189 protein-coding genes, 3 tRNA genes and 1 pseudogene are annotated in these 189,630 nt (G+C 68.8%); 126 read left to right on the top strand and 67 right to left on the bottom strand.

The window, feature by feature from the left end; genetic code table 11:
* Window positions 1-57: 57 nt before the first annotated feature.
* Together AWC03_RS11640 and AWC03_RS28315 are read left to right on the top strand one after the other, a co-directional pair.
* Window positions 58-285, top strand: a pseudogene (locus AWC03_RS11640) (transposase); the annotation flags it as partial.
* A gap of 182 nt (window positions 286-467) precedes the next feature.
* Window positions 468-863 carry a transposase gene (locus AWC03_RS28315; protein ID WP_420845666.1) on the top strand — a complete coding sequence of 132 codons (396 nt, stop codon included), beginning with the start codon at window positions 468-470 and terminating at the stop codon, window positions 861-863.
* Here AWC03_RS28315 and AWC03_RS11630 read toward each other — a convergent pair whose 3' ends face one another.
* The 8 genes from AWC03_RS11630 to AWC03_RS11595 form a co-directional block, all read right to left on the bottom strand.
* Entirely contained in the window at window positions 864-1,853 is a 990-nt protein-coding gene (locus tag AWC03_RS11630; protein ID WP_042909774.1) for a tyrosine-type recombinase/integrase, read from the bottom strand.
* Window positions 1,850-2,020, bottom strand: coding sequence for a hypothetical protein (locus AWC03_RS11625; RefSeq protein WP_249025862.1), 171 nt, complete (start codon window positions 2,018-2,020; stop codon window positions 1,850-1,852). The genes AWC03_RS11630 and AWC03_RS11625 overlap by 4 nt, the downstream gene beginning before the upstream one ends.
* Window positions 2,021-2,171: 151 nt before the next feature.
* A complete protein-coding gene (locus tag AWC03_RS11620) occupies window positions 2,172-3,215 on the bottom strand; it encodes a tyrosine-type recombinase/integrase (RefSeq protein ID WP_085240603.1) in 1,044 nt (347 codons plus the stop codon).
* Complete coding sequence (locus tag AWC03_RS11615; protein WP_158089965.1) at window positions 3,212-4,168, bottom strand: tyrosine-type recombinase/integrase; 957 nt, start codon at window positions 4,166-4,168, stop codon at window positions 3,212-3,214. The genes AWC03_RS11620 and AWC03_RS11615 overlap by 4 nt, the downstream gene beginning before the upstream one ends.
* Window positions 4,161-5,429 carry a site-specific integrase gene (locus AWC03_RS11610; RefSeq protein WP_085240601.1) on the bottom strand — a complete coding sequence of 423 codons (1,269 nt, stop codon included), beginning with the start codon at window positions 5,427-5,429 and terminating at the stop codon, window positions 4,161-4,163. The genes AWC03_RS11615 and AWC03_RS11610 overlap by 8 nt, the downstream gene beginning before the upstream one ends.
* Window positions 5,430-5,577: 148 nt before the next feature.
* Window positions 5,578-6,360 carry a tyrosine-type recombinase/integrase gene (locus tag AWC03_RS11605; protein WP_085240600.1) on the bottom strand — a complete coding sequence of 261 codons (783 nt, stop codon included), beginning with the start codon at window positions 6,358-6,360 and terminating at the stop codon, window positions 5,578-5,580.
* A 263-nt stretch (window positions 6,361-6,623) separates the two neighbouring features.
* Window positions 6,624-7,346, bottom strand: a complete 723-nt coding sequence (locus tag AWC03_RS11600; RefSeq protein WP_042791982.1) for a creatininase family protein — start codon at window positions 7,344-7,346, stop codon at window positions 6,624-6,626.
* Window positions 7,343-8,545, bottom strand: a complete 1,203-nt coding sequence (locus tag AWC03_RS11595; RefSeq protein ID WP_085240630.1) for a hypothetical protein — start codon at window positions 8,543-8,545, stop codon at window positions 7,343-7,345. Before AWC03_RS11595 ends, AWC03_RS11600 begins: the two co-directional genes overlap by 4 nt.
* A gap of 164 nt (window positions 8,546-8,709) precedes the next feature.
* On the opposite strand from AWC03_RS11595, the gene AWC03_RS11590 reads away from it, so the two are divergent.
* The 4 genes from AWC03_RS11590 to AWC03_RS27450 all read left to right on the top strand — a co-directional run bounded on the left by AWC03_RS11590 (window position 8,710) and on the right by AWC03_RS27450 (window position 12,351).
* On the top strand, window positions 8,710-9,045 hold the full coding sequence (locus AWC03_RS11590; RefSeq protein ID WP_024637274.1) for an SCO3933 family regulatory protein: 336 nt from the start codon (window positions 8,710-8,712) through the stop codon (window positions 9,043-9,045).
* Between the two features lie 101 nt (window positions 9,046-9,146).
* Window positions 9,147-10,547 (top strand): FtsK/SpoIIIE domain-containing protein, encoded by a 1,401-nt coding sequence (locus tag AWC03_RS11585; protein ID WP_042909775.1) that lies wholly within the window; start codon window positions 9,147-9,149, stop codon window positions 10,545-10,547.
* 80 nt (window positions 10,548-10,627) lie between these two features.
* Window positions 10,628-12,178 (top strand): replication initiator, encoded by a 1,551-nt coding sequence (locus AWC03_RS11580; RefSeq protein WP_232069101.1) that lies wholly within the window; start codon window positions 10,628-10,630, stop codon window positions 12,176-12,178.
* Window positions 12,178-12,351: a hypothetical protein gene (locus AWC03_RS27450; RefSeq protein ID WP_165576417.1), complete on the top strand. Its 174-nt coding sequence runs from the start codon at window positions 12,178-12,180 to the stop codon at window positions 12,349-12,351. The genes AWC03_RS11580 and AWC03_RS27450 overlap by 1 nt, the downstream gene beginning before the upstream one ends.
* Window positions 12,352-12,568: 217 nt before the next feature.
* Here the strand turns inward: AWC03_RS27450 and AWC03_RS11575 are convergent, their stop codons facing one another.
* The 5 genes from AWC03_RS11575 to AWC03_RS11555 all read right to left on the bottom strand — a co-directional run bounded on the left by AWC03_RS11575 (window position 12,569) and on the right by AWC03_RS11555 (window position 18,422).
* A complete protein-coding gene (locus tag AWC03_RS11575) occupies window positions 12,569-14,008 on the bottom strand; it encodes a recombinase family protein (RefSeq protein ID WP_024637089.1) in 1,440 nt (479 codons plus the stop codon).
* Between the two features lie 544 nt (window positions 14,009-14,552).
* Window positions 14,553-15,236, bottom strand: coding sequence for a class I SAM-dependent methyltransferase (locus AWC03_RS11570; protein ID WP_085240629.1), 684 nt, complete (start codon window positions 15,234-15,236; stop codon window positions 14,553-14,555).
* A 133-nt stretch (window positions 15,237-15,369) separates the two neighbouring features.
* The gene (locus tag AWC03_RS11565) at window positions 15,370-16,296 is read right to left on the bottom strand and encodes a cytochrome P450 (RefSeq protein WP_158089964.1); all 927 of its coding nucleotides are present in this window, start codon (window positions 16,294-16,296) and stop codon (window positions 15,370-15,372) included.
* 293 nt (window positions 16,297-16,589) lie between these two features.
* Window positions 16,590-17,516, bottom strand: coding sequence for a DMT family transporter (locus AWC03_RS11560; RefSeq protein ID WP_085240598.1), 927 nt, complete (start codon window positions 17,514-17,516; stop codon window positions 16,590-16,592).
* Window positions 17,517-17,534: 18 nt separating this feature from the next.
* Window positions 17,535-18,422: an oxidoreductase gene (locus AWC03_RS11555; protein ID WP_085240597.1), complete on the bottom strand. Its 888-nt coding sequence runs from the start codon at window positions 18,420-18,422 to the stop codon at window positions 17,535-17,537.
* 92 nt (window positions 18,423-18,514) lie between these two features.
* On the opposite strand from AWC03_RS11555, the gene AWC03_RS11550 reads away from it, so the two are divergent.
* The 5 genes from AWC03_RS11550 (at window position 18,515) to AWC03_RS11530 (ending at window position 26,160) form a co-directional block, all read left to right on the top strand.
* Window positions 18,515-19,501 (top strand): diacylglycerol kinase family protein, encoded by a 987-nt coding sequence (locus tag AWC03_RS11550; protein ID WP_085240596.1) that lies wholly within the window; start codon window positions 18,515-18,517, stop codon window positions 19,499-19,501.
* Window positions 19,502-19,956: 455 nt separating this feature from the next.
* Window positions 19,957-23,196, top strand: a complete 3,240-nt coding sequence (locus AWC03_RS11545; RefSeq protein WP_085240595.1) for a thioester reductase domain-containing protein — start codon at window positions 19,957-19,959, stop codon at window positions 23,194-23,196.
* 43 nt (window positions 23,197-23,239) lie between these two features.
* On the top strand, window positions 23,240-24,148 hold the full coding sequence (locus AWC03_RS11540) for a metal-dependent hydrolase (RefSeq protein ID WP_085240594.1): 909 nt from the start codon (window positions 23,240-23,242) through the stop codon (window positions 24,146-24,148).
* A gap of 4 nt (window positions 24,149-24,152) precedes the next feature.
* On the top strand, window positions 24,153-25,073 hold the full coding sequence (locus tag AWC03_RS11535; protein ID WP_420845665.1) for an alpha/beta fold hydrolase: 921 nt from the start codon (window positions 24,153-24,155) through the stop codon (window positions 25,071-25,073).
* A gap of 4 nt (window positions 25,074-25,077) precedes the next feature.
* The gene (locus tag AWC03_RS11530) at window positions 25,078-26,160 is read left to right on the top strand and encodes a PDR/VanB family oxidoreductase (RefSeq protein WP_085240593.1); all 1,083 of its coding nucleotides are present in this window, start codon (window positions 25,078-25,080) and stop codon (window positions 26,158-26,160) included.
* A 440-nt stretch (window positions 26,161-26,600) separates the two neighbouring features.
* Here the strand turns inward: AWC03_RS11530 and AWC03_RS11525 are convergent, their stop codons facing one another.
* Window positions 26,601-27,626, bottom strand: coding sequence for a cation diffusion facilitator family transporter (locus AWC03_RS11525; RefSeq protein ID WP_085240592.1), 1,026 nt, complete (start codon window positions 27,624-27,626; stop codon window positions 26,601-26,603).
* Between the two features lie 187 nt (window positions 27,627-27,813).
* On the opposite strand from AWC03_RS11525, the gene AWC03_RS26905 reads away from it, so the two are divergent.
* Together AWC03_RS26905 and AWC03_RS11515 are read left to right on the top strand one after the other, a co-directional pair.
* Window positions 27,814-28,101 (top strand): hypothetical protein, encoded by a 288-nt coding sequence (locus AWC03_RS26905; RefSeq protein ID WP_142278372.1) that lies wholly within the window; start codon window positions 27,814-27,816, stop codon window positions 28,099-28,101.
* Window positions 28,102-28,456: 355 nt separating this feature from the next.
* Window positions 28,457-28,678, top strand: a complete 222-nt coding sequence (locus tag AWC03_RS11515; RefSeq protein ID WP_085240590.1) for a hypothetical protein — start codon at window positions 28,457-28,459, stop codon at window positions 28,676-28,678.
* A gap of 82 nt (window positions 28,679-28,760) precedes the next feature.
* Here the strand turns inward: AWC03_RS11515 and AWC03_RS26900 are convergent, their stop codons facing one another.
* The 3 genes from AWC03_RS26900 to AWC03_RS11510 all read right to left on the bottom strand — a co-directional run bounded on the left by AWC03_RS26900 (window position 28,761) and on the right by AWC03_RS11510 (window position 30,237).
* Window positions 28,761-29,006: a hypothetical protein gene (locus AWC03_RS26900; protein ID WP_141659179.1), complete on the bottom strand. Its 246-nt coding sequence runs from the start codon at window positions 29,004-29,006 to the stop codon at window positions 28,761-28,763.
* 76 nt (window positions 29,007-29,082) lie between these two features.
* Window positions 29,083-29,265 carry a hypothetical protein gene (locus AWC03_RS26895; protein ID WP_249025861.1) on the bottom strand — a complete coding sequence of 61 codons (183 nt, stop codon included), beginning with the start codon at window positions 29,263-29,265 and terminating at the stop codon, window positions 29,083-29,085.
* 228 nt (window positions 29,266-29,493) lie between these two features.
* Entirely contained in the window at window positions 29,494-30,237 is a 744-nt protein-coding gene (locus AWC03_RS11510) for a hypothetical protein (protein WP_158089963.1), read from the bottom strand.
* 203 nt (window positions 30,238-30,440) lie between these two features.
* On the opposite strand from AWC03_RS11510, the gene AWC03_RS27615 reads away from it, so the two are divergent.
* Window positions 30,441-31,355: a ferritin family protein gene (locus AWC03_RS27615; RefSeq protein WP_211279225.1), complete on the top strand. Its 915-nt coding sequence runs from the start codon at window positions 30,441-30,443 to the stop codon at window positions 31,353-31,355.
* Window positions 31,356-31,490: 135 nt separating this feature from the next.
* Here AWC03_RS27615 and AWC03_RS11500 read toward each other — a convergent pair whose 3' ends face one another.
* The 4 genes from AWC03_RS11500 to AWC03_RS11485 all read right to left on the bottom strand — a co-directional run bounded on the left by AWC03_RS11500 (window position 31,491) and on the right by AWC03_RS11485 (window position 36,498).
* Window positions 31,491-32,840 carry a hypothetical protein gene (locus AWC03_RS11500; protein WP_085240588.1) on the bottom strand — a complete coding sequence of 450 codons (1,350 nt, stop codon included), beginning with the start codon at window positions 32,838-32,840 and terminating at the stop codon, window positions 31,491-31,493.
* A 183-nt stretch (window positions 32,841-33,023) separates the two neighbouring features.
* The gene (locus AWC03_RS11495; RefSeq protein ID WP_085240626.1) at window positions 33,024-34,262 is read right to left on the bottom strand and encodes a cytochrome P450; all 1,239 of its coding nucleotides are present in this window, start codon (window positions 34,260-34,262) and stop codon (window positions 33,024-33,026) included.
* 159 nt (window positions 34,263-34,421) lie between these two features.
* Window positions 34,422-35,612 carry an MFS transporter gene (locus tag AWC03_RS11490; protein ID WP_085240587.1) on the bottom strand — a complete coding sequence of 397 codons (1,191 nt, stop codon included), beginning with the start codon at window positions 35,610-35,612 and terminating at the stop codon, window positions 34,422-34,424.
* On the bottom strand, window positions 35,599-36,498 hold the full coding sequence (locus AWC03_RS11485) for an NYN domain-containing protein (protein ID WP_085240586.1): 900 nt from the start codon (window positions 36,496-36,498) through the stop codon (window positions 35,599-35,601). Before AWC03_RS11485 ends, AWC03_RS11490 begins: the two co-directional genes overlap by 14 nt.
* 110 nt (window positions 36,499-36,608) lie before the next feature.
* Here AWC03_RS11485 and AWC03_RS11480 point away from each other — a divergent pair, with 110 nt between their 5' ends.
* Together AWC03_RS11480 and AWC03_RS11475 are read left to right on the top strand one after the other, a co-directional pair.
* The gene (locus AWC03_RS11480) at window positions 36,609-37,487 is read left to right on the top strand and encodes an alpha/beta fold hydrolase (RefSeq protein WP_085240585.1); all 879 of its coding nucleotides are present in this window, start codon (window positions 36,609-36,611) and stop codon (window positions 37,485-37,487) included.
* A gap of 48 nt (window positions 37,488-37,535) precedes the next feature.
* A complete protein-coding gene (locus tag AWC03_RS11475; RefSeq protein WP_085240584.1) occupies window positions 37,536-38,906 on the top strand; it encodes a cytochrome P450 in 1,371 nt (456 codons plus the stop codon).
* Here AWC03_RS11475 and AWC03_RS11470 read toward each other — a convergent pair.
* Window positions 38,903-40,156, bottom strand: a complete 1,254-nt coding sequence (locus AWC03_RS11470; protein WP_085240583.1) for a cytochrome P450 — start codon at window positions 40,154-40,156, stop codon at window positions 38,903-38,905. The two genes, AWC03_RS11475 and AWC03_RS11470, sit on opposite strands and share 4 nt — an antisense overlap.
* A 147-nt stretch (window positions 40,157-40,303) precedes the next feature.
* Window positions 40,304-42,547: an FUSC family protein gene (locus AWC03_RS11465; RefSeq protein ID WP_085240625.1), complete on the bottom strand. Its 2,244-nt coding sequence runs from the start codon at window positions 42,545-42,547 to the stop codon at window positions 40,304-40,306.
* Window positions 42,548-42,661: 114 nt separating this feature from the next.
* On the opposite strand from AWC03_RS11465, the gene galT reads away from it, so the two are divergent.
* The 5 genes from galT to AWC03_RS11440 are packed head-to-tail and all read left to right on the top strand — an operon-like array spanning window position 42,662 to window position 46,683.
* Window positions 42,662-43,741, top strand: a complete 1,080-nt coding sequence (gene galT, locus AWC03_RS11460; protein ID WP_085240582.1) for a galactose-1-phosphate uridylyltransferase — start codon at window positions 42,662-42,664, stop codon at window positions 43,739-43,741.
* Window positions 43,738-44,829, top strand: a complete 1,092-nt coding sequence (locus AWC03_RS11455) for a galactokinase (RefSeq protein ID WP_085240581.1) — start codon at window positions 43,738-43,740, stop codon at window positions 44,827-44,829. The genes galT and AWC03_RS11455 overlap by 4 nt, the downstream gene beginning before the upstream one ends.
* Window positions 44,826-45,617 (top strand): Mut7-C RNAse domain-containing protein, encoded by a 792-nt coding sequence (locus tag AWC03_RS11450; protein WP_085240580.1) that lies wholly within the window; start codon window positions 44,826-44,828, stop codon window positions 45,615-45,617. The genes AWC03_RS11455 and AWC03_RS11450 overlap by 4 nt, the downstream gene beginning before the upstream one ends.
* Window positions 45,618-45,652: 35 nt before the next feature.
* The gene (locus AWC03_RS11445; protein WP_085240579.1) at window positions 45,653-46,018 is read left to right on the top strand and encodes a hypothetical protein; all 366 of its coding nucleotides are present in this window, start codon (window positions 45,653-45,655) and stop codon (window positions 46,016-46,018) included.
* Complete coding sequence (locus AWC03_RS11440) at window positions 46,003-46,683, top strand: PAS and ANTAR domain-containing protein (RefSeq protein ID WP_085240578.1); 681 nt, start codon at window positions 46,003-46,005, stop codon at window positions 46,681-46,683. Before AWC03_RS11445 ends, AWC03_RS11440 begins: the two co-directional genes overlap by 16 nt.
* Window positions 46,684-46,688: 5 nt before the next feature.
* Here AWC03_RS11440 and AWC03_RS11435 read toward each other — a convergent pair whose 3' ends face one another.
* Together AWC03_RS11435 and lpqN are read right to left on the bottom strand one after the other, a co-directional pair.
* Window positions 46,689-47,174, bottom strand: coding sequence for a hypothetical protein (locus AWC03_RS11435; RefSeq protein ID WP_085240577.1), 486 nt, complete (start codon window positions 47,172-47,174; stop codon window positions 46,689-46,691).
* Window positions 47,175-47,240: 66 nt separating this feature from the next.
* Window positions 47,241-47,915, bottom strand: coding sequence for an envelope biogenesis lipoprotein LpqN (lpqN, locus tag AWC03_RS11430; protein ID WP_085240576.1), 675 nt, complete (start codon window positions 47,913-47,915; stop codon window positions 47,241-47,243).
* Between the two features lie 189 nt (window positions 47,916-48,104).
* Between lpqN and AWC03_RS11425 the strand changes: the two genes are divergently transcribed.
* Entirely contained in the window at window positions 48,105-50,735 is a 2,631-nt protein-coding gene (locus AWC03_RS11425; protein WP_085240575.1) for a GH92 family glycosyl hydrolase, read from the top strand.
* 14 nt (window positions 50,736-50,749) lie between these two features.
* Here the strand turns inward: AWC03_RS11425 and AWC03_RS11420 are convergent, their stop codons facing one another.
* Window positions 50,750-53,128 carry a lysylphosphatidylglycerol synthase transmembrane domain-containing protein gene (locus tag AWC03_RS11420; protein ID WP_085240574.1) on the bottom strand — a complete coding sequence of 793 codons (2,379 nt, stop codon included), beginning with the start codon at window positions 53,126-53,128 and terminating at the stop codon, window positions 50,750-50,752.
* Window positions 53,129-53,286: 158 nt separating this feature from the next.
* On the opposite strand from AWC03_RS11420, the gene AWC03_RS11415 reads away from it, so the two are divergent.
* Window positions 53,287-54,234, top strand: coding sequence for a class I SAM-dependent methyltransferase (locus AWC03_RS11415; RefSeq protein WP_085240573.1), 948 nt, complete (start codon window positions 53,287-53,289; stop codon window positions 54,232-54,234).
* On the opposite strand, the gene AWC03_RS11410 is transcribed toward AWC03_RS11415, so the two are convergent.
* Genes AWC03_RS11410 through recC form a run of 4 tightly spaced genes read right to left on the bottom strand, consistent with a single transcriptional unit; the run spans window position 54,231 to window position 63,314 of the window.
* Window positions 54,231-54,944, bottom strand: a complete 714-nt coding sequence (locus AWC03_RS11410) for a TVP38/TMEM64 family protein (protein WP_085240624.1) — start codon at window positions 54,942-54,944, stop codon at window positions 54,231-54,233. The two genes, AWC03_RS11415 and AWC03_RS11410, sit on opposite strands and share 4 nt — an antisense overlap.
* A 38-nt stretch (window positions 54,945-54,982) precedes the next feature.
* On the bottom strand, window positions 54,983-56,743 hold the full coding sequence (gene recD / locus AWC03_RS11405; RefSeq protein WP_085240572.1) for an exodeoxyribonuclease V subunit alpha: 1,761 nt from the start codon (window positions 56,741-56,743) through the stop codon (window positions 54,983-54,985).
* Window positions 56,740-60,033 carry a UvrD-helicase domain-containing protein gene (locus AWC03_RS11400; RefSeq protein ID WP_085240571.1) on the bottom strand — a complete coding sequence of 1,098 codons (3,294 nt, stop codon included), beginning with the start codon at window positions 60,031-60,033 and terminating at the stop codon, window positions 56,740-56,742. Before AWC03_RS11400 ends, recD begins: the two co-directional genes overlap by 4 nt.
* Window positions 60,033-63,314 (bottom strand): exodeoxyribonuclease V subunit gamma, encoded by a 3,282-nt coding sequence (gene recC / locus AWC03_RS11395; RefSeq protein WP_085240570.1) that lies wholly within the window; start codon window positions 63,312-63,314, stop codon window positions 60,033-60,035. Before recC ends, AWC03_RS11400 begins: the two co-directional genes overlap by 1 nt.
* 84 nt (window positions 63,315-63,398) lie before the next feature.
* On the opposite strand from recC, the gene AWC03_RS11390 reads away from it, so the two are divergent.
* Window positions 63,399-64,232: a lysophospholipid acyltransferase family protein gene (locus tag AWC03_RS11390; RefSeq protein WP_085240569.1), complete on the top strand. Its 834-nt coding sequence runs from the start codon at window positions 63,399-63,401 to the stop codon at window positions 64,230-64,232.
* On the top strand, window positions 64,232-64,666 hold the full coding sequence (locus AWC03_RS11385) for an SRPBCC family protein (RefSeq protein WP_085240568.1): 435 nt from the start codon (window positions 64,232-64,234) through the stop codon (window positions 64,664-64,666). Before AWC03_RS11390 ends, AWC03_RS11385 begins: the two co-directional genes overlap by 1 nt.
* A gap of 18 nt (window positions 64,667-64,684) precedes the next feature.
* Here AWC03_RS11385 and AWC03_RS11380 read toward each other — a convergent pair whose 3' ends face one another.
* Window positions 64,685-65,551 (bottom strand): cyclopropane mycolic acid synthase family methyltransferase, encoded by an 867-nt coding sequence (locus AWC03_RS11380; RefSeq protein ID WP_085240567.1) that lies wholly within the window; start codon window positions 65,549-65,551, stop codon window positions 64,685-64,687.
* A gap of 189 nt (window positions 65,552-65,740) precedes the next feature.
* Between AWC03_RS11380 and AWC03_RS11375 the strand changes: the two genes are divergently transcribed.
* The 3 genes from AWC03_RS11375 to AWC03_RS11365 all read left to right on the top strand — a co-directional run bounded on the left by AWC03_RS11375 (window position 65,741) and on the right by AWC03_RS11365 (window position 67,793).
* Window positions 65,741-66,256 (top strand): nitroreductase family protein, encoded by a 516-nt coding sequence (locus AWC03_RS11375; RefSeq protein WP_085240566.1) that lies wholly within the window; start codon window positions 65,741-65,743, stop codon window positions 66,254-66,256.
* Window positions 66,257-66,322: 66 nt separating this feature from the next.
* The gene (gene cynS, locus AWC03_RS11370; RefSeq protein WP_085240565.1) at window positions 66,323-66,778 is read left to right on the top strand and encodes a cyanase; all 456 of its coding nucleotides are present in this window, start codon (window positions 66,323-66,325) and stop codon (window positions 66,776-66,778) included.
* A 1-nt stretch (window position 66,779) separates the two neighbouring features.
* Complete coding sequence (locus AWC03_RS11365) at window positions 66,780-67,793, top strand: patatin-like phospholipase family protein (protein WP_085240564.1); 1,014 nt, start codon at window positions 66,780-66,782, stop codon at window positions 67,791-67,793.
* Window positions 67,794-68,064: 271 nt separating this feature from the next.
* Here AWC03_RS11365 and AWC03_RS11360 read toward each other — a convergent pair whose 3' ends face one another.
* The 3 genes from AWC03_RS11360 to AWC03_RS11350 all read right to left on the bottom strand — a co-directional run bounded on the left by AWC03_RS11360 (window position 68,065) and on the right by AWC03_RS11350 (window position 70,390).
* Window positions 68,065-68,760 (bottom strand): crotonase/enoyl-CoA hydratase family protein, encoded by a 696-nt coding sequence (locus AWC03_RS11360; protein WP_085240563.1) that lies wholly within the window; start codon window positions 68,758-68,760, stop codon window positions 68,065-68,067.
* The gene (locus tag AWC03_RS11355) at window positions 68,757-69,614 is read right to left on the bottom strand and encodes a hypothetical protein (RefSeq protein WP_085240562.1); all 858 of its coding nucleotides are present in this window, start codon (window positions 69,612-69,614) and stop codon (window positions 68,757-68,759) included. The genes AWC03_RS11360 and AWC03_RS11355 overlap by 4 nt, the downstream gene beginning before the upstream one ends.
* Window positions 69,615-69,676: 62 nt before the next feature.
* Window positions 69,677-70,390: an MBL fold metallo-hydrolase gene (locus AWC03_RS11350; protein ID WP_085240561.1), complete on the bottom strand. Its 714-nt coding sequence runs from the start codon at window positions 70,388-70,390 to the stop codon at window positions 69,677-69,679.
* A gap of 99 nt (window positions 70,391-70,489) precedes the next feature.
* Between AWC03_RS11350 and AWC03_RS11345 the strand changes: the two genes are divergently transcribed.
* The 12 genes from AWC03_RS11345 (at window position 70,490) to rplA (ending at window position 75,435) form a co-directional block, all read left to right on the top strand.
* On the top strand, window positions 70,490-70,699 hold the full coding sequence (locus tag AWC03_RS11345) for a type II toxin-antitoxin system VapB family antitoxin (RefSeq protein WP_085240560.1): 210 nt from the start codon (window positions 70,490-70,492) through the stop codon (window positions 70,697-70,699).
* Between the two features lie 75 nt (window positions 70,700-70,774).
* Window positions 70,775-70,847, top strand: a tRNA-Thr gene (locus AWC03_RS11340).
* A 52-nt stretch (window positions 70,848-70,899) separates the two neighbouring features.
* A tRNA-Met gene (locus tag AWC03_RS11335) sits at window positions 70,900-70,973 on the top strand.
* A gap of 46 nt (window positions 70,974-71,019) precedes the next feature.
* Window positions 71,020-71,187: a 50S ribosomal protein L33 gene (gene rpmG / locus AWC03_RS11330; protein WP_007167776.1), complete on the top strand. Its 168-nt coding sequence runs from the start codon at window positions 71,020-71,022 to the stop codon at window positions 71,185-71,187.
* Window positions 71,188-71,234: 47 nt separating this feature from the next.
* Complete coding sequence (gene hadA, locus AWC03_RS11325; protein WP_085240559.1) at window positions 71,235-71,714, top strand: (3R)-hydroxyacyl-ACP dehydratase subunit HadA; 480 nt, start codon at window positions 71,235-71,237, stop codon at window positions 71,712-71,714.
* Entirely contained in the window at window positions 71,701-72,129 is a 429-nt protein-coding gene (gene hadB, locus AWC03_RS11320; protein ID WP_067211706.1) for a (3R)-hydroxyacyl-ACP dehydratase subunit HadB, read from the top strand. Before hadA ends, hadB begins: the two co-directional genes overlap by 14 nt.
* A 14-nt stretch (window positions 72,130-72,143) precedes the next feature.
* Window positions 72,144-72,644, top strand: a complete 501-nt coding sequence (hadC, locus tag AWC03_RS11315) for a (3R)-hydroxyacyl-ACP dehydratase subunit HadC (RefSeq protein ID WP_085240558.1) — start codon at window positions 72,144-72,146, stop codon at window positions 72,642-72,644.
* Window positions 72,645-72,793: 149 nt separating this feature from the next.
* Window positions 72,794-72,866: transfer RNA gene (locus AWC03_RS11310), tRNA-Trp, on the top strand.
* Between the two features lie 93 nt (window positions 72,867-72,959).
* The gene (secE, locus tag AWC03_RS11305) at window positions 72,960-73,406 is read left to right on the top strand and encodes a preprotein translocase subunit SecE (protein ID WP_085240623.1); all 447 of its coding nucleotides are present in this window, start codon (window positions 72,960-72,962) and stop codon (window positions 73,404-73,406) included.
* A gap of 26 nt (window positions 73,407-73,432) precedes the next feature.
* Complete coding sequence (gene nusG / locus AWC03_RS11300; protein ID WP_085240557.1) at window positions 73,433-74,185, top strand: transcription termination/antitermination protein NusG; 753 nt, start codon at window positions 73,433-73,435, stop codon at window positions 74,183-74,185.
* Window positions 74,186-74,228: 43 nt separating this feature from the next.
* The gene (rplK, locus tag AWC03_RS11295) at window positions 74,229-74,657 is read left to right on the top strand and encodes a 50S ribosomal protein L11 (RefSeq protein WP_066952006.1); all 429 of its coding nucleotides are present in this window, start codon (window positions 74,229-74,231) and stop codon (window positions 74,655-74,657) included.
* Between the two features lie 70 nt (window positions 74,658-74,727).
* Window positions 74,728-75,435, top strand: a complete 708-nt coding sequence (gene rplA / locus AWC03_RS11290; protein ID WP_007167783.1) for a 50S ribosomal protein L1 — start codon at window positions 74,728-74,730, stop codon at window positions 75,433-75,435.
* Between the two features lie 12 nt (window positions 75,436-75,447).
* On the opposite strand, the gene AWC03_RS11285 is transcribed toward rplA, so the two are convergent.
* From AWC03_RS11285 to AWC03_RS11250, 8 genes are all read right to left on the bottom strand, one after another.
* Window positions 75,448-76,665 (bottom strand): RNA polymerase sigma factor, encoded by a 1,218-nt coding sequence (locus tag AWC03_RS11285; protein WP_085240556.1) that lies wholly within the window; start codon window positions 76,663-76,665, stop codon window positions 75,448-75,450.
* A 10-nt stretch (window positions 76,666-76,675) separates the two neighbouring features.
* The gene (locus AWC03_RS11280) at window positions 76,676-77,374 is read right to left on the bottom strand and encodes a YciI family protein (protein ID WP_085240622.1); all 699 of its coding nucleotides are present in this window, start codon (window positions 77,372-77,374) and stop codon (window positions 76,676-76,678) included.
* Between the two features lie 100 nt (window positions 77,375-77,474).
* Window positions 77,475-78,371 carry a hydroxymycolate synthase MmaA4 gene (gene mmaA4 / locus AWC03_RS11275; RefSeq protein WP_085240621.1) on the bottom strand — a complete coding sequence of 299 codons (897 nt, stop codon included), beginning with the start codon at window positions 78,369-78,371 and terminating at the stop codon, window positions 77,475-77,477.
* An 81-nt stretch (window positions 78,372-78,452) separates the two neighbouring features.
* On the bottom strand, window positions 78,453-79,334 hold the full coding sequence (locus tag AWC03_RS11270) for a cyclopropane mycolic acid synthase family methyltransferase (RefSeq protein WP_085240555.1): 882 nt from the start codon (window positions 79,332-79,334) through the stop codon (window positions 78,453-78,455).
* A 150-nt stretch (window positions 79,335-79,484) separates the two neighbouring features.
* A complete protein-coding gene (locus tag AWC03_RS11265) occupies window positions 79,485-80,345 on the bottom strand; it encodes a cyclopropane mycolic acid synthase family methyltransferase (RefSeq protein WP_085240554.1) in 861 nt (286 codons plus the stop codon).
* A gap of 85 nt (window positions 80,346-80,430) precedes the next feature.
* Window positions 80,431-81,336, bottom strand: coding sequence for an alpha/beta fold hydrolase (locus AWC03_RS11260; protein ID WP_085240553.1), 906 nt, complete (start codon window positions 81,334-81,336; stop codon window positions 80,431-80,433).
* The gene (locus AWC03_RS11255; protein ID WP_211279224.1) at window positions 81,336-82,682 is read right to left on the bottom strand and encodes an ABC1 kinase family protein; all 1,347 of its coding nucleotides are present in this window, start codon (window positions 82,680-82,682) and stop codon (window positions 81,336-81,338) included. Before AWC03_RS11255 ends, AWC03_RS11260 begins: the two co-directional genes overlap by 1 nt.
* A gap of 40 nt (window positions 82,683-82,722) precedes the next feature.
* A complete protein-coding gene (locus AWC03_RS11250; protein ID WP_085240619.1) occupies window positions 82,723-83,307 on the bottom strand; it encodes a DinB family protein in 585 nt (194 codons plus the stop codon).
* A gap of 59 nt (window positions 83,308-83,366) precedes the next feature.
* Here AWC03_RS11250 and AWC03_RS11245 point away from each other — a divergent pair, with 59 nt between their 5' ends.
* The 5 genes from AWC03_RS11245 (at window position 83,367) to rplL (ending at window position 90,380) form a co-directional block, all read left to right on the top strand.
* Window positions 83,367-87,548, top strand: a complete 4,182-nt coding sequence (locus tag AWC03_RS11245) for a glycoside hydrolase family 38 N-terminal domain-containing protein (RefSeq protein ID WP_085240552.1) — start codon at window positions 83,367-83,369, stop codon at window positions 87,546-87,548.
* Window positions 87,545-88,156, top strand: coding sequence for a DUF7158 domain-containing protein (locus AWC03_RS11240; RefSeq protein WP_085240551.1), 612 nt, complete (start codon window positions 87,545-87,547; stop codon window positions 88,154-88,156). Before AWC03_RS11245 ends, AWC03_RS11240 begins: the two co-directional genes overlap by 4 nt.
* A 5-nt stretch (window positions 88,157-88,161) precedes the next feature.
* Window positions 88,162-89,067 (top strand): ROK family protein, encoded by a 906-nt coding sequence (locus tag AWC03_RS11235; RefSeq protein ID WP_085240550.1) that lies wholly within the window; start codon window positions 88,162-88,164, stop codon window positions 89,065-89,067.
* Between the two features lie 260 nt (window positions 89,068-89,327).
* A complete protein-coding gene (gene rplJ, locus AWC03_RS11225) occupies window positions 89,328-89,951 on the top strand; it encodes a 50S ribosomal protein L10 (protein ID WP_085240548.1) in 624 nt (207 codons plus the stop codon).
* 36 nt (window positions 89,952-89,987) lie between these two features.
* A complete protein-coding gene (gene rplL / locus AWC03_RS11220; protein ID WP_083073979.1) occupies window positions 89,988-90,380 on the top strand; it encodes a 50S ribosomal protein L7/L12 in 393 nt (130 codons plus the stop codon).
* Window positions 90,381-90,433: 53 nt separating this feature from the next.
* Here the strand turns inward: rplL and AWC03_RS11215 are convergent, their stop codons facing one another.
* Window positions 90,434-91,144 (bottom strand): TetR/AcrR family transcriptional regulator, encoded by a 711-nt coding sequence (locus tag AWC03_RS11215; protein ID WP_420845664.1) that lies wholly within the window; start codon window positions 91,142-91,144, stop codon window positions 90,434-90,436.
* Window positions 91,145-91,206: 62 nt separating this feature from the next.
* Between AWC03_RS11215 and AWC03_RS11210 the strand changes: the two genes are divergently transcribed.
* From AWC03_RS11210 to AWC03_RS11165, 10 genes are all read left to right on the top strand, one after another.
* Complete coding sequence (locus tag AWC03_RS11210) at window positions 91,207-92,703, top strand: carotenoid oxygenase family protein (RefSeq protein ID WP_085240547.1); 1,497 nt, start codon at window positions 91,207-91,209, stop codon at window positions 92,701-92,703.
* Between the two features lie 169 nt (window positions 92,704-92,872).
* On the top strand, window positions 92,873-93,883 hold the full coding sequence (locus AWC03_RS11205; RefSeq protein ID WP_068061608.1) for an ABC transporter ATP-binding protein: 1,011 nt from the start codon (window positions 92,873-92,875) through the stop codon (window positions 93,881-93,883).
* A 392-nt stretch (window positions 93,884-94,275) separates the two neighbouring features.
* Window positions 94,276-97,797, top strand: coding sequence for a DNA-directed RNA polymerase subunit beta (gene rpoB, locus AWC03_RS11200; RefSeq protein WP_090421541.1), 3,522 nt, complete (start codon window positions 94,276-94,278; stop codon window positions 97,795-97,797).
* A 40-nt stretch (window positions 97,798-97,837) separates the two neighbouring features.
* A complete protein-coding gene (locus AWC03_RS11195) occupies window positions 97,838-101,788 on the top strand; it encodes a DNA-directed RNA polymerase subunit beta' (RefSeq protein WP_085240545.1) in 3,951 nt (1,316 codons plus the stop codon).
* Between the two features lie 124 nt (window positions 101,789-101,912).
* Window positions 101,913-102,668, top strand: a complete 756-nt coding sequence (locus AWC03_RS11190; protein ID WP_085240544.1) for a deoxyribonuclease IV — start codon at window positions 101,913-101,915, stop codon at window positions 102,666-102,668.
* A 9-nt stretch (window positions 102,669-102,677) separates the two neighbouring features.
* Window positions 102,678-103,508, top strand: a complete 831-nt coding sequence (locus AWC03_RS11185) for an extracellular catalytic domain type 1 short-chain-length polyhydroxyalkanoate depolymerase (RefSeq protein WP_085240543.1) — start codon at window positions 102,678-102,680, stop codon at window positions 103,506-103,508.
* 53 nt (window positions 103,509-103,561) lie between these two features.
* Window positions 103,562-105,190 carry an acyl-CoA dehydrogenase family protein gene (locus AWC03_RS11180; RefSeq protein ID WP_085240542.1) on the top strand — a complete coding sequence of 543 codons (1,629 nt, stop codon included), beginning with the start codon at window positions 103,562-103,564 and terminating at the stop codon, window positions 105,188-105,190.
* Window positions 105,187-106,125: a crotonase/enoyl-CoA hydratase family protein gene (locus AWC03_RS11175; RefSeq protein WP_085240541.1), complete on the top strand. Its 939-nt coding sequence runs from the start codon at window positions 105,187-105,189 to the stop codon at window positions 106,123-106,125. The genes AWC03_RS11180 and AWC03_RS11175 overlap by 4 nt, the downstream gene beginning before the upstream one ends.
* Before the next feature lie 2 nt (window positions 106,126-106,127).
* Window positions 106,128-106,847: a PaaX family transcriptional regulator C-terminal domain-containing protein gene (locus AWC03_RS11170; RefSeq protein ID WP_085240540.1), complete on the top strand. Its 720-nt coding sequence runs from the start codon at window positions 106,128-106,130 to the stop codon at window positions 106,845-106,847.
* Window positions 106,844-107,611, top strand: coding sequence for a crotonase/enoyl-CoA hydratase family protein (locus AWC03_RS11165; RefSeq protein ID WP_085240539.1), 768 nt, complete (start codon window positions 106,844-106,846; stop codon window positions 107,609-107,611). The genes AWC03_RS11170 and AWC03_RS11165 overlap by 4 nt, the downstream gene beginning before the upstream one ends.
* Before the next feature lie 20 nt (window positions 107,612-107,631).
* Here AWC03_RS11165 and AWC03_RS11160 read toward each other — a convergent pair whose 3' ends face one another.
* The 3 genes from AWC03_RS11160 to AWC03_RS11150 form a co-directional block, all read right to left on the bottom strand.
* The gene (locus AWC03_RS11160; protein ID WP_085240538.1) at window positions 107,632-108,366 is read right to left on the bottom strand and encodes a DUF732 domain-containing protein; all 735 of its coding nucleotides are present in this window, start codon (window positions 108,364-108,366) and stop codon (window positions 107,632-107,634) included.
* 88 nt (window positions 108,367-108,454) lie between these two features.
* Window positions 108,455-108,940, bottom strand: a complete 486-nt coding sequence (locus AWC03_RS11155) for a DUF3060 domain-containing protein (RefSeq protein WP_420845663.1) — start codon at window positions 108,938-108,940, stop codon at window positions 108,455-108,457.
* 63 nt (window positions 108,941-109,003) lie between these two features.
* Window positions 109,004-109,372: a DUF3060 domain-containing protein gene (locus AWC03_RS11150; protein ID WP_085240537.1), complete on the bottom strand. Its 369-nt coding sequence runs from the start codon at window positions 109,370-109,372 to the stop codon at window positions 109,004-109,006.
* Window positions 109,373-109,509: 137 nt separating this feature from the next.
* Between AWC03_RS11150 and AWC03_RS11145 the strand changes: the two genes are divergently transcribed.
* From AWC03_RS11145 to AWC03_RS11105, 9 genes are all read left to right on the top strand, one after another.
* Window positions 109,510-110,154, top strand: coding sequence for a TetR/AcrR family transcriptional regulator (locus AWC03_RS11145; RefSeq protein ID WP_085240536.1), 645 nt, complete (start codon window positions 109,510-109,512; stop codon window positions 110,152-110,154).
* 301 nt (window positions 110,155-110,455) lie between these two features.
* Window positions 110,456-110,830: a 30S ribosomal protein S12 gene (gene rpsL / locus AWC03_RS11140; protein ID WP_007767794.1), complete on the top strand. Its 375-nt coding sequence runs from the start codon at window positions 110,456-110,458 to the stop codon at window positions 110,828-110,830.
* Entirely contained in the window at window positions 110,830-111,300 is a 471-nt protein-coding gene (gene rpsG / locus AWC03_RS11135) for a 30S ribosomal protein S7 (protein WP_007167813.1), read from the top strand. The genes rpsL and rpsG overlap by 1 nt, the downstream gene beginning before the upstream one ends.
* Window positions 111,301-111,384: 84 nt before the next feature.
* Window positions 111,385-113,490: an elongation factor G gene (fusA, locus tag AWC03_RS11130; RefSeq protein WP_085240535.1), complete on the top strand. Its 2,106-nt coding sequence runs from the start codon at window positions 111,385-111,387 to the stop codon at window positions 113,488-113,490.
* A gap of 110 nt (window positions 113,491-113,600) precedes the next feature.
* Window positions 113,601-114,791, top strand: coding sequence for an elongation factor Tu (tuf, locus tag AWC03_RS11125; protein ID WP_067921884.1), 1,191 nt, complete (start codon window positions 113,601-113,603; stop codon window positions 114,789-114,791).
* 132 nt (window positions 114,792-114,923) lie between these two features.
* Window positions 114,924-115,676: a PE family protein gene (locus AWC03_RS11120; RefSeq protein ID WP_085240534.1), complete on the top strand. Its 753-nt coding sequence runs from the start codon at window positions 114,924-114,926 to the stop codon at window positions 115,674-115,676.
* 88 nt (window positions 115,677-115,764) lie between these two features.
* Window positions 115,765-116,595, top strand: a complete 831-nt coding sequence (locus AWC03_RS11115; RefSeq protein WP_085240533.1) for an SHOCT domain-containing protein — start codon at window positions 115,765-115,767, stop codon at window positions 116,593-116,595.
* 49 nt (window positions 116,596-116,644) lie between these two features.
* Window positions 116,645-117,463: a mycofactocin-coupled SDR family oxidoreductase gene (locus AWC03_RS11110; RefSeq protein WP_085240532.1), complete on the top strand. Its 819-nt coding sequence runs from the start codon at window positions 116,645-116,647 to the stop codon at window positions 117,461-117,463.
* Window positions 117,464-117,488: 25 nt separating this feature from the next.
* Window positions 117,489-118,667, top strand: a complete 1,179-nt coding sequence (locus AWC03_RS11105; RefSeq protein ID WP_085240531.1) for an NAD(P)/FAD-dependent oxidoreductase — start codon at window positions 117,489-117,491, stop codon at window positions 118,665-118,667.
* A 46-nt stretch (window positions 118,668-118,713) separates the two neighbouring features.
* Here AWC03_RS11105 and AWC03_RS11100 read toward each other — a convergent pair whose 3' ends face one another.
* Together AWC03_RS11100 and mftR are read right to left on the bottom strand one after the other, a co-directional pair.
* Window positions 118,714-119,760 (bottom strand): DUF2332 domain-containing protein, encoded by a 1,047-nt coding sequence (locus AWC03_RS11100; RefSeq protein ID WP_085240530.1) that lies wholly within the window; start codon window positions 119,758-119,760, stop codon window positions 118,714-118,716.
* Window positions 119,757-120,353, bottom strand: coding sequence for a mycofactocin system transcriptional regulator (gene mftR, locus AWC03_RS11095; RefSeq protein WP_085240529.1), 597 nt, complete (start codon window positions 120,351-120,353; stop codon window positions 119,757-119,759). Before mftR ends, AWC03_RS11100 begins: the two co-directional genes overlap by 4 nt.
* Window positions 120,354-120,452: 99 nt before the next feature.
* On the opposite strand from mftR, the gene mftA reads away from it, so the two are divergent.
* From mftA to mftG, 7 genes are all read left to right on the top strand, one after another.
* Entirely contained in the window at window positions 120,453-120,542 is a 90-nt protein-coding gene (mftA, locus tag AWC03_RS11090) for a mycofactocin precursor MftA (RefSeq protein ID WP_040621348.1), read from the top strand.
* Window positions 120,527-120,820, top strand: coding sequence for a mycofactocin biosynthesis chaperone MftB (gene mftB, locus AWC03_RS11085; RefSeq protein WP_085240528.1), 294 nt, complete (start codon window positions 120,527-120,529; stop codon window positions 120,818-120,820). Before mftA ends, mftB begins: the two co-directional genes overlap by 16 nt.
* On the top strand, window positions 120,817-122,013 hold the full coding sequence (gene mftC, locus AWC03_RS11080) for a mycofactocin radical SAM maturase (RefSeq protein WP_085240527.1): 1,197 nt from the start codon (window positions 120,817-120,819) through the stop codon (window positions 122,011-122,013). Before mftB ends, mftC begins: the two co-directional genes overlap by 4 nt.
* 2 nt (window positions 122,014-122,015) lie before the next feature.
* Entirely contained in the window at window positions 122,016-123,203 is a 1,188-nt protein-coding gene (gene mftD, locus AWC03_RS11075) for a pre-mycofactocin synthase MftD (RefSeq protein WP_085240526.1), read from the top strand.
* Between the two features lie 164 nt (window positions 123,204-123,367).
* Window positions 123,368-124,099 carry a mycofactocin biosynthesis peptidyl-dipeptidase MftE gene (gene mftE / locus AWC03_RS11070; RefSeq protein WP_085240525.1) on the top strand — a complete coding sequence of 244 codons (732 nt, stop codon included), beginning with the start codon at window positions 123,368-123,370 and terminating at the stop codon, window positions 124,097-124,099.
* 22 nt (window positions 124,100-124,121) lie between these two features.
* Window positions 124,122-125,534 (top strand): mycofactocin biosynthesis glycosyltransferase MftF, encoded by a 1,413-nt coding sequence (gene mftF, locus AWC03_RS11065; protein ID WP_085240616.1) that lies wholly within the window; start codon window positions 124,122-124,124, stop codon window positions 125,532-125,534.
* Between the two features lie 22 nt (window positions 125,535-125,556).
* Window positions 125,557-126,993: a mycofactocin dehydrogenase MftG gene (mftG, locus tag AWC03_RS11060; RefSeq protein WP_085240524.1), complete on the top strand. Its 1,437-nt coding sequence runs from the start codon at window positions 125,557-125,559 to the stop codon at window positions 126,991-126,993.
* Window positions 126,994-127,235: 242 nt separating this feature from the next.
* Here mftG and AWC03_RS11055 read toward each other — a convergent pair whose 3' ends face one another.
* Together AWC03_RS11055 and AWC03_RS11050 are read right to left on the bottom strand one after the other, a co-directional pair.
* Window positions 127,236-127,652: a hypothetical protein gene (locus AWC03_RS11055; protein ID WP_142278371.1), complete on the bottom strand. Its 417-nt coding sequence runs from the start codon at window positions 127,650-127,652 to the stop codon at window positions 127,236-127,238.
* 12 nt (window positions 127,653-127,664) lie between these two features.
* Window positions 127,665-129,260: an MFS transporter gene (locus tag AWC03_RS11050; RefSeq protein ID WP_085240522.1), complete on the bottom strand. Its 1,596-nt coding sequence runs from the start codon at window positions 129,258-129,260 to the stop codon at window positions 127,665-127,667.
* Between the two features lie 145 nt (window positions 129,261-129,405).
* Between AWC03_RS11050 and AWC03_RS11045 the strand changes: the two genes are divergently transcribed.
* The 15 genes from AWC03_RS11045 to AWC03_RS10975 all read left to right on the top strand — a co-directional run bounded on the left by AWC03_RS11045 (window position 129,406) and on the right by AWC03_RS10975 (window position 139,948).
* A complete protein-coding gene (locus AWC03_RS11045; RefSeq protein ID WP_085240521.1) occupies window positions 129,406-130,014 on the top strand; it encodes a TetR/AcrR family transcriptional regulator in 609 nt (202 codons plus the stop codon).
* A 357-nt stretch (window positions 130,015-130,371) separates the two neighbouring features.
* Complete coding sequence (gene rpsJ / locus AWC03_RS11040; protein WP_003873519.1) at window positions 130,372-130,677, top strand: 30S ribosomal protein S10; 306 nt, start codon at window positions 130,372-130,374, stop codon at window positions 130,675-130,677.
* A 15-nt stretch (window positions 130,678-130,692) separates the two neighbouring features.
* Window positions 130,693-131,346: a 50S ribosomal protein L3 gene (gene rplC / locus AWC03_RS11035; RefSeq protein WP_055401884.1), complete on the top strand. Its 654-nt coding sequence runs from the start codon at window positions 130,693-130,695 to the stop codon at window positions 131,344-131,346.
* Window positions 131,346-132,011 (top strand): 50S ribosomal protein L4, encoded by a 666-nt coding sequence (rplD, locus tag AWC03_RS11030; protein ID WP_085240520.1) that lies wholly within the window; start codon window positions 131,346-131,348, stop codon window positions 132,009-132,011. The genes rplC and rplD overlap by 1 nt, the downstream gene beginning before the upstream one ends.
* Window positions 132,012-132,314 (top strand): 50S ribosomal protein L23, encoded by a 303-nt coding sequence (gene rplW, locus AWC03_RS11025; protein WP_067924225.1) that lies wholly within the window; start codon window positions 132,012-132,014, stop codon window positions 132,312-132,314.
* A gap of 28 nt (window positions 132,315-132,342) precedes the next feature.
* Window positions 132,343-133,185, top strand: a complete 843-nt coding sequence (gene rplB / locus AWC03_RS11020; protein WP_085240519.1) for a 50S ribosomal protein L2 — start codon at window positions 132,343-132,345, stop codon at window positions 133,183-133,185.
* A gap of 29 nt (window positions 133,186-133,214) precedes the next feature.
* Window positions 133,215-133,496: a 30S ribosomal protein S19 gene (gene rpsS, locus AWC03_RS11015; protein ID WP_085077188.1), complete on the top strand. Its 282-nt coding sequence runs from the start codon at window positions 133,215-133,217 to the stop codon at window positions 133,494-133,496.
* Window positions 133,493-134,020, top strand: a complete 528-nt coding sequence (gene rplV, locus AWC03_RS11010; protein WP_085240518.1) for a 50S ribosomal protein L22 — start codon at window positions 133,493-133,495, stop codon at window positions 134,018-134,020. Before rpsS ends, rplV begins: the two co-directional genes overlap by 4 nt.
* Window positions 134,020-134,859, top strand: coding sequence for a 30S ribosomal protein S3 (gene rpsC, locus AWC03_RS11005; protein ID WP_067924222.1), 840 nt, complete (start codon window positions 134,020-134,022; stop codon window positions 134,857-134,859). Before rplV ends, rpsC begins: the two co-directional genes overlap by 1 nt.
* A gap of 3 nt (window positions 134,860-134,862) precedes the next feature.
* The gene (gene rplP / locus AWC03_RS11000; protein ID WP_007167840.1) at window positions 134,863-135,279 is read left to right on the top strand and encodes a 50S ribosomal protein L16; all 417 of its coding nucleotides are present in this window, start codon (window positions 134,863-134,865) and stop codon (window positions 135,277-135,279) included.
* Window positions 135,279-135,512 carry a 50S ribosomal protein L29 gene (gene rpmC / locus AWC03_RS10995; RefSeq protein WP_067274850.1) on the top strand — a complete coding sequence of 78 codons (234 nt, stop codon included), beginning with the start codon at window positions 135,279-135,281 and terminating at the stop codon, window positions 135,510-135,512. The genes rplP and rpmC overlap by 1 nt, the downstream gene beginning before the upstream one ends.
* A complete protein-coding gene (gene rpsQ, locus AWC03_RS10990) occupies window positions 135,512-135,844 on the top strand; it encodes a 30S ribosomal protein S17 (protein WP_085240517.1) in 333 nt (110 codons plus the stop codon). The genes rpmC and rpsQ overlap by 1 nt, the downstream gene beginning before the upstream one ends.
* Window positions 135,845-135,960: 116 nt before the next feature.
* Window positions 135,961-138,321, top strand: a complete 2,361-nt coding sequence (locus tag AWC03_RS10985; protein ID WP_085240516.1) for an arylsulfatase — start codon at window positions 135,961-135,963, stop codon at window positions 138,319-138,321.
* Between the two features lie 207 nt (window positions 138,322-138,528).
* Entirely contained in the window at window positions 138,529-138,969 is a 441-nt protein-coding gene (locus tag AWC03_RS10980) for a hypothetical protein (protein WP_249025860.1), read from the top strand.
* 43 nt (window positions 138,970-139,012) lie between these two features.
* Window positions 139,013-139,948, top strand: coding sequence for a DUF4436 domain-containing protein (locus tag AWC03_RS10975; RefSeq protein WP_085240515.1), 936 nt, complete (start codon window positions 139,013-139,015; stop codon window positions 139,946-139,948).
* Between the two features lie 10 nt (window positions 139,949-139,958).
* On the opposite strand, the gene pstS is transcribed toward AWC03_RS10975, so the two are convergent.
* Entirely contained in the window at window positions 139,959-141,086 is a 1,128-nt protein-coding gene (pstS, locus tag AWC03_RS10970; protein WP_244275180.1) for a phosphate ABC transporter substrate-binding protein PstS, read from the bottom strand.
* A gap of 341 nt (window positions 141,087-141,427) precedes the next feature.
* On the opposite strand from pstS, the gene AWC03_RS10965 reads away from it, so the two are divergent.
* From AWC03_RS10965 to rplO, 15 genes are all read left to right on the top strand, one after another.
* Entirely contained in the window at window positions 141,428-142,318 is an 891-nt protein-coding gene (locus tag AWC03_RS10965) for a formylglycine-generating enzyme family protein (protein WP_085240613.1), read from the top strand.
* A 226-nt stretch (window positions 142,319-142,544) separates the two neighbouring features.
* Window positions 142,545-143,525, top strand: a complete 981-nt coding sequence (locus tag AWC03_RS10960) for a DUF4436 domain-containing protein (RefSeq protein WP_085240514.1) — start codon at window positions 142,545-142,547, stop codon at window positions 143,523-143,525.
* A 40-nt stretch (window positions 143,526-143,565) separates the two neighbouring features.
* Entirely contained in the window at window positions 143,566-145,071 is a 1,506-nt protein-coding gene (locus tag AWC03_RS10955; RefSeq protein WP_085240513.1) for an HNH endonuclease signature motif containing protein, read from the top strand.
* 69 nt (window positions 145,072-145,140) lie between these two features.
* The gene (locus tag AWC03_RS26880; RefSeq protein WP_141659264.1) at window positions 145,141-145,527 is read left to right on the top strand and encodes a hypothetical protein; all 387 of its coding nucleotides are present in this window, start codon (window positions 145,141-145,143) and stop codon (window positions 145,525-145,527) included.
* Window positions 145,528-145,573: 46 nt separating this feature from the next.
* Window positions 145,574-146,110 (top strand): DinB family protein, encoded by a 537-nt coding sequence (locus AWC03_RS10950; protein WP_085240512.1) that lies wholly within the window; start codon window positions 145,574-145,576, stop codon window positions 146,108-146,110.
* Between the two features lie 200 nt (window positions 146,111-146,310).
* The gene (gene rplN, locus AWC03_RS10945) at window positions 146,311-146,679 is read left to right on the top strand and encodes a 50S ribosomal protein L14 (protein WP_003403649.1); all 369 of its coding nucleotides are present in this window, start codon (window positions 146,311-146,313) and stop codon (window positions 146,677-146,679) included.
* Window positions 146,680-146,997, top strand: coding sequence for a 50S ribosomal protein L24 (gene rplX / locus AWC03_RS10940; RefSeq protein ID WP_085240511.1), 318 nt, complete (start codon window positions 146,680-146,682; stop codon window positions 146,995-146,997).
* A 1-nt stretch (window position 146,998) separates the two neighbouring features.
* On the top strand, window positions 146,999-147,562 hold the full coding sequence (gene rplE, locus AWC03_RS10935) for a 50S ribosomal protein L5 (RefSeq protein WP_065441097.1): 564 nt from the start codon (window positions 146,999-147,001) through the stop codon (window positions 147,560-147,562).
* A 4-nt stretch (window positions 147,563-147,566) separates the two neighbouring features.
* A complete protein-coding gene (locus tag AWC03_RS10930; protein ID WP_003873499.1) occupies window positions 147,567-147,752 on the top strand; it encodes a type Z 30S ribosomal protein S14 in 186 nt (61 codons plus the stop codon).
* Window positions 147,753-147,819: 67 nt separating this feature from the next.
* A complete protein-coding gene (rpsH, locus tag AWC03_RS10925; RefSeq protein ID WP_055401845.1) occupies window positions 147,820-148,218 on the top strand; it encodes a 30S ribosomal protein S8 in 399 nt (132 codons plus the stop codon).
* 10 nt (window positions 148,219-148,228) lie between these two features.
* Window positions 148,229-148,768 (top strand): 50S ribosomal protein L6, encoded by a 540-nt coding sequence (gene rplF, locus AWC03_RS10920; RefSeq protein WP_083174725.1) that lies wholly within the window; start codon window positions 148,229-148,231, stop codon window positions 148,766-148,768.
* A 41-nt stretch (window positions 148,769-148,809) separates the two neighbouring features.
* Window positions 148,810-149,178: a 50S ribosomal protein L18 gene (gene rplR, locus AWC03_RS10915; protein WP_085240612.1), complete on the top strand. Its 369-nt coding sequence runs from the start codon at window positions 148,810-148,812 to the stop codon at window positions 149,176-149,178.
* Window positions 149,179-149,216: 38 nt separating this feature from the next.
* On the top strand, window positions 149,217-149,891 hold the full coding sequence (rpsE, locus tag AWC03_RS10910) for a 30S ribosomal protein S5 (RefSeq protein ID WP_085240510.1): 675 nt from the start codon (window positions 149,217-149,219) through the stop codon (window positions 149,889-149,891).
* Window positions 149,888-150,070 carry a 50S ribosomal protein L30 gene (rpmD, locus tag AWC03_RS10905; protein WP_068051429.1) on the top strand — a complete coding sequence of 61 codons (183 nt, stop codon included), beginning with the start codon at window positions 149,888-149,890 and terminating at the stop codon, window positions 150,068-150,070. Before rpsE ends, rpmD begins: the two co-directional genes overlap by 4 nt.
* On the top strand, window positions 150,067-150,507 hold the full coding sequence (rplO, locus tag AWC03_RS10900; protein WP_085240509.1) for a 50S ribosomal protein L15: 441 nt from the start codon (window positions 150,067-150,069) through the stop codon (window positions 150,505-150,507). The genes rpmD and rplO overlap by 4 nt, the downstream gene beginning before the upstream one ends.
* Here rplO and AWC03_RS10895 read toward each other — a convergent pair whose 3' ends face one another.
* Window positions 150,508-151,434: an LLM class flavin-dependent oxidoreductase gene (locus tag AWC03_RS10895; RefSeq protein ID WP_085240508.1), complete on the bottom strand. Its 927-nt coding sequence runs from the start codon at window positions 151,432-151,434 to the stop codon at window positions 150,508-150,510.
* Between the two features lie 39 nt (window positions 151,435-151,473).
* Between AWC03_RS10895 and sppA the strand changes: the two genes are divergently transcribed.
* On the top strand, window positions 151,474-153,246 hold the full coding sequence (gene sppA / locus AWC03_RS10890) for a signal peptide peptidase SppA (protein WP_085240507.1): 1,773 nt from the start codon (window positions 151,474-151,476) through the stop codon (window positions 153,244-153,246).
* Window positions 153,247-153,250: 4 nt separating this feature from the next.
* Here the strand turns inward: sppA and AWC03_RS10885 are convergent, their stop codons facing one another.
* The 4 genes from AWC03_RS10885 to AWC03_RS10865 form a co-directional block, all read right to left on the bottom strand.
* Window positions 153,251-154,165 (bottom strand): class I SAM-dependent methyltransferase, encoded by a 915-nt coding sequence (locus AWC03_RS10885; RefSeq protein WP_085240506.1) that lies wholly within the window; start codon window positions 154,163-154,165, stop codon window positions 153,251-153,253.
* 22 nt (window positions 154,166-154,187) lie between these two features.
* Window positions 154,188-155,102, bottom strand: coding sequence for a class I SAM-dependent methyltransferase (locus AWC03_RS10880; RefSeq protein WP_085240505.1), 915 nt, complete (start codon window positions 155,100-155,102; stop codon window positions 154,188-154,190).
* Between the two features lie 10 nt (window positions 155,103-155,112).
* Window positions 155,113-156,066 (bottom strand): class I SAM-dependent methyltransferase, encoded by a 954-nt coding sequence (locus AWC03_RS10875; RefSeq protein ID WP_085240504.1) that lies wholly within the window; start codon window positions 156,064-156,066, stop codon window positions 155,113-155,115.
* A gap of 120 nt (window positions 156,067-156,186) precedes the next feature.
* Window positions 156,187-156,834: a class I SAM-dependent methyltransferase gene (locus AWC03_RS10865; RefSeq protein WP_420845662.1), complete on the bottom strand. Its 648-nt coding sequence runs from the start codon at window positions 156,832-156,834 to the stop codon at window positions 156,187-156,189.
* Between the two features lie 74 nt (window positions 156,835-156,908).
* On the opposite strand from AWC03_RS10865, the gene AWC03_RS10860 reads away from it, so the two are divergent.
* On the top strand, window positions 156,909-157,760 hold the full coding sequence (locus AWC03_RS10860; protein WP_085240502.1) for a helix-turn-helix transcriptional regulator: 852 nt from the start codon (window positions 156,909-156,911) through the stop codon (window positions 157,758-157,760).
* Here AWC03_RS10860 and AWC03_RS10855 read toward each other — a convergent pair.
* Window positions 157,711-158,385, bottom strand: a complete 675-nt coding sequence (locus tag AWC03_RS10855; RefSeq protein WP_085240501.1) for a TetR/AcrR family transcriptional regulator — start codon at window positions 158,383-158,385, stop codon at window positions 157,711-157,713. The two genes, AWC03_RS10860 and AWC03_RS10855, sit on opposite strands and share 50 nt — an antisense overlap.
* A 72-nt stretch (window positions 158,386-158,457) precedes the next feature.
* Between AWC03_RS10855 and AWC03_RS10850 the strand changes: the two genes are divergently transcribed.
* Window positions 158,458-159,312, top strand: coding sequence for an SDR family NAD(P)-dependent oxidoreductase (locus AWC03_RS10850; RefSeq protein ID WP_085240500.1), 855 nt, complete (start codon window positions 158,458-158,460; stop codon window positions 159,310-159,312).
* A 3-nt stretch (window positions 159,313-159,315) separates the two neighbouring features.
* Here AWC03_RS10850 and AWC03_RS10845 read toward each other — a convergent pair whose 3' ends face one another.
* From AWC03_RS10845 to AWC03_RS10835, 3 genes are read right to left on the bottom strand one after another with little or no spacing between them, the layout of a single operon-like run.
* Window positions 159,316-160,233: an MBL fold metallo-hydrolase gene (locus tag AWC03_RS10845; protein WP_085240499.1), complete on the bottom strand. Its 918-nt coding sequence runs from the start codon at window positions 160,231-160,233 to the stop codon at window positions 159,316-159,318.
* Window positions 160,233-160,886: an L-fuculose-phosphate aldolase gene (locus AWC03_RS10840; RefSeq protein WP_085240498.1), complete on the bottom strand. Its 654-nt coding sequence runs from the start codon at window positions 160,884-160,886 to the stop codon at window positions 160,233-160,235. Before AWC03_RS10840 ends, AWC03_RS10845 begins: the two co-directional genes overlap by 1 nt.
* Window positions 160,883-161,863 carry an NAD(P)-dependent oxidoreductase gene (locus AWC03_RS10835; RefSeq protein WP_085240610.1) on the bottom strand — a complete coding sequence of 327 codons (981 nt, stop codon included), beginning with the start codon at window positions 161,861-161,863 and terminating at the stop codon, window positions 160,883-160,885. Before AWC03_RS10835 ends, AWC03_RS10840 begins: the two co-directional genes overlap by 4 nt.
* A gap of 30 nt (window positions 161,864-161,893) precedes the next feature.
* On the opposite strand from AWC03_RS10835, the gene AWC03_RS10830 reads away from it, so the two are divergent.
* Together AWC03_RS10830 and AWC03_RS10825 are read left to right on the top strand one after the other, a co-directional pair.
* The gene (locus tag AWC03_RS10830; protein WP_085240611.1) at window positions 161,894-163,252 is read left to right on the top strand and encodes a xylulokinase; all 1,359 of its coding nucleotides are present in this window, start codon (window positions 161,894-161,896) and stop codon (window positions 163,250-163,252) included.
* Window positions 163,253-163,261: 9 nt separating this feature from the next.
* Window positions 163,262-163,945: a GNAT family N-acetyltransferase gene (locus AWC03_RS10825; protein ID WP_085240497.1), complete on the top strand. Its 684-nt coding sequence runs from the start codon at window positions 163,262-163,264 to the stop codon at window positions 163,943-163,945.
* A 12-nt stretch (window positions 163,946-163,957) separates the two neighbouring features.
* Here AWC03_RS10825 and AWC03_RS10820 read toward each other — a convergent pair whose 3' ends face one another.
* A complete protein-coding gene (locus AWC03_RS10820) occupies window positions 163,958-164,863 on the bottom strand; it encodes a class I SAM-dependent methyltransferase (RefSeq protein ID WP_085240496.1) in 906 nt (301 codons plus the stop codon).
* Between the two features lie 221 nt (window positions 164,864-165,084).
* Here AWC03_RS10820 and secY point away from each other — a divergent pair, with 221 nt between their 5' ends.
* From secY to AWC03_RS10775, 8 genes are all read left to right on the top strand, one after another.
* Entirely contained in the window at window positions 165,085-166,410 is a 1,326-nt protein-coding gene (secY, locus tag AWC03_RS10815; protein ID WP_073879353.1) for a preprotein translocase subunit SecY, read from the top strand.
* On the top strand, window positions 166,407-166,952 hold the full coding sequence (locus AWC03_RS10810) for an adenylate kinase (RefSeq protein ID WP_085240495.1): 546 nt from the start codon (window positions 166,407-166,409) through the stop codon (window positions 166,950-166,952). Before secY ends, AWC03_RS10810 begins: the two co-directional genes overlap by 4 nt.
* Before the next feature lie 2 nt (window positions 166,953-166,954).
* The gene (gene map, locus AWC03_RS10805; RefSeq protein WP_085240494.1) at window positions 166,955-167,755 is read left to right on the top strand and encodes a type I methionyl aminopeptidase; all 801 of its coding nucleotides are present in this window, start codon (window positions 166,955-166,957) and stop codon (window positions 167,753-167,755) included.
* 158 nt (window positions 167,756-167,913) lie between these two features.
* Window positions 167,914-168,459: a sigma-70 family RNA polymerase sigma factor gene (locus tag AWC03_RS10795; RefSeq protein ID WP_085240492.1), complete on the top strand. Its 546-nt coding sequence runs from the start codon at window positions 167,914-167,916 to the stop codon at window positions 168,457-168,459.
* A 40-nt stretch (window positions 168,460-168,499) separates the two neighbouring features.
* The gene (locus tag AWC03_RS10790; RefSeq protein ID WP_090423383.1) at window positions 168,500-169,219 is read left to right on the top strand and encodes an anti-sigma factor family protein; all 720 of its coding nucleotides are present in this window, start codon (window positions 168,500-168,502) and stop codon (window positions 169,217-169,219) included.
* Between the two features lie 9 nt (window positions 169,220-169,228).
* Window positions 169,229-170,431 carry an FAD-dependent oxidoreductase gene (locus tag AWC03_RS10785; RefSeq protein ID WP_085240490.1) on the top strand — a complete coding sequence of 401 codons (1,203 nt, stop codon included), beginning with the start codon at window positions 169,229-169,231 and terminating at the stop codon, window positions 170,429-170,431.
* A 23-nt stretch (window positions 170,432-170,454) separates the two neighbouring features.
* Window positions 170,455-171,030: a DUF4389 domain-containing protein gene (locus tag AWC03_RS10780; protein ID WP_085240608.1), complete on the top strand. Its 576-nt coding sequence runs from the start codon at window positions 170,455-170,457 to the stop codon at window positions 171,028-171,030.
* On the top strand, window positions 171,017-171,643 hold the full coding sequence (locus AWC03_RS10775) for a class I SAM-dependent methyltransferase (protein WP_085240606.1): 627 nt from the start codon (window positions 171,017-171,019) through the stop codon (window positions 171,641-171,643). The genes AWC03_RS10780 and AWC03_RS10775 overlap by 14 nt, the downstream gene beginning before the upstream one ends.
* On the opposite strand, the gene AWC03_RS10770 is transcribed toward AWC03_RS10775, so the two are convergent.
* Entirely contained in the window at window positions 171,630-174,032 is a 2,403-nt protein-coding gene (locus tag AWC03_RS10770; protein WP_249025863.1) for an ABC transporter permease, read from the bottom strand. The genes AWC03_RS10775 and AWC03_RS10770 overlap by 14 nt on opposite strands.
* Window positions 174,033-174,121: 89 nt before the next feature.
* Window positions 174,122-174,817: an ABC transporter ATP-binding protein gene (locus tag AWC03_RS10765; RefSeq protein ID WP_085240488.1), complete on the bottom strand. Its 696-nt coding sequence runs from the start codon at window positions 174,815-174,817 to the stop codon at window positions 174,122-174,124.
* A gap of 79 nt (window positions 174,818-174,896) precedes the next feature.
* On the opposite strand from AWC03_RS10765, the gene AWC03_RS10760 reads away from it, so the two are divergent.
* Genes AWC03_RS10760 through AWC03_RS10740 form a run of 5 tightly spaced genes read left to right on the top strand, consistent with a single transcriptional unit; the run spans window position 174,897 to window position 179,838 of the window.
* On the top strand, window positions 174,897-176,642 hold the full coding sequence (locus AWC03_RS10760) for a thiamine pyrophosphate-binding protein (RefSeq protein ID WP_085240609.1): 1,746 nt from the start codon (window positions 174,897-174,899) through the stop codon (window positions 176,640-176,642).
* Window positions 176,623-177,270 carry an SRPBCC family protein gene (locus AWC03_RS10755; protein ID WP_085240487.1) on the top strand — a complete coding sequence of 216 codons (648 nt, stop codon included), beginning with the start codon at window positions 176,623-176,625 and terminating at the stop codon, window positions 177,268-177,270. Before AWC03_RS10760 ends, AWC03_RS10755 begins: the two co-directional genes overlap by 20 nt.
* 4 nt (window positions 177,271-177,274) lie before the next feature.
* Window positions 177,275-178,294, top strand: a complete 1,020-nt coding sequence (locus AWC03_RS10750; protein ID WP_085240486.1) for a 3-oxoacyl-ACP synthase III family protein — start codon at window positions 177,275-177,277, stop codon at window positions 178,292-178,294.
* The gene (locus AWC03_RS10745) at window positions 178,294-179,319 is read left to right on the top strand and encodes a pyridoxal phosphate-dependent aminotransferase (RefSeq protein WP_085240607.1); all 1,026 of its coding nucleotides are present in this window, start codon (window positions 178,294-178,296) and stop codon (window positions 179,317-179,319) included. The genes AWC03_RS10750 and AWC03_RS10745 overlap by 1 nt, the downstream gene beginning before the upstream one ends.
* A gap of 6 nt (window positions 179,320-179,325) precedes the next feature.
* Window positions 179,326-179,838 carry a MarR family winged helix-turn-helix transcriptional regulator gene (locus AWC03_RS10740; RefSeq protein ID WP_085240485.1) on the top strand — a complete coding sequence of 171 codons (513 nt, stop codon included), beginning with the start codon at window positions 179,326-179,328 and terminating at the stop codon, window positions 179,836-179,838.
* A 92-nt stretch (window positions 179,839-179,930) separates the two neighbouring features.
* Here AWC03_RS10740 and mmsB read toward each other — a convergent pair whose 3' ends face one another.
* The 4 genes from mmsB to AWC03_RS10720 form a co-directional block, all read right to left on the bottom strand.
* Window positions 179,931-180,806 (bottom strand): 3-hydroxyisobutyrate dehydrogenase, encoded by an 876-nt coding sequence (mmsB, locus tag AWC03_RS10735; RefSeq protein ID WP_085240605.1) that lies wholly within the window; start codon window positions 180,804-180,806, stop codon window positions 179,931-179,933.
* A gap of 10 nt (window positions 180,807-180,816) precedes the next feature.
* A complete protein-coding gene (locus tag AWC03_RS10730; protein WP_085240484.1) occupies window positions 180,817-181,977 on the bottom strand; it encodes an acyl-CoA dehydrogenase family protein in 1,161 nt (386 codons plus the stop codon).
* A 5-nt stretch (window positions 181,978-181,982) separates the two neighbouring features.
* The gene (locus AWC03_RS10725) at window positions 181,983-183,503 is read right to left on the bottom strand and encodes a CoA-acylating methylmalonate-semialdehyde dehydrogenase (RefSeq protein WP_085240483.1); all 1,521 of its coding nucleotides are present in this window, start codon (window positions 183,501-183,503) and stop codon (window positions 181,983-181,985) included.
* 85 nt (window positions 183,504-183,588) lie between these two features.
* On the bottom strand, window positions 183,589-184,467 hold the full coding sequence (locus tag AWC03_RS10720) for an SDR family oxidoreductase (RefSeq protein WP_085240604.1): 879 nt from the start codon (window positions 184,465-184,467) through the stop codon (window positions 183,589-183,591).
* An 85-nt stretch (window positions 184,468-184,552) separates the two neighbouring features.
* On the opposite strand from AWC03_RS10720, the gene AWC03_RS10715 reads away from it, so the two are divergent.
* The 7 genes from AWC03_RS10715 to AWC03_RS10685 are packed head-to-tail and all read left to right on the top strand — an operon-like array spanning window position 184,553 to window position 189,573.
* Complete coding sequence (locus tag AWC03_RS10715; RefSeq protein WP_085240482.1) at window positions 184,553-185,125, top strand: TetR/AcrR family transcriptional regulator; 573 nt, start codon at window positions 184,553-184,555, stop codon at window positions 185,123-185,125.
* A 20-nt stretch (window positions 185,126-185,145) separates the two neighbouring features.
* Window positions 185,146-186,573, top strand: a complete 1,428-nt coding sequence (locus tag AWC03_RS10710) for an NAD(P)-binding protein (RefSeq protein ID WP_085240481.1) — start codon at window positions 185,146-185,148, stop codon at window positions 186,571-186,573.
* Window positions 186,574-186,618: 45 nt separating this feature from the next.
* The gene (locus AWC03_RS10705; RefSeq protein ID WP_085240480.1) at window positions 186,619-187,167 is read left to right on the top strand and encodes an RNA polymerase sigma factor; all 549 of its coding nucleotides are present in this window, start codon (window positions 186,619-186,621) and stop codon (window positions 187,165-187,167) included.
* Window positions 187,164-187,865, top strand: coding sequence for a Rieske (2Fe-2S) protein (locus AWC03_RS10700; protein ID WP_085240479.1), 702 nt, complete (start codon window positions 187,164-187,166; stop codon window positions 187,863-187,865). Before AWC03_RS10705 ends, AWC03_RS10700 begins: the two co-directional genes overlap by 4 nt.
* A gap of 30 nt (window positions 187,866-187,895) precedes the next feature.
* Entirely contained in the window at window positions 187,896-188,288 is a 393-nt protein-coding gene (locus AWC03_RS10695) for a cupredoxin domain-containing protein (protein ID WP_085240478.1), read from the top strand.
* A complete protein-coding gene (locus AWC03_RS10690) occupies window positions 188,285-189,208 on the top strand; it encodes a metallophosphoesterase family protein (RefSeq protein ID WP_085240477.1) in 924 nt (307 codons plus the stop codon). The genes AWC03_RS10695 and AWC03_RS10690 overlap by 4 nt, the downstream gene beginning before the upstream one ends.
* Window positions 189,205-189,573, top strand: a complete 369-nt coding sequence (locus AWC03_RS10685; protein ID WP_085240476.1) for a hypothetical protein — start codon at window positions 189,205-189,207, stop codon at window positions 189,571-189,573. Before AWC03_RS10690 ends, AWC03_RS10685 begins: the two co-directional genes overlap by 4 nt.
* Window positions 189,574-189,630 lie beyond the last annotated feature (57 nt).

The following is a 189,630-nucleotide window of genomic DNA, read 5'->3' as shown; positions in this document are numbered from 1 at the left end:
TATGCCTAGTACGTCTGACCAGGCAAGACAGAACCACGTGGGCCTCCACCCCATTTCATACCGGGTACCAACGCCATGGAGTCGATCAACGCCCGCTACCGGCGCGCGATTCGCGCCCGCGGGCATTTCCCTACCGACCAAGCTGCCCTGAAATGCCTGTATCTCGTTACCCGATCACTAGATCCGACCGGGCGAGGTAGGGCACGATGGGCAATGAGGTGGAAGCCCGCACTCAACGCGTTCGCAATCACCTTCAACGGCCGGATCACCCCGACCGGCAACTAACAAATGCCAAGGTCGGATCCACCGTTAATCAGACAGCCCCGCAAACGGTCGGAGGGGTGCCTGCGGCCACGAAGGACGAGTCGAAAGCCGCCTGTGAAGCTCAGTTTTAGTCGTTGAGCCGGTAGACGGCGTGGGCGATGTAGGTGGTTTTGACGGCGCCGCCGGGGGTTGTTTCGATTTTCATGAGTGCGTGGATGCGGACGCGGTCGCCGACGGCCAGGCCCCGGGAGTTCCGTGAGGGGGCTGTTCGGATCGTGCGGGAGACGGGTAAGTCGATCGCCGCGGTGGCGCGGGACCTTGGGGTCCATGAGGGCACTCTGGGCAATTGGGTTGCCCGGGACCGTGAGGCCCGCGAGGGCCGCGGGGAGTTGACCCGCGACGACGTTGAGGAGCTCAAACGCCTGCGCAGCGAGAACGCTGAGCTGCGGATGGAGCGTGATGTCCTCAAGCGATCAGTGGTCCTGTGGGTGTTATCCCGACATCGGGATAACACCCACTATGCCGAGCACCGGATTATGCCGAGGACGCCGCTGAATCGTCTGCGCGGTAAGGGATCTGTGTCCATGCACTCGGCATAATCAAAGCGCCTCGAGGAACGCGAGCAGGGTGTCGGGGGGTCGGTATCGGCCCGGGGTCGCATGGACGGGGGTGGTGCGAGCGAGGGCGCGTTCTTTCAGGCGGAGATCTGCGTGCAGATAGATCTGGACCGTGTCTGTTTTCTCGTGGCCGAGCCAGAGCGCGATCACTGATGTGTCCACGCCTGCGCGCAATAGGGTCATGGCCGTCGAGTGGCGCAGGACGTGCGGGGTGATCGTTTTGGCATCGATGGAGGGGCAGCGCTGCCGCGCCGTGATCGCGTGGTTGGTGACGAGCAGCGCGACCGCGTCACGACTGAGCGGTCGACCGCGGCTGGTCGGGAACAACGGATCCTCGGGTCGGCCTCGTCGTTCGGCCAGCCAGCCCCGCAGCACCGCGACCGTCTCGGCAGTGAGCGGCGTGCAGCGCTGTTTACGTCCCTTGCCGACACAGCGCACGTGGGCCCCCGCTCCGAGATGGACGTCTCCGCAGCACAGCCCGGTCAACTCGGAGACCCGCAGCCCGGTCTGGACCGCGACCAGCAGCAGCGCGTGGTCGCGACGGCCTATCCACCGGCTGGTGTCCGGAGCGGCGAGTAGCGCGTCGATTTCCTGGTCGTTGAGGAAGGACACGACAGCACGGTTGCAGCGTTTGGGTGGGATGGCCAGCACCCGAGCGATGAGCGCGGCGTGCTCGGGGTGTTGCAGTGCGGCGAATCGGAATAGCGAGTGGATCGCGGCCAGGCGGGTGTTGCGGCTGCGCACGCTGTTGGCGCGCTGGTATTCGAGGTGGTCGAGGAACGCGCCGATCAGCGGGGCGTCGAGGTCCTCGATCTGCATTCGGGCCGGCGGTGTGCCGGTGCGCTCCGCGACGAAACCGAGCAGCAGCCGCAGTGTGTCGCGGTAGGAGGCGACGGTGTGTGGGCTGGCGTTCTTCTGCCGGGCGAGGCGTTCGGTGAAGAAGGCCTGCAGGGTCGGGGCGAGCGCGGTCATGAGGTCGCTCCGGCGTGGCGCTGCATCCGGTCGGCGGCGAGGGCGAGCAGTTCTGGCGCGGCCGAGAGGTACCAGTAGGTGTGCCGTGGGTCGGTGTGGCCGAGGTAGGTAGACAGCAGCGGCAGCCGTGCCTGCACGTCGGCATCATCGCGATACCAGTCGAGCAAAGTGTTTACCGCGAAGGTGTGTCTGTTATGGGGAATTCCCCATAACAGACATTATGCGGACGGCCGGGTTATGTGCCCTGCCATGGTGATTCGGCTGGTGGGGACGGTACCGGTGGTGGTTTCGTCTACATAATCCTGGCGGCTGTCGGAGTCAGCGTCCCAGTGTGTCGAGCCAGCCGATAAGGGAGGTGTCCGAGGTCCAGTCCGGCAATGCGTCGGGGGTGAGTGGCTCGTAGGCGTTTTCGATCGCTTTGCGTTTGGTTTCGGCGTCTGCGCGAGCGTAGATCTCGGTGGTGGATACGTCGGCGTGGCCGAGCAGGTCGCGGATGTAGATCAGGTTGACGCCGGCCTGGATCAGGTGCATCGCTTTGCTGCGCCGCAGGGTGTGTGGTGTGACCGGCAGTCCGAGGGCCCAGCTGGGATCGCGTTTGCGCACGGCTCGCACGTGGCGGGTCAGGAGCTTGGCGACGCCGGACCGAGTCATCCTGGAGTGGTTGGGTCCGTGGAACAGTGGGTCGGTGTCGGCGCCGAGGCCGGGGTGCGGGTCGCGGTGCTCGAGGTAGTCGGTGACGAGCCGGGCGGTGGGGCCCATCAGGGGCAGGTAGCGGATCTTGGATCCCTTGCCGCGGATCGTCACTGTCATCGAGTCGGAGCCGCGGATGTCGGCGACGTTGAGGTCGCAGAGCTCTTGGACGCGGGCGGCGGTGTCGTAGGCCAATGCGAGTAGAACGGTGTCCCGGATAGCGCGTGCACTGGCTGTGCCGGGCTGGGCGAGCAGTATCTTGATCTCGTCGCCGGTCAGGTGCCCCAGGTTGGGGGCCGGGGTGTTTTTGTGCCGGATCGCCAGGACTTGGGTGAGCTGGTCGAGGCGGTCGGGTTGTTCGATGGCGGTGTAGCGGCAAAACGACTTGATCACCGCGAGACGCTGGTTGCGGGTGGTTGTCGAGCAGCCCCGTTCGGCCTGCAGCCAGTTCAGGAACCGCAGGACCCGTGGCCGGTCGATGTCGGCCAGGCGCAGTTTCTCGGGCGGGATGTGTTCTGCGTCTTTGAACCAGGTCAGCAGCAGCTTCATCGCGTCCCGGTAGGAGGCCACGGTCGCCGGCGAGGCGGCGCGTTCGCCGGCCAGGTGATCGGTGAAGAACTTCGCCAGCCAGCGCCCGGCCAAATCCGGGGGCGGGGCAGGCCGCGGGCTCACGGCTGCTCCTCGGGTGGGGCGGGGATGACGTAGCCGAACCGGAGTTGGGCTTTGGCCATCACGTCGGGGTAGGCGTCGGCGGTCAACCTCAGGTAGTACTGGGTGCCGCGAAGGTCGGCGTGGCCCATGTAGCAGGCCAGGTAGGGCAGCATCACGGTCAGGTCCGCGTTATCTGCGGCCCAGCGCCGCAGGTTGGTCACGGCGAAGCCATGGCGCAGCGAGTGCGGGTGCGGTCCGCCGGTGAAGTGGGCGATGCCGGCGTCGGCCAGGTAGCTGCGGAACCGCACGTATATCGTCGCCTGGTTGATCGGCCTGCCCGCGGCCCTGCTGTAGAACACGTAGTCGCTGTGCTCGGGGGCTGGATGAGCAGCCGCGGTGTAGCCCTGCAAGGCAGCGGTGAGCCGACCGGTGATCGGAATCCTCCGGCCCGCACCGTTTTTCGTGTCGCGGATGTGTAGCGTCGCGGCGCTTGTGTCCACGTCCGACAACCGCAGGTGGAGCGCCTCGGAAACCCTCAGGCCGGCGCCGTACAACATCCGGAACAGGACCGGGTCGACCAGCGCCTTGTTCGAGTAGGCCGACATGGGCTGGGTGTCGATCGCGGCGAACAAGCGGCGCACCTCGTCGTCGGTGAGCACATACGGCGGCTGGTGGCGCACACGGACCCGAGTTGTCGCGGCTGGGATGTAGGCGTGCCAGCCGACGCCTTGGGCGTGCTCAACCAGTTGGCGCAGCGCCAACTGGTTGCGTCGGATCGTGGAGGACCGCAGGTGAGGGCCATAGAGGAACCCCTCGACCGCTTCTTTGGTGATCGACCCATCCGGGTAGCCCTCCCGCCGGCAGTGCTCGGTGAACTGGCGCAGCACCCGTTCCTGGATGTTGAACCGGTACCCGCCGGCGTGGCGAACAGCGACCAGATCGGCGACCAGGTCCGGCAGCGTCGTGTCAGGCACCGCGCTCACCCGCCCCGGCCCGTTCGAGGACGTCCTCGACGTCCAATGCGCAACACCGCAGCCGTTCGACGTCGAACCGAAGGTAGTAGGACTGGGTCGTATCACTTGAGGCGTGTCCCAATACCGCCGAGATCACCGGCATCGGCGCGCCGTTGCCGATCATGGCCACTGCCAGCGCGCCACGCAGGGAGTGCATCCCGCAGACCTGTCCGGGTGAGAACGCGATCCCGGCGCGGGCGGCGTGTCGCGAGAGCCGGGAGGCGACCGATGAGGCGGACCCGAACGTGTCGAACGGGTGGCGGTGTTTGACGAACACCTTCGGGCAGGCGGTGTCGGGGCGGCCGCCCCGGATGTAGTCGATGATCGCCCAGCCGACGTCGGCCAGCAGCGGCAGCCTCAACGGTCGGCCCGTCTTATGCTGAACGATCGTGATCTGCTTGGCCCGCCAGTCCAGGTCCCTCAACTCCATGTGACGCAGATCCGAAATCCGAAGCCCCAGCCGAGCGGTCGCCAGGATCATCGCGTAGTCACGTTTACCGGTGGCCGAGGCGCGGTCAATCACGGCCAGCACCCGCCGGATCTCGTCTGCGGTCCACAGATACGGCTCGGACTCGTGGCGGACATGCCGGTGCGGCGGCAGCCGATCCGCCAGACCCTGCGGTGTTTTGCCCGCAGCGGCCGAAAAGACCAAAAAGTCCGCCAGACACGACCTCATGGACGCAATCGTCTTGCGCCGCAAGCCACGTTGATGCACCAGGAAGCCCGACACGTCACGCACACCCAGCACCGCCAGGTTGTCGGCGCCCACCTCGTGCAGGTAGCCCAAGAACCGGCTGACCGCCTTGTCCTTGGCGATCAAAGTTGCCTCGGCATTACCGCGCCGATGACACGAAGCGAGGTAGTCATCCCTGAGCGCACGGAACTTCACCGGACAGCCGTCCGCGGGCGCAACGGCCGACCGATCAACCTCGACCGTCCGACCGGCCAGCGCCTCGGCCATCAACAGCACCGGCCGGCGGACCGCCGAGACATCCCTATCCCTGACCGACTGCCGCAACGACCCCAACCTGACCCCGGTCTGGTTGGTGATGAAGTCGATACACACCTGCTCGCTGGCCGTGTCCAGGCCGCGCCCGGCCAAAAAGACCGCGAACCGATCCAGTACGACCTGGTGGCGTCGGACGGTGCCCTCAGCCCTGCCAACCTCGCGCAACACCGCCAACACAGCGCCGACGGCGGCCCTGACATCTGCGTCTCCCATGAGAATCACCTCTGCATCCGGTAGTGCAATGAACAAAAAAGCGATTCTTCGCCGATACCGGCTGCGGCCGACGCCGCCGAAGGCCGGTCCACGGCGCCCTACCGGCCGGCTCGACACACTGGGACGCTGACTCCGACAGCCGCCAGGATTATGTAGACGAAACCACCACCGGTACCGTCCCCACCAGCCGAATCACCATGGCAGGGCACATAACCCGGCCGTCCGCATAATGCCGGGCGTCGTGAATGCGCGGGCGACATGCCGGGCAGTGTTGCCCGATCCCGTTCTCGCGCAACAGCGTTCGGAACGTCTGTGACACCGTGGTGGCCGCCAGTCGGGCACCGGTGGTGGACACCAACAACGCGCCCGTGCGCGGATGCGGACACAGCCGGTCCCGGCGCGCTGCGTAGGCGGTGAGCGCGGCCGTGGTGGAGGGGTGCAACGGCAGTTGTCGGGGCTTGTGGAATTTCGCCTCACGTATCGTCAACACGCCGGTGGCCGGGTCGAAATCGCCGCGGTCCAGACTCAGCGCCTCCCCGCGCCGCAGCCCCGTGGCGAACACCAGCCCGATGAATGTCTGCATCGTCGCGGCGGCCAGCGGTGAGCGCAGCCGCCCGGCCCCGGCCATCAAGGCGGCGACATCGGCGTCGGAATACAGATACGGCGTGGCGCGCCTGGTGCGGGTCGGCAGCACATCGACCGGCGGCACCTCGACGGCCGGATCGAAGGCCTGCACCCAGCGGGCGAAACAGCGCACCACGCTCAGCCGTTGCGCGTGCCAGGTTGAGGAGCTACCCGGCGGCATTGTGGCCCACTGCACCGCCAGCTCTGTCGTGATCGTGTCGGTATCGGCCGCATCGGCGAAGTCGACGAACTGCTCGAGCAGCAGCCCCGCGCCGGCGAGCTTGATAGCAGTAAAGAAAGTCCTCACGTGCGAGGTCAGGGCATGTGTCCCACGGTGGCCGGCGGTCTGGCCCGGCTCTGGTCGCCGCGCGAGAGGCGCAAACGCCGTTGGCCTGGCGGTGGCAGGCGCGAACACGGCCGGTGTTCTCACTGAGTGGTGGGCGCTGGTCTGGTGCTCGGCGGCGGACGCAGGGCGCAGTGGAGCGACCGGCGCGGACGGGAGCGCCAGCGGACGGAAGCGAAGGGAGCGCAGCGAAGCCCGGAAGGTAGCCGCCGAGCTGTCGCTTGTGCTCAACGTGTGGTGAGGAGTTCGATCAGGGTGTCGGCGTTGCGGCCGAGGTGGTCGAGGGCACTGCTGCCCTTGGCGGCGGTGGCCTGGGATGGTGAGCCGATGACGCCGGTGGGCGTGTAGGCGTGGATGCCGAGGCTGGTGAGGTAGCGGCGGTCGTTGGCTGTGTGGTCGCTGGTCTGCCAGCCGTCGCGCAGGTAGTCGGGATGGGTGGCGAGCAGGATGGAGGTCTCTAGTTCGCCGGCGTGCATGTCGTCGTGGTTGCTGCTGTGGATTCCTGCGGCGGTGCGGGCTTCGGTCCAGTCTTCGCGGCTGGGGTAGAGCCCAACCTTGACGGGGTTGTTGGGGTGGTTGGCTTGTTGGACGACGTTGGTGAGTACGGCGTTGCCGCCGTGGCCGTTGACGACGATCAGCCCGGCGATGTTCTGCTGTGCCAGCGATTCGATGATGTCAGCGACGATCGCGGCCAAGGTGGTGGCGCTGATGCTGATGGTGCCGGGGTAGGCGGCGTGTTCGTGGGAGCAGCTGAACGCGACCGGTGGTAGCTGAAATACGTTGTGGTGCTGATTGATTGCGGATGCGATGGCAGTGGCGATGAGGGTGTCGGTGCCCAGCGGAAGGTAGGGGCCGTGTTGTTCGAATGAGCCGACCGGCAGCACCGCGACCGTGTGGGTGGCCGCGGGGTCGGTGGTGGTGGTGGTGTCGGGGATGATTCGACGGCTCACGGGGTGACTCCTTGGGTGGCGTTTTTGATGCGGCCGGCGAGCTGTTGCAGGATCGGGTCTTTGTTTCGCCGTCGACGGTCTCGCACGATTGTGCCTGCCCTGGCCAGATGAATCCTGGCTCGCTGCGAGGGCGCGGCCAGGTAGCCCGGGATCGCTGCGGCGGTCAGTGCCAGTGCTTGCTGGTATTCGCCGGTGGCGATGTAGGCGTGCAGGAGTCGCATATCGGCCACGGTCTGATCGCGGTGCTGCTGTGATGTCCAGGCGTGATGGTGCCCGGCGAGCAGGGTTAGGGCTTTATCCGGGTCACCGATGCGCAGGTAGCCGGAGGCGATCTCGCTGGCGACGTAGGCGCCGTGGGCATAGATCGCATGATCATGCGGGTGGGGTTGCAGGTCACCGAGTTCGAGGGCTGCGGCGGCGTAGCGATGAAATCCCCGCTCATTGTGATTGGCCAGCTCGGCAAGGGCCTGTTGGCGGGCGATGCTGGCGGCCAGGCGACCCACGTCGTGGCCGTCGATGAGGTCGGCGGCATCGGTGGCCAAGGCGGTGGCCAGGTCGGGGTTGGTGCGGGTGAGAATGTTGGATTGGCGCATCAAGATCATGGCGTTGAATGGCGGGCCGGCCGTACGTAGGTGCAGGGCTGCGGTGTGGGTGAGCTTCTCCGCGGCGGCGTGATCTCCGAGGTCTTGGGCGATCCACCCGGCAACTTCGGCGATAGCCCCAGCGGCGCGCCGCATCTCTGCCTTGACCTGCGAGGGTGCGTGGGCAATCAGGGATTCGATGGTGACCAGATCGGATTCCACCAGGGGGCGGGCGTGTTGGGGGCCGAAGGTGTGCTCAGCTTGGATGTGGGCATGTTGCTGGGCCTCGATGACGGCGAGTACGTCACGGTCGACGGGTAGTTGTATCAGCAGCGGGTGCGGCAGCTCGGTGGCGATCGGCACGCTGAACATTTCGTCGGGTTCGACGCCGAACACCGCGGCCAGGTCTTCACGCCACAGCGGGCCGAGCATTCCGGTCCGCTCGATCTGGGCGATTTTTTGCCGCAGGGATTCCCGCGCGGGCAGGTCGGGGTCGCCGCGTAGCTTGCGCACGTTTTCGACCTCGATCGCCAACTCACGCAAGCTGTAGCCGTAGCGTTTGCGGGCTTGGCTGAGCCGCTGCGCATTGAGTGCCCGGATCGGGTCGACTGCGGCCATGGCTTCGATCATGCCGCATACATCAGCGCAGGTCAGCTACGTGTGCGCGTGTGCGGTCATCACCAGTATCACTGCCTGTCACTTCCGGGCGCATCCGGGATGGCGCTGTCCTTGAGTCGCGGCCGAACAGACCGCGCCAACACCGCAAGGAAGGACAGCAATCCATGAAGTTACGTATCGACACCACCGGGGTGACGTTCCTCTGTACTCGGATTCCCGAGCAGCGCACGAATTTCGACACCGGTGCACCGCGCGTGGACAAGGCCACCGGGCAGGCGTTGTGGCAGGTGCAGCTGATCGCCCTGGACGCCACCGGCGGTGAAGTGCTGGCGGTCACCGTGGTCGGGGAACCGAAAGTCGTTGTCGGCCAGCCGGTGTCTGTGACGGGTCTGGTGGCGTTGCCGTGGTCGCAAGACGGCCGCTCGGGCATCGCGTACCGCGCCGAAGCCATCACCGCCACCGACCTCGCCACCGTCAAGACGGGCCAGCAGGCCCGGTAACCGCAGGCCGGCCCGGCAGCCCCGCGACAGCGTGCGCCTATGGGCTGCCGGGCCGACGCTCCCGCCCCTTCTTTCCCCGTCGTAAGTGAAGGCAGACCGTCATGTCGAATAGTCCAAACCGTAAGAACCACAACAACAATCCATCACCCGATGATGACTGGATCGGCGAGCTGATCGTCGGACTACTCAAAGCCGCCGGGTATCTGCTGTGGTGGGCAATCCTGTTTCCCTCCCTGAGCATTCCCACCGTCGTCGCCATCTGGGTCGGTTTCAGTCACGGCGCCCGAGCCGGCGTTTTGACCGCCGTTGTGGAGGCCGTGGCATACCTCGGCTGGTGGGTGTGCCAGCCGGCCTCATTCACCCGGTGGGTCAGCGCTCCGCTGCGGCAGCGTTTCTGGGCGTGGTGGCGTTATCACCGCAACTGGGAATCGGTCTGCGCCCTGCACGGCCTGACCGCCAAACTGGGTGAACGCACGTTGGTGCCTGCCCTGCAATCGGTGCGGATCGGCCATCACGCCGACGTGCTGATCGTCAAGGTGGTGACCGGCCAGTCGATTGCCGACTGGCAGAAACGCGCCCTCGCACTGGCGGCGACCTGGGACGCGCAGCGGTTGACGATCCGCGCCACCACGCCGGGCCAGCTGCGGATCATCATCGGCCGCGGGGATGTGCTCGGCCAGCCGATCGCGGTGCCCATGCCAACCCCGGGTTCGGCGGTCGATCTGGGCGCGGTGCGGGTCGGGGTCACCGAATCGCGGCGCTGGTGGCACCTACCGGTGTTGGGCCAGCACATCCTGGCCGCCGGTGCCACCGGAGCCGGCAAAGGCTCGGTGTTGTGGTCGCTGATCGCCGGGCTGGCACCCCACGTTAAAACGGGGCGGGTGCGGTTGTGGGTGATCGACCCCAAAGGCGGCATGGAACTCGGTGCTGGCGCGCCGCTGTTCGCCCGGTTCTGCTACCACACCGGTCAGCCCACCGTGGAACTGCTGCGCGAGCTGGTGAAGCTGATGCAGACCCGCGCCACCCGGCTGCGCGGGCACACCCGCCTGCACACCCCCGCCCTCGCTGAGCCGTTGATCGTGCTGATCATTGATGAGATCGCCGCGCTGACCGCCTATGTCACCGACCGCAAACTCCGCGCCGAGACAGAACAACTCCTCGGCCTGCTGTTATCCCAAGGGCGTGCGGTCGGGATATCGGTGGTAGCCGCGGTGCAAGACCCGGCCAAAGACACCCTGCCGGTACGGCAGTTGTTCACCGTGCGGATCGGGCTGCGGATGACCGAGGCTACCCAAACCGCCATGGTCTTGGGCCAAGGAGCCCGCGATGCCGGCGCCGAATGCGACCTGATCGCTGATACCACCCCCGGCATCGGGTACGTGATGATCGATGGCACCGCCGACCCGATACGGGTCCGGGCCTTTCACGTCACCGATCGCGATATCACCTTGTTGGCCCGCACCTTTCGGGCACCGCGTTCAGGCGAACAGGGAAATCGGTGAAGACCGTAACGACGCAGAGCCCGGTGATCGTGCTGCCGGGCCTGCCGGCCACCATCGATGCCGATGCGGTGGTCACCCAGATGTGCCGGCGCGCCTCCTCACCCGGTTTCGGGTCGTGGTGGCGGCGAGTGGAATCGGTCGGTTACTGCGCCCACCCGATCCAGCTGCTCGGTGTCGACACCGCCGGGCGTCAGCACACGGTGTGGACGCGCTGCAACAACCGCCGTCACGCGGTGTGCCCGTCATGCTCAGACCTCTACGCCCGCGACACCTGGCAACTCGTGCACGCCGGAGCCGCCGGCGGCCACCACGACATACCCGTCGAGGTCGCCAACCGTCCGCAAGTGTTCACCACCTTGACCGCCCCCAGCTACGGGGCCGTGCACAACGCCACCGGAACTCCGTGTCACGCCATACCCAACAGGTCGGCGGGCCGCTGCCGGCACGGAAACTGCCTGCGCTGCACCATAATCCACAGTGTCGATGACCCTCTGGTGGGCCAACCATTGTGCGCGGACTGCTACGACTATCTGGGACATATCTTGTTCACCTGGCATCTGCCCGAGCTGTGGCGGCGGTTCACCATCGCACTACGGCGCGCCGTGGCGACGCACCTGAAAACAGTTGGCGTCAAGCCCGGCTCGGTGCGGGTCAGCTTCGTCAAAGTCGTTGAATTGCAAGCCCGCGCCATACCCCACATCCATGCCCTGATCCGCCTCGACCCGCCACCCGCCACCAACGACACCACGAAATCAGGTGACCACGATCGTCACGGCCCCGCCGCCCCGCGGGGTGGCAGGTTGTCTCGTCCGGTAGCCGAGCAGCATCCCGGCTGGTCGTCAGCGATCACCGCCGCCGAGCTGGCCGCCTTGATCCAACACGCTGCCAGTCGCGTCAGTATCGACGTGCCCGCCGGCGACGACGATTACGCCAACCCGGGCGGGGTGCGCACGGTGCGGTTCGGCACCCAAATTGATACCCAACCATTGACACCCGAACCAATAACCGCAAGCGATTCCGAAGTCGACGACACCGCAGTCGCTTCGGCCTCGCGGTTGTCGCCGCGCAGGGTTGCGGCATATCTGGCGAAATACGTCACCAAATCCCTGCACGACTTCGGCATCACCGCGCGCCGGCTGTCCGCAGAAGCGATCGGCGAACTCGACGTTACTGAACATGTGCGGGCCATCCTGTCCACCATCGCCGGACTCGCCGAACACCCAGCGTCCGCGGGTCCGTCGTTGGCGGGGATTGGGCGCTGGCTGCACACCCTGGGCTACCGCGGCCACATCACTACCAAATCGCGGCGCTATTCGACCACCATGGGTGCCCTGCGCGCCGCCCGCGCCACCTGGACCCGTAACCAGATAGCCAAACATTCAGGGCGACAGGACGATACGCAATCCGCCCATTTCGCTGACGACGTGACGGCGAGCACCGGCAGGCAGCAGCAACCGATCGACACCGATGAGATGCTGTGGGAGTTCGACCGCGCCGGACACGCCAGCGCCGGTGACCGCGTCCTGGTCATCTCCGCAGCCCTGCGCCACATCAGCGCCCGCATCACCGGTATCACCGAATCCCGGACTGTCTCCACCCGCATCTCGCCGCCACCACGCGGGGCAGGGTGATGGCCACGACGCCCGCGGGCGGCGCCGCCAACAACCACGATGCCGGCGCGGTCCCGCTGCACGAGCGCCCGGAGTTCATAGCCTGGCTGACCGCCTCATGTGAACGCCAAGCCCTATCCGTCACCGTCACCGACCCCACCACCCTGGCTGCCATCGCAACCCTCCTGCGCTGAGCACGCAAAGGCACCGTACCGTCACCGGCCAACCGGATAGACGACGAAAGTTATTTCAACACAACCCTTCCCGGCGATAAGAGCATTCCTGGTGTCTGGGCTGGTGGGCCGTCCAGGCTCGAAGCTGGCTTCGACCGCGTGCGGCTTTGGCCTTGACGGCCCACCAGCCCAGACACACACTCGGCACTCGCCAGGGAGCATCCGCGACGCCGAAAACCTAGATGCGCCAATGGGGTTGCACGCGGTTAATGTCGAGACTGCGGGAACCGGGGGTGCCCGGTGCGATCACCGCGTGATCCAGGATCGATTTGACGATGCTCCGCTGGCGTTCCACGTCGAGGTCCGGCCATTGGCCGCGCAACGCCCCGCCGGTGCCCGCCAACTCATAAACCTCACTGGTATCGGTGGCCTCAGCGATGTCACGCCTGGCCTGCTGGATGCGGCTGGTGATCGGGTCGCGGGCCGCGATCCACTCCCGCGCGCTGATCGCGCCGTCGGCATACAAACCGGCCAGCTCATCGAGGCGCGTTTGATCGGCCTCCACGGCCGCCGCCAACGCAGCCACATCATGATTAGGGCTGGCTTTGCCGGCCAACACCTTCGCCAGATCCCGAGAATCCAGGCGGGTCAACACCGCATCAGTCAACAAAGCCTCAACCGGTTCGGCGACCACCGTCAGCCGACCACAGCCGCCATGATCGGGTCCTTTCAGACAAACATAGCGGCGCACCCGATGATCGGGATTACTGTGCCGGGCTTGCGAATACAGCCGATTACCGCAACGCCCACACCGCAGCATCCCTGACAACACATATGTGCGCGCCGCCCGCGTCTTGGTCACCGACCGCGCCGCGATACGCGCCAAGATCCGGTCCCGCTCCGCCGGCGTAATGATCGCCGGCCATTTCGCAGGCCCGATCACCTCACCACGATGCTCCCGCAGCCCGGCGATACGGCCCGAGCACAGGATCTGGCGCACCGCCGAGGTCTGCCACGACTTGGCCACCGCCGGGGAAACGCCGGAGTCGTTGAGCCACACCGTCAACGACAACAACGACTGGCCCGCCAAGTAGCGGTCCACCATCTCACGCACCACCGCCGCCTCCGACGTCCGCAGCGTGATCTTGTCGTCCTCGTAGCCGAACGGGCGCACCGAGCCGTGCGGTAGTCCCTGTTCGGCGTTCTGCAACATCTTGCGGCGAATACGTGCGGACTTGCGCCCGGACTCCTTGGCGGCGAACGCGGCGAAAATCCGGGCCATGAACAACCCGTCATCGTTACCCAGGTCAATATCGGCGGTCACGGTAGCCACGTCTCGCACACCCACCGACTCACACAAAGCGACAAACTCTTCCAACTCCACCGGTCGGCGATGCAACCGGTCCAAGTTGTAGACGATCACCGCATCCCGCGCCCCTGATGCCAGATCGGCCAGCATCCGCGCATACTGCCGACGCGGCTTGCCCGAGAACGCCGACACATCGTTATCGACATACTCATCGCCAACCGGCCAACCGCGGTCAGCAGACAGCTTGCGGCAATCCTCCAACTGCCGCGCCACCCCCAACCCGGTGCCCTCCACATCAGCCGAGATACGCGCGTAAATCGCCGCCGACCGCACCCCAGCCCGCTGACCAGCGGATTTCATCTTCGCCATGGGGGTATATTAGCAGCATCTAACCTTCGCCAGGACCGCCTGCCCTTCGAGTGTCACCTTCAGGTCGCAGACCTTCAGGACTGGTTCGCCATCATCCGACATCGGCGCGACCAAGGCAGGGCCTGGCGAAAAGGTCTGGCGCACATCCAGGCGAGCGGCCGCGCGGCAAGGACTGCGGAGCCGAGATCGTGTTCACGAAGCGCAGGGCCGGACTTACTTCTCCTGTGCCATTTGTTTCATCTGCTTGTCGCAGCAGATCTCCGCATGCTCCATCTCGGGCGAGCATGGGCATGGCTTTTCGTAAACCAGCACCGCTCCACACTGGTCGCACTCGTATCGTTCTCCGACGCTTCGCGGCATGCGACCCCCTTTGGTGTCGACTTTCGTCCTGTCGGGTTCGGCGGGTCGTCGTTGCGGCGAGGGCAAAACCCGCCACGTGGGCAGCTTACGCCTGCGCAGTGTCTTCGCACTGGGTTCTCGCTCATGCACCGCGCCACGAGTTCATGGCGATTGTCGTGGAGGCAAACACCCCTGTTCTCGGTCTTCACCGTAGATCGGTGCGGGGCCCAGGAGGCGTGTCGATGGTGAGGACCTGCACGGCGCCCAGCCAGGGTGCGGCGTGCCCGAGCAGTGTGGCCAACGGCTCGAGGTGGTGCAGGAACTTGGGGTGCGCCGCGGTGAACAGCCGGCCGCGCACCCGCGCCGCGCCGTGGCGGCGGCCTAGGCGCCGCAGCTGGCGGCGGGTCAGGTAGGTGGCCGTCGAGAAGGGGGGTCGGTGGGTGGGCCGGTCAAGCAGGCCCCACAGGCTGGTGGGGTTGAGGGCAAGGGCGATGATGCGGCTGCCGGGGCCGGTGATGCGTGCCAGTTCGGCCAGCACGGCGGCCGCATCGGCGAATTCCAGTGTGGCGATGGTGATTGCGGCGTCAGCGATGGCGTCCGGCAGCGGCAGTCGGCGTGCATCGGCGCGCACGAGTCGACCAGGGGCGCGGCCGGCAGCGACCGTGAACATCCCCGCCGATAGGTCGACCCCCAGCACGCGTGAACCTTCAGCAGCCAGGTGGGCGACGAGTCGGCCCGTGCCGCATCCGACTTCGATCGCGATCTGGTCCCGGCATCGGGGGAGGGCATCGTCGACCGCGGCCAATTCCACCGCCCACGCGTGGGCTCCCCAGGGCGTGTCGAACCACGTGTCATAAGCCCGCGCCTGAACTGCCGTCAGCTCCTGCATCGCGGGGTGGACTCCTCCGTTGTTGCCGCTTGAGACCACACGCCATCAGCGAGTGTGCACGATCTGTCAATCCGTCGCGAAAGCTTCACAGGTTCGAATCCTGTACCTGCCACCACAAGCTCGCGGCTGCCAGTCACCAGGTGACCGGAACGGCCGCGACACCGCCGTCGATGCGGTCGGTGATGATCTCGAGATCCTCGACGTCGACGGCCAGGCGTATGTCCGGGAACCGCTGGAACAGCGACCTGACCATCATCCGCAGCTCGATGCGCGCGAGGTTCTGCCCGATGCAGTAATGCGGCCCATGACCGAAGGCGATATGGCTGTTGGGCGTTCGGTCGGGGTTGAACACGTCGGGGTCGTCGAACACGGACGGGTCACGGTTGGCCGCGCCTTCGGAGACGATCACCAGATCCCCGTGGCCGACGGTCACACCGCCGATCTCGACGTCCTCGAGCGCGTACCGCGGCCGGCCCGTGTGGTGGGGCGAGGTCATCCGCAGGATTTCCTCGACGGTCTTGTCCAACCGTGCGGCGACGTCGGCCAAAAGCCAATCGCGCCGGCTCGGCTCAGTCAACAAGTAGAGCACGGCGAAATCCATTCGGGCCACGACGGTCTCATGACCTGGAGAGACCAGACCCATCGCGAAGTAATTCAGGTCGGAATCGGAGAACTGATGGGGATCGGCGTCCTGAGCGGCCAACAGATACGAGAAGATGTCTTCGCCCCGGGCGTGCCGCTTGAGCGCGAGCAAGCGTGCCACGCATTGCCTGAGTTCGGCGATCGCGGCCATCTTGTCGGCCGGATCGGCGGTGCTGCCCAGGCGGCAAGACAGACCGATCACGTAGTCGCGGTCGGCATCGGGTACCCCGAGCAGGGCGCAGATCACCTGGCCCGGCAGTCGGAATCCCACCAGGTCATGAAAGTTCACGGTGTGGTCGGGGTTTCGGTCGTGCGCGGCGGCCATCTCGTCGAAGCAGCCGTCGATCAACTCCTGGATCTGGCCACTCAAGAGCTTGAGCCGCTTCGGCGCAAACCACGGCAACATCAGCTTGCGCAATCTGGCTATTTGACCTTCGTAGTTCGTGATCGTTCTCGCCATTTCGCGTTCGAAGGCGTTGTCTCCCAAGAACTCTGGATCCAGAGGGGCATGAACACCGAATCGCGTCGCGTCGGCGAATATCTCCCGGGCCTCGTGGTAGGCAGTCACCAGCCACGCCGGCTGACCCGTCGGCGTCAAAACCCTGGTGAGCGGCGCGTCGCGGCGAAGCGCATGGTATTGCGGCGCGAGGGCCAAGACGTTAGGGCGCGGCAACGGCAGTTGGACTGCGGGGCAGTCGGTACCGGCCATCGCTACCGGCTCAAGCGTTGCGGAGACGCTTTCGGTTCGTCGGCGAATCTGGCGTCGCGTCCCGCGCCCGCCGACACCGTCGCGGCCTCGCCGCGGGCGAGGCCCACCGTCGCGACGATCACCAACACCGTCGCCACCGCCAGCACCACCCAGTCGAAGCCGTGGGTGTCCAGCGTCTCGCCCAGCACGGTGATCCCGAGCACCGCGCCCACGATGGGCTTGGCGGCGATGATCGTCGGCAACGACGCGGTCAGCGCGCCGGCGCGGTAGGCCGATTGGTGGAAGATCATGCCGGCCACCCCGCAGAACACCCAGCCGTACAGTTCGGGTCTGGTCCACAGCTGTTCGGGGTTGTGTTCGAGGATGTCGACGACGCCCTTCATCAGCACCGCGAACGCGGCCAGCAACGAGCCGGCAACCGCCGCGAGCAATACGGCCGCCACCGGGCGGTCCGACCAGATCCGGGCGCCCAACAGTCCCAACAACAGCGGCGGGGCCATCACCAGGGCCACCACCAGCCAGGTCTGCGCCGGCGCGCGCTCCTGATCGCCCAGCGGCTGGCCGACCGCGATGACGACCGCCAACGCCACGGTCAGCAGCACCGCCCACGTCCACTCGCCGCGGGTGACCGGATGGCGGCTCATCCGCGCGTAGAGCGGCAGGGCAAACAGCAGCGCGGTCACCTGCAGCGACATCACCAACAGCACCGAGCCCTTGTCGAGGGCCGCGGCCAGCAGGCAGTAGCTGGCGATGTCTCCGAGACCACCCATCCACCAACGGGTATCGCGCAACAGCATGCCGAACAGCGCCAGATGCCCGACGGGTTTGTCGGTGACCTCCTGCGCGGAGCGCTGGCGCACCACGTTGCCGATCGCCGACGCCAGCGCGGCGCACAAGGCCAGAATCGCCGCCAGATCAGCCCTTGACATGCCACCAATCTAGTCGGGCTACGGAAAACCGCCCGCCGAGAGCGGGAACGCGGTGGCGGTGAGCTGCTCGGAAAGCTCCCACAGCGCCGCGGCGGTGCCCGCCCGCTTGGCGGGCCAGTTGCGCCAGGTCGGTTGCGTGCGGCCGTACAGACCGAAGCGCGGGCCGACGAAGGTGTCGCCCGGCAGGTCCTGCGACGCCGCGTACAGCGTCTGCCGTGCCCCGAAGTCGGCGTCGGTGGACACGATGCGGTCGACGGCCAGGACCGCCGCGTCGCCCCATTTGCGGCCGGAGTTGCCCTGCAGGTTGGTGTGCGACCAGCCGGGATGGGCGGCCAGCGCGCGCAGGGGAGAACCGGCGGCCTCCAGTCGCCGCTGCAGCTCGCTGGTGAACAGCAGGTTGGCCAGCTTGGACTGGCTGTAGGCCAGCCACGCCGAGTACGGGCGGGATCGCCAGTTCAGGTCGCGCAGGCTGATGTAGCCGAAGTGGTGCATCAGCGACGACACCGTCACCACCCGGTCGGTGAGCTTGGGCAGCAGCAGGTTGGTCAACGCGAAGTGCCCGAGGTGGTTGGTGCCGATCTGGCCCTCGAAGCCGTCGGCGGTCACCGCGTGCTTGGTGGCCATGATGCCGGCGTTGTTGACCAGCACGTCGACCGTGCCCAGCTCGTCGGCGAAGCGCCGCACCGAGCCCAGGTCCTGCAGGTCGAGCTGGCGCACCTCGACGTCGCCGGTCATCCGCTCCGCGGCGGCCTTGCCCTTCTCGGTGTTGCGCACCGCCAACACGACGCGGGCACCCACCCGGGCGAGCTGGCGGGCGGTGACCTCCCCCAGGCCGGCGTTGGCCCCGGTGATCACCACGGTGCGTCCGGCGAACGAAGGCAGCTGCGCTGCGGTCCAACCAGGCATGCAGCCCACCCTAACCAGGTGATCCCGCCCATCCGAACGCCGCAGGTATCGTGCGTGGGATGGCCGACGGAACCTCACCTGGACGCCGGCGGATGTATCTGGGGGTCATCGTCAACCCGCTCGCGCGGCGGAACCGACGCGGGCGGGGCGACCGCGTCGCCGAGTTGCGCCGCATCGTCGGGCCGTGGGGCGAGGTCCACGAGACCGCGTCGATCGAGGAGCTCGGCAAGACGCTGGACCGGATCCATCCGCGGGTCACCCACCTCGTGGGTGACGGCGGTGACGGCGCGCTGCACTGGTTGATCAACGAGATCGAGCGCTGCGAGAGCGACCCGGCACGCTGGCCCGCCTTCGTGCCCACCAACGGGGGCAGCGTCAACGCCGTCGCCCGCAAGGCGCGGGTGCGTGGGCGGCCCGACGCCGTCATCCGCGAGTTGGCCGCCGCCGCGGCGGCCGACCGGCCGCCACCCGAGATACGCCTGGACACCTTGCGACTCGACGGCGAAACCGCGGACGGCGCCGCGTTCCACCGCCTGTGCTTCGGGCTGGCGGCCGGGGGTGTCGGTAATCGGTTCTACGACATGTATTACGGCAAGCCCGACCACGGCCGCGGCGAAGTCGCGAAGGTGATCGGCCGCTCGTTCCGCGACTACCTCGCCACCAAGGTCGGCCGCTCGCAGGCCTCCAACTACGCGTCCGTGCTGTTCGCCCCGACGCGCGCGCGCGTCGTCATCGACGGCGAGGAGGTGCCGACGAGGACGCACCGCCTGCTGCATGCCGGCGCCATCGACCTGCGGATCGGCGGGCCGTTTCGGCTTTTCCCGAAGGCCGAAAGCCCCGGTGCCCTGCACTTCCAGGCCGGCGAGGTCAGACCGTCGAGGATCGTCACGCAGCTTCCCGCGGCGCTCACCAACGGCACGGTCCACGGCCGTCGCGTACGCGACGTCAACGGCCGCGAGATGGTCATCGAAGCCGAAGGCGAGCCGCTGTCGCCGATCATCGACGGCGAACGATACGTCGGCATCACCAGACTGGTGGCCCGCGCCGGCCCGCTCATCCGCGTCGCCCGGACCGGCTGACTCCGTATCTCAGTAGATCAGCACCCACCGCCGGGCTGTGCCGTGGCGGACATCACTTTCACGCCGGAATCAGAGGCGCCGATTACGCACCCGCTGGGGCCCGCGAATGTCGTTTGCGGTGGCAATACGAAATGAACCCAAATTCCGCGTCGTTAGCGAAAAGGCAATTCAGGATAGGAGCAATTACGTACATCAGTATTCCCGCGAATGCGGAGGATGCTCCCCGTAAATGACCTGGTAGCACGGTTACCGTACATACTGAAACGCGTACTCACGACGTTGTCTGGCGGAATTCCTACGGCGTAGCCCAGGCTATCCTGTGAGATCAATGTGGACCGCCAAGAATGCGCCAACTTGCTTTGCCGAGCGTCCTTTAGCGGCGCTACATTGGCATTATCCATTGGTACGCAAGCCCTTATCGCTCATAATGAACCCGGAAGGGGGTGGCTCCTGCGATGGAGACGCTCATTGATCACCTGCACATGCGGGAAGCGCTGACCCCGGACAAGACCCTCTTCCGGTTCGTCGACGCCGACGGTCGCGAGCAGGAGCACTACACGTACCAGAGCTTCGCCGAGCGGACGCGCGAGCTGGCCGCCTACCTGTCGGCGGAGGCCGGGTTGCGCCCGGGGGATCGTGCGCTGCTGGTCTACCCGCCCGGCCTGGAGATGATCGCGGCGTTCTATGCGTGCGCCCGCCTCGGGGTGATCGCCGTGCCCGTCAGTCCCCCGCTGCCGATGTCGTTCGAGTCGGGGTTGGCCAAACTGGCCTTCATCGCGCGCGATTGCCAGGCCAAGGCGGTGCTGTCGACCAAGCAGTTCGAGTACGACTACCGCCTGCTGCTCAACCACCTCGACGGCGGGTCGCCGTGGCAGGACGCGCAACGCCCGCCGGAACTGCCCTGGTTCGGCACCGACGGTACGCAGGACTTCGGTGGCACGCCCGTGCCCGACACGCCCGGACCGGTGCTCTTCCTGCAGTACACGTCCGGCTCCACCAGCGACCCCAAGGGCGTGGTGGTCACCCACGCCAACGTCATCGCCAACGCGTCGGCCTTTGGCGGCGGCGAGGTGCTGGTCAGCTGGCTGCCCCAGCACCACGACATGGGCCTGATCTCCGCCTACCTGTTCATCCTGCTGGTCGGCGGGACCACGCACGCGATGTCGCCGCTGGACTTCCTCAAACGCCCGTCGGCGTGGCTGCGCCTGATCAGCGACGTGCGCGCCACCCACACGCCGGTGCCCAACTTCGCCCTCGAGTTGTGCCTGCGCGAGGACAAGCTGCCCACGTCCGAGCTCGCCGGGATCGACCTCAGCAGCCTGGAGAGCATCGTCGTCGGCGCGGAACCGCTGCGCGCCAGCACCTTCGCGCGCTTCCGGCAGCGCTTCGCCCCCTATGGCCTGGAGCCCAACGCCCTCACCGGCGCCTACGGCATGGCGGAGAACACGCTGATCGTCTCGCTTCGCGGACGACAGACGCTGGCCCTGAACAAGCGCGCGCTGGAGAGGAACCACGCGCGGGTCGAGAAGGCCCAGCCCGAGAACAGCAACCAGGCCCCGGTGGTGAGCTGCGGCAAGCCGATCGAGGGCAACGTGGTCCGCATCGTCGACCCGGAGTCCCGGCAGGCGCTCGGCGAGGGGCGGGTCGGCGAGGTCTGGCTGGACGGGCCCTCCAAGGGGGTTGGCTACTGGAACCGCCCCGAGCTGACGGCGGAGGTCTTCGCCGCCCGCATCCCCGGCGACGACGCGCACACCTATCTGCGCACCGGCGACCTCGGCTTCCTGTACGAGGGCGAGCTGTTCGTCTGCGGCCGCAGCAAGGACCTCATCATCGTGCGCGGCGTCAACTGCTACCCCTCGGACATCGAGGGCATCGTGGAGCGGTCGGCCCCGCAGGTCCGCGGCGGCTGCGTCGCCGCCTTCGCGGTGGAGCACGACGACCAGGAAGTGCTGACCGTGGTGGCCGAGGTCCGCGACGCGCAGACGCTGCCGGACGGCAAGGCGCTGGCGCGGGCCATCCGCCGGCACGGCCACATCGACCCGCACACCATCGTGTTCGTGCCTTCGCACAGCATCCCGAAGACCACCTCGGGGAAGATCAGGCGCGCGTCCACGCGCCAGCTCTGGCTGGACGGCGAGCTGCCTGTGCTGGCCACCTACACCCACCAGCCCCACGACGCGACGCACGACGACAGTGCGGGCCCGCTGGATCGGTTCCGCAACCTGATCGAGAGCTACGACCTCACCGGCGATGAGGACTGCTCCTTCGCGGACCTCGGCATCGACTCGTTGGCGCTGGCCGAGCTCCGCGCGGACCTGCAGGCCCTGCTGGAAGAGCACGGCGCCGGGGAGTTGGCCGAGGACGTCAACACGCGCCTGCTGCAGCGGCTGACGGTGGCCGAGTTCTTCCGGCTGATCCGGCAGTTCGGCGAGGGATCCGGGCAGCCGGTGGAGGCGCTGCGTCAGGCGCTGGACCAGATTTCGGCCGAGTACGAGGCCTACGAGGTCGCCCGGATGCGGGCCGACGCCCAGCTTCCCCTGCCGGCGCTGCCGCCCGCGCGGCCGGGTGCTGTCAGCGACATCCTGTTGACGGGGGCGACGGGATTCCTGGGGCCGTTCCTGATCGCCAGCCTGCTCGGCCGGACCTCCTACACCGTGCACGCGCTGGTGCGCGCGACCGACTCCGGGCACGGGCTCGACCGGATCGTCGCGTCGCTGCGCAAGGCCCGGCTGTGGTCTCCGGCGCTGGAAGCGCAGGCCCGGGAGCGGGTGCGGGTGGTCTGCGGCGACCTCGCCGAGCCGCAGCTGGGCCTGGGCGAGGCCGGGTTCCGGCGGCTGGCCGACAGCGTCGACGCCGTCGTCCACAACGGCGCCCTCGTCAACTACGTGCGCACCTACGACGCCCTGCGACCCGCCAACGTGGCCGGGACGCACGAGCTGCTGCGGCTGGCCATGACGGGGCACCGCAAGACCTTCCACCTGGTGTCCAGCACCTTCATCTACGGGTGGAGCGTCAAGCCGGTGGTCGGGGAGTCCGACGCGAACCTGGAGATGAACGCCCTGGACTTCGGCTATTCGCAGACCAAGTGGGTCGCCGAGCAGCTGGCGTTCGCCGCCCAGCGGCAAGGGCTGGACGTGCGCATCTTCCGGCCCTCGCTGATCTCGCCGACCGGCGCGGGTTTCGGCAGCCAGGACGACATCCTGGTGCGCACCGTGGCGTTCATGATCGAGCACGGCGTCGCCGCCGACGCGCTCAACCAGCTCAGCCTGCTGCCCGCGGACCTGATCGCCGACCACATCGTCGCGCTGATGGACCTGCCGGCCGACGCGGGAACCGTGTTCAACATGACCGCCGACGACTACTACAACCTGACCGACATCACCCGGATCCTGAGCGAGCGCTACGGCTACCGCTTCGACTACCACGACATCGGATCGTTCGCCGCCGAGATGAACCGTCGCTGCACGCCGCGGGACCCGATCTACCCGCTGGTCGACTTCCTGACCCGCTCGGCGGACAAGATCGCGGCGATGCGGGACAAGCGCTACGGCAACACCCAGTACCAGCGTGCGCGCGCGCTGGCCGACGTCCGCCTGCGTGAACCCGCGCTGACCCAGACGGTCGACAACCTCGTCCGGTTCTTGCGTAGCGAGCGCCTGATCACCGAGGCTGAAGACCAGGCACGCAGCGCCTAGCCACCGCAGCGGGTCGCCGCGCGAACCACCTAGGGGGTCCACCATGTTCACCGTCGATGAGAAGGCCACGGGTCCGCATCACGCGTCGCTCGACCACGAGCGCATCGTCCTGCAGGCGCGTGACGTCGACTTCGACTGGGCGGCGCTGCCGTTCTACTACGTGCCGGGCGAGCCCTTCACCACCCACTTCTGCAACGTGCTGCACCTGCTGCTGCCCGCCGGCGAGGAGTTCATCGTCGACGCGTTCAAGAACACGCTGCCGCTGATCAAAGACGATCAGCTGCGGCTGGACGTGCAGGGTTTCATCAGCCAGGAGGCCATGCATTCCCAGGCGCATTCGGGGGTGCTGGACCACTTCGCGGCCAAGGGCGTAGACGTCACGCCGTTCACCGACCAGATGGCGTGGCTGTTCTCCCAACTGATCGGCGACCGGCCCGGTTGGGGTCGGCGGCGGCGGCAGAGCTGGCTGCTCGAGCGGGTGTCGATGGTGGCGGCCCTCGAGCACTACACCGCCATCCTGGGCGAATGGATCCTGGACACCCCGCAACACGACGCCTTCGGCACCGACCCGGTGATGCTGGACCTGCTGCGCTGGCACGGCGCGGAAGAGGTCGAACACAAGGCGGTCGCCTTCGACACCATGAAGCACCTGGGCGCCGGGTATTGGCGCCAGGTGCGCACTCAGCTGCTGGTGACGCCGGCGCTGCTGTGGTTGTTCGTCCGCGGCGTGCGGTTCATGTACTCGGTCGACCCGCACCTGCCGCCGGGTACCAAGCCACGCTGGCGCGACTACTTCGGCGCGGCACGCCGGGGCCTGGTGCCCGGACCGTTCCAGTTCCTGCGGGTCATCGGCGCCTACTACCTGCCGAGTTTCCATCCGTCCAAGCTGGGCGGGGTGGGTCGCGCGGTCGACTACCTGGCCCGATCGCCCGCGGCGCGCGCGGCGCACTGAGGGCATGCGAGAGATGACTCGATCCAGCACCGTGATCGCCTCCGACGGTGTGTCGCTGGCCGTCCACGCCCACTCGGAGATAGATGCGGGGCGCCCGACGATCTTGGCGATCCACGGCTACCCGGACAACCACCACGTGTGGGACGCGGTCGCAGACGAACTCGGCGGGCGGTTCAACGTCGTGGCCTACGATGTGCGCGGGGCCGGTGAGTCGTCGAAGCCGCGGCGGCGCTCGGGATACCGCCTGCCGCAACTGGTTTCCGACATCGGCGCGGTGATCGACAGCCTCGGGGCGGGCACGGTGCACCTGGTGGCCCACGACTGGGGTTCCATCCAGGCCTGGGCCGCGGTCACCGACGACGCGGTCATGCGCAAGGTCGCCTCGTTCACGTCGATCTCCGGCCCGCACCTGAACTATGCGGGCAGGTTCCTGCGATCCGCGCGCGCACCGCGTGGGGTGGTCGACGTCCTCAAGCAGGCTTTGGCGTCGTCCTACATCTGGTTCTTCCTGTGCCCGGGGGTGCCGGAGCTGGCGATCTGGTCCCGCGCGACGGTGGCGGTCTTCGCGGGGGTCGAACTGATCGGACGCCCGCGCGGCACGGGCCGGGGGCGCGCGGCGACCACCCGGTCGATCCGCGACTACGTCAACGGTCTCAACCTCTACCGCGCCAACATGCCGGCGCCGTTTCTGGCTCCGCCGAAGCAGCTGCCGCAGACGGCCGTCCCGGTGCAGGTGCTGGTGGCGCGGAAGGACTATTTCGTCTCACCGCCCCTGCAGCGGTTCACCGGGGCGATACCGCCGCACGGCAGGGTCGTCGAAATCGAAGGGGGACACTGGGTGGTGTCCTCCCACCCCGACGTGATTGCCAAGCTGACGTGCGAGTGGGTCAGCCAGGTCACCGGCACCGACATCCGACAGGCATAGGAAATTGGCTGTGGCACAAGCGATTTGGAGTAGCAGGCCCGCCGACCTCTACGGTCGGCGCAGGCGCGATCGCCTCTACACGGCGTTGTGGGGGGTGGGCACGCTGTTCGGCGGGTTGGCGTCGGCGTCGCGGTGGACTCCCTCGAAGGTGGTGCCGGTGCGGCGGACCAACACCGCGGTGGTCACCAAGCGTGAACTCCTCACGCCCGACGTGGTCGCGCTGACCCTCGCCGACGCCCGGGGCGGGTTGCTGCCGTCGTGGACCCCCGGCGCGCACATCGACGTCCGGTTGGCGTCGGGCCGCCGCCGCCAGTACTCCCTGTGCGGACCGCCCGGGCGGCGCACCGACTACCGCATCGCGGTGCGCCGGATCGCCGACGGGGGCGGCGGTTCGATCGAAATGCACGACACCTTCGCCGTCGGCGACACCGTCGAGTTCGACGGTCCGCGCAACGCCTTCTATCTCGTCACCGACGAGCGCGAGGTGTTGTTCGTGGTCGGCGGCATCGGCTTGACGCCGATCCTGCCCATGATCCGGCTCGCCCAGCAACGCGGAATCGATTGGCGGGCCGTGTATTGCGGCCGCAGCAGGGAGTTCATGCCGCTGCTCGACGAGTTGCTGGCGGTCGCGCCCGACCGGGTCACCGTGTGGGCCGACGACGAGCGCGGCCGCATGCCCACCGTAGAGGAACTGCTGGCCGACGCCGGGCCGGCGACAGCCGTGTACGTGTGCGGGCCGACCGCGATGCTCGAAGCGGTGCGCAGGGCGCGCGATGAACACGCCGACGCGCCGCTGCACTACGAACGTTTCGGGCCGCCGCCCGTCGTCGGCGGAGCCCCCTTCGAGCTCGAACTCGCCAGGTCGGGGCGCGTGCTCGCCGTCCCGGCGAACCGGTCGGCGCTCGCCGTCATGCTCGACGCCGATCCGGCGGCGGCATACTCGTGCCAGCAAGGTTTCTGTGGCACTTGCAAGGTGAAAGTGCTTGCGGGGCAGGTGGATCGCCACGGCCGTGCCCTGGAGGGCGACGGCGAAATGCTGGTCTGCGTCTCCCGGGCCAAAGGCGAACGCCTGGTAATCGACGCCTGATAACGCCGAGTAGGGGCACACAGGTATCCCGGAGTAGCGCACCAGTCGCGGGCTGCCGCGCCTGGGCCGGCAACCGCCCGAGGCGAGACCGCGACGTCAGTCGTTATCGGGCGCTTCGTTGCCCAGGAAGTGGAAACTCTGGTCCAAGTGCACTTCCACCCGAGTGCCGTCGCCTTTCGTGGCGAGCACGCCGTAATAGGCGGCGCCTTCGTTGGTCTCCTTTTCGACCTTCCCGGCACCCCTTTCGTCGTGGTCGTCGTGGTGTCAGCGACGCTATCGCCGGCACATGAAGCCACGATGAAACTATTGGAATTTCTCTTGCCGGCCGCGCGATCGCGTAGGTGGCTCCAAGCTGGCAGAGGTCTCGCGTAGACGAAAGGTCAAGCAGCGCCCAGCAAATGGGACGTATCGACCGTCAGGCGCGATAGAGCCCGTACCGATTACGGGTGCGCATCGCCCCGGTGTGCGGGGTAAGCGTGCACGAGAGCGCTGTTCAGTCTGGGAACGTCGTGAGCGAGCTGGTGCTCGGCGTCGTGGGCGATGCGGTGGGCGTCTTCGAGACTGACGTTGGGGTCGATGTCCAGCTCTGCATCCGCGTGCAGGCGGTGCCCGATCCAACGCATCCGGATACTGCGTACGCTGCGGACGCCCGGTCTGGCAGCCAGAGATGCTTCGGCGGTGTCGATGAGATCTGGCTCCACCGCATCCATGAGCCGGTGGAAGATGTCGCGCACCGCGGTTCGCAGCACGGCCAGGATCGCCACGGTGATGACAAGGCCGACGATCGGGTCGGCTAGCGGGTAACCGAGGGCAACGCCGCCGGCCCCGAAAAGCACGGCGAGCGAGGTGAATCCGTCGGTGCGTGCGTGCAAGCCATCGGCGACCAGGGCGGCCGAGCCGATCTGGCGACCGGTCCGGATCCGGTACACGGCGACGAGTTCGTTGCCGAGGAAGCCGATCAAGCCGGCGGCGGCGACCCAGCCGATATGGCCGATGGCAATGGGATGGATAAGCCGTCGGATGGCTTCGTAGCCGGCGATGATCGCGGACAAGGTGATCATGCCGATGACGAACAAGCCGGCGAGGTCTTCGGCGCGGCCGTAGCCGTAGGTGTAGCGCCTCGTCGCCGCGCGCCTGCCCAACGCGAATGCGATCCACAGCGGCACCGCGGTCAGGGCATCGGAGAAGTTGTGGATCGTGTCGGCGGCCAGCGCGATCGATCCGGAGATGACCGCTATCACCACCTGCACCATCGCGGTCGCACCCAGCGCGATCAGGCTGATCTTGACCGCCCGGATGCCTACGGCGCTGGTTTCCAGTGCGGAGTCGAGGCTGTCGGCTGCGTCGTGGCTGTGCGGGGCGAAAAGCTGCGTCACGAAGCCGCGGATTCCTTTGGGATGTTCGTGGTCGTGGTCGTGGTCGTGGCCGTGTTCGTGGTGATGCTGGTCGGTGCTTTCGCTGGTCATCGCTGCCCTGCCCGTCGTGTTCGGTGGCGGTCGGTGGTCAACACCGGATTTGCCAACAGGTCGGCCAATTCGTTGACCGAGAGCTCACCGTCGGCCAGGCATGCGCAACGCCACGGCCACCAGGCTGTCGCCGATAGGGCGTGTCCGCTTACCTGCATCCATAAATAGATACTAGATAATAGGCCGGGTGGTGCCAAGCGGGCTCGTCCGTCCGGTCGAAGCCTCGCGGCGCTACGCGGACGCGCCACGCAATCTGACGGTGACCTCGGCGCCGCCGCCCGAATGGTTTTGGGCGGTAACGGTTCCGCGGTTGCGTCGGGTCAGGGCGTCGACACTTTCCGCGCTCAATGGCGTGGAGTCACCGGCCTACTCCATCATGGCCCCGGTGATCTCCTGGTCATGGGCGGCGCTGGCCACGCCGATGGCGATCTTTGTTCCGATCGTCATCGATGCATCCCTTCTCGTCCTACCCTGATCGTCGAAGTGAAGCTGGCGCCGGCACATGAAGCCGGGATTAATGTGATCGAATTCGTTTGCGTGGCGACGCGATCAATAGTGAAGCAAGTCGCGATGCAACCGAGAGACACTGTGCACCAGACTATTACCCTTACTTCGTCAAACACATGGCCGTCGAGCCTGATGATCTGTCGCCGAGGGACGCGGCCCGCAGCGAGACCTTGAGCGGAAAGAAGGGTGAGGCGCTGGCTGTCATCCAGCCCGACCGCCCACGGCCGAGGTACACCTCGATGAGGATTTCCCGGCATTTGGCACCTTGCCGGCCGGTCAAGACAAGGACGATGATCGTGACTGACGGCTGAGGAGGGTCGATCATGATGCTCAACAGGTTCGCCGCCTGGACCGGGTGGCTGTCCGCACTCCTTGCTTTCGTGGCACTGCCGATGGCCTTGTTCGCGGCCGGCACCGGCCACGCCGGCTGGGCGATGGTGGCGGTCGCCGCGTTGCTGTCCTGCGTCGGCGTAGGGGCCGGCGTGGTCGGGGCGGTCGTGCACTACGACCACCGACATCACAGAAGCACTCCCCACCTCTTCTAGCGACTCGACCCGCCTGCGCCCGAGTGCGCTCGGGCGCCAATAGGCCACGCGTGGCGCGGCGCGCCAACGGCCCGGCGGGGGCCTAGCAGTTGATATGGGGAATGCAACCCTGGTCGCCGCCGGGACCGGTGAAGTCACGGGTGGGCTCACTGGTTGCGGGGGCTCCCTGACCGGCTGTGGCCGGCGGTGCCGGCGTTACGGTAGACGTCGGGGTGGCCATCGGTGTGGTTGTGTCGCCGAGCAATTCGCCGACGCCGAAGCCCGCCGCCAAAGTCAGCACCGTCGCACCGCAGAACAGCACGATGCCCGTCCTCGCTCGAGATGTCATCACAGCCTCCGTTCTCGGTTGTGCGCAACGCCGAATGTGGCGCGCCTAACCCACAGGGCTTGAGTCGTCTGCATCGCTAGCCGCCTTCACGGGCATGCAGTCGAGAAAGGCCATCGTCGATTCCCCGGGCGATTTGACCGCGGACATCAGAACTGACACCGGGCGGCGACTGGCAATGACAGCTCAGGTTGCTGAACGGGTTGGGGTCGCTGCCGGCCACTGGCGCGAACTCCACGCCGGCGCCGAGGAGGATCGCCATACTGACAATGAGTCTCGTAATCACTTGGAAACGACTCATTTACGGGCTGCGGCCGGCGGCGCGATCGGCTTCACCACCACGGGTGCAACCGGTGGATTTGCAGCAGCACGATCTCGCTGCTTCCATGCGTATAACGGTACCCCCGTAGGGTACAGAGAGCAAGCGGTTTGGCGGATGATTTGCGGGCGCGCGCGCCGATCGGGTACCGGCCGGGAATCGGCAGGCCGGTTAGTGGCTTCCGGTGCCGGTGGAACGGGTCTCGCGGTTGCGGCTCTCGCCCAGGGTCCGCACGGCGCCCGCGGCGAGCGGCTTCTGCCGCGCACCGTGAAGCTCCGCGGTGAGGTCGTGCTCGAACGCCGGAACCGCCAACCCGCGCCTGCGCAACGCTCGGCCCAGCGCGGCGATGAACAGGCCCTCGCCCTCGCGGCGGCACCCGAGCACGGCACGCTCGTTCATGACGTCGCGAGTGAGGGCGGCGGCAGGACAGGCCGCGACCACCTCCAGCGAGGCCCGCATATCCAGCGTCGTGGTCACCCCACACGACGGCGAGGCGCCGATACCGACGATGCCGGCGACCGCGATCCCGGACCGCTGGTAGTCGGCAACCTCGCGGGCGACCTGCCGCGCCAACCGCCTGTAGACCAGGCGGGTCCAGAACACGAACCCGCGTAGCAACAGACCGCGCAGCGGGTACAGCAATCCCCCCTTGGAGTGGTACAGGGGCAGGCTGTGCGGCTTGAGCACCCCACCCCAGGCCAGCCGCTCCGGGCAGGGCAGCTGGTGGATTCCGTAACCCGCGCCGATCAGCTCCTCGACCGCCTCCGGCACCGCCCCCGGCCGGGTGGCACCGCCGGCGTAACGCGTGTTCTCGTTGAGCAGGCAGTGCGACACCAGCACGACCCGCCGACCGCGCTCGTCGCGCAGTTGGTCGAGCAGGAGTTGCGCCCGCGACCGCGCCGAGCTAGCGCGCATGATCGACACGGTACCTCGGCTCAATCGACGCGGGAGCCGCTTTCGGCGCCGGCCCGCATCCAAGCGGTCACCATCACCGATTGCGGGACTTCCGCCTCTAGGGCCGGCCTGCCGCACACCGTTACCGTCTGTCCAATGGCAAGACGATCGGCACATCAACTGCGGGGTTAACCATGTCTCAGTCCAAGTGGTCGTTGGTTGTGGTGTGCGCGGCCGCGCTGCTGGTGGCGGCATGCTCGAGCCATCCGGCGCCGACGGCAGCACCGTCCACCTCCGCGCGAGCCGATTCCACCCGATCGAATGCGTTGTCAGCCATGCACGGTGAGGCGTTAGCCCATGCAAAGTATCTTGCGTACGCCGCCCAGGCGAAGCAGGCAGGGCGGGCCCGGGCCGCGCAGGACTTCACCGACGCCGCCCAAACCGAGCACATGGATCACTTTGCGCGCGAGGCTGATCTGGTCGGCCTGGGCAGCGACATCGCGGCCAACCTGGGCGACGCGATCAACGGCGAGAGCAACGAGGCCACCACCATGTACCCGGGTTTCGCCGAGCAGGCCACCGCCGACAATGACCCGGCCGCGGCGGCCGCCTTCAGCGAACTCGGCACCGACGAGGCAGCTCACCTCAAGGACTTTCAGGCCGCACTCAACGCGGTAAACAGCCCGGGCAGTGGCGCGTCGGTACCCGCCGGCCCAACGCCGCCACCGGTGGCTATCGTGGCCGGGCCCCCACGGTCGTCCGGCGTCACGCTGGCGAACCTGCGCACGGCGATGCAGGGCGAGGCGTTCGCGTACGCCAAGTACATGCGTTACGCCGATCAGGCGCGAAGAGCCGGAAACCCTGCTGTGGCGCAGCTGTTCACCAACACCGCCGACGTCGAATTGAATGAGCATTTCGCGATGCTGGCCACCCTGGCGGGGCTGGTGGCCACCGACACCAACGCCAACCTGCAAGACGCGATCAACGGTGAGCAGCACGAGGCGGATGTCATGTATCCTGACTACGCCCGTCAGGCCGATCAGGCGGGAAATGCTCAGGCCGCCAACCTGTTCCGGGAGATCGCCGGCGACGAGAAGAGTCACCAGCAGAAATTCCAAGCCGCGCTGACTGCGTCGTGACGATGAAAAGCGTTGAACCGCAACGCTACCCGGTAGGGCACTTCGACGTGTACAGGGGAACGCCGTTTCCGGGGATCGGCGCGGTGGAGACCCAGTCTCTGCGCCCGCCACTTGATAGGGGATCCCGGAGGGGTCTCAGGTCCACGGGCCGGGGAAGCGGCCGTCCTGGTCTTGCACCATCACGATGTCCTTGCAATCGCCGCCCAGGGCCGCGGCATTCTCGCCGCGGCACACCAGGGTCCAGCCCGATATCCGCGCGAAGGGCCGGACGGACCAGGTGGTCGCGATCGGATCGGTGGCGGGCAACGCCAGCACGGTGAACGTGTTGCCGACGTTGGTGATGTAGAGGTGGTCTTCGAAGAACGCCATCTTGGCAATGGACATCCGCTTGGCCTCGTCTCGGCTCTTCAGCAGATCCCATTGCTGGCTGCGCAGGTTCCATACCCCGAAGCCGAACGGGGAGTTGTCCGAATCGTGGCCATCGACAAACAATTTCCCGTCGGACAGCGTCGCGGACAGCCCGCCACCGGGAATGCGGTCGGAGTCACCGATCTTGATTACGGACTTCGCGTTCAGGTCGTAGAACATCGTCGACAGCACCGGGGGGTTAGAGGAATCCCAGTGGGTGATCTGCACGAGTTTGTCCGGGCCGTCGGATAACTCGGCGTCCACACTCCGGATGTCGTTGTCCTGGTAGATCGGTTCTCCGCTGGGCCGGCGCAGCTCCGCGCCCGATGTCTTGGCGGGATCGGTATTGCGCTGGAACGCGAGGACGTCCTGCCAGACGCGTCCGGCCTGCGGGTCATTCCACGGCATCGACAAATCGGCGCCGGAAAGGAGCACCGTCCGGGGAGGTGACGCGGGGGTGTGCCCGTCGGTGAAGGCGTTGATCCACGCCGCGCCCGATGCGGTCGAGGCCAGGCCCCAGTCCTTGGCGGCGGTCATCTTCAGGTCCGGCGCCGGCGGTTGCAGCTCCTTCGTCGCCAGCGGCTGGGCCGCCTTGAAGTCGAAGGTGTATGCCGTGGTCTTGGTGGCTTCGGGTTGTTGCGCCGGCCCTGGTTTGACGGTCGTGACGAGGTAGACGACTTTCATGTCGTCCGCCGTGCCCGTCAGCGCGCAGATGGCGCCGGTGAGGTTCTCGCCGGCGGCCACCGCCGGGACGGCCGGCGCGACGTATTGCCCGGTCTTCGGGTCAAAGATTTTGGGGCGGATCTCCTCGAGTGCGGATTTGCTGACCGAGAGTTTCTCCGGGCAACCGAAGTACGCCGTTCCGCCGTAGCTTTTCCAATCCTTCTCCAACGGGCCGGTGATCTGGGCCGGAGCGGGGGCCGGGCTAGTGGCCTTCTTTGCCGCCGACGTCGAGGTCGTCGGCGCCGCCGCGGGCGGGGACGCCGTTGCCGAGCAGGACGCCACGGCCAGGCAGATGACCGACGCGACGAGGGCGCGCCCGAATGTGGGCGCGCTTTGCCCCGGAACTGCCCGCATCGAAACCCCCGTTAAGTTCGTGTAACCAACGAGCGTAAGGCGGGCCCGCGTCGGCCGCGACTTGTGTCAGGCGGTCTTCGTCACACCGGGCGCGCCGGGTCCCGGCGCCACTGGCGGCGAGCAGACGCAAAATCGCGCTGCTATGGGCTAGAGAATGCGATTATGTGTCTGCTCGCGAGGTGGTTACCGGTCGAACTCGATGGGCAGGCTCTTCGGGCCGCTCAGGCTCACCATCGGTTTCCACGGAACCGGCCCGGCGGTGCGCGGGTTGAGCAGGCGGGCGGCGATGACGTTCAGGGCCTCGGCGATCTCGCGCCGGGCCAGGTTGGCCCCCAGGCAGTAGTGCACACCGCCGCCGAAGGTCAAGATGGGCGGCGCCCCGGCACGCGTGATGTCGACCCGGTCCGGGTCCTCGTAGACCGCCGGGTCGCGGTTGGCCGCGGCGGTGTTCACCAGCACCATCGTGCCGGCGGGAAATAGATAGCCGTCCAGCTCGGCGTCCTCGGCCACCAGCCGAAGGGTCCCGCACGCGATCGGCGAGTGGCGCATGGTCTCCTCGACGGCGCGCATCGCCAGTTCGGGCTGGGCCTGGAGCAGGCCCCACTGCTCGGGGTGCTCGCAGAGGACGTGCACCGACGCGGCCACCTGGTTCCGCGTGGTGTCCGTCCCCGCCAGGAGCAGGCCGCCCGCGAGCATCCGCAACTCGGCGCTGTTGAGGCGGTCGCCCGGGAAAGTCGGGTCCTCGGCGCGAATCAGGTCGGAGAGCAGGTCGTCGGTGAGGCTGTGCCGCCGCCGGGCGACCATCTCATCGACGTAGTCGTCGAGCTGCCCCCAGGCCCGCATGACGACGGGCTCGACCTGCCGGAGGTCCACATTGAAGCTGAACGCCTTGAAGACGTCGTCGGCCCACAACGAGAACTGTTGCCAATCCTCGCGTGGTGCGCCGAGCAACGCGCAGATGATCGGGACCGGGTAAGGGCGGGCGAGGTCGGTGACGACGTCACAGCTGCCCGCGTCGATGACGCCATCGACCAGCTCGTTCATCACCGCGGCCATGGTGTCGTGCAGCCGCAGCGTCGCACGGGGCGTGAACGCCTTGGCGGTCAGGCTGCGCAGCCGGTGGTGTGCGTCGCCTTCCAGGCACAACAGGCTGTTGACCACCTTGTCCCACAGCGGACCCGACGTGACGCCCTGGACGAGCAGGTTGATGCCGGGCGGGATCTGGAAGCGCGGATCGCGCAGCACGGCGCGGACGAGGTGGTAGGAGAGGACTTCGGGTCCGTGCGGCCCGAGGGCGACGGGCGCGCGTCGTTGCGCCTCCTGGAGCCGGGGGTAGACCTCGGCCGGGGCTTCCTCGGGGCCGTACGTCAGCGCCGGCAGATCGGCATCGAAAACGCTTGTGGGAGCGGTACCGACGGTCATGACGGTCTCCTCGACGTTGCCCGAACCGGCGCGGGACAACTTTCACACAATGTATGGCCGGGCCGGGGAGCTGTCAACGACGTTGCTGGGCGGCCGCGGCCATTCGCGGGGACAACGCCATACAGAAGGGAACCGATGTGTGGCCACGCGTTGCGGCGGCTATTCGAGCCGGCGGCGGACCAGCCGGCCGCCGATCAGCACGACCGCGAACACGCCGCCGGTGATTCCCGAAATGAGCAGTGGCAGTTGGCCGTTCGGACCCCACAGCAGGCCCGCCCACAAGCCCGCCACCAGGACGCCCAGCCCGATGGCGCCCTGGAACATGCCCTGCGCGCTGGCCTGATGCGGCTGATCGACCAGGCCCGAGATCCAGGCCTTGCCGACGCCGTCGGTGCACCCGGTGAACAATCCGTAGGCGCCGATCAGCAGCCAGGCCGTCACGATGTCGGTGGTCAGCCCCAGCCCGATGTAGCCCACCGCGAAGAAGGTCAGGCCCAGGCCGAACAACGCCGGCCTGCCGATGCGGTCGGCCAGCGATCCGGCCGGGTAGCTGGCCAGGGCATAGACCGCGTTGTATCCGATGTATGCGAGGATCACCTCCACCACCGAGAAGCCGATCTCGTTGAGCCGCAACAGCAACAGGGCATCGGGGAAATTCACCACACTGAAGACCACGAGCAGCGCGGTCACCCGCCAGTACGGTCGCGGCAGCGAGCGCACACCGGCCCACATGGACGGCCGCTGCGCTCGCGGCGCGCCACGGCCCCGCTCGCGCACCAGGCAGACGAGCGCCACGCTGAGCACCGCGGGCACGATGGCGACATACAGCAGCGGCGCGATGCGGTGGTCCAGCAGCTCGTAGCCCACCAACCCGAGCAGCGGACCGGCGACGGCACCGAGGGTGTCCATCGCGCGGTGGAAGCCGAAAACCCGGCCGCGCAGCGCGTCGTCCACGTCGTCGACCAGCAGCGCATCGCGTGGTGCGCCGCGCACGCCCTTGCCCAGCCGATCGACGACGCGACCCGCCAGCACACCCGGCCACGCCGAGGCCACCGCGATGATCACCTTCCCGAGCGCCGCCATGCCGTACCCGGCGGCGATCAACGGGCGTCGCGCAAACCGATCGCTGAGCGGGCCCGAGGCGAGTTTGGTCACCGACGCCGCACCCTCGGCCACACCCTCGACGGCTCCCACCACCGACGGCGGAGCTCCCAGCACCGCCGTCAGGTAGATCGGCAACAGCGGATACAACAGCTCGCTGGCGGCGTCCTGCAGGAACGACACCGCGGAGAGCACCCGAACGTTGCGGGTGAGCCAGTGGGGCTCCGAGAGGATTTCACGCTGGCGCACGAAGCCGGACCATACGCGTCGTCGACGTCTCGTCCAACTCCACCACGTCGGAGCGCGAACGCAGGAAGTCGCTGAATGACCGGAAGCCCAAAGACCTTTCGCTGAACGACGGATCCATCCGCTTCATCTGTGCCTTCACCGCGGAGTTGTGCAGCCAGTCGGCGTCGTCCTTGTCCAGGCCGATCTGCAGCGCGCGCGTCAGCAGCGCCGTGGCGCCGGCCTGTGGATCGGGTGGTTCCGGTTCCCCGGACTGAGCCTCCTTGGCGCGGCCGGCCCGGCGCTTGGGTGACTTCGCCCCGGCAGCGGCGTCGTCGGCCGCGGGCTCCGGTTCGAGCGCCGGTACCCCGGGCAGCGAGTCGTAGATGACGAACTCGTCGCAGGCCGCGGCCAGCGCCCGGCTCGACGCGCCGGCCACCCCGATGCCCACCACGTACCGGCCCAGCCGCTTGCAGCGCTGGGCCAGCGGGATGTAGTCGGAGTCGCCGGCCACGATCACCACATGGGTGAGGTCGGGCAGCCGGAACATGTCTTCGACGGCGTCGACGGCCAGCCGAATGTCGGCGCCGTTCTTGCCGTAGGCCGCGGCGGGAAACAGCTGCACCAGGTCGACCGCGCGGGCCACCAGCTGCCCCCGGTATCCGGCGTTGATGTCCGCCGACCAGTCCGCATAGGCACGGGTGAGCACCAGGGTCCCGAACGACGACGCGAAGTCGAGGATCGCCCCGACGTCGACGGTGGCGCGGTCCAGCCGCTCGGCATACTGCTCGAGACCCTTGGCCTTGTCCCGCTGGAACGAGCTGCGGCCATGGACCTGGTCGTATCGCGAGATCACGATGTTGTCGAAGTCGAGGTAGACGGCCACGCGGGCCGCGACCGGTTCCGTCATGGACTAGATCATCGCTGAGGTGTCCGGCACTGTGGGGGCCGGAAGCGTTTTCCGTCACGATTTGCCCCGTGCGGGTCCCTAAACAGCGCCAGAGCGGGTACACCGGGGCCATGAGTGAGTTGAAGTTCCTCGAGCTGCACGGCGATCGGGTCGCCTACCGCGACGAGGGTGACGGTGAGGTGCTCCTGCTCATCCACGGCATGGCGGGCAGTTCGGAGACGTGGCGATCGGTGATACCGCCGCTGTCGAAGAAATTCCGGGTCATCGCCCCGGACCTGCTGGGCCACGGCGAATCGGCGAAACCCCGCACGGACTATTCGCTGGGCGCGTTCGCGGTGTGGCTGCGCGACCTGCTCGACGAACTCGGCGTCAGCCAGGCCACCCTGGTCGGTCAGTCGCTCGGCGGCGGGGTCGCGATGCAGTTCGTCTACCAGCACCCCGACTACGCCAAGCGGCTGATCCTGATCAGCAGCGGCGGCCTGGGCCCCGACGTCGGTTGGGTGCTGCGGCTGCTCTCGGCGCCCGGGGCCGAGTTGGTGCTGCCGATCATCGCGCCGAAGCCCGTGCTGTCCGTCGGCAACCGGCTCCGGTCCTGGTTGCGCAGCGCCGGCATCCAGTCGCCGCGCGGCGCCGAGATCTGGAGCGCCTACTCGTCGCTGTCGGATGGCGAGACGCGCCAGTCGTTTCTCCGGACGCTGCGCTCGGTGGTCGACTACCGCGGGCAGGCGGTCAGCGCGCTCAGCAGGCTGCGGCTGCGTGAGGACCTCCCCGTCATGGCGATCTGGGGGGAGCGCGACGGCATCATTCCCGTCGATCACGCGTACGCCGCCCACGAGGCGCGTACCGACGCCCGGCTGGAAATCCTGCCCGACGTCGGCCACTTCGCACAGGTCGAGGCGCCCAACCAGGTGGTGGAGCTGATCGAGGACTTCATCGCGAGCGGCGACCGCCACGAAACGGGGAGCGCGCAGGGCGCGCCTGTGACCTGAGGCGCCGAAAATCGGCTTCGCCGCACCGCGGGTCGTAAAATTGCGGCAATGCCCAAGACCGCGGGTGTGGTGCTTCCGCCGGGGCCACGACTGCCCCGCGCGGTACAGGCCGCCTTGATGCTGCACCGTGGGTCGCATTTCGTCGATGCCTGCCGGCGTCGCTACGGAAACGTGTTCACGCTGCGCATCGCGGGCATGGGGACGCTGGTGTACCTGGCCGACCCGGCCGACATCAAGACGGTGTTCGCCGGCGACCCCCACGTCTTCCACGCCGGCGAAGCGAACTCGATTCTGAGCGGGCTGCTCGGCGACACCTCTCTTCTGGTGATCGATGAAGACGTCCATCGAGACCGCCGCCGGCTGATGCTGCCGCCGTTCCATCGCGACGCCGTCGCACGCCAAGCCGGGGTGATGGCCGAGATCGCGGCGGCGAACATCGCGGGGTGGCCGGTGGGCAGGAGCTTCGCCGCCGCGCCCAAGATGTCGGAGATCACGCTCGAGGTGATCCTGCGGACGGTCATCGGCGCCACCGACCCGGCCCGGCTCGCGTCACTGCGGGCGATCATGCCCCGGCTGCTCAGCGTGGGCCCGTGGGCGACGCTGGCGCTGGCGAAGCCGGAACTGCAGCGCCACCTCCCGTGGCGTGGGCTGCGCCGGCGCATGGCCGGGGCCGACCGCCTGCTCTACGCGGAGATCGCCGAGCGCCGCGCGGACCCGGACCTGGCCGCCCGCACCGACGTGCTGGCCATGCTGGTCCGCGCCGACGACGCCGGGCGCACGATGTCCGACCAGGAGCTGCGGGATCAGCTGATGACGCTGCTGGTGGCCGGGCACGACACCACGGCGAACGGGTTGTCCTGGGCGCTCGAGCGGTTGACCCGCCACCCGGCCGTGTTGGCCAAGGCGGTGGCCGCCGCCGAGGCCAGCGCCGCGGGTGATCCGGCCGGCGACGAGTATCTCGACGCGCTGGTGAAGGAGACCCTGCGGATTCGTCCGGTGGTCTTCGACGTGGGGCGGGTGCTCACCCAACCGGCCGACGTGGCCGGGTACCAGCTGCCGGCCGGGGTGATGGTGGCGCCCGGAATCGGCTTGGTGCACACCAGTGCCTCCCTGTACCCGGATCCCCACCGTTTCGATCCGGACCGGATGCTGGGCGCCACGCTGAGCCCCACGACCTGGTTCCCGTTCGGGGGCGGCAACCGCCGCTGTCTGGGCGCCGGCTTCGCCCTGGTCGAGATGCGCGTGGTGTTGCGCGAGATCCTGCGCCGCGCCGAGCTGGACACCACCGCCGCGGCCGGCGAACGACAGCAGCTGAAGTTCGTTGTGCTGGTGCCGCATCGCGGCGCCCGCATTCGGCTGCGGGCGCTCAGAGACGTTCCCGCGCCGGCGGCCGCGGACACCCGGGCGCCGGCCGGCTAGTGGGGAGCGGGCGTTCGCGCGCCCCGGTAATCGACCTGCCAGTGCTTGATGCCGTTGATGAACGACGACCGCAGCCGCTGCGGATCCGCCAGCGGGGTCAGGTCGGGCACGTGATCGGCGAGCGCGTTGAACATCAGGTCGATCGTCATGCGCGCCAGGTTCGCGCCGATGCAGTAGTGCGCCCCGGTCCCGCCGAAACCGACGTGCGGGTTCGGGCTGCGCAACACGTCGAAGGCATCCGGGTCGTCGAAGACCTCTTCGTCGAAGTTCGCCGAGCGGTAGAACAGCACCACGCGCTGCCCCTTGCCGATCCGGGCCCCGCCGAGCTCGGTGTCCTCGCACGCGGTGCGCTGAAACGCCGTGATCGGTGTCGCCCAACGGATTATCTCGTCGGCCGCGGTCTTGGGGCGGTGCGCCTTGAACAACTCCCACTGCGCCGGGTGATCGGTGAAGGCCATCATTCCCTGCGTGATGGAGTTGCGGGTGGTCTCGTTTCCGGCGACGGCCAGCGTGACGACGAACATGCCGAACTCCGCCTCCGACAGGTGCTGGCCCTCGGCGTCGGCCCGGATCAGCGTGGTGACGATGTCGTCCCCGGGCTCGTCACGCTTGCGAGCCGCTAATTGCATTGCATACCACATCAATTCGCCCGCGGAGGTGAGCGCGTCGTTGCCGGCGAACTCCGGGTCGTCGCTGCCGATCATGTTGTTGGTCCAGTCGAACAGCTTGTCGTAGTCCTCCTGGGGAACTCCCAACAGCCCCGAGATGGCCTGCAGCGGTAGCTCGCAGGCGACCTGGCGGACGAAGTCGCCGGAACCGGCCGCCGCGGCGTCGGTCGCGATGCGCCGAGCCCGCTCGGCGAGTTCGGCGCGCAACCGATCGACCGCGCGGGGTGTGAAGGCCCGTGAGACGATCTTGCGCAGCCGGCTGTGCTCGGGATCGTCCATCATGATCATCGACGCCCGGCCCGCCTCGATCTGACCGGCGGCCAGTTCTTCTCGGTAGCGCGGCACGATCGACTTGGCCGCCGAGGAGAAGACATCGCTGCGCAGCGAGACATCGCGGACGTCGCGGTGCTTGGTCACCACCCAGTAGCCGCCGTCGCCGAACCCACCCGCACCGGGCGCCTGCTCGTTCCACCAGATCGGTTCCGTGGCGCGCAGTTCGGCGAACTCCTGCACCGGCAGCCGGTGGGCGTAGATGTCGGGGTCGGTGAAATCAAAGCCCGGCGGGAGGTTCGGAGTGGCCATCGGAGTTCTCCTGCAGACGTGCCCATCGGGATCGGTAGCAAAGCCCGCGCGCCCTACTGCCAGCACCCTAAAGCCGGGCCTCGAAGAAAAGAAGCCTCCATGAGAATCACCGGATGGCGACGGCCCGGTCCCCCCGGACCGGCCCCGCTATTTCCCCGCGTGCCTGCCCGGCCTCTGAAGTCCGTCAGTGTGGAATTCGGCGGCGGCGGTTTCGCGGCCGCCGAGGTTGGTGGCCGCGGTGACCACCGCCCGCTCGATCTGGCGCAGCGCGTGCACCGCGGTGAGGAGTCGCCGGGTGTCCGGCGGCGGTTGATGCGCCGATCCGTCGCGCTGGCGCGCCAGGGTTTCGGCGGTATCGAGGTCGTCGGCCGCCGAGATCACGGTCGGCCCGCGGCCGGTGCCGATGGCGGCGGACAGCGCGTCGATGTTGCGCCGTGTCTGCGCGGCGGCCGCGGAAAAGGCCTGAGCCAGTTCAACGGGTTGCGAGCCCACCCGGTCCTGGTATTGCTCGCTGCTGCGCGCCAGGCTGCGGCCGTACCGGTCGCACGCGGCGAAGATCCGCAGCGCACGGCGAATGCTGCGCCGCCCGGCCAGGCCGGCCACGCCCGCCAGCAGCGGCTTGGCGGTGACCCGGAACTGCTGCAGGTCCCGGTCCACCTGGCGCGCCTGCTCGGACGGGCTCACGCTCTCGCCTGCGCCGAACATGGCCGCGGTGGACACGTCGATCAGCACCGACAGGCCGGCCAGAAAGGTGCGGGTGTCGTCGCGGATCGCGGCTCTGGTGTGCGTCGGCAGCACCACGATGGCCACGGTGGCCCCGATGACCGCGCCGATCGCCGTCTCCTCGATCCGCAACATCAGTACGCCGAAAGAGAATTGGCCAAGCAGGCCATACAACAACGCCAGCATCGTGGTGATCCAGAACGTCATCAGGCTGTAGGTGACCGTCATGAAATAGAAGGCGCAGAACAGGCATACGAAGATCCCGGCGAGCGCGGCGGTCTTGTCGCCGGCCAGCAGCGTGGCCACCAGCACGCCGCACGGCACGCCGAGCAGGGTGCCGAGCAGGCGCTGCCAGCCCTTGGTCAAGGTCTCGCCCCACGAGTTGGTGCCGGCGAAGATGACGAACGCGGCGATCACCGCCCAATACCAGCGGGCCGGCGACACCAGCTCGCCGGCGACGATGGCCAGCGACGCGGCGACGCTGACCTGGACGGCCTGCCGGGTGGTCGGTCGCAGGCCCGCCGGCTGCGCTTCTTCGGTCGGCTCGTCGGCGAGCGCGCCGCCGGACGCGGGCGGCCGCTCGCTGTCCGCGCTCGCCAGGGGGCCACGGGTGGCGGCCCGGTCGACGATGGCCCGCACGTCCGACGTCGCCGTGGCGGCGTTGACTATCGCCAGGGCGAGGCGGCGTACGGCGGCCTCACCGGGGTCGTCGTCCGCGGAGACCGCCGGGCGGCACTGCTCGTCCAACAGCCGCTGCGCTTGGTCGGCGGCCCGCCGCAGGCCGTCGGGCTCGGGGAGGCGGATGGCCCGCCCCAACGTGGAGAGCGCGTCGACGAGCGCGGCCCGCGTGCGGGCGGGTATGGCGCCCGGGTTCTCCGACGCCAGCGCGGCGGCCCGCCGGCCGGCCGTGGCCACCCACTCGATGGCCAGCTCGGCGTCCAGCAGCCACGGGGCCAGCTGTTCGGCGGTGACGCCCGGCCACAGCGTGGCGGGGTCGGCCTTGTCCTCGATCTGGCTCTGCACCATCAGGGCGGTCTCGTTGAGCCGCAAGGTGCGCGCCCGCATCCGACGCCGGCGTCGTTCGTCGAGCCGGCCGGTATGCACCGCTTCGGCCGTCGTGTCGACGACGATCGCCATCCTCGCCCGCAACGCCCGGACGGTCGCCCGCAGCACCCGCTCCGGCCGATCGGGCATGACGTAGGTGGTCATCACGAACGTGCACACCGTGCCCACCGCGACCGCCCCGATCATCCACGGCAGCTCCGAGATCCGCGCCCGCAGATACAACGTGAAGAAGTAGGACATGAAGGCGACCATGCCCAGCGCTCGGCCGCGGGCCCCGAAGCGGCGGATGTAGGCCGCGGCGAACACCACCACCACGAACACCGCGTCGCTGACCACCCGATGGGACGCGAGCACCGCGGCCGCGGTGATGGCCACGGCGGCGGGCACCGGCAGCAGCGCCATCGTGATCCGCTGCTGGCGCGGGTCCGGCTCGTTGACGGAGCGCGACGCGACCATCGTGATGACGACGCCCAGCAGGGCGACGGTCAGGGGTTGCCCCGTCGCCCGGGTCAGGACATAAAGGGCCAGCAGCGAACAGCCGAGCGCGGCCGTCGTCCGCGTCGCCATTCGCAGCCGAAGCAGACCGGGATCGGAGCCGATCACCCAGTTGCTGGCTCGTTCGTAGAGAACGATTATCGCCGTGCCCCCCTTCTCGCCCGCCGGACCCATCATGGTTACCCGAACGGCGCCGCGGCGGCCAAGCTAGTCTTCGACATCGTGACAGCGCCGACGCGGGCGAAGCTGGCTGATGGCCGTGACCTGCTGTTCTTCGCGCTGCCCGGCCACCGCCCGGCGCCGGTCGAAGATCGCCGGCCGCTGCCGGCGCGCGCCGGGCAGCACACCGAGCTGCGGTTCGACCAGACAACGGGGCAGTGGGTGATCGTCGCCGCCCTGCGCCAAGACCGCACCTATAAGCCGCCGGCCGGCCAGTGCCCGCTGTGCCCGGGCCCGACCGGGCTGACCAGCGAGGTGCCCGCCCGCGACTACGACGTCGTCGTGTTCGAGAACCGGTTCCCCAGCCTGTCGGGCACCGGGCCGGCGCTCGCCGCCCCCGGCGACGGGTTCGTGTCCGCCCCGGGACAGGGCCGCTGCGAGGTCATCTGTTTTTCCAGCGACCACACCGGCTCCTTCGCGGGACTGGAGCCCGCCCACGCCCGGCTGGTCATCGAGGCGTGGCGGCACCGCACCGCCGAGCTCATGGCCACACCGGGCATCGAGCAGGTGTTCTGTTTCGAGAACCGCGGCGAAGAGATCGGGGTGACGCTGACCCACCCGCACGGTCAGATCTACGGCTATCCCTACCTGACGCCGCGGACCGCCGTGATGCTGGATCGGGCCCGCCGGCACCGAAAACGCCACGGCACCAACCTCTTCGGTGACCTCCTGGCCGCCGAACTCGCCGACGGCGGCCGAATCCTGGTGCGCGACGACCTGTTCACCGCCTTCGTACCGTTCGCCGCGCGCTGGCCGGTCGAGGTGCACATCTACCCGAACAGGTCCGTGCGCAACATCACCGAACTCGACGGGGAAGAACTGGACGCGTTCGCACGCGTCTACCTCGACGTGCTGGGGCGGTTCGACCGGATGTATTCCGCACCGCTGCCCTATATTTCGGCGTTGCACCAGTACGCCGACACCGACTCCCAGGCCGACGGCTACTTCCACGTCGAGTTGATGTCGATCCGGCGCAGCGCCACCAAGCTGAAGTACCTGGCGGGGTCCGAATCCGGGATGGACGCGTTCATCAGCGATGTGACGCCCGAAAGCGTGGCCGAGCGACTGCGCCAGCTCGGATGACGGTCCACTATGGCGCGCCCGGCCGGATCAACCTGATCGGCGAGCACACCGACTACAACCTGGGTTTCGCGCTGCCCATCGCGCTGCCGCAGCGCACGGTGGTGGCGTTCACGCCCGACCGCGGCGACGCGATCACCGTGGCCAGCGACCGCGCGGACGGGACGGTGCGCATTCCGCTGGACACCGCTCCCGGCGGGGTGGCCGGCTGGGCCGCCTACGTGGCCGGGGTGATCTGGGCGCTGCGGCAGGCCGGGCACCCGGTGCCCGGCGGCGCGATGCGGATCACCAGCGAGGTGCCGATCGGGTCGGGCCTGTCGTCGTCGGCGGCGCTGGAGTGCGCGGCGCTGGGCGCGATCGCGGCGGCCGCCGGCGCGCGGATCGACGCCAAAGAGCAGGCGCGCCTGGCCCAGCGCGCCGAGAACGACTACGTCGGCGCCCCGACGGGTCTGCTCGACCAGCTGGCCGCGCTGTTCGGCCGTCCGGCGACGGCGCTGCTGATCGACTTTCGCGATCTCACGGTCGCGCCGGTGGCCTTCGACCCCGACGCCGCCGGGGTGGCGCTGCTGCTGATCGACTCCCGCGCCCGCCACAGTCACCTCGGCGGCGACTACGCCGCGCGCCGCGCGTCATGCGAGCGGGCGGCCGCGGACCTCGGGGCGTCTTCGCTGCGCGAACTGCAGGACCGTGGGCCCGCCGTGCTGGCCGAGGTGCGCGACCCGGTCGACGGCCGCCGTGCCCGGCATGTGCTCACCGAAAATCAGAGGGTCATCGATTGTGTTGGGGCCCTAAGTGTTTCGGACTTCGCCGAAGCGGGGCGGATCTTCACCGCCTCGCATGCGTCCATGCGCGACGATTTCGAGATCACCACCGACCACATCGACCTGATCGCCGACACCGCGGTGCGCGCGGGCGCCCTGGGCGCGCGGATGACGGGGGGTGGATTCGGGGGCTGCGTGATCGCGCTGGTGCCGGAGGGCCGCACCGCCGCGGTGGACGAGGCGGTGCGACGCGCGGTGGGTGCCGCCGGCTTCGGCCAACCGCTCATCACCCGAACCCGCGCCGCCGCCGGCGCGGGACCGGGCGCGTGAACGAGCCGACCGGCTACGTCGAAGTTCGGGTGTATGCCGAACTCAACGACTTTTTGGCGGCCGAGTCGCGAGGGACGACGGTGCGCCGCCCGTTCCGGCCACACCAGACCGTCAAAGACGTCCTGGAGGCGATGGGCATACCGCACACCGAGGTCGACCTCATCCTCGTCAACGGATCCCCGAGGGACTTCGCGTACCGCCCGAGTGTCGGCGACCGCATCGCCGCCTACCCGACTTTCGAGTCGCTCGACGTGGGGGAGACCGCCCGGCTGCGCCCGGTTCCGTTGCGCGATCCGCGGTTCGTCGTCGACGTCAACCTCGGCCGGCTGGCGTGGCTGCTGCGCCTGCTCGGGTTGGACGTGTGGTGGTCGAATGACGCCGCCGACGAGACGCTGGCCGACGTCAGCGCCGCGCAGCACCGAATCCTGCTGACCCGCGATCGCGGCCTGCTGAAGCGCCGCGCCATCACGCATGCCCTGTTCATCCGCTCCGACGATCCCGAGGAGCAGGCGCTCGATGTGCTGCGCCGGCTGGACCTGGGACAGCGGCTCGCGCCGCTCACCCGCTGCGTGCGCTGCAACGGCATGCTGGCCCCGGTGCGCAAGGACGAGGTGATCGACCAGTTGGAGCCGCTGACGCGGGAGCATTACGACGAGTTCGCCCGGTGCGCGGATTGCGGGCGGATTTACTGGCCCGGGTCGCATTACACGAAATTGATCCGGCTCGTACAAACGCTGCGCGACCGGCTCGGGTCACCGCCCGGCGCCCCGCGATTCCCCGCGGACTAGCCGTGACCAACGGCGATAGCTGTAACGTAACGGATATGCGGCGGATGACCTGTGCGGTGTGCGGGTCGGGGTTCTCGGGCCGGTCCGACGCCGTCTACTGCTCGTCGGCCTGTCGGCAGAGGGCTCATCGCGCCCGGTCGGCGCGGCGCACGGCCGCGTTGCGGGACTCCCTACGGCGCAGCGCCGGGACGGCCCGGGACACGCCCTCCGACGTCGCCAGGTCGCTGCAGCGTTCGGTGGCCGATGCCGTGCAACGCGCGCGACAGCAGGTCGACCGATCGCGCGAACTGTGCCGCGCGTCGGAGCTGCGGCTGCGGGAAAGCGACGCCATCCGGCGGGCGTCGCTCGAGCGCGGGTCGTCGAGGTCCTATCCGGAGCGTGCGTCGTGGCCTGGGATCTAGACGGCCAGACGGCGGCGGTCGAGCGGGCCCTCTCGGGAGGTATTCCGCAGCGGGCGGGTTGGTTCCGCTTCTACTTCGAGGACCAGCGGTGGGAATGGTCCGACCAGGTGCATCGCATGCACGGCTACGAGCCGGGAACGGTGACGCCGACGACCGAGCTGGTGCTGTCCCACAAGCACCCCGGCGATCGGGACCGGGTGGCCCGGGGCATCGACGACATGATCACGCGTCGCCGCGCGTTCAGCACCAGGCACCGCATCGTCGACACCCGCGGCAACACCCATGACGTCGTCGTGGTGGGCGATCAATTCTGCGACGACAACGGTGAGGTCATCGGCACCCACGGTTTCTACGTCGACGTCACGTCGACGTCGAGCCGTAAGCGGGAGGAGTCCATCAGCGCGCAGGTGGCCGAGATCGCCGAACGTCGGGGCGCCATCGAGCGCACCAAAGGGATGCTGATGCTGGTCTACGGCGTGGACGAGACGGCTGCGTTCGACCTGCTCAAGTCGTTGTCCCAGGTGCGCAACATGAAGTTGGGCGTGCTCGCAGAGCAGATCGCGAACGACTTCCCGAAGGTGGGCCAGGAGGCCATCGCCTCGCGCTCACGATTCGACCAGAGCCTGCTCGCCGCCCACCTGCGCGCGGGCGACCCCACCGGGTAGCGCCGCTAGCCGGCCGGCGCCAGGCGCACCGCGCCCAAGTGCATCCGGTCGACCGCCTCGGCGAACTCCTCGCGCGTCGGTATGCGTCGGTCGCGGAACTTCAGTCCGATCATCCGTTGGGCACGCTGGACGCCGTAGGACTCGGCGCAGCGCAGGAAGAGATCGGACACGGTGGCGCGGTCACGGATCAGCTCGCCGCGCATCGCGATGGTCTTGCCGTCGTAGACGACCTCAACGGGCGCGCCGCCGCGGAAGTTCTGCTTCCAGGGAGCGCCCGTCAGCGCGTACAGCTGACCGTCAATCACGTGGGCGCTGACCGGAAGTGAGAACGGCCGGCCCGTCTTGCGCCCGGTGAAGCTCAGCACCATCAGTTGCTTGCGGGCGGGGCCGGCGAGCGGGCTGCGCAGCAAGAACCCCATCATCGGGTTGATCAAGCGCAGCAGCACCGACGGCGGGTGCCCGGCGTCTATCGCATACGGCTGCTCTGCCATGCGCTCACCGTAAAGCCATTCGGCACCACCGCGCAGCGATCCGCGCGGCGGCGTCGCGCTCCTCGCTCAGGGGGTGATGGTGGTTTGGTGGTCGATGATCTTCGTGACGTCCATCAACGGTCCCCGGTCGGCCTCCGGTCCGTCGGCGTTGAGCTGAAGCACATACACCGCGCCCTGGCTGGGGATCACCACCGTCTTCTGCGCGATCATTCGAGTCTTGCCGTCCCGCTGGTAGGTGCCGCCGATCTGCCACGCCTGGAAGCCGCCGAGCGTCGACGCTCTGCCGTCACCGTTGCCGTCGTATCCGGGCAGATTCTGCACCTCGCCCGGGGCGTACTGGATGATCTTGGCCGGGTCCACGTCACCGCTGAGCCTGGAGAACAGCGCCGAGACGGTGGGCGGGTCGGCCGGGTCGCTGGGCTGGGTCGAAACGATGCCGCCATACGACGTGCCGGCCTTCTGGTCGAGCCGCCAGCCCGGCGGCACCGGCAGGTCGACGCTCGGCCCGGGATCACCGTGATGGACCGGCGTCTCGGTGATGTGGTTGTCCTTGACGTAGTCGGCGATCGTGTATTTGGCCTTCGCGGCCGGTGCCGCGCCGGTGCCCGACGACGTCGCGGACGTCGAGGCGGGGGTGGTCGTCGAGGCCGACGTCTGATTGCCGGATTTTTGGTCGTGGCCGCACCCGAGGAGCACCAAACTGAGCGCCACGGAAACGGTTGCTAGCGTCAAATGTTTCATGATCCAATCTCCCGAAAATTGGGGCCGTTACCTGCGTCGGCCACGCCGAAATGACGGTAACCGAAATGGCGCGCAGGTTTGCCGGTATCTTTTGACTTTCCGGCCCGGCCGCGGTGGGGCCGGAAATCGTTATCCGATTCGTTCGAAAAAACAGCCATCCAATACACCCTCGTCCAGTAAGAGACAGGTATGCGGTCACGCAGGGCCCTCGTCGCGATCCTGGCGGCGTCGGTCGTCTTCATCGCGTTCGTCGCCGCGGCGCCGCCCATCGCCTACGACGGCGACCCCGGATTCGTGACCGACCCGGTCGACCACGTCGCCACGCTGATCGGCACCGGAACCGGTGGCCAGACCGTGGGGGAGATCAACAACTTCCCCGGCGCCACCGTGCCGTTCGGCATGGTGCAGTACTCGCCGGACACCGTCGGCAATTACGCGGGCTACAACTACGGGAATTCCCGCTCCACCGGCTTCAGCATGACCCACGCCTCCGTCGGCTGCGCCGCGTTCGGTGACATCTCGATGCTGCCGACCACCAACGGAATTGGCGCACAGCCCTGGCAAGCCTGGGAGCGGATCGCCCACGACGACACCGAGCGGGGCGTGCCCGGCTACTACACGGTGCGATTCCCGGGGACCCGGGTGAAGGCCGAACTGACCGCCACCACCCGCACGGGCGTCGGCCGGTTCAGCTACCCGCGCAACGGCCGCCCCGCGCTGTTGCACGTGCGCTCCGGGGCGTCGCTGGCGGGCAACTCTCGCGCGAGCATCCAGATCGGCGAGGACCACACCACGATCACCGGCTGGGCCACCAGCGGCGGGTTCTGCGGCAAGAACAACACCTACACCGTCTATTTCGCGATGAAGTTCAGCCAGCCGTTCACCTCCTACGGGACATGGGACGGCACCGCGGTGTATCCCGGTGCCCGCGGCGCGAATTCGCCATTCAGCGGCGGATACGTCGAGTTCCCGGCCGGAGCCGTGCTCGAGGTGCGGACCGCGATCTCCTATGTCGGTATCGAGGGGGCGCGGGCGAACCTGGCGGCCGAGGGCGCGGCGAGCTTCAACGACGTGCGCGACGCCGCCTCGAAGTCGTGGAACGCCACGCTGTCGCGCATCTCGGTCGCCGGCCGCAACGCCCACGACCTGGAAACCTTCTACACCGCCCTGTATCGGTCGTTGTTGCACCCCAACACCTTCAACGACGCGGACGGGCGCTACATCGGGTTCGACGGCGCCGTGCACACCGTGGCCGCGGGGCACACCCAGTACGCCAACTTCTCCGACTGGGACACCTACCGATGTCTGGCGCCTTTGCAGGCGCTCCTTTTTCCCGACCGGGCGAGCGATATGGCCCAGTCGCTGGTGAACGACGCCGAGCAGAGCGGAGCGCTGCCGCGTTGGGCGCTGGCCAACGCCGCGACCGCGGAGATGAGCGGCGACAACGTGGTACCGCTCATCGTGAACCTCCATGCCTTCGGCGCCGAGGATTTCGACACCCGGACGGCCCTGCGCTACATGGTGAACGCGGCGACGAAAGGCGGTGTCGGACTGGGCGGTTACGTCGAACGGCCGGGGATCGAGACGTACCTGGAATTCGGCTACGCGCCGTTCTCCTTCGAGTTCCGCACCGACGGCTGGATCGCCGCCGCGTCGATCACGCTCGAATGGTCGGTCGACGACTTCGCCATCTCCCGGTTCGCCGATTCGCTCGGCGACACCGCGACCGCTGCCGAATTCCAGGGCCGGTCGCAGTACTGGCAGAACCTGTTCAACCCGAGCACCGGGTACATCTCGCCCCGCAACTGGACCAGCTTTTTCCGCGCCGGCCCCGCATTCGTGGTCTCGCCCTCGGATTTCGGCCAGGTCGGGTTCGACGAGGGCAATGCCGCGCAGTACGTCTGGTGGGTGCCGCACAACGTGGCCGGCCTGGTGACCGCGCTGGGCGGGCGCGATGCGGTCGCCGGACGGCTCGACGGCTTCACCCGGAAGCTCAACGTGGGTCCCAACGAGCCCTACCTGTGGGCCGGTAACGAACCCGGTTTCGGGGTGCCATGGCTGTACAACTACATCGGTCAACCGTGGCAGACGCAGCGCACGGTCGATCGGGTGCGCGGGCTGTTCGGCCCGACGGCCGACGGGGAACCGGGCAACGACGATCTGGGCGCGATGGCCAGCTGGTACGTCTGGGCGGCCCTGGGACTGTATCCGAGTACTCCCGGAACGCCGATCCTCACCGTGGCCGCACCGCTGTTCGACCGGATCGTGATCGCGCTTCCCGGCGGCAAGACGATCCGGATCTCGGCGCCCGGCGCGTCCGGGCCGCGTCACCTCAACTACGTCAGCGGGCTGAGCGTCGACGGGCAGCCCACCGATCACACGTGGCTGCCGGAGTCGTTCGTCCGCACCGGCGGGGAACTGAGCTTCACGCTCGCCGCCTATCCGGACCGGAGTTGGGGCACAAGCGAATCCTCCGCCCCGCCCTCGTTCGGCGCCGGCAGTTCGGCGGTGACGGTCAACGTCCCCAGCCCCATCGTCACCATCGCCCCGGGCAGCACGGGCACGGTCAGGCTCGACGCCCAGCGGATGATCGGTGATGCCGGCGATTACACGGTCACCGGCACCGCCTCGGACGGCGGCATCACCGTGACGCCCTCGACCGGCCAGTTCTCCCCCGACGGATCGGCGAGCATCGACGTCCCCATCACGGTGGCGCGATCGGTGTCCGACGAGTACTACCTGGCGTTCTTGACCTCTACCGTCGGCCAAAGCGCCCGCACGTCAACCGTTCTCGTGGTGGTGCAATCCCCGTCCGAGTGATCCCGTGGCGGACCTCAGATCATCTCGTTCCTGGTCAGCCACCGCATCACCGGCCAGCCGGCGAACACGGGCAGCCAGCAGGTGAGCACCCGGTACAACAGCACCGACGGCAGGCCGGTCGCCGGCGGCACGCCGAAGGCGGCCAGCCCACCGATCAACGCCGCTTCGACGGCGCCGACGCCCCCGGGGGTCGGCGCGGCGGAGGCCAGCGTCCCGCCGACCATCGTGACCACGGTGACGGTGACGAACGAAGCGCCGCCACCGAACGCCTCGACGCTGGTCCACAGCGCCAGGGCGGCACCCAGAGTCGTTCCGGCGCAACCGAGTACGATCAGCCCCAGTCGCTGGGGCTCTCGGGCCACCTCGACGAGGTCGGTTGCCACCTCCTTGAGTTTGGGGCGCACGTCCGTCGCCAGCCAGCGGCGCAGCTTGGGCACGAATAAGAAGGTGCCGACAATCCCGAGGGCCACACCCGCGATCAGGTACAGGACCGTGGCGGTGGGGACGAAGTGCGAGAGGTTCATCGACGCGCCCGCAACCGTGCTGAACAGGATCAGCAACACCAGGTGCATGATCACTTGCACCGATTGCTGCAGGGCCACCGCCGTGGTGGCCCGCATGGCGGACAGCCCGCCGCCCTTTTGCAGGTACCTCGTGCTGAGCGCCAACCCGCCGACCCCGGCAGGCGTCGTCGTGGCGGCGAAGGTGTTGGCCACCTGCGCGACCGACAGCCTCCAGAAGCTGACCGTCTCGTCCGCGGACGCCCACAGCGCGGCGGCCGCCCCGACGTAGGTCAGCGCCGACACCGCCAGGCCCAGCAGTGCCCACCACCAGTTTGCGCTCCGCAGCTGGGACACGAACGTGGGCGCGGTGCTGATGAAGGGATACGCGACGTAGACGAGCGCACCGAACAGCACCAGCTGAATGAGCTGGCTGCGGGTGAACCGGGTGATGGTCTCGGTTTTGATCTGGTCGGCGCCGGTCTGACGCTTCACCTCCGCGCGGGCGGCGGAGATGGCCGTGCCCGCATCCGGTACCGACTTCCGAATGGCCCGGGGCACGGCCACTTTCGTCAGGCGGCGCGACGCGGTCAGGATGGTGTCCCGGTCGAACGCGTCGATCGCGGCGGCCACCGCCGATTTCGGGTCGTACAGGGCGGCGGTGGTCACCAGCAGCTGGGCGATATCGGATTGCAGCTGGGCTTCGGTGGCGCCGTATTCGGCGCTGTGGAAGCCGCCGAAGAGCACGGCGTCGTCGTCGACGGTGATCTCGTTGCCGCGCAGGTCCCCGTGCGCGATCTGCTGGTCGTTGAGGGTCCGCAGCGCCTGCCACACCCGGTCAACCGGCGTGGACTGCGCGCACCGGGTCAGGGGCACGCCGTGAGGTGGTTGGTGCGAATAGAGAATCCAGCCCCGGTCGAGGGTGGCGACGGCGATCGTCGAGGTGTTGGCCAGACGCACCTCCCCGATTGCGATCGTCATCAGCGCGCGGTGCTCGACGGCGCGGCGCATGGAGGTCACCAGAGGCGCGGTCTCGGCATCGCGCAGCCGCAGCTTGATCCACAGCTGGCGCAGCGTGCCACCGCTGCGTTGGTGCGGCCCGTACAACTCGACGAACGCCGAGCGCTCGGGCCGCCCGCAGGCCGCCGAAAGGACCAGCGGGCCCCGCCCGGCCGGCCGCACCACGGTGAGCCGCGAGACGACGAATCCACGCCTGGCCATCGCGCGCACGGCGGACTCCAGGGGCACCTCCAGCGCCGGGGTGCCGACCACGAGCACCACCAGCGAGCCGACCAGCCAGCCGACCGCCAGCCCCAGCAGCGCGCGGGCGGGCACGATCGCACTGACCACGAGGTGGATCGGCACGAAGGCCAGCAGCAGCGCCCACCACCAATGCCGCCAGCGCGCGGGCAGCCACGGACCGGAGACGGTCAGCACCGCCGCCAGCATGCCGATCCAGCGTGGATCGTCGAGGAACTGGCCCAACACGGTCTGCAGGCGTTCGGAGAGGTCGAAGTGCCAGCGGGGAGCCGAAAACCCGTTGCCGCCCACCGAGAGCGGCAGCGCCGCCAGCAGTGCGGCGGCCGCGTAGGCCCCGAGCAGTTTCCATTGCCGGCCGACGATCAGGCCGATCAGGATCATGAACGGCAGGGCCAGGATCGCCACCCCGTACGCGAGGTACACCAGATCGGACTGGCGGGGGGAGAGCACCCCGACGATCTGCGAGATCGACTTCTCCAGCGCCTCCCACTGCGGCCGGGTGATCAGCGAACTCGTGATCACCACCGCGAGGAAGGTCACGCTCGCCGCCAGCCGCAGGATATCGTTGGTGCGCCGGGTCAGCGGCTGCAGCAAGCTGCCGGAAACGCTCACCTCGCGCCCGTCGACTCGCATGTGGTAATGATCCTTCGGATCCGTTCGGCGCCGCTGCTCGACCCGCTCGCCGGCTCGCCGACAACTTAACGCCGATGCCCGCCGCGCGACAGTTCGTACCCACCCGGCGCGCGCGTAGGGTCGGTTAGGTAGGCGAGCTAGCGAACGGAGGGCGTGCCGTGGGCAGAACCGACAACGACAGCTGGGAGATCACCGAGAGCGTCGGGGCGACCGCGCTGGGCGTGGCGTCGGCGCGCGGCGCGGAAACGCGAAGCGAGAATCCGTTGATCCGCGATCCGTTCGCGCAGGTCTTCCTGGACGCCGCCGGTGACGGGGTGTGGAACTGGCACTCGGCGCCGCAGCTGCCGGACGAACTCGTCGAGGCCGAACCGGAGTTGCCGCTGCAGATGCGGGCGATGGTCGGCTACATGGCCTGCCGCACGGCCTTTTTCGACGAATTCTTCCTCGCCGCGACGGGCGCGGGCATTCGGCAGGCGGTGATCTTGGCGGCGGGTCTGGACGCGCGCGCGTGGCGGTTGCCCTGGCCGGACGGCACGACGGTCTACGAGCTGGACCAGCCCCGGGTGCTGGACTTCAAGTTGTCGACGCTGGCCCAGCACGGGGCGCAGCCGGCGTGCCACCGCGTCGCCGTTCCCGTGGACCTGCGCCACGATTGGCCGGCGGCGTTGCGGCAGGCCGGTTTTGACCCTTCGCTGCCCAGCGTGTGGTCGGCGGAGGGGCTGATGCCGTATCTGCCCGCCGCCGCCCAGGAGTTGCTGTTCGACCGCGTGCACCAGCTCACCGCGCCCGGCAGCCGGGTCGCGGTGGAGGCGCTGGGACCGAAGTTTCTCGACCCGGAGTTCCGCGCGAAGCGCCGTGAGCGGATGGACCGGGTGCGCGCGCTGATGGCGCGGGTGGACCCCGACCGGGAGGTGCCCAGGACCGACGAGCTGTGGTACTTCGAGGAGCGCGAGGACGTCGGCGAGTGGTTCCGCCGCCACGGCTGGGACGTGACGGTGACCCCGTCCGCCGAGCTGATGGCCGGCTACGACCGAGCGGCGCCCAAGGAGGTCGAGGACGCCGTGCCGGGAAACCTGTTCGTGGCCGCGCAGCGGCCGGACAACTAGCGGCCCTCGGCTTCCGAAGGCGCACGACGGCCGTGCGTGCGCCACTTCCGGTACCCGCGCCGCGCGGCGACCGCACCGACGACGGCGGTCAGGCACCACACCGCGATGGCCGAATACGCCAGCCAGGACGACCGATTCGCGATCGACGCCCCCAGCGCGGTGTAGGCGAACGCCCGCGGCACCGAACCGATGAAGGAGCCAATAGCCATCTGCCACAACGGGACTCCGAACGCCCCGAACGCGTAGGAGGCCAGCGCATCCGACAGGCCCGGGACGAAGCGCTGCCCGACAACCGCCCACAGTCCGCGGCGTTCGATCACCGCGTCGATGCGGTCGGCGCGCGCCGGCCCCAACAGCGCCCGCGCGCTGTTCCGCCCGGCCCGACGGCCAACGAGGCTGGCCACGATGGCGGTGCCGACCGTCGCGCCCAGCGTCACGGCGATGCCCAGGACCGGGCCGAACAACAGCCCGCTGCCCGCGGCCAGTATCGAGCCCGGCACGAACACCGCGCCCAGCGCGGCCGACACCACGACGTAGGTCACGGGCGCGGCGGAACCGGTCGCCGAGACGGTGCGCCGCACGTCCTCGACGTCGATGACGTGTGCGACGGCGACCAGGAAGAACATTGCGAGCAGGAAAGCGGCGAACACCGCCAGCCGCAGGATGTGGGGCCGGCGGGATGGCGTGATCGCGCCGTCGTCGTCAGTCATGTCGACCACGATTCTTCCGCACCGGCATGACGGCGGCGTCAGTCCAGCCCGGCGCCGGACTTGAGGCGTTGTCGCAGGCCGCTCGCGCGCACCGCGCGGCGGCCGATGGCGGCCCGTATCGCGCTCTCCGAACCGGCCACGCGCACCTTGGTTTTGGCGCGTGTCACCGCCGTGTAGAACAGCTCACGGGTCAGCAGGTGAGAGTCTTGCGGCGGGAGCAGCACGGTGACCTCGTCGGCCTGGCTGCCCTGGCTCTTGTGGATGGTCATCGCGTACATGGTCTCGACGTCGGAGAGCCGGCTGGTCGCGAACTCCAGCCGCCCGGCGGCACCGGCGATGACCGCCCGCAGCCCCTCCTGGCGGGTGACGACCACACCCGTATCGCCGTTGTACACCCGCAGCCCGTAGTCGTTGGCGGTCACCAGCAGCGGCCGGCCCGCGTACCACTGGGACCACACCGGCAGGCCGCTGTCCTCGGTCAGCCATCGATGGACCTGGCGGTTCCAGTGCTCCACCCCGGAGGGTCCGTGGCGGTGCGCGCACAGCAGCCGGTGCCCGTCGAGCGCCTGCAACGCCGCCGCCTCGGCACCCAACACGGCGGCCTCCCGCACGCGGAGGGCGTGCGGCACCAGGATCGCGCGCAGCCGATCCGTCGGGTCCTCGTCGTCCACCCAGTCGATGTGATCGCCGCCGGCCCGCAATACCGCGATCGCCCGGTCGGCGTCACCGCTGCGGATCGCGTCGGCAAGCGCACCGATCGACTCGCCGAACCGGTGCGAGGAGAGCAGCGCGGCGACGCGGCTGTCGTCGCGGGCGGACAGGCCGTCGACCAGGTCCGCCAGCACCGCTCCGGCCTCCACCGACGCCAGTTGATCGGGATCGCCGACCAGGATCAGTCGTGCGTCCGCGCGCACCGCCTCGAGCAGCCGCGCCATCATCGTCAGCGACACCATCGATGTCTCGTCGACGACGATGACGTCGTGCGGCAACCGGTTGGCCCGGTGGTGACGAAACCGCACCGACGTGTCGGGCCGGCTGCCGAGCAGCCGGTGCAATGTCACCGCCTCCAGCCCGGCCAGGCGCCGGCGGTCGGGGGGCTCGAGCCGGGCGAGCTCCGCCGCCACCGCTTCGGTCAGCCGCGCGGCCGCCTTGCCGGTCGGCGCGGCCATCGCGATCCGCAGCCCCGGCCTGCCCGACCGGTCCGCCTGTTCGGTCAACAGCGCGAGCAGCCGGGCGACGGTCGTCGTCTTCCCGGTGCCCGGACCACCGGTGAGCACCGTAACCGCTTGCGACAGCACGATCTGGGCCGCCGCCCGCTGTTCCTCGTAGCCGGCCGGGAAGAGTCGATCGAGGATGCCCGCTTCGACGGACGCCCCGGGCGCCGACAGCGCCAGCAGGTCGACGCAGACCTGGGTCTCCTCGCGCCAGTACCGGTCGAGGTACAGCAGGCGATCCTGGTACAGCCGCAGCACCGGGGGGTCGGCGCTCAGGCGGCTCGAACGCACCGACGTCAGCCACGACACCGGCTCCGGCCACGGCAACTCCGGTGCGTCGGCGTCGGCGGCGACGGTCGCCAGGTCGACGCACACCGCCCCGCCCCGCAGCGCACGAACCAGCAGCGCGAGCGCCAGCGCCACCGCGTCGTCCGACTCGCCGGCCAGCGCCGTGATCCGTTGGGCCGCATGCACATCCGCGGCATCCAGCACGCCGGCGCGGTTGAATTCGCCGAGCGGGCCGCCGGCGGCCAGCGCGACTCGGTGATCGTATCGATCCTGGGGGATTTCCTCGACGGTGCTCATGCGGCGCGCGGCCCGTCATCGAGCAGATCGGACAGCGCGACCGCCAGCTCGGCCGGCGGGCCCCAGCTGAACACCCCGCAGGGCTGGCCGTCCGGCGCGGGTGTGGCGGCGCCGCACATGCCACGCACGAACAGGTACAGCACTCCGCCCAGGTGCCGCCCGGGGTCGTAACCGGACTGGCGCCACCGCAGGAAGCGGTGGAGCACAACCAGATACAACAGCGCCTGCAGCGGATAGTCGGAGTGCAACATCGCCTCGGTCAGCGATCCGAAACTGTAGTCGGCCGCGGTGTCACCCAGCAGATTGGTCTTGTAGTCGACAACGAGGTAGCGCTGCCCCGGCAACCGCAGCACGGCGTCGATCGACCCGGACAGGTAACCGCGCAGCGGCTGGCGGCCCAGCCCGTCGGACCTCAACCGGTCGGCGTAACCGGCCAGGGGATCGTCCGGGGGAAGGTATCGGCCCAACAGATCGCCGATGTCGGAGAGCCGGATGTCGGTCACTTCCCCACGGATGTCGCCGCCCGCCAGGGGGATCTCGAAGGCCAACTCGCGCAGTCGATCCGGGAGCGCGATCTGCCGCAAGGTGACACCGGGAGCCAAGGGCCCCAGCACCGTGTCGTGCATCGGCACCAGCGCCGAGGCCAGCACCGCGGGATCGGCGTCGACCGGCCACCATGCCGAATGCGTCCGGATCTGCGCTTCCAGCTCGGCCGCCAGGTCCGGGGCGAGCGGGTCGGCGCTCTCCAGCACGGCGTGCACCAACGACCCGAACGTCGCACCCGCCGGCAGGTCGGCCATCGGGGAGGGGACGTCCGCGCCGACGGCCGACGGGATCGCCGCCGGGGTCACCTCGACCTCGTCGTCGCGAGCGCCGGCCTCCGGTTCGCTACCGAAGGCGGGCTGATCGACGTCGCGGATCAGCGCCGAGTACGACGTGCGCCGCCAGGTGGTATCGATGACACGGTGAAAGTGCCTCACCGCCAGGTTGTTCGGCGGCGCCGTCCCGGCGGGCACGGGCACGGCGGCGACGGCGGCCTCCTCGATCACCGGGCCGCCCGCGGCCTCCCAGGCGCCGAAGCAGGCCCGCGCTTGCTCGTCGGAGATCGTCTTCGGATCGCAGCGGTCGGGCACCACGGCCTCGCCGAGGCGCCGGCCCCGCATCAGCCGCGACAACCCGCCGTTGGGTTCGTCCCAGGACGGCGCCCACCAGGCCACCACCTGCGACTGTGCCCGGGTCAGCGCGACATAGGTCAGCCGGATGTCGTTGCGCGCCGCCTCGGCCCGGCTGAACCGCTCGGTCTCGGCCAGGTCCGGACTCTGCGGGCCGCCGATGTGCAGGCAGCGGACACCGGCGTCGTCGTGAAACATCGGGATGTCGTCGATGAAGACGTGCCGGTTGAACGCGAACGGCAGGTACACGATCGGGAACTGCAGGCCCTTGGCCCCCCACACGGTCATGACCTGTACCGCGGCGGAGTCGCTGTCGATGCGGCGATTGCGTTCCGGGGCACCCCCGGACGAGCTGCTGCGCTCGGCGCATTGCCGGCGGAGCCAATCGCGCAGGGCCGGCAGGGCCAGCCGCTCCCGGTGCGAAACGTCGTGCAGCAGTTGGGCGATGTGGGCGAGGTCGGTCATCGTGCGCTCGCCGCCCTGCTCCGCGAGCACGCGCCGGCCCATCCCGGCCAACTGCGCCGCCTCGAACACCGCCGCCGGCCCGCGCTCGCGCAGCTGGCCGGACCAGTCCCGCAAGGTGGCGGCCACCTCGTCGGTGAGCTTGTCGCCCCCGGCGGCCAACGCGTCGGCCAGCCTGCCGAAGAACACCGTCGCCGCGGCGGCCCGCACCATCCCGCTGCGGTGGGTCTGATCGAACGCGTTGAGCAGGCACAGCCAATCCTCGGCGGCCTGGGACAGGAACACATCCGCGTCGCCGGTGTAGACGGCGGGAATCCCGGCCTGGATCAGGGCGCTCTGGCACGCCCGGGCATCCTCACCCTTCTCCACGATCACCGCCACGTGACCCGGCTCGACCGGGACACCGTCGAACGTGGCGCCGGCGGCCCGCAGGGCGCCGATGTCGGCGGCCAGGTCGGCGGTGATGAAGCGGCGAAGCTCCGACATCGGAATGGTTCTCGACTGGTCGACACCGAACAGGGACCGGTTGACCAGCCGCAGTCGAAACGGCGCGTTGCGCGGCGCGCCGGCCAGCCGGTGCCCGACGAGGCGGGTTTCCACCGCGCCCACGACGATGCCCGGATCACCCAGCGCCGCCCCGCGCAGCACGGTCTGGAGACGCTCGACCAGCGCGGTGTCGCTGCGCCAATTGACGTCCAGCGTGCGCCGCTCGCCGGCCGTGCGGGCGGCCTCGAGGTAGGTGTAGATGTCGCCGCCGCGGAAGCCGTAGATGGCCTGCTTGGGATCGCCGATGAGCACCACGGTGGAGTGACCGCCGAACGCGCGCCCGATGACCTCCCATTGAATGGGATCGGTGTCCTGGAACTCGTCGACCATGACGATCGGCCAGCGGGCCCGCATCCGGTTGGCGGCATCGGAATCCTGCGCACGCAGCGCGGTGGCGAGCCTGCGCAGCAGGTCGTCGTAACCTAGGACGGCGAGCCGGTGCTTGCGCAGCTCCAGCTCGTCGAGCACATCGTTGGCGAAGCGAAGCCGCACCGCGGCAACGGAATCCGCGTCGGGCCGTTGCGGCCGCAGTTCGGCGCACGGGTCGCGGACCACCGCGCGGGCCAGCGCCAGCGCGTCGGGGTGACTGAGCGCGGCGTCGTCGCGCTCCGATGCGAACCGGGCGAGGTAGAGGTCGTCGACGATCTGGGTGAGCAGGTCCTCGAGGCTTTCGACCAGCGTCACCCCGGCGTCGGTGTCACCGGCGACGCCGAGGGATTTGAGCACCATGCTGCAGAACTCGTGGGTGGTGGCGATGGTGGCGGCGTCGAATCCCGCCAGCGCGTCCCGAAGCCTGCGGCAGCGCTGGTCGCGGTCGGCGGCGCTGCCGCGCATCAGGTGGGCCACCAGCTCGTTCGGGGCGTCGGCCGCCGGATCGCACAGCGCGGCAACGGTTTGCGAGACCTGCGAGCGGACCCGTTCGCGCAGCTCACGGCTGGCGGCGCGACTGAACGTGATCAGCAGCATCTCGTCGAGGGTGGCCAGGCCCTCGGCGAGGTAGCGGGTGACCAGACCGGCCAGCGCGAACGTCTTTCCGGTGCCGGCGCTGGCCTCGAGCACCGTAGTGCGTCCGGGCCCGGGCAGCGGGCCGAGCAGGTCGAACCGATCCATCAACGCACCTCCGAGCGCAGCAGCGGCAACCACAGCCGCGCCGCCAGCGCGCCGAGGCGGGAGTCCTCCCCGGCGAACTCCTCGCCGAGATGCGGCGCGCCGAGCAAGACGCTGAGCGGCGCCCGTTTGCCCCAGACCTTTTCGTGCGCGGGCTCGGCGTCCTCGCCGTGGAAGTTGTTCTGTGACTGCCAGCGCCAGCCGGCCGCCCGCACCGGGTCCCTGCCGCCGTGGCGGGCGTCGGCCCAGGCGAACGACGTTCGTACCGGCAGCGGCAGCGGCTCTCGGCGGCCCGCGTCGTACAGGCGCACCAGGTCGCGGATCGTCGCACCGGGATCCGCCGGCGGTCCCAGCAGCCGCTGTTCGATGCGGTGATCGGTTCTGGCGCGGCCGATGCACAGGGCCGTCCAGCCGCGGCCCGGCATGGCGGTGCTCAAGGCCAGCAGCGGAATCCACGACTCCATCAGGTGTTTGCCACCCAGCTTGGAATAGGTGACCGACACCGTGCGCTCGGCGAAGACGGGTGTCACGGTGCCGGTGAGCCGCCGCCCGGCGCTGAGGTCCACGTCGACGTCGTAGGCGTCGGCGTCGGCCTGGCGGTGCCGCAACGCCGTGCGCGCCAAATCGGCGGCCTGGTCGCGGATCTCCACGGCCTTGCGCATCCCCAGGCGGCCGGGCGGCAGCGTGCCCCGTCGCCACTCTGCGTTGGCGGCGGTGTCCGGGTGCATACCCCGCAGCATGTCGCGCAGCATGCGATCGCCGACGGTCCACTCCGCCAAACTGTCGATCTGGACCGGCATCTCGTCGTCGAGGTCCTCGACTTCCCAGGGCAGCGCGTAGTCCAGCGCGCGGAAGAAGCCCTTCACCGGGTCCCGGAAGAAGGTGAGCAGATCGGCCAGGGCGACGTCGTCGCGCGGTGGCTCGGGCAGCGGGTCGGCGAAGAACGGGCGGCCGGCGTGCCGGTCGCCGGCGGCGGCCTCGGCGGCCACCAGAGCGGTGGGGTCGAAGGTGAACGGCCGGCCTCCGACGAGCTCGCCCGGGGTGACGTTGCGAATATCGAACGGCTGCAACGGATGATGCACGACGACGCGCTCGCGCACGCGCTCGGTCGTCGTCTGGTCCAGCGCGTCGAGCAGCTCGGAAAGCGGCACCGCCGGTGGCCGCGGATGGCCGGTGTGCTCGTCGTTGCCGGTGTAGGTGATCACCAGGGTCTCGGTGGCCGCGCATACCGCGTCCAGCAGCAACTGTCTGTCCTCCGAACGGATGTCGCGCTCGCCGGTCATCGGTGCCCGTGCCAGCGCGTCGTCGCCGTCGGGCCGGTTGAAGCGGGGGAAGACGCCGTCGTCAAGTCCGACCAGGCACACCACCCGGTGGGGAACGGAACGCATGGGTACCATGGTGCAGACGGTCAACGTGCCGGTGCGGAAGTTCGCGCGCGTCGGCCGCCCGGCCAGGCGACCGGCCAGCAGCGCTCGCACGTCGGGCAGGCGCATCATGGTCGAGTCGCGGGAGCCGGCCTGCTCCAACACTTTTGCGAACTCATGGCGCAGCTGCCCGGTTTGCCACGCGTCGCCGGCGCCCACCCGGGTGAGGGCGGCGACCCCGCCGGTGAGCGCGTCGATCCACTCGGTCAGGGGCCGCGGTCCGGCCAGCGACTCGACCGCGCCCTGCAACCGGGAGACGTATTCGGCCAATCGCCCGGCCAATTCGACCTTGTTGCTGCCCACGTCGTCGAGCGGCAGCGCGGTGTTCAGCCAGGCCCGCGAGTCGTCGGACATCGCGACGCCGGTGAGGATGCGGTCGAGCCCGAAACGCCAGGTGTTGTGCAGGATGTGGTCCAGGCCGTAGGGCGCCCGCTGTTCCTTGTCGAAGCCCCACCGGACGCCCGATTCCCGCACCCACGCCGTCATCGAGTCGAGGTTGTCGTCGGTGAACCCGAAGCGGGCCCGCACCGGCGGGGCCTGCGCCAGGTTCAGCACCTCGGTGGCCGTGGCGCGGCCCCCCGCGATGCCCAGTAACTGCCCGGCCACCGCGAGCAGCGGGTTGGTCTGGGCGGGGGACCGGTCGGCCAGGCGCACCCGCAGCCGGTGCGCGGGGTGGCCTTCTCCGGCCAGGTCGCCCAGCCCGAAGGCGGCGACGATCAACGGGGCGTACGTCTCGATGTCGGGGCACATCACGACGATGTCGCGGGGCTCCAGCGTCGGGTCGTCTTCGAGCAGCCCGAGCAGCACCTCGCGCAGCACGCCGACCTGCCGGCCCGCGCCGTGGCAGCTGTGCACCTGCACCGAGCGGTCGGTGGGCGACGGTGTGCGGCCCGCCGGCCGGACCGCGTTGGCGGCGATGTCGGACTGCAGCCAGCCCAGCAGGGTGTCGGATGCTGTTGTGGCGCAGATGAACTCATCCGTCGCCGGTTGGGCCGGCAGGGTGCGTTGCAGTTCGCGGACGTCGCGGGCGAGGGTCTCCAGCAGCGGGTGGTGGGCCGCGCGCCTGCTGTCGTCGTCGCGACGCCGCACCACGCCATGAACACCGGTCAACCCGCGCCACAACCGGTCGCTGGGGTGCGGCAGCCACAGGTGCAGGTCGTGGTGGTCCGACACCGCCTCGAGGAGTTCCACATCGGTCCGCGACAGCCGGGTGTGGCCGAACAGCGACAACCGCGCGGGCAGGTCGGCCGGGCCTTCCCGCAACCGGGCGATCGTGTGCCGATGGCGGATGTGTGGGGGATCGGCCCGGACGAGGGCGGCCACCGCGCGCCACAGTTCCGGCTGCCAGGCCAGGTCGGGGTCGAGGTCGCCCGGTGCACCGCCCAGCCAGTCGGCCAGCAACTGCGGACGCTGGCTTGCGTACGAGGCGAACAATCCGGCCAGCCGCCGCGCCACCGAATAGCGCCTGGCGCGGCGCAGTTCCGCCTCGGGCCCCGTGTCGAAGTGGCCCAAATGCGTTGCCAGCGTTCGGCACCAGGGCTCGTCCAGGGCGCCGTCGATCGCCTCCAGCAGCGGCCAGGCGAGGGCGTCCGGCGACCACGGATCGGCGTCGGCGGCGCCGGTGATCTCGGCGATCAGCGAGCCGGGACTGCGAAACGCCACCCCCGCGCACACGCCGTCGCCGCCCCGGGAACGGCCGAGCACGTGCGACAGCCGTTGACTGAGCCAACGTTCCACGCCGCGCGCGGGAACCAGCACCAACTCTTGGGCGAACGGGTCGGTTTGCGGATTGGCCAGCAGGGCCCCGAGAGCGTCGGCAAGGACATCGGTGCGTTCGGCACGGTGGAGATGAAGCGCCATTGCGGTGCAACGATAGACCCCCGCACCGACATCGGGCGACGAAAGCCCCTCCACCGGAGGGCTCCGCTGTGCCAGGCTGACACCATGGCGACAGTCGCGGATGCCATCGGGTGGGTGGGCAGGCAGATCGCCGACCGGGTGCCCAAGGCGGACCTCGACCAGCGCGACCCCGACTTCATCCGGGACCAGTTACCGGCCACCTGGCTGGTGGCCTCGCTCTATTTCCGGGCCGACGTCCGCGGACTCGACCGCATCCCCCCGCACGGGCCGGTGCTGCTGGTCGGCAACCACAGCGGCGGCAACGTCCCGCCCGACACCTTCGTGTTCACCCTGGCGTTCTGCTCCTACTTCGGTGTGGAGCGCCCGTTCTACCAACTGGCGCACAACCTGGTCACCCTGTACCCGCCGCTGCGCTGGCTGCGCAAGTTCGGCACCGTGGCGGCCAGCCCCGAAAACGCCCGGCTCGCTTTGGAATCCGGCGCCGCGGTACTGGTCTACCCGGGCGGCGACTACGAGGTCTTCCGCCCGTCCTGGCAGCGGCACGTCGTCGATTTCGGTGGCCGCCAAGGGTTCGTGCGGCTCGCGCGCGAGACCGGCGTGCCGATCGTCCCGGTGGCCAGCGTCGGCGGGCAGGAGACCGCGCTCTTCCTCGGCCGCGCGCAGTGGCTGGCCAAACTGCTGCTGCTCGACAAGGTGCTCCGGCTCAAGAGCGTGCCCATCTCGCTGGCGCCGCCGTGGGGGCTCAACGTCGGCGACCTGCTGGGGCACATCCCGCTGCCCGCCAAGATCGTCATCGAGGTGCAGGAGCCGATCACCGTGGGCGACGACGACCAGGCGGTGTACGACCAGGTGATCGCCAGCCTGCAGGCCGGCGTGGACCGGCTTGCCGCGCAACGCCGATTCCCGGTGATCGGCTGATGCGCGTCGAACGCCGGATCGTCGTCGACGCCGACCGCGACACCGTGTGGACGGTGCTCAGCGACCCGGATCGCTACCCGTCGTTTCTCCCGCACCTGGAGCGCTGGGAGACGCTGACGGAAGGTCCGGTGCGGGTGGGCGCCCGCTACACGGTGCTGTGGAAGATCGGCTCGATCCCGGTCGGCGGCGTCGCCGAGGTCGTGGAGTTCGATTCCGCGCGGGACCTGGCCTGGATCAACATCACCGGCGTGACGCAGCGCGGGCGGTTCCGCCTGCGCGACGCCGGGCCCGGCCGAACCCGCGTGACGTTCCGGCTCGCCTACAGCTCCGAGGGCGGCCTGCTGGGCCTGATCGCGGACCGGGTGGCGGCCTTCTGGGTCGGCCGCTCACTCGACGAGAGCCTGAAAAACCTGCGCCGCCTTGTCGAGTCGTAGGGCCGGTGAGCCCCGTCCCTACTTGGCCAGCGTGAACTGGTTGATGTCGATGTAGCCGTCCCGGAATGCGTCGGCGCACCCGGTCAGATACCTCATGTACCGCTGGTAGACCTCTTCGGACTGGATCGCCACGGCCTCGCTGTGGTGCGCCTCGAGCGCCGCGGCCCACAGGTCGAGCGTGCGGGCGTAGTGCAGCTGCAGCGACTGCCTGCGGGCCAGGTTGAATCCCATCTTCGACGCGTGGAACTCCACCATCTCGATCGGCGGCAACTGACCACCCGGGAAGATCTCGCGGGCGATGAAGTCGTTGAAGCCGGCCTGCTTCTCGGTCATCGGCAGGCCGCGGGCGGCGATCTGCTCCGGGGTCAGCATGGTGATGGTGTGCAGCAGCATCACCCCGTCGTCGGGCAGGACCCGGTAGGCCATCTGGAAGAAATCGTCGTAGCGGTCGTACCCGAAGTGCTCGAACGCGCCGATGGAGACGATCCGGTCGACGGGCTCGTCGAATTGCTCCCAGCCCTGCAGCAGCACCCGCCGGCTGTGCGGGGTGGTCATCGCGTCGAACATCTTCTGCACGTGCGCGGCCTGGTGCTCGGACAACGTCAGCCCGACGACGTCCACGTCGTACTTCTCCAGCGCGCGGCGCATCGTGCCGCCCCACCCGCAGCCGACGTCCAACAGCGTCATCCCGGGCCGCAGGCCCAGCTTTCCCAGCGCCAGGTCCATCTTGCGCAGCTGCGCCTCTTCGAGCGGGATGTCGCGCATACGGTCGAAGTACGCGCAGCTGTACGTCATGGTGGGGTCGAGGAACAGCCGGAAGAAGTCGTCGGACAGGTCGTAGTGCGCCTGGACGTCCTCGAAGTGCGGCGTCAGGTTCTCTGCCATGCCGGCTACGCGCCTTTCTGAATCGGGGCCATTCAGCTGGACACGGAAGGGGGACGCAGCTGGTTCACCACGGCTTCCCGAATGGGCCGGAATCAAACTTTCAGCGCGCATATCCGGGGAATTCCGCCGACGTTACCCCCGTTTACCCGGAGTCGGCTGGGGAATGAGCTGGAGCTGAGGAGGGCACGCATGGAGGCTTGGGACGCGATCCGCGCCCGGCGCAACGTCCGGCAGTACAAGCCGGACCCGGTTTCCGAAGACGACCTGAACCGCATCGCCGAGGCCGGGTGGCGGGCGCCGTCGGCGAAGAACCGGCAGCCGTGGGACTTCGTGATCGTCACCGACAGGGCTCAGCTGCACGAGCTGTCGACCGTCTGGCAGGGCGCCGGGCACATCGCCGGCGCCGCCGCGGCGATCGCGATCGTCGTGCCCGTGCCGCCCGACGAACGCCGGGTGGTCACCGACAACTACGACGTCGGGCAGGCCACGATGGCGATGATGATCGCGGCCACCGACCTGGGGATAGGGACCGGGCATTCGTCCGTGGGCGACCAGCAGAAGGCGCGGGCCATCCTCGGCGTTCCCGAGGACCGGCTGGTGGCCTTCCTGCTCGGCGTCGGCTATCCCGCAGACCGTCCGCTCGCCCCGATCCGCACCCCGAATCGGCGCCCCTTCTCCGAGGTCGTCCACCACGCCCGGTGGTGACGACCCCCGCGGCGCCTCAAGGTTCCGGCGCGGCGCGGCCGACCCCGTCCGTGCAGACTTGGGGCCATGAACAGACATGAGATCACCGAGCAGATCGTCCTGGCCCGACTGAGGCTTGGCCTGACGTGGCAGCAGCTGGCCGACGCCATCGACCGGCCGGTGCTGTGGACCACCTCGGCACTGCTCGGCCAGCACCCCATTCCCGCGGACCTGTCCCGCATCCTCGTCGAGAAGCTGGGCCTGGACGAATCCGTGGTGCCCGTGCTGGCGGCGGCCCCCATGCGTGGCGGGCTGCCCACCGCGGTGCCGACCGATCCCACCATCTATCGCTTCTACGAGGCCCTGCAGGTCTACGGCGGCGCCATCAAGGAGCTGATCCACGAACAGTTCGGCGACGGCATCATGAGCGCGATCAACTTCAGTGTCGACCTCCAGAAGAAACCACACCCGTCGGGCGATCGCGTCGTGGTGACTCTGGATGGCAAATTCCTTCCCTATCAATGGGTTTCGGCGAACGACTGAGATGGCGGCCGAGAAGAAGCCGGTAGACCTGGTCCTTTCCGGCGGCGGCGTGAAGTTCATCGGCCTGGTCGGCGCCGTCGGCGGGCTGATGGATGCCGGCTACTCGGCGTATCGGGTGTCGGGCGTTTCGGCGGGGTCGGTGGTCGCGGTGATCTCGGCGGCCGCGTCCAAGGGCGATCAACTGACCAGCGGTCAGGTCAAGGAGCTCGCGCTGTCGGTGCCGTTGCGCAAATGGCGCGACGCGGGGCCGTTGCCCGTCGTCGGCTCCGCGTGGGGGCTGGTGCACGACACCGCCATGTACCGCGGCGACTTCGCCCACGACTGGATTCGCAGCGAGCTGAAGAACCTGGGGGTGGTCACGTTCGGTGATCTGGCCATGGACGACGACGAGCTCCCACCGGAACGGCGCTACCGGGTGGCGGTCACCGTCGCCGACGTCACCGCGGCGCAGCTGGTACGACTGCCCTGGGACTATCGCCGGCTCTATGGGCTCGATCCCGACGAGCAGCCCGTTGCCGACGCGGTCCGGGCCTCGATGGCGATCCCGTTCTTCTACCCTCCGGTCGCGCTGACCAACACCATGGGGCTCAGCTCCTGCCTGGTCGACGGGGGCGTCCTGTCGAACTTCCCGATCGACTCGCTGGACCGCACCGACGGCAAGCCGCCGCGCTGGCCCACGTTCGGCATCACGGTGATGCCCAAGCTCGCCGAGGGCATCGACCAGGTGTTCCCCGCCCTGCGCCCGCTGCGCTTCCTCAAACAATCCGCCCTGCTGCAAAGCCTCTTCACCACCATGATGGTCGGCCACGACCAGGCCCAGCTGAGCCTGCCGTGGGTGAAGTGCCGCACCATCGGCGTCGCCTCCACCGACGTGAGCGTGCTCGACTTCGGCATCTCCCGTGGCCGCCTGGAAGAGCTCTACGACAGGGGGTATGCGGCGGCGCAGGATTTCTTGTCGACCTGGGATTGGCCGGCGTATCGGGAGCGGTTCCGCCGCGTCGACGTAGTGAAGTGACGCCTCGTCGCACACGTGTCACACTGGCCGCGAGGAGGCGAAGGGAACGCGGTGGCGGCGGGCAGCGGCCACCGCGTTCGCCGTTCAGGTCATCAACACCTGCGGTGACAGCTCGTTGAGCATCGCGTTGGCCCAGCGCATTTGGCGCAACGTCTCGGGATGGCAGCGCGACGCCAGGCCCAGCAGTTCGGCGTCCTTGGCGGCCTGCGCGCCCTGGCCGGCGTACCCGGCGGCCGGGGTCCAAAACGTCCTGGGCAGCGCGGCGGGGGCGCTACAGCCCGAACTCGGCCTCGATGCCGTCGATCCCGGCCCGAATGGCCTTCAGGGCATCGGCCCGGGCGCGCAATTTGGTTGCGGCGTGGGCGTGTTGGTGCAGACCGGCGAATTCGCGCGCGGCCTCCTCGGCGCGGCTGACCACCATCTCCGGCAGCACGATCTCGTCGACGAAGCCGGCGGCCAACGCGGTCTCGCCGAAGAACGTCTTCGCGAGCCCGGCGGCCTGCTGGTAGGCCGACTGGGTCAGGCGCAGCTTCATGATCTCCAGGGCCGCGCAGGGGATGACCATGCCGATCGCCACCTCGTTGGCCTGAATGTTGTAGGCGTGCGCGGCCACCCGGTGGTCGCCGGACGACAGCAGAAACGCCCCCATGGCGATGGCGTGGCCGGTGCAGGCCATCACGACCGGCTTGGGATGAGACAGCAGCCGGTAAGCCAGCTCGAAGCCGCCCCGCAGCATGTCGATCGCCGGCTGCGCCTGGCCCGAGGTGAGGATCTTCAGGTCGAATCCGCCGCTGAACACCCGCTCGTTGCCGGTGATCACCAACGCCCCGGCGTTGTCGGCGTCGGCGCGGTCGATCGCCTCGCCGAGGGCCTGCTGCATCGTCGGCCCCAGGGCGTTGACCTTGCCGTCGTCCATCTTGATGACGGCGACGGAATCCTTGAGGGTGTAGTGGACCGGGCCGGTCATTGGTTGCTGACTCCTTGCCGTCCCGCGGGTCCGCTGTGGTGTTTGCCCAGGTCGTCTTCGGCCTCACCCCAGCGCAGGCTGACGTCGGTGGGCTCGTCGAGCTGGCGGGTGCGCCACCTGTCCTGCGTCTCGCGCACGGCGGTGTTGATCCGTTCGATCTCGCTGCGGAACACCTCGGGGCGGGTTTCCTTGCTCGCGTAGTGGAAGTAGGTCAGCAGCCCGCGCAGCAACTCCAGCTTCTGCTTCTCCCGCTTCGCCAGGTCATGGGTGGTCATCAACTCGATGCGCTGGACGGGCGGCAGGGAGTCCCAGTCCAGCACCACCTGGGTCTCCAGCGGCACGCGGTCGCGCTCCCAGAACCGCCGCTCGTGCGCGTGCTGCGGCCGGTCGTAGTAGGTGATGGTGCCGGTGAAGCGGGACTCGATCCCGCTGCCGATCTCGGCGCGATCGAGCGCCGAGTCCCACACCATGCGCCATTCCTGGCCGGGAGCCAGCACGGGCAACTCGCGGGGGAGGCGCAGCTCGGCGACGTCGGCGTACCCGTCGGTGGCGTTTTCGTATTCGGCCACCGTCGGCGGATTCATGAACGAGAACGTGATGTCGTAGGCCGCCGTCTGGCCGAAGTTCCTGACCACCAGCTCGATCACGTGCCAGTCGGCGGGATGCGGTTCCATGAACATCGCGACCTGCGGCCGGGTCTGTTCTGCCACCAGCCGCCGGTTGCGGGTGATCTGCCCGTTGGTGAAGATCAGGGTCACGACGGCAAGCGCGATCGCCGCCCACGCCGCCCACGCGATCCAGGTGCCGGACCCGGTGTGCGTGATTCCGTTCCAGCCGTCCTGGAACCACCCCATGGAATCCACCCTCCGCTTATATCACAGCCCGGTCGCCGATTCGGCGTGGTCGAGGGATCGCCTCAGCCGCCCATCAGCATGCGCCACTGGGCGAGGTCGGTGGCCCGGTATACGTAGTTGGAGCGTTTGACTTCCGACAGCGACGCGCTCGGCTGCACCGAATACCAGTGCCCGGGAAAAACGGTCGGGTCGCCGGGCAGCGTCGCCAGTTGCCGCAGGCTGCGGTACATCTCGTCGGAGTCCCCGCCGGGAAAATCGGTCCGGCCGCAGCCCTCCAGGAACAACGTGTCACCGGCCACCAGGCGGCCGTCGAGCAGGAAGCATTGGCTGCCCGGGGTGTGGCCGGGGGTGTGAAGCAACTCGATCTCGATATCGCCGATGCTGACCTTGTCGTGGTTCTCATGGGCGGTCAGGTCGCCCATGCTGATGCCGGTGACTCGCGAAACCCATTGCGCCTCATGGGTATTGACGTGTACCGGCACGGCTTTCCGCTCCAGTAGCTCGGCCAGGCCCTGCAGGGAGAAGCCCATCATCGATCCGCCCACATGGTCGGGATGGTGATGGGTGACCAGCACCCCGGACAGCTGCATGCCGTCGGCCTCGAGCGTGTCGAGCAGGTCGCCCGCCGCGTACGCCGGGTCGACCACCACGCAGTCGCCCGTCTGGCGGTCCCCGATCAGGTAGGCGAAGTTGCGCATCTGGGTCGCGAACATGTCGCCGGCGGCGAAGTCGCGGCCGGCGAGCAGTTGACGAAAGTAGAGCCGTTCGTCTGACACGTGACCAGCCTAGGGCGTGCCCGTCCGGGCCCGGCAGCGCCGCCGCAAAACCGCCTGCGAGCAACGATTGACGTTGTATTCAGTGGGTATGGTTGCCGCATGATCCGGAAGGTCGAAATCGAGATCGACGTCGATCTGATTGACGAGGCGATACGCCGCTTCCATCTCGCCGATGCCCGCGAGGCCGTCAACCTCGCGTTGCGCACCCTGCTCACCGAAGCCGAGGCCGACGAACCCGCCGAGGAGTACGACGAGTTCAGCGACCTCAGCGCGTGGCAGCCCCACCGAGGCGGCGACAGCGGCCCCTGAGGCCGTGGTTTGGTCCGGCTGCGAGCCAGGTTGTACCCTCTTTTAGGCCCGCGGCACTGCCGATTCGGGTGAACGGCCCCCTTAGCTCAGTCGGTAGAGCGTTTCCATGGTAAGGAAAAGGTCAACGGTTCGATTCCGTTAGGGGGCTCGGCGGACGCCGAGCAGGCGTGGCGGCCCCGACCCCGATGGGGGCGGGCAGAGGCGATGTAGCTCAGTCGGTTAGAGCGAACGACTCATAATCGTTAGGTCGCCGGTTCGAGTCCGGCCATCGCTACAACACAACACAGTGCACACCTTGAGAGATTTGAGAGAGAACCGTCATGGCTTCCAGTACCGACGTGCGGCCGAAGATCACTTTGGCATGCGAGGTGTGCAAGCACCGTAACTACATCACCAAGAAAAACCGCCGGAACGACCCGGACCGCATGGAGCTGAAGAAGTTCTGCCCGAACTGCGGCAAGCACCAGGCGCACCGAGAGACACGCTAGCCGCGCCCGGCGACCGTCTTCTCAGACCGACTAGGTAGATTTCAGCCGTGCCGTTATCCGAAAGCATCGTCGGGATGCACTACCGCTATCCCGACCATTACGTCGTGGAGCGCGAGAAGATCCGCGAGCATGCTGTCGCCGTGCAGAACGACGACGCCGCGTTCATGGAGGAGAAGGCGGCGGCAGAGCTCGGCTACGGCGGACTGCTCGCGCCGCTGACGTTCATCTGCGTGTTCGGTTACAAGGCGCAGACCGCGTTCTTCGAACACGCGAATGTTGCCGTCAAGGACGCGCAGATCGTTCAGGTCGACCAGGTGCTGATATTCAGCGCGCCGATCGTGGCCGGCGACAAGCTGTACTGCGACGTCTACGTGGATTCGGTGCGGGTGTCGCACGGCACCCAGATCATCGTGACCAAGAACGTCATCACCAACGAGGCCGGTGACGTCGTGCAGGAGACCTACACGACCCTGGCGGGCCGTGCCGGTGATGATGGAGAAGAGGGATTTTCTAATGCCACTGCGTGAGTTCAGCTCCGTGAAGGTGGGTGACCAGCTCCCCGAGCGGACCTACCCGCTGACCCGTCAGGATCTGGTTAACTACGCGGGCGTCTCGGGCGACCTGAACCCGATTCACTGGGACGACGAAATGGCCAAGGTCGTCGGGCTGGACACCGCGATCGCGCACGGCATGCTCACCATGGGCATCGGCGGCGGCTATGTCACCGCGTGGATCGGTGACCCCGGCGCGGTCACCGAGTACAACGTGCGGTTCACCGCAGTGGTGCCGGTGCCCAACGACGGCAAGGGCGCCGAGCTCGTCTTCAACGGCCGGGTGAAGTCGGTCGACCCGGAGACCAAGTCCGTGACCATCGCGTTGACGGCAACCACCGGCGGCAAGAAGATCTTCGGCAGGGCGATCGCGTCCGCAACGCTCGCGTAGGGCGGGCCTGGTTAATGGCTCTCAAGACCGACATCCGCGGGATGATCTGGCGCTACCCGGACTACTTCGTCGTGGGGCGGGAACAACTCCGCCAGTTCGCGCAATCCGTGAAGGACCGCCACCCGGCCCACTACGACGAAGACGCGGCCGCCGAACTCGGCCACGACGCGATCCTGGCGCCGCTGACCTTCGCGACCATCTTCGCCAAGCTGGTCCAACTCGATTTCTTCCGGCACGTCGACATCGGCATGGAGACCCTGGTGATCGTCCAGGTCGACCAGCGGTTCGTGTTCGCCAAGCCGATCAAGGCCGGCGACAAGCTGTGGGCCCGGATGGACATCTTGTCGGTGGACGAGCGGTTCGGGGCCGACATCGTCGTCACCAAGAACATCTGCACCAATGATCAGGGTGAGCTGGTCTTGGAGGCCTACACCACGCTGATGAGCCAGTACGCCGACCAGTCGGAGAACCTGCGCTGGGACTCGGAATCCGGCCAGGTCGTCCGGACGGCGTAATCGGATTTCCTGGGTTTGAGGGGAATCGAGTACACTCGGACGTCGGGGTTTTCCCAGCATCAGCGCGCTTTCCGTGAGTCGAAAGAACGGGGAGCGCGCGTGTCATGTAAGCCCCGGTAGGTAAGCGCAGGTTGGCCTGCCAACCGCGAAGGGGCGTAGCTCAACTGGCAGAGCAGCGGTCTCCAAAACCGCAGGTTGCAGGTTCAAGTCCTGTCGCCCCTGCTGAACACGAAGCCGTGCCATGGTGGACACTGGAATGGTGGCCATCACACCCGGGACGGCCCGCGGGATACTAGCAAAACTAAGGAGCATGTGGTGAGCGACGAAGGCGATGCTGCCAACGACGCCACAAGCGACGTCGCTGACAGGGAGGACGACCGCGCGAGTGGCGGCCGGACCGCTGTGGTGACGCGGCCGCAGCGCCCCACAGGCAAACGATCCCGCCAGCGAGCGGCCGAGGCCGGCGAGGACGTCGACGTAGAGTCGGTGGACGAGGCCGAGGCCGCCAAGGAGGACAAGGGCGCCAAGGCCAAGAAGGCCAAAAAGCCGAAGAAGCCCGGGGACCGGTCGGCCAATCCGTTCGTCTTCGTCTACAACTACCTCAAGCAGGTGGTTGCGGAGATGCGGAAGGTCATCTGGCCCAACCGCAAGCAGATGCTCACCTACACCACGGTGGTGCTGGCGTTCCTGGCCTTCATGGTGGCGCTGGTCGGCCTCGCGGATTTCGGCCTCACCAAGCTTGTGCTGCTGGTGTTCGGCTGAGCGACAGATAGAGAGGACTGAGAACCGTGACTACCTTCGACGGTGACACGTCCGCGGGTGAAGCGGTCGACGTAGAAGAGCGCGCCGAGGGCGCCGAGGTCGCCGAAGCCCCGGAAACCGCGGCGGCCGAGGCTCCCGAGGAGTCGGCCGAGGACGTCGACCCGGCGGCCGCGCTCAAGGCGGAGCTGCGCAGCAAGCCCGGCGACTGGTATGTCATCCACTCCTACGCCGGATACGAGAACAAGGTCAAAGCCAACCTCGAGACCCGCGTGCAGAACCTGGATGTCGGCGACTACATCTTCCAGGTCGAGGTGCCCACCGAAGAGGTCACCGAGATCAAGAACGGCCAGCGCAAGCAGGTCAATCGCAAGGTGCTGCCCGGCTACATCCTGGTTCGCATGGACCTGACCGACGACTCGTGGGCCGCGGTGCGCAACACGCCCGGCGTCACCGGGTTCGTCGGCGCGACGTCGCGGCCGTCGGCGCTCACGCTCGACGACGTGGTCAAGTTCCTGTTGCCGCGGGGCGCCACCAAGAAGGCCGCCAAGGGCGCGGCCACCACGGCGGCCACCGCCGAGGCCGGCGGGCTGGAGCGCCCGGCCGTCGAGGTCGACTACGAGGTCGGTGAATCGGTGACCGTCATGGACGGGCCGTTCGCCACGTTGCCGGCGACCATCAGCGAGGTCAACGGCGAACAGCAGAAGCTCAAGGTGCTGGTGTCGATCTTCGGCCGCGAGACGCCGGTGGAGTTGACGTTCAGCCAGGTCTCCAAGATTTAGCTCGGGCAGCTACGCCCAGTTCAGGAAGGAACACCAACATCTCATGGCCCCGAAGAAGAAAGTCGTTGGGCTGATCAAGCTGCAGATCGTGGCGGGGCAGGCCAACCCTGCGCCGCCGGTCGGACCCGCGCTCGGCCAGCACGGCGTCAACATCATGGAGTTCTGCAAGGCCTACAACGCGGCCACGGAGAACCAGCGCGGTCAGGTCATCCCGGTGGAGATCACGGTCTACGAGGACCGCAGCTTCACTTTCGCGCTCAAGACGCCGCCCGCGGCCAAGCTGCTGCTCAAGGCCGCCGGCGTGGGCAAGGGTTCGGCCGAGCCGCACAAGACCAAGGTCGCCAAGGTGACCTGGGACCAGGTTCGGGAGATCGCCGAGACGAAGAAGACCGATCTCAACGCCAACGACATCGACGCGGCCGCCAAGATCATCGCCGGCACCGCCCGGTCGATGGGGATCACCGTCGAATAGTTCGACCCCGTGGGAGGGCCAGCTTCGGCCCGCTGCTTAACCACGACCCAACACCCGATTGGATGAATCAATGAGCAAGAACAGCAAGGCATATCGCGCCGCCGCCGAGAAGGTGGACCGCAACAACCTGTACAGCCCCCTGGAGGCGGCCAAGCTCGCCAAGGAGACCGCGTCGGCCAAGCAGGACGCGACGGTCGAGGTGGCGATCCGGCTCGGTGTCGACCCGCGCAAGGCGGACCAGATGGTCCGCGGCACGGTCAACCTGCCGCACGGCACCGGCAAGACCGCCCGCGTCGCGGTGTTCGCGGTCGGCGACAAGGCCGAGCAGGCGCAGGCCGCCGGCGCCGACATCGTCGGCAGCGACGACCTGATCGAAAAGATCCAGGGCGGCTTTCTGGACTTCGACGCCGCGATCGCCACGCCCGACCAGATGGCCAAGGTCGGCCGCATCGCCCGCGTGCTCGGTCCGCGCGGCCTGATGCCCAACCCGAAGACGGGCACCGTCACCCCCGACGTCGCCAAGGCCGTGGCCGACATCAAGGGCGGCAAGATCAACTTCCGCATCGACAAGCAGGCCAACCTGCACTTCGTCATCGGCAAGGCGTCCTTCGACGAGAAGGCGCTCGCGGAGAACTACGGCGCGGCGCTCGACGAGGTGTTGCGGCTCAAGCCGTCCGCCTCCAAGGGCCGGTACCTGAAGAAGATCACCGTGTCGACCACCACGGGCCCGGGCATCCCGGTGGACCCGTCGGTCACCCGCAACTTCGCGGAGGCCTAGGCAGTCGGCGGGCTACCCGCCGCACTCCGTGATGCGACGCCGCAGGAACTCGCGTCCCGGCTCGGAACCGTTGGCGTCCAGCGCTTCTCGGTACCAGGTGACGGCGTCGGTCGGCCTACCGGCGCGCCGAAGCAGGTCGGCGCGTACCGTCGCGACCAGATTCGAGCGGCCCAACCGCGGGTCGTGCGCCACCTCGTCCAGGGCGGCGAGGCCGGCGTCGGGACCGTCGCGGAAACCGACCGCCAGGGCGCGGTTGGCGCGCACGACCGGCGAGTCGGTCAGCCGCAGCAGCCGGTCGTAGGCCGCACAGATGGTGACCCAGTCGGTCTCTTCCCAGGACGGCGCCGTCGCGTGCAACGCGGCGATCACCGCCTGCGGCAGGTAGGGGCCCGTCGAGCCCTCGGCCCGGCGGAGCCGATCCAGGCCGCGGGCGATGCGGCCGCGGTCCCACCGGCCGCGGTCCTGCTCCTCGAGCGGCACCAGCGCCCCGGCGTCGTCGACCCGGGTGGCCCGCCGCGAATCGTGCAGCAGCATCAGGGCGGCCAGCGCGTGGGCCTCGGGCGCCTGCGGCATCAGCGCGCACAGCTCACCGGCCAGCCGGATCCCTTCGTCGCACAGTTCGTCGCGGATCGCCGACGGGCCGGCGGTGGACCAATACCCCTCGGTGAATACCGAATAGACGCAGGCCAGCACGTGCGGGGTGCGTTCGGGCAGCAGCTCGGCGGGCGGCACCCGCAGCGGGATGTTGGCGTGCCGAACCTTGTTCTTGGCGCGCGTGATTCGCTGGCCGACCGCCGCGTCGGTCTGCAGCAGCGCGCGGGCGATCTCGGTGACGGTCAAGCCGGACACCAGCCGCAGGGTGAGCGCCAGTTGCGATTGACGGTCCAGGGCGGGATGCGCGCAGGTGAACATCATCCGCAGCTCGTCGTCGCGAACCGGAGACGGGTCGGTGTGGTCGGTGCGCGCCCGGATTTCGTCGATCACGGCCGCCATTTCCTTTCCGGGACGGACGGATTCGCGGCGCAGGCGATCGCGCGCGCGGTTGCGGGCGACGGTCACCAGCCAGCCGCCGGGATTGTCCGGGGCGCCGTCGCGGCTCCAGCTGCGCAGCGCCTCGGCGCAGGCCTCCTGGACGGCGTCCTCGGCGATGGTCAGGTCGCCGGACCACCGCGCGAGCGCGGCGACGGCGGGCCCCCACTCCCGCCGGAAGACGCCATCCAGGTCGGACATCGCGGGCGCTTTAGAGCCCCGAGACCCCGGCCAGCTGTCGCAGCTGCACGGTGGACGCGGGGATCATCGACGCCAGCTTGACGGCCTCGTCGCGGTCGGCGCCGGCAAGGAAGTAGATCCCGGTGGCGATCTCGGCGCCTTCCACGTACGGGCCGTCGGTGATCAGGACCTCGCCGTCGCGCACCCGCACCGTCGTGGCGGTGGAGCGGTCGTGCAACGCGGCCCCGCCGATGATGTGGTCGCCCGCAGCCGCGTGCAGATCGGCGTGACGCGCCGCCACGGCCTCCCATTCCGGGCTTCCGGGTGTGTGCGCCGATGCCGGGGGCTCGAGCAGCAGCGCCAGCCAGTCGTTGCCGGTGAGCTTGCGGGACGGTTCGATGGAGTGGACCACCGGCCAGATCTCGACGGCGCCGAACTGCGCGGCCGGGATGTCGCGAGCGAGCGCCAGCGCCTCGTCGAGGTTGTCGGCCTCCAGCACGTAGTAGCCGCCCGCCACCTCGGCGCCTTCGGCGAAGGGGCCGTCGGTGACCACCGGCGCGTCGGGCCCCCCGGTGATGCGCACCGCGGTTGCCGCCGGCCGCAGCGCGTCGCCGGTGCGGATGGCCGGGCCGGCCTTTGTGTGGAAGTTCTGGTATGCGGTCATCGCGGCCGCCCGCTCGTCGGGAGTCATATCGCGCTCGCCGTTCACCAACAGTGCCAGGTATTGCATGGTCGTCGTCACCTCCGGTTTTGAGCGAAGCCCTGCGCTCCACTCTCTACCTATGTGACGAACGGCGCATCGCCGATCCGACACAGCCCGCCTAGAAAACCTAGGCGGCCGCTCCCGGCTTGAGGTAGGTCACCAGGCTGACGTCGAGCATTTCTTCGGTGAAGTAGTGCTCGCAGCCGCGCAGGTACTTGATGTAGCGGTTGTAGACCTCTGCGGAGGTGACCTCGATGGCCTTGTCCTTATTGGCCTCCAGGTTGTCGCCCCAGATGCGCAGCGTCTTGATGTAGTGCGGACGAAGCGAAATCGGTTCGGGCACAATGAAACCGGCCTTCTCGCCGTGGTCGACCATCATCTGCGTCGACGGCAGGCGGCCGCCCGGGAAGATCTCGGTGACGATGAACTTGATGAACCGGGCCGTATCGAAGGTCAGCTTCTTGCCGCGGGCCGCCAGTTCGTAGGGGTGGTAGCTCACGCTGCTCTGGACGGTCATCCGGCCGTCGGCGGGCATGATGTCGTAGCACCGCTTGAAGAAGTCGTCGTAGTTCTCGTGCCCGAAGTGCTCGAAGGCCTCGATCGACACGATCCGGTCGACCGGTTCGCTGAAGTCCTCCCAGTTCTGCAGGCGCACCTCACGCGAACGGTCGCTGTCGATCGAGGCCAGCAGCTCCTCGCAGCGGGCGTGCTGGTTCTTGGACAGCGTCAGGCCGATCACGTTGACGTCGAACCGCTCGACGGCGCGCTTCATCGTGGTGCCCCAGCCGCAGCCGATGTCCAGCAGCGTCATGCCGGGCTTGAGGTCCAGCTTGTCCAGGTTCAGGTCGACCTTGGCGTATTGCGCCTCTTCCAGCGTCATGTCGTCACGCTCGAAGTAGGCGCAGCTGTAGGTCCGGGTCGGATCCTGGAACAGGGCGAAAAAGTCGTCGGAGACGTCGTAGTGCGCCTGAATGTCCTCGGGAGCCGTCCGCGTCTTCGTCGGGCTAGCCGGTTGATCAGCCATTTTCGTCTGGTTCTCCTGGATGAAGTTCACTGCGCAATCCAGCGGACTTACTTCGGGTGTGACGGGCAACGATACCCAACTCTACTTTTCCAGCGTGAATTGGTTGCAGTCGACATAGCCCATGCGGAACACCTTTGCGCAGCCGGTCAGGTACTTCATGTAGCGCTCGTAGACCGCTTCGGGCTGAATGGCGACGGCCTCGTCCCTGTGGGCCTTCAGCGCCTCGGACCACAAGTCCAGGGTCTTGGCGAAGTCCGACTGCAGGGACTGGATGCGGGTCACCCTGAACCCGACTTTCGTCGCGTGCTCCTCGACCGTCTCGATCATCGGCAGCCGGCCGCCCGGGAAGATGTCGGTGACGATGAACCTCATGAATTTCGCCATCTCCATCGTCAACGGGATGCCGCGCTCCATCACCTGCTTGACGTGCAGCCCGGTGATCGAGTGCAGCAGCATCACGCCGTCGTCGGGCAGGGCTTCGTAGGTGAACTTGAAGAAGTCGTCGTAGCGGTGAAAACCGAAGTGCTCCAACGCTTCGATGACGAGGATCCGGTCCACCGGTTCGTCGAACTCGGCCCAGTCGCGCAGCAGCACCCGCCGTGACCGCTCGCTGTCCATCGCGTCGAGCACCTGCTGGCAATAGGCGTGTTGATTCCTGGACAGAGTCAGGCCGACGACGTTGACGTCGTAGCGCTCGACGGCGCGCTTCAGCCCCGAACCCCAGCCGCAGCCGACGTCGAGCAGGGTCATCCCCGGCTGGAGCCCGAGCTTGTCCAGGGTCAGGTCGAGCTTGGCGAGCTGCGCTTCGTGCAAGGTCATGCCCTCGCGGGGGAAATACGCGCAGCTGTAGGTGCGGGTCGGATCCACAAAGAGCGCGAAGAATTCGTTCGAGAGGTCGTAGTGCGCCTGTACGTCGTCGAAATTGGACCGCGTACGAACAGCGTTGGCCGGGTTGTCAGACATATACCCTCCCCAGGACGTCCACCATATGGGTGCCCATCCGTGGGGGAGGCTACTCCCCTGGGATCGAAAACGGCGCATTTGCGCGCGAGTGGGAGTTTTTGCGGGTCGGCTTTTTCTCCATGCGCCGACCGCGACGCGAGGCGCCAGGTGTTATTTGGTCAGCGTGTACTGCGCCACGTTGGAGATGCCCTTGCGGAACAGGTCCGCGCAGCCGGTCAGATAGCGCGTGAAGCGGTCGTAGACCTCTTGGGACTGGATGGCGATGGCGCGTTCGCGATTGGCCTCCAGATTGGCCGCCCACATGTCGAGGGTCCGTGCGTAATGCGGCTGAAGATATTGGATCTGCTCGACCGAGAAACCGCTGGTTTGCGCGTTGTTGACGATATCGGGCTCACCGCACATCTGCCCGCCGGGAAAGATCTCCTTGCCGAGGAAGTGGAAGAAACGCAGATCTGACATCGTGATCTGGACGCCGCGCTGCTTCCACTCCGACTGCGGATACGTGAAGATGCTGTGCATCAGCATCCGGCTGTCGTCGGGGAGGGTCTTGTAGGCCCAGTCCCAGAACGCCGGCCAACGCTCCTTCTTGAAGGCGTCGAAGGCCTCGAAGCTCATGATTCGATCGACGTGCTCGTCGAACTCTTCCCAACCCTGCAGCCGGGCCTCTGCCCGCCGTGTTGTCGGGATCGCGGCCAGCCGGGCTTTGGTGCGCGCGTAGTGGTTGCGGCTGAGCGTGATGCCGATGACACTCACGTCGTATTTCTCCAGCGCCCGGACCACGGCCCCGCCCCAGCCGCACCCGACATCCAGCACCGTCATTCCCGGCTCGAGGTTCAGCTTGTCCAGCGCCAGATCGAGCTTGGCGATCTGGGCCTCTTCCAACGTCATCTCGTCGTTGTCGAAGTAGGCGCAGGTGTAAACCATGTTGGGGTCGAGGAATAGCGCGAAGAAGTCGTCTGAAATGTCGTAGGTCGCCTGCGACTCTTCGTAATACGGCTTCAACTTGGTCATTGGTACCCCACCTCCTTCGACAACCGTACAACCCCGCGAGATGAGCTGAGATCGCAGGGGAAGCGTTTCTTTCGAGTGTTTTTGCTCAGGTCGCTTGGGCGAAGTTGCTCGTCAGCACACCGATCACGTGGTCCCACAACTGCTGTGGCAGATCATGTCCCATCCCGTCGAATAACACCAATCGAGCGCCGTCGATGGCCCTGGCCACCGCGCGGCCGCCGAAGGGCCGCATCAGCTTGTCCGCCCGGCCGTGGATCACCACGGTGGGCGCGACCGTGCGGCGGTTGTACCGGCGCAGGCTCCCGCTGCCCAGCACCGCGCCGAAATGCCTCGCGACGCCTTGCGGGTAGTAGTTGCGGTCGTAGCCCTCGGCGGCCTCGGCCCGCGCCTGCTCTTCCGGCACCCGGTAGCGCGGGCTGCCGATGATGTTGCCGACGCGCACCGCGTTGTCGAGGATCACCTCGCGCGGCGAACCCGGCGGCGGGCCCTTCAGGAGCGCCAGCAACGCGCGCGGGGCCGGCGGCGGCAGAAAGGCCGAATTGTTGCTGGAGAAGATGACCGCGAGCGTCTTCGTCCGCTCGTGGAACCGTCCGGCGAAAATCTGGGCGATCATGCCGCCCATGGACGCGCCGACGATGTGCGCGTCTGCGATGCCGAGGTGATCGAGTACGGCCGCGGCGTCGTCGGCCATGTCCTCGAGCGTGTACGCCGCCCGGCTGGGCAGGCCCAGCCAGGAGCGCGCCAGCCGGGCCAGCAGCGGCTGCCCCGAGCTGCGGTGCCGGGTCTTGCTCGACAGGCCGACGTCGCGGTTGTCGTAGCGGATGACGCGCAGCCCGTGGCCGACCAACTGCTCGCAGAACGCCGTGCGCCACAGCAGCAACTGGGCGCCCAGCCCCATGATGAGCAGCACGGGTGGGTCGTCGATGTCGCCCATGTCCTCGTAGTACAGCTTGAGGTCGCCGGATATGGCGTTGCCGGTGCGGACCTGCATCAGACCTCGATGTCGGAGGAGTGCTCGCGGCTGACCTCGACCATGAAGTTGGCGAAGTAGCCGGTCAGTTGCGGGTCGGACATCATCTGCCACTTGGGGGCGAGCAGTTTCATGTACCGCTCGACGTAGAGGAACTGCTTGCCGATCAGCACCAGCTCGCGGGGCAGCTTGACGTCGTACGCGTCGGCCAGGGCCGACAGCTGCCGCCCGATGTCGGCATAGGACATGTCGCCGAGCGTCTGCATGGTCAGCGGGGTGGCGAAGCGCTCCAGGTCCTTGGCGGCCTGGGCCTCGGGCTTCATGGTGCCGACGGCGCCCATCAGCACCACGATCTTGCCCGCCGCGGCGTGGTCCTTCTTGACCAGCAGCGCGTACACCAGCTCGCGCAGCAGCCAGCGGGTACGCGGATCGATGCGGCCCATGATGCCGAAGTCGAAGAACACGATGCGGCCCTGATCGTCGACGTAGAGGTTGCCGGCGTGCAGGTCGCCGTGGAACAGCCCGTGCCGCAGCCCGCCCTCGAACAGGCTGAACAGCAGCGCCTTGACCAGCTCGGTGCCGTCGAACCCGGCCTTGCGGATGGCGGCGACGTCGTCGATGCGGATGCCGTGCACCCGCTCCATCGTCAGCACCCGGTCGCTGGTGAAGTCCCAGAACACCTGCGGCACCCGGATGTTGCGGCCCAGCGGGGAGGCGTGCAGGTGCGACACCCACGCCTCCATCGACTGCGCCTCGAGCCGGAAGTTCAGCTCCTCGGCCAGGTTGTCGGAGAAGTCGGCGACCACGTCTTGCGCCGAGAGCCGGCGGCCCAGCTTGGCCAGTTCGACGGCCTGGGCGAAGCGCTTGAGGATCTGCAGGTCGGCGGCGACCCGGCGGCGGATGCCCGGGCGCTGAATCTTGACGACCACCTCTTCGCCGGTGTGCAGCGTCGCGTAGTGCACCTGGGCGATGGACGCCGACGCGAACGGCTCCTCTTCCCACTTGGCGAACAGCTCGGCGGGGTCGCCGCCGAGCTCCTCGACGAACAGCTTGTGCACCTCGTCGGTGTCCGCGGGCGGAACCCGGTCGAGCAGGCCGCGGAACTCGCGGGACAGGGATTCGCCGAACGCCCCGGGGCTCGAGGCGATGATCTGGCCGAATTTCACGTACGTCGGACCGAGGTCGGCGAAGGTCTGCGGGAGCTGCTTGATCACCTTCTGCTGCAACGGGCCCCTGCCCGGCAGCTTGGTGACGACGCGGGCGGCGGTGCGGGTGACCTGCCAACCGGTGACGACCACCCGGGCCGCTTCGACCGGCAGCGGCACCCGGTCCAGCCTGGCCACCTCTCGATGCTTGGTGGAACTCATCCCAGCAGTCTGCCAAATCGGCGCAGTCAGGCCCAATTCTCTAGCCGGGCCGCTCCCCGCCGTTCCAGGGCTGCACCCAGCCCTGGATCGCCCAGCCCTCGAGGGCCGCGATCAGCTCGTACATGGTGGCGCCGTCGATGGTTTCGCGGATGATGTCGGCGTGCCCGGCGTGCCGGGCCAACTCGTTGATCACGTGCAGGATCACCCAGCGCACCGACCAGGCCTCCTGATCCTTGGGAAACCAGGGGATGTCCTGTGGCACCGGCACCGCGGCGTCGAGGTCCGCGGTCTCGACCAGCCGCAGCGACGTCGCGTTCTGTTCCCCGAACGCCCGCAGCAGCCCGTCCAGCGTCTCGTCGGGCCGCATCACGTGCTGGTCGGCGAACTCCCTGGTGATCTGCTCGAACGGGCGGGGGTCCTTCGGCGGGGCGCCCGGCGCGGCGGCGACCCGCGCCATCCAGCTGCGCTGCATCCCGGTGGCGTGCTTGATGAGCCCGCCGATCGACAGCGCACTGACCGAAGGGCTGGACCGGGCCTGCTCGTCGGTGAGGCCGTGGCTGACGGCGAAGTAGGCGCTCTGATGAAACCGCAGGAATTCGCGCAGGGCACTGCGTTCGTCGGCCACGGGCCGGGCGAGAGCGGGCATTCTCGGATATTAGGTCCCCCGGGTCGTAAGGTGCGGGGATGCAGCTGGTTTCGGCGGACTCGACTCAGCTTTTCGTCGGGCCGCCGGACGCGCCTTCGCAGGTCGTCCGCGTCGTGATCTCCGGAGCGGCCGGGCCGACGCCGGTCCGCGTCGAAGGGGACGGCTTGCGCGGGGAGGGGGTCGCCGCGGTCGGCGACGAGGTCGTCGAGGTTCCCGTCCGGGTGGACCGCCCGGTCGTCGGGCAGCGGCGCGCGGCGCGGGTGCTGGCCGCCGGCGCCGCCGAGCCGTTCGAGTTCGTCGTGGCCGAGCCCGGCTGGACCATGTTCATGGTCAGCCACTTCCACTACGACCCGGTCTGGTGGAACACCCAGGGCGCCTACACCAGCGAGTGGACCGAGGACCCGCCGGGGCGCGCCCGCCAGGCCAACGGCTTCGAGCTGGTGCACGCCCACCTGGAGATGGCCCGCCGCGAGCCCGAGTACAAGTTCGTGCTGGCCGAGGTCGACTACCTCAAGCCCTACTGGGACACCCGCCCCGAGGACCGCGCCGACCTGCGCCGGTTCATCGCGCAGGGCCGCGTCGAGGTGATGGGCGGCACGTACAACGAACCCAACACCAACCTCACCAGCCCGGAAACAACGATCCGGAACCTGGTGCACGGCATGGGCTTTCAGCGTGAAGTCCTGGGCGCCGACCCGGCCACCGCCTGGCAGCTGGACGTCTTCGGCCACGACCCGCAGTTCCCCGGGCTGGCCGCGGACGCCGGGCTGACCTCGAGCTCGTGGGCCCGCGGCCCGCACCACCAGTGGGGCCCGGCGCTGGGCGACGGGGACGTCGAGCGGATGCAATTCAGCAGCGAGTTCGAGTGGATCGCGCCGTCGGGCCGCGGCCTGCTCACCCACTACATGCCCGCGCACTACTCGGCGGGCTGGTGGATGGACTCGTCGACCTCGCTGGCCGAGGCCGAGGACGCCACGCTGGCGCTCTTCGATCAGCTCAAGAAGGTCGCGCTGACGCGCAACGTGCTGCTGCCCGTCGGCACCGACTACACGCCGCCGAACAAGTGGGTCACCGCCATCCACCGCGACTGGGCCGCGCGCTACACCTGGCCGCGCTTCGTGTGTGCGCTGCCGCGGGAGTTCTTCGCGGCCGTGCGCGCCGAACTGGCCGGGCACGGCCGCGCGCCGTCGCCGCAGACCCGCGACATGAACCCGATCTACACGGGCAAGGACGTGTCGTACATCGACACCAAACAGGCCAACCGGGCCGCGGAGAACGCGGTGCTTCAGGCCGAGCGGTTCGCCGTGTTCGCCGGGTTGCTGGCCGGCGCCGAGTACCCGCAGGCGGCGCTGGCCAAGGCGTGGGTGCAGCTGGCGTACGGGGCGCACCACGACGGGATCACCGGCTCCGAATCCGACCAGGTCTACCTCGACCTGCTGACCGGCTGGCGCGACGCGTGGGAGCTGGGTCGCGCGACCCGCGACGCCTCGCTGACGCTGCTGTCCGACGCGGTCGGCGGCGACGTCGTGGTGTGGAACCCGCTGGCCCAGCGGCGCACCGACATCGTCACCGCGCGGCTCGACCCGCCGCCGGCCGCGGGCGTCAGGGTGCTGGACGCGGACGGTGCCGAGGTGCCCGCGCACGTCGAGCACGGCGGCCGGTCGGTCACCTGGCTGGCGCGCGACGTGCCGTCGATGGGTTGGCGGGCCTACCGGCTGGTCCCCGCCGCCGAATCGGCCGGCTGGGAACCGCTGCCCGGTTCGGCGATCGCCAACGAGCACTACCGCGTCACCGTCGACCCGGCGCGTGGCGGGGGAGTCGTGTCCCTGCTGCGGGACGGCCGCGAGCTGATCGCCCCCGGCCGGGTGGGCAACGAGCTAGCGGTCTACGAGGAATACGCGGCGCACCCGACGCAGTCCGAGGGCCCGTGGCACCTGCTGCCCAAGGGGCCGGTGGTGTGCTCGTCGGACTTCCCGGCCCGGGCGCGCGCCTACCACGGCCCGCTCGGGCAGCGGATCGTCGTCAGCGGGCGGGTCGGCGCGCTGCTGCGCTACACCCAAACCCTGACCCTGTGGCGCGGGGTGCCGAGGGTGGACTGCCGCACCACGATCGACGAATTCACCGGGGCGGACCGCCTGGTGCGGCTGCGGTGGCCGTGCCCGGTGCCGGGCGCGATGCCGGTCAGCGAGGTGGGTGACGCCGTCGTCGGCCGGGGCTTCGCGCTGCTGCACCCGCCCGGTGGGGCGCCCGAGTCGGTGGACACCGCGCAGCACCCCTGGACGCTGGACAACCCGGCCTACGGCTGGTTCGGCCTGTCGTCGGCCGCCCGGGTGCGGGTGGGCCCGCCGCACAGCCAAGCCGTGCGGGCGATCTCGGTGGCCGAGGTGGTGGCGCCGGACGAGGCGGTGTCGGCGCCGCTGGCCCGAGGCCTGATGGTCGCGCTGGTCCGCGCCGGGGTGACGGCCACCTGCAGCGGGGCGGACAAGCCGCGCTACGGCCACCTCGAGGTCGATTCCAACCTGCCCGACGCGCGCATCGCGCTGGGCGGGCCGGGCCGCAACGCCTTCACCCGGGACGTGCTGGCGCACGCCGATCCGGTGTATGCCGAGGAGCTGGACCGCCAGTTGGCGGCGACGGGCCAGGCCCGGGTCTGGGTGCCGGCCGCCACGCCGCTGGCCGCGGTGTGGGTGCCCGGTGCGGACCTGCGCGCGGTACGGGCTTTGCCGGTGCTGCTGATCGCCGGCCGCGACGACGAAAGCCTGGCCGCCGCGATCGCGTCGGTGGCCGAGGATCTGGGCGACGCCGAGGTGATCGTGACCCAGCGGCCGCCGGCGGGCGGCGACGACTACCAGGACCGCACCGTCGCGTTGCTCAACCGGGGGGTGCCCAGCTTCGCCGTCGACACCGAGGGCACCCTGCACACCGCGCTGCTGCGGTCCTGTACCGGTTGGCCGTCGGGTGTCTGGATCGACGAACCGCGCCGCACCGCACCGGACGGCTCGAATTTCCAGCTCCAGCACTGGACCCACGCCTTCGACTACGCGCTGGTCGCGGATGCGGGGGACTGGCGGCGCGCCGACATCTGCGCCCGCAGCGCGCAGTTCTCCCACCCGCTGCGCGCGTGTGTCTCCGGGCGGGCGGCCGGCACGCTGCCCCCGTCGGGGTCGCTGTTGCGCGTCGAGCCCGCCGACCGGGTGCAGCTGGCCGCCCTCAAGGCGGCCGGCAACCCGCTGACGGCCGGCAGCGCCCGGCCGGTCGACCCGCGCGAGGTGGCGCTGCGCCTGGTGGAGACGACGGGGGCGGGGGCCGGCGTGGTGATCGGCTCGGACGTCGCCCGGGTCGGCGGCTTCCGTGACGCCGACCTCCTCGAGGCGCCACGGGACGGCCACCGCCCGCTCGACCTGCACGGCTACCAGGTGGCCACGGTGCTGGCGCGGCTCGAGGCGCCCGGCGCGGCGACGGTGTCCGGCGCGGCGGCCCCGCACGCCGAAGCCGCCCAGCCGCTCTACGCGCGCTACTGGCTGCACAACCGCGGGCCCGCGCCGCTCGGCGGGCTGCCGGCCATCGCCCATCTGCACCCCGCGCACGCGAGCGCCGAACCGGGCGGCGAGGTGACCGTGCGGCTCACCGCGGCCAGCGACTGCAGCGATGCCACCCTGACCGCAACGGTCACCCTGCTCTGCCCCGAGGGCTGGTCGGCCAAGCCCGACGAGCTGCCCGTCACCCTGCGCGGCGGTGATTACCGCGAGGCCGACGTGGCGGTGGCGGTGCCCGCCGCCGCCGGCCCCGGCCGGTACCCGGTCCGCGCTCAGCTTCGCCTCGCCGGGGACGGGATCCCGGCGGCGTGGCGCCAGGTCGTCGAGGACGTGTGCGTCATCGAGGTCGGCTCGCCCGCCGGCCCGGAGCTGCTCTCTTTGCTCGAAGGCCCGGCCGACGTCGAGGTGAGCGCCGGCGACACGGCGGCGCTGACCGTCCGGGTCGGCAGCCACGCCGGGGCGGACCTGGCGCTGGAGGCGCACCTGATCAGCCCGTGGGGTACGTGGGAATGGCTGGGTCCCGCAGCGGTGGGCGCGGTGCTGCCGGCCGGGGGCGCCGCGGACCTCGGCTTCGACGTGCGCCCGCTGGCCTGGCTGGAACCCGGCCAGTGGTGGGCCCTGATCCGGGTCGGCTGCGCCGGCCGGCTGCTGTACACCCCGGCCGTGCGGGTGACCGTGACATGAGCGTGGTCGCGACGGTTGCCGGGGTTCCGGTCGGTGTCGACGAGGTCGACGCGGCCGAGGCGCGGCTGCGCGGCGGACCCGGCGCGGCCGCGTTGCCGGCCGGCGGCACCGGGGAGGGCCGCCAGCTGCGGCGCTGGCTGACCCAGCTGATCGTCACCGAGCGGGTGGTCGCGGCCGAGGCCGACGCGCGTGGCCTGACGGGGCGGGGCGCGCCGGGCGAGGCAGAGCTGCTGCCCGACGTTACGGCCCGGCTGGAGCTCGGCAGCGTGGCCGCGGCGGTGCTGGCCGACCCGCGCGCGCGGGCGCTGTTCGCCGACGTCACCGCCGCGGTGAGGGTCACCGACGAGGAGGTGGCCGCCTACCACGCCCGCAACCCGCTCCGATTCGCCGCGCGGCGCCGCGACCGGCACGGCTGGCACGCCCCGGCGCCGGCGGGGCCGCCGCTGGAGGACGTGCGGTGCGCGATCGCGGGCCATCTGCGGGGCGCCGCGCGCCGACGCGCCTTCCGGGTGTGGCTGGACGCGCGGCGCGCCGAGTTGGTGCGCCTCGCCCCGGGCTACGAGCATCCCGGCGACCCCCGCCAACCCGACAACGTCCACCGGCACTGATCGCGATGCTCACCCTCTGCCTGGACATCGGCGGCACCAAGATCGCCGCCGGCCTCGCCGACCCCGACGGCGTGCTGGTGCACACCGTCATCCGGCCCACGCCGAGCGGCGCCGCGGCCGAGCAGGTCTGGGGCGCGGTCGACGCGACGATCGCCGACGCGCTGCACGCGGCCGACGGCGCGGTCACCGCGGTCGGCATCGGCTCGGCCGGGCCCATCGACCTGCGCGAGGGAACCGCCAGCCCCATCAACATCAAAGGCTGGCGGGGCTTCCCGCTGCGCGACCGGGTGGCGGCCGCGGTTCCCGGCGTGCCCGTTCGGCTCGGCGGCGACGGCCTGTGCATGGCACTGGGGGAGCACTGGCGCGGCGCGGGCCGCGGCGCGGACTTCCTGCTCGGCATGGTGGTGTCCACCGGCGTGGGCGGCGGGCTGGTGCTCGGCGGTGTCCCCTACACCGGCCGCACCGGCAACGCGGGTCACGTCGGGCACGTGGTGGTGGAGGACGGCGGCCCGCCCTGCACCTGCGGCGGCCGCGGCTGCGTCGAGGCCATCGCGTCCGGGCCGTCGATGGTGCGCTGGGCGCGGGCCAACGGTTGGTCCGCGCCGCCCGGCGCCGGAGCCCGGGACCTGGCTGCCGCCGCGGCGGGCGGGGATCCGCTGGCGGAGCGGGCATTCCGCCGGGGGACCACCGCGCTCGCGGCCATGATCGCCTCGGTCGGCGCGGTCTGCGACCTCGATCTCGTCGTCATCGGGGGCGGCGTGGCTAACTCCGGTCGCCTGCTCTTCGAACCGCTGCGGGAGAAGCTGGCCGAATACGCCAGGCTGGACTTTCTGGCCGGCCTGCGGGTGGTGCCCGCCGAACTCGGCGACTCCGCCGGGCTGGTCGGCGCCGCCCGGCTCGCCACCCTGTAACTGACCGCGTTTTGGTCGACAGGGCCGGGCCGGGCTATCCTGGTGGCCGATCCACCGAAGACCGTCGGTCACCGAGAAATCGGTCGAAGGTCCGGGAGCATCCCGGCGGCCCACGCAGGAGGACGAGGCAGCAGCGCCGGCATGTGCCGGCGTCTTTTCACGCCCCGGCCGCATCCTGCGCCGGGGCGTACTTCGTTTTCAGGCGTGCCTTTGGTGATCGCAGACGACACGTCGCATGGCTTTCACTTCAGGAGGTACGCATGGCCAGGGCTGACAAAGCCACCGCCGTTGCAGACATCGCCGAGCAGTTCAGGGAGGCGACCGCGACCCTGATCACCGAGTACCGCGGTCTGACCGTGGCCAACCTGGCCGAGCTGCGCCGGTCGCTCAGCGGATCGGCCACCTACTCGGTGGCCAAGAACACGCTGATCAAGCGGGCGGCGTCCGAGGCGGGCGTGGAAGGTCTCGACGAGCTGTTCGCCGGGCCCACCGCGATCGCGTTCGTCACCGGGGAACCGGTGGACGCCGCCAAGGCCATCAAGACCTTCGCCAAGGACAACAAGGCGCTGGTCATCAAGGGCGGCTACATGGACGGCCGCGCGCTGACGGTCGCCGAGGTGGAGCGCATCGCCGACCTGGAGTCGCGCGAGGTGCTGCTGGCCAAGCTGGCCGGCGCGATGAAGGGCAACCTCGCCAAGGCGGCCGGCCTGTTCAACGCCCCCGCCTCGCAGGTCGCCCGCCTCGCGGCCGCGCTGCAGGAGAAGAAGGCCGCCGAAGCGCCTGCGGCACCCGCCGCGGAGGCGGCGCCCGCCGCCGAGCCGGCCCCAGAACCAGCTTCGGAGACACCCACCGAGGCCCCGGAAACCCCGGCCGAAGCCGAATAACCCCCAACCGCCGAAATTAGGAAGGACCCACACACCATGGCGAAAATGTCCACCGACGACCTGCTCGACGCCTTCAAGGAAATGACCCTCTTGGAGCTCTCCGACTTCGTCAAGAAGTTCGAGGAGACCTTCGAGGTCACCGCGGCCGCTCCGGTCGCCGTCGCCGCGGCCGGCCCGGCCGCCGGTGGCGCGCCCGCCGAGGCCGCCGAGGAGCAGTCCGAGTTCGACGTCATCCTCGAGGCCGCCGGCGACAAGAAGATCGGCGTGATCAAGGTCGTCCGCGAGATCGTCTCCGGCCTGGGCCTCAAGGAGGCCAAGGACCTGGTCGACGGCGCGCCCAAGCCGCTGCTGGAGAAGGTCGCCAAGGAGGCCGCCGAGGAGGCCAAGGCCAAGCTGGAGGCCGCCGGCGCCACCGTCACCGTCAAGTAGCACCACACGCAAACCCCCGGGACCGCGCCGCGGCCCCGGGGGTTTGCGCGTGTTCAGCCCGCCAGCATCGCCGACCGCACGGATTGCGCCACCCGCTCGGGCGAATCGCCAAGCGCCACCAGCAGATTCGAATTCATCGAGGCGAGTAGCGGCAGCACCGCGGCCCCGTCGTGGCCGTAGTAGCCGGCCAGCTCCAGCATCACGAACCCGTGGGTCAACGCCCAGAACTGCGCGGCGGTGGCCACCACGGCCGCGTCGTCGTCCGCCGAGCCGGCGCTGATCCGGCCCGCCAGCATGCACCGATGCACACCGCGCACCACGTGCGCGAAGCTGGGAATGTGCTGGTCGATCTCGGCGACCGTCAGGGTCAGCACGTTGCCGGTCGGCGCGTTGATGCCGTGCGCGCTGGTGCTGCCGAACATCAGCCGGTACATGTGCGGGTGCTTGATGGCGTAGCGGCGGTAGGCCGCGCCGGTAGCGAACAGGTCGGCGACGGGGTCGGCGGTCTGCGGCACGGTCAGCGCGGCGTCGAACTGCCGCAACCCTTCCGCGGCCACCTCGGCGATCAGGCCCCGCATCCCGCCGAAATGGGTGTACACCGCCATCGTCGAGGTTCCGGCGGCGCCGGCCACCTTGCGGGTCTGCAGCGCATCGGGGCCGTGCTCGTGCAGCAGGCCGACCGCGGCGGACAGCATCTCTTCGCGGACACTGCGCTGTTCGGCCGGCGTCGTGCGCGGCGTCGTTTCCGAAGTCATCGTTGCCATCTTCCCATCCACGGCGTACGGTCCCTATAACAACGTCATATCAATGTTATAGGAGCTCAGACATGACGTCCGTGCAAACCGCCGAAACCGGCAACCCCTATTTGGAGGGCCTGCTGGCGCCGGTGGGCGCCGAGGTGACCGCGACCGAACTGCGCGTCACCGGGCACATCCCGGAGCACCTCGACGGGCGCTATCTGCGCAACGGGCCCAACCCGGCCGAAGAGGTCGACCCGGCCACGTACCACTGGTTCAGCGGCGACGGCATGGTGCACGGCGTGGCGCTGCGCGACGGCCGGGCCCGGTGGTACCGCAACCGCTGGGTGCGCAGCCTGTCGGTGTGCGGCGCCCTGGGCGAGCCGCCACCGGGGCGGCTCGATCCGCGGGCGGGCATGCTCTCGCTGGGCGCCAACACCAACGTGCTGACCCACGCCGGGCGCACGCTGGCGCTCGTCGAGGGCGGGGTGGCCAATTACGAGCTGACCGACGAGCTGGACACCGTCGGGACGTGTGACTTCGACGGCACGCTGGCCGGCGGCTACACCGCTCATCCGCACCGCGACCCGCGCACCGGCGAATTGCACGCCGTCTCTTACTCATTCGCCCGCGGGCGGACCGTGCAGTACTCGGTGATCGACACCCGGGGGCGCGCCCGCCGCACGGTCGACATCGAGGTGTCGGGGTCGCCGATGATGCACGACTTCTCGCTGACCGAGAAATACGTCGTCATCTACGACCTGCCGGTGACTTTCGACCCGGGGCAGGTGCTGCCGGTGACCATGCCCCGCTGGCTGTCGATGCCGGCCCGGCTGGTGATGCAGTCGCTGATCGGACGCGTCAGGGTACCGAGCCCGGTCAACGCGATGATGAACCGGAACCCGAAGCACTCCGACCGGATGCCGTACGCCTGGAACCCGGGCTACCCGGCGCGGATCGGCGTCATGCCCCGCGAGACCGGCGATAACGCCGCCGGAAACGCCCCGGTCCGCTGGTTCGACATCGAGCCCTGCTACGTGTACCACCCGCTCAACGCCTACTCCGAGATGCGGGACGGAGGCGAGGTCTTGGTGCTCGACGTGGTGCGCTATTCGCGGATGTTCGAGCGCGACCGGCGCGGGCCCGGCGAGACGCCGCCGACGCTGGACCGGTGGACCATCAACCTGTCGACCGGCGCGGTGGGCGCCGAATGCCGCGACGATCAGCCGCAGGAATTTCCGCGGATCAACGAGGAGTTGCTGGGCGGGCCGCACCGGTTCGGCTACACCGTCGGGGCGTACTTCTCCGGCGGCGCCTCCGCGCTCTACAAGCACGACTACGCGACCGGCGGCCGCGCGGTCGCGCCGCTGGACCCCGACCTTTTGCTCGGTGAGATGTCCTTCGTGCCCAACCCCGGCTCCCGCTCCGAGGACGACGGGGTCCTGATGGGCTACGGCTATCACCGCGGCCGTGACGAAGGCCGGCTGGTGTTGCTGGACGCCGCGACGCTCGAGTCGGTGGCCACCGTGCACCTGCCGCAGCGGGTGCCGATGGGTTTCCATGGGAACTGGGCGCCCACTGGCTAACGCGCGTTGAATAGAACACCCCCCGCCGGGGGCGGCGGGATCTCGGGTCAGCCAATTTTTGCCAGCTGTCCCATGCAACCCTGATGCCGCGCAGCAAGCGTGCGCTACAGTGACTCATGCCACATAAAAGGGCAGGTGGCGGGCTTGAGCGTCGACGGAAGGATCTCCCATGGGTGTCGCGATTGAAGTGAACGGCCTCACGAAGTCCTTCGGGTCATCCAGGATTTGGGAAGACGTGACGCTAGAGATCCCCGCCGGCGAGGTCAGCGTCCTGCTGGGGCCGTCGGGTACCGGCAAATCGGTGTTCCTGAAGTCCTTGATCGGCCTGCTGCGGCCGGAGCGCGGCTCGGTCGTCATCGACGGCACCGACATCCTGCAGTGCTCGGCCAAGGAGCTCTACGAGATCCGCACGCTGTTCGGCGTGATGTTCCAGGACGGCGCGCTGTTCGGCTCGATGAACCTCTTCGACAACGCCGCCTTCCCGCTGCGCGAGCACACCAAGAAGAAGGAAGGCGAGATCCGTGACATCGTCATGGAGAAGCTGACCATGGTGGGTCTGGGCGGCGACGAGAAGAAGTTCCCCGGCGAGATCTCCGGCGGTATGCGCAAGCGCGCCAGCCTGGCCCGTGCCCTGGTGATGGACCCGCAGATCATCCTCTGCGACGAGCCCGACTCCGGTCTGGACCCCGTTCGCACCGCCTACCTGAGCCAGCTGATCCTCGACATCAACGCCCAGATCGACGCCACCGTCCTGATCGTCACGCACAACATCAACATCGCCCGCACCGTCCCGGACAACATGGGCATGCTCTTCCGCCGCAAGCTCGTCATGTTCGGCCCGCGCGAGGTGCTGCTGACCAGTGACGAGCCGGTCGTGCGGCAGTTCCTCAACGGCCGCCGCATCGGCCCGATCGGCATGTCGGAGGAAAAGGACGAGTCGACCATGGCCGAAGAGCAGGCCGCCCTCGAAGCCGGGCAGCACGCCGGTGGTGTGGAGGAGATCGAGGGGGTGCCGCCGCAGATCGTCGCCTCGCCGGGCATGCCGGAGCGCAAGGCCGTCGCCCGGCGCCAGGCGCGAGTGCGCGAGATCCTGCACACCCTGCCGCAGAAGGCGCAGGCCGCGATCCTCGACGACATGGAGGGAACCCACAAGTACCGGCCGCACGAGGTCGGCGACTAGGAGGCCGGCCCGCGAGTTTCGCGATAACTTCGCGTAACTCGGCGGCCCGCCCTCTTGACGACGGGCCGTAAACGGGTCAGTCTGTTGGGCAGCATGTATCCAGTGGAAAGTCGAGATGCCAGCCAGCGCCGATGTCCCTGGATTGCCTGTGCTGGGCAGTTGAGGAATGCGCGGTCCTACGCTATTGTTGGACGTTGCGCTGGCTACCTCCTGCCCACCTCACCCGCCACTTGACACTGTGGTCTAAGCCTGAGCCCCCTCTAGCGGCTTAGTTCTTTAGTTGTGCGCGTGAGATTCGGACAGATCGTTCGCCGGCCTAACCGACACAATTCGCGGCGAACAGACCGGGTTCCGGTTTTCGTGAGTCGCACGAGGTGCTGGAAGGATGCATCTTGGCTGATTCTCGCCAGAGCAAAACGGATCGCCCACAGAGTTCCTCTAATGGAAGTTCCTTAAACGGCTCCGTGCCCGGGGCGCCCAACCGAGTGTCCTTTGCCAAGCTCCGCGAACCGCTCGAGGTTCCCGGCCTGCTCGACGTGCAGATCGATTCCTTCGATTGGTTGATCGGCTCGCCGCGGTGGCGTGCGGCCGCCGCCGAGCGTGGCGAGCCCCAACCGGTCGGCGGCCTCGAAGAGGTGCTCTATGAGCTCTCGCCGATCGAGGACTTCTCCGGCTCGATGTCGCTGTCGTTCTCCGACCCGCGCTTCGACGAGGTCAAGGCGCCGGTCGAGGAGTGCAAAGACAAGGACATGACGTACGCGGCCCCGCTGTTCGTCACGGCCGAGTTCATCAACAACAACACCGGCGAGATCAAGAGCCAGACGGTGTTCATGGGTGACTTCCCGATGATGACGGAGAAGGGCACCTTCATCATCAACGGCACCGAGCGTGTGGTCGTCAGCCAGCTGGTGCGCTCGCCCGGCGTGTACTTCGACGAGACCATCGACAAGTCCACCGAGAAGCTGCTGCACAGCGTCAAGGTGATCCCCAGCCGCGGTGCGTGGCTGGAGTTCGACGTCGACAAGCGCGACACCGTCGGCGTGCGCATCGACCGCAAGCGCCGCCAGCCGGTCACCGTCCTGCTCAAGGCGCTCGGCTGGACCAACGAGCAGATCCACGAGCGGTTCGGCTTCTCCGAGATCATGATGGGGACGCTGGAAAAGGACAACACCGCCGGCACCGACGAGGCGCTGCTGGACATCTACCGCAAGCTGCGGCCGGGCGAACCGCCGACCAAGGAGTCCGCGCAGACGCTGTTGGAGAACCTGTTCTTCAAGGAGAAGCGCTACGACCTGGCCCGCGTCGGCCGCTACAAGGTCAACAAGAAGCTGGGCCTGCACGCGGGCGAGCCGATCACGTCGTCGACCCTGACCGAGGAAGACGTCGTCGCGACCATCGAGTACCTGGTGCGCCTGCACCACGCCCGTACGGATGGCCAGCCCGCTGTGATGACTGTCCCCGGCGGCATCGAGGTGCCGGTGGAGACCGACGACATCGACCACTTCGGCAACCGCCGGCTGCGCACCGTGGGCGAATTGATCCAGAACCAGATCCGGGTCGGCATGTCCCGGATGGAGCGGGTCGTCCGCGAGCGGATGACCACCCAGGACGTCGAGGCCATCACGCCGCAGACGCTGATCAACATCCGCCCGGTGGTCGCCGCGATCAAGGAGTTCTTCGGCACCAGCCAGCTGTCGCAGTTCATGGACCAGAACAACCCGCTGTCGGGGCTGACCCACAAGCGCCGCCTGTCGGCGCTGGGCCCCGGTGGTCTGTCCCGTGAGCGGGCCGGGCTGGAGGTCCGCGACGTCCACCCGTCGCACTACGGCCGGATGTGCCCGATCGAGACCCCCGAGGGTCCCAACATCGGTCTGATCGGCTCGCTGTCGGTGTACGCCCGGGTCAACCCGTTCGGCTTCATCGAGACGCCCTACCGCAAGGTGGTGGATGGCGTCGTCACCGACGAGATCCACTACCTGACCGCCGACGAGGAGGACCGCCACGTCGTGGCGCAGGCCAACTCGCCGATCGACTCCAGCGGCCGGTTCGTCGAGCCGCGCGTCCTGGTCCGCCGCAAGGCGGGCGAGGTCGAGTACGTGCCGTCGTCCGAGGTGGACTACATGGACGTCTCGCCGCGCCAGATGGTGTCGGTGGCGACCGCGATGATCCCGTTCCTCGAGCACGACGACGCCAACCGTGCCCTGATGGGCGCCAACATGCAGCGCCAGGCGGTTCCGCTGGTCCGCAGCGAGGCGCCGCTGGTGGGCACCGGGATGGAGCTGCGCGCGGCGATCGACGCCGGCGACGTGGTCGTCGCCGACAAGGCCGGCGTGATCGAGGAGGTGTCCGCCGACTACGTCACCGTGATGGCCGACGACGGCACCCGGCAGACCTACCGGATGCGCAAGTTCGAGCGTTCCAACCACGGCACCTGTGCCAACCAGTCGCCGATCGTGGACGCCGGCGACCGGGTCGAGGCCGGCCAGGTGATCGCCGACGGGCCGTGCACCGAGAACGGTGAGATGGCGCTCGGCAAGAACCTGCTCGTGGCGATCATGCCGTGGGAGGGCCACAACTACGAGGACGCGATCATCCTCTCCAACCGCCTGGTTGAGGAGGACGTGCTCACCTCGATCCACATCGAGGAGCACGAGATCGACGCCCGCGACACCAAGCTGGGCGCCGAGGAGATCACCCGGGACATCCCGAACGTCTCCGACGAGGTGCTCGCCGACCTCGACGAGCGCGGCATCGTCCGCATCGGCGCCGAGGTTCGCGACGGCGACATCCTGGTCGGCAAGGTCACCCCGAAGGGTGAGACCGAGCTGACCCCGGAGGAGCGGCTGCTGCGGGCGATCTTCGGTGAGAAGGCCCGCGAGGTCCGCGACACCTCGCTGAAGGTGCCGCACGGCGAGTCCGGCAAGGTCATCGGCATCCGGGTGTTCTCCCGCGAGGACGACGACGAGCTGCCGGCCGGGGTCAACGAGCTGGTCCGCGTGTACGTGGCCCAGAAGCGGAAGATCTCCGACGGCGACAAGCTCGCCGGCCGGCACGGCAACAAGGGCGTGATCGGCAAGATCCTGCCGCAGGAGGACATGCCGTTCCTGCCGGACGGGACCCCGGTGGACATCATCCTGAACACCCACGGTGTGCCCCGACGGATGAACATCGGCCAGATCCTGGAGACCCACCTCGGTTGGGTGGCCAAGTCCGGCTGGAACATCGAGGGTTCACCCGAATGGGCGGCCAACCTCCCCGAGGGTCTGCTGCACGCGCAGCCGAACCAGATCGTGTCGACGCCGGTGTTCGACGGCGCGAAGGAGGAGGAGCTGCAGGGCATGCTGTCGTGCACGCTGCCCAACCGCGACGGCGAGGTCATGGTCGACGGCGACGGCAAGGCGGTGCTCTTCGACGGCCGCAGCGGTGAGCCGTTCCCGTACCCGGTGACGGTCGGCTACATGTACATCATGAAGCTGCACCACCTGGTGGACGACAAGATCCACGCCCGCTCCACCGGCCCGTACTCGATGATCACCCAGCAGCCGCTGGGTGGTAAGGCGCAGTTCGGTGGCCAGCGGTTCGGTGAGATGGAGTGCTGGGCCATGCAGGCCTACGGCGCCGCGTACACGCTGCAGGAGCTGTTGACCATCAAGTCCGACGACACGGTCGGCCGGGTCAAGGTGTACGAGGCGATCGTCAAGGGCGAGAACATCCCGGAGCCGGGCATCCCCGAGTCGTTCAAGGTGCTGCTCAAGGAGCTGCAGTCGCTGTGCCTGAACGTCGAGGTGCTCTCCAGCGACGGCGCGGCGATCGAGCTGCGCGAAGGCGAGGACGAGGACCTGGAGCGGGCCGCGGCCAACCTGGGAATCAACTTGTCCCGCAACGAATCCGCCTCCGTTGAGGATCTTGCTTAATTCAGTTAGTCACTAATCCCGCAAGGGGAAAGGAAGTTACGTGTTAGACGTCAACTTCTTCGATGAACTCCGTATCGGCCTGGCCACCGCGGAGGACATCAGGCAATGGTCGTACGGCGAGGTCAAGAAGCCGGAGACGATCAACTACCGCACGCTCAAGCCGGAGAAGGACGGCCTGTTCTGCGAGAAGATCTTCGGACCGACTCGCGACTGGGAGTGCTACTGCGGCAAGTACAAGCGCGTCCGCTTCAAGGGCATCATCTGTGAGCGCTGCGGCGTCGAGGTGACCCGCGCCAAGGTGCGCCGCGAGCGGATGGGCCACATCGAGCTCGCCGCACCGGTCACCCACATCTGGTACTTCAAGGGTGTGCCGAGCCGGCTCGGTTACCTGCTCGACCTCGCCCCGAAGGATCTCGAGAAGATCATCTACTTCGCGGCGTACGTGATCACGTCGGTCGACGACGAGATGCGGCACAACGAGCTGTCCACGCTCGAGGCCGAAATGATGGTGGAGCGCAAGGCCGTCGAGGACCAGCGCGACGCCGACCTGGAGGCCCGCGCGCAGAAGCTGGAGGCCGACCTGGCCGAGCTGGAGGCCGAGGGAGCCAAGGCCGACGCCCGCCGCAAGGTTCGCGACGGCGGCGAGCGGGAGATGCGTCAGCTCCGCGACCGCGCCCAGCGCGAGCTGGACCGGCTGGAGGACATCTGGAGCACCTTCACCAAGCTGGCCCCCAAGCAGCTGATCGTCGACGAGAACCTCTACCGCGAGCTCGTCGACCGTTACGGCGAGTACTTCACCGGCGCCATGGGCGCGGAGTCGATCCAGAAGCTCATCGAGAACTTCGACATCGACGCCGAGGCCGAGCAGCTGCGTGACGTCATCCGAAACGGCAAGGGGCAGAAGAAGCTTCGCGCGCTGAAGCGGCTGAAGGTGGTCGCCGCCTTCCAGCAGTCGGGCAACTCGCCGATGGGCATGGTGCTCGACGCCGTCCCGGTGATCCCGCCGGAGTTGCGCCCGATGGTGCAGCTGGACGGTGGCCGGTTCGCCACCAGCGACCTGAACGACCTGTACCGCCGGGTGATCAACCGCAACAACCGGCTCAAGAGGCTGATCGATCTCGGCGCGCCGGAGATCATCGTCAACAACGAGAAGCGGATGCTGCAGGAGTCCGTCGACGCGCTGTTCGACAACGGCCGCCGCGGCCGCCCGGTGACCGGGCCGGGCAACCGTCCGCTGAAGTCGCTGTCGGATCTGCTCAAGGGCAAGCAGGGCCGGTTCCGGCAGAACCTGCTCGGTAAGCGCGTCGACTACTCGGGCCGTTCGGTCATCGTGGTCGGCCCGCAGCTCAAGCTGCACCAGTGCGGCCTGCCCAAGCTGATGGCGCTCGAGCTGTTCAAGCCCTTCGTGATGAAGCGGCTCGTCGACCTCAACCACGCGCAGAACATCAAGAGCGCCAAGCGCATGGTGGAACGGCAGCGCCCCCAGGTGTGGGACGTCCTCGAAGAGGTCATCGCCGAGCACCCGGTGCTGCTGAACCGTGCACCCACCCTGCACCGGCTGGGCATCCAGGCCTTCGAGCCGATGCTGGTGGAGGGCAAGGCGATTCAGCTGCACCCGTTGGTGTGTGAGGCGTTCAACGCCGACTTCGACGGTGACCAGATGGCCGTGCACCTGCCGCTGTCCGCCGAGGCGCAGGCCGAGGCGCGCATCCTGATGTTGTCCTCGAACAACATCCTGTCGCCGGCCTCGGGTCGCCCGCTGGCCATGCCGCGACTGGACATGGTGACCGGGTTGTACTTCCTGACCACCGAGGTCGCCGGCGACAAGGGCGAGTACGCACCCGCCGCTAAGGACCAGCCGGAGGTCGGCGTGTACTCCTCGCCGGCCGAGGCGATCATGGCCGCCGACCGCGGCGTGCTGTCGGTGCGGGCCAAGATCAAGGTGCGGCTGACGCAGCTGCGTCCGCCCGCCGAGATCGAGGCCGAGCTGTTCGGTGCCAACGGCTGGCAGCCCGGCGACGCCTGGATGGCCGACACCACCCTGGGCCGGGTGCTGTTCAACGAGCTGCTGCCGCACGGCTACCCGTTCGTGAACAAGCAGATGCACAAGAAGGTGCAGGCCGCCATCATCAACGACCTGGCCGAGCGCTACCCGATGATCGTGGTCGCGCAGACCGTCGACAAGCTCAAGGACGCCGGTTTCTACTGGGCCACCCGCAGCGGTGTCACCGTGTCGATGGCCGACGTGCTGGTTCCCCCGCGCAAGAAGGAGATCCTCGACCACTACGAGGAGCGGGCGGAGAAGGTCGAAAAGCAGTTCCAGCGCGGTGCTTTGAACCATGACGAGCGCAACGAGGCCCTGGTCGAGATCTGGAAGGAAGCCACCGACGAGGTCGGTCAGGCGCTCCGCGAGCACTACCCCGCCGACAACCCGATCATCACGATCGTCGACTCGGGCGCCACGGGTAACTTCACCCAGACCCGGACCCTGGCCGGCATGAAGGGCCTGGTGACCAACCCCAAGGGCGAGTTCATCCCGCGTCCGGTCAAGTCGTCGTTCCGCGAGGGCCTGACCGTGCTGGAGTACTTCATCAACACCCACGGCGCTCGAAAGGGCCTGGCGGACACCGCGTTGCGTACCGCCGACTCCGGGTACCTGACCCGTCGTCTGGTGGACGTGAGCCAGGACGTCATCGTCCGCGAGCACGACTGCGAGACGGAGCGGGGCATCATCGTCGAGCTGGCCGAGCGTCAGCCCGACGGCACCCTGATCCGCGACCCGTACATCGAAACCTCGGCGTACGCGCGGACTTTGGGCGCCGACGCGGTGGACGAGGCCGGTAACGTCGTCGTCGCGCGTGGCGAGGATCTGGGTGACCCGGAGATCGACGCGCTGCTGGCGGCGGGCATCACCCAGGTCAAGGTGCGCTCGGTGCTGACCTGCACCACGGGCACCGGCGTGTGCGCCACCTGCTACGGGCGGTCCATGGCGACCGGAAAGCTGGTCGACATCGGCGAGGCCGTCGGTATCGTCGCGGCCCAGTCCATCGGTGAGCCCGGCACGCAGCTGACCATGCGTACCTTCCACCAGGGTGGTGTCGGTGAGGACATCACCGGCGGTCTGCCCCGGGTGCAGGAGCTGTTCGAGGCCCGGGTGCCCCGCGGCAAGGCGCCGATCGCCGACGTCACCGGGCGGGTGCAGCTGGAGGAGGGTGAGCGCTTCTACAAGATCACCATCGTTCCCGACGACGGGAGCGAGGAGGTCGTGTACGACAAGCTCTCCAAGCGCCAGCGGCTGCGGGTGTTCAAGCACGAGGACGGCTCCGAGCGGGTGCTGTCCGACGGCGACCACGTCGAGGTGGGCCAGCAGCTGATGGAAGGCTCGGCCGACCCGCACGAGGTGCTGCGCGTGCAGGGCCCCCGCGAGGTGCAGATCCACCTGGTCCGCGAGGTCCAGGAGGTCTACCGCGCCCAGGGTGTGTCGATCCACGACAAGCACATCGAGGTGATCGTTCGCCAGATGCTGCGCCGCGTCACCATCATCGACTCGGGCGCGACGGAGTTCCTGCCCGGATCGCTGATCGACCGCGCGGAGTTCGAGGCGGAGAACCGTCGGGTGGTGGCCGAGGGTGGCGAGCCCGCCGCCGGCCGCCCGGTGTTGATGGGTATCACGAAGGCGTCGCTGGCCACCGACTCGTGGCTGTCCGCGGCGTCGTTCCAGGAGACCACGCGAGTGCTGACCGATGCGGCCATCAACTGCCGCAGCGACAAGCTCAACGGTCTGAAGGAGAACGTGATCATCGGAAAGCTGATCCCGGCCGGTACCGGGATCAACCGGTACCGCAACATCCAGGTGCAGCCGACCGAGGAGGCCCGGGCCGCCGCGTACACGATCCCGTCCTACGAGGATCAGTACTACAGCCCGGACTTCGGCCAGGCGACCGGTGCCGCGGTTCCGCTGGACGACTACGGCTACAGCGACTACCGCTAGTCACTCAGGGAAAAAGCCCCCGCCCCGTGCGGGGGCTTTTTCTATGCCGAGCAGACGCAAAGTCGCACGCCGCGGGCTCCCGCAGTGCGATTCTGCGTCTGCTCGCCGCACTAGACTGGGCCGCGTGCTGATCGGTTCACATGTCCGCAATGACGACCCGCTGGCCGCCGCGGAGGCGGACGGCGCCGACGTGGTGCAGTTCTTCCTCAGCAACCCGCAGAGCTGGAAGAAACCGAAGCCCCGGGAGGACGCCGAGGCGCTCAAGGCGTCCGCCGTGCCGCTGTACGTCCATGCCCCGTACCTCATCAACGTGGCATCGGCGAACAACCGGATCCGCATCCCGTCGCGCAAGATCCTGCAGGACACCTGCGACGCCGCGTCGGAGATCGACGCGACGGCGGTGATCGTGCACGGCGGCCACGCCGACGACGACGACATGGAGGCCGGTTTCGAGCGGTGGGTCAAAGCGCTCGACTACCTGGAAACCGACATGCAGGTGTACCTGGAGAACACCGCGGGCGGCGACCACGCGATGGCCCGCCACTTCGACACGATCGGCAGGCTCTGGGACCACATCGGCGACAAGGGGATTGGGTTCTGCCTGGACACCTGCCATGCGTGGGCGGCCGGTGAGCAACTGATCGACGCGGTGGACCGGATCAAGGCGCTGACCGGGCGCATCGACCTGGTGCACTGCAACGACTCGCGGGACGCGGCGGGCTCGGGCGCCGACCGGCACGCCAACTTCGGCACCGGCCAGATCGACCCCGAGTTGCTGGCCGCGGTCGTCAAGGCGGCCGACGCTCCGGTCATCTGCGAGACCGCCGACGAGGGCCGCAAGGACGACATCGCGTTCCTGCGGGAAAAGACCAGCGGCTGAGCCACGGTCGTGCCCGGTCGGCTCGCCACCCTCGTCGGGGTCGTCCTACTGGTCGCGGGCTGTTCGCCGACGCCGCCCTCGGGCTTCGTGACCGGCACCAGTTTGCACCATCTGCGGGCGGGCGGGCACGGCCGCAGCTACCGGCTCTACAAGCCCGCGGGAACACCGAACGCGGCTCCGCTGGTCGTCGTCCTGCACGGCTATTCCGGTAGCGCGAGGCAGGTCGAAAGGGATTACGGCTGGGACCAATTGGCCGATTCGGCCAGATTCGTCGTCGCCTACCCCGACGGACTCGACGGCGCCTGGAACGTCGACGGGGAGTCGTGCTGCGGCCGGCCGGGACGGGAAGGCGTCGACGACATCGCCTTCATCGCCGCGGCGGTGGCCGACATCGCCAAGAACGTCGGCTCCGATCCCGCCCGGGTCTACGTCGCCGGCATGAGCAACGGCGGCATCATGTCCTACACGCTGGCGTGCGCCACCGACATCTTCGCCGCGATCGGCCCGGTGGCCGGCACCCAGCTCAACGGATGCCCGAACCCGCGCCCGGTATCGATCATGCACATCCACGGCACGGCGGACCGGCTGGTGCCCTACAACGGCGGGCAGGGTTTCAGCGTCATCAACGGGCCCCCGGTGCCGAGCGTGAACGCGTTCTGGCGCAACGTCGACCGGTGTACGAGCCCGGCCAGCGCGATCGATGGCCCGATCACCACGTCGACGGCGGAATGCGCCGGCAACCGCGGCGTCACGCTCATCACGATCGACCGGGGCGGCCACGAGTGGCCGGCGTTCGCCAGCCGGGCGCTGTGGGGCTTCTTTCGAGCCCATACCCGCTGACGGACGGGCATTACACCTCTTGTGCAACTGTCGGGAAAATGTAACATGAGGGGATGTCGGATACGCATGTCGTCACCAACCAGGTTCCCCCGCTGGAAAACTACAACCCCGCGACGTCCGCGGTGCTCATGGAGGCCCTGATCCGCGAGGGCGGGGAATGGGGCTCAGAAGAGGTGAACGAGGTGGGGGCGATCGCCGCGGGCCACGAGGCGCAGCGCTGGGGCGAGCTCGCCGACCGCAACCGTCCGATCCTGCACACCCACGACAGGTACGGTCACCGGGTCGACGAGGTCGAGTACGACCCGGCCTACCACGAGCTGATGCGCACGGCGATCGCCGCCGGCATCCACGCCGCGCCGTGGGCCGACGACCGCCCGGGCGCGCATGTGGTGCGTGCCGCGAAGATGTCGGTCTGGAACGTCGAGCCCGGCCACACCTGCCCGATCTCGATGACCTACGCCGTCGTCCCCGCGCTGCGCTATCACCCCGAACTCGCGGCGGTCTACGAGCCGCTGCTCACCAGCCGTGAATACGACCCCGAACTCAAGCTCGCCACCACCAAGCGCGGCATCACCGCCGGCATGTCGATGACCGAGAAGCAGGGCGGGTCCGACGTGCGCGCCGGCACCACGCAGGCGACCCCCAACAGCGACGGCAGCTACCGCCTGACCGGGCACAAGTGGTTCACCTCGGCGCCGATGTGCGACATCTTCCTGGTCCTCGCGCAGGCCCCGGGCGGGCTGTCCTGCTTCCTGCTGCCGCGGATACTGCCCGACGGCACCCGCAACCGCATGTTCCTGCAGCGGCTCAAGGACAAGCTCGGCAACCACGCCAACGCGTCGAGCGAGGTCGAATACGACGGCGCCACCGCGTGGTTGGTGGGCGAGGAGGGCCGCGGAGTGCCCACCATCATCGAGATGGTCAACCTCACCCGGCTGGACTGCACCCTGGGCAGCGCGACCAGCATGCGCACCGGACTGACCCGGGCCATCCACCACGCCCAGCACCGAAAGGCGTTCGGCGCCTACCTGATCGATCAGCCGTTGATGCGCAACGTGCTGGCCGACCTGGCCGTGGAGGCCGAGGCCGCCACCATCGTGGCAATGCGGATGGCCGGCGCCACCGACAAGGCGTTGCGGGGCGACGACCGGGAGGCGCTGCTGCGCCGCATCGGTCTGGCGGCCAGCAAGTACTGGGTGTGCAAGCGCGCCACCCCGCACGCCGCCGAGGCGCTGGAATGCCTGGGCGGAAACGGCTACGTCGAGGACTCGGGCATGCCGCGGCTGTTCCGTGAGGCGCCGCTGATGGGCATCTGGGAGGGCTCGGGCAACGTCAGCGCGCTGGACACGTTGCGCGCCATGGCCACCCGGCCCGAATGCGTCGAGGTGCTGTTCGACGAGCTGGCCGAAAGCGCCGGCGCCGACCCGCGACTGGGCGCGCACGTCGAACGGCTGCGGCGCGACCTGACCGACCTGGACACCATCGCGCACCGGGCCCGCAAGGTCGCCGAGGACATCTGTCTGGCGCTGCAGGGATCGCTGCTGGTGCGCCACGGCCACCCCGCCGTCGCCGAGGCCTTCCTGACCACCCGGCTCGACGGGCAGTGGGGCGGCGCCTACGGCACCATGCCCGTCGGGCTGGACCTGGCCCCGATCCTCGAGCGCGCCCTGGTCAAGGGATGACGCACGCGATCAGGCCGGTCGACTTCGACAACCTCAAGACGATGACCTACGAGGTCACCGATCGGGTTGCCCGGATCACCTTCAACCGGCCGGAGAAGGGCAACGCGATCGTCGCGGACACCCCGCTGGAGCTCTCGGCCCTGGTGGAGCGCGCCGACCTCGACCCGAAAGTGCACGTCATCCTGGTCTCGGGCCGCGGGGAGGGGTTCTGCGCGGGGTTCGACCTGTCCGCCTATGCCGACCGCACCGGGTCGGCCGGCGGGACCGGCGCCTATCGGGACACGGTGCTGGACGGAAAAACCCAGGCGGTCAACCACTTACCGAATCAGCCGTGGGATCCGATGATCGACTACCAGATGATGAGCCGGTTCGTGCGCGGCTTCTCCAGCCTGATGCACGCCGACAAACCGACGGTGGTCAAGATCCACGGCTACTGCGTGGCCGGCGGCACCGACATCGCGCTGCACGCCGACCAGGTGATCGCCGCCGCCGATGCCAAGATCGGCTACCCGCCTGCGCGGGTGTGGGGCGTCCCGGCGGCGGGGTTGTGGGCGCACCGGCTCGGCGACCAGCGCGCCAAGCGCCTGCTGTTCACCGGCGATTGCATCACCGGCGCGCAGGCCGCCGAATGGGGCCTGGCGGTCGAGGCGCCGGACCCGGCCGACCTCGACGAGCGCACCGAGCGGCTCGTGCAACGCATCGCCGCGGTGCCCGTCAACCAGCTGATCATGGTCAAGCTGGCACTGAATTCGGCTCTGCTGCAACAGGGTGTGGCCACCAGCAGGATGGTCAGCACCGTGTTCGACGGGGTCGCGCGGCACACCCCGGAGGGCCACGCCTTCGTCGCCGACGCCACCGAGCACGGCTTCCGCGACGCGGTGCGGCATCGCGACGAGCCCTTCGGCGACTACGGCCGCCGGGCGTCACAGGTATAGCCATGCCCACCATGACGGCCCGGTCGGTGGTGCTCAGCGTGCTGCTGGGGGCCCACCCGGCGTGTGCCAGCGCGAGTGAATTAATAAGGCTTACTTCCGATTTCGGGATCAAGGAGACCACCCTGCGGGTGGCGCTGACCCGCATGGTCGGCGCCGGCGACCTGATCCGCTCCGCGGACGGCTACCGGCTCTCGGACCGGCTGCTGGCCCGCCAGCGGCGGCAGGACGACGCCATCGACCCGCGGCTGCGAACGTGGCGCGGGGACTGGGTCACGCTGATCGTGACCAGCGTGGGCGGCGACGCGCGCACCCGGGCCGCACTGCGGACCGCTCTGCACGCCAAGCGCTTCGGTGAGCTGCGCGAAGGCGTCTGGATGCGGCCGGACAACCTGGAGTTCGACCTGGACCCCGAGATCGATGCCCGGGTCCGGGTCCTGCGGGCCCGCGACGACGACCCGGCCGGGCTGGCCGCCCAGCTGTGGGACCTGCCCGCTTGGGCGCGCGCCGGCCGGGAGTTGCTCGACGCGATGGCCGCCGCGCGCGACATTCCGGGACGTTTCGTGGTGGCGGCGGCCACGGTGCGACACCTGCTCACCGACCCGGTGCTGCCCGACGAACTGCTGCCGGGCGACTGGCCCGGCGCCCGGCTGCGTGCGGCCTACCACGACTTCGCCACCGAGCTGCTCGAGCGGCGGGAACCACTATTTGCGGAGGCACAATGAGCGATCCGGTGCGTATCGAGCGCAATGGCCCGGTGACGACCGTCATCTTGAACCGGCCGGCGGCGCGCAACGCGGTCAACGGCCCCACCGCCGCCGCGCTGTACGCGGCATTCGACGAATTCGACCGTGACGAGACGGCATCCGTCGCGGTGTTGTGGGGGGACGGTGGAACCTTTTGCGCCGGAGCCGATTTGAAGGCCTTCGGTACACCCGACGCGAACGCCGTGCACCGGACCGGCCCCGGGCCGATGGGCCCCACCCGAATGGTGTTGTCCAAACCCGTGATCGCCGCGGTGAGCGGCTACGCCGTCGCAGGAGGCCTGGAGCTGGCCATCTGGTGTGACCTGCGGGTGGCCGAGGAGGACGCCGTGTTCGGGGTGTTCTGCCGGCGGTGGGGGGTGCCGCTGATCGACGGCGGCACCGTGCGGCTGCCGCGGCTGATCGGGCACAGCCGCGCGATGGACATGATTCTCACCGGCCGCGGTGTCAGGGCCGATGAGGCGCTCGCGATGGGGCTGGCCAACCGCGTCGTGCCCACCGGTCAGGCGCGACAGGCGGCCGAGGAGCTGGCGGCGCAGCTGGCCGCGCTGCCGCAGCAGTGCCTGCGATCGGACCGGCTTTCGGCGTTAAATCAATGGGGCGCAACGGAATCCGAGGCGATCGACTTCGAGTTCGCCAGCATCTCCCGCGTCGCCGCCGAGGCGAACGAGGGGGCCGGACGGTTCGCCGCGGGCGCCGGCCGGCACGGCGCGCCCGCGGGCTAGCCAACCCCTGGGCGCAGGGCCTACGGCGCGAGCCGCACCCTGCCGGGCGGCATGGGTGGTGACTCCGGACCGGCGCCACCACCGCCGGGAGGGCCCCCCGGCTGGGGGTTACCGGGCTCCTGTTGCGGTCCCGATGGCGGCGGCTGCGCCGGCAGCGGTCGTTGCGGCGGAGACGGGGTCGTGACCGGCCGGGGTGGCGTCATGATCTGGGCCGTCGGCGGCGGCGGGGGAGGAAGCTGCGGTGGGTCGGGCTCGCCGGTTTCCCCCGTGGGGAACGGTCCCCGCACCAAGCTGATCGCCCGAAAGGCGGCGGAGTGCGTGTCCACGGTGCTCCGCTGCGACGGTGCGCTCGAGCCGGGCACGGGATTGGCCATGGATTGCAGGGCAGCGATCTTGGGTTGATTGTTCGGGCAGTAGGCCTCGACCGAGGCGGAGATGAATCGGGCGACGGTGCGCATGACGCGGTCCGGAGGGTACGGGCCGCTGGCCGCGTTGGCGTTGAACGCCCGTCGCTTCATGTCGTCGACCACGCCGTCGGCCGTCATCCCGCCATCGAGTTGGCGACAAATCCTATGGGCCGTGGCGATGAGGCTCGGCACGTTCTCGAGGGCGGGGATGCCCTTTTGATCGAGCAGGGCCACGAACTGGTCGTCGGGGTTGGGGTCGGCCGCCGCCGCGGGAAGCATGACGGCGCCGGTCAGTACCACAAAGGCCGTCACCAGCGCGCCGGCGCGGTTGGTGGTACTGGGGAACATGGCTGGATCCGTTCTGCTGGCACGATCATATGCCCCGGCCATCCCCGCAGCATCTCGGCGAAAACCGATGCCGGCGAACGACTACCGGTCAGCCGCCCTTGGTGATGGTGTTGCCCGAACCGAGGTTGTCGACCTTGGGCTCACCGTCCTTGTAGGTGATGGTGTTGTTGAGCCCCACCACGGTGATGCGGGTGTCGACCTTGTCCAGGGTGATCTTGTTGTTGGTGCCGCCGACGGTCACGGTCGCGCAGTCTCCGGTGACGGTCAGGGTGTTCTCCGAGCCGCCCACGTTCAGCGACTTGCCGCTGGCGCAGTCGAGCGTCGTGGTGGTGCCCATCGAGCCGTAGTTGAGTGTGTTGCCGATCTCCACCGACGCGGTGGTGCTCGCCCCGCCCGACTCTGTCGTCGGCGCCGCCCCGGCGCTCGTCGTCGCGGTAGTGCTCTTCGTCGTCGTGGTCGATCCCGCGGGCGGATTGGCCGTCGAACTGCAGCCGGCCACCGTGACGGCGGCGACGGCCGAGGCCACGGCGAGTGCGATCAGCCCCGCGGGGCGGTCAAAGATGTGGGCGGACAATGTTCCTCGATTCCCCTCGATTTGAATGGCCTGTTCGCCTGGATGGCGGTGCGGGGGTCCGGCTCAGCCGGGCACCTGCTGGAGCCGGTTGGTCATGCCGAGCTCGCGGCCGCGGTCCCAGATGAACGGCGTGCCGCTGTGGTAGAACACCGTCTGGTCGTAGCCGTAGACGGTGATGTCGTGCGAGACCGAGTCGGCGACGACGGTGTTGGACGATCCCATCACCGTCACCGCGTAGCAGTTGCCCAGCGCCGTCACGTTGTTACGGGTGCCGTTGACCAGCAGGGTGGCGTCGTTGCAGTCCAGCGTCTGCTCGATGCCCTCCCCGATCACGTGGGTGTCGCCATTCTTGGCGTGCGCGGCGGGGGCGGGAATGGCGGCGACGGTGATGATGCAGGTTGCCAACGACCCGGCGGCGGTTGTCCAGTTCACTGCGGGCCCCCTTTGTGACGGGTGGATCTGCTCGATGAGATTACGTCCATCCGGCCATGGCTGAAACAGTTTCGTGCCCGGCGTCAACTAGAGTCATTAGTTAAGCACCCCGATGAACGCAAGCGAAGGGCCCCGCCATGGCAGCTCAGCCGGAAACGCCCGCGGCGGCCGGGCGCCCGCGCGCGGGGAGAACGGGCTCGCGCCCAGCCAAGCTGAGCCGCGACGGCATCATCGACGGCGCGCTCACCTTCCTGGACCGCGAGGGCTGGGATGCCCTCACCATCAACGCGCTGGCGACCCAACTCGGCACCAAGGGTCCGTCGCTGTACAACCACGTGGACAGCCTGGAGGATCTGCGCCGCGCCGTGCGGATCCGCGTCATCGACGACATCATCACGATGCTGAACAGGGTCGGCGAGGGTCGTGCCCGCGACGACGCGGTGCTGGTCATGGCGGGCGCGTACCGCAGCTACGCCCACCACCATCCCGGCCGGTACTCGGCGTTCACCCGGATGCCGCTGGGCGGTGACGACCCCGAGTACACGGCCGCGACGCGGGGAGCGGCCGCGCCGGTGATCTCGGTGCTGTCCTCCTATGGTCTCGACGGCGAGGAGGCCTTCCACGCGTCGCTGGAGTTCTGGTCCGCGCTGCACGGCTTCGTGCTGCTGGAGATGACCGGTGTCATGGACGACATCGACACCGACGCGCTGTTCTCGGACATGGTGCTGCGCCTGGCGGCCGGCCTCGAGCGGCGCGTCGCGCACAACGGCGCCAGGTCCTAACCCGATGGTGGCGACCCGCTTCGCCCGGCTGCGCCGCGCTCGCGATCGCCACGAGCCGCCGCTTTGACCTGCGAGACCGGCGCCGGGTATTGTGGAGGCTCGTGCCTGGCGGCTTACGGCGCCTAACCGTAAGGAAGTGGATGCCGGGCGAATTCGCATGTCTACGACGCATCGGATCTTCTTCGGGTGCGCAGCGCGTGCGACACACCCGGCCGCGGGGTAGTGCGGCGGGGCATAACTGCAGTACGAAGACTTGAGAACAGCCGACAGACACCGAACACGAACACAGAAAGCGTCCTAGATGCCAACGATTCAGCAGCTGGTCCGCAAGGGTCGCCGCGACAAGGTCGCCAAGGTCAAGACCGCGGCCCTGAAGGGCAGCCCGCAGCGCCGTGGCGTATGCACCCGCGTGTACACCACCACCCCGAAGAAGCCGAACTCGGCGCTTCGGAAGGTCGCGCGCGTGAAGCTGACCAGCCAGGTCGAGGTCACCGCCTACATCCCGGGCGAGGGCCACAACCTGCAGGAGCACTCGATGGTGTTGGTCCGCGGTGGCCGAGTCAAGGACCTGCCCGGTGTGCGGTACAAGATCATTCGCGGTTCGCTGGACACCCAGGGCGTCAAGAACCGCAAGCAGGCTCGCAGCCGTTACGGCGCAAAGAAGGAGAAGAGCTGATGCCGCGCAAGGGGCCCGCGCCGAAGCGTCCGTTGGTCAACGACCCCGTATACGGGTCGCAGCTGGTCACCCAGCTGGTGAACAAAGTTCTCCTGCAAGGGAAGAAATCGCTGGCCGAGCGCATTGTTTATGGAGCGCTCGAGAATGCCCGGGACAAGACCGGCACCGATCCCGTGATCACGCTCAAGCGTGCCCTCGACAACGTCAAGCCCGCGCTGGAGGTGCGCAGTCGCCGCGTCGGCGGTGCGACCTACCAGGTGCCGGTCGAGGTCCGTCCGGACCGGTCCACCACGCTGGCCCTGCGCTGGCTGGTCAGCTTCTCGCGGCAGCGCCGGGAGAAGACGATGGTCGAGCGGCTGGCGAACGAGATCCTGGACGCCAGCAACGGCCTGGGAGCCTCCGTCAAGCGGCGTGAGGACACCCACAAGATGGCCGAGGCCAACCGCGCGTTCGCGCACTATCGCTGGTAGAGGCGGCGCCGGGCGCCAAATTGGCATAGTGGCCGGACGCAACCAAGACAGCAACCAAGCAATCGAAAGAGTGGGAAGACTTCTGTGGCACAGAAGGACGTGCTGACCGACCTGACCAAGGTCCGCAACATCGGCATCATGGCGCACATCGACGCCGGCAAGACGACGACGACCGAGCGCATCCTCTACTACACCGGTATCAGCTACAAGATCGGTGAGGTCCACGACGGCGCCGCCACCATGGACTGGATGGAGCAGGAGCAGGAGCGGGGGATCACCATCACCTCCGCGGCCACCACCTGCTTCTGGAATGACAACCAGATCAACATCATCGACACCCCCGGGCACGTCGATTTCACCGTCGAGGTGGAGCGCAGCCTGCGCGTGCTCGACGGCGCCGTCGCCGTCTTCGACGGCAAGGAGGGCGTCGAGCCGCAGTCCGAGCAGGTGTGGCGCCAGGCCGACAAGTACGACGTCCCGCGGATCTGCTTCGTCAACAAGATGGACAAGATCGGCGCCGACTTCTACTTCTCGGTGAAGACCATGGAGGAGCGGCTGGGCGCCAACGTCATCCCGATCCAGCTGCCCGTCGGCTCCGAAGGTGACTTCGAGGGCGTCGTCGACCTGGTCGAGATGAAGGCCAAGGTGTGGAGCGCGGAGGCCAAGCTCGGCGAGAAGTACGACGTCGTCGACATCCCCGCCGACCTGCAGGAGAAGGCCGACGAGTACCGCACCAAGCTGCTCGAGGCCGTCGCCGAGACCGACGAGGCGCTGCTGGAGAAGTACCTCGGCGGCGAGGAGCTCACCGTCGAGGAGATCAAGGGCGCGATCCGCAAGCTGACCATCAGCTCGGAGGCCTACCCGGTGCTGTGCGGCAGCGCCTTCAAGAACAAGGGCGTGCAGCCGATGCTGGACGCGGTCATCGACTACCTGCCCTCGCCGTTGGACGTGCCGCCCGCCGAAGGCCACGTGCCCGGCAAGGAAGACGAGCTGATCACGCGCAAGCCGTCCACCGACGAGCCGTTCTCGGCGCTGGCGTTCAAGGTCGCCACCCACCCGTTCTTCGGCAAGCTGACCTACGTCCGGGTGTACTCGGGCAAGGTCGACTCCGGCAGCCAGGTCATCAACTCCACGAAGGGCAAGAAGGAGCGGCTGGGCAAGCTGTTCCAGATGCACTCCAACAAGGAGAACCCGGTGGAGACGGCTTCGGCCGGCCACATCTACGCGGTGATCGGGCTGAAGGACACCACCACCGGCGACACCCTGAGTGACCCGAACCAGCAGATCGTGCTCGAGTCCATGACGTTCCCCGACCCGGTCATCGAGGTCGCGATCGAGCCCAAGACCAAGAGCGACCAGGAGAAGCTGTCGCTGTCGATCCAGAAGCTCGCCGAGGAGGACCCGACGTTCAAGGTGCACCTGGACCAGGAGACCGGCCAGACCGTGATCGGCGGGATGGGCGAGCTGCACCTGGACATCCTGGTGGACCGCATGCGCCGCGAGTTCAAGGTCGAGGCCAACGTCGGTAAGCCGCAGGTGGCCTACAAGGAGACCATCAAGCGGGCCGCGAACAACGTCGAGTTCACCCACAAGAAGCAGACGGGCGGCTCGGGCCAGTTCGCGAAGGTGATCATCAACCTCGAGCCGTTCACCGGCGAGGACGGTGCCACCTACGAGTTCGAGAACAAGGTCACCGGTGGCCGCATCCCACGGGAGTACATCCCGTCGGTGGACGCGGGCGCGCAGGACGCGATGCAGTACGGCGTGCTGGCCGGCTACCCGCTGGTGAACCTCAAGGTCACGCTGCTCGACGGCGCCTTCCACGAGGTCGACTCGTCGGAGATGGCGTTCAAGATCGCCGGTTCGCAGGTGCTGAAAAAGGCTGCCGCGCAAGCACAGCCGGTGATCCTGGAACCGATCATGGCCGTCGAGGTCACCACGCCCGAGGATTACATGGGCGACGTGATCGGGGACCTGAACTCCCGCCGTGGCCAGATCCAGGCCATGGAGGAGCGGAGCGGTGCACGCGTCGTCAGGGCGCACGTGCCGCTGTCGGAGATGTTCGGCTACGTGGGCGACCTGAGGTCCAAGACCCAAGGCCGGGCGAACTACTCCATGGTGTTCGACTCGTACGCCGAAGTGCCGGCGAACGTGTCGAAGGAGATCATCGCGAAGGCGACGGGTCAGTAAACATCTGCTCGGAGTAATCTTGCCGGGTCATTGCAAAGCCTTGGGCGCGGCACAACTGAAAACACCAACACTGCTTTAACAAGCACCAACAAGTCCAGGAGGACAACGAAGTGGCGAAGGCGAAGTTCGAGCGGACGAAGCCGCACGTCAACATTGGGACCATCGGTCACGTTGACCACGGCAAGACGACGCTGACCGCGGCTATCACCAAGGTTCTGCACGACAAGTACCCGGACCTGAACGAGTCCCGTGCGTTCGACCAGATCGACAACGCGCCCGAGGAGCGTCAGCGCGGTATCACCATCAACATCTCCCACGTGGAGTACCAGACCGACAAGCGGCACTACGCCCACGTCGACGCCCCCGGCCACGCCGACTACATCAAGAACATGATCACCGGCGCCGCCCAGATGGACGGCGCGATCCTGGTGGTCGCCGCGACCGACGGCCCGATGCCGCAGACCCGCGAGCACGTGCTGCTGGCGCGTCAGGTCGGCGTGCCCTACATCCTGGTGGCGCTGAACAAGGCCGACATGGTCGACGACGAGGAGCTGCTGGAGCTCGTCGAGATGGAGGTCCGCGAGCTGCTGGCCGCCCAGGAGTTCGACGAGGACGCCCCGGTGGTTCGGGTGTCGGCGCTCAAGGCGCTCGAGGGTGACGCCAAGTGGGTCGAGTCCGTCGAGCAGCTGATGGACGCGGTCGACGAGTCGATCCCGGACCCGGTCCGCGAGACCGAGAAGCCGTTCCTGATGCCGGTGGAGGACGTGTTCACCATCACCGGTCGTGGCACGGTCGTCACCGGTCGTGTGGAGCGCGGCGTGATCAACGTGAACGAGGAAGTCGAGATCGTCGGCATCCGGCCGACCAGCACCAAGACCACGGTCACCGGTGTGGAGATGTTCCGCAAGCTGCTCGACCAGGGGCAGGCCGGTGACAACGTCGGTCTGCTGCTGCGCGGTATCAAGCGCGAGGACGTCGAGCGCGGTCAGGTTGTCACGAAGCCCGGCACCACCACGCCGCACACCGAGTTCGAGGGCTCGGTCTACATCCTGTCCAAGGATGAGGGCGGCCGGCACACGCCGTTCTTCAACAACTACCGTCCGCAGTTCTACTTCCGCACCACCGACGTGACCGGTGTGGTGACGTTGCCGGAGGGCACCGAGATGGTGATGCCCGGCGACAACACCAACATCTCGGTGAAGCTGATCCAGCCCGTCGCGATGGACGAGGGTCTGCGGTTCGCGATCCGCGAGGGTGGCCGCACCGTCGGCGCCGGCCGGGTCGTCAAGATCATCAAGTAGTTCCTCAGCGCAAAAGCCCGGATTGCCGATCACGGCAATCCGGGCTTTATGCGTTTTACCGGGCCGAACGCGGGCGGCTCCGCTACGATTCCTCAATAAGGAGTCGGGGCGGAAGATGGCCGGGAGGTTCGGATGTCCTTCGTATTCGCGACGCCTGAGTATGTCGCCGCCGCGGCGTCGGATCTAGCCAGGATCGGCTGGACGATCACGTCGGCGAACTCAATGGCGATGGGCCCCACGTCGACCGTGTTGGCCCCGGGTGCCGACGAGGTGTCGGCGAGCATTGCCGCGCTCTTCGGCGCGCACTCGCAGGTGTACCAGGCGCTCAGCGCGCAGGCGACAGCGTTTCACAACCAGTTCGTGCAGCTGATGAACGGCGGCGCGGCCCAATATCTGGCCACCGAGGCCGCCAACACCACGCCGTTGCAGGCCGCGGGGGCGCCCGCGTCGATGGCGGCGCAGCTGCCGGCGGCGACGGCCGCGGGCGGCGCGGCGCCGGGCGTACCGGCGGGGCCCCTGATGTCCGCCGTCGCGCCGGCGTCGGCGGCGGCGAGCGCCCCGGCACCGGCCGGCCCGGCGGTGGCCGCGGCCGGCACGGGACCGGCCGCGCTGGCCCCCGCCACCACGCCTGCGACGACGGTCCAGGCGGTGACGCCCGCCTACGCCCCGGCCGCCTCGCAACCGGTGGCTTCGACTCCGGCGACGGCCGGCCCGCTGGCGTCGGCGCCGGCTCAGGTCGAGACGCCGCAAGCCGCCGCGGCCCCGGCGATGCCGGTGTCGACCGGCACGCCGGTGAAGATGGTGTCGGCTCATTCGCCCGCCCCGGGCACTCCGGCGGGGCCGTCCGGTCGCCCGGCGCCGACGCTGATACCCAGGGTGGACTGACCCCGGATCGCTTGCGCGTATGCCGCTCGCGGTGAGACCGCGACAGCTAACCTGACACGCAAATTCCGGCCAGTGTAAGGAGGCCCTCGTGTTGGCGCGCTACCTGAAGGCACAGTTGGTGGTTTTGCTGTGCGGCGGCCTGGTCGGGCCGATCTTCTTGATCGTCTACTTCACCCTCGGGCTCGGCAGCCTGTTGCAGTGGATGTTCTATGTCGGTCTGCTCGTCACCGTGGCCGACGTGCTGATCGCGCTCGCGTTGGCCAACTACGGCGCGAAGTCCTCGGCCAAGACCGCGGCGCTCGAACAGAGCGGGGTGCTGGCGCTCGCCCAGATCACCGGGGTCACCGAGACCGGGACGTGGATCAACAACCAGCAGGTGGTCAAGGTTCACCTGCACATCGCCGGGCCCGGGTTTCTGCCGTTCGACAGCGAAGACCGGGTGATCGCGAGCGTGACCCGGCTCGGCAACCTCAACGCCCGCAAGCTGGTGGTGCTGGTCAATCCCACCACCAACGAATACCGGATCGACTGGGAGCGAAGCGCTTTGGTCAACGGCTTGGTGCCCGCCCAGTTCACCGTGGCCGAAGACAACCGGACCTACGACCTGAGCGGACAGGCCGGCCCGCTGATGGAGATCCTGCAGATCCTCAAGGCCAACAACGTCCCCCTGGACCGCATGGTGGACATTCGGTCGAATCCGGTGCTGCGCCAGCAGATTCAGGCGGTGGTGCGCCGGGCGGCCGAACAACAGGCCCCGGCCGCCCAGCCGGCCGCTGCCGGCGGCCCCGCACCGGTGGCCACGCCCCCGCAACCATCGATCGCGCAACGGCTGCAGGAACTCGAGACGCTGCGCGCCAGCGGCGCGGTGACCGACCAGGAGTACAGCAGCCGGCGGGCCCAGATCATCTCGGAAATCTGATCGGCGGCCAAGTTAGAACAGGTTTCAGTTTCGCTGCTAGCCTGACTGCGTGACTGGATCACTGCAGGGGCGCGTCGCGTTCATCACCGGCGCCGCCCGCGCCCAGGGCCGTTCGCACGCGGTGCGGCTGGCCCGGGAGGGTGCCGACATCATCGCGCTCGACATCTGTGCGCCGGCCTCGAAGTGCCTGACCTACACGCCGGCCACGCCGGAGGACCTCGCCGAGACCGTCCGCCTGGTGGAGGCGGAGGGCCGCAAGGTGTTGGCGCGCGAAGTGGACATCCGGGACGACGCCGCGCTGCGCCAGCTCGTGGCCGACGGCGTCGAACAATTCGGCCGGCTCGACATCGTGGTGGCCAACGCCGGAGTCCTGAGCTGGGGCCGGGTTTGGGAACTCACCGATGAGCAGTGGGACACGGTGATCGGGGTCAACCTGACCGGCACCTGGCGCACGCTGCGCGCCAGCGTGCCCGCGATGATCGACGCCGGCAACGGGGGCTCGATCGTCGTGGTCAGCTCGTCGGCGGGACTGAAAGCCACCCCCGGTAACGGGCATTACTCGGCCAGCAAGCACGGCCTCACCGCGCTGACCAACACGCTGGCCATCGAGCTCGGCGAATACAACATCCGGGTCAACTCCATCCATCCGTACTCGGTCGACACCCCGATGATCGAGCCGGAGGCGATGATGGAGATATTTGCCCGCCACCCCGGCTTCGTGCACAGCTTTCCCCCGATGCCGTTGCAACCCAACGGCTTCATGACACCGGACGAGGTGGCCGATGTCGTGGCGTGGCTAGCTGGGGACGGCTCCGGCACGATCACCGGCACACAGGTGCCCGTGGACAAGGGCGCCCTGAAGTACTGATCGGCGATCGTGGTATGAACTCCACGTGACCGCTAGCAAAGGAATCGTGATCGTCGGTGGCGGCCTGGCCGCCACCCGGACCGCCGAGCAACTTCGCCGGTCGGGGTACGCGGGCCGCGTCACGATCGTCAGCGACGAGGTGCACCTGCCGTACGACCGCCCCCCGCTGTCAAAAGAGGTGCTGCGCAAAGAGGTCGACGACGTGGCCCTCAAACCCCGGGAGTGGTACGACGAGAACGACATCACCCTGCGGCTGGGCGCCGCAGCCACCGGCCTGGACACCGCGGCGCAGACGGTGACGTTGGCCGACGGGTCCGTGATCGGCTACGACGAACTGGTCATCGCCACCGGCCTGGTGCCGCGCCGCATCCCGACGCTGCCGGATCTGGAGGGCATCCGGGTGCTGCGCACGTTCGACGAGAGCCTGGCGCTGCGCGAGCACGCGTCCGCCGCGCAGCGCGCCGTGGTCATCGGCGCCGGCTTCATCGGCTGCGAGGTGGCGGCCAGCCTGCGCAGCCTCGGGGTGGACGTCGTGTTGGTCGAGCCCCAGCCGACGCCCCTGGCGTCGGTGCTCGGCGAGCGGATCGGTGAGCTGGTCGCGCGGCTGCACCGCGAGGAAGGTGTCGACGTCCGCCTCGGCGTCGGGGTGGCCGACGTGCGCGGCGACGGGCGGGTGGACACCGTGGTGCTGTCCGACGGCACCGAGCTGGCGGCCGACCTGGTGGTGATCGGCATCGGGTCGCACCCGGCGACCGGCTGGCTCGAGGGCAGCGGTGTCGACGTGGACAACGGCGTGCTCTGCGACCAGGCCGGACGGACCAGCGTGCCCAACGTGTGGGCGCTCGGTGACGTCGCCTCCTGGCGCGATGCGACCGGACATCAAGCACGCGTGGAACATTGGAGCAACGTCGCCGACCAGACCCGCGTCGTGGTGCCCGCGATGCTGGGGCAGGACGTGTCGTCGGCCGCGGTCGTCGTCCCCTACTTCTGGAGCGACCAGTACGACGTGAAGATCCAGTGCCTCGGGGAGCCGGAAGCCACCGACACCGTCCACCTCGTCGAGGACGACGGCCGCAAGTTCCTGGCGTACTACGAGCGCGACGGGGTGCTGGTCGGCGTCGTCGGCGGCGGAATGCCCGGCAAGGTCATGAAGGTCCGCGGCAAGATCGCCACCGGCGCACCCATCTCGGACGTGCTGGGCTGACTTCGGCGCGAGCCGTTGGGCGACAGCCGCTTTCGTTCGCGCCCGCCTACCGCCAGTGCACCGGCGGGCCGTGCGGATGGCATTCGCCGAGAACCTGGAGTTCGCCCCCCGGCCACCGGCGCGCGCGCACCAGGAACCGGATAGGTGCGTCGGGGCCGCCGCGCGCCGGCTCCAGCGTGAGGTGCACGAACGGCGATCGCTCGTCCGCCTGTCCGCCCACGGCGCGGACCCGGGCGCGCACCGTCTCGCGCTCCTCCCGCGACAGGTACTGCCAGGTGATCGAGTGCCACAGCACCGTCAGCGCGCCCTCGGCCGGGCTCAGCTCGGCGACCGCGTCGGCCGCGGTGTGGCGCGCCAGCCGCGCGGGCACCCGCCGGGCGATGTCGACGGCGCCGCGCAGGCGTTCGAGCCGGGCCGTCTGGTCGGGCCAGACGTAGCTCAACAGGGTGAGCTCCCCGTCGGCCCCCGTGACGTCGACGGGTGCGATGTCGTAGCCGCGACGCTCGACGATGCGCAGCGCGCCGTCGGGCGGCAGCGCGCCGCGCCACGCGTCGGAGATGGTCACCGGCGAATCGCTCGGCCCCCACTGTCCGCCGGCGAATAGGTAACGGTAGCGGTCCGCGCGCAGGTTCAGTCCCGCGCTCGTCCCGATCTCGAAAAGCCTTATCGGCAGCGCGGATTCACTGTTGATGCGCAACAGGGCGCCGACCAGTGCGGCGGACCGCCCGACCTCGTTGGTCTGGGGCGGTTGCCGCAACGCCGCCCGCAGCGTTTCGGCGTGCCCGGCCGCGACGTCCACGATCTCGGGCCACGCGCGTGCGGCGTCCCAGCTGCCGCCGGTGCTGGGATACCACCGGCGCAGCTGCGCCGCCCGCCCGTCGAGCACCAACCGGTGCAGGCCGCCGAGCAGCCGCAGCGGCACCGCGAGGCGCGATGGGTCGTCCTCGTGCCCGGACAGGATGGTCGCGAAGACACCGCCGGCGGCGACGTCGCGGGCCACCAGCTCGAAGAGCTCGCCGTACATCGGTGAGCCGGAGCCCGCGCAGAACCGCCCCTGCGCGCGCAGGGTGTGCAGCAGGTGGTCGCCGGTCACGGATCCAACCCGTGCAGCCCGGTGCCCACCACGTCGAACGCCTGGCCCAGCGCGGTCGGCAGCGGGACGGACTCGTCGCCGAGCCAGTGCTCGTAGGCCGAGAGCGCCACCCCGAGCATGGTCCAGGCGACGGTCCGCGGCAGCAGGTCGGTCGTCTTGCAATCCGACCGGCGGGCGACGAAACCGGCGATCACCTCGCGCCAGCCGGCGTACATGGTCATCGAGTAGGCCTGCAGTTCGGCGGTCTGCAGGATGACCCGCATCCGCTGCCGGTGCCGGGCGGTCTCGGATTCGTCAAAGGTGTTGAACGCCAAGAGCGCATCGCGCAGCGCCTGACCCAGCGGCACCCGCGGGTCGACGTCGTCGAGCAGGTCGCGCAGGTGCGCGAGGTGGGTGTCGAAGTCGCCCCAGGGGATGGCGTTCTTGGACGCGTAGTAGCGAAACAGCGTCCGCCTCGAGATGCCGGCGGCGTGTGCGACGTCGTCGACGCTGACCTCGGCGAACCCGCGGGCGCTGAACAGCTCGATCGCAACGTCGGTGATGTCGTGCGGCGTGGTCGAGCGGCGACGGCCCACCCGCGGCTGCGGCCCCATGAGACCCCGCCCTTCCATTTCGGCACTCGATGCCATATTCTGACGAAGCTTGTGACCCAAGTCCCATCGTTGTCAAGACCCGGCGAAAGGCAAAGACCCATGGACCACGAAACCGAGACCGAGACCCAGCTCGTCGCCGAGACCCTGGTCGAAGAGGTGTCGATCGACGGCATGTGCGGGGTCTACTGAGCCGCGTGTTCGACCCCGACCGCGGCTGGCGGTTGCACCCGCAGGTGGCGGTTCGACCCGAACCGTTCGGGGCGCTGCTCTACCACTTCGGCACCCGCAAGCTGTCGTTTCTGAAGAACCGCACCATCCTCACCGTGGTGCGGTCCCTGGCCGACCATCCCGATGTGCACTCGGCCTGCCGCGCGGCGGGGGTGGACGACGGGGGTGAGGCGCCGTACTTGCACGCGCTGGGCGTGTTGGCCGATTCGTTGATGTTGGTTCCACAGGAGGCCCCATGACCGCCGGACTGGCCAGAGTGCCGCGGCTCATCGAGCAGTTCGAGAGCGGGCTGGATGCGCCCATCTGCCTGACGTGGGAGCTGACCTACGCCTGCAATCTGGCGTGCGTGCACTGCCTTTCGTCGTCGGGCAAGCGGGATCCGCGGGAGCTGTCCACCCGGCAATGCATGGACATCATCGACGAGCTGGAACGCATGCAGGTGTTCTACGTCAACATCGGCGGTGGCGAGCCCACCGTGCGGCCGGACTTCTGGGAGCTGGTCGACTACGCCACCGCGCACCACGTCGGGGTGAAGTTCTCCACCAACGGGGTCCGCATCACCGAAGAGGTTGCCGCCCGGCTGGCCGCCAGCGACTACGTCGACGTCCAGATCTCGCTCGACGGCGCCACCGCGGAGGTCAACGACGCGGTCCGCGGTCCCGGCTCCTTCGACATGGCGGTGCGGGCGCTGCAGAACCTGGCTGACGCGGGCTTCGCGGACGCGAAGATCTCCGTCGTCGTCACCCGGCACAACGTCGACCAACTCGACGAATTCGCCGCGCTGGCAGACCGTTACGGCGCCACCCTGCGGATCACCCGGCTGCGTCCGTCGGGGCGCGGCGCCGACGTCTGGGAGGACCTGCACCCCACCGCCGCCCAGCAGGTGCAGCTCTACGACTGGCTGGTGGCCAAGGGCGAGCGGGTGCTCACCGGCGACTCCTTCTTCCACCTGTCGCCGCTGGGTTCCTCCGGTGCGTTGGCCGGCCTGAACATGTGCGGTGCCGGGCGGGTGGTGTGTTTGATCGACCCGGTGGGTGACGTCTACGCCTGCCCGTTCGCCATCCACGACCGCTTCCTGGCCGGAAACGTCCTGGCCGACGGTGGATTCGACAACGTCTGGAAGAACGCACCGCTGTTCCGGGAGTTGCGCGAACCGCAGTCCGCGGGCGCCTGCGGCAGCTGCGGACACTACGACGCCTGCCGGGGCGGCTGCATGGCCGCCAAGTTCTTCACCGGCCTGCCGATGGACGGCCCGGATCCCGAATGCGTCCAGGGGCACAGCGCCTCGGCGCTGGCCCGGAGCCGTGAGACGCCGCGCCCCCGCGCCGACCATTCCCACGGGCGCCGGGTTCGCCAGCCGGTGCCCCTGACGCTGTCGGTGCGACCACCGGACACACCCCCCGCCCGCCTCTGCAACGAAAGCCCGATCTAGCCATGGCCGAATGGTTTGAGACCGTCGCCATCGCGCAGCAACGCGCGAAACGGCGGCTCCCGAAGTCCGTGTATTCAGCGCTGGTTGCGGGCAGCGAAAAGGGCATCACCGTCTCCAACAACGTCGAGGCGTTCAGTGAACTCGGATTCGCGCCCCACGTGGTCGGCGCGCCGGAAAAGCGTGACCAGTCGACCACCGTTATGGGACAAGACATCTCGTTGCCGGTGCTGATCTCGCCCACCGGCGTGCAGGCGGTCGACCCCGACGGCGAGGTGGCCGTCGCCCGGGCCGCGGCGGCGCGCGGGACGGCGATGGGGCTGTCCTCGTTCGCGAGCAAACCGATCGAGGAAGTCATCGCCGCCAACCCCAAGGTCTTCTTCCAGGTCTACTGGCTGGGCGGGCGTGACGCGATCGCCGAGCGCGTGGAGCGGGCGCGGCAAGCCGGTGCCGTCGGCCTGATCGTCACCACCGACTGGTCGTTCTCCCACGGCCGCGACTGGGGTAGCCCCAAGATCCCCGAGGAGATGAACCTGCGGACCATCCTGCGGCAGTCGCCGGAGGCCGTCTTCAAGCCCCGCTGGCTGTGGAAGTACGGCAAGACGCTGCGCCCGCCGGACCTGCGCGTGCCCAACCAGGCGCGCCGCGGCGAACCGGGTCCGCCCTTCTTCGCGGCCTACGGGGAGTGGATGGGCACACCGCCCCCGACGTGGGAGGACATCGCCTGGCTCCGCGAACTGTGGGGCGGGCCGTTCATGCTCAAGGGCGTGATGCGCGTCGATGACGCGAAAAGGGCCGTGGATGCCGGAGTTTCGGCGATCTCGGTGTCGAACCACGGCGGCAACAACCTCGACGGCACGCCGGCGTCGATCCGCGCCCTGCCCGCGGTGGCCGCGGCGGTGGGCGATCAGGTCGAGGTGCTGCTCGACGGCGGCATCCGCCGCGGCAGTGACGTCGTCAAGGCGGTGGCGCTCGGGGCGCGCGCGGTGATGATCGGCCGCGCGTACCTGTGGGGCCTGGCCGCGGCCGGGCAGGCGGGCGTGGAGAACGTGCTCGACATCCTGCGCGGGGGCGTCGACTCGGCGCTGATGGGTCTGGGACTCGGCAGCGTCCACGACCTCGGCCCCGACGACATCCTGGTCCCACCCGGCTTCACCCGGGCCCTCGGCGTCCCGGCCGCCGGCGACGCCTAGGCGCCAATTACCGATATCCCGGGCAGATTTTTCGGGAAGGGTTGGCCGCGCCCATATCGTGGTACAAGCGTGGTGTCCGTGACGGACGAGCACTAATTTCGAGCACCGCATGAACCAGCCAGGAAAAAAATCATTTTCAACGGACAACAATTGGTGCACGCCAGGTGAATTCGTCCTACCATCACCGAGTGCCCGTACTCGGCGAATTGGCAATGGCGACGTCAAGCCAGCTATCGGGCACCTCGCCGTCGGTATTGGTCCCCGTGGGGTCGACGGAACAGCACGGTCCGCACCTGCCGTTGGATACCGACACCCGGATCGCAACCGCGGTCGCCCGGGGGGCCCGGACGCGCCTCGCCCGCGACTGGCTGGTGGCGCCGGCCATCGCCTACGGCGCAAGCGGCGAGCACCAAAGCTTCGCCGGGACGATCTCCATCGGCACCGAAGCCCTGACGATGCTGCTGGTGGAGTACGGCCGGTCGGCCGCGGGCTGGGCCGAGCGCCTGGTCTTCGTCAACGGCCATGGTGGCAACGTCGCCGCGCTGAGCGCCGCGGTGGCCCGGCTGCGTTCCGAGGGCCGCGATGCCGGCTGGTGCCCCTGCCTGGCCGGCGGTGGCGACGCCCACGCCGGGCATACCGAAACGTCGCTGTTGCTGCACATCTCGCCCGGTGACGTGCTGACCGATCGGTGGCGCACCGGCAACCGGGCGCCGCTGTCCGAACTGCTTCCGTCGATGCGCCGCGGGGGAGTGGCCGCGGTCAGCCCGGTGGGGGTGCTCGGCGACCCGACCACCGCGACCGCTGCCGACGGCGAGCGCATCCTCGCCGAGATGGTCGACGGCTGTGTCCGCCGGGTGGACCGGTGGTCACCGGGGCGCGACGGGATGCTGGCATGACGGCGCCGGCGGGGCGGCGGACATGACCGCGGCCCGGCTGCCCGACGGCTTCGCCGTCCAGGTCGATCGCCGCGTGCGGGTGCTCGGCGACGGGTCGGCGCTGCTCGGCGGCTCGCCGACCCGGCTGCTCAAGCTCGCGCCGGCCGCCCAGGACATGCTGTGCGACGGCCGGCTCAAGGTCCGCGACGACGTCAGCGCGCAGCTGGCTCGCACCCTGCTGGACGCCACGGTGGCGCATCCGCGGCCGGCGGGGGGACCGTCGCACCGTGACGTGACCGTGGTTATCCCGGTGCGGAACAACCTTTCCGGGGTGCGCCGCCTGGTGAGCTCGCTGCGCGGCCTGCGGGTCATCGTGGTCGATGACGGCTCGTTCCCGCCCATCGAGCCGGACGATTTCGTCGGCGCTCACTGCGACGTCGAGGTGTTGCGACACCCGCGCAACCGGGGCCCGGCCGCCGCCCGCAACACCGGGCTGGCCGCCTGCACCACCGACTACGTCGCTTTCCTCGATTCCGACGTCGCGCCCCGGCGCGGCTGGCTGGAGGCTTTGCTCGGTCACTTCTGCGACCCGACGGTCGCGCTCGCCGCGCCGCGCATCGTCGGTTTGTCGCACAGTGAGAATGTGGTGGCGCGTTACGAGGCGGTGCACTCCTCCCTCGATCTCGGCGAGCGTGAAGCCCCGGTGCTGCCCCACAGCACGGTGTCCTACGTGCCCAGCGCGGCCATCATCTGTCGCTGTTCCGCCCTGCGCGCTGTCGGCGGGTTCGACGAGACGCTGCAGTCCGGCGAGGACGTCGACCTGTGTTGGCGGCTCATCGAAGCCGGTGCCCGGCTGCGCTACGAGCCCATCGCGCTGGTCGCCCACGACCACCGCACCGAACTGCGGGACTGGCTGGCGCGCAAGGCGTTCTACGGTGGTTCGGCGGCCCCGCTCTCGGTCCGCCATCCGGACAAGACGGCACCGGTGGTGATCTCCGGCTGGGCGCTGATGACCTGGATCCTGATGGCGTTCGGGACCACCCTGTCGCAGCTGGCCTCCGTCGCCTTCGCCGTCCTGACGGGCCGCCGGATCGCGAGGGCGATGCGCGGCGCCGACACGTCTGTCACCGACGTGGCCGTGATCGCCGGCCGCGGGCTGTGGTCGGCGGCGCTGCAGCTGGCGTCGGCCCTGTGCCGCCACTATTGGCCGCTGGCATTGTTCGCCGCCACGGTGTCGCGGCATTTCCGGCATGTCCTACTGGTCGCGGCGATCATGGACGGCGTCGTGGACTGGCTGCGCCGCCGCGACGCCATCGGGGACGATGCCGAACCGATCGGCCCGCTGACGTATCTGTTGCTCAAGCGTGTCGACGACCTGGCGTACGGTCTCGGGTTGTGGTGGGGTGTGCTGCGGGAGCGCAACCTGCGCGCGCTGAAACCGCAGATTCGGAACTAGCCGCCACCTTGACCCGCCCTTGATGAAGGCCGCCCCGCACAGCGACGTGCTGATCGTCGGTGCCGGCAGTGCTGGATCGGTTGTTGCCGAACGCCTTTCCGTCGATCCCGGCCGTCTGGTGACCGTCCTCGAGGCGGGCCCCGCCCTCGACGATCCAGGGCTGCTCGCCCAGACCGCCAACGGACTCCAGCTGCCGATAGGGGTCAGCAGCCCGCTGGTGCGGCGCTATCAGGCCAGCCTGACCGACCGGCCGGTGCGTCGGCATCCGCTCGTGCGGGGGGCGACGGTCGGCGGTTCGGGCGCGGTCAATGGCGGATACTTCTGTCGCGGATTGCCGCGCGACTTCGATCGCCTCGCCCTGCCGGGCTGGGCCTGGTCCGACGTCCTCGCCAGCTTCCGCGCCATCGAGACCGACCTCGATTTCGCGGGCCCGGCCCATGGCGACCGCGGCCCCATCAGGGTGCGTCGCACCCGCGAAATGACCGGCACCACCGAGCGTTTCATCGACGCCGCGCAGCGCGCCGGATTCGACTGGATCGACGATCTCAACGATGGCGGCCCCGAACCGGTTTCGGGGATGGGTGCCGTTCCACTCAACATCGTCGACGGCGTGCGTACCGGATCTGGCGCAGGATTCCTGATCCCGGCCCTGGGCCGGCCCAACCTGACGGTGCACGCGCGGACACGCGCGGCGCGGTTGCGTTTCGCCGGCACCGCCGCGGTCGGTGTCGACGCGATCGGCCCGAGCGGCCAAATGACCCTGACCGCCGACCGGATCGTGTTGTGCGCCGGCGCCATTCAGACCGCACAGCTGCTCATGGTTTCCGGCATCGGGTCGGAGGACGGGTTGCGGGCCGTCGACGTACCCACGGTGGCGCCGCTGCCGGTCGGCGCCGCGTTCAGCGATCATCCCGAATGGGTGTTGCCCACCGAGTGGACGGTGGCCCCCCGCCGGCCGGTGCTCGAGGTCGTGCTCAGCACCGCCGACGATCTCGAGATCCGGCCCTACACCGGAGGATTCGTCGCGATGACGGGGGACGGGACTGCCGGGCATGCCGACTGGCCGCACATCGGGGTGGCGCTCATGCAGCCGCGGGCGCGCGGGCGCATCACGGTGGTGTCGGCGGATCCCGACGTCCCGCCCCTGATCGAGCACCGCTACGACAGCGAGCCCGAAGACGTCGCGGCGCTAGAGCGGGGAACCGAGCTTGCCCGCGAACTCGTCGGTGGCGCAACGCGTGTCGGTGCCCCCGTATGGTCCACGTCGCAACACCTGTGTGGCACCGCACCGATGGGCGCCGACACCGATCCGCGGGCCGTCGTCGATCATCGCTGCCGGGTGCGCGGCATCGACAACCTGTGGGTGATCGACGGGTCGGTCCTGCCCGCCATCACCAGCAGGGGGCCGCACGCCACGATCGTGATGCTCGGGCATCGGGCCGCCGAGTTCGTGCGGTGAGGGGGCGCGCGTGTGGAGGCGGGCCCCACGCGTGATGCGTAAGGCCCGCCCCGACGAGCGGCGAACGTCATGCGGTCCACGCAGATGGCCACGACAAGTGGCGGTGCGTGCGCAGGTATGCGTCGCGCGGACAATGCGTCGCAATATTCGTGGACGGCACGGCCGCCGGCTCGCTTTTCACATGCCGTTACTTATCCCTTGGTGAGTCACCTCCTTCGCTCCCCCTCCGAATACGTTGGCAGTCAAGCTCGCAGCGGAGGTGACCGCTGCCGCGCCAATACCACAGAGACCGGCCATCGGGCCTGGTGCCCGCGGGTGCGCGTCGAGAGCCCGGCGCCCGCCGGCTCGGTGGACACCACAGTGCCCGTGCGGCGCGGGCACCGCCGCGCCGCGGGAAGTTCACCGACGGGCTGCTCGGCCGGGCCGCCCAGTCGGCTCAGGCGAATCCACTCGGCCTCCACGATCGCCGCCGCCTCGCGCAGCGCTGGGCAGACCGGCTCGACACCGTTCGTCACGCCTATCAACACCACATCGCACCTCGCCTCGCAGAGATGACCTGTATCTGTCGATATATATTTCTGATACCAGAAGCGGCGGACGTTTTCAAGCACTCGCGGCAGCGACACAACACGGCTGAAGCCGCTGTCGGACAACGGCATTGGGTACCTCGCTCAGTGACGGCGCCGGGACACCATCCGGCGCACCGGCCGCAGCTGCCGCCCGTCGCGGCCCGGTGCCCACAACCCGATCAGCACCGCGGCCACCGCGACGATCACGGCCATCGCGATCGTGGACGCGTGCAGGGCCGCCAGGAACGCGGTCTTGCTGACGTCCGCCAGCTGGCGGCCCTGGGGCCCCAGCCTGCCCGCCACCTCGACGGCTTTGGCCAGTGAATCGGTGGCCGGCCCGCGGACGGGCGCCGGGAAGCCCGCCAGCTTCGGGGCGAGTTCGTCCGAATAGCGGCCGGCCAGAATGGAACCGGCCACCGCGATCCCCAGCGCGCCGCCCATCTCCCGGGACGTGTCGTTCACCGCGGACGCGACGCCCTGCTTCTCGTCGGGAACCGCTCCCATGATCGCCGACGTCGTCGGCGCCGTGCAGATTCCGATGCCCGTCGCCAACACCAGAGTCGGCCAGGCGAATTGGAGGTAGGACGAATGCAGGTCCAGCCGGTACATGCAGGCGAACCCGACCGCCATCAGCAGCGTGCCGACGAACAACACCAGCCGCAGACCCAGCTTGGGCACGTACCAGAACGACAGCGCCGAGAAGATGCCCAACGGCACCATGAACGGTCCGAAGGAGATCGCCGTCGCCAGGGCCGAGTAGCCCATGATCTGTTGCACGTATTGCATGCCGATGTAGAAGAACCCGAACGTCGCGCCGAACAGGATGACGATCGCGGCGACGCCGGTGGCGAAATTCGCGTCCGAGAACAACCGCACGTCCAGCAGCGGTTGCCCGTCGCGCCGGGTGAGCCGGAACTCGACGACACCGAACGCGGCGGCGAGCACCGCACCGGCGGCGAGCCCGCCCCAGACCAACGGGTCGCTCCATCCGCGCGTCGGGGCTTCGAGGATCGCCGCCACGGCGACCGCCACGGCGGCGCCGATCAATACCGCGCCCAGCGAATCGATGCGCGGGGCGTCGCCGTCGCGTGACGATGCGACCGTGCACGCCAACGCGAAGATCACCAGCCCGGCGGCACCCAGGGACCAGAAGATCGCGTGCCAGTCCCAGAAGCGAAGGAGCAGGCCGGAACCGAGCATGCCGAGCACCCCGCCGGATCCGGCCGTGCCGGCCCAGATCCCGACCGCCTTGGTGCGGTCGTCCTTCGGATGGGCCACGGTCAGCAGCGACAACGTCGCCGGCATCACGAAGGCGGCGCCGACCCCGGCGACCGCGCGGCCGGCGATGATCTGCGCCGGGCTGTTCAGCATCGCCGGTGACACCGAGCCGAGGGAGAAGACCAGCAGGCCGATCAGCAGGGCGCCGCGCCTGCCGTAACGGTCGCCGATCGCGCCCGCGGGCAGCAGCAGGCAGGCCAGGGCCACGGTGTATCCGTCGACGATCCAGTTCAGCTGCGACTGGGTGGCCGAGGTGGCCACCGCGAGGTCTCCCAGCGCGGTGTTCAGTGCCGTCATCGACGCGACGACCAGCGCGACGCCCATGCAGGCGACGGCCAGGGTCCAGTTCCGCGCTCGGGGGCTTCCGCCGATGCTGACCGCATCAGTACGCTGGTCGGGCCGGACCAGGGTGTCGACCATGGGGCGCCTCCTCACGGTGGCGTCGGGAGAGTTTTGAGACCAACAGTCTTGTAGATAGACCGATAGTCTTGTTCCCAAACGTGGGAGGTGGGTCACAATTACCGGCGGTACTACCGATCCGCGCCCAGCGCGCTCGCGGGCCCGATTGCTCGAGGCGGCCGCGGCGCTGCTGCGCTCCGGGGGGCCCAGCGCGGTGACCGTCGACGCGGTCACCCGTACCGCCAACGTGGCGAGGGCCACGCTGTACCGCCACTTCCCGAGCGGAAACGATCTGCTCGCAGCGGCTTTCAACAGCCTGATTCCGCCGTCGCCCACGCCGCCGGCCGAGGGGTCGGTGCGGGATCGCCTGGTGGCGGTGGTGCTGGCGCAGGCCGAGTCGGTGGCCCAGGCGCCGGCCCTGATGGCGGCCATGTCGTGGCTGTCGATGGGCCGGGATCTGCAGGAGTTGCCGGAGCCCCGCGACAGCGATTCCGCGGACAGCCCGGCGATCACCACGCTGCGCGAGCGGATCGCCCAGCAGTACGCGGCGCCGTTCGACGCCATCTTCGACAGCCCGGAGGCCGCCGAGCTGGGTGAGGTGGATCGGTCCCGTGCCATCGCGCTGCTCATCGGGCCCCTGGTGCTCGGGCGCCTGTCGACCCTTCCGGACTTCGACTACCGCGAGTGCGCGCTCGCGGCTGTCGACGGTTTCCTCTATGTCCAGCGCGCACTCAATCGGGCCGACGCGGCGAGCGTCGAATCGGCGGGCGTCTGAAGCCCCAAAAGGGCAGGTTGGTGGCCCTCGGCCCAGATTTGGCCAAACACCCGATCTAGGGCATACTGTTCAGGTTGCCTTGGGCCAGGTTTGCGCCTGGTCGGGCATACGACCAGCGCCCAAAACGGGCGCGTCCGGTCCCAACCTTGGATTGCGACTTTTTCGGCCTTGAAAGAGGCGCGCCCAGGTTGCGTGAGGGTGACACACCCGACCGCGGGGGCCGGTGGACCACGACAGGTAAACAGCGGCGCAGTATCCGGCGCGACGCTCGGTCGGCCCCATGGGGCGGACCGGCCCGCGCGCGGGGGCACCAGTCCGGAACACGGATTTTGTAAGTGGAGTGAGGGTAGGAGAAGCGTGGCGGGACAGAAGATCCGCATCAGGCTCAAGGCCTACGACCATGAGGCCATCGACGCATCGGCGCGCAAAATCGTCGAGACCGTCGTCCGCACGGGTGCCAGTGTCGTAGGTCCGGTGCCGCTGCCGACTGAGAAGAACGTGTATTGCGTCATCCGCTCCCCGCATAAGTACAAGGACTCGCGGGAGCACTTCGAGATGCGTACTCACAAGCGGTTGATCGACATCCTCGACCCGACGCCGAAGACCGTCGACGCGCTGATGCGCATCGACCTTCCGGCCAGTGTCGACGTCAACATCCAATAGGGGCTTGGTGAACTCATGGCAAGAAAAGGCATTCTGGGTACCAAGCTGGGCATGACGCAGGTGTTCGACGAGAACAACCGGGTCGTCCCGGTGACGGTGGTCAAGGCGGGCCCCAACGTGGTCACCCGCATCCGCACACCAGAGCGTGACGGCTACAGCGCCGTTCAGTTGGCCTACGGCGAGATCAGCCCTCGCAAGGTCAACAAGCCGGTGACCGGTCAGTACAGCGCCGCGGGCGTGAACCCGCGCCGCCACCTCGCCGAGTTGCGGCTGGACGACGAGGCCGCCGCCAGCGAATACGAGGTCGGCCAGGAGCTGACGGCGGAGATCTTCGCCGACGGCGCCTATGTCGACGTGACCGGAACCTCCAAGGGCAAGGGCTTCGCCGGCACCATGAAGCGTCACGGCTTCCGCGGCCAGGGCGCCAGTCACGGTGCGCAGGCGGTGCACCGCCGGCCGGGTTCCATCGGTGGTTGCGCCACGCCCGCCCGGGTCTTCAAGGGCACCCGGATGGCGGGCCGGATGGGTAACGACCGGGTGACCGTCCAGAACCTGGTGGTGCACAAGGTCGATACCGAGAACGGCGTCCTGCTGATCAAGGGTGCGGTCCCCGGCCGCACCGGTGGGCTCGTGGTGGTCCGCAGCGCGATCAAACGAGGTGAGAAGTAATGGCGCTCAAGATTGACGTGAAGACGCCGGACGGCAAGGTCGAGGGCTCCGTGGAACTGCCGGCCGAATTGTTCGACGCCCCGGCCAATATCGCGCTGATGCACCAGGTGGTCACCGCGCAGCGCGCGGCGGCGCGCCAGGGCACGCACTCGACGAAGACTCGCGGCGAGGTCAGCGGCGGTGGGCGGAAGCCTTACCGGCAGAAGGGAACCGGTCGCGCCCGTCAGGGTTCGACGCGTGCCCCGCAGTTCACCGGCGGCGGTGTCGTGCACGGCCCCAAGCCGCGCGACTACTCCCAGCGCACCCCGAAGAAGATGATCGCCGCGGCATTGCGCGGGGCGTTGTCGGACCGGGCGCGCAACGGCCGCATCCACGCGGTCACCGAGCTGGTGTCGGGTCAGACCCCGTCGACCAAGAACGCCAAGGCGTTTCTGGACACGCTGACCGACCGCAAGAACGTGCTGATCGTGATCGGCCGCAGCGACGAGGCCGGCGCCAAGAGCGTGCGCAACCTGCCCGGTGTGCACATCCTGACGCCCGGCCAACTCAACACCTACGACGTGCTGCGTTCCGACGACGTGGTGTTCAGCGTCGAGGCGCTCAACGCCTACATCGATTCCCAGGCTGGAGCCGGCACCGCTAGCACTGAGGAGGTAACGGCGTAGATGGCGACCATCACCGACCCCCGCGACATCATCCTGGCCCCGGTCATCTCGGAGAAGTCCTACGGGCTGCTGGATGAGAACGTGTACACCTTCGTGGTGCACCCCGACTCGAACAAGACGCAGATCAAGATCGCCATCGAGAAGATCTTCGCCGTCAAGGTCGCGTCGGTGAACACCGCGAACCGGCAGGGCAAGCGCAAGCGCACCAGGACCGGATACGGCAAGCGCAAGAGCACCAAACGGGCCATCGTCACGCTGGCGCCGGGTAGCAAGCCGATCGATCTGTTCGGGGCCCCGGCCTAGCCCGCGAAAGAGAAAGACCTGATTAGACATGGCAATTCGTAAGTACAAGCCGACGAGCCCGGGCCGCCGCGGCTCCAGCGTGTCCGACTTCGCCGAGGTCACCCGGACGGAGCCGGAGAAGTCGTTGGTGCGCCCGCTGCACGGCCATGGCGGCCGTAACGCGCACGGCCGCATCACCACCCGGCACAAGGGTGGCGGCCACAAGCGCGCCTACCGGGTGATCGACTTCCGTCGCAACGACAAGGACGGGGTCAACGCCAAGGTCGCGCACATCGAATACGACCCCAACCGGACCGCCAACATCGCGCTGCTGCACTACCTCGACGGCGAGAAGCGATACATCATCGCGCCGCAAGGTCTTTCGCAGGGCGACGTGGTGGAGTCGGGCGCGAACGCCGACATCAAGCCGGGCAACAACCTGCCGCTGCGCAACATCCCGGCCGGTACGGTGATCCACGCCGTGGAGCTGCGGCCGGGCGGTGGCGCCAAGCTGGCGCGGTCCGCCGGCTCGAGCATCCAGCTGCTCGGCAAGGAGGGCACCTACGCGTCGCTGCGCATGCCCAGCGGTGAGATCCGCCGCGTCGACGTGCGCTGCCGCGCCACGGTCGGCGAGGTGGGCAACGCCGAGCAGGCGAACATCAACTGGGGCAAGGCCGGCCGGATGCGGTGGAAGGGCAAGCGCCCTTCGGTCCGTGGTGTGGTGATGAACCCGGTGGACCACCCGCACGGTGGTGGTGAGGGTAAGACCTCCGGCGGTCGGCACCCGGTGAGCCCGTGGGGCAAGCCGGAGGGCCGCACCCGCCACCCGAACAAGGCCAGCAACAAACTCATCGTCCGGCGCCGGCGCACCGGCAAGAAGCACGGTCGCTGAGGAAGTTCCGGGACTAGGAGTACAAGCACATGCCACGCAGCCTGAAGAAGGGCCCGTTCGTCGACGACCACCTGCTCAAGAAGGTGGACGCGCAGAACGAGAAGAACAGCAAGCAGGTCATCAAGACCTGGTCGCGGCGTTCGACGATCATCCCGGACTTCATCGGCCACACCTTTGCCGTCCACGACGGACGCAAGCACGTCCCGGTGTTCGTCACCGAGGCGATGGTCGGTCACAAGCTTGGTGAGTTCGCGCCGACGCGCACCTTCAAGGGACACATCAAGGACGACCGGAAGGCGAAACGGCGATGACCACAACCGAATTCCCGTCCGCGGTCGCCAAGGCGCGGTTCGTGCGGGTGTCGCCGACCAAGGCGCGCCGGGTGATCGACCTGGTGCGCGGCCGGTCGGTGGCCGACGCGCTGGACATCCTGCGCTGGGCGCCGCAGGCCGCCAGCGAGCCGGTGGCCAAGGTGATCGCCAGCGCCGCGGCGAACGCGCAGAACAACAACGGGCTGGATCCCTCCACGCTGGTGGTCGCCACCGTCTACGCCGACGAGGGCCCGACCGCCAAGCGCATCCGCCCCCGCGCGCAGGGTCGCGCGTTCCGGATCCGCAAGCGCACCAGCCACATCACGGTCGTGCTGGAGAGCCGGCCCGCCAAGGACCAGCGTTCGGCGAAGTCGACGCGGGCCCGCCGCGCCGAGGCCAGCAAGGCCGCGGCGAAGGCCCCCGCGAAGAAGGCCGCATCCAAGGCGCCTGCCAAGAAGGCGCCCGCCAAGAAGGCACCCGCCAAAACGTCTGAGGCTTCTGACGCGAAGGGAGGCTCAGACTAGTGGGCCAGAAGATCAATCCGCACGGGTTCCGGCTGGGCATCACCACGGACTGGAAGTCGCGCTGGTACGCCGACAAGCAGTACGCGGACTACGTCAAGGAAGACGTCGCGATCCGGCGGCTGCTGTCCACCGGGCTCGAGCGCGCCGGCATCGCCGACGTGGAGATCGAGCGCACCCGCGACCGGGTGCGGGTGGACATCCATACCGCGCGTCCGGGCATCGTCATCGGCCGTCGCGGCACCGAGGCCGACCGCATCCGTGCGGACCTGGAAAAGCTGACCGGCAAGCAGGTTCAGCTCAACATCCTTGAGGTCCGTAACCCCGAGTCCCAGGCGCAGTTGGTGGCCCAGGGTGTGGCCGAGCAGCTGAGCAACCGCGTGGCGTTCCGCCGCGCCATGCGCAAGGCGATCCAGTCGGCGATGCGCCAGCCCAACGTCAAGGGTATCCGGGTGCAGTGCTCGGGCCGTCTCGGCGGCGCGGAGATGAGCCGCTCGGAGTTCTACCGCGAGGGCCGGGTGCCCCTGCACACGCTGCGCGCCGACATCGATTACGGCCTGTACGAGGCGAAGACCACCTTCGGCCGGATCGGCGTGAAGGTGTGGATCTACAAGGGCGACATCGTCGGTGGCAAGCGCGAATTGGCCGCCGCCGCCCCGGCGGGCGCCGACCGTCCGCGCCGCGAGCGCCCGTCGGGCACGCGGCCCCGGCGCAGCGGTGCCTCGGGCACGACGGCGACCAGCACCGAGGCCGGCCGCGCCGCCGCGGGCGCCGAAGAAAGCACTGCAACCGCCGCGGCGGAGACGCCGCCAGCTGCAGAACCGCAGAGCACGGAGAGCTGAATCATGTTGATTCCCCGCAGGGTTAAACACCGTAAGCAGCACCACCCCCGCCAGCGCGGCATCGCCAGCGGCGGCACGGCGGTGAACTTCGGTGACTACGGCATCCAGGCCCTGGAGCACGCCTATGTCACCAACCGGCAGATCGAGTCCGCGCGTATCGCCATCAACCGCCACATCAAGCGTGGCGGCAAGGTCTGGATCAACGTCTTCCCGGACCGCCCGCTGACCAAGAAGCCCGCCGAGACCCGGATGGGTTCCGGTAAGGGTTCACCCGAATGGTGGGTGGTCAACGTCAAGCCGGGCCGCGTGCTGTTCGAGCTGAGCTACCCCAACGAGCAGGTGGCCCGGGCCGCACTCACCCGTGCAATCCACAAGTTGCCGATCAAGGCACGCATCGTGACCCGAGAGGATCAGTTCTGATGGCAGTGGGAATTTCGCCTGGCGAACTGCGTGAGCTCACCGACGAGGAGCTGACCGAGCGTCTGCGCGAATCCAAGGAAGAGCTGTTCAACCTGCGTTTCCAGATGGCGACCGGGCAGCTCAGCAACAACCGCCGGCTCCGCACGGTCCGGCAGGAGATCGCGCGCGTCTACACGGTGCTGCGCGAACGGGAACTGGGCCTGGCTTCCGGGCCTGACGGTAAGGAATCGTGATGGCAGAAGCGAAGAAGGCGGCCGCGCAGGACGCCGGCTCGAAAGAGAAGGGCGCCAAGCACACTCCGGCCAATCCGAAGGTGCGTGGACGGCGCAAGACGCGCATCGGTTATGTCGTGAGTGACAAGATGCAGAAGACCATCGTGGTCGAGCTGGAAGACCGCGTGCGCCACCCGTTGTACGGCAAGATCATCCGTACCACCAAGAAGGTCAAGGCGCACGACGAGAACAGCACCGCGGGCATCGGCGACCGCGTCTCGCTGATGGAGACACGTCCGACGTCGGCGACCAAGCGGTGGCGGCTTGTCGAAGTTTTGGAGAAGGCCAAGTAGCCTCGAAGTGGCAGGAAGCGCCCGAGACCCGAAGGTCTCGGGCGCTTCGTTTTGCGCGAGCGTAACGCCACCGCGAAAAGAGGTCGGAAATTTCGCGGCCGCGCTACGCTCGGCGAATGTCGACTGACTCCCGAGGCTTTCAAGGCAAGATCGAACTGGATATCCGCGACTCCGAGCCGGACTGGGGCCCCTACGCCGCGCCGACCGCGCCGGAGAATTCGCCGAACATCCTGTACCTGGTCTGGGACGACACCGGCATTGCGACGTGGGACTGTTTCGGCGGGCTGGTCGAGATGCCCGCGATGACCCGCGTTGCGGAGCGCGGCGTTCGGCTGTCGCAATTCCACACCACCGCGCTGTGCTCACCGACCCGGGCGTCGTTGTTGACCGGCCGCAACGCCACCACGGTCGGCATGGCCACCATCGAGGAATTCACCGACGCCTTCCCCAACGCCAACGGTCGGATCCCGTTCGACACGGCGCTGCTCTCCGAAGTGCTCGCCGAGCGCGGCTACAACACGTACTGCGTCGGTAAGTGGCACCTGACACCGCTCGAGGAGTCCAATCTCGCGTCGACCAAACGGCATTGGCCGGTGTCGCGCGGCTTCGAGCGGTTCTACGGTTTCCTCGGTGGCGAGACCGACCAGTGGTATCCCGACCTGGTGTACGACAACCACCCGGTCAACCCCCCGGGCACACCCGAAGACGGCTATCACCTCTCGAAGGACATCGCCGACAAGACCATCGAGTTCATCCGTGACGCCAAGGTGATCGCCCCCGACAAGCCGTGGTTCAGCTACGTGTGCCCCGGCGCAGGCCACGCGCCGCACCACGTCTTCAAAGAATGGGCCGACCGCTACGCCGGCGAGTTCGACATGGGCTACGAGGCCTACCGCGAGGTCGTGCTGGAAAGACAGAAGTCGATGGGCATCGTGCCGCCCGACACCGAACTGTCGCCGGTCAACCCGTACGCGGACGTCACGGGGCCGCAGGGCGAGCCCTGGCCCCTGCAGGACACGGTGCGGCCGTGGGACTCGCTGGGCGATGACGAGAAGAAGCTGTTCTCCCGCATGGCCGAGGTGTTCGCCGGCTTCCTGAGCTACACCGACGCCCAAATCGGCCGGATCCTCGACTATTTGGAGGAATCCAATCAGCTGGACAACACCATCATCGTGGTGATCTCCGACAACGGCGCCAGCGGGGAGGGCGGCCCGAACGGGTCGGTGAACGAGGGCAAGTTCTTCAACGGCTACATCGACACCGTCGAAGAGAGCATGAAGCTCTTCGACCAGCTCGGCGGCCCGGAGACCTACAACCATTACCCCATCGGCTGGGCGATGGCCTTCAACACCCCGTACAAGCTGTACAAGCGGTACGCGTCGCACGAGGGCGGCATCGCCGACACGGCGATCATCTCCTGGCCCAATGGGATTGCGGCCCATGGAGAGATCCGCGACACCTACGTCAACGTCTGCGACATCACCCCCACGGTCTACGACCTGCTGGGCATGACGCCGCCCGAAACCGTCCGGGGCATCACACAAAAGCCCCTCGACGGTGTGAGTTTCAAAGCCGCCCTTGCCGATCCGGCCGCCGACACCGGGAAGCAGACCCAGTTCTACTCGATGCTCGGCACCCGCGGGATCTGGCATCAGGGCTGGTTCGCCAACACCATCCATGCGGCCACACCGGCCGGGTGGTCGCATTTCGACACCGACCGCTGGGAGCTGTTCCACATCGAGGCCGACCGCAGCCAGTGCCACGACCTGGCCGCCCAACGCCCGGACAAGCTCGAGGAACTCAAGGCGCTGTGGTTCTCCGAAGCCGCCAAATACAACGGGCTACCGCTTTCGGACCTGAACATCATGGAGACGATGATGCGGTTCCGCCCGTACCTCGTCGGTGAACGGTCAAGCTATGTCTACTATCCCGACTGCGCGGACGTCAGCATCGGCGCGGGCGCCGAAATCCGGGGGCGGTCCTTCTCGGTGCTGGCCGAGGTGAGCGTGGACACCACCGGCGCGGAGGGGGTGCTCTTCAAGCAGGGCGGCGCGCACGGCGGGCACGTGCTGTTCATCCAGGACGGACGCCTGCACTACGTCTACAACTTCCTGGGCGAGCGCCGGCAGGCCGTGTCGTCGTCGGTCGCGGTGCCGCTGGGTAGGCATCTGCTCGGCGTGAGTTATTCGCGGACCGGAACCGTGCCGGACAGCCACACGCCGCTCGGCGACGTCACGTTGTTCATCGACGACGACGTGGTCGGCACCCTCGCCGACGTGCAGACGCATCCCGGGACGTTCGGGATCGCCGGGGCCGGCATCACGGTTGGGCGCAACGGCGGCTCGGCGGTGTGCAGCCGCTACAAGGCGCCGTTCTCGTTCACCGGCGGCACCATCACGCAAGTCACCGTCGACCTGTCCGGGCGGCCCTATGTGGACGTGGAAGCCGAAATTGCGCTCGCGTTTTCGCGCGACTGAAGTCCTGACGCTGTGCTTGCTGGCCCTCCCGGCGGTGGGATGCGAGAAGACCACCGGCGGCACCGCGATCGGTCACACCGCCCCGTCGACGACCTCGACCACGCGCCTGTCCGACCCGGCCGAGCCGGTCCCGGCGTCGAAACGACTCTGCCCGATCACATTCCGCCCAATGCCCTGGTGTGCTTCCCGCCGCCGAATAGCGGCTCCATGACCAAGGCCTCGGTGGCCGACCCGGTGGCGCCGGTGCTCACAGTTCCTCTGCCGGACGGCTGGAGTTCCGCCCCGGGAACCGGTGACGTGGCGTTGACGGCGACCGGGCCGGACGGCATGTCGGTGCGGGTGACCATCGCGCGCACCGACCTCGACCCGGGCGGGGCTTTCCTGCGTTATGCCAGCGACTTGCGCACGGCCAACCCGAACGTCAAGGTCACCGTCACGGCCGCCCAGTTCTGCGGCTACAGCAGCCAGCTGCTCAACGGCACCGGTGGCGGGACCGGAGCAAACGAATTCGCCGACCGCATCACCCACATCTGGACCAACACCCAGGCGTATCTGGTCGCCGTCCATCTGCAGGGGCCCGGCAAAGCCCCGGGTTTCGAGGCGGCGAAATCCACGGTAATGCAGGACTTCGCCGTCACTGTCCCCTGAAAATTGTCATTGTCACTGCTAGCATCTGGCCCGTGATGCCTCAATGACCGCCGGGACCCCGGCTCCCCCCGCGCCGCCGGCGCCGGCCGCCCCCCGGGGTCGGCAAATCGCGATCAGTTTCGGCATTGTCGTGGCCGTCATCGTCATCTATGTGCTGTCGCTGATCGCCGTGCACCTGCTGGCAAAGTCGTCGCCCGCGTTGCCCCCGGTGGATTTCAGCAAGCTCGAGGCCGAGGACAGCGTCGTGCAGGTCCACCTCGAGAAGCTGGATACCGTCGCGAACCGTCTGACGGTGAACGTGCTTGTCTACCCGAAGGACTCGCTGTACGACAAGAACTTCGGTGTGCTGACGACCGACGCGGCCGTGCGCTTGTACCCGGAGAACGATCTGGGGGACTTGCAGTACCCGGTGGGCAAGGCGCCCGCTCAAGTCAGCACCGGCCTCGTCGCCCACGGCGATCCCGGTAACTGGCCGTTCGACTCGTACCGGACCGAAGTCCTTGCGGCCGACGTGTTCACCGGTTCGGGCCAGAACCGCGACAAGGCCGCCGCGCGGGTGGAGGTGACCGGAAAGCTGGACGGCTGGGACGCCACCGTGACGCGCGTCCACGATCCGGAAGACCCAAACCCGGACGTCCAGGACAACGTGATCGTCACCCTGCAGCGGTCCAAAGGGCAGTTGATCTTCGACGTCGGCATCTGTCTGGTCCTCATCGCATTGCCGGTGCTGGCGTTGTGGGTGGCCATTCCGATGGCGCTGGGGCGGACCACGTTCCTGCCGCCGTTCGGAACGTGGTTCGCGGCGATGCTGTTCGCCGTCGTTCCGTTGCGCAACTTCCTCCCGGGTTCTCCGCCACCGGGTTCGTGGATCGACCAGGCCATCGTGCTGTGGGTGTTGATCGGACTGGTCACCGCGATGTCGCTGTTCATCGTCGCCTGGTGGCGGTTCCGGGAGAAAAAGGCGCCGAAGAAGGCCTAGCGGCCGGCGGCTACTCCGAACTCGATGTGTCGCCGGGGCCGATCGCGTCGACGGCGCTCGAGACCCGTGCCCGGAAGTCCACCGATAGCGGGATGTAGCCGATCTTCGCGAGGTCGACCTGGCCGGGACCGATCGCCGCCTGCAGGAACGCCCTGACCGCCTTGGCCACGTCGGCGCTGGGATAGGTCGAACAGACGATCTCATACGTGGCCAACACGATCGGGTAGACGTCGGGTTGGGCCGGGTTATAGAACGCCGAGAGGTCGAGCACGAGGTTGTTGCCCTCGCCGATGACTTTGGCGCCGGAAATGGTCTTGCCGACCGCGTCGGCGCCGATCCGCACCGGCCGCAACGACCTGCGGCTGGCCGGCGTCTTGATCTCCGCGGCGAAAAGCCCTTCCTTCAGCGCGAACGACAGCTCGTTGTAGCTGATCGCGCCCTCGGTGGTTCTGACCAGCGCGGCGGTGCCGGCGTTGCCCGCGGCACCGTTTCCCACGCCGCCGTTGAACGCCTTGCCCGTGCCCTTGTTCCACGCCCCTCCGGACACGGCCTGCAGATAGGACTGGAAGTTGTCGGTGGTGCCCGAGGCGTCACTGCGGTAGATGACGTGGATGTCCTCGGCCGGCATGGAGGCGTTGAGCGCGGTGAGGGCCGGATCGTCCCAGCGCGTGATGGTTCCGTTGAAGATCTTGGCCAGCGTGGGCCCGTCAAGCACCAAGGAATCGGTCGCGGCGAGGTTGTAGGTGATGGCCAGCGGGCCGAACACCACGGGCAGGTTCCAGGCGTCGGCACCACCGCATCGCTGTTTCGCCACGGCGTATTGGTCGGGCGTCAGCGGTATGTCGGATCCGGCGAAATCGGTTTTGCCGGCCAGGAAATCGGCGACTCCCGCACCGGACCCGTTGGCCGTGTAGTTGAGGTTCTGCCCGGGGCAGGCCTTGGTGTAGGCGGCGATGAACCGGTTCATCGCGTTGGCTTGTGCGGTCGATCCGCTGGCTGACAAGTTCTGGTCACCGCCGCAGTTGACCTTCGCCCCAGCGGTATACGGCAGAGTGGCGGGAGCGTTGCTGCATGCCTGAAGCGCCAGAGCGCCCGCGGCCAGCATGCTCACGGTGGCAGCCAATCGATTGCGCTTCACTTCGATGATTTCCTTGCGGCAACAGATCCGGGGGGTGTGTCGGCGGCGACGACGATGGCGCCCGGCGCCGGCGGCGAGCGCGGGGTCGGGAGCGTCGCCCCTTTCGGCACATGTCGAGACTTACCGTCATCGAACCGGCAGGCAAACCAAATTCAGGTGAACTGGTTGGCTCGGCCGGGCGAACGGCGGGCGTCACACGGCCGTTATCGCCTGGGGCGGAGGGCGGTTCATGTCGCCCTGCGTCGACGTGTCCGGTTGTGCGGTTGTCTGACAGTTATCCGCGCATGCGCGCGTTCCTCCCGTTGTCACCCGGCAGTCCGCGGTGGCCCTACGCTGAGGTGGTGCTTACCGAGCTGGTCGAGCTGCCCGGCGGGTCATTCCGCATGGGCTCGACGAGCTTCTATCCCGAAGAGGTACCCGTCCACACCGTCACCGTGGGCCCGTTTGCGATGGAGCGGCACCCCGTGACCAACGCGCAGTTCGCCGAATTCGTCGCGGCCACGGGCTATCTGACGGTCGCCGAGCAACCGATCGACGCCGCGCTCTACCCCGGCGCCGATCCCAGCGATCTGTGTCCGGGGGCCATGGTATTTCGCCCGACGCCGGGCCCGGTGGACCTGCGTGACTGGCGCCAATGGTGGCACTGGGTGCCGGGGGCCAGCTGGCGCCACCCGTTCGGGCCGGACAGCGACATCACGGGCCGCCCCGATCATCCAGTGGTACAGGTGGCCTATCCGGACGCCGCGGCCTACGCCCGCTGGGCGGCCCGCCGCCTGCCCAGTGAAGCCGAATGGGAGTATGCGGCGCGCGCCGGAAGCATAACGACCTACCCCTGGGGTGACGAGGCCAGGCTCGATGGCCGGCTGATGGCCAACACCTGGCAGGGCGACTTTCCCTATCGCAACGAAGGTGCGCTCGGCTGGGTGGGGACTTCTCCGGTGGGGACCTTTCTGCCCAACGGGTTCGGCCTGTTCGACATGATCGGCAACGTGTGGGAGTGGACCGCCACCGAGTTCTCCGCGCACCACCGGCTCGATCAGTCGCCGAAGGCCTGTTGCGCCCCAACGGGACCCCCGAATCCTTCGGTCAACCAAGTGCTCAAAGGCGGTTCGCACCTGTGCGCGGCGGAGTATTGCCACCGCTACCGCCCGGCGGCCCGGTCGCCGCAGTCGCAGGACTCGGCGACCTCCCACATCGGGTTCCGCTGCGTGGCGGACCCGGAGTCCCGCTAGCAAACGGTTCGCTGGGTCGCCGTCCGGCGCCGGTGCGAGCCGTCGTCCAGTGGGTGAACCGAGGATGTCCAGCGGGTGACGGAACCGCCAGGTGCAGGCGGACATGGGAATTCACCGCGCGACCAGGATGGCCGTTCGCTAGCATCCCACCACGTGGTGCCCCGACACAGTGGACCTCGACGGCCATACCCGCACGGCTCCAGCAAGCAGTTGCGGCGGTCGACCGATGACGTCTGAGGCGCCGGCGCAACCACCTGTCGGCGCGCCGGCCGCGGCGCCAGCGGCGCCGAAGAAGAAGAAGAAATCGGCGGCCAAGGTCAAGCCGCCGAAGTTGAAGAAGTCGCAGATCGAGATCGGTGTGGCCATCCTGGTAACCGTCGTGATCACCTACGCGCTCTCGCTGCTCGGCGTCCATGCGTTGCAGCGGGAATCGGATCCGCTCCCTCCGTTGGATCTCAGCCAGGGCGGGGGCGACGCCACCATCGTGCAGCTGCGCGTCGAGGAGCTGAAACCCGTCGCCAATCGCCTGACCGTGAACGTGCTCGTTTATCCGGGGGTTGCGCAGTACGACCCACGATTCGACGTGCTGGGCAACGACGTCGCCGTGCGGCTGTATCCGACGAGCGACCTCGGGGACCTGGCCTACCCCAAGGGGAAGGCGCCGGCGCAACTCACCACCACCATCGAGGCGCATGGCAATCCGCGGAACTGGCCATTCGACAAGTACAAGACCGAGCCGATCGCGGCCGACGCGTTCGTGGGGTCCGGTGACAATCGCAAGAAGGTACCGGCCATCGTCGAGGTAACCGGATCGTTGGACGGTTGGAACATCAATGTCGAGCGCGTCCGCGACCCGAGCGGACTTCGGACTTCGCGGTCCATGGACACCGGCAACGTGGTCATCACCCTGGAGAGGGCCGACGGGCCGCTTGTCTTCGACCTGGTCATCTGCCTTGTCCTGATGGCGCTGCCGACCTTGGCGCTGTTGGTGGCCATTCCGATGGCGATGGGCAGGCGGAAGTTCGTGCCGCCGTTCGGCACGTGGTACGCCGCGATGCTGTTCGCCGTCGTACCGCTGCGCAACATCCTTCCCGGCAGTCCACCGCCCGGTTCATGGATCGACCAGGCCCTGGTGCAGTGGGTGCTGCTAGCGCTGGTGACGGCGATGAGCCTGTACATCTTCTCGTGGGTGCGCCAGGGAGACTAGCCGACGAGTTTGGTCGTAGGCTGGTGGCATGATCGAATGTATGTTCGATCCCGGGGTGTCGGCGGCGGTGATCGCCGAGCTCGATGAGCTCTTCGAGCGGCGGTGTCCGTCGAAGACGGTGGAGTCTTCGGCGCTGCTGGAGCGGGTCTCGCGTTTTGCGCGGCTGGAGAATCGGGCGGCGGCCGCGCAGTTGGCGGCGATTGGGGAGTTGTTCGCCTATCGGTTGTCCCGGTGTGGGGAGACCGAGGACTGGGCGGTGGATACCGAGGCGGCGGTGGCCGCGGAGGTGGCTGCGCAGTTGGGGATCGGCCAAGGGTTGGCGGCCGGCCGGGTGCGCTATGCCCGGGCGCTGCGGGAGCGGTTGCCGCGGGTGGCTGAGGTGTTCGCTGCCGGGGATATCGATGTTCGGATGGCGCAGACGCTGGTGTATCGCACCGATTTGCTCACCGACCCCGCGGTGCTGGCGGTGGTGGATGGGCAGTTGGCGGCTGTGGTGGGGCGCTGGCCGTCGCTGACCCCGGCGCGGGTGGCCGCGCGGGTGGACAAGATCGTGGCGGCCGCCGATGCCGATGCGGTGCGGCGGCGTCGGGAGCGCGCGGCGGGCCGCGAGGTGTGGATCGCCGACATGGGCGAGGGCCTTGCCCGCCTCGAGGGTGTGCTGTTCAGCCCGGACGCCCACGCGTTGGAGGCACGGCTGAACGCGTTGGCGGCCACGGTGTGTGCGCATGATCCGCGCAGCCACACCCAGCGCCGCGCCGACGCGCTGGGGGCGCTGGCCGCCGGCGCCGATCGGCTGGGCTGCCGCTGCGGGCGCACCGACTGCACCGCCGGTACCCGCGCGCCGGTGGGCCCGGTGGTGATCCATGTGCTCGCCGAACAGGGCGCCCTCGACGGGCGCGACGGGGCCGCCCCGGGCTGCGAGCTGGGTGCCGACGGGCTGATCCCACCCGAGCTGATCGCCGAGTTGGCCGCCTCGGCCAAGCTGGTGCCGCTGATCCACCCCGCGGACGCCGCACCGGAGCAGGGCTATGTGCCCTCGAAAGCGTTGGCCGATTTCGTGCGGTGCCGGGATCTGACGTGTCGGGCGCCGGGCTGTGACCAGCCCGCGTCGGGCTGCGACATCGACCACACCGTCGCCTACAGCTCCGGCGGGGTCACGCACGCGTCGAACCTCAAATGCCTGTGCCGGCTACATCATTTGCTCAAGACCTTCTGGGGCTGGCGCGACGAACAACTGCCCGACGGCAGTGTGATCTGGCGGCTACACACCGGGCACAGCTACGTCACCACACCGGGCAGCGCCCTGCTGTTCCCCAGCCTGTGCGCACCCACCGCGGCGCTGCCCGCCGCCCCAGCCGACCCAGCCGCGCAGGACTACTGCGCCGAACGCACCGCCATGATGCCCCGACGCCGCCGCACCCGCGCCCAAGACCGCGCCACCCGCATCGCCACCGAACGCCACCACAACCGCCAAACCCGCCAAGCCGCCCAAATCACGCAAACCGGGCCCGCACCGCCAGGCGAGAACGATCCGCCACCGTTCTAACTCGTGGCCGTCAGGCCGATGAAAGCGCCCGATTTAATCAGCGCTTCAAGCCCTACGGCGATAGGATGCATGGGTTCAATATCGGAGAACATGATCGTGAGATGCATCGCTAAAGGTATTGCTTTACTCACCGTTTGCGTTCCGATCGTCGGCCCGCCGGGATTCGCGTTCGCCGATACTGTTGCCCCAAACCACCTGTCTTCGGTGGAGAGCTGGCCGGACAACGCTTGCGGCGGCTTTTTCTCCTGGCATGTGATCAACGCCTCGAAGGATTTTCCGATCCGCGCGACCGTAGCGGTTCAACGCACTAAAGGTGGAGAGCAGTTCAACGATCGCTATGTCTACAATCTCGCACCTAGCGAGTCGAGCTTTGTCTCGTGCAGAAGGATAACCGCCACCGACGGCCCTGCTTTTTATGACGTAATCGCCTGGCTGGTGGGTGCGGAAAAGGCCTAGGAAACCACCACCGACGAAGGCCCCTTCTGGGTGGGAAAATCGCTCCATGCCCGCTCCACTGCCCCCGTTGGCCGGCGAAGACTACGTCTGCGCCGCCTGTGGGGTGAGCTACCCGGATACCCGGGTCGACGACGCGGTCGGCGCCATCGCCGTTCTGCCCGGTGCCGTCCGGGAGGCGGTCTCCGCGATCCCGCCTGAGGTGCGACGGGTGAGGCCCAGTCCCGAGGCGTGGTCGGTCGCCGAGTATCTCTGTCACGTGCGCGACGTCTACGTCAGCTTCACGATCCGGCTCTACCGCGTCCGCGCGGAGCACCAGCCCGCCTTCGAGCCGATGTTCAACGATCTGCGGGCCCGCCGCTTCCGGTACAACGATTGCGACATCGATGCCACGCTCGATGAGCTGGCGGCCGCCGTGGCGGGCTTCCGCGACGAAGTCGCGCGCATCAAAGATCACGGCTGGGACCGCACGGCAACCCGGTTGCCGGGTGAGGAGCGCACCGCCCGCTGGCTCGTGCGGCAGGCCATGCACGAGGGCGTGCACCACCTCGGCGATATCCGAAGAATCGGGGAAACCGCTCGCTAAACCCGCCGCGATGCCGCCTGGGCCGTGAATTTGGCTCTGAGCTGGTCGTCCCCTAGACTCTAGGGGTTGCCTTGGGCAGACCTCGGCCGGTGCGAATCGGCCCCGCGTGCCCTTCGGTGACAAAGACCGCGCATGTCAGGTTATTCGGTGGGCTGTGGCTTGCCTCCTGCCGTGCACACGTAACCAGGTCAGGAGATCGAGTGATTCAGCAGGAATCGCGGCTGAAGGTCGCCGACAACACCGGCGCCAAGGAGATCTTGTGCATCCGGGTGCTCGGTGGTTCGTCGCGACGCTACGCCGGCATCGGTGATGTCATCGTCGCCACCGTCAAGGACGCCATCCCCGGCGGCAACGTCAAGCGTGGGGATGTCGTCAAGGCCGTCGTGGTGCGCACGGTCAAGGAGCGCCGCCGCCCGGACGGCAGCTACATCAAGTTCGACGAGAACGCCGCGGTGATCATCAAGCCCGACAACGACCCGCGCGGCACCCGCATCTTCGGCCCCGTCGGCCGCGAGCTGCGTGAGAAGCGGTTCATGAAGATCATCTCGCTTGCCCCGGAGGTGTTGTAGATGAAGGTCCGCAAAGGCGACACCGTCCTGGTCATCGCCGGCAAGGACAAGGGTGCCAAGGGCAAGGTGCTGCAGGCCTACCCCGAGCGTGACCGGGTGCTGGTCGAGGGCGTCAACCGGATCAAGAAGCACACCGCGATCTCGAGCAACCAGCGCGGAGCCCAGTCCGGCGGCATCGTCACCCAGGAAGCCCCGATCCACGTCTCGAACGTGATGGTCGTGGACTCGGACGGCAAGCCCGCCCGCGTCGGCTACCGGGTCGACGAGGAGACCGGCAAGCGGGTCCGCATCTCCAAGCGCAACGGCAAGGACATCTAGCATGACCACAACTGAGAAGGTGCAGCCGCGTCTGAAAGAGCGCTACCGCAACGAGATTCGTGATTCGCTGCAGCAGCAGTTCGGCTACGGGAACGTCATGCAGATCCCGACGGTGACCAAGGTCGTCGTCAACATGGGCGTCGGCGATGCGGCTCGGGACGCGAAGCTGATCAACGGCGCGGTCAACGATCTGGCGCTGATCACCGGGCAACGGCCGGAGATCCGCCGGGCGCGCAAGTCCATCGCCCAGTTCAAGCTGCGCGAGGGCATGCCGATCGGCGCCCGGGTCACCCTGCGCGGGGACCGGATGTGGGAGTTCCTGGACCGCCTCACCTCGATCGCGCTGCCGCGTATCCGCGACTTCCGCGGCCTGTCGCCCAAGCAGTTCGACGGTGTCGGCAACTACACCTTCGGGCTGGCCGAGCAGTCGGTGTTCCACGAGATCGACGTGGACAAGATCGACCGGGTCCGCGGCATGGACATCAACGTCGTCACCTCGGCGACGACCGACGACGAAGGACGAGCGCTGTTGCGGGCCCTCGGCTTTCCCTTCAAGGAGAACTGAGCAGATGGCGAAGAAGGCACTGGTCAACAAGGCCGCACGTAAGCCGAAGTTCGCGGTGCGCGGTTACACGCGCTGCAACAAGTGCGGTCGCCCGCGCGCGGTCTTCCGCAAATTCGGGCTGTGCAGGATCTGTCTGCGCGAGATGGCGCACGCGGGCGAGCTGCCCGGCGTGCAAAAGAGCAGTTGGTAACGAGCCCCAAACAGTTGCGCGGTAGGCCCGGGACGGGAACCGCCGCGAGGAAGGTGACACGCCTGTCATGACTATGACGGACCCGATCGCAGACTTTTTGACACGTCTGCGCAACGCCAATTCGGCGTATCACGACGAGGTGACGTTGCCGCACTCGAAGATCAAGGCGAACATCGCCCAGATCCTCAAGGCCGAGGGCTACATCACCGACTACCGGACGGAAGACGCCCGGGTCGGCAAGTCGCTGGTCGTCCAGCTCAAGTACGGCCCCAGCCGGGAGCGCAGCATCGCCGGATTGCGGCGAGTGTCCAAGCCCGGTCTTCGGGTGTATGCGAAATCCACCAACCTGCCGCGCGTGCTCGGCGGCCTGGGTGTGGCGATCATCTCGACCTCCTCGGGCCTGTTGACCGACCGCCAGGCAGCCAGACAGGGCGTGGGCGGCGAAGTCCTCGCATACGTGTGGTGAGGGAATAGACATGTCGCGTATTGGTAAGCAGCCGGTTCCGGTTCCCTCCGGAGTCGACGTAACGATCGAGGGCCAGAACGTCTCGGTGAAGGGCCCCAAGGGCAGCCTCAACCTGACGGTGGCCGAACCGATCACGGTGGCGCGCAACGAGGACGGCGCGATCGTGGTCGCCCGCCCGAACGACGAGCGGCGCAACCGCTCGCTGCACGGGCTGTCGCGCACCTTGGTCTCCAACCTGGTCACCGGCGTGACCGAGGGTTACACCACCAAGATGGAGATCTTCGGGGTCGGTTACCGCGTGCAGCTCAAGGGCGCCAACCTGGAGTTCGCGCTGGGATACAGCCACCCGGTGGTCATCGAGGCGCCCGAGGGCATCACGTTCGCGGTCCAGTCCCCGACGAAGTTCTCGATCTCCGGGATCGACAAGCAGAAGGTCGGCCAGATCTCGGCGAACATCCGCCGCCTGCGCCGTCCCGACCCGTACAAGGGCAAGGGCGTGCGCTACGAGGGCGAGCAGATCCGCCGCAAGGTCGGAAAGACAGGTAAGTAGTCATGGCGCAAAAACAAGCTGACAACGCCGCGCGAAAGCCGGTGGGGAACAGCGTATCCGCGACTCGCCGGGTCTCCCGGCTGCGTCGGCACGCACGGCTGCGCAAGAAGATCGAGGGCACCCCGGAGCGTCCACGCCTGGTCGTCAACCGGTCCTCGCGGCACATCCACGTGCAGCTGGTCAACGACCAGAACGGCACCACGGTGGCCGCCGCGTCGTCCATCGAGGATGACGTGCGCGGCCTGCAGGGGGACAAGAAGGCCCGCAGCGTGCGGGTGGGCCAGTTGATCGCCGAGCGTGCCAAGGCCGCCGGTATCGACACCGCGGTGTTCGACCGCGGCGGCTACACCTACGGCGGACGGATCGCGGCGCTGGCCGATGCCGCACGCGAGAACGGATTGAGTTTCTAGATGATCGAGACCTCGAACAAGACTGGAAGGACCGCATAATGGCGGAACAGTCGGCCGGCGGACAAGGCGCCCCAGACAGCCGCGACTCGCGCGGTGACCGCGACAGCCGCGGTCGGCGCGACAGTGACCGCGGTCGTGGCCGCGACCGCGACGGCGACAAGAGCAACTACCTCGAGCGGGTCGTCGCCATCAACCGTGTCTCCAAGGTGGTCAAGGGTGGTCGGCGCTTCAGCTTCACCGCGTTGGTCATCGTCGGCGACGGCAACGGCATGGTGGGCGTCGGCTACGGCAAGGCCAAGGAAGTTCCGGCCGCCATCGCCAAGGGCGTGGAAGAGGCGCGCAAGGGCTTCTTCCGCGTGCCGCTGATCGGCGGCACCATCACGCATCCGGTGCAGGGTGAAGCGGCCGCCGGTGTGGTGCTGCTCCGTCCGGCCAGCCCCGGTACCGGTGTCATCGCCGGCGGCGCGGCGCGTGCGGTGCTGGAATGCGCCGGGGTGCGCGACATCCTGGCCAAGTCATTGGGCAGCGACAACGCGATCAACGTGGTGCACGCCACCGTCACCGCGCTCAAGCTGCTGCAGCGTCCCGAGGAGGTGGCGGCCCGGCGCGGGCTGCCCATCGAGGACGTCGCCCCCGCCGGAATGCTGAAGGCGCGGCGGGAAAGTGAAGCGCTGGCCGCCAGTGCCGCGCGAGAGGGAACGGCACCGCAATGAGCCAACTGAAGATCACCCAGGTGCGCAGCACCATCGGGGCCCGCTGGAAGCAGCGGGAGACCCTGCGCACCCTGGGCCTGCGACGGATCCGCCACTCGGTGGTCCGTGAGGACAACCCACAGACCCGCGGCCTGATCGCGGTGGTCAACCACCTCGTGGTCGTAGAGGAGGCCAAGTGACCATCAAGCTGCACGACCTGAAGCCGGCCCCGGGGTCGAAGACCGCCCGGACCCGCGTCGGTCGCGGTGAGGGCTCGAAGGGCAAGACCGCCGGCCGCGGTACCAAGGGCACCAAGGCCCGCAAGAACGTGCCGGCCACCTTCGAGGGTGGGCAGATGCCGATCCACATGCGGCTGCCCAAGCTCAAGGGATTCCGCAACCGGTTCCGCACCGAGTACGAGATCGTCAACGTCGGCGACATCAATCGGCTGTTCCCGCAGGGCGGCTCCGTCGGCGTCGACGACCTGGTGGCCAAGGGCGCTGTTCGCAAGAACGCGTTGGTCAAGGTTCTCGGCGACGGCAAGCTGGCCGTCAAGGTCGACCTGACCGCGCACAAGTTCAGCGGCAGCGCCCGCGAGAAGATCACCGCCGCGGGCGGCTCGGCCACCGAGCTGTGATCAACCCAGCCGCGGAATCACTTCCGCGGCAAGGCGTTCCATCTGCTCGCGGTTCTCGGGTACGTCGACGCCGACGGGATTGAGCAGCAGGTACTGCGCGCCCGCGTCGATCACCTCCTGCAGTCCGCGTGCGACGTCGTCGGGCGTGCCGGACACCGGAACGTCTTCGACGCCCGGCATCCTGCCGTAGATCCGGCGCAGCCCGGCGAGCACCCGCTCGCGGGCCCGGGCCGCGTCGTCGTCGACCATCAGGTAGACCCGTTTGCCGATGGTGAAATGCGCCGCGTCCTTTCGCTGTTCGTCGAGTTCGCGGCGCACCACGGTGACCGCTCCGGCGAAGGCCTCGGTGGTCGAGGAGCCGGCGCCCAGGAACGAGTCGCCGTGGCGCACGGCCCGGGCCAGGGCCTCGGGGGCAAGGCCACCGAACCAGATGGGCGGATGGGGCCGCTGCACCGGTTTGGGTTGGATGGGCAGGTCGTCGACGTCGCGGAACCGGCCGTGGAAGGTGATCCGCGGTTCGTCGGACCAGGCGGCCTTCATCAATTCCAGTCCCTCGGTGAAATACGAGATGTACGTGGACTTTTCGACGCCGAACGCGGTGAACCTGCGGAAGCCGCCGCCGGTCCCGACGCCGACGTCCAGCCGGCCGTGGCTGAGCCGGTCGACGGCGGTGACGGACGAGGCCAACTGCAGCGGGTCGTGCAGTGACGTCACCAGGACGGCCACCCCGAGCCGCAGGCGCTCGGTGCAGGCCGCGCAGTAGGCCAGCAGCTCCAGGGGGGCCAGCAGCGGCGCCTCCCCGATGATCTGTTCGAGCACCCAGCCGCCCTCGAAGCCGAGCTCCTCGGCGCGAACGAGATAGTCGCGCAACCCTTCGGCGTCGAACCGGTCGTAGTCGAGTTGGGGGATGGCGATGGAGAACCTCACCCCACCACCGTACGGGGGCGGTGTCGGTACGCTGCAGACATGTTCGCCTTCCTGCCCTCGATTCCCGGGGTCGACGACGTCCGCGCGCTGGCCGAACGGGTCGACACCGCCCGCCACCGCGGCGTCCCCAACGGCTGTGTGCTCGAGCTCGACCTGCGTTCGGCGCCGCCGGAGGCGACCGGCTTCGACCCGTTGGCGATCTTCACCGGCGGGAAACCGATGGCGCTGCGCGACGCGGTCGCCGCCATCCACCGGGCGGCCGAGGACCAGCGGGTCGCCGGGCTGATCGCCCGGGTGCAACTGGCGGCGTCCGCGCCGGCCGCGGTGCAGGAACTGCGCGAGGCCGTCGCGGCGTTCAGCGCCGCCAAGCCGTCGCTGGCGTGGGCCGAGACCTACCCGGGCACGCTGTCCTACTACCTGGCCTCGGCGTTCGGCGAGGTCTGGATGCAGCCGTCGGGCAGCGTCGGGTTGATCGGCTTCGCCAGCAACGCCACCTTCCTGCGCGACGCGTTCGACAAGGCCGGCATCGAACCGCAATTCGTCGCCCGCGGCCAATACAAGTCCTGGGCAAACCGTTTCACCGAGAACGGCTTCACCGCCGCCCACCGCGAGGCGGTCACCCGGATGCTGGAAAGCCTGCAGGAGCAGGCCTGGCGGGCGATTGCCGACTCGCGCAAGCTCGACCCCGCGACGCTCGACGCGCTGGCCGACCGCGCCCCGCTGTTGCGCGACGACGCCGCGGCCGCCGGCCTGCTCGACCGGATCGGATTCCGCGACGAGGCATACGCCCGGATAGCGGAAATGGTTGGCGTGAAAGACGTTTCCGATGACACCGACCCGCCGCGGCTGTACTTGTCGCGTTATGCCGGTGCCGCCCGCCCCCGGCTGGCCGCACCCAAGCCACCGGTTCCCGGCCGGCGGCCCAAGCCGACGCTGGCGGTCGTCACCCTCGACGGCATGATCGTCGACGGACGCGGTGGTCCGGGGTTCCTGCCGTTCGGCGCCACCACCGCCGGCGGCGACACCATTGGGGCGGCGCTGCGGGAGGCCGCCGCCGACGAGTCGGTGTCCGCGATCGTGTTGCGCGTCAACAGCCCCGGCGGCACGATCACCGCGTCGGAAAGCATCTGGCGCGAGGTGACCAGGGCGCGTAAGCGGGGCAAGCCGGTGGTGGCCTCCATGGGTGCGGTCGCCGCTTCCGGCGGTTACTACGTCTCGATGGGGGCCGACGTGATCGTCGCCAACCCGGCGACCGTCACCGGGTCCATCGGGGTGATCACCGGCAAGCTGGTGATCCGGGACCTGCTGGAGCGGCTGGGGGTCGGGTCGGACACCGTGCGCACCAACGCCAACGCCGACGCGTGGTCGATCGACGCGCCCTTCACCCCGGAGCAGCAGGCCCACCGGGAAGCCGAGGCGGACCTGTTCTACACGGACTTCGTGCGGCGGGTCGCCGAGGCGCGCAACCTGACCGCCGATGCCGTCGATCGCGTTGCCCAGGGCCGCATCTGGACCGGAGCCGACGCCCTCGAGCACGGGCTGGTCGACGAACTCGGCGGTTTCCGCGCCGCGGTGCGCCGGGCCAAGGTGCTGGCCGGGCTGGACGAGGACGGCGAAGTCCGCGTCGTCAGCTACCCGGGGTCCTCGCTGCGGGACATGGTGCGGCCCCGGGCCTCGTCGCAACCGGCCGCCGCGTCGTTGCCGGACGCGCTGGCCGCCCTGCTCGGGCGCGCGGCCGCCGGCATCCTGGACAACGTCGAACAGTCCCTGGGCGGCGCCGCCGTGTTATGGGCGGGACAGTCGCGGTTTTGACGAACTAGCCGGTGAGCCCGCCGCTGATGAAGATGATCTCGCCGAGCGGGTCGTCGTTTTCCGGGGCGGGCGCGTCGATGCCCTGGCGCGCAAACAGTTCCGTGCGGGTCGTGCCTTCGACGTCCCAGTGCTTGGACCGCAGGTAGTCCACGACATGGTTGCGTTCACCGGCGTAGACCAGCGACGCCATGTCGATGTCCACGCCGTGCTCGCGGAAGGAACCCGACATCTCCCGCACCTTGTCGGCGTCGAAATCGACGATGCCGGGCACGAATTCGGTGGCGATCGCGCTGCCGGGGGCGCTGAGCGCGGTGATGTTGTCGAACAGCCGGTCCTGGGCCTCCGGCGGCAGGTAGATCAGCAGACCCTCGGCCAGCCACGCGGTCGGCGCCGTCGTGTCGAACCCGGCCGCGGTCAGCGCGGCGGGCCAGTCGGCGCGCAGATCGATCGGCACGGTGCGCCGCGTCGCCGTCGGTTCGGCGCCGATGCCGGTCAACGTGGCGGTCTTGAACTCGATCACCCGGGGCTGGTCGATCTCGTAGACTACCGTGCCGTCCGGCCACGGCAACCGGTAGGCCCGGGAGTCCAGCCCCGAGGCGAGGATCACCACCTGCCGGATCCCGCCCTCCGTCGCCTTGACGAAGTAGTCGTCGAAGTACTTGGTGCGCACGGCCATTCCGTCGACCATCGCCTGCATGCGGACCGTCGAGACGTTCTCGATCGCGGCGAGGTCGAGCTCGCCGTCCATCATCTTGGTGAAGAAGTCCACCCCCACCGCGCGCACCAGCGGTTCGGCGAACGGGTCGTGGATCAGGCCGCGGGGATCCCTCGTCGCCATGGCGCGTCCGGCGGCCACCATGGTCGCCGTCGCGCCCACACTGGACGCCAGATCCCACTCGTCGTCGTGAGCGCGTGACATAGCCGAAACCCTAGTCAATCCGCTACGCCAGTGTCGCGGCGACGTAGCTCAACTCGCCGAAGGTGGCCGCCATCTCGTCCTCGGGGAATTCGAACCCGTTCCGGGCGTACAACTCCCGGGCCGGGTGCGCGGTCACCCGCCAGCCGTGCTCGGTCAGGTAGTCGGCGACGACGTTGCGTTCCCCGCGGTAGAACAGGTCGGCCGCGTTGACGTTGAAGCCGAAGCGCTGCCATCGTTCGCTGATGCGCTGCAACCGCTCGTCGGAGAACGCATTGGGGTCCGGCACATGCTCGGTGGCCAGCCGACTGCCCGGCGCGCTGAGCCCGGTGATGTTGTCGAACAGCCGGTCCTGGGCCTCGGGCGGCAGGTAGGGCAGCAGCCCTTCCGCGCTCCACGCGGTCGGCTGTGTCACGTCGAACCCGCCTTCGCGCAACGCGGCCGGCCAGTCGTCGCGCAGATCGATGGCAATCGCGCGGCGCTCGGCAGTGGGGGTGGCGCCGAGCCCGGCCAGCGTGTCGGTCTTGAACGCGATGACCTGCGGCTGATCGATCTCGTAGACGACGGTGCCCGCCGGCCACGGCAGCCGGTAGGCGCGGGTGTCCAGGCCGGAGGCCAGGATCACCGCCTGCCGCACACCGTCTTTGGCGGCGCCGGTGAAGAAGTCGTCGAAAAACCGGGTACGAACCGTGATCTGCGCGGCCCGGGCCTTGCGGTTGAACAGCGGGTCGTCCTCGAAATCGACCTGCCCGTCCACGATGCGGATGAAGGGCTCCAGGCCAACGGCGCGGACCAGCGGCTCGGCCAGCGGGTCGTCGAGGAGCGCGTCGGGCCCCTGCGAGGCCACCGCGCGGGACGCCGCCACCATGGTGGCCGTCGCTCCCACGCTGTGCCCGGGTCCCCAGCTGTCGCCTTCCGTGCGTCCCGATTCCACAGTCATGCAATGGCTCCTATTTTTTCTTGTCCAAAGTGCCGCTGACGTAGAGCATTTCACCCATGCGCATGTCATCATCCCCGAGCGGGGGAAGCCCGTTGGCCGAGAACAACTCCCGGATGGTGACGCCGTTCAGCGCCCAGCCCCGGTCGCGCAGGTAGGGGGCCGCCTCGTTGCGGTCCCCGAAGTAGACCAGCCCCGCCATGTCGAGGTCGAAGCCGTGCGCACGCCAGCGTTCGGAGATTTGCTGCATGCGTTCCTTCATCTTGTCCTCGTCACCGGGCTCGGGGTTGGGCGCGCTTTCCACGGCCAACCGACTGCCCGGCGCGCTGAGTTCGGTGATGGTGTCCAGCAGGCGGTCCTGCGCTTCCGGGGGCAGATAGCCGAGCAGGCCCTCGGCGCTCCAGGCGGCCGGCTGGGCCGGGTCGAAGCCGGCTGCCCGCAACGCGGCGGGCCAGTCGTCACGCAGGTCGACGGCCACCACGCGCCGGTCGGCGGTCGGCGTGGCGCCCAACTCGGCCAGGGTGCGCGACTTGAAGTCGATGACCTGCGGCTGGTCGACCTCGTACACGACCGTCCCGGCGGGCCACGCCAGCCGGTAGGCGCGGGCGTCCAGCCCCGAGGCCAGGATCACCGCCTGCGTGATTCCCGCGCGCGTCGCGTTGAGGAAGAACTCGTCGAAGAACCTGGTGCGGACCGCCATGTTGTCGGCCATCCGGGACATCGCGCCGGTGGACCCGGTCGCGCCGTCGTGCGCGTCGTTGAGCTCGTCGGGGTTCACCTCGCCGGTCGCCAGCCGGGTGAGCAGGTCCACGCCGACAGCCCGCACCAGCGGCTCGGCGAACGGGTCGTTGATCAGCGGACGCTCGGCGCGGGTGGCGACGGCGCGGGCGGCGGCGACCATCGTCGCGGTCACCCCGACGCTGGATGCCAGGTCCCAGGTGTCGCCCTCATACCTGGTGGAAGTCATGTTCGCCCCTCTTCAGGAGTAGCAAGGCTAATATTTAGCCAATTTAACAAGCTTCTCCCACTGTACGCCTGCACCGGTTGGCGGCAAGCTGGGCTGATGGCGCGCTGAACGCGACCCGCGTCAGGCGGGCCGGGTGGCGCGATAGTAGGTGAGTCGTCCGACGACGCGCTGCCGGTGCGTGGCGACCTGGGTGCAATCGAATCCCGCCGCCGTCAGCAGTCGCGGGATGGCGTCGCCGAGGTTGCCGGCCGCGTGGTGGCTGCGCAGGATGAGTCGTGCGCCCAGGCCATCGGCGGCGGTCAGGTCACCGCCGATGTCAACCAGGTGCAGCCGGCCGCCGGGGCGAAGGACGCGGAAGACCTCGGCTGCCGCGGCGGTTTTCGCGTCGTCGTCGAGATGGTGCAGCATCATCGATGACAGCACCCGGTCGAATTCGCCGTCGGCGTAGGGGAGCCGTTGCGCGTAGCCCTGCTCGAAGCGAATGCCGCTCAGCTTTACCGACTTTCGCCGCGCGCGGCGCAGAGCGCGCGGGTCGGGATCGCATCCGATCGCCTCCACGCGGGGATGGGCGCGTTTGGCACGGATGATCAGGTTTCCTGTACCGCAGCCGATTTCAAGGATCCGACGGCAATCGGCGAGCTCGGCCTGCGCGATGAGGGTGTCGTAGGCCGTTCGCATGCCCATCAGGCGTGACATCAGGTCGTAGGCCGGCAGCAGCGCGTCGTGGCCGGCGGCGGGCAGGTAGTCATGTGGATGATGTTTCGTCACATCACCCATGGTGAACCGCTGGCAAGCTCAGGAATTGGCTGATCATCGGTCAAAGTGGGACTATTTTTGGCGGCATGACGCGACCGACTCAAATGGTCCGGCGCAGGGCGGGCGTGCCGATCTATGCGTACCGCACGGATCCGGATACGCCCCCGGTGTCGGTGGTGCGGTCGGCTCCCGAGGATTTCGTCGAGCGCGGTCGCCACATCCACGACTTTCCGGCGCTCTGGTACCTGCCCTCGGCCTCGCTCGTCTACGTGGCGGCTGCGGGTCAGGTGCTCGACCCGGGGCGGCTGGAGGGCCGCGACGACGGTGTCGCGGTGTTCTTCGACCCCGCGGCGCTGGGCGAGGACGGGCGATCGCCCTGGCCGGCGTGGGGAGGGCACCCGCTGCTGTTCCCCTTCCTGCACGGGCGCGCGGGCGGGATCCTGCGGCTGGAGGTGCCCGCTGCGCGACGGCCGGCATGGGACGCGGCGATCAGGTCGATCGAAGCCGAGCTGCTCGCGCGGCAGGACGGTTATCGGCAGGCGGCCCTGGCGCATCTGACGCTGCTGCTGATCGATCTCGCGCGGCTGGCGGGACCGGCGGTGGCCGAGCTGCAGCGCGCCGGCGAACCTGTGCTGGCCGCGGTGTTCGATGCGATCGACCGGCGCCACACCGGGCCGTTGTCGCTACGCGATGTCGCCGACGAGCTCGGCGTCACACCCGGACACCTGACCACCGTCGTGCGGCGCCGCACCGGACGCACCGTGGGCGAGTGGATCACCGAGCGCCGGATGGCCGCGGCCCGCGGGTTGCTGGCCGACACCGACCTGCCCATCCGGGAGGTCGCCAGGCGGGTCGGGATGCTCGATCCCGGCTATTTCAGCCGGCTGTTCAGCCGGGCGCACGGCGCCTCGCCGCGCCAGTGGCGGGGCGCCACCTAGGGGACAGGTTGTCCACGCCGCGGATCGCGATATCGACGGCGTGTTCGACCGCGGCGCGCAGTTCTTCGGCCGTGCCGCTACCTTGCAGGCACATGAGCGCCGCGGCAATCGCCGCCCCCATGACCGAACCGATGACGGCGGCAGCGGCCACCGGGTCGAGCACGTCGGAATAGGCGCCGTGTAGTGCCCGTGCCAATTGAGCCTCGGCCAGGAAGTAGCGGTGCAGGGTGGCCGCTTGGACGGCTGGCACCGACAGGATCATCGGCAACCGGGCCGCGGCCAGACCGCCCTCGACTTCCTCGGTGAGGGCGTCGGCCAGCATGTGCTGCATCGCCGCCACGAGCACATCGGCCATCCGATCATCGGATCCGCGCTGCTCGATGAGCGCCACCGCGGTTTCGATCCGGCGCGCTAGGTGGGGAAAAAGGACTTCGTCCTTGCTCGCGAAGTAGTTGAAGAATGTCTTCGTGGAAACACCTGCAGTTGAGGCGATTTCGGCGACTGTGGTCTGCTCGTAACCCTTCTCCCCGAACAGCCGCATGGCCGCGCCGATCAGCTCCTGCCTGGTCTGCCGCCGCTTGCGTTCGCGCAGGCTCATCTCGCTTGCCGTCGCGGCTCCTTCCATAAATCTATATCAAGAGTAATATTATAGCGAATGTAGCAAAATCAACGCTAACTCGCCGGAGAGGACCCGGTCATGCGGTTCAAGAACTTCGAGGACGCCGTGGCGGTCGTTACCGGTGGCGGGATGGGTCTGGGCGAAGCGCTCTGCGAGGAGCTCGGGCGTCGAGGCGCGACGGTCGTGGTCGCCGATATCGACGGCGAGGCGGCACGTCGGGTAGCGGAGCGCCTGGCGCATGCCGGCACACCGGCTGCTGCCGTGCCGGTCGACGTGGCCAACCAAATCGAGGTGGTGAAGCTGATCGAGAACACCGTCTCCGAATACGGACGCATCGACTACATGATCAACAATGCCGGCGTCGCGATCGGCGGCGATTCGCGCGACCTATCGATGCAGCAATGGCGCCGCGTGCTCGATGTCGACTTGCTGGGCGTGGTGCATGGGACGGTGCACGCCTACCAGGCGATGGCGCGCCAGGGCCACGGGCACATCATCAACGTCTCCTCGCTGAGCGGGCTGATTCCCCAGCCGGGCAACGCTGCATACTGCACCAGCAAGCATGGGATCGTCGGCCTTTCGCTTTCCCTGCGGGCCGAGGGAGTGGACCTCGGCGTGAAGGTGAGTGCAGCATGTCCGGGCGACATGAAGACGAAAATCTACGACAACATGGTCGTGGTCAACATGCCGCGCGAGCAGGTGGCGACGTTGAGTCGGCGCACCCATTATCTGATGCCCCAGATGAGCGCCGAGGCTGCGGCCCGCGCCATCCTGCGTGGCGCGGACCGGAATCGACCGCTGATCGTTTTTCCCGCTGTGGTGCGGGTGATCTGGCACCTGTACCGCCGGTTTCCGGGCCTGTTCTATCGGGTCAACGTCCACCGGATGAGGCTGTTCCGCCAGCTTCGAGCCGATCAATCCGAAACGCTATAGCTGTCAGAGGGATTCGAAGTCCAGCCAGTCGTCGACGTCGAACCGGTCTTCCTCGGCGCGGATCGTCGCACCGCCGCAGCCGGGGTAGTGCGCGGGGAGGACGGCCGCCTTCGCCCGGACCGCCTCGGTGAAGATCCGGCGGCGGGTCGCCGCGGCGGCCGCCGCGTCGACGTCGAAGGCGCAGGCGTCGGCGGGGCGGCGGAGTTGCAGCGGGCTGTGGGTCAGGTCGCCCACGAAGACCGCCGGCTCGCCCGCATCCAGCCACAGCACCGAGGAGCCGGGGGTGTGCCCGGGGGCGGGCCGCAGCCGCAGCGACCGGCTGACCTGGTGGTCATCCGACCATTGGACGAGCTGGCCCGCCGCGTCGATGGGCGCCACGCTGTCGGCGAACACCAGCCCGTCGCCTCGCTGCTGCGCCGCTTCCTCGTCGGTGCGCGGCGTCCGCCGCGCCGCGGGGCCGTCGGGCGCGAAGAAGTGAAAGTCACTGGCGGGCAACAGGTATCGGGCGTTGGGAAACGTCGGCACCCACGTGCCGCTCTCGAGCATGGTGTTCCACCCGACGTGGTCGGAGTGGATGTGGGTGTTCACCACCACGTCCACGGCGGCGCGGTCGACGCCCGCCGACCCGAGCGCGGCCAGGAACCCGGTGTTGAGGTGGTCCAGGGGCGGCATGTGGGGACGCGGGCGGTCATTGCCGACACCGGTGTCCACCACGACGGTCAGCCCGTCGACCTCGATCACCCAGCTTTGGATCGCGATGTGCCACTGATCGGTCGAGGGGTCGAAGAAGTCCGGCACCAACAGGTCGGCGTTGTCGCGCCAACCTGATGGCGGGGTGTGCGGAAAAAATTGTGCTCCGAGGTCGAATTGGAGTTCGACTACCCGCGTCACGCGCGCGTCACCGAACCGGACGGGGCGCATCAGGCGTTCGCCCGCAGGTAGCCGTAGACGCCGGCGAAGTTGCGGTTCACGTCCTCGGGGATGGGCACCGCGCAGCCGAGCGCCCTTGCGCCCCAGACGATCTGGGCGGTGCGCTCCACCAGTGCGGTGATGTGCAGCACCTTGTCCGGCCGCGGGCCCACGGCCACCAGGCCGTGGTTGGCGATCAACGCGGCGCCCCGGCCGTCGAGCGCCTTGACCGCGTTGGCGCCGACGTCGGGCGTTCCCGAGGCGGCGTACTCGGTGCACCGGACGTCGCCGCCGCAGTAGACGGCGAACTCGTCGATGCAGGCCGGGATCGGTTGGTGCGCAACCGCGAACATGGTCGCCCACACCGGATGGCTGTGGATGACGCTGCCGACGTCGTCGAATGCGCGGTAGCAGGCCAGGTGCAGCTGCATCTCCGACGACGGCGAGCGGCCGTCCGCCGCGTGCAGCACGGCGCCGTCCGGATCGACCAGAACGAGGTCGCCGAGCTGCATGTCGCGGTAGTCGACCGACGACGGCGTGATGACGATGTTCCCGTCGGAGCGCCGCGCGGAGATGTTGCCGGCGGTTCCCTCGACGAGGCCGCGGCGCAGCATGTCCTTGGCCGCGTCCAGCACCGCGGTCTCGGGGTGGGGGACCGATTTCATGAGGCCAGCACCTCCGGGTTGACGATGTGGGCGGGCCGGTCACCGGCCAGCAGCGCTTCGAGGTCGTCGGCCACCATTTGCGCCTGCCGCGCCTCGGTGTTCCACGTGGCGCCGCCGATGTGGGGCGTCAGCACGACGTTGGGCATCCCGACCAGCGGGTGGTCGGTGGGCAGCCATTCGCCGACGAAGTGGTCCAGTCCGGCGGCGGCCACCTTGCCCCCGCGCAGCGCCTCGACGAGCGCCTCGGTGTCGTGCAGCTGGGCGCGGGCGGTGTTGAGGAAGACCGCGCCGTCGCGCATGGCGGCGAACTGCGGCGCCCCGATCATGCCGACGGTGTCGTCGGTGACGGGCGCGTGCAGGGAGACGACATCCGCCTCACCCAGCAGCTCGTCGAGGCCGTGCCGCGCGTCGTCGTTGTACGGATCGTGGGCGATGACGCGCATGCCCAGCCCGGCCAGCCGCCACGCGGTGGCCCGGCCGACGGCACCCAGGCCCACCAACCCGGCGGTGCGCCCGGCGATCTCCCAGCTGCGGAACCGCTGATAGGGGATGGTGCCGTCGCGAAAGACTTTGCCGCTGCGGACATCCGTGTCCGCGGGCAGCAGCCCGCGGGTGGCGGCGAGCAGCAGGGCCACCGTCATCTCGGCGACCGCGTCAGCGTTGCGGCCCGGCGTGTTCAGCACCGGGACACCGGCCGCGGTGGCCGCGGCGACGTCGACGTTGTTGGGGTCCCCGCGGGTGGATGCGATCACCCGCAGCCCCCGCTCGAACACCGGCCCGGCCACCGAGTCGCTTTCCACCACAACGACATCGGCGCCTTCCGCGGCGATGCGGTCGGCCAGTTGCTCGGCGCTGTAGATCCGCAGCGGGCTCTGCTCGATCCAGGGGTCGTAGACCACGTCGGCCAGCTCGCGGAGCTTGGCGAAACCCGGCCCCCGCAGGGGGGCGGTCACCAGGGCGCGCGGTCTTGACGTCACGAACCCCAATGCTGGCGTACGGTGACGCCCGTGTCACGCGAAGACGTCACAATTGGCATCGACGTCGGCAGCACCGCGGTCAAGGCGGTCGCCGCGGACGCGGACGGCCGGGTGACGGCGCGGGTGCGGATCCCGCATCAGCTGCGGGTGCCGGCGCCGAACCGGCTCGAGCACGACGCCGACGAGGCGTGGCGGCGGGGACCGGTGGCGGCCCTGGAAAGGCTGGGCGGGCCGGACGTGCGCGCGGTGGCCGTGTCGGCGATGGTGCCGTCGCTGACGGCCGTCGACGCGGCGGGGGTGCCGGTCACGCCGGGGCTGCTGTACGGCGACGAGCGCGGCCGAACGCCGGATCAGCAGGCGCAGCCGCTGCCGGCCCTGGGCGAGGCCGCCGAATTCCTGCGCTGGACCGCGGCGCGGGCCCCTGACGCGGCCGGTTACTGGCCGGCGCCGGCGGTGGCCAACCACGCGCTGGGCGGCGAGCCGGTGATCGACTTCGCCACCGCCGCGACCGCGTATCCGCTGTTCGACGGCACGGGCTGGAGTCCCGAGGCGTGCGCCGAACGCGGCGCGCGGCCCGACCAGATGCCGCGGGTCGAGAGCATGGGGGCCGCCGCGGGGCAGGTGCGCGGCCGCGGCGCCGCGCTGGCGGTCGGCGCGATCGATGCCCTGTGCGAGCAGATCGTGGCCGGCGCGGACCGCGAGGGCGACGTGCTGGTGCTGTGCGGCACCACGTTGATCGTGTGGACCACCCTCGGAGAGGCCCGGCAGGTGCCCGGCCTGTGGACGATCCCCCACACCGCCGCGGGCAAGAGCCAGATCGGCGGGGCCAGCAACGCCGGCGGGCTGTTCCTCGGCTGGGTGGACCGCGTGGTTGCGGCCGGCGACCCTGCCGCCGCCCGGCCCGGGCGGGTGCCGGTGTGGTCGCCCTACATCCGCGGGGAGCGCACCCCGTTCCACGACCCCGATCGCCGGGCGACGCTGGACGCCGTGGACCTCACCCACGACGCCGCCGCGCTGCGCCGGGCCGCGTACGAGGCGTCGGGCTTCGTGGTGCGCCAGCTCATCGAACTGAGCGGGGCGCCGGTGGCCCGCATCGTCGCCACGGGCGGCGGCACCCGGGTCGGGCCGTGGATGCAGGCGATCGCCGACGCCACCGGGCGGCCGGTCGAGGTGTCCGGGGTGCCCGAGGGCGCGGCGCTGGGTGCTGCCTTCCTCGCGCGCATGGCGGTCGGCCTGGAGACCGCGATCGCCGACGCGGCCCGATGGGCGCGCACCGAACGCGTCGTCGAACCCGACCCCGGTTGGGCGGCCGCGATCGAGGGCCGCTACCAGCGATTCCTGGAGCTGGGAAACCGCAGATGTAGCGCGCTACCTCCCCCGGCGTTCTAGGCTGGTGCAATGACCGACCACGACCGCAAAGCCGCCCGCCGCGAAATCGCCGACGCCCTGTTGAAAGCCCTTGAGCGGCGGCACGAAATCGCCGATGTCGTGGTGGAATCGGAGAACAAGGCGGCCGCGGTCGAGGCGATCGTCCGCCTGCTCGACACCTCTCATGTCGCCGCCGAAGCGGTGATGGGTATGTCCTTCGATCAGCTCACCATCGACTCGCGCCGCAAGATCCTGGCCGAACTCGAGGACCTGAACAAACAACTCAGCTTCACCCTCGGCGAGCGCCCGGCCAGCTCGGGGGAGACCCTCGAGCTGCGGCCGTTCTCCGCCGAGAAGGACCGCGACATCTTCGCCGCCCGCACCGAGGACATGGGCGCCGCCGGCGACGGCTCCGGCGGACCGGCCGGCAACCTCGACGACGAGATCAGCGCGGCGCTCGGACGCCTCGACGACGAGGAGGCCGCCTGGTTCGTCGCGGTCGACTCGGGCGAAAAGGTGGGGATGGTGTTCGGCGAGCTGCTGGGCGGCGAGGTCAACGTGCGGATCTGGATCCACCCCGGGCACCGCAAGAAGGGTTACGGCACCGCCGCGCTGCGCAAGTCGCGCACCGAGATGGCCTGGTGCTTCCCCGCCGTGCCGATGGTGGTGCGGGCTCCGGCCGCCAAGCCCGCCGAAGCCACGGCAAAGCCGTAGCCGCTCCGGGGTTCAGCTCAGCGTCGCGGTGACCGCGACGATGTTGCGCAGCTGCGACGTCTCGTCGTCCGGGAAGACGAGGCCGTAATCGGCGAAGTACTCCCGCCGCTCCCGGGTGCTGACCTGCCAGCCCCGGCCCGTCAGGTAGTCCACGACATTGCTGCGCTCGCCGTCGAAGAACAGCCCCGACAGGTCGATGTCGCAGCCCAGGTTGGCCCACCGCTCGTTGAACTGCTGCGCGCGTTCGGTCATCGTCCGCCCGGAGTCGCCGTGGAACTCCGTGGCCAACATGCTTCCGGGCGCGCTGAGCTCGGTGATGTTGTCGAACAGCTGGTCCTGGGCCTCCGGCGGCAGGTACATCAGCAGGCCCTCGGCGCTCCACGACGTCGGCTGCGCCGCGTCGAACCCGCTGTGCCGCAACGCGTCCGGCCAATCGTCGCGCAGGTCGACGCTGACGGTGCGCCGGTCGGCGGTGGGGGTGGCACCCAGCTGCGCCATGGCGGCGGTCTTGAACTCGACGACCTTGGGCTGATCGACCTCGTAGACCACGCTGCCGGGCGGCCAGCCCAGCCGGTATGCGCGGGCGTCCAGGCCGGCGGCCAGGATCACCGACTGCCGGATGCCGTCGCGGGCGGCGTTGAGAAAGAAGTCGTCGAAGAAGCGGGTGCGCACGGCGATCGAATCCGTTTCCAGCTGCAGGTCCCGTTCGCCGTCGCGGGCATCGGCGGGAGCCACGTCGCCGTCCACCAGGCGGCGGAAGAACTCCAGGCCGACGGCCCGCACCAGCGGCGCCGCGAACGGGTCGTCGATGATCGGGTCGGTGCCCTCGCTGGCCAGCGCCCGGGCCGCGGCGACCATCGTGGCCGTGGCGCCGACACTGGAGGCCAGGTCCCAAGTGTCTTGGTCAGTGCGTGTCATGGTGCTCCCATTTACTTAGCAAATGCAACGACTCAAGAGCACTTTACGCCCCACCGCTGACGGCTTCCTGTGCATTTATCGGTCGTCCGATGACGGGCCTGGACGGACTCACCGAGCCCAGCTGTTAGTCTCGTACACGGTTTGACGCGCGACGCCGTACGTCCTGGCCTGCGGGGTGTTGGGCGCGTATTGCAGGAGACCCCCGGCTCGCAGGAGGAAGAGTGCTTTCGGCTTTCATCTCATCGCTGCGGACAGTCGACCTGAGACGGAAGATCCTCTTCACGCTGGGCATCGTCGTCCTCTATCGGCTGGGCGCCGCCCTGCCGTCCCCCGGCGTCAATTTCCCCAACGTCCAGCAGTGCATCAAAGAGGCCAGCGGCGGCGCGGCCGGGCAGATCTATTCGCTGATCAACCTGTTCTCCGGCGGCGCGCTGCTGAAACTGACGGTGTTCGCGGTCGGGGTGATGCCCTACATCACCGCGAGCATCATCGTGCAGCTGCTCACGGTGGTCATCCCGCGGTTCGAGGAACTGCGCAAGGAAGGCCAGTCCGGCCAGGCCAAGATGACGCAGTACACCCGCTATCTGGCCATCGCGCTGGCGATCCTGCAGGCGACCAGCATCGTGGCGCTGGCGGCCAACGGCGGGCTACTGCAGGGCTGCTCGCTGGACATCATCGCCGACCAGAGCATCTTCACGCTGGTCGTCATCGTGATGGTGATGACGGCCGGTGCTGCGCTGGTGATGTGGATGGGCGAGCTGATCACCGAGCGCGGCATCGGCAACGGGATGTCGCTGCTGATCTTCGTCGGCATCGCAGCGCGCATCCCGTCCGAGGGCAAGACCATCCTGGACAGCCGTGGCGGGGCCATCTTCGCAGCCGTCTGCGTCGCCGCCCTGGCCATCATCGTCGGCGTGGTGTTCGTCGAGCAGGGGCAGCGCCGCATCCCGGTGCAATACGCCAAGCGCATGGTGGGCCGGCGCATGTACGGCGGAACGTCGACCTATCTGCCGCTCAAGGTCAACCAGGCCGGCGTCATCCCGGTCATCTTCGCGTCGTCGCTCATCTACATTCCGCACCTGATCACGCAGCTGATTCGCAGCGGCAGCGGCGGGGTGGGCAACAGCTGGTGGGACAAGTTCGTCGGCAGTTACCTGTCCGACCCCAGCGACCCGATTTACATCAGCATCTACTTCGGACTGATCATTTTCTTCACGTACTTCTACGTGTCGATCACGTTCAACCCCGACGAACGTGCCGACGAAATGAAGAAGTTCGGCGGGTTCATCCCCGGCATCCGGCCGGGCAAGCCCACCGCCGACTATCTGCGTTACGTGCTCAGCCGGATTACCCTGCCGGGCTCGATCTACCTCGGCGCGATCTCGGTGCTGCCGAACTTGTTCCTGCAGATCGGCAATGGCGGAGCGGTTCAGAATTTGCCGTTCGGCGGTACTGCGGTTTTGATCATGATTGGGGTTGGCTTGGATACGGTCAAACAGATCGAGAGCCAGCTCATGCAGCGCAACTATGAAGGGTTTCTCAAGTGAGGGTCGTTTTGCTGGGACCGCCCGGGGCGGGCAAGGGGACACAGGCCCAGAAGCTCTCCGAGAAGCTCGGGATCCCGCACATCTCCACCGGTGAACTGTTCCGCAGCAATATCGGGAACGGGACCAAACTCGGCCTGGAGGCCAAGCGCTATCTGGACGCCGGTGACCTGGTGCCCTCGGACCTGACCAACCAGCTCGTCGACGACCGACTGAACGATGCCGACGCGGCCAACGGCTTCATCCTGGACGGCTTTCCGCGGTCCACCGAACAGGCCAAGGCGCTGCACGCGATGCTCGAACGCCGGGGCACCGACATCGACGCCGTGCTGGAGTTCCGCGTCTCGCAGGAGGAGCTGTTGCAGCGGCTCAAGTCGCGGGGCCGCGCCGACGACACCGACGACGTCATCCTGAACCGGATGAAGGTCTACCGCGACGAGACCGCGCCCCTGCTGGAGTACTACCGCGACGAACTCAAGACGGTCGACGCCCTGGGCACGATGGACGAAGTGTTCGCCCGTGCCCTGCAAGCGCTGGGCAAGTAACCGTGAACCCGCTGGCGCGGCTGCGGAGTCGCAAAGTCGTGCCGCAGCGCACCGCCGGTGAACTCGACGCGATGGCGGCGGCGGGGGCGGTGGTCGCGGCCGCCCTGCAGGCGGTTCGGGCGGCCGCGGTTGCCGGAGTGTCCACCCTGGGACTCGACCACATCGCCGAGTCGGTGATCCGGGAGGCCGGCGCGGTGCCGTCGTTCCTCGGCTACCACGGCTACCCGGCGTCGATCTGCGCGTCGGTCAACGAGCGGGTGGTGCACGGGATCCCGTCGGCCGCGGAGATCCTGGCGCCCGGCGACCTGGTCTCCATCGACTGCGGAGCGGTGTTGGACGGCTGGCACGGCGACGCCGCGATCACGTTCGGCGTCGGCGCCCTCGACGCCGCCGACCAGGCGCTTTGCGACGCGACCCGGGAATCGCTGGAAGCCGGTATCGCGGCGATGGTTCCCGGCAACCGGCTGACCGACGTCTCGCACGCCATCGAAACGGGCACGCGAGCGGCGCGGGAGCGGCACGGCCAGGTGTTCGGGATCGTGGAGGGCTACGGGGGGCACGGCATCGGCCGGCAGATGCACATGGATCCGTTCCTGCCCAACGAGGGCTCGCCCGGCCGAGGCCCGCTGCTGGCCCCGGGGTCGGTGCTGGCCATCGAACCGATGCTGACCCTCGGGACGGGCAAGACCGTGGTGCTCGACGACGAGTGGACCGTCACCACCTCGGACGGGTCCCGTGCGGCACACTGGGAACACACCGTCGCGGTCACCGACGCCGGGCCGCGCATCCTGACGCTGCCTTAGCTGAACCAGCCGCGATCGCAAGCGCGGCGCAGCCGGGCGCCGCGGGTCGCGGCGATTGAACCGGCCGCGATCGCAAGCGCGGCGCAGCCGGGCGCCGCGGGTCGCGGCGATTGAACCGAGCCGCGATTCGACTCGTTCCAGTAGTCGGAGGTGATCGAGTGGCCCGTGTGGCAGGTGGTTGGAGGGCATCCGGGGCTGCCGAAGCCGCCCTGATGAAGGCGCTGTATGACGAGCACGCGGCGGTCCTGTGGCGTTACGCGCTCCGGTTGACGGGGGACGCGAGCCAGTCCGAGGACGTCGTGCAGGAAACGTTGCTGCGGGCCTGGCAGCATCCGGAGGTCGTCGGGGACACCGAGCGCTCGGCGCGGGCCTGGCTGTTCACCGTCGCCCGCAACATGATCATCGACGACCGGCGCAGCGCGCGGTTCCGCAACGTCGTCGGCTCGACCGACGAGGCGGGTGCGCCCGAACGGTCCACCCCGGATGAGGTGAACGCGGCGCTGGACAAGCTGTTGATCGCCGACGCGATGGCGCAACTGTCCACCGAGCACCGCGCCGTGATCGACCGGTCCTACTACCGCGGCTGGACCACCGCGCAGATTGCCGCCGACCTCGGGATCGCCGAGGGAACCGTGAAGTCGCGACTACACTACGCCGTGCGGGCGTTGCGGCTCACTCTGCAGGAACTTGGGGTCACCCGCTGAGGGCTCCGAATGCTTAAAGGGTGATGAGGGAATGGATGACATGAAGACGCCGCTACGGGGAATCGGCTCACCGGACGATCCCTATGTGATGTGGGATGCCGCATACGTTTTGGGCTCGCTGTCGGCGAGCGACCGACGCGAATTCGAGGCGCACCTGGCGCACTGCCCGGCCTGCCGGGGGGCCGTCGCCGACCTGAGTGGTGTGCCGGCCCTGCTCTCGCAGCTCGGCGGGGACGAGGTGGCCGCGATCCACCAGGCCGGCCCCGCGCCGGCGACGCCGGAGCTGTCGCCGCAGCTGTTGCCGTCGTTGCTGGGCAAGGTGACCTGGCGCCGCCGCCGCACGCGGATCGTGACCTGGGTGGCCTCGTCGGCCGCGGCCGTGGTCCTGGCCGTCGGCGTGTTCGTCGGCGTGCAGGGCCACTCGTCGTCGCCGGCACCGCAGGTGGCCGCGGCCTCGGCGCCGATGGCGCAGGTGGGTACCACCCTGCTGGCCTCGACGGTGCAGTTGTCCAGCGAGCACTGGGGAACATCCATCAACCTGCGCTGCGTGTGCCTGGCGCCGCTCAACGCCCACCACGACACGCTGGCCATGGTGGTGGTGGATCGGGACGGCACCCAGACCCGGCTGGCGACCTGGGTGGCCGAACCCGGCCGCACCGCGACGCCCGCGGGCAGCATCTCGACGCCGGTCGACCAGATCGCCGCCGTGCAGGTGGTGGCCGCCGACAGCGGCCAGGTTCTGTTGCAGCGCTCGCTCTAAGGCATTGAAGTGTCTGGCGAGGGGCGCCCCCTTCGGGTCCTGGTCGTGGGCGCCGGAGTGGGCGGTATCTCCGTAGCCAGGGGATTGTTGCGAGACGGCCATGACGTCACCGTCTTCGAGCGGCGACCGAATGTGCGGGCGGCCGGCGGTGCGGTGACCATCTGGTCCAACGGCGAAATGGTGCTTCGGCAACTGGGCGTGGAGACGGACGGGGCCGGCCAGCTGCTGCGCACGGTGCGAGCCGTGACGTCCACCGGTCGCCCGCTCGCCACGCTGGACGTGTCCGCGATCGCAGATCGGCTCGGCGCGCCCGTCCGGATGGTGCCGCGCCGGATCTTGCTGGAACGGTTGCTGGACGGCTTCCCGGCCGGTCGCATCCGATGTGGCTCCCGCGCGCTCGCGCTGGCCGCCACCCACGGCGCCGTGCGGGTCCAGTTCGGCGACGGGAGCTCGGCCGTCGGAGACGTGTTGATCGGCGCTGACGGCCTGCACTCGATGGTCCGCAACAGCGTCGGCGGGCGCGACGCGAAGCCCACCGGCTGGTGCAGTTGGCAGGGGTTGATCACACTCCCGGAGATCCCGGACAAGGAAACCGCCCTCATGGTCATCGGCGAGCGGGGCAACCTCGGCCTGTGGCCGGCCGGGGGCTCCGAGGTGCAGTGGTGGTTCGACCTGCCGTGGTCCTCCGACTTCGTGCGGCCGCAACGCCCGATCCAGACGATCCGGTCCCATTTCACCGGGTGGTCCGAAACCGTCGATCGGGTGTTGGCGGCCTTGACCGACGACGACCTGGCGCAGTCGCCATACCCGCATTTCCGGCATCCGGTTCCCCCCGGGGGCCAGGGTCCGGTGACCCTACTCGGGGATGCGGCCCATACGATGCCCCCCACCCTGGCGCAGGGCACCAACCAGGCTCTGCTCGACGCGATGGTGCTGTGCAAGGCGCTGTCGGATGTGCACAGCACCGGCGACATTGCCAGTGCGTTGCGCTGGTATGAGAAGACCCGCCGCCGCAAGGTGATGGCCGTGTCCCGGGTGGCGTCGCTGCCGGTCTCGCACGGTCAGGTCGTCCTGCGACCCGCGGCGCTGGTTCCCGACCGGCTGCAGGCCCGCGTGTTGACGATGTTTCTGCGTTTGACGAGTCACCGCCGGATGTCCGGGGAGATCAGCCGAGAGGTGGGGGTAACGACGACCGGTCGATCCAGTCCATGAACGATTCGGACCAATTCGTCACGGTGCGAAGCGATTTCGACGCGCCGTCGCGGTGGCTCTGGCTGTTGAAGTGGTGTGTGCTGGCGGTTCCGCACTACCCCTTATTGATCGGGCTCTATCTGATCTATCCATTGTCGACCGTGGTCGCCGGCGTCGTCATTTTGTGCACCGGGCGATATCCGCGGCCCCTCTTCGACTTCAATGTCGGCGTGCTGCGCTGGTCGTGGCGGTTGATGAATTTCAGGTTCCCGATGAACAGCACGGACAGGTATCCGCCGTTCACGCTCGCGTCGCGGCCCGACTACCCGGGTGATCTGCAGGTCGATTATCCGGAGCGGCTGAGGAACTGGGCCGTGCTGGTGAAGTGGCTGTTGGCCATCCCCCAGGTGCTGCTCTGCTGGTCGATGGAGCCGCTGCTGCAGGTGCTGTGCGTGATCGCCGCGGTGTCGTTGTTGTGTACGGGGAGCATCCCGGTCGGCATGTTCGATCTTCTGCTGGGCATCGTTCGGTGGCGTTATCGAGTGGCCGTGTACGTGTCCCTGATGCGGGACGAATACCCGCCCTTCCGAATGGATCTGGGTGCCCGTGACGCGCCGTAATCCGTTGTTCCCCTATGTGTACAGATTCGGGCAGCCGGTCTTCGACCGACTCTTCTATCACCGCTATCGCCGTGAGGCGCTCAGCAACGCGACCGGCCGGCTGCTGATGCTCGGTCTGGGGCCGGGCACCGACTTGCGGTTCCTGCCCGCCGCGGTGACGACGGTCGCCGCCGTGGAGCCGGAGGCGCCGTTCCGGCAGATGGCGTCCCGGCTTGCCCGTCGGCACGGCATCACCGTCGACATCGTCGAGGGAACTGGTGAATCGATTCCCTTCCCGGACAATACTTTCGACTCGGTGCACATCGGGCTGGTGTTGTGCTCGGTCGACGACGTGGCCGCCACGCTCGGCGAGATCCGGCGCGTGCTCGTGCCCGGCGGCAGGCTGGTGGTCCTCGAGCATGTGCGCGGGGACCGCGCGACCGGCCGGTTGCAGGACATGGTCGCCAAGCCGTGGTCGTGGCTGGCCGCGGGCTGCGAGCCGAACCGCCGAACCTTGGATTCCATCGCCGCGGCCGGGTTCGACATCACGGCGCTGCGCACCATTCCGCGCACGCCGGTGCCCTTCCCGTGCAAACCCCATCTGCAAGGGTTCGCCGTCCTCACTCCACGCTGACGGCCTCGATGATGTTCAGGCGCGCCGCCCGCCGCGCGGGTGGCAGCGAGCCGAGCAGGCAGATCGCCAGCGCCCCAGCGGTGAACGCCAGAGGGATCGGGCTCAGGCGGAAGCCGACCTGGAAATTCATGATGTCCCCGCTGATGAGGCTGAACAGCCACTGGTCGATCAGCCCGAACAGCAGCCCCAAAAGACCGCCGACAAAACCGATTCCGGCAGCCTCGGCCAGGACCGTCCGCAGGGTGAACCGCCGGCTGGACCCCATGGCCCGCAGCACACCGAATTCGCGGCGGCGTTCGGTCACCGACAGCGTCAGCGTGTTGAGCAGCGCGACGGCGGCCACGGCCACGACGATGATCCACACGGCGTGGGCGATGAACATGCTCTGATGGAGCGGGGCTTCCAGGCCCGCCAGTGCCGTGCGGCCGTCGTACACGTGGTTCGGCGCCGGTACCACCCGGCGGACCTCCGTCAACAGGCGCCGCGGATCCACCCCGGGGGCGGCGGCGGTGATTTGCAGGGTTGTCGCCGCCGGCCGATCGAACCACGCCCGCATGTGCCCGAGATCGATACCGACCGTTCCGATCACGGTCGAGAAGAAGGGCACCAGAGCCAGCACCGTCGTCTGCCGCGGGCCGTGCGGCGTCTGCAGCTGCAGTCGATCGCCGGCGCGGACGTGCAGAGTGGTGCCCAAGTTGTGCGTAAGCACCACGCCGCGGCCGGCCAGGACGTCGGCGCGCACCCGTTCGTCGAGCGCACGGAACAGCGAGTCGTGTGTTCCGTCGGAGAAGCCGTCGAGCAGGACGCGCGTGCCGCCGATCACGGCGAACCCGAACGCGCCCTCGGCCACCCGCGCCACCCCGGGCACCGCCGCCACTCGGTCCGAAAGGCCTTGCGGCAGAAAGTCGGTGGGATAGCTGTCCGGTGCGTCGGCGCTCACCCACACGTCGACGTCGGCGGCGGGGGAGAAGATGCCGCGGGCCGAGCGGATCATGTCGGCGTTGGTGCCGGTGATCACCACGGTGGTGACCACCCCGATCAGCACGGTCATCACGGTGGCCCAGACTCGTCGCGGCGCGCGTTCGATGGTGGCCGCCGCGAGTGCCCCGAACGATCCGAATAGGCGAGCCGTCGCAGCCGTGGCCGCGACGATGGGCGTAGCGAGCGCGAAGCCCAGCGCTATCTCGGCGCTCAGCAGGGCGGCCATCGCGACGAACGCGAAGGTGCCGCGTTGGCCGAGGACCACCCAGACCGACACCGCGAACACCGCGACGGCGCCCACCCCGGCGGCGACCCGCAGCCAGCGGGGCACGACGTCCGCAGCGGACGCGCCGACCGGCGCCAGCGCTTCGATCGGTGCGACCTTGTACACCTGCCGCGCGGCCATCGCCGAGGCGACCACGCTGGTGAGCGCCGTGGCCGCGACGGCCAGTGGGATGGCGTAGCCGGGCAGCCAGTACTCGACGCGGGCCTCGAGACCCTGGGTCATCGCCGGTGGCAGACGACCAATTGCCAGGTGGCCCGCCAAAATTCCGAGGGCCGACCCGATGACCCCGCCGAGGAGCCCGAGGACCGCCGCCTCACCCAGCATGTCGCCGACGATGGTGACGCGCCGGCCGCCGATCGCGCGCAGCATCGAGATGACCGGCCGGCGCTGGGTGATCGCCATGGTCATCGTGGTGTAGATCAGAAACGCACCGACCACCAACGCGACCGCGGCACCCAGCAGGGCCATGTAGTTCATCAGCTTCACGCCGTCACCGGCCCGCGCCGCCCGCAGGCTTGGGGCGGCGACGATGGCGCGGCCGTTGACCGCGGCGGTGACTGCGGACCGGGCGGCGGCCGCATCGGTGCCCGGTTTGATGGTGATCAGTATCGAGTCCAGCTGACCTGGGCGGCCGGTGACGTTCTGCGCCAACGCAAGCGGGGCAAGGACGTAGTGCCCGCCGTTCAGGTCCGCGAACTGCCGGCCCGCGAGCACCTCGGTGACGGTAACCGATCCCGAGCCCAGTTGCAGCGTCTGGCCTTTCGCATAGCCGACCCGAGGCCCGACCTGGACACCGTTGGGCGTCGAGGACAGGGGTTGCACCGGCCGGGCGACCGCGTCCTGGAGCGCGCCGCCCAGTGCGGCGGTGCTCGCGTCCGCGCCGAACAGCAGCACCGGTCCCGTCGCCGTGGGCGCGGAGGTCCGGATCATCGGCGCGGCGGTGGCGACGCCGGGAACTGCGGCCACGTCGGCCAGTATCGTGTCGGGGAATCCGGCGTCGGTAATGCCCGACACCTCCAGCGCGGCCACGCCGGCGATCCCGTCGGCCAGCCGGTCGACCGATCCGGTGATCGAGCCGAAAATGCCGAATATCGCGACCAGATATGTTGCGGAAACGGCCATTACGGCGATCGACGCGAAGGTGCGCCGGCGGTGCGCGGCGAGCTCGCGCAGGCTGAACACGCGCAGTCGGCTCGCCGCCGCCGTGATCCTCACGCAGGGACCGCCGGTACGTCCGAACCGACCCGGCCGTCCCGCAGCGTGATCACCCGATCGGTCGCCGCGGCGGCGTCCGCATTGTGGGTCACCATCACCACCAACCGGTCGCGGCCGTCCTCGTGCGCCACCTCGGCGAGGAGTGCGAGGATCGCGGCGCCCGTCACTGAGTCGAGGTTGCCGGTGGGCTCATCGGCGAGGACGAGCGCCGGGTCCATCATCAACGCGCGCGCCACCGCGACCCGCTGCATCTGGCCGCCGGACAGTTCCGCCGGCCGGTGCTCGGTCCGATTGCCCAGCCCGACGCGGTCCAGCAACCGCATCGCGTCCGGTTTGACCCTGCCCAGCCGCACACCGTCGAGCAGCTTGGGGACCGCCACGTTCTCCCAGGCCGACAGCGTCGGCAACAGGTTGAAGAACTGGAAGATGAAACCCACTCGGTGGTGGCGGAACTCGGACTGCTGATCGTCGCCCAGGCGGGCGATCTCCTCGCCGTCGAACGTGATGGAGCCCGAATCGGGCGAGTCCAGCGCGCCGAGCAGGTGCAGCAGCGTGCTCTTGCCCGCGCCGGAGGGACCGACCACCGACACGAACTGTCCGCCCCCGAGGCGCAGGCTGATCCCGTCGAGCGCCCGGACCGGTTGACCGCCGACCCGGTACTCGCGGACCACGTCGCGCAGTTCGATGGCCATCTAGACATCACGAGGGCTACCCGTGATCGGTTCACCGGCGCGGGTGAACCGATCACGCGCCGGGCTCGTGTCTGAAGACATGTTCGGCAGCTATCGGGTGGTCGACCATATCGTTGGCCACCTCGCCGCGCTCGGGGTGGATCACGTGTTCGGTGTCGACGGCGCCAACATCGAGGATTTGTACGACGCCGCGCACTTCGAACCCGGGGTCACTGCGGTGCTGGCCAAGCACGAGTTCTCGGCGGCCACCATGGCCGACGGCTACAGCCGGAGTGGCGCCGGGCTCGGTGTAGTGGTGGCGACGTCGGGTGGGGGAGCGCTGAATCTCACAGCCGGACTTGGCGAGTCGCTGGCGAGCCGGGTTCCGGTGCTGGCGCTCATCGGCCAGCCCGCGACCACGATGGACGGCCGGGGCAGCTTCCAGGACACCAGCGGCCGCAACGGCTCCCTCGATGCCCAGGCGCTGTTTTCGGCGGTGTCGGTTTTCTGCGAGCGGGTGCTCGCGCCGGCCGGCATCGTTTCGGCGTTGCCCCGCGCCGTCTCCGCGGCGCGCACCGGTGGGCCAGCGATATTGTTGCTGCCCAAGAACATCCAGCAGGCCTGTATCACCGTTGACGACCCCGCCCCGTCGCCGGACCGTTTCAGCCCACCGATCGGCAACCCGGATCTCATCGCGTCCGAGCTGCGCCGCGCAACCGGTCAGGTCACCATCATCGCCGGCGAGCAAGTGGCCCGCGACGACGCCCGGGCCGAACTCGAGCACCTGCGCGCGCTACTGCGCGCGCAGGTGGCCACCGTCCCCGACGCCAAAGACGTCGCGGGCACCCCTGGTTTGGGGTCGTCGTCGGCGCTCGGGGTGACCGGCGTGATGGGCCACCCGAGTGTGGCCGAAGCGGTGGCCGCCAGCGCCGTGTGCCTCATCGTCGGCACCCGATTGGCAGTAACCGCGCGCGGGGGCCTGGACGACGCGCTCGCGGCGGTGCGAACGGTATCCATCGGGTCGGCGCAGCCCTACCTGCGATGCACGCATGTGCATACCGACGACCTGCGTGGCTCGCTGCGTCTGCTCACCCAGGCGTTGTGCAGTCACGGACGCCCGATCGGCCTGCGGGTGCCCGACCTGGTGCGCCGCACCGAGCTGGCACCGCCGGCCCGGCCGGGGCCGGGGATCCGGTACCGCGACGCGATGGCAGTGCTGGACCGCGTCCTGCCCGACGGGGTCGACATCGTGGTCGACGCCGGCAACACCGGCGCGGCCGCGATCCATCACCTGCCGGCGCGGCGTGGCGGCAGGTTCGTGGCCGCTCTCGGGATGGGCGGCATGGGCTACAGCTTCGGGGCCGCGATCGGGATGGCGTTCGGGCGTGCGAACGGCGGCCGGGCCGCAGGCCGAACCGTGGTGATCGCCGGGGACGGCGCGTTCTTCATGCACGGTCTGGAGGTGCACACGGCCGTGCAATACGCGCTTCCCGTGACGTTCGTGTTGTTCAACAACAACGCTCACGCGATGTGCGCAACCCGGGAGCAGCTGTTCTACCAGAACCGCTACAGCTACAACCGTTTCCGGCACAGCGCGCTGGGAAGCGGTCTGGCGGCGATGTTTCCCGGCCTGGCATCGGTCGATGTCAGCGAGCCCGCCCAATTGGCCACGGCGCTCCGGACGTCACTGGACATTGAGGGCCCAGCGGTGGTCAGCGTCGAATGCGACGCCGACGAAATCCCGCCGTTCGCCCCATTCCTCACCGCGCTGTCAGACAACGCGGCTGTTGCAGAACAGGTTTCGACCGCGAAGGAGAACCGGGCCGATGTCGCTGCCAGCGCTTGAGGATATCCCCACTCCCATCGACGGGGTGGTCCGCATCGAAACCAGTCCGCGGGAGAAGGCGACTCCGATCGTCATGGAGATGATGCGGTCGGTCTACCCGCACGATCAGGTGTTCGGGCAGTACTGCACAGTCAACGACTACGTCGCGTGCCCGCCAGACGAGCTCTACGAGTACATGGCGGACACCCGCAGCCTCGAGGAGTGGACGTACAGCCTGCGCGGGTTCACACCCACCGACGAGCCGGGCCTGTGGCTGGCCTACGACCGGCTCGGTTCGGAGACCGAGATCTACACCCGGACCGCCGCCAACCCCGCGGCCCGGACCGTCGACTACCACTGCGCGTGGGACCAGGGCAAGCACCTGTGGATGGTCTACCTCATGCGAGTCGTCGACGCGCAGGTGGTCTTGGACAAGCCGGGATCGGTTGTGCTGTGGACGAACTGCCACCACCCGTTCTACGACCACAACCCGTATCCGGAGACCGCGCCGCCGCAGCGGCCGGTGTGGGTGGGCGACTTCTGGGACATGTTCGGTGCCGGGCATGCGCTGGAGCTGCAGAACCTCAAGGCGATCGCTGAATACCGGCACCGCAATGGCCTGCCGGTGACGCCGGCATGGATGAGGTAGCAACATGAGCCAACCCGGCGTCAGTCTGATCGACGTATCCAGCTATCTGCCCGGCGAGCCGATCGGTGCCGACTACTACGCCCAATTCGCCGAATCCGACGACCTGCGCGAGAACCTCATGTTCCGCGCGCCGAAGTTTCGCCACCACGTCGCACGCGACGAAAGTTCCATCGACATGATCGAACGCGCGGCGCAGGGCCTGATCGAGCGGCACGGCCATGACGCGGTGGAGGCGGCGGACGTGCTGATCACTCACACCCAGGTGCCGGATATGGCGTTCTACGGCCAGGGCGGCGGCGTCGCCCACCGGCTGGGCATGCGACCGTCCTGGGTGCTCGATCTGAACAACGGCGGCTGCGCGGCGTTCGTGTTGGCGCTCAACGTGGCTCGCAAACTGCTGGCCGGCGGCGACGGGCATACCGCGCTGATCGCCGTCGCGCAGAACGCGGCGGGCCAGTTCTTCGATCAGCCGACCATCCGGCGCAAGGCGCAGTCCGCGGTGCCCGGGGATGGCGCGGCGGTGGGCCTGGTCTCACTCAGTGACCGGTCACCCATTCTGGACGTCGAGTGCCGCACCTACGGTGAGTACGCCGGCGAGATGACATTGTCCTATGACCCGCCGCGCAAGTGGTGGCAGGCGGGGCCAGGGGAGGGCAGCATCGGCTTCACCGAAAGCAAGATCACCAAGGTGTTGGCTCGGGGCAATCGGCAGGTCCCCGAGGTGGCCCTGGCGGTGTGCGACCGAATCGGACTGCCCGCCAAGGACATCGACCTGCTGGTCACCAACCAGCCCAACCGGGTTTTTCTGCGCAACTGGCGTGAGGCGCTCGAATTACCCTCCGAGCGGCATCGAGACACCTTTGACGAGTGCGGCAACCTGTTCGGCGCCGGGATCCCGATCAACCTGGATCGCGCGATTTCCGACGGCCAGCTCGGGGCGGGCGACGTCGTCATGATGGCGGCGTTCGCCCATGCCGGCGACTTCGCCGGTGCGGCGGCGGTGCGCTGGGGCGGGCGAGGGTGATGCAGCCCGATGCGGGGGATCCGCTTGGGTTGTCGCTCAACGAGAACCCGTTCCCCCCGCTGCCCCAGGTGCGATCGGCACTGATGCGGTCCGTCCAGACGGCCCACCGCTACCCGGAATTCCTGCCCGAACGGCTGCGCGGCGTGATCGCCGGGCACATCGGGGTGCCCCCCGACCGGGTGGTGCCGGGCGCCGGCGCGACGGGCGTCGCGCTGCTGGCCCTGCAGGCGCTGACCGTCCCGGGCGACACGATGGCGATGGCGACGCCCACCTTCGATGGTTACCCGATCCTCGCCCGGATGGCGCGGCTGAAGATGCGGACGGTTCCGCTGGACGAGCGCGGTCACCACGACCTCGACGGACTGGCCCGCGCCGCCGCCGATGCCCGGGTGGTGGTGCTGTGCCGGCCGCACAACCCCACCGGCACGCTGGAGTCCGCGGCCGCCGTTTCGGCGTTTCTGCGCCGCGTGTCGCGCGACACCGTCGTCTTGCTCGACGAGGCGTATATCGAGTTCACCGCGCCCGAGCACCGTATCGCCGTGTCGGCGTTGATCGCCCGCTTTCCCAATGTGGTGGTGGTGCGGACCTTCTCCAAGGCCTACGGCCTGGCGGGGCTGCGCATCGGTTACGCGGTGGCGTCGCCGGAGCTGGCCCGGACACTGTGGTCCCATCAGCAGCCGTTTGGTGCCGCGATCACCAGTTTGGTCGCGGTTGCCGCGTCGTACGGTGCGGAAGACCAACTGCTGCATCGAGTCCGGTTGATCAACGCCGAACGCTGCTACCTGCGGATGCGCCTGAGCGCGATGGGCGTCGACACGACAGACGCACACGCGAACTTCCTGTACCTGCTTCCGAAAACGGATGGTCGGGGCTTGCCGTGGCATGATGCTTTCGCCGAAGGCGGACTGCGGGTGCGGTGCTACCCGGACGGCGGTGCACGGATCACCGTGGGGCACCGTGCGTCGACGCTCGCGGTCCTGTCGGCGGTGGGGAAAGGCCGCGCTCGCGCGCCAAGTGCGGTATGAAGGGGCGTGGCTGCCTCACGACCGCGCAAGCGCGACCCGATCGCCGCGGCGCGCGACAACTGGGAGCGCTCCGGTTGGGCCGACGTGGCGCCGGGCATGGTGGCGGTGACGTCGGTGATGCGCGCGCATCAGATCCTGCTGGCCCGCGTCGAGACGGCGTTGCGCCCCTACGACCTGAGCTTCTCCCGGTACGAGTTGCTGCGGCTGCTGGCGTTCAGCCGGACCGGCGCGCTGCCGATCACCAAGGCATCCGACCGGCTGCAGGTCCACGTCACGAGCGTGACCCACGCGATCCGCCGGCTGGAGGCCGACGGACTGGTGCGGCGCGTACCCCACCCCACCGATGGCCGCACCACGCTGGTGGAGATCACCGAGCTGGGCCGCTCGACGGTCGAGGACGCGACGGTCACGCTCAACGAGCAGGTCTTCGCCGATATCGGGATGTCCGAAACCGAAGCGCAGGAACTGGTTTCATCGATCGAGACGCTGCGCCGCAACGCCGGCGATTTCTCGGATTGAACCAGAGACCATCCTTCGCCGAACGTGCACCGAGGGCGATTTTCCGGGCGATATTTCGCCGTGAGTACACGCTCGGCGCGCCGCTACCGCATTCAGCTCTCCCGGAGCATCTGGATCACCGCGCTGAAGTCCTTGTCGCCGTGGTCGGCCGCGAACTTGGCGTAGATCTCGGCGGCGTGAGTGCCCAGCGGCGCGGCCGACCCGGTGGAGGCCACCGCGTCCATGGCCAGGCCCAGGTCCTTGTTCATCAGCGCGGTCGCGAATCCGGGCTTGAAGTCGTTGTTGGCCGGCGAGGTCGGCACCGGGCCGGGCACCGGGCAGTTGGTGTGTACGGCCCAGCAGTTGCCGGTTGCGCCGGTGATGACGTCGAAGAGGGACTGCGCCGACAGCCCGAGCTTCTCGGCCAGGACGAACGCCTCGCCGATGGCGATCTGCTGCACCGCCAGCACCATGTTGTTGCACACCTTGGCGGCCTGCCCGGCCCCCGGGCCGCCGCAGTGAACGACCTTGCCCGCCATGGGTTCCAGCACCGGCCGGGCGCGCTCCACGGCGGCCTCGTCACCACCCACCATGAACGCCAGCGTGCCCGCGACGGCGCCCTTCACGCCACCGGAAACCGGAGCGTCCAGCTGTGGAACGCCGTGCGATCGCGCGAGCGCGTGCACCTCGCGGGCGTCGTCGACCGAGATCGTCGAGCTGTCGATGAAGAGCGCACCGGCTTTGGCGGTGGGCAGCACATCGGTGTAGCAGCGCTTCACCAGGTCGCCGTTGGGCAGCATGGTGATCACTACCTCGGCCCCCGCCACCGCGTCGGCCGCGCTGTCGAACGTCGTGACCCCGTTGCCGGCCGCGGCGGCCGCCGCCGCGGGCACCGGGTCGAACCCGCGCACCGGGTGACCCGCGGCCACCAGGTTCGCCGACATCGGCCCGCCCATGTGGCCCAGGCCAAGAAAAGCGATGCTCGTCATGGTCGCCTTTCTACGCGCCCGCACGCACCCGCGCGGCCTCGGCCCTGCCGATGACCACGCGCATGATTTCGTTGGTGCCCTCCAGGATTCGGTGCACCCGCAGATCGCGGACGATCTTTTCGAGGCCGTACTCGCGCAGGTAGCCATAACCGCCGTGCAGCTGCAAAGCCATGTCGGCCACCTCGAAGCAGGTGTCGGTGACGTAGCGCTTGGCCATCGCGCACAGCTCGACCTTGTCGGGGTCGTCGTTGTCCAACGCATCGGCGGCCCGCCACAAAATCATTCGCGAGGCTTCCAGCCCGGTGGCCATGTCGGCCAGGGTGAACCGGATGGTGGGCTCGTCGAGCAGGGCCTTCCCGAACGCCTCGCGATCGCGTACGTAGGCGGCCGCCTTGTCGAAAGCGGACTGGGCACCGCCCAGCGAGCACGCCGCGATGTTGAGCCGGCCGCCGTTGAGGCCGTTCATCGCGATGCCGAAGCCGGCGCCCTCACCCTCGGCGCCGCCCAGCATCGCGTCGGCGGGCACGCGGACGCCATCGAAGATCACCTGCGCGGTGGGCTGGGCGTGCCAGCCCATCTTCTCTTCCAGCGCCCCGAAACTGAGCCCCGCGGTACCCTTTTCGACGACGAATGCCGAGATGCCGCGCGGACCGTCCCCGCCGGTCCTGGCCATCACCACGTAGACGTCCGAGGCGCCCGCGCCGGAGATGAACTGCTTGACGCCGTTGAGCACGTAGTCGCCGCCCTCCCGGACGGCGCGGGTGCTCAACGCGCTGGCGTCCGACCCGGCGCCCGGCTCGGTGAGGCAGTAGCTCGCGATGACGTCCATCGCCGCCAGCCGCGGCACCCAGGCCTTGCGCTGTTCGGCGGTGCCGAACGTGTCGATCATCCACGCGCACATGTTGTGGATGGACAGGAACGCGGCCGTGGTCGGGTCGGCGATCGCCAGCTGCTCGAAGATGCGGACCCCGTCGAGCCGGCGCAGCCCGCTGCCGCCGACGTCCTCGCGGCAGTAGATCGCCGCCATGCCGAGCTCGGCGGACTCGCGCAGCACGTCGGTCGCGAAGTGCTGCGTCGCGTCCCATTCCAGGGCGTGCGGGGCGAGGCGTTTGGCCGCGAACGCTGCCGCCGTCTCGGTGATGACCCGCTCGTCGTCGTTCAAGGTGAACATATTGGCTAATCCATTGTGGGGATCACGAATTCGGCGCCGTCCTTGATGCCGGACGGCCACCGCGACGTGACGGTCTTGGTCTTGGTGTAGAAGATGATCGACGAGGGGCCGTGCTGGTTGAGGTCCCCGAACCCGGAGCGCTTCCAGCCGCCGAAGGTGTGATAGGCCACCGGCACCGGGATCGGCACGTTGACGCCGACCATGCCCACCTGCACGCGGGACACGAAGTCGCGGGCGGCGTCGCCGTCGCGGGTGAAGATTGCCACGCCGTTGCCGTACTCGTGTTCCGAGGGCAGCCGCAGCGCGTCTTCGTAGTCGTGGGCGCGCACGATGCACAGCACCGGACCGAAGATCTCGTCGGTGTAGATTGACATGTCGGGGGTGACGTGGTCGAACAACGTCGGGCCGATGAAGAAGCCGCCCTCGAGGTTGGCGTCACCGAAGGTCAGGTCGTCACTGGCGCGTTCGCGGCCGTCGATCACCAATTCGGCGCCCGCCTCGACGCCCTGGCCGATGTAATTGCGCACCCGCGCCAGGGCCGCCTCGGTGACCAGCGGGCCGTAGTCGGCCTTGGGGTCCAGGCTGTGCCCGACCCGCAGGTTGTTGATCCGGTCAATGAGCCTGGCGCGCAGCCGGTTTGCCGTCCGTTCGCCGACCGGTACCGCGACGCTGATCGCCATGCAGCGCTCGCCGGCGCTGCCGTACCCGGCGCCGATCAGCGCGTCGACGGCCTGGTCGAGGTCCGCGTCAGGCATCACGATCATGTGGTTCTTGGCGCCGCCGAAGCACTGGGACCGCTTGCCGGTCGCGGCGGCAGTCGAGTAGATGTAGTGGGCGATGTCGGAGCTGCCGACGAAGCCCACGGCCTGGATGTCGGGGTGGTGCAGGATGGCATCGACGGCCTCCTTGTCGCCGTGCACGACCTGGAACACGCCCGGCGGCAGACCGGCCTCCAAGAAGAGCTCGGCCAACCGCACCGGGACGGAGGGGTCGCGCTCACTCGGCTTGAGCACGAACGCGTTCCCGCACGCGAGGGCGGGCCCGGCCTTCCACAGCGGGATCATGGCCGGGAAGTTGAACGGCGTGATGCCGGCGACCACGCCCAGCGGCTGGCGCAGCGAGTAGACGTCGATGCCGGGGCCGGCGCCCTCGGTGTAGTCGCCCTTGAGCAGGTGCGGGATGCCGACCGCGAACTCGATGACCTCGATGCCGCGTTGGACGTCGCCGCGCGAGTCGGCCACCGTCTTGCCGTGCTCGAGGGACAGCATCTCGGCCAGCTCGTCCATGTGGTCGTTGACCAGCTCGATGAACCGCATCATCACCCGGGCGCGGCGCTGCGGATTCCAGGCCGCCCAACCCTTCTGGGCCTCGACGGCCGAGGCCACCGCGGCGTCGATCTCGGCCTTGCCGGCCATCGGCACCTGGGCCTGCACCTCACCGGTGCTGGGGTTGTAGACGTCGGCGGTGCGGGTGGACCGGCCGGCGGTGCGCTTCCCGTCGATGAAGTGCGGGATCTGTGTGGTCATGGTGTCCTCGGGTTCGTGCGCGCGTGAGAGGCGGATACTTGGATATCCTAGTAACCGCCGCCGGGAGCCGCAAGGACGCCAGGGCTCACGCCGGATAGTTGCCCGCCCCGAGGTCGGCCAGCAGGCTCGGCTGGGTGGGTTGCCAGCCGAATTTCTCCCGGGTCAGCTCGCTCGACGCCGGCTGGTCCATCGCGAAGACCGAGCCGAGGAACCCGAAATGGTCGGCCGGCACCGCTTTGGTGGGCACGCCCAGTTCGCGCCCGATGGCTTCGGCGAGCGCGCGCATCGGATCCCCCTCATCGGCGACCGCGTGCGCCACGGTGCCGGGAGCGCCCTCTTCGAGAACCAAACGAAACAGGTGCGCGGCGTCAAGAACGTGCACAGCCGGCCAGCGCTGGCTGCCGTCGCCGACATACCCCGACACCTCGCTGCGGCGAGCGGCCTCGATGAGCAGGGACGCGAACCCGCACGGGCCGCCCGCCCGGTGCACGGACCGGGGGAGGCGGACCACTGCCGACCGGACTCCCTTGGCGGCCAGTTCCAGCGCGGCCGCGGCGTTTCGGCCGCGGCCGCCGATGGGTCCCTCGCTCGGCGCCGCGTCCCGTTCGGTGGCGGCGCGGCCGGGGATCACGGGCGTGCCCGAGGCCATGACGAACGGCTTGCCGCTGCCCTCGAGAGCGGTGCCGAAGGCCTCGACGGCGCCGGCTTCCTGGGCGACCGCCTTGCCGAAATCGTCGAAATGCAGGAAGGCGAGGTGAACGACCCCATCGGACTCCGCGGCACCCTTGCGCAGGCTCTCCGGATCATCGAGATCGCCGCGCAACACCTCGGCGCCCATGGACCGGGCGGCCCGTTCCGCCGCGTCGGAACGGGCCAGCGCGAGAACCTCGTGGCCCGCGCCGATGAGCTCGGGGACGACGGCGGAGCCGATGCCGCCGGTGGCGCCCGTGACGAAAACCCGCATGAGCAACTCCTTCGAGTGATGGGACATTTGTCTCATCACCCTACCAAAGTGATGAGACAAATGTCCCATCGCTTACGATGTCGGGATGCCGCGATGGGAACCTGATGCACGTGCACGGCTGGTCGCCGCCGCGCTGCAGCTGTTTTCCGAGCAGGGCTACGACCGGACCACGGTTGCCGAGATCGCCGATCACGCCGGGCTGACCAAGAGCACCTTTTTCCGGTACTTCCCCGACAAGCGGGAAGTGCTGGCGGCCGGTCAGGAGACCCTGGCGCGACTGCTGACCGACGGGATCGCCTCTGCGCCCGCGGATGCGAGCCCGCTCGCCGCTATCGCGGCCGGGCTCGTGCGGGCGGCCGGGCCGATGGCACCGTTCAATCGCGAACTCGCTCCCCGAGTGCAGGCCGTCATCGCCACCAGCACCGAGTTGCAGGAGCGGGACGCCCTCAAACAGGTCGGCCTCGCCGCGGCCATGGCGGACGCGTTGCGGGCGCGGGGGGTGGCCGACCGGGCGGCGACTCTGGCGGCCGAGATGGGAGTGCTCGCCTTCAAGGAGGCATTCGCCGCGTGGCTTGCCGCGGATGACGACCAAGACCTGGGCGAACTGGCTCGCAAAGCGCTGGATGACCTCCGCGCCGCGGCCGCCGACATCGGCTGAGCGCGCTAGCCTTCAGGCGTATGCACACCATCGAGGCCGACTACCTGGTGGTCGGCGCGGGTGCCATGGGGATGGCGTTCGTCGACACGCTGGTGTCCGAGACGGACGCACGCGTGGTGCTGGTCGACCGCAACCACCAGCCGGGCGGGCACTGGACTATGGCCTACCCGTTCGTGCGGCTGCACCAGCCCTCGGCGTTCTACGGCGTCAACTCGCTGAGGCTGGGCGGCGACTCGATCGACCGTATCGGCTGGAACCAAGGGCTTTACGAGTTGGCCACCGCGGCCGAGGTCTGCGCGTACTACGACCACGTGCTGCGCAGGCAGCTGTTGGCGAGCGGACGCGTCACGTACTTCCCGATGAGCGAATACCGCGGCCAGGAGGGCGGTGAAGGCCACTTCACCACGCTGGCCGGCGTGGACTACACCGTCGCCGCGGCGCGCCGCATCGTCGACGCCACCTACATGCGCGTCACGGTGCCGGCCATGCGCCCGCCGCCCTACCCGGTCGCGCCCGGGGTCACCTGCGTGCCGCCCAACGACCTGACGAAACTCGGCGCGCACGAGCGTTACGTGATCGTCGGGGCGGGCAAGACCGGCATCGACACCTGCCTGTGGCTGCTCGGCCAGGGCATCGCGCCCGAACGGCTGACCTGGATCATGCCGCGCGACTCCTGGCTGCTGGACCGCGCGAGGATGCAGCCCGGGTCGTTGTTCGCCGACCAGATCAAAACCAGCTTCATCGCGCAGCTTCGCGCCATCAACGACGCCACGTCCGTCGAGGACCTGTTCGCGCGGCTCGAGGAGTCCGGCGGTCTGCTGCGGATAGACCCGGCGGTCCGTCCGACCATGTATCGCTGCGCGACCGTCACCCGCCTGGAACTCGAGCAGCTGCGACGCATCGCCGACGTGGTGCGGCTGGGCCACCTGCTGCGCGTCGAGGCGGACCGGATGGTCCTCGACGACGGCGCGGTGGCGAGTGACCCCGACGCCCTGTACATCGACTGCACCGCCGACGGCGCCGAAAAGCGTCCGGCGACATCTATTTTCGATCACGGCCGGATCACGCTGCAAAGCGTGCGCGGATGCCAGCAGATCTTCAGCGCCGCGCTGATCGCCCACGTCGAATCCGCGTACCACGACGACCCGGCGAGGAACGAGCTGTGCGTGCCGTTGCCGCACCCCGACACGGACCTGGACTGGCTGCGGGTGGCGCTGGCCGACTACAGCAATCAACTGCGCTGGCTCGCCGACCCCGAGCTCACCGCATGGATGTCCGCCGCGCGCCTGGACCTGTTCGGTCACCTGATCGGCCATCTGCTGCCGCCGGCGTCGGCGAAGCCCCGGGTGCGCGAGCGGATGCTGGGCATCGCCAAGTCGGTGTTCTCGGCCACCGCCACCAAACTCGACCAGCTGCTCAGTGAACAAACCTCGCTCGCCGCGCCGTGATACCCGGTGTAACCCGACTCGATATTCATCGGGTGGAGGAGGCACGTGGCGGCACGAAACGAGTTTGTCGAGCGACCCCTGCGGGCGGTGCCCGACAGCGGCTTTGACGATGGCTACCCCGACTGGGAGGCCGTATATCAGGACAACGCATCCTGGGTTTACCGCACGCTGTTCGCCCGGGTGGGCAACCGGGCCGACGCCGAGGACCTCACCGCGGAGGTCTTCATGGCCGCGCTGCGGCCGCTGCGGCTGACCGCGAGCGTCGCCGAGGTGCGCGCCTACCTGCGGGTCACCGCGCGCACGGTGCTGGCCGCGCACTGGCGGCAGACGCTGGGCCGGGAGATAACCTCGATCGACGACGTCGAACAGCCACCGGAGAGCGAGGAAGCGATCAGCACCGCGCCCCAGCGTGTCGCCCTGGTGCTCGACAACCTGCCGGACCGCTACCGGCGGATCCTGGAATTGCGTTTCCTGCAAGGACGTTCGATCAAGGACTCGGCCGCGGAGCTCGGGGTCAGCGTCGCCAACGCCAAGGTGCTCCAGCATCGGGCGCTGCGGCTTGCGGCGCAGGTCAACGAGGGAGGCCCAGCATGAACGCGCGGGGGTTGCGCCGATACGTCGACGACCTGGTTCGGGGCCGGCGGCCGAAGCCGTTCGCCCCCGACGCCTTCGAGGCCGCACAGCTGCGCACGGCGATCGAACTGCGCGCCGCCGGGCGCAGGGACCAGGCCCCGAGGCAGGCATTCCTCGACGACCTGCACCGTCGGCTCGGCGAGCAGATGTCCGGCGCGCGACCGCAACCCGTGCGCACGCACAACAGCACCCGCCGCCAGGTCATCGTCGGTACGTCGGCCGCCGCGGCTGCCGCGGTCACGGCGGTGTCGATCGACCGAGCGGTGATCACCGGTCAATCCGGCGGCGTCCCCGCCGCCGACAACGCGCCGCTGCAGCCCAACGCCGGAAGCTGGCAGCGGGTGGCGGCCAGCTCGGCTGTGCCGGACGGCGTCATGCATCCCTTCGACCTCGGTTCCGTCACCGGCTTCGTCCGCCGCGTCGACGGCAAGCCCCAGGCCATCTCCGGGGTGTGCACGCACCAAGGGTGCCGGCTCTGGTTCGACGCGCCCGACGACACTCTGCGCTGCCCGTGCCACTCGACCTCCTTCTCACCCGGCGGCCAGGTGCTCACCCATCAACTGCCGATCGCGCCGAAGCCGTTGCCCGCGTTGCTGGTTCGTGAGGTCGACGGCGTCATCGAGGTGTTCGCACCCGCCGGCCCCCACCAGCCTGCCTGAGCGGTGTAACGCGCCGCCCTATTCCAGGGCATGAACTATGGAAAACCTTCGGCGGCCGCGCTGGCCGCCGCCGTCCTGCTGGCGGGCTGCTCGGCTTCCCGGCCCGCAGCGGGCTCCGGCACCAGCATGTCCCTGGGCTCCACGTCCGTCACCGCGCCGGCGGCGCCGGTGAGCGGCGACCGGGTCAACATCGACGGCTTCGCATTCGCGCCGGCCATGCTGACGGTCGCGGTCGGCACCACCGTCACGTGGACCAACCGCGACGAAGAACCGCACACGGTGGCCGCAAGCGACGGTTCGTTCCACTCACCCGGGATGGGCACCGGGGCCACGTTCACCCACACCTTCACCGCCCCCGGGACTTTCGACTACGTCTGCTCGATCCACCCGATGATGCGCGGGACCGTGGTGGTGACGCAATGAACCCCAACATGAGTCGCCGCCAGCTGATGCGGCACACGGCGTGGTTCGGCGCAGCGGTCGGCTTCGCCGTGGTCGGCGGCGAGGTGATCTCGCATGTCGCCGGCGCGGGGGCGACCGGGCAACACGCGCAGGCCCGACCCACGCTGCGGTTCGCGCAGATCAGCGACAGCCACATCGGCTTCACCGGCGCGCCCAACCCCGACGTCTCCGCCACGTTCGGCCACGCGATCGGCCGGGTCAACAACCTCGGCTACACCCCGGATTTCGTCGTCCACACCGGCGACCTCACGCACCTGTCCAGCCCCGATCAGTTCGACCAGGTGAAACAGATGATGAGCGCCCTGAAGACGCCGCACGTGTTCACCGTGCCCGGTGAGCACGACTCGGTCGACGACGCGGGGCAGAAATACCGGAACGCCTTCGGCGCGGGATCCGTTGGCGACGGTTGGTACAGCTTCGACATCGCCGGCGTGCACGTGATCGCACTGGTGAACACGTTGAACCTGCGCAAGCTCGGCCACCTGGGCACCGACCAACTCAACTTCGTCGAGAAAGATGTCGCGCGGCTGTCGAGCGACACCCCCATCATCGTGTTCAGCCACATCCCGTTGTTCGCGATGTACCCCGACTGGGGCTGGGGCACCGACGACGCGGGCCGGGCGCTGTCCTACCTGCGCCGGTTCTCCTCGGTCACCTGCCTCAACGGGCATGTGCACCAACTGTTTTCCAAGACGGAGGGAAAGGTGACGTTCTACAGCGGGACGGCGACCGCGTACCCGCTGCCGCGACCCGGCGACGGGCCGGCGCCCAAGCCGGTCACCCTGCCGGCCGGCAGGCTCCGCGACGCGCTAGGTATCCGCGAGGTGAGTTACACCCGGGGCGAGACCGCCCTGGCATTGAAAGAGCAGGCGCTGCAATGACTCTGTTGATCCGCCTCGGCCTGCCCGCGTCGCTGGCGGTCAGCGCCGCCGGCCACGCCTACCTGTACGTCCACGGCTACCGGCACATCCCCGACATCGGTACCGCGTTCCTGGTGCAGGTCAGCGTTTCGTTCGCGATAGCTGTGCTGATCCTTGCCGGCGGTCCCGGATGGCTGCGTTGGGCCGGCGCGGCCGTGGCGGCCGGCTCCCTGGTGGCGTTCCTTCTGTCCAGAACCGTTGGCCTGGCTGGTTTTTCGGAGCGGGGCTGGGATCCGGCGCCGCACGCGGCGATCAGTGTGGGTGCCGAAGTGCTGACGGTGCTGTTGTGGGCGGGGGAGTTGGCGGCTAGTGTCCTGAGTCATTAATTTGGGTGCAGTAGTTGGCGATGCTGGTCAGGATTTGGTCGGCTGTCTTGGTCCAGA

Source organism: Mycobacterium europaeum (genome assembly GCF_002102155.1).
GTDB lineage: Bacteria > Actinomycetota > Actinomycetes > Mycobacteriales > Mycobacteriaceae > Mycobacterium > Mycobacterium europaeum.
The sequence above is the reverse complement of the archived record's forward strand: the minus strand, read 5'-3'. Positions and strand labels throughout refer to the sequence as shown.

Excerpts from the sequence above, each read along its gene's own strand:
- AWC03_RS10710 (WP_085240481.1), top strand. The coding sequence starts at position 185,146 with ATGCACACCATCGAGGCCGACTACCTGGTGGTCGGCGCGGGTGCCATG.
- AWC03_RS11255 (WP_211279224.1), bottom strand. The coding sequence starts at position 82,682 with ATGAGTTCCACCAAGCATCGAGAGGTGGCCAGGCTGGACCGGGTGCCG.
- AWC03_RS10860 (WP_085240502.1), top strand. The coding sequence starts at position 156,909 with ATGACGCGACCGACTCAAATGGTCCGGCGCAGGGCGGGCGTGCCGATC.
- rplV (WP_085240518.1), top strand. The coding sequence starts at position 133,493 with ATGACCACAACCGAATTCCCGTCCGCGGTCGCCAAGGCGCGGTTCGTG.
- AWC03_RS11050 (WP_085240522.1), bottom strand. The coding sequence starts at position 129,260 with ATGGTCGACACCCTGGTCCGGCCCGACCAGCGTACTGATGCGGTCAGC.
- rpsH (WP_055401845.1), top strand. The coding sequence starts at position 147,820 with ATGACTATGACGGACCCGATCGCAGACTTTTTGACACGTCTGCGCAAC.
- recD (WP_085240572.1), bottom strand. The coding sequence starts at position 56,743 with ATGAGCACCGTCGAGGAAATCCCCCAGGATCGATACGATCACCGAGTC.
- AWC03_RS11435 (WP_085240577.1), bottom strand. The coding sequence starts at position 47,174 with ATGGCAGAGCAGCCGTATGCGATAGACGCCGGGCACCCGCCGTCGGTG.
- AWC03_RS10685 (WP_085240476.1), top strand. The coding sequence starts at position 189,205 with ATGACTCTGTTGATCCGCCTCGGCCTGCCCGCGTCGCTGGCGGTCAGC.
- rplF (WP_083174725.1), top strand. The coding sequence starts at position 148,229 with ATGTCGCGTATTGGTAAGCAGCCGGTTCCGGTTCCCTCCGGAGTCGAC.
- AWC03_RS11055 (WP_142278371.1), bottom strand. The coding sequence starts at position 127,652 with ATGCCGTTGTCCGACAGCGGCTTCAGCCGTGTTGTGTCGCTGCCGCGA.
- AWC03_RS11355 (WP_085240562.1), bottom strand. The coding sequence starts at position 69,614 with ATGGGGTGGTTCCAGGACGGCTGGAACGGAATCACGCACACCGGGTCC.
- AWC03_RS10790 (WP_090423383.1), top strand. The coding sequence starts at position 168,500 with ATGAAGACGCCGCTACGGGGAATCGGCTCACCGGACGATCCCTATGTG.
- AWC03_RS28315 (WP_420845666.1), top strand. The coding sequence starts at position 468 with ATGAGTGCGTGGATGCGGACGCGGTCGCCGACGGCCAGGCCCCGGGAG.
- AWC03_RS11470 (WP_085240583.1), bottom strand. The coding sequence starts at position 40,156 with ATGGCCACTCCGAACCTCCCGCCGGGCTTTGATTTCACCGACCCCGAC.
- AWC03_RS11265 (WP_085240554.1), bottom strand. The coding sequence starts at position 80,345 with ATGACCAAGTTGAAGCCGTATTACGAAGAGTCGCAGGCGACCTACGAC.
- rplA (WP_007167783.1), top strand. The coding sequence starts at position 74,728 with ATGAGCAAGAACAGCAAGGCATATCGCGCCGCCGCCGAGAAGGTGGAC.
- AWC03_RS11145 (WP_085240536.1), top strand. The coding sequence starts at position 109,510 with ATGGCAGCTCAGCCGGAAACGCCCGCGGCGGCCGGGCGCCCGCGCGCG.
- AWC03_RS10770 (WP_249025863.1), bottom strand. The coding sequence starts at position 174,032 with ATGGCCGTTTCCGCAACATATCTGGTCGCGATATTCGGCATTTTCGGC.
- mftD (WP_085240526.1), top strand. The coding sequence starts at position 122,016 with ATGGCCGAATGGTTTGAGACCGTCGCCATCGCGCAGCAACGCGCGAAA.
- AWC03_RS11550 (WP_085240596.1), top strand. The coding sequence starts at position 18,515 with ATGTATCTGGGGGTCATCGTCAACCCGCTCGCGCGGCGGAACCGACGC.
- AWC03_RS11410 (WP_085240624.1), bottom strand. The coding sequence starts at position 54,944 with ATGACTGACGACGACGGCGCGATCACGCCATCCCGCCGGCCCCACATC.
- mftC (WP_085240527.1), top strand. The coding sequence starts at position 120,817 with ATGACCGCCGGACTGGCCAGAGTGCCGCGGCTCATCGAGCAGTTCGAG.
- AWC03_RS11590 (WP_024637274.1), top strand. The coding sequence starts at position 8,710 with ATGAAGTTACGTATCGACACCACCGGGGTGACGTTCCTCTGTACTCGG.
- AWC03_RS11595 (WP_085240630.1), bottom strand. The coding sequence starts at position 8,545 with ATGGCCGCAGTCGACCCGATCCGGGCACTCAATGCGCAGCGGCTCAGC.
- rpsL (WP_007767794.1), top strand. The coding sequence starts at position 110,456 with ATGCCAACGATTCAGCAGCTGGTCCGCAAGGGTCGCCGCGACAAGGTC.
- rpsS (WP_085077188.1), top strand. The coding sequence starts at position 133,215 with ATGCCACGCAGCCTGAAGAAGGGCCCGTTCGTCGACGACCACCTGCTC.
- AWC03_RS10850 (WP_085240500.1), top strand. The coding sequence starts at position 158,458 with ATGCGGTTCAAGAACTTCGAGGACGCCGTGGCGGTCGTTACCGGTGGC.
- AWC03_RS11240 (WP_085240551.1), top strand. The coding sequence starts at position 87,545 with ATGAGCGTGGTCGCGACGGTTGCCGGGGTTCCGGTCGGTGTCGACGAG.
- AWC03_RS11455 (WP_085240581.1), top strand. The coding sequence starts at position 43,738 with ATGACGGTCCACTATGGCGCGCCCGGCCGGATCAACCTGATCGGCGAG.
- rplB (WP_085240519.1), top strand. The coding sequence starts at position 132,343 with ATGGCAATTCGTAAGTACAAGCCGACGAGCCCGGGCCGCCGCGGCTCC.
- AWC03_RS11420 (WP_085240574.1), bottom strand. The coding sequence starts at position 53,128 with ATGCGAGTCGACGGGCGCGAGGTGAGCGTTTCCGGCAGCTTGCTGCAG.
- rpsE (WP_085240510.1), top strand. The coding sequence starts at position 149,217 with ATGGCGGAACAGTCGGCCGGCGGACAAGGCGCCCCAGACAGCCGCGAC.
- AWC03_RS11540 (WP_085240594.1), top strand. The coding sequence starts at position 23,240 with ATGTTCACCGTCGATGAGAAGGCCACGGGTCCGCATCACGCGTCGCTC.
- rplW (WP_067924225.1), top strand. The coding sequence starts at position 132,012 with ATGGCGACCATCACCGACCCCCGCGACATCATCCTGGCCCCGGTCATC.
- AWC03_RS10765 (WP_085240488.1), bottom strand. The coding sequence starts at position 174,817 with ATGGCCATCGAACTGCGCGACGTGGTCCGCGAGTACCGGGTCGGCGGT.
- AWC03_RS11480 (WP_085240585.1), top strand. The coding sequence starts at position 36,609 with ATGAGTGAGTTGAAGTTCCTCGAGCTGCACGGCGATCGGGTCGCCTAC.
- AWC03_RS11570 (WP_085240629.1), bottom strand. The coding sequence starts at position 15,236 with ATGCAGGAGCTGACGGCAGTTCAGGCGCGGGCTTATGACACGTGGTTC.
- mmaA4 (WP_085240621.1), bottom strand. The coding sequence starts at position 78,371 with ATGGCTGATCAACCGGCTAGCCCGACGAAGACGCGGACGGCTCCCGAG.
- mftG (WP_085240524.1), top strand. The coding sequence starts at position 125,557 with ATGAAGGCCGCCCCGCACAGCGACGTGCTGATCGTCGGTGCCGGCAGT.
- mmsB (WP_085240605.1), bottom strand. The coding sequence starts at position 180,806 with ATGACGAGCATCGCTTTTCTTGGCCTGGGCCACATGGGCGGGCCGATG.
- AWC03_RS11400 (WP_085240571.1), bottom strand. The coding sequence starts at position 60,033 with ATGGATCGGTTCGACCTGCTCGGCCCGCTGCCCGGGCCCGGACGCACT.
- rplL (WP_083073979.1), top strand. The coding sequence starts at position 89,988 with ATGGCGAAAATGTCCACCGACGACCTGCTCGACGCCTTCAAGGAAATG.
- AWC03_RS10695 (WP_085240478.1), top strand. The coding sequence starts at position 187,896 with ATGAACTATGGAAAACCTTCGGCGGCCGCGCTGGCCGCCGCCGTCCTG.
- AWC03_RS10855 (WP_085240501.1), bottom strand. The coding sequence starts at position 158,385 with ATGGAAGGAGCCGCGACGGCAAGCGAGATGAGCCTGCGCGAACGCAAG.
- AWC03_RS11375 (WP_085240566.1), top strand. The coding sequence starts at position 65,741 with ATGGAGGCTTGGGACGCGATCCGCGCCCGGCGCAACGTCCGGCAGTAC.
- AWC03_RS10975 (WP_085240515.1), top strand. The coding sequence starts at position 139,013 with ATGACCGCCGGGACCCCGGCTCCCCCCGCGCCGCCGGCGCCGGCCGCC.
- AWC03_RS10690 (WP_085240477.1), top strand. The coding sequence starts at position 188,285 with ATGAACCCCAACATGAGTCGCCGCCAGCTGATGCGGCACACGGCGTGG.
- hadB (WP_067211706.1), top strand. The coding sequence starts at position 71,701 with ATGCCACTGCGTGAGTTCAGCTCCGTGAAGGTGGGTGACCAGCTCCCC.
- AWC03_RS11425 (WP_085240575.1), top strand. The coding sequence starts at position 48,105 with ATGCGGTCACGCAGGGCCCTCGTCGCGATCCTGGCGGCGTCGGTCGTC.
- AWC03_RS11280 (WP_085240622.1), bottom strand. The coding sequence starts at position 77,374 with ATGCAATACCTGGCACTGTTGGTGAACGGCGAGCGCGATATGACTCCC.
- hadC (WP_085240558.1), top strand. The coding sequence starts at position 72,144 with ATGGCTCTCAAGACCGACATCCGCGGGATGATCTGGCGCTACCCGGAC.
- AWC03_RS11535 (WP_420845665.1), top strand. The coding sequence starts at position 24,153 with ATGCGAGAGATGACTCGATCCAGCACCGTGATCGCCTCCGACGGTGTG.
- AWC03_RS11495 (WP_085240626.1), bottom strand. The coding sequence starts at position 34,262 with ATGACCGTCGGTACCGCTCCCACAAGCGTTTTCGATGCCGATCTGCCG.
- AWC03_RS10760 (WP_085240609.1), top strand. The coding sequence starts at position 174,897 with ATGTTCGGCAGCTATCGGGTGGTCGACCATATCGTTGGCCACCTCGCC.
- rpmG (WP_007167776.1), top strand. The coding sequence starts at position 71,020 with ATGGCTTCCAGTACCGACGTGCGGCCGAAGATCACTTTGGCATGCGAG.
- AWC03_RS11585 (WP_042909775.1), top strand. The coding sequence starts at position 9,147 with ATGTCGAATAGTCCAAACCGTAAGAACCACAACAACAATCCATCACCC.
- sppA (WP_085240507.1), top strand. The coding sequence starts at position 151,474 with ATGTTCGCCTTCCTGCCCTCGATTCCCGGGGTCGACGACGTCCGCGCG.
- AWC03_RS11175 (WP_085240541.1), top strand. The coding sequence starts at position 105,187 with ATGACGCACGCGATCAGGCCGGTCGACTTCGACAACCTCAAGACGATG.
- AWC03_RS10930 (WP_003873499.1), top strand. The coding sequence starts at position 147,567 with ATGGCGAAGAAGGCACTGGTCAACAAGGCCGCACGTAAGCCGAAGTTC.
- AWC03_RS11525 (WP_085240592.1), bottom strand. The coding sequence starts at position 27,626 with ATGACCAGCGAAAGCACCGACCAGCATCACCACGAACACGGCCACGAC.
- AWC03_RS11245 (WP_085240552.1), top strand. The coding sequence starts at position 83,367 with ATGCAGCTGGTTTCGGCGGACTCGACTCAGCTTTTCGTCGGGCCGCCG.
- recC (WP_085240570.1), bottom strand. The coding sequence starts at position 63,314 with ATGGCGCTTCATCTCCACCGTGCCGAACGCACCGATGTCCTTGCCGAC.
- AWC03_RS11485 (WP_085240586.1), bottom strand. The coding sequence starts at position 36,498 with ATGACGGAACCGGTCGCGGCCCGCGTGGCCGTCTACCTCGACTTCGAC.
- AWC03_RS10825 (WP_085240497.1), top strand. The coding sequence starts at position 163,262 with ATGACCGACCACGACCGCAAAGCCGCCCGCCGCGAAATCGCCGACGCC.
- AWC03_RS11170 (WP_085240540.1), top strand. The coding sequence starts at position 106,128 with ATGCCCACCATGACGGCCCGGTCGGTGGTGCTCAGCGTGCTGCTGGGG.
- rplJ (WP_085240548.1), top strand. The coding sequence starts at position 89,328 with ATGGCCAGGGCTGACAAAGCCACCGCCGTTGCAGACATCGCCGAGCAG.
- AWC03_RS11345 (WP_085240560.1), top strand. The coding sequence starts at position 70,490 with ATGATCCGGAAGGTCGAAATCGAGATCGACGTCGATCTGATTGACGAG.
- AWC03_RS11120 (WP_085240534.1), top strand. The coding sequence starts at position 114,924 with ATGTCCTTCGTATTCGCGACGCCTGAGTATGTCGCCGCCGCGGCGTCG.
- AWC03_RS11515 (WP_085240590.1), top strand. The coding sequence starts at position 28,457 with ATGATGCTCAACAGGTTCGCCGCCTGGACCGGGTGGCTGTCCGCACTC.
- AWC03_RS11165 (WP_085240539.1), top strand. The coding sequence starts at position 106,844 with ATGAGCGATCCGGTGCGTATCGAGCGCAATGGCCCGGTGACGACCGTC.
- AWC03_RS10730 (WP_085240484.1), bottom strand. The coding sequence starts at position 181,977 with ATGTTCACCTTGAACGACGACGAGCGGGTCATCACCGAGACGGCGGCA.
- AWC03_RS11285 (WP_085240556.1), bottom strand. The coding sequence starts at position 76,665 with ATGTCCGACCTGGATGGCGTCTTCCGGCGGGAGTGGGGGCCCGCCGTC.
- AWC03_RS10750 (WP_085240486.1), top strand. The coding sequence starts at position 177,275 with ATGAGCCAACCCGGCGTCAGTCTGATCGACGTATCCAGCTATCTGCCC.
- AWC03_RS11380 (WP_085240567.1), bottom strand. The coding sequence starts at position 65,551 with ATGGCAGAGAACCTGACGCCGCACTTCGAGGACGTCCAGGCGCACTAC.
- AWC03_RS10955 (WP_085240513.1), top strand. The coding sequence starts at position 143,566 with ATGTTCGATCCCGGGGTGTCGGCGGCGGTGATCGCCGAGCTCGATGAG.
- AWC03_RS10875 (WP_085240504.1), bottom strand. The coding sequence starts at position 156,066 with ATGACTTCCACCAGGTATGAGGGCGACACCTGGGACCTGGCATCCAGC.
- rplC (WP_055401884.1), top strand. The coding sequence starts at position 130,693 with ATGGCAAGAAAAGGCATTCTGGGTACCAAGCTGGGCATGACGCAGGTG.
- AWC03_RS10745 (WP_085240607.1), top strand. The coding sequence starts at position 178,294 with ATGCAGCCCGATGCGGGGGATCCGCTTGGGTTGTCGCTCAACGAGAAC.
- AWC03_RS10880 (WP_085240505.1), bottom strand. The coding sequence starts at position 155,102 with ATGACTGTGGAATCGGGACGCACGGAAGGCGACAGCTGGGGACCCGGG.
- AWC03_RS11545 (WP_085240595.1), top strand. The coding sequence starts at position 19,957 with ATGGAGACGCTCATTGATCACCTGCACATGCGGGAAGCGCTGACCCCG.
- AWC03_RS11210 (WP_085240547.1), top strand. The coding sequence starts at position 91,207 with ATGACGTCCGTGCAAACCGCCGAAACCGGCAACCCCTATTTGGAGGGC.
- AWC03_RS27450 (WP_165576417.1), top strand. The coding sequence starts at position 12,178 with ATGGCCACGACGCCCGCGGGCGGCGCCGCCAACAACCACGATGCCGGC.
- AWC03_RS11510 (WP_158089963.1), bottom strand. The coding sequence starts at position 30,237 with ATGCGCGCTAGCTCGGCGCGGTCGCGGGCGCAACTCCTGCTCGACCAA.
- AWC03_RS10820 (WP_085240496.1), bottom strand. The coding sequence starts at position 164,863 with ATGACACGCACTGACCAAGACACTTGGGACCTGGCCTCCAGTGTCGGC.
- AWC03_RS11475 (WP_085240584.1), top strand. The coding sequence starts at position 37,536 with ATGCCCAAGACCGCGGGTGTGGTGCTTCCGCCGGGGCCACGACTGCCC.
- mftF (WP_085240616.1), top strand. The coding sequence starts at position 124,122 with ATGACCGCGGCCCGGCTGCCCGACGGCTTCGCCGTCCAGGTCGATCGC.
- AWC03_RS10950 (WP_085240512.1), top strand. The coding sequence starts at position 145,574 with ATGCCCGCTCCACTGCCCCCGTTGGCCGGCGAAGACTACGTCTGCGCC.
- AWC03_RS10885 (WP_085240506.1), bottom strand. The coding sequence starts at position 154,165 with ATGTCACGCGCTCACGACGACGAGTGGGATCTGGCGTCCAGTGTGGGC.
- rpsQ (WP_085240517.1), top strand. The coding sequence starts at position 135,512 with ATGGCAGAAGCGAAGAAGGCGGCCGCGCAGGACGCCGGCTCGAAAGAG.
- cynS (WP_085240565.1), top strand. The coding sequence starts at position 66,323 with ATGAACAGACATGAGATCACCGAGCAGATCGTCCTGGCCCGACTGAGG.
- rplE (WP_065441097.1), top strand. The coding sequence starts at position 146,999 with ATGACCACAACTGAGAAGGTGCAGCCGCGTCTGAAAGAGCGCTACCGC.
- AWC03_RS10985 (WP_085240516.1), top strand. The coding sequence starts at position 135,961 with ATGTCGACTGACTCCCGAGGCTTTCAAGGCAAGATCGAACTGGATATC.
- AWC03_RS11215 (WP_420845664.1), bottom strand. The coding sequence starts at position 91,144 with ATGGCAACGATGACTTCGGAAACGACGCCGCGCACGACGCCGGCCGAA.
- AWC03_RS10700 (WP_085240479.1), top strand. The coding sequence starts at position 187,164 with ATGAACGCGCGGGGGTTGCGCCGATACGTCGACGACCTGGTTCGGGGC.
- AWC03_RS10725 (WP_085240483.1), bottom strand. The coding sequence starts at position 183,503 with ATGACCACACAGATCCCGCACTTCATCGACGGGAAGCGCACCGCCGGC.
- AWC03_RS11365 (WP_085240564.1), top strand. The coding sequence starts at position 66,780 with ATGGCGGCCGAGAAGAAGCCGGTAGACCTGGTCCTTTCCGGCGGCGGC.
- rpmD (WP_068051429.1), top strand. The coding sequence starts at position 149,888 with ATGAGCCAACTGAAGATCACCCAGGTGCGCAGCACCATCGGGGCCCGC.
- AWC03_RS10755 (WP_085240487.1), top strand. The coding sequence starts at position 176,623 with ATGTCGCTGCCAGCGCTTGAGGATATCCCCACTCCCATCGACGGGGTG.
- AWC03_RS10845 (WP_085240499.1), bottom strand. The coding sequence starts at position 160,233 with ATGCGCCCCGTCCGGTTCGGTGACGCGCGCGTGACGCGGGTAGTCGAA.
- rplD (WP_085240520.1), top strand. The coding sequence starts at position 131,346 with ATGGCGCTCAAGATTGACGTGAAGACGCCGGACGGCAAGGTCGAGGGC.
- AWC03_RS11160 (WP_085240538.1), bottom strand. The coding sequence starts at position 108,366 with ATGTTCCCCAGTACCACCAACCGCGCCGGCGCGCTGGTGACGGCCTTT.
- rplK (WP_066952006.1), top strand. The coding sequence starts at position 74,229 with ATGGCCCCGAAGAAGAAAGTCGTTGGGCTGATCAAGCTGCAGATCGTG.
- AWC03_RS11205 (WP_068061608.1), top strand. The coding sequence starts at position 92,873 with ATGGGTGTCGCGATTGAAGTGAACGGCCTCACGAAGTCCTTCGGGTCA.
- rpmC (WP_067274850.1), top strand. The coding sequence starts at position 135,279 with ATGGCAGTGGGAATTTCGCCTGGCGAACTGCGTGAGCTCACCGACGAG.
- AWC03_RS11630 (WP_042909774.1), bottom strand. The coding sequence starts at position 1,853 with ATGACCGCGCTCGCCCCGACCCTGCAGGCCTTCTTCACCGAACGCCTC.
- AWC03_RS11445 (WP_085240579.1), top strand. The coding sequence starts at position 45,653 with ATGCGGCGGATGACCTGTGCGGTGTGCGGGTCGGGGTTCTCGGGCCGG.
- AWC03_RS10960 (WP_085240514.1), top strand. The coding sequence starts at position 142,545 with ATGACGTCTGAGGCGCCGGCGCAACCACCTGTCGGCGCGCCGGCCGCG.
- mftA (WP_040621348.1), top strand. The coding sequence starts at position 120,453 with ATGGACCACGAAACCGAGACCGAGACCCAGCTCGTCGCCGAGACCCTG.
- AWC03_RS11260 (WP_085240553.1), bottom strand. The coding sequence starts at position 81,336 with ATGCAGGTCCGCACCGGCAACGCCATATCCGGCGACCTCAAGCTGTAC.
- AWC03_RS11555 (WP_085240597.1), bottom strand. The coding sequence starts at position 18,422 with ATGCCTGGTTGGACCGCAGCGCAGCTGCCTTCGTTCGCCGGACGCACC.
- AWC03_RS11235 (WP_085240550.1), top strand. The coding sequence starts at position 88,162 with ATGCTCACCCTCTGCCTGGACATCGGCGGCACCAAGATCGCCGCCGGC.
- AWC03_RS11270 (WP_085240555.1), bottom strand. The coding sequence starts at position 79,334 with ATGTCTGACAACCCGGCCAACGCTGTTCGTACGCGGTCCAATTTCGAC.
- AWC03_RS11180 (WP_085240542.1), top strand. The coding sequence starts at position 103,562 with ATGTCGGATACGCATGTCGTCACCAACCAGGTTCCCCCGCTGGAAAAC.
- AWC03_RS11580 (WP_232069101.1), top strand. The coding sequence starts at position 10,628 with ATGTGCCGGCGCGCCTCCTCACCCGGTTTCGGGTCGTGGTGGCGGCGA.
- rpsG (WP_007167813.1), top strand. The coding sequence starts at position 110,830 with ATGCCGCGCAAGGGGCCCGCGCCGAAGCGTCCGTTGGTCAACGACCCC.
- AWC03_RS11610 (WP_085240601.1), bottom strand. The coding sequence starts at position 5,429 with ATGGGAGACGCAGATGTCAGGGCCGCCGTCGGCGCTGTGTTGGCGGTG.
- AWC03_RS11575 (WP_024637089.1), bottom strand. The coding sequence starts at position 14,008 with ATGGCGAAGATGAAATCCGCTGGTCAGCGGGCTGGGGTGCGGTCGGCG.
- AWC03_RS10715 (WP_085240482.1), top strand. The coding sequence starts at position 184,553 with ATGCCGCGATGGGAACCTGATGCACGTGCACGGCTGGTCGCCGCCGCG.
- rplX (WP_085240511.1), top strand. The coding sequence starts at position 146,680 with ATGAAGGTCCGCAAAGGCGACACCGTCCTGGTCATCGCCGGCAAGGAC.
- AWC03_RS11500 (WP_085240588.1), bottom strand. The coding sequence starts at position 32,840 with ATGCGGGCAGTTCCGGGGCAAAGCGCGCCCACATTCGGGCGCGCCCTC.
- AWC03_RS10980 (WP_249025860.1), top strand. The coding sequence starts at position 138,529 with ATGACCAAGGCCTCGGTGGCCGACCCGGTGGCGCCGGTGCTCACAGTT.
- rplP (WP_007167840.1), top strand. The coding sequence starts at position 134,863 with ATGTTGATTCCCCGCAGGGTTAAACACCGTAAGCAGCACCACCCCCGC.
- AWC03_RS11560 (WP_085240598.1), bottom strand. The coding sequence starts at position 17,516 with ATGTCAAGGGCTGATCTGGCGGCGATTCTGGCCTTGTGCGCCGCGCTG.
- mftR (WP_085240529.1), bottom strand. The coding sequence starts at position 120,353 with ATGGGGCCGCAGCCGCGGGTGGGCCGTCGCCGCTCGACCACGCCGCAC.
- AWC03_RS11385 (WP_085240568.1), top strand. The coding sequence starts at position 64,232 with ATGCGCGTCGAACGCCGGATCGTCGTCGACGCCGACCGCGACACCGTG.
- AWC03_RS26900 (WP_141659179.1), bottom strand. The coding sequence starts at position 29,006 with ATGACATCTCGAGCGAGGACGGGCATCGTGCTGTTCTGCGGTGCGACG.
- AWC03_RS26895 (WP_249025861.1), bottom strand. The coding sequence starts at position 29,265 with ATGGCGATCCTCCTCGGCGCCGGCGTGGAGTTCGCGCCAGTGGCCGGC.
- AWC03_RS11360 (WP_085240563.1), bottom strand. The coding sequence starts at position 68,760 with ATGACCGGCCCGGTCCACTACACCCTCAAGGATTCCGTCGCCGTCATC.
- AWC03_RS26880 (WP_141659264.1), top strand. The coding sequence starts at position 145,141 with ATGGGTTCAATATCGGAGAACATGATCGTGAGATGCATCGCTAAAGGT.
- AWC03_RS10720 (WP_085240604.1), bottom strand. The coding sequence starts at position 184,467 with ATGCGGGTTTTCGTCACGGGCGCCACCGGCGGCATCGGCTCCGCCGTC.
- lpqN (WP_085240576.1), bottom strand. The coding sequence starts at position 47,915 with ATGAAACATTTGACGCTAGCAACCGTTTCCGTGGCGCTCAGTTTGGTG.
- AWC03_RS10840 (WP_085240498.1), bottom strand. The coding sequence starts at position 160,886 with ATGAAATCGGTCCCCCACCCCGAGACCGCGGTGCTGGACGCGGCCAAG.
- AWC03_RS11390 (WP_085240569.1), top strand. The coding sequence starts at position 63,399 with ATGGCGACAGTCGCGGATGCCATCGGGTGGGTGGGCAGGCAGATCGCC.